Source organism: Stenotrophomonas sp. CASM101, from assembly GCF_049384845.1.
In the GTDB taxonomy this organism is placed as follows: domain Bacteria; phylum Pseudomonadota; class Gammaproteobacteria; order Xanthomonadales; family Xanthomonadaceae; genus Stenotrophomonas; species Stenotrophomonas hibiscicola.
Genome location: NZ_JBMRFR010000008.1, coordinates 1 through 164,674 on the forward strand (window position 1 = coordinate 1; position 164,674 = coordinate 164,674).

Sequence of the window (164,674 nt, forward strand, 5' to 3'; positions counted from 1 at the left end):
CGGGATGGGGATCGCTCGGCTCGTCTGTCGGCTGCTATCCGCAGATATCATGTTGACGGTCCCTCCACCCTGGCTCCTACATACCGCGTAGGAGCCGGGAGGAACATACAAGCCATGCTCGGCTGCTTTACCAACGCGCTTCCAGCGTTCTGAACGGTTTCGCCAGGCGCACGCCCTCGGCGTCGAAGTCGGAAACGCTACGCCCATCCACACGCACCGTCTTCGGCATGGTGCGCGCCGGCCACCAGACCTTCAATGCCGTCCCGCTGCGCAACCCCTTGCCCAGCGTGACCGTCAGCATGCCGTCGCGCTGCCGCGCCTGCATCTGCAGCGTGCCATACGCTGTCGGCAGGCGTTCCACAGCCAACCCATCGCCCCCCACCCACGACGGCGGCGTGCCCGGCAGCAATGACAACGCATCATCGTCTTCGCGCATCAGCATGCCGAACAGCGTGCGGCCGTACTCGGCACCAATCCAGGTATGCGGCATGTCGCCCAGGTAACGCGGAAAACGTAGGCGTGAGTGCACGACCTCAGCCAGCACCTGCCACTCAAGCGGGCGCCGATCATGCAGCAGTCCCTGCAGCAGCTCATCGGCCACCTGCGGCTGGCCCAGGTGCACATAGCTCAGCACGTTGCGGATCTCGTACGGCGTGTAGGCATACAGCGCACCGGGCTGGCTGCGCTTGCGCACGTCATCGAGATAGCGGGCGAAGGTGGTACGCAAGGCTTCTGCGGGCAGTACGCTCTGCGCCCCGGTGGGGTCCAGCGCGATCGATACGCCGGTGGGATCGCCATCGCCCAGGTCGGCCGAGGAGGGAATGAAGTCGATGCCCTTCCACGCCATCGTCGCCCGGATCGAGGCGTGCAGCGCGTCGTAAAGCAGTTTGTACTGTTCGCGTGCCCACACTGCGGTCTCGTGGTCGCCCAGCGATTCGGCCAGCCACGCGCCGTCGTGCCAGCCCTTCAGGCCCCAATAGTCGTCCCAGTAGCTGTGGGTGGGAGACGGATAACCCTCATGGCTGATCGACGGCGCAAGAATGCCCGCGAAGCGCTCCGGCGCTGGCTGGTCGGCCTTGTAGCCGGGCGCCAGCGTGCGTTCGCGCAGTTCCTGCAGGAAGTGCAGCGCGGCCTTCACCTTGGGCAGGTAGGCACGCACCGATTCCGGTCCACCATCCAGGCGCGCGACATCGGCCACCAACGCGACGTACTGCCCTTGGCTGTCGTACTCGATGTCCGATCCAAAGCCGGTGTTGACACTGCCATCGTCGTTGAGGATCGGCGAGACCAGGCCGTTGGCATGCACGCCGTGTTCGCTGTACCAGGCCAGGTAGTCGCGCGCGACGCGTGCTTCGCCCATGCGCAGCAGCACCGCCGAGGTGGCCATGCCGTCGCGGATGAAGGAGCGGTTGTAGTTGCGGGGCCCGGGCTGCATGGCCGGGCCGGTCTGGTTGATCAGCATGTAGGCGGCCTGCGCGCGCAGCATGTCGACCAGTGAGGGATCGGGCAGGCGCAGCCCGACCTGGCCCAGCCGTGCCTGCCAGTCCGCGGACGCCTGCGTGGCCAGGGAATCGAACGCCGCATTGGCATCGCGGGGCAGCGTGGCTAGATCGAGCGCAGGCGCTTCGGGCAGTGCGCCCTTGGCATCTGTGGCGGTGGTGCCCAGCGGGAATGCGACCACGACGGCATCGCTGGCTCCCGGTGCCAGCGATACACGGTAGTTCAACGCAGCCGCGGCAAGTCCCTGGTCGTCGCGCGCCTGTTGCGTGGAGGGCAGCTGGCCGGCAGCGAGGGTCGCGGTGATTTCCGTTGCGCCATCCTTGCCGAACGGCGCCGCGCCCGACGCAGCCACCGGCGTGAGCGACTGCAGCAGCGTGCGTCCATTGATGCGCACCGCCTGCCCATCGATGGTCACATCGCGGATCGGTGACAGCCCGCCGTTCTGCCACGGCGGATTCATCTGCATCGGGCGCACGACCAGGCTGAGCGTGCCTTCGATCCTGGCGCTGCCCGTGTTGTGCAGGCGATGCCGCAAGAACGTTACCGGCTGGCCGTCGCGCTCGATGGCGAGTACCTCGCTGCGCAGTTCCAGCCCGGGCTGCGGCGACCAGGTAGCGGAGGGCATCGGTTTCCAGCCTTCCCGCAACGCGTGCTGTATCGGCTGTCCTGCCGCGCCAGCGGCACGCCCGTCAGCGCCACGCCAGATCGGCTGCACCAGCGGCGCGCCCTTGAAGGCTTCCAGATTGCCGTATTCGTCGAAGATCGATTTCTGTCGTCCTGCGTGCACACCGACGGCGGTCCAGTAGGTCTGCTGCATCTGCAGCGATGCCGGGAACAACGCGCGCTGAGCGCCGCTGGCGGTGATCTGGTATCGCTTCATCGGCGTCATTACCGCCTTTGGCCCGAGCAGGCGCAGTCGCGCGACCTGCGGTGCGGCGCCGTCCACGCTCAGCCGGAACGCACGCAGGGGTTGTGCCGTGTCAGCAGCCAGCCAGCTTTGCCGATGATTGGCCGCCTGTGCATCGTGTGCGAGGTCCTGCCAACGGCCCTGTTCATCCTGCGCCTGCAGTCGCGCAGCGCCGCGCGCGCCATCGGCCCAGTCGACCACCAGGCCAGCCGTGGATTGAGCCTGCGGCAGCGTGATCTCGAGCGCATGGGATCCACCTTTTCCGGCCGGAACCGCAACGGTGCCGCCGCCTTGCCAGAGCGCGGCTGCCTGTGTTGCATCGACATCGGCGATGCGTGCGCTGAGCGTGCTGTCCAGCGGCTCCATTTCGAAGATCGACACACCCCAGTCGGAGGTGCGCTGCGGACTGGCAAGTCGTAGATAGCGCGCCTGCCGCGGCGCGAAGTACAGCGTTTCCACATCGCCCAGTGAATCGGCCATCGTGTACGCGGTCTGCCACTGCGTACCATCCAGTGAGGTCTGCAGTGAATAGCCTTCCGGGTTGGAGACATCCCAGGTGAGTCGTGCACCAGCCAGCAGGGTTGGCGTGCCCAGATCGATCTGGAACCAGTGGCCGGGGCTGAAGGCGCCGCCGGTGACGGTCTTCGGGTCGCCGTCGATCAGGTGGCTGATCGCCATCGCCGGCACCTGCTGCGAGGAACTGCTGGCCTGCCATTGGCTGCGCGGGGGAAGGGGCTGTGCCTGTGCGGCGGCGGCGAGGGCGGCCAGTATCAGGGTGGCGGCAGTACGCCACGGAATGGCTGAGCGGGCAACCTTGGAGCGTTCGGCGCGCAATATCATTACGTACAGCCTCGCAGGTTCGGCCGGTGTCGGGCGAGCGCTACGCTAGCAAGGGATGTAATCGGTTACATGACGCACTGCAGCGTCCCAGGCCGCTTCTGTGGTTGACGCAGCCGAGCATGGCTCGGCTCTACATGGTTTCCGGTAGGTCAAGCGCACCGCACGCTACAGCTCCACCGTCTCCCACCAGCGCGTACCCGCCTGCGGCGCCTGCATGTCCAGTGCTTCTCCCATCATCGGCGTGGCCACCGGCACGTTCTTCGCCGCGGCCAACGCGGTGATCCGCTCGAACGGCTGCTGCCATGCGTGCAGGGCCAGGTCGAAGGTGCCGTTGTGGATCGGCAGCAGCCACTTGCCGCGCAGGTCCAGGTGCGCCTGCAGCGTCTGTTCCGGCTGCATGTGCACGAACGCCCAGCGCGGATCGTAGGCGCCGGTCTCGATCATGGTCAGGTCGAACGGGCCGTACTTCTCGCCGATGGCCTTGAAGCCGTCGAAGTAGCCGGTGTCGCCGCTGAAGAAGATGCGGAAGTCGTCGTCCTGGATCACCCACGACGCCCACAGGCTGCGGTCGCTGTCGCCCAGGCCGCGGCCGGAGAAGTGCTGGCCCGGGGTGGCGGTCAGGCGCAGGCCGCTGGCCTCGGTCGATTGCCACCAGTCCAGCTGTTCGACCTTGCTGGCGTCCACACCCCAGGCAATCAGCTGGTCGCCGACGCCGAGCGGTGCAATGAAGCGCGCGGTCTTGCCAGCCAGCTGCATTACCGCGGCATGGTCGAGATGGTCATAGTGGTTGTGCGAGAGGATCACGCCAGCGATCGGCGGCAGCGCGTCGATGCTGATCGGCGGTGCGTGGAAGCGCGCCGGGCCCATCCACTGCACCGGCGAGGCGCGCTCGGAGAACACCGGATCGGTCAGCCAGTACTGGCCACGCAGCTTCAGCAGGATCGTGGAGTGCCCCAGCCGGAACAGGCGGCGGTCCGGCGCGGCGTCCAGCGTGGCGCGGTCCAGCGGCTGCACCGGAATGGGGTGGGCCGGGACGGTGCCCTTGGGCTTGTTGAACAGGAACGTCCACCAGATCTCCGCACCGTCGCGCAGGCCCATCGCCGGACGGGGCAGGGCATTGCGGAACTTGCCATCACGGTACTGCGGCGAATCGGGGAAGTCGGGGAGGGACCAGGACTTGCAGAAGGTGTAGGCGGTCACAGCGAGGATTCCAAGCAGGAGGACAAGGAGCAGGCGCTTCATGGGTGACGTCCGCTGGGTACACTGCACAGTGTAGTTTCGTCTTTTTCAAAAGTACACTGATGGGTGTAAAATGGTGGCGTCCGTTCAGTTATCCGGTTCCCGCCATGCCCCGTGCCCCGCAACGCCTGACCGACCGTAAACGCGATGCCATCGTGCGCGCGGCGGTGGAGGAGTTCCGTGCCTCGGGCTACGAGGCCACCAGCATGGACCGCATCGCCGAGGCGGCCGGGGTCTCCAAGCGCACCGTCTACAACCACTTTCCCAGCAAGGAAGCGTTGTTCTCGATGATCCTGGAGGAGCTCTGGGAACGCAGCGTGGCCAGCGACGCGTTACCGTACCGCGCCGACCAGCCGCTGCAGGCGCAGCTGCTGCAGTTGCTGGGCCAGAAGCTGGAACTGCTCAGCGATGCCAACTTCATTGACCTGGCGCGGGTGGCGATGGCCGAGATCATCCACTCACCGGAGCGCGCGCAGGCCATCGTCTGCCGCATGGGCGAAAAGGAAAGCGGCGAGAGTGCCTGGATCCGCGCGGCCATCGCCGATGGCCGACTGCGCCAGGTCGATCCGGAGTTCGCCGGCCACCAGCTGCACGGGCTGGTGAAGAGCTTCGCGTTCTGGCCACAGGTGACGATGGGGCAGGCACCGTTGAGCGCACAGGAGCGTGCACGCGTTGCCGAATCAGCGGTGGCGATGTTCCTGGGTTTCTACGCGGTCTAGCTGGCGGCGAAGCGACGGAACTCGTCGGCCGGTAGCGCCGCCGAGTACAGATAGCCCTGGCCGACATCCACGCCCAGGGCTCGCAGCTTCTGCTCCTGCGCCAGGGTTTCGGTACCTTCGGCCACCACGATCGCGCCGCAGCGGTGCGCGACCTCGACGATGAAGCGCACGATCGACTGTGACTTGGCGTCGGACAGCGTGGCGATCAGTGCCTGCTCGATCTTGACCTCGGCGATGGCCAGCTGCGAAAGCAGGATCAGGGTTGAATAGCCGGCACCGAAATCGTCCAGCGACAGGCTGACCCCGGCTGCCAGCAGCTGTGTGATGTTGGCATCGACCACGTCGCGCTCGACGATTTCGGTCCATTCGACGATCTCCAGGCGCAGCATCGGACCGGGGATGTCATGCAGTTGTAGCAGCTCCTGCAGGCGCAGGCCGAAGTCGGGCAGGCGCAGGGATTCGGCTGACACATTGACTGCGATGGTCAGCGCCGCGCCGTCCTGCCGGCAGTGCTGCAGGAAGTGCACCGCCGACTGCAGTGTGGCCCATTCCAGGTCTGCCAGCCGGCCCTGCCGGCGCAGCAGCGAGATCACCCGCATCGGTGCAATCGGCCGGCCTTCGCCATCGCGCATGCGCAGCAGCGCTTCGGCGCCGACCAGCTGGCGATCCTGCAGGCGATGCTTGGGCTGGTAGCACAGCGGGGCGTCGCCCTGCTGCAGCCAGTGATCAAGGGCGACTTCAATCAGGGTGTCGATCTCGCTGTCGCGCTGGATCGGGTCGTCGAAGAACAAGACGCCCGATTCGATCGCGCTCAGCGCCACGGTGATTGCCCGGAAGGGCAGGTGGCCATCGTCTGCCGCGCCCGGTGGCTTCAGTTCGACTACCGCGCAGCGGAACAGCGGCCGGAAGCCGGGCCAATCGCGGCCGACCTGATCGGCCAGGTTGCTGGCCAGCTCGGTGATCTGCGGTTGCGTGCGCAGTTCGGACAAGGTCAGGTCGCGCACCAGGATCGCCAGCGCGGCATCGCCGAACTGGTAGATCTCCAGCTGGCCGGCCGGCAGCGAGGGCAGCAGCCGATGCATCTCTTCGGTGCTGTCGCGCTGCCACAGTCCGTTGTCCTGCAGCGGACCGTAGCGCAGGCGCAGGTCGCGCAGGTTGCCCATCTCGGCCACGATCAGGCAGGCCTTGCCGATACCGTCGTTGTCGCGCCAGTAATGCTGCAGGCGTTCGCCGAGCGCACGCATGTTGGGCAGGCCACTGATTGGATCGATGCGCAGCCAGGCCTGTTCGCGCTGGCGTTGGGCATCGATCTGCGCATCGTTGTAGACCAGTGCGAACACCGCGCCGAGCATCAGCAGCGATAGTGGTAGTGCCAGCAGCCGCTGGATTGCCAGCTCCTCCACGGGTAGCTGGTTGGCACCAATGATTGCTACGCCCAGTGCCAAGCCCAACGCAGTGACGACGACACGAACGCCCCAGGCCTGCAGGATCATGCGCAGCGAGAGTTCATTGAGCATGTGCGGGTGCAGGCGCCTGCGCAGCCAGACACCGGCCAGCATCTGCAGCGTGGCCTCGAGGCCGGCAGGCAGGAAGTACTGGGTGCCGGCGAACTGGTAGCGGGCCAGCAGGCTGGCGCCCAGGCAGGCCAAGCCACCGCGCCAGCCGCCGAGCAGGCCGCTGACCAGCAGGATGTCGAAACCCAGGTGGAGCTTGACCACGCCCTGGGTGTAGCGGGCCACGAACCAGGAATTGAACAGGTAGATCAGGCCCAGTGCCACGCCCACATACAGGCGGCGGCCTTCAATGGCATGGCCGGCACGGCGGGTGGCGATCAGCAGCACCCCGATCATGCCGATCACTGCGGTGGCCTGCAGCAGGTACAGCGGCAGGCTGGGCAGGGAACCGTCCAGGACCTGGGCCGAGACCCGTGACAGCGCATCCATAGCATTCCCGCCTGTGACCGACGGCCGGTGAGGAGCAGGGTAAACCACGACCGCGCGCGCGGCCACTGATGGTGCCCTGCGGCGGCCGGCAAGGTCAGTAGCGTGGGTCGGCGATGGCTGGCAGTACCAGTTCACGTACGAAGCCGGACGGCGACAGCTGCAGCAGCGCACGCACCATGGTCACCACATCGTGTACCGGGACAAGTTCGCCATCCCCGCGTGCTGCGGCCTCTGCCACCGGCACCGACAGTGCATCGTCGGTGTTGAGGCAGCCCAGCTGCAGGCTGGTCACCGCCAGCCGGCGATCGCGGAAGCCCTCGCGCAGTGCATCGGCAACGCCGTTGAGCGCGAACTTGGATGCGCCGAACGCCACTTCCGGGCGGCCACTGCGCGGCAGTGCCGAGGTTGATCCGGTCAGCACCAGCTGCGGGCGTGGTGCGCCGAGCACTCGCGGCAGCAGGCGCTGCAGCAGCACCAGGGTGGCGGTGATGTTGACGTCGACCAGTTGGGTGAGCGCGGCATCGCTCTCGTCGAGGAAGGCGTACTCGTCGCTGAAGGCGGTCTCTTCCCAGATGCCCAGGTTGTGGATCAGCACATCCAGATCGGCCGGTGCCTGCGCTGCGATGTGATTGGCAGCCAGGGTGGGCTGGGACAGATCGGCTTCGATCCACTGCAGGGTGACACCCTCGGGGCATTCAAGATCGCGCGGACGGCTGCGCGAAACGCCGATGACGGTGTCGCCCGCACTGCACAGGCCTTCCACGAATGCCCGACCGAGGCCCCTGCTGGCGCCGATGACCATCAATTTCATGTTGCTTCCTTCCATTGCGCGCTCTGCTGGGCGGTGCGCTTCGGGATCGGCGAGAATCCGTAGGGTCCCCAGCAACAGGAGCATCCCGACATGGGAGCACCCGATCCCTTCACTGATGGCCTGCCGCTGCCGCGGGCGTGGCAGGAAGCGTTGGCCGATGCGCGCATCGAGCGGCAGTCGATCGGCGTGTCGCGTGCGGATGTTGCTCGTGTGCAGCAGCCAGGCCAGCCCGATGCCTTCGTGAAGTCGGAAGTGATCGACGCCTTCAGTGAGCTGGGCGATGAGATCACGCGCCTGCGCTGGCTGCAGGCACAGGGACTGCCGGCGCCAACGGTGATTGCCACCGCCGAAGAAGCGGGCCGGCGCTGGTTGCTGATGAGCGCGCTGCCCGGCCGCGACCTGGCCTCGTCGCCGGAACTTGCGCCGCAGCAGTTGGTGGAACTGCTGGCTGACGCGCTGCGCAGGCTGCATGTGTTGCCGGTGGCAGCCTGTCCGTTCGACCAGCGATTGGCCTCGCGCTTGCAGGCCGCCGCCGCCCGCGTCGAGGCGGGTCTGGTCGACGCCGATGACTTCGATGACGAGCGCCTGGGGCAGAGCGCACAGCAGGTGTTCGCCGAACTGTGCAGCACCCGGCCCGACCATGAAGATCTGGTGGTCAGCCATGGCGATGCGTGCCTGCCGAACCTGATGGCGGTCGAGGGGCGTTTCAGTGGTTTCATCGACTGTGGGCGGCTGGGCGTGGCCGACCGCTACCAGGACCTGGCGCTGGCCGCGCGCAGCCTGGTTCACAACTTCGGAGACACGCGTTGGGTGGCGCCGTTGTTCCAGCGCTACGGCGCGTTGGTCGACGAGCGTCGGCTGGCGTTCTACCGGTTGCTCGACGAGTTCTTCTGAGCCCGCGCATGGCTGGCGATGCCCGCGCAGATCAGGCCGCCGACCACGCTCAGGTGTTCCAGCGCGAAGAACATCGCCAGCTGCTGTTCCGCGCCGTGCTTGGTCCAGAAGGTATGCACGATGACGATGGTCAGCAGCATGAACACCGCCAGCGCGCCGCTGCCCAGCCATAGCAGGCGGTCGAACAGCAGGCACAGTGAGCCACCCAGCAGCACCACGGCGCTGGCGATGTTGAACAGCGCGGGCGGTTGCAGCCCGGCCGCCTGCATTTCGGCCACGCTGTTGTCCCACGCCAGCAGCTTGGCCAGACCCGAGGACAGGAACACCACGGCCAGCAGCAGTCGGGCGAGGAACCACATCACGCGGCTGTCGAGCAGGGTGGAGATCATTCGTGGCATGCAGGAACTCCGGGTTGGGCATGGAACAGGTCGCGCAGCATCGGGCCTCAACCGCAGTTGAGGTCAAGGCCGGCTGAACGGAGCCCGATGGTGGCCAGGTCGACATCTACAAAATGGACGAACGTTCGTTCATGCTTGTGGCATGAGCCGAATCGACCGCAATGAGCAGCGTGTGACCCTGATCCTGCAGGCGGCCCTGCGGTGCTTCCTCGCCAAGGGATTCCACCAGACCAGCATGCGTGACATCGCGCAGGCGGCTGGCGTCAGCCTGGGCAACCTCTACAACCACTTCCCGGGCAAGGAAGCGATCATCCTTGCAGTGGCAGTGGCGGAGAGCGAAGAACTGGCACCGTTGCTGCGTCGACTGGCCGCGTCCGAAGGCGAGCGCGCACAGGTACTGGGTTTCCTTCAGGACTTCCACGCACTGTGCCGCCAGCCGGAATGGGCGACGCTTGCCGTCGAAGTGCTGGCCGAGAGCGCACGCAATCCGGCCGTGGCCGAGGCATTTGCGGCCAATCGCAGGCAATTGCAGGCGACCCTGGCCGAAGCCCTGCAGCAGGTGGCACGGCGCGAACGTCGGCGTCCCGTGCTGGCCCCGGCATTGCAGGCGCAGGTGCTGCTGGATGCCATTGAAAGCGATGCGCTGCGTCGGGGGCTGGGCGAAGCCGATGGCATCGATGAGGCCTCGCTGGATCTTGGCCTGCTCGCGCTGCTGCTCGGGGCACGCGCATGAGTGCCGTTGACCGGCGATTGCACGGCCTTGATCTGGCGCGCTACCTGGCCCTGGCCGGCATGGTGCTGGTCAACTTCCGCCTGGCGATGGCCGTGCCGGCAGAGGGTGAGAGTTGGTTGGCAGGGTTCTTCCATCTGCTGGAAGGCAAAGCCTCGGCGACGTTCGTCACTCTGGCCGGTCTTGGCCTGGTGCTGGCCACGCAGCGGCAGGGGTGGTGGCCGGCCAGCGTGCAGACCTGGAGGCGCGCGCTGTTCCTGATGGTGCTGGGCCTGCTCAACCTGACTCTGTTCCCGGCCGATATCCTGCACTACTACGCGGTGTATTTCGCGTTGGCGGTGGTGTGGCTGCGTGCGTCGCCGCGGGTGTTGCTGGCCAGCATCGTGGGCCTGGCGGCGTGTTCGTTCTGGGCGTTGCTGCACTGGGACTACAGCCAGGGATGGAACTGGCAGACGCTGGAATACGCCGACCTGTGGCAATGGCCGGGCGCGGCCCGCAACCTGTTGTTCAACGGCTTCCATCCGCTGCTGCCGTGGCTGTGCTTCTTCCTGCTGGGGATGCTGCTGGCACGCCTTCAGCTGTCGCAGCCGCGGGTGCAGCGAGCATTGCTGGTGCTGGGGCTGCTGCTGATCGGGGCTGGACATGGCGTGCAGCAGCTTGGGCAGGGGACGCCCTGGCAGGTGTGGCTGGGAACGCAGCCGATGCCGCCGGGACCGGCCTATGTGCTCACGGGTGCGGGTGCGGCCTGCAGTGTCATCGCCGCCTGCCTGTGGCTGGCGCGTGTGCGACCGGGTGACTGGTTGGAGCCGTTCATCGCGGCCGGACGCATGACCCTGACCCTGTATGTGGGCCACATCCTGCTGGGCATGGGCACGCTGGAAAGCCTGGGGCTGCTTGATGGCGGTGCATCGCTGGCGTCGGTGCTGCTGTGGGCGCTGTTGTTCCTGATGTTGGCCACGGGCTCGGCGTGGCTGTGGTCGTGGCAGTTCACACGCGGCCCGCTGGAGATGGTGATGCGACGCATCGCAGGCTAGTTCTCTGGTCGCGGCGAGCTGATGTTGTGACGGACATGTCTGTGTCGCGGCGAATGCATCTGCGATAGTGGCAGCAGGCAACACTTTCCGCTTGCATCCATGTCATTCGCTTCGGCGCAGCATCTCGGCGAAGTCCTGCAACAATCCTATGGCATCACTGCCACCGCCGTGGTGCCACGCCCGGTGGGTGCCGACGCCAATGCCAGCGTGTATCGCGTCGATGCGCGGCACGGGCAGTGGTGGTTGAAATGCCGCACCTACCAGGTTGACCCCGCAGTGTGGGACAGCCTGCATTGGATGCGCGGCACGCTGGGCATCGATGAGATCGTCGCGCCGTGGCCGGCACTGACCGGTGGTGCGTCGGTGCAGCGTTGGGGATTGCAGTTCACCCTGTTCCCTTATGTGGAAGGTCAGTCCGGGTTCGAGGCGGCGTTGAGCCGCACGCAGTGGAAACGGCTGGGGGAGGTGCTGCGGCGCCTGCACGGCGCGCAGCTTCCAGCGGACCTGCAGCAGGCGCTGCCGATCGTACGGCTGGAAACCGCGGCGCTGGAAACCGTTGGGCAATGGCTGGCTGGCGAGGGCCTGGCGGCCGCGAAGGACGGGCTGGGCCGCGCATTCGTTTCGGTATGGGACCGGCAGCATGCGCGCATCGCGGCGCTGCATGCGCAGGCACGGGAACTGCTCGCGGCATTGCAGGACGTGCCGGTAGACCTGTATCTGTGCCACACCGATCTGCATGCCGGCAACCTGCTGATGGGCAATGACGGGGGCCTGCACCTGATCGACTGGGATGGCCTGTCGCTGGCACCGCGTGAGCGTGACCTGATGTTCATCGGTGCTGCCGTTGGTGGGCGCTGGGGGCGCGAGAATCCGCTGGGCTTCGAGGAGGGCTACGGCAGCGACCGCGGCGACCCACGCTGGATCGCCTGGTACCGGCATTGGCGCATTCTGCAGGACCTGATCGAGTTCCAGCAGGTGCTGCTGGGCAGCGACGGTGAGGAGCGTTCGCCGCAACTGCGCAGGCAGTCGCTGCACTACCTGGGCGAGCAGTTCGCACCGGGCAATGTGTTCGATGCGGCGGAGCGGGTGTATCGCGCGCTGTAGATCCAAGCCATGCGTGGATGAACCCTGCGCGCTCAGTCAACGGTGGAGGCGCGAAGAGCAGCCGAGCGTAGGCTCGGCTCTACAGAGGAGTGCAGCGTCATCCACGTTTGGCGTGGATCTACTCGGCGGGCTTGGCCGCTGCCGAGGCCGCTGCACTTGCGGCTCGCCGCGACAGTACGGCTTCGCGGTGGGCGATGTAGGCGTTGGCGGCGAGGATGATGCCGGCACCGATGATCGTCCAGCGGTCCACCGTTTCGTTGAACAGCAGCCAGCCGAACAGCGTTACCAGTGGCAGCTGCAGGAAGCTGATCGGGGTCAGGGCGGAGACTTCGCCCAGCCGTAGCGCGCGGGTCCACAACAGCTGGCCGACGGTGCCGAGCACGCCGGTGGCCAGCAGCCACAGCCACGCCATGCCGGAGGGCCAGACCCAGACGAACAGTGTCGGGACCAGCGACAGCGGCACCCAGAACACGTAGGTGTAGAGCACCACGGTGTCAGCGCTGTCGACACGGGTCAGCTGCTTGATCTGGATCGCCACCAATGAGCTGAGCACGGCGGCTGCCACCGCTACCAGGCTGCCCGCGGTGAAGCCGGCGGTACCGGGGCGCACGATCACCAGCACACCGATGAATCCAACCACCACCGCAGCCCAGCGCCGTACACGCACGGTCTCGCCCAGCCACAGCACGGCGGCGATGGTGACGAACAACGGCGTGGAGTACGAGAGGGAAACCGCCTGCGCCAGTGGCAGATGGCCCAGTGCCCAGAATGCGCACAGCATCGAACCCAGGCCAATCGCACTGCGCACGAAATAACGCGGCAGCTGCTGCGTTTTCAGTGGTGCATGGCCGGGGCGCAGCAGCATCGGCAGCAACGCGAGCAGGCCAAAGGCATTGCGAAAGAACGCCACTTCCTGGGTTGGTACGTACCGGGTGGCGTAGCGGATGGCGACGGCCATCAGGCCGAATGCCATCGTGCTGCCGAGCATCAGCAGCGCCGCCCGCATCGGGGTGGCGCTGGGGGAGAGGGCGGGGGTGTTCACCACTGTGCGCCGAGCAGGCGGGGCTCCGGTTCGATCGGCACGCCGTACTTTTCCAGCACCGAGGCCGAGATGCGTCGCGCCAGCGCCAGCAGCTCAGCACCGGTGGCGTTGCCGTAATTGACCAGCACCAGCGCGTGGCTCGGCGCGACGCCGGCATCGCCTTCGCGGAAGCCCTTCCAGCCGCAGGACTCGATCATCCAGGCCGCAGAGACCTTGCGCTTGTCGTCCTGTTCGGCCGGGAACACCGGCAGCTCGGGGAAGTGCTGCAGCAGTACGTCCACCTGTTCCAGTGGCAGTACCGGGTTCTTGAAGAAGCTGCCGGCGTTGCCCAGCACATCCGGATCGGGCAGCTTGCGGCGGCGGATCGCGATCACCGCATTGGCCACGTCCACGGCACTGGGCAGCTCCACGCCCTGTGCCTGCAGTTCCTCACGGATGCCGGCGTAGTCCATGCGCAGGTCGTGCAGCAGCGGCAGCCTGAGCTCGATGGCGGTGATCAGGTAGCGATCGGGTTGCTGCTTGAACACGCTGTCGCGGTAGGCGAAGCCACACTGTTCGTTGTCCAGCCGCACCCAGGCCTGCTCCTGGCAGTCCCAGGCTTCAACGGCCTGGATGAACTCGCCGACCTGCGCGCCATAGGCACCGATGTTCTGGATCGGCGCGGCACCGGCCGTGCCGGGAATCAACGCCAGGTTCTCCAGGCCGGACAGGCCTTCCTGCAGCGACCACATCACCAGGCCATGCCAGGACACGCCAGCGCCGGCGCGGATCACCGCATGGTCGGCGCGGTGCTCCAGGAAGCTGATGTCCCGGTTGCCGAACACCAGCACGGTGCCAGGCAGGTCTTCGGCGATCAGTACGTTGCTGCCGCTGCCCAGCACCAGCAGCGGGCCGCTGGCCACCTCGGGCAGCGCCAGCACGTCCGGCAGCAGTGCGGCATCGTGCAGTTCCAGCAGCTGCGCGGCGCTGGCCTGCACGTGGAAGGTGTTCAGCGCCTGCAGCGGCGCATTGCGGGTGAGCGTCCAGCGCAGCGGGGCGTTGCCGTCGACGGTATCCATGGGCGCGCTCACAGTGGGGCCACCGCGCCGCGGCTCGGCGCTTCGCGGCGGCGACGGATCGCCTCCACGCATTCAGAGACCAACGCCGGGCCACGGAAGATCAAGCCGCTGTAGCACTGCACCAGCGCCGCGCCTGCGGCCATCTTGGCCACCGCATCGGCACCGGACAGGATGCCGCCGACGCCGACCAGCGGGACCGATTCGGGCAGGCGCGAACGCAGGCGGCGCAGTACCAGCGTGGACTGCTCCAGCACCGGCGCGCCGGACAGGCCGCCGGCTTCGTTGGCCAGCGGATCGCCGGCCACCTTGCTGTGGTCGATGGTGGTATTGGTGGCGATCACGCCGTCCACCTGCAGTTCGCCCAGTACGCGAGCGGCGGCATCGATGTCGCGCTCGCTCAGGTCCGGTGCCACCTTCACCAGCATCGGGACGCGGCGGCCATGCTGCGCGGCCAGTGCTTCCTGGCGGTCGCGCAACTGGCTGACCAGCTGGCGCAGCGCGGTTTCCTCCTGCAGTTCACGCAGGCCGGCAGTGTTGGGCGAGGAGATGTTGACGGTGATGTAGTCGGCCAGCGGATAGACCTTGTCCAGGCAGGCGATGTAATCGTCCACGGCCTGTTCGTTGGGCGTGTCCTTGTTCTTGCCGATGTTGATGCCGAGCAGGCCGCGGCGGTTGCGCGCGCGCTCGACATTGCGCACCAGCGCGTCCACGCCCGCATTGTTGAAGCCCATGCGGTTGATGATCGCGTTGTGTTCCGGCAGGCGGAACAGGCGCGGCTGCGGGTTGCCGGCCTGCGGGCGCGGGGTGATGGTGCCGATCTCGACGAAGCCGAAACCCAGCGCGAACAGTGCGTCGATGTGCTCGCCGTTCTTGTCCAGGCCGGCGGCCAGGCCGACCGGATTGGGGAAGGTCAGCCCGAACACGGTGCTCGGCATCGGCGCGATGCGTGCGGCCAGCAGCGGCGTGGTGCCGGTGCGATAGGCCAGGTCCAGTGCGGACAGGCCGAGGCCGTGGGCGCGCTCGGCGTCGAGCGAGAACAGGAAGGGGCGGGCAAGCGAATACATGCGTCGGTTCAGTCCAGCGTGCCGAGGAAGGCTCGGGTTCGATATTCAAAAGCAACCTGGCCGTCGACCGCGTGGGCGGCGAACAGGTCCTGCAGGGCGGCGATCATCGGCGCATGGCGCGGATGACCGGCTTGGGGTGCGTAGGAGGAGGACAGCAGGCGCCCGCGCAGGGCGTCGAAATCCAGATGTTGCACGTTCGGCAGCTCCACCATGCCGCGCAGACCGGGGCCGAACCACGCCTGCATGGTGGCGTCGTCCTGGTAGCGCTCGGCAACGGCGGTGTAGTCGGTGCCGTAGTCCAGCAGCAGCTGCTCGTAGCCGATCAGGAACGGGCTGGCATCGAGCAGGCGCGAGTTCCAGTAGATCAGTGCCAGGCCACCCGGGCGCAGGATGCGCTGCCACTCGGCGCGCACCGCCACGGTGTCGAACCAGTGGAAGGCCTGCGCGACGCTGACCAGATCGATGCTGGCATCGTCCAGTGTGGTGGCCTCGGCGCGGCCGTCCACCGCACGGAACTGCGGGTACTGCGGTGCCAGCCATTCCTCGGCCGCGCCCCGCATGGCGGCGTTGGGTTCAACCGCGACTACTGGATGGCCGCTGGCCAGGAACAGGCGACTGGAAATACCGGTGCCGGCGCCGATGTCGGCGACCACGGCCTCGTGGCTGACGCCCATCGGGCCATGCAGCCACTCCAACAGGGCGGGCGGGTAATCGGGCCGGTAGCGGACGTAGTCGGCGACGCGGCTGCTGAAGCGTTCAGTGCTGTCGGAGGCAGTCATGGCGTCACTTCGACACTGCCGCCAGCCACGCCAGGCCACCGAAGAACAGGATGAAGACCAGGATGGCGGCAAGCACGGCGCCGACCATGACCCAGCCCAGCACAAGGCCGGTAACGGCCATGCCATCGCCTTCCAGTTCAAGCGGGCGGCGCCGGATTTCGGCGCGGGCCATGTGGCCGGTGATGATGGCCACGATGCTGGCCACGAAGGGCAGGACGGTCCAGCTGGCGATGCCCATGACCAGGCTGACCACGGCCAGGGCGCTTGTCTGTCGGGGTGCCACGCTCATCGGGGTCCTCCTTGGCAGTGTGCACATGATAGTGCGTCTGCCCGGGCAATCCCATGGGCAGTGCCCTGTAGAGCCGAGCCCATGCTCGGCTGCCCCCTTGGGCTGATGCGGGATCGACCGCGTCTTGCGTGCAAGCCGAGCATGGGCTCGTCTCTACAGATTCAGCCCATCAACACCTGGCCGCCATCCACGTTGAGCACATGACCGGTGATCCAGCGCGCCAGCGGCGAGCACAGGAACAGGGCAGCGTCGGCGATCTCGCGCGGGTGGCCGAAGCGGCCGAACGGGATCTTCGCCAGGGTGCCGTGGTACAGGGCGGGATCTTCGGTGCGGCGGCGGTCCCACAGGCCGTCATCGAACTCGATCGAGCCCGGGGCGATGGCATTGACCCGGATCCGGTCCTTGGCCAGCGCCAGTGCCTGCGAGGTGGTGTAGTGCGACAGCGCGGCCTTGGCGGCAGCGTAGGGCGCGCCACCGGGACGCGGCTGCTGGGCGGCGATCGAGGACAGGTTGAGGATGCAGGCATCGCTGGATGCGCGCAGCCACGGCAGTGCCAGGCGCGAGGCCCGTACCGCCGCCATCAGGTCGATCTGCAGGCTGGCGGCCCAGCCGTCCTCGTCATCGGCCATGCCATAGCCGGTGGCGTTGTTGACCAGCACATCGATGCCGCCGAGTGTATCGGCGGCAGCCTGCAGCCAGGCTTGGATCTGGTTGGCCTCGCCCAGATCGGCAGCGAAGGCGTGCAGCCCGACGCCTTGCGCCTGCGCGTCGGCACGCAGGGCATCCAGGCCGGCCTGGCCGCGGGCGCAGACCGAGACCCGCGCACCGGCGCCGGCAAATGCCAGCGCCATTTCACGGCCGATGCCCTTGCTGCCGCCGGCGATGAGCACGCGGCGGCCGGTGAAATCAATCACCGGCTTGCCACCCTGTAGTGCCGAGCCATGCTCGGCTGCATTTCCTGCGGTGTTCATTGCACATCCTGCCGAGCATGGCCTGGCACTACAGAAGGCATCACAGATCGAACTTGATGCCCTGGGCCAGCGGCAGCGAATCCGAATAGTTGATGGTGTTGGTCTGGCGGCGCATGTAGACCTTCCACGCATCCGAACCGGATTCGCGGCCACCGCCGGTGTCCTTCTCGCCACCGAAGGCGCCGCCGATCTCCGCACCGGACGTGCCGATGTTGACGTTGGCGATGCCGCAGTCGCTGCCGGCGGCCGACAGGAACTTCTCGGCGGTCTTCAGGTTCTGGGTGAAGATCGAGGACGACAGGCCCTGCGGCACGCCGTTCTGCATGTCGATGGCTTCGTCGATGCTGTCGTACGGCATCACGTACAGGATCGGCGCGAAGGTCTCGTGCTGGACCACGGCGTCGCTGTTCTTCAGGCCAGAGACGATGGCGGGCAGTACGAAGTTACCCGGTCGATCGATGCGGGTGCCGCCGGTTTCGATGGTGCCGCCGGCGGCCTTGGCCTGGGCGATGGCATCGAGGAACTGCTGCACGGCGCCTTCGCTGTTCAGCGGGCCCATCAGGTTGGCGGCATCGGTCGGGTCGCCGATCTTGCCTTCCACCTGCTTGTAGGCCTTGACCAGGGTGGCCAGTACGTCGGCGTAGATCGAGCGGTGCACGATCAGGCGGCGGGTGGTGGTGCAGCGCTGGCCGGCGGTGCCGACCGCACCGAACACGATGCCCGGCACGGCCAGCTTCAGGTCGGCGGTTTCGTCCAGGATGATGGCGTTGTTGCCGCCCAGCTCCAGCAGGCAGCGGCCCAGGCGGCGCGCGACCTTCTCGTTGACGGTGCGGCCGACCTGGGTCGAGCCGGTGAAGCTGATCAGCGGCACGCGGCGGTCATCGACCATCTTTTCCGACAGCGCGGTGCCGGCATCATTGATCAGGAAGAAGATGTCCGGGAAGCCGGCCTCGCGCAGGGCCTCGTTGCAGATCTTCAGCGAGGCGATGGCGGTCAGCGGGGTCTTGTTGGACGGCTTCCAGATGCACACGTCGCCACAGATGGCGGCCAGGAACGAGTTCCAGCTCCACACCGCGACCGGGAAGTTGAAGGCCGAGATGATGCCGACCAGGCCCAGCGGGTGGTACTGCTCGTACATGCGGTGGCCGGGGCGCTCGGAATGCATGGTGTAGCCGTACAGCATGCGGCTCTGGCCCACGGCGAAATCGGCGATGTCGATCATCTCCTGCACTTCGCCGTCGCCTTCCGGCTTGCTCTTGCCCATTTCCAAGGCGACCAGCGAACCCAGCGCATCCTTGTGCCTGCGCAGCGCTTCGCCGCACAGGCGCACGGCCTCACCGCGACGCGGGGCAGGCGTGGTGCGCCAGACCTTGAAGGCTTCCTGCGCACGTGCGACGACGGTCTCGTACTCGGTCTCGGTGGTCGCGCGGACCTGTGCGATCGGCTCGCCGGTGGTCGGGTTGACCGGGGTGATCAGCTCACCGCTGGTCGCGCTCGACCACTCCCCGTTGCCCAGGTACGTGCCAGCGTTGATCGCGTCCAGGCCAAGGGACTTGAGCAGCTCGGAAGACATGCAGACTCCTGTGTTTCGTTACGTTGTTTGGCGCCATCGCGGGCAGGTGGGGGACGCGATGAGCAGAACCGCCGATGGTAGCAGAGGGTGGTGGTTGGGCTTTGGTGCGGTGCGGGGTGAGGCCACGCCGAGACGCCATCCCAGTGAGGGATGCCTATTCAGGCAGGCAGGGCTTTGCCCGGGCTGCGCGCGGTGTCAGGAATCGCCGGCTGCGGCGACCATGTGGGCGGGTTGCGATGCCACTGCCAGGCGCTGTCGATGATCGGTGCCAGCTCGGTCCATATGGGTCGCCAACCCAGCAGTTGCTGAGCGCGGGTGGAGGAGGCGACCAGGCTGGCTGGATCGCCCGGCCGGCGTTCCGCCAACTCAAATGGAATGCTTCGCCCGCTTACCTCTGCGGCAGCGGCGATGACTTCGCGGACAGAGAAGCCCTGACCATTGCCCAGGTTGAAGGCGTGCGCGCCGGGCGTGTGCTCCATGTACTCAAGAGCCAGTGCGTGTGCCTGGGCCAGGTCCTGCACGTGTACATAGTCGCGCACGCAGGTGCCGTCGGGCGTTGCGTAGTCATCGCCGAACACCTTCATGGCCGTGCCTATACCCAAGGCGGCACGCAGGACATTGGGGATCAGGTGGGTTTCGCAGGCATGGGCCTCGCCGATGCCGTGGTCGGGCAGAGCGCCCGCGGCATTGAAGTAGCGCAGGCAGGTCGAACGCAGGCCGTAGGCCGTGGCTGCGTCAGCGAGGATCCGCTCTGCCATCAGCTTGCTGGCGCCATAGGGGTTGATGGGCGCCTTGGGGTGGTCCTCATCGATCACGTCCGACTGCGGATTGCCGAATACCGCAGCGGTTGAAGAGAACACGATGCGATCAATGTCGTGGCGGCGCATGGCCTCCAGCAGGTTCAACGTGCCGGTGACGTTGTTCGCGTAGTAGGCGTAAGGAGCGGAAACCGATTCGCCCACCAGCGAACGCGCGGCGAAGTGCATCACGGCGTCAAAGTGACGGCCTTGGAGGGCGCGCTCGAGCGCTTCGGGGTCCAGCAGGTCAGCTTCCAGCAGTTCGCCCCAGCGGACCGCGTCGCGGTGACCGGTGGACAGGTTGTCGAGCACGGTTACGGAGTGGCCGGCTTCGGCCAGGTACTGGGCCATGTGGCTGCCGATGTAGCCGGCGCCGCCGCAGATGAGGATGTCCGACACGCATCGTCCTTGTTGCGAAAACTGCACGAAAGTCTACCAGTGCTGAGGGATCCCTGATGCTCAGGGATCGTCCACAAGCCTGACGTCGGACTCAAAATGATTTCTTTTGATGCATTTTGATACAATTAAAATTCGTAATAATTCTAGTTACTTAGGTGATTCTCCCGAGGCTGGGTAGGGATTCTCCCGACTTGAGGTTCCTATCTTTTGGTCTGGACTTCATTCACAATTCGTCCACATTTAATTGACGTTGTCCGGACAATGCCGTGCTGGCTGGGGAGCCCATGCACGTGACGCCGAATCCTTCGGAGTCGTGTCGAGCGGATACTGGAGAAGTGCTTTGCTACATGGATCAGTAGAAGACCTTCCCGCGGAGCGCGCCCGCTCTGGCCGCCGTCGTGTCGAGGCTAGAGCAGCCCTCGAGCTGGGATTGCGCCTGGGTGATCTGTTGCTACTTCCAGGAATGGCAGTGCTTTCTCACATCCTGCTCTATGGCACAGGCGCACCGGACTCGTCCCAGCGAATCGTGTTCGGGGCGGTGATCCTCAGCGCCATCGTCTGCTTTTCGGTAGCGCCGGTCTATCGCAACTGGCGGATGCGAGGGCTTCTCGCTGATCTCTGGCTGCTGCTGTTGGCGTGGTCTGCCACTTTTGCGCTGTTCTCGCTCTACGTCGTGCTGGTCGGGCTTGCCGATGTGGTGCCTTCGACGTGGCTGATTGGCTGGTATGCCTTTGGCCTGGGATCGATGGCGGCGCTGCGTGTGCTGCTGAGGGTGCAGTTGCATCGGCTGCGCTCGCGTGGGATGGACCGCGAGCGGGTCCTGCTGGTCGGACTTCGCGCCCCGGCCCTGAAACTGCACCGCCTGCTGCGTGGCAAGCCGGAGCTAGGCAAGGAAGTCATTGGCTACTTTGCCGGTGCAGGCGATATCGCCACCCGCCGTGGCGGTGATGCGCCGCGCCGACTGGGCTTGCTGGCTGAGGTCCCGCAGTACATGGATCAGCATCGGGGTGAGTTCGATCAAGTCTGGGTGTCGATGCCGATGGGGGATGCCGCCGCGGTCAGGGACATGCTCAAGCAGATCGAGCGATTTCCGGTGCCTGTGCGTCTGATCCCTGATACCACGGGCCTGGGGGCGCTCAACCCCGGTCTGCACCAAGTGGGTGATGTGCCGATGATCGGTGTGCGGCAGGGCTTGGCAGACCACCGGTTTCGCCTGTTCAAGCGGATCGAGGACATCCTCGTGGCTGGTGTCGCGGTGGTCCTGCTAGCGCCGTTGTTTGTCGTGCTCGCCATTGGCGTGAAGCTGAGTTCGCCCGGGCCAGTGCTGTTCCGCCAGAAGCGTCACGGGCTGGGTGGCAAGGAGTTCTGGATGCTCAAGTTCCGCTCCATGCGCGTGCATGCAGAGGGAGAGGGGCAGATTACCCAGGCTAGGCGCGGTGATCCGCGAGTCACCCGGTTCGGCGCCTTCCTGCGCCGCAGCAGCCTGGACGAACTGCCGCAGTTCTTCAACGTGCTGGGTGGAAACATGTCGGTGGTCGGGCCGCGCCCGCACGCGATCCAGCACAACAACCACTACGAGCGCGTGATCGAGCGCTACATGCATCGTCACTACGTCAAGCCTGGGATTACCGGCTGGGCGCAGGTGCACGGCCTGCGTGGCGAGACGCCAGAGCTGCGCTCGATGAAGAAACGCGTGCAGTACGACATCGATTACATCCGGCGCTGGAGCCCGACGCTTGACGTGCGGATCATTGTGTTGACTGCGCTGAAGGTGCTGGGGCAGAAATCGGCGTACTAGGCCGCCGACTTCCAGAACTGCGACGTAATTCCATGAATCTGTTGGCGATTTCATCGCCTGTAGTGCGCTTGTGAGGTATGCTGTGCGGCTGCCGCCGGCCCTGGGTGTTCTGGTCGCGTGCGCTGCAAGGAATGCCACAGGATCCAGGTCAGTGTTCAAGAACGTTCTTTTTGTATGTGTCGGCAACATCTGCCGCAGTCCGTCCGCAGAAGTGATGCTGCGGCAGGCGGTCGAGGGCAGGGGCATCCAGGTGTCCTCCGCGGGTCTCGGTGCGCTGGTTGGGCATGGCATTGATGCCACGGCGCAGGAGCTGCTGGTTGAGCAGGGCATGGATGGCCTGGCTCATCGCGCGCGCCAAATTGATGACGCCATCCTGGGAGCCGCTGATCTGGTGCTGACCATGGAGCGCAAGCACGTGCGCCGCATCGCCGAGATCGCGCCGCAGGCGTCCGGAAAAACCTTCCTGCTGGGCAAATGGCAGCAGGATCGGGAGATTCCCGATCCTTACCGCCAGCAACGCCCGGCATTCGAGCATGTTTACAAGTTGATGGCCGAGGGCGTGGAGAGCTGGGCGCGGCACCTCTGAAGTCCGCTGCGAAGTCCTGTCCTGCAACTCTTTTCCCGCATTGAAGATCCCTAATCCATGACCACTGAAGCCCGTACCTCCGCACCGGAAGACAGCGACGAGATCGATCTGCGCCAGCTGCTCGGAACCTTGATCGACTACAAGTGGTGGATCGTCGGCATTACCGGGCTCTTCCTCGTGGTTGCGGTGGCCTATGCGTTGCTGGCCACGCCGATCTATCGCGCGGATGCAATCGTCCAGGTTGAATCGAAGGTGCCTTCGTTGCCAGGTCTGTCGGATATCAGCCAGTCGCTGGGCATGGGCACCGGATCTGCAGAGGCAACCACCGAGATCGCACTGATTACTTCACGTGCGGTGGTCGGCAGCGCAGTCGATGCGTTGAAGCTGGATATCAGCATCGAGCCCAATCGCTTCCCGCTGCTGGGCGGCTATGTCGCGCGCAAGGCGGAGCGTGCCGATCCGGACGCTCTGGCTGATGTGCGCTTTGGCATGAGCCGTTTCGGCTGGGGCGGCGAGAAGCTGGAGATCTTCCAGCTGGACGTGCCGCGCGCGCTTCTGGCACGACCGATGACTCTGGTGGTCGGCGAGAACAGCAGCTATGAACTGTTCGACGAAGACGACAATCTTCTGTTGAAGGGACAGGTCGGCCAGGTCGCCAGCGGAAAGGGGGTGACCGCGCAGGTTGCCGAGATGCGGGCGCATCCGGGCATGCGCTTCGAAGTGTCGCGCCAGCGCCATCTGACGGTCATCAACGACCTGCAGAAGGACATCGCCGTGAGCGAGTCCGGCAAGGACTCTGGCATCCTCACCCTGGCCTATGAGAGTGCCGACCCGGTTCTGGCGCAGAACTTCCTGCAGCAGGTGGCGCAGGCTTACGTCCGCCAGAACGTCGAGCGCAATTCGGCCGAGGCCTCTGCGCAGCTGACCTTCGTCAAGGAGCAGCTGCCCAATGTCCGCAACCAGGTGGATGCGGCGCAGAAGGCGCTGAGTGCCTACCAGACACGTGCCAACTCCGTGGATCTGACCCTGCAGACCAAGGGCCTGCTGGATCAGGAAGTGGCCGTGGAAACCAGCATCCAGCAACTTCGCCTGCAGCAGGCGGAGATGGACCGCAAGTTCACCCGCGACCACCCGGCCTACCAGGCGCTGATGCGCCAGATCGGCGAGCTTGAGGGGCGCAAGAGCAACTTCCAGGGACAGGTCAAGCAGCTTCCGGAAGCGCAGCAGGAGTTGCTGCGCCTGACCCGCGACCTCCAGGTCAGCAATGAGATGTATACCGGCATGCTGAATCAGGCGCAGCAGCTGGACGTGGCCCGTGCCGGCACCGTCGGCAATGTGCGCATCGTCGATGCTGCTGAAGTCGATGCCACTACGCCGGTCAAGCCGCGCAAGGCTGTCGTCGTGTTGATCGGCACCGTGTTGGGCGCATTCCTGTCGGTGGCGCTGGTACTGCTGAAGCAGCTGCTCAATCGCGGCGTGGAAGACCCCTCGCAGATCGAAGAGCTGGGTCTCCCGGTATATGCGTCGATTCCGGTGAGTCCGCAGCAGCAGACCGATTCGGTCCGCGGTAAGTTCCGCGCCGACGGCAAGTTGCACTTGCTGGCGGTGAAAGACCCGGCCGACCTGGCCATCGAAGCAGTGCGCAGCCTACGTACCAGCCTGCACTTCGCGCGTCTGGAAGCCAAGAACAACATTGTGCTGATCTCTGGCGCGAGCCCCAACGCCGGCAAGACATTCGTGTCCTCCAACCTCGCGGCGGTGATCGCACAGGCCGGCCAGCGCGTGCTGATCATCGACGCCGATATGCGCAAGGGAACCCTGCACAAGGCGTTGGGTGCAGCGCAGACCCCGGGCCTGTCTGACCTTCTGGTGGGCAAGGTTGATCGCTCTCAGGTGGTGCGAAGCCTTCCGGGCTTGGACAATCTGAGCTTCATCGCGCGTGGCGACGTTCCGCCGAATCCGTCGGAACTGCTGATGCACGCCAACTTCACCGCGTTGCTGGAAGAGCTGGCACCGCAGTACGACCTGGTCATTGTGGATACGCCGCCGATCCTGGCCGTTACGGATGCTGCGATCATTGCCCATCACGCCGGTACCTGCCTGATGGTGGCGCGCTTTGGCCTCAACCAAGCGAAGGAGCTGGCGCTCGCCAAGCGCCGCTTTGAACAGAACAACGTGCGCATCAAGGGTGCGATCTTCAACGCGGTACAGCGTCGCGCTACGGGCTATTACAGCTACGGGTACTACGAGTACAAGTCGACCGCATCCTGATACCAGGGAAGCGGGTGGGCACCATGAATCGTTCCGTCAAGCACGTCTCAGTCATCGGCATCTTTACCCTCGCAGGGGCCGGTCTGGCGTTCCTGACTCAGATGCTGGCTGCGCGTGTCCTTGGGCCGCGCGAGTACGGAATCTTCATGGCAGCCTTTACGACGATCAACATCGTCTCGCCGCTGACTGCATTTGGCCTGCAGGCATTCTGGCTGAAGGTTTTCGGTCGGGAAGGCTGGCATGCCATGCGCTGGATTCGGCCAACCTTCGTGTTCTGCCTGCTCAGCACCGTGCTGACCATGCTTGGCGTGGCGGCTTGGGCATTGTTGGGTCTGGGTATGGAAGATCGCGTGGCATGGTGCCTGTTGATCCTGTCCACCAACCTGCTTTCCGTTGCGAGTATCGAGGTGGTGACCACCCGTTTCCTGCTGGAGGAAAAGCCATTGCCATTGATGGTCTGGCAGACCTTGCCGCAGGTGGTGCGCTTTCTTGTCGTAGTTGGTGTGCTGATGGCGACTACGACGCCTGACGCCGTAACTGTCGCTTGGCTCTACGCATTTGTGGGCGGAGGTCTCGCACTTGCGAGCGTTCCCAGCATGATGGCGTTGGCGAGGGGGCGAATGCACATGGTTGGACATCAGAAGCCTGGTGCCATCTCCCTGGATGTCCGCCCAGGTGTTCTGGCCGTCGCCAAAGAGACCTGGGCATTTGGCATTGGTAACCTTTTCTTTCTGGTCTACTTCCAGAGTAGCGTCATTTTCATCAGTCACTATCTGGGTGCGGAGGCAACCGGTACGTTTGGTGTTGCGGTAACGCTGCTGGCGGCGTTGTATCTGCTGCCTACCACCGTCTACCAGAAGCTGTTGATGCCTCGGCTTCACCGTTGGGCCTATCAGGACCCAATCGCTTTTCGCAGTGCCTATCACAGCGGCAACAAGTACATGTTGTTGCTGGGCCTGGCTGCTGCCATCTGTACGGCGTTGCTTGCTCAGTCCCTGGTGCCGCTGCTGTTTGGGAAGGTCTATGAGCAAGCTGCTTGGCTGCTGGCCTGGCTGGCTCCCTGTATTCCCATGCGGTTCGTTTCGACGAGTGCAGGTGCAGTTCTGAGCACGGGTGACCGGATGCGGATAAAGATCCGCATCATGGGGCTGGTCGCGGTCCTCAATCTGGTCATGAACTTCCTGCTCATTGGTTGGGCCGGGCTGCGGGGCGCCGTGGTTGCGGCTATCGCGACCGAAGCGCTCTTGATGGGGCTGTACCTCTTTACCGCCAAACGCTCTCTCGGCATGGACGCTCAGGCATGAACAAGGCTGTAACTATCGGAAAGGTCGTTCGCGGCGGCTACTGCGTTGGCTGTGGTGGATGCGCCTCTGGGAAGTCGGGTGTCACGATGCGCATTAATGACATCGGCATGCCAGAGCCCGTGCATCCAAGGCTGGACGACATTGCGGCTGACTCCTGCCCGTTTGGCGATGCGCCGGACGAGACGCGATTGGCCAATGCACTGTACGCGGGGATTCCTGGGATCGAGCATCACCCCTCCACCGGATTCCATTCATCACTCTATGCAGGGCACGCCGTGGTTGGCCCGCACCGTGCTGCGGGAAGTTCCGGCGGGCTGACGTCCTGGGTCCTGGAAGAACTGCTGACCCGCGGTGAGGTGGATGCAGTCATTCATGTCGGTCGTGGGCCCGGCGATGGCATTTTTGAATATTTGATCTCCAATTCAGTCGAGGAGATGCGGCCGCGGGTGAAGTCGCTCTACTACCCGACCGGGTTCCATGATGTTCTGGAACAGGTACGTAGAGAGCAGGGCCGAACTTTCGCAATCACCGGTGTTCCTTGTCACATCAAGGCGCTGCGCCTGGTCGTCGAATCAGATCCGCTCCTGCGCGGCAAGATCAAGTTCTTCGTCGGGATCTTTTGCGGCCACATGAAGTCGCGTGGTTTCGTCGAGTCCTTTGGCTGGCAGTTGGGAATCGAGCCGGATCAGGTCACAGACGTGGACTTCCGCGTGAAGGACGAGACGCGGCCAGCCAATGACTATTCCATTCAGGTGAGCTCGGCGACACGGGTCGAACGCACAGAGAATTTTCGCCTGTATGGATCGGACTGGGGGCTGGGGTTGTTCAAGCCCTTGGCATGCGATTTCTGTGATGATGTCGCCTGTGAAACGGCCGATGTCGTGATGGGTGATGCCTGGCTGCCCGAGTACGTGAAGGACAGCCTGGGAACGAACGTGGTTATCGTGCGCCATCCGTTGATCGCGCGTCTTCTCAGCGAAGCGCGTGACCGCGGTGATATCGCTTTGGATCCGATCGAACCGGCGAAGATCCATCAATCCCAGGCCGCTACCTTCCGCCATCGTGGCGAGGGCCTCCAAGTCAGGCTTGCGCACATGGACGCCAGAGGCATCTGGCGCCCGAGCAAGCGTGTGCAGCCAGGAGATGCGGGGCTCCCCCGCCTGCGGCAGCGCCTTTACATAACCCGTATGCGTCTATCGCAGGCCTCCCATCGTGCCTTGCGCGATGCAAAGAAGCGCGGTGGGTTGGCGTGGTACTTCCTGCGTCTGTTGCCCTATGACGTGCTCTACAACTACCAGAATCGCCAGCTCCTGCGTAGGACCTACCGTACATTGAGGGCGATGCTGCAATCGCTCGTCCTCCGCCCCTTGGGAAGGAAACCATGACTCAACGAATCGGGCTGCTGACACTGCCTCTGCATTCCAATTACGGCGGCATCATCCAGATTGCAGCGCTCAGTGCTTTCGTACGCGCGCTTGGCTTGCAGCCGGTTTTGCTCCGCAAGGAGCACCAGAAGGCGGGCTGGAAGCGAATGATCATCGAGGTGCTCAAGCGGCTTCCGGGACAAAACATTGCGAACTATCGCAACCAGTATCTCAAGCTGCAACGGCACGCTGCGTTCATGAAGGCGTTCCTGCCTGAGCAATCCAGGGTCAGCCGCTCGCCTGCAGAGCTTCGCAAGGAGTGTGATCGACTCGGCCTGGATGCAGTCGTGGTGGGAAGCGATCAGGTCTGGCGCCTGGACTATATTGACGATGGCGCTTACGACGCCTATTTCCTCTCGTTCCTGGTGGGATCTCCGATTCGACGCGTGTCCTACGCCGCGTCGTTCGGAACCGACCGGTGGCCCGATGAGGCCAAGGTGGGCGATGTGTCTCGCCTGCTGGCCGAATTCCAGTCGGTGTCGGTCCGTGAAGACAGTGGCCAGATTTTGTGCGCCGATCGCTTCGGTCGCAGTGATGCTGTGCATGTGCTTGACCCTACCTTGCTGGTCGATCGCAGCTTCCATGAGGAAGTGATCGCAACGTTGGCTCCCGGTCGTGGGGAGGGTGGGTTGTATGCCTACGTGCTGGATCGTTCGCCGGCCAAGAAGGCCATCATCGACGCTGCCGGGCAGTCGGAGAATCTCTCGAAGATCACCATCGCCGAGCCGGAGAACGATCTGGCAGGGTACGTGAACCTCGGCGAATGGGTGCGGCGCTTCCGTGACGCGGAATTCGTGGTTACCGACTCCTATCACGGGATGATCTTCTCGATCATCTTCGAGAAGCAGTTCGTGGCTATAGGAAATGCGGGGCGTGGCTTGACCCGGTTCAAGTCCCTGCTGGCGCAGCTGGGCCTGGAGGACCGTTTGGTTGAGTCGGGGAACGAGCAGGTGCAGCTGCCTGGTACGCAGATCGACTATAGCCGGGTGAATCGACGCATCGAAGAGTTGAGGTTGAAGTCGCGCTCCTTCCTGTCCGATGCGCTTGCCGTGGAGGCTCGCTCATGATTCCCAAGATCATTCACTACTGCTGGTTCGGTGGGAAGCCATTGCCACCTCTCTATCAGCGCTGCGTAGATAGCTGGGCCGAGAAGCTTCCAGACTATAGGGTCGTGCGCTGGGATGAAACGAACACGACGTTCGATACGCCGTTCCTGCAGAATTGCCTGCGGAAGCAGCAATGGGCGTTTCTTTCCGACTACATCCGGCTGCGCGCAATCGCCGATCAGGGTGGCATCTACCTGGATGCCGATATCGAAGTGGTTAAGTCATTCGATCCTCTGCTGGCGCACCAGTGCTTCCTGGGCATGGAGGCTCCGGCCCGCCCGACCACGGGTGTTATCGGCTCAATTGCCGATCATTGGTTCCCGCGCGCCTGCATGCGTCTGATCGACGAACGCCACGCAGCTCGCAAGCCGTATCTGATTGCTCCGGAAGTGGCCATGGCGTGTGTGCAAGCTGGGGAGGCCGGCAGCATCGCGGTCCTGTCCGAAGAGCACTTCTATCCCTACAACCCGTACGATGCGTCGCGCCCGGTAAAGGAACTCATGTTCAGCAGCATTACGCAGGACACCTTCGCGATCCACCATTGGGGGAAGTCCTGGCGTCAGAGTCTCGTCTCCCGCATTCTGAAGAAGCTGGGTTTCTGACCATGCCATCCAATGCCATCGCCACCCTGTGCGAACTCGCAGGGCTGTTGGGCCGCCCAGCGCCGGACTGGCGTGAGTTCCGCGCGGGCCAGCCCGATGCGTGGCTGGTGACGTTCGCCAATCCCCATGCGGTGCGGTTGATGATGGACCGGCAGGATTACCCGGCGACGCTGGCACAGTTCGATGTGGTGTTTCCCGATGGAAACCTGCTCGCACAAAGTGCATCCCGGCAGCTGGGTCGCACGATTGAACGGCAGTCGTTCGATGGCAACTCCTTGGCGCCGCAGGTACTGTCCTTCTGCCGGCGCAATGGACTACGTATCGCGCTGGTGGGTGGTGTTGAGGGTGTCGCGAGTGCAGCTGCATCGTTGTTCCGAAAGGAATTCTGCGTAGATGTGGCGTTCACTCGGTCTGGCTTCTTCACCGACGCGGAGCAGCGAAATCAGTGCTTCCAGGCATTGCGTGAGCAGAACGTCGACGTGGTCATCTGTGGCATGGGGGCTCCGCACCAGGATTGGTTCCTGTTGGAGCTTAAGGCCTCGGGCTGGAAAGGGCTTGGCTTCACCTGCGGCGGGTATCTGGACCAGGCGCTTACATCAGGCGTGAAGTACTACCCGGACTGGGTGAATCGCTTCAACCTGCGGGCGCCCTATCGGCTGCTGCGCGAGCCGCGCCGGCTGTGGCGCCGCTATCTGATCGAGTACCAACCCTTCTTGCTCGCCGATGCTCGCCTTCGTCTGCGCATTGTTCGCCATCAACAGGAACAGCGCTCATGACAACACTGTCGATCATCGTGCCCATTTACAACGGGGTCGCGTTCCTTCACCCATTCATGGCCTCGGTCCAGGGGCTGTTGAATGAAGCGGGCGTGGAGCTTGTCATGGTCAATGACGGCTCCGCTGATGGCACGGCGGAGATGCTGGATGCGATTGCCTCGGCGAACCCATCGGTCCGTGCTTTGCACGTAGAGAACGGTGGGCAGGGGCGCGCCAAGAATCTGGGTGCTGCGGCTGCCAATGGTCGCTATCTTTGGTTTGTGGATGTGGATGATGTCTTTGAGTCCTGCGCGCCTTCACGATTGTTGAGGCGGTTGCGGGAGGGGCACTGTGATCTCGTTGTCACTGGCTTTCGCCGTGTGAACGTTGAGATGGGTATCGAGCTGGACCGCTATCAGCCGGCGCGAACTTCATATGATGTCACCGCTGACTCAGTACAGCAGCTTGAAGCAATGGGGCATAGTGCTTGGAACAAGATCGTCAGTCGTGAACTGTTCCTGCGCAGGGGCATGCAGTTCCTCGAGGGTGTTATTCATGAGGACTTGGCGGTAGTGCCACTTTGGATCGTCGCCTCTCGGTGCATTCATCTTGATGCGGACGTCCGCTATTGTTATGGGGTTCGAGGAAACTCGAGCATCCACGGCAACTTCAGCCGCGGTTCGGACCTATTGGTCGCGCTGTCCCACCTGGTGCAATACGGAGCGGGTGACGGCGATCGGATCGGGCGTTGCATTGCGAAGGAGGTCTACTTTTACACTTTGCCGCGTTGGGCAAGTGGAATGCGGACCGGCAGGATTGCACCAGCTTCATATCGAGACTATTACGGGCGGCTGACATGTTTTTGTGAGCAGCTTCCTGCTGCTTTTCGAGACCGGCGGGCGCAGGGCTTTGGGCTTATGGCTCGCTTCTACATGGAAATGGTCCAACGTGGGGTGGTTGGGTTGCCACTTGTCTACTACAAGGCGCGCGGAAAGTTTCAGGAAATTCGCGGTAGGAAGGTTCCTTCATGAGCAATGTGATCAAGGCAAAGCTGTCGGATCGGATCCTTCTGTACGCTTGGATTCCGCTGTCGATCGGGCCGATGCTATGGGGAATCGAGAGCGTCGGTGGGATGCAGCTGCACCATGTGGCGGTACTTATCGTGTACGCGTATGCATTCATTCTCTCCTGCATGCGCGGAACGATCTTGACGGTTAACAGGTACCTTCTGTTCCTTCTTGCCTACATTCTCGTTCTCGGGCTGGCGCTCAACGCGGAGTCGCTGGATTTCTGGCTTAAGTATGCGTCCTACATCGGCGTCATCGTTGTTGCGAATCACCTGGTAAAGGCGATGCCGTTCGAGGTTTTTGTCGGACAAGTTACTGTTGCCATGAAGGCGATTCTGGCGATATGCATTGTCCTTGCCCTGATTGCCCCAGTGGTGGCATTTCATGTCATTGATGGACAGAATTCTCTCAATGGCATCTATGCGCAGAAGAACACGTTCGGACGCCTGATCTACTTTCTGTTGTTCTTCGTGGGTTTACAGGCAGTCATGCAGTCGCGTCGATTGACTACGCGCGACATGGTGTGGATGGCGTTTTGTGCCGTCAGCCTTTTCTTGTCCAACTCACGTACTGCTCAGGCGATGGGGTTGATTCTGGCGTTCGTGCCATTTGCCTTCCAATGGAAGATCATTCGCCTGTCTTTGGTGCCGGTCCTGGCATCTATCGTGGGCCTGGTTGTTCTGGGCTTTGCAACCAGCCAGATTTCGTTCGGTGAAGTAGGTAGCAATCACGACTACATCCAGGTTCTTGGCGTGGAAGTGCCTTTGACCGGCCGGGCAACCATCTGGCAAGGCGCGCTGGATGGAATCAACAAGGAAGGACGTTGGCTGTTCGGATTTGGGCTGGACGGCTTCTATGGGAGCAGCTACAGATCCTATGTTTCCAATATCGGGCTCGGAGTTTTCGTGCCCGAAGACTCCCACAATGGCTACGTTGACCTGCTGCTGAATCTTGGCATGGTTGGTGCGATCATCTTCTTCATCATCGGCGCCAAGCTCTATGTCAATGCTTCCCGGTTTCCGGTCAGCGGGGAGAAGATTGCGATCCTCTCCTTTCTAATCCTCTATCTCGGATCGAATCTGACCGAGTCCTACTTCGTGAAGACGTCGAACATCACATCATTCATGTTTATGGTGATGTTCATGTACTCCTATTCCTATCGAAGGTTTCAGAATCGGACATAGTGATCCTGGTCGCCGCGGGTTTGGACGGGCAGGACGGGACCAGTTGTGTTCGCCGTAGGCGGCATCACGGCTTCCAAGCGCTGTTTGACCTTGCCCGCAGGATAAGCAGGGGTTGCGGGAGTATCCGGTGACCCCTGCCGTGCGTGGGGGGCTTCAGTCAGATATCGATCTGATGTTGTTGTAGAACGAGCGTTCGTCCCGTTCCCCGGTGATGCCATAGAGCGGGTACTTGCGGCCGAGCATCGCGCCACCGTCGCGGATCAGCGGAGCCCAGTTGATGGTCGCACTGCCACGGGTGGATCGGGGCAGGACAGTGTCGAAGGGGATGCTGAAGTAGATTCCCTTGTCAAAACTACCTTCGCCGAAGTCCTTGGCCGACATATCGGTCTTGGTGACGTATGCGCCCATGCTCATGCCATTGTCGAACACGCGTGCGACATTAATGGTTGCACCATAATCGCCTGCGAGGTAGCGGCCAACGGAAAGAGAGCCGACGATACGTTCTTGTGCATCAAAGGAGTAATAGAGCGAGGCGTGCCCGGTCGTGATACGGTAGTCGCGGAGACCGAAGTGTTGATCGAAGTCGCGTTGCTGTACGTGATTGAGATTTGCCCCAAGGGCCCATGCTTGACCCATTGGGCGGTAGAGAAGCTCTCCGCCAACGCCGGCATACATCCACTCCAGATAACCGGCGTACGCAATGCCATACAGATCCTTGCCAAGCTTTCCCGCGACATTGACCTGCAAGTTGGGCATGGTGACTTCTGAAGTGTCCAGATACTTACGGATGTCCGTGCGGACGCGCTGCACCCTGCTTGGTGCATCGTACCGGAACTTGTCATAGTTGTTGATGATGTCTGCGCTGAGTGCACCGGTAAGCCAGATGTTCGGGCGCAGGAAGACGCTGCCGCTCGCGTTAGCGGATACTTGGTAGAGGATGAACCCATCGGGACCGCCGAGGTTCTGACGATAGCCGAAGCTGAAGCCGCCACCCCAGGGGCGATTGGCGGCGCGATAGAGGCTGTCCGTCCGGATATCTGCAGGTGCACTGATCTGAGTGCCGCGTCGCAGATCGTCCTCGCTTACACGCCCCTCCAGGTAGCTCTCAAATGTTTCACGCTTGAGTGACATGTCGACAGTGGGCATCCCCAAGCGTGTCGTCCGGAACGTGTACCAGTCGTAGCTGTCATCCAGGTTGTTGCCCAGAATACGGGCTGCCCGTCCTATTCCCTTCGGGGCGCTGGCATAGAGATTCTGATAGCCATCAATGATCAGCTCATTGCCGCGGCGAGAGATGCTGTCGACTCGGAAGCCTGCATTGTGCCCCAGTTCTCCAGCAATGTATGCCCAATCCGGCTGCGCATTTGCTGATGGAGTGTGGGGATCAGTAGCACTACGCTCGATCTTGATTGGCGGTGGGTCGAAGGGCTTTGGCGCAGACGATGCATGACCCGGATTGCCACGCAACGTGAGCGAGAACATTGCGGCCTCACCCCGTTCCCAAGCTGCCGTCAGTTCAACGTTGCGGTTGGGGGAATAGACCAGGCCCACATTGACTGGCGAGCTCTGTTCAAGGTGATTCCAGCGGGGTTCGCGCTTGTAGTCATTGCCGTCGTATTCGACTTTGAGCAGCAGCGTGTCCCATGGGGTCTGGTAGGTGATGCCACCAAAGATGCCAACTGGACCCTTGAACATATTGCTGAGTCCAAACTTGCCGGCCTGGTTGATGTCGCTGCCAGGAATTGGTCGACGGTCCTTAAAGCGGTCGTCGACTGCACCCAGCGGGTTCGAGAAATCACCTCGATTGCCAATGTAGCCAGTCGCAAGGCCGATCGACGCGTCGATCGGTCCAAATGTCTTACTGGCAACAAGATACTCGCTTGAGAAGAATCCCGTGCCACCGAGATCTCGAACACCGAAGGCAAGATCAGGGGTCCAGCGTGTTTCACGCCACAAGCGGACCTTGAAGTCGATCGACTTATCCTTGTAGTTCTGGTTCCCGCTGAAGTCCGAGGCGCCGTAGCGGATGTTGGAGACGTTAATGTATCGGAACGAGCTCTCAAGCCAGGAGAAAGGCTGCAGCGTCAGGTTGTATCGGCTGTAGGGAGAGTTGTGCGAGGCCGTGAACGCGATATCCCCGTCCTCGGCCATGCGTGCTGTTGGTGTCTGCAGCAAGCCGATGCCACCCCATTCGCTGGCGGTTGGGGGAGGAGCCTGTTGCGCGCGCAGTTCTGCTGCCAGGGAGAGGGCGAGCAGTGACAATGCAAGGGCGGCGGGGCGCGCAGCGCCGGTGGGCGTGAGGGTGGAGCGAATCACGGTTGCAGGGCCTGGGTAGCGATGAACGCCGCGAACTCGGCATTGAAGTTGCTGTCGACTGCGTCAGCGACATGCTGGTGCAGAGGCACGAAGATGATGCCGCCCGGTGCGACCGTATGCGGATCGGCGCGGTTCCACAACGCGATACCAACTTTCTGCACCGTCATGTCCGGCTGGACGATGTAGAGGTCATTGCGGTCGGCGGCAGGCGTGACGGCGCAGTCTTGCAGGTAGTCATGCGCGTCGCGCAGCGGTTGGTGGGCAAGTTCGCACGCTGATTCAACTGCGCCCACAACACTGATCGTTGCCGGCCGACGCGGAACACGCAGCACGTCTCCTTGTTCGAGGATCGGATCGCTGCTCTTCTGAACCTGCATCAGGCGCATGTCGTTGATGGGGAGCGGTACGCGGCCCGATGCAGGGTGATCCTGCAACCAGCGCGACATGCCAGCCGCGGCCTGAGCGATGTGTGGATCCGGATGTGCCTCAAGCGAGTCCAGGTCGTGTTGCAGGCCCGCCCGCAACCGCACCTGCTGAAGGCGCGAACTCTGCTGGTGCAGTGCAAGTCCGGGCAGGTAGGCGTCCGCTGCGGGCTGCGTGGTCGCGAGAAGCTGGGACAGTCGGGTATTTGAAGTGACGGTGTAGCTTCCCGGTGCCAATAGGGCACCTTCGGCGACGACCTCGTGATTGCCGGGCATAGCGGATTTGTTGGCCAGAGCAGGGCCCGGAGCCAGCAGTGCTGCCAGCAGCGGCAGGAATCGCAATGTCATGGTCAATCCTTTGCGGGGCGGTAAGGCTTGAGCTGCACCAGCTCCACGGTGTAAGACGGACCCAGCTGCTGCCGGCTTTTCCAGATGAAGCCCGTGCCCGGGTCCGCCCAGTAGATGTTGTGCGCGCGGAAGCCGCCTTCGATGTACTCGTCAAAGCGCACCAACGACCGATCCTTGCCGAGGATCTTGATCGATTCGACGCCGCCACGGGTTAGCGTGCCGGTCGCCTTGATACCCATGCGATAGCTTGGAATCCAATCGTACTCACGGTGTACGGTTGTCGTAGCGCTGAGCGACTGCAGCCTTGCAAAAGGCGAGGCGCCTACGATGCGGGCCTGTATCTGCCGGCTTGGGCTCGAGACGCCTGTCACCAGGCCTGTATCGTTGAGATGGAATACGGCGTTGCTCCCGGCATACCAGCTCTGGCGACCCGCATCGACGTAACCAAGCACCATCACTGCAGAAAGATCGGGCGCTTTCAGCTGTGCCTGCGGAAAACGGTTCGCTGCGACCTGCTCAGGCGTCGCCGCCACCTGCCGCTTCAACAGCAGGCGGAATGAGTCGCTGGTCGCGCGGCTGGCCGTTGTACAACCTGCCAGCGTCCCTAGCAGGGACAGGATCAGTATCCATTGGAGGGCGCGCTGCAAGCTGCATCGCGCCAAGAGCACGTCCATGCGCATCATGTCACTTGTTCCCGACTTCGTTCTCCGTGCGGGCGGCGGTGTACAGGATGTTGGTGAACGGCAGTAGCTGGTTCACGAAGCGATTCCAGCGCGTGACGCCGGCCGCGCCTACGAAAACGACATCGCCCGGTTGAAGCATGAACTGGCTGCCAATAGCGAAGGCAGCCGGTGAACGAGCTTCGAGCTGATAGACAGTGGAAGGCAGCGACTCCAGATCCTTGCTGCCGCGAATCACATAGACCGCATTGCCGGCCGAGGTCTCCTGGGTCAGTCCGCGGGCGCGGCCGAGTGCCTGGTTCAGTGATACGTCGCCAGTGCGGAAGCTGTAGGCGCCAGGAAGATTGACTTCACCGACTACGAAAATTTCCTTTCGATCCAAGTAGGGGATGAAGATTGAATCCCCATCCTTAAGGAACAACTGGCGGCCGCCATGTTGGGTGGCCAGTGTTTCCAGATTGATCATATAGGTTGTGCCAGCGCGGCTGAGACGCACGCCCGACAGGTCAGCCTGATTGACGTTCAGTCCGCCCTGACTGATGGCGTCAGCCAACGTCAGCGGCGAGGTACCAAGTGCAATCGGGGCTGAGCGCTCGGCAGCACCCGTGACCCATACGCGCTGGCTACCGTAGGTAAGAATGGAAACATCGACTTGGGGCGATTCGATGTACTGGGCCAGTCGTCGGCTGATTTCCTCGCGCAGGGCGACCGGGGTCTTGCCCTTGGCCTGTACCTTGCCAATGTAAGGGTAGAACAGTGAGCCGTCGCTTTGTACCAGGCGTCCCGCCAGATTTCCCTGCTGCTGCGAGCCGGCGGGCACGGTCAGCTCAGGGTGGTCCCAGACGGTGATGTACAGGATGTCGCCTATGCCAACCGTGTATTCCGGTGGCTGGTAGTCAAACAGTTCCGAGGGAAGGACCTGCTCACTCTGCGTCGCTCGATCCATGGCGATGAGCTTGGGCGTGATGGTGATCAGCTCAAGCTGGCGGTCGTCGCTCTGGCCGCCGCGCGAGACATCGCTGTGGCGCAGGTGCTGGCCGGGGGCCAGCAGGCAGCCGGACAGGGTGGCGGTTGCCAGTAGGGCAGCCGCGAGACAGGTCAACTTCTTGGTCATGGGAGTAAGAAAATTCGACAGGCATAAAAAACCCTCGCCAAGCAGTTGCCCGGCGAGGGCCTGAAACCGGAAACGGCTGGATCAGCGGCCGGTGCCGCCAGTGCCACCAGTCCCGCCAGTGCCGCCGGTACCGCCCGTACCACCGGTGCCGGGCTCTTCCGGGTTGCCCGGATCACCGCCCGGATCGCTCCGGTTGCTGGTGCTGTCACCGGCAACGCTGTACAGCACCGCGCCAGCCGCAACGGCAATGACGCTGGTGCCGACAATGGCTGCGGTCGACAAGCCGGCAGCTTCGGTGCCGGCGACGGTGGCAGTGGTGACTTCCGAGGCGGCTTCCGTTGCCGGAGCCTCCTGAGCGAACACCGGGGAGGACAGACCCAGCAGGGCCAGTGCGGCAATCATCTTCTTCATCTACGGGGTCTCCTACTCCGTGAGGTAAATTTCTCCACGCCTATGTTGGCTAATGTTCATTTGCTCTGTCAAGGAAGGTGAAGGACTGTGGCAGATCGTCAGCCCTTCATCGTTCCTCAATGGTCATGGTGGGGCTCCCGAGCGTATTGGCAAGCGCCTTGACCAATTGATGTGTGCTCAGGTCTGGGAGGCTCAGTGGCAGCATCAAGCCAATGAGTACGGAAAGTAGTAGGTTTCTCCCCCCGGGGCACTTGCTTGGAGGCAGTGCGCACAGCGCGGGTGCAGAACAACCGAGCCCGAGCATCAGCCCGGCAATGACCTCCGAAAGAGTATGCGCATATAGTGGAACCCTCGACCAGGCAATGGCGGTAGCGAGTATCGCACCGAACATAAGGCCGGTCGCCCGGGCGCGCCTTCCGGGGCCAGCCAGCAGGCCTGCGACCACTGGATACACAGCGCTGGACATTGCCGCATGCCCGGAGAAGCCGGTGAAGTGCACGCTCTTGATGCCAATCCCCCAGCCCATGAAGGCGAGCTTCGAAGCAAGCGTGATGCCGGCGGTGACGGCGATGGCCAGCAGCCATCGCCATTTCAGGCGTGCGTCTGCGCGGGGGAGGGTGAACAGCAGCACCAGGGCCATCGGCAGCAGCCAGCGGCTGTCGCCAAGGGCGGAGAGGGTTCGCCAGACGTCGGACATCCAGTTCACAACGGGTCGCGGCGGGCCAGCATATCGGGTCCGGGCGATTCGCAGAACGACACGCGCTTGGTCCATTCAGCTGGACGCGGTATCCTGTGCCGCTGCCAATGGCCCCGTAGCTCAGCTGGATAGAGCGTCCCCCTCCTAAGGGGAAGGTCGCCCGTTCGAATCGGGCCGGGGTCACCATCTGCTACAGCCGCATGGCAACCGCTCGCCGGACGGCAGCGGCAGGCAGTCCTCCCCAGACAGCCCAGCGCCGCCGCCGCGCAGGCCATGACGCGAATCCACGTGGGCGTGGCTGCCGGTCACGCGCCCGATCAGTCGCGAAAACACCCGCTTCAGAGGGCGGGGCAATGGGAAACGCGCCGAGGCCTTTGAACACGCGAAACCGGGCTGGGCTGGGTGCGGCGGCACACGGGGCGTGATGGCGGCGCGTCTGGAATCTATTGCCCTATGGCAGATCCCAAATGCGGCCGCGCAGCGTGTAGGCCTGGCGCAGATGACGCACCATGAACGCCATGAGCCCCCAGCTTCGCCCCGTCCAGCCGTCGCACTACGCCATCGTGGCCAACTGGCCTGAATCAGCCGAGGCGACCCGGCGCTGGGCAGGCCCCGGTGTGCCGTTTCCCCTGCTGCCGGAACGGTTCGCGCAGGTGCTCGAACTCGGGTCGCGCCCAGGCTGGGCGCTGCTGGACGAGCAGGGTGCCTGCGTTGGATTCGGCCAATACTGGATGACTGACGCCCGCACCGCACATCTGGGCCGCATCACCGTTTCCCCGCTGGCAGGCGGGCGCGGCCTTGGCCGGCTGCTCATGCAGGCATTGAGTGCACAGGCCCTGGGCCAAGCGGATGTGCAGGAGCTCACCCTGCGCGTCTATCGTGACAACACGGCTGCCGTGGCGCTGTACCGGGACCTCGGTTTCCAGCAGGTTGATGCGTTCTCGACCCCCGACCTTCTGTTCATGCAGCGCACCTCGGGCTGAACGCTGCTCCGGCGTGGCGTCTTTCAGGGCACATCATTGATCGCGGGATGACCACAAGCGGTTGGGGTGTCAGGGATGAGGGCCGTCGAGCGCTGGACCGGCCTTCCTCAATCCTGCTTCAGCAGCTCCACCAGCTGGCGCAAACGATACGGCTTGGGCAGGAATTCCACCTGATCGGGCAGTGGCGGCAGCTGCGAGCGCGCATATCCGGATGAGAGGATCATCCGCGCCTGCGGCTGTTCGCGCGCCACATGCTCGCTCAGCTCGATACCGGACATGCCGTTGGGCATGCTGACATCGCTGAACACCACGTCGAAGCGTGCGTCGCCTTTCAGCAACGCGGCAGCTTCATGGCCGTCGGCGGTGGTGGATACCTCGATGCCGAAATCGCGCAGCGCCATGCCGATCATCTCGCGCAGATCGTTCTGGTCCTCCACCATCAGTACGCGGATCGGTTCATCGGTCATCGGTTGCATCCTCTGTTGCGGGGAGTAGCAGGCTGACCGTGGTGCCGACACCGGGGGTGGTGGACACATCGACGAAGCCGCCGCTCTGGGTAGTGAATCCGAACACCTGGCTCAGGCCCAGGCCGCTGCCCTTGCCGATGTCCTTGGTGGTGAAGAAGGGCTCGCTGGCCCGCTCGGCGATGTCGGCGGCCATGCCGTGGCCTTCGTCGCAGACGCTGAGGGTGACATAGCCGCGTTGCAGCGTGGTGTCCGCATCCGGGTCGAGGCGATGTTCCAGTGCGGTGCCGATCAGGATGCGGCCGCCATCGGCGGTGGCCTCCACGGCATTGGCCACCAGGTTTGCCAGGGCGGTCTGCAATTGCATCGCATCGGTGCTCACCTGCGGCAGGCCGGGGGTGAGATGGGCATCCAGCGTCACCGTGGGCGGGCAGGCGCGTTGCAGGTCCGGCAGCCACTGCCGCACCAGCGTATTGATGTCCACCGGTTCGCGGATCAGGGTCTGGCCGGTGCTGAAGGCCAGCAGCTGGCGGGTCAGCAGCGCGCCACGGTCAGTGGCCGCCTGCGCGGCATCCAGCAGCTCGGCGGCGCGTGCATCGTCACCGCTGACGCGCAGCGACAGCAGGTCCAGCGCGTTGCCGATGGTGGTCAGCAGGTTGTTGAACTCGTGCGACAGGCCGCGGCTGAGCCGGCCGACCGTTTCGAACTGCTGGGTATTGCGCAGCGCACGCTGGGCATCACGCAGCAGCCGTTGCGCCTGCCACTGCTCGGTGATGTCACGGGTGATCTTGACGAAGCCGAGCAGTTCGCCCGCTTCGACGACCGGCTCGATGACCACGCTGGCGCGGAACGACGAGCCGTCACGGCGTACCCGCCAGCCCTCGCTGGCGACATGCCCTTGTTGCGCTGCGACGCGGAGCAGGCGCTGTGGTTCGCCAGCCTCGCGGTCGCTGGCCAGGTAGAAGCGGCTGAAGTGGGTTCCCACCACTTCGTCGGCTGAATAGCCTTTGATGCGTTCGGCGCCGGGGTTCCAGCTGCAGACGATGCCTTCAGGATCAAGCAGGTACAGCGCATGATCGCGCACGCTGTCGATCAGCAGTCGCAGTTGTCGGGAAGGGTCCGTCAGCACGGACGTCGTAGAGGCAGCTGCGTCCACGTGTAAATAAGTGTTACCCCTGTGAGGGACGTGAAGCTAGGCATTCAAGTGTGAAGGATGCGTGCACACCTGACACGTGCCATTTGTCCTGTGCGGCTGAATGCGACACGGAGTACCATCTTCCACCCTTTGCCTTCTGGAACCGACCTGCATGCGTCCTGGTGCGACTACGCGTGACCGCTGGATCTGGATGACGTCCGCTGTGCTGCTGGCCGCGACCATCGCGTTGGAACTGGTCGTCCCGCTCGGCTATGCCGTATGGCTGGCCTACTTCCTGGCTGTTGGCGTCACGGTGTTCCAGCGCAGCGCGCGGGCGCCGTTCGTGGTGGCCCTGCTGTCCTGCCTCCTGCTGGTCATCGGCTTCAACGTCGCGCCCGCCAGTTCCAACTCGGCGTTCTCCTTCGTCAACCGGACCATTGGCGGCTGTGCCTTCCTGATGATCGCACTGATCGTCTCGCGCGCGATCCAGGCCCGGCGCCAGGCAATGCGCGCGCTCTGGCTGCAGGAAGCCGAGAACGCGGTGGCGATGAGCCTTCGCGGTGACCTGGGGCCGGAACAGATCGCCGAGGCTGCAGCGACAAGCCTGGCCGCGCAGCTCGGCGCGGAGGTAGGTGCGGTCTACCGACTGGAAGGCGGGCGGTTGCAGCTGACCGGTGGCATCGCCTTGCCTGCGGGAACGCCAGCGTCGCTGGCCCTTCACGAAGGGCTGGCCGGGCAGGTCGCTCGTGATGAACGCATCCGCCACCTGCACGGCGATGATGCCGCCGTGCTTGAACTGCAGACCAGCCTCGGCCGGTTGCCGGTGCGCGAGCGCATCCTGGCGCCGATCAGCAGCGATGGCGCGGTGGTCGGGGTCATCGAGCTGGGTCGCGCCAAGGTGGGCGAACTGCGTGACCTGGATCGCGAACTTCTGGAGCGCTGTGCGGAGACCGTCGGCATGGCGCTGCGCGCATCGCTGCTGCGTGCGCAGCTGGTGGTGCTGCTGGAAGAGTCGCAGCGCCAGGGTGAAGAGCTGCAGGCCCAGCAGGAAGAGCTGCGCGTGGCCAACGAAGAACTGGAAGAGCAGAGCCGCAGCCTGCTGCAGTCGCAGAGCCACCTGGAAGAACAGCAGGCCGAGCTGGAACAGAGCAACGTGCAGCTGGAAGAGCGCACCCACGAGCTGGAGGCGCAGAAGCAGGCGCTGCTGGTGGCGCAGAGCCAGCTGGTGCGCAACAGCAACGAGCTGGCCGCGACCTCGCGCTACAAGTCCGAGTTCCTGGCCAACATGTCGCATGAGCTGCGCACGCCGCTGAACAGCTCGCTGATCCTGGCCAAGCTGCTGGCCGACAACAAGGATGGCACGCTCACCGAGGAGCAGGTGAAGTACGCGCGTGCGATCCTCTCGTCCAACAACGACCTGCTGGCGCTGATCAACGACATCCTGGACCTGTCGCGCATCGAGGCCGGCCACGTCGAACTGTCCGATGAAGTGGTGGTGGTCGAGAGCGCGCTGCAGCGCCTGCGCGAGACCTTCGAACCGATGGCGCGGCAGAAGGGCCTGGCGTTGCAGATCGAAGCCGACGCGCTGGCACCGACCCAGCTGGTGGTCGACAGCCAGCGGCTGCAGCAGATCCTGAAGAACCTGCTGGCCAACGCAGTGAAGTTCACCGAGCATGGAAAGGTCAGCCTGCACGTGCGTGCCGGCGGCAACGGCCGCATCCGGTTCGAGGTCTGCGACACCGGCATCGGCATTGCCCGCGAGCAGCTGGACGTCATCTTTGAAGCCTTCCGCCAGGCCGACGGCAGCACCCGCCGTCGCTACGGCGGTACCGGGCTGGGCCTGTCGATCTCGCGCGATCTGGCCGAGCGCATGGGCGGTGGCATCCAGGTCGACAGTGAGCCCGGACGCGGCAGCTGCTTCATCCTGGAGCTGCCGTTGCAGGGTGCGCCCGCCGCGAGCGCGGCTGACGCTGCCGAGGGTCCCTTGGCAGCGCCGCCGGCGGCACCGGCCGTGCTGCCAGCCGCGCCCGTGCGCGTTGCGAGCGCGGCAGCGCCGGTCACTGCGACGGCCGGCGTGGCCGACGACCGTGGTCGCCGGCAGCGCGCCGGTCGCCTGATCCTGGCGGTGGAGGACGATGCCACGTTCGCCGAAGCGCTGGTGGCCCTGGCCCATGAACTGGACTTCGATTGCGTGGTAGCGGGCACGGCGGAAGAGGCGCTGGCCCTGGCCAGCGAACTGCGCCCGAACGGCATCCTGCTCGATATCGGCCTGCCGGACGTGTCGGGGCTGAGCGTGCTGGAGCGCCTGAAGCGCAACCCGGATACCCGCCATATCCCGGTGCATGTGGTCTCGGCCACGGATCGCAGCCAGGTGGCGCGCGAGCTGGGCGCGATCGGGTTTGCGATCAAGCCGACCACGCGCGAGCGGCTGGTGGCGGCCATCGAGCAGCTGGAACAGACCAGCCAACGCGACGTGCGGCGGCTGCTGATCGTCGAGGACGACAGCGAGCTGCGCCGCAACCTGGAACTGCTGCTGGGCCGCGACCAGCTGCAGATCGTCGCGGTGGGCACCTTGGCCGGCGCACTGGAACAGCTCAGCACGGTCACGTTCGACTGCATGGTGATGGACCTGTCGCTGCCCGACGGCAGTGGCTACGACCTGCTCGAGCACATGGCCGGCAACGACGATGTCGGTTTCCCGCCGGTGATCGTCTACACCGGTCGCGCGCTCAGCCGCGAGGAAGAGCAGCGCCTGCGCCGCTATTCCAAGAGCATCATCATCAAGGGCGCACGTTCGCCCGAGCGCCTGCTGGACGAGGTCACCCTGTTCCTGCACAGCGTGGAGGCCAGCCTGCCGACCGACCAGCAGCGCCTGCTGCGCGAGGCGCGCCGTCGCGATACTGTGCTCGACGGTCGGACGGTGCTGCTGGCCGAGGACGACGTGCGCAACATCTTCGCACTGTCCAGTGTGCTTGAACCGCTGGGCGTGACCCTGGAGATCGCGCGCAATGGCCAGGAAGCGGTGGATCGCCTGGCCGAGCGCGAGGTCGACCTGGTGCTGATGGACATCATGATGCCGGAGAAGGATGGGCTGGCCGCAATGCGGGAGATCCGCGCGCAACGCCACCTGCAGGACCTGCCGATCATCGCGCTGACCGCCAAGGCCATGCCGGACGATCGTGAGCGCTGCCTGCAGGCCGGTGCCAACGACTACATCGCCAAGCCCATCGACGTCGACAAGCTGGTATCGCTGTGCCGGGTCTGGTGCTCGCGGCAATGAACGAGCAGGCCCTGTTCGACCTGGAGCTGAAGGTGCTGCTGGAAGCGTTGTACCAGCGCTACCACTACGATTTCCGCAGTTACGCGGTGTCGTCGCTGCGCCGACGGATCCGCCAGGCCATGCAGCGTTATGAGTGCGGGCGGCTGGCCGATCTGCAGCACCGCCTGCTGCACGAGCCGGACCTGTTCGCGCAGGCGATGCAGTTCTTCACCGTGCAGGTCTCGGAGATGTTCCGTGACCCGGCCTATTTTCGTGAGCTGCGCGAGCAGGTAGTGCCGGTACTGCGCACCTATCCGTCGGTGAAGCTGTGGGTGGCCGGTTGCAGCACGGGCGAAGAAGTCTGGTCGCTGGCGATCCTGTTGCACGAGGAAGGCTTGCTCGAGCGCAGCATCGTCTACGCCACCGACATCAATCCAGCGGCGCTGGCCACGGCGGAAGCCGGGGCCTATGGCATCGACCGGATGGCGCAGTTCAGCCGCAACTATCTGGCGGCCGGTGGCGCCGCGTCGCTGTCCGATTACTACGCCACGGCTTACGATGGCGCGGTGTTCGATCGGCAGCTGCGCCGCAACGTGGTGTTTGCCGACCACAGCCTGGCCACCGACACGGTGTTCTCCGAAGTACACCTGGTGTCGTGCCGCAACGTGCTGATCTATTTCAACCGCGACCTGCAGGACCGCGCGGTGGGCCTGTTCCGTGAAGCGCTGGTGCACCGCGGCTTCCTGGGCCTGGGCAGCAAGGAGTCGCTGCAGTTCGGGTGCCACCACGATGCGTTCGAGGTCTGTTCGCGCGAGCATCGCCTGTACCGGAAGGTGGCCTGATGGCCACGCCGACACCCCCGGCCGTACTGGTGATCGGGGCTTCGGCCGGTGGCGTCGCGGCCCTGCAGGCGGTGCTCGGCGCGCTGCCCGCGACGCTGCCGGTGCCGGTGCTGGCGGTGCTGCACCTGCCACGCGATCGCAGCAGCCGCATCGCCGAAGTGCTGGCACCGTACTGCGCGCTGCCGGTGCGCGAGGCCGAAGACAAGCAGCCGTTGCTGCGTGGCACGGTGACCTTCGCGCCGCCGGATTACCATCTGCTGGTGGAAGACGCCGGCTCGCTGGCGCTGTCGGTGGACGCGCCGGTGCTGTTCTCGCGCCCGGCCATCGATCCGCTGTTCGAATCGGCAGCGGCCGTATTCGGCGACCAGGTGCTGGCCCTGCTGCTGACCGGCGCCAGCAGCGATGGCAGTGAAGGGGTGGCCGCAGTGCGCGGCGCCGGTGGTCGAGCCTGGCTGCAATGTCCCGAGGAGGCCGAGGCATCGATGATGCCGGCCTCCGCCCTGCAGCACGCTGGTGCCGATGCCGTGCTGCCCCTTGAACTGATGTGTCGTCGCCTGAAGGAGCTGTTTGCATGAACCTGTTGCCGCCGGACCCTGCGCAGTCGCAGTCCCCGGTCAACCTGCTGATCGTCGACGACGTGCCGCAGAATCTGGTGGCCATGCAGGCGCTATTGCAGCGCGAGGGCGTGAACCTGCTGCTGGCCGGTTCGGGCGCGGAGGCGCTGGAGCTGCTGCTGGAGCACGAGGTGGCGCTGGCGTTGCTCGATGTGCACATGCCCGAGATCGATGGCTTCACCCTGGCCGAACTGATGCGCGGCTCGCATCGCAGCCGCACAGTGCCGATCATCTTCCTGACCGCCTCGCCGGACGATCCGCTGCGTGCGTTCAAGGGCTACGAAACCGGTGCGGTGGATTTCCTGCACAAGCCGGTGGCACCACAGGTCATCCTGAGCAAGGTCAACGTCTTCATCGAGCTGTACCAGCAGCGCCAGCTGCTGAAGGCCCGCAACGAGGCGCTCGAGCGGGCGCTGAAGCTCAACGAGACGATGGCCGCCGTGTTGACCCACGACCTGCGCACGCCGCTGTCGGCGATCCTGTTGTGTGCCGACAAGCTGGCGCTGGAGCTTCCGGCGAACAACAGCAGCGCGCAGCAGACACTGGCGCATCTGGAGGCCAGTACCCTGCGCATGGCGCGGATGGTCGAGCAGTTGCTGGACTTTTCGCGGATCCGCAGTGGTGGCCTGCGGCTGCAGGCTACCGCCTGCGACCTGCGTGAGGTCACCCGTGCGGTGATCGCCGAAGCGGGCAGTGCCCACGGTCAGGAGCGCATTCGTTTCGACGCCGTCGGCGACACGCGCCTGCAAGGCGACATGGACCGCCTGGGCCAGATCGCAGCAAACCTGGTGGGCAATGCGTTGACGCATGGCAGCGAGGCACACGTGCAGCTGGATGGCAACGATGCCCGCGCGGTGGTGCTGCGGGTGAGCAATGCCGGCCATATCGATGACGCGCTGTTGCCGCGCTTGTTCGAGCCGTTCAAGGCCAGTTTCCACCAGAGCAAGGGACTGGGGCTGGGCCTGTACATCGTGGATCAGTTCGTGCGCGCGCACGGCGGCCGGATCGCGGCGCGCAACGAGGCAGGCCAGGTCGTGTTCGAGGCCGTGCTGCCGCGGCGGTGGGACGGGGCGGGCGCCATCGCAACCTGAATTCTTCAGGGAACGGGCGGGCGTATTGAGACGGGCTCGTCCGCAACTGCTACCGTGCGTTCACACCCAGCCAAGGAAGCACCATGCCATTGCGCGCCATCGCCTACATCAGCCGGGCGCTGCCGGAGCTCTCCAGCCAACGCCTGCAGGCGCTGGTCGAAGACGCTGCGCGTTTCAACAAGATGGCGGGGGTGACCGGAGTGCTGCTGCACGATGGCAATCGTTTCCTGCAGTACATCGAGGGGCCGCCGGATGGCATCGACTCGGTGTATGAGCGCATTCTCCAGGCCGGCAGTCACATCGACATCATCGAGCTGGCGCGAGGCCGCCTCGGCCAGCGCCAGTTTCCCTACTGGTCGATGCGGGCGTTGCCGGTGGAGGCAGCGCTGCTGCGCCAGTTGTCATCCAGCGACTGGGCCGGTTTCAGCCGGGCGCTGGAGGGGGATCGCGCGGCGCCGACACCGGTCGACCTGCTGGACACGGTGGTGCAGCCGGCGCTGCATGCCGGCTGACATTCAACCTCACGCCCGGCCGCAGTAGGCAGCGTGCAGGGCCTGCAGCACACCCAGCGCAGGCCCTTCGACCACCCGATAGTGGATCGCCTGTGCCTCGCGCCGGGTTGCCACGATCTTCATCGCGCGCAGTACCGCCAGGTGCTGGGACAGCGCCGACGCGCTCAGCCCGGTAAGCGCCTGCAGCTCCGCTACTGCCGCCTCGCCTTCGACCAGGCGGCACAACACCCGCAGCCGGGCGGGGTGGGCCAGGCCTTTGAGCAGCGTGGCTGCCTCTGAAGCGTGTTCGGCCATGGCTGCGCCGTCGGGCAGGGACCGGACCATGTTGACTCCTTTGTTTAGGATAATCTAATTTAGAGTAGTCTAAATTAAGGAGCAATTCCATGTGCGGTGGCGAAGAGGGTGGGGCATGAACCTGCCCTGGGGTGCGGTCACCGGCGGCGCCTTGATCGGTGCCGCTGCGGTGCTGTTGCTGGCCAGCATCGGGCGCGTGGCGGGCATCAGCGGCATCGCCGCGGGCAGCCTGCGGGCAGCCGAAGGCGAGCGTGGCTGGCGCTGGGCATTCCTGGCCGGCCTGCTGGCATCGGCGGGGCTGGTGCTGTGGTGGCAGTCGGTGCCCGCGGCATCGCCACGCGCACTGCTGCGTGATGCATTGCCGGCCTGGCAGTTGGTCGGCGCCGGCCTGCTGGTCGGCTTCGGCACCCGCTTGGGCAGCGGCTGTACCAGTGGCCACGGCGTGTGTGGCCTGGCGCGCGGTTCGAAGCGATCGTCGCTGGCGGTGCTGTTATTCATGGCGTTCGCGATGCTGACGACGTTCCTGGTCCGGCACGGTGGAGCCCTGGCATGAGTCGTCCGAGGGCTGCTGCCGCTGTAGCGGGTGCGCTGTTCGGCGCAGGCCTGGCCCTTTCCGGCATGACCGATGCGCGTCGCGTGCTCGGCTTCCTTGATGTCACCGGGGATTTCGATCCCACCCTGCTATGGGTGCTGGGGTCGGCGCTGCTGGTCAGTGCGGCCGGCCAGCGCTGGGCGCTGCGGCGCGCGCGGCCGTGGTTCGCGATGCGCTTCCAGTTGCCCACCGCGCGCGATGTCGATACGCGTCTACTGCTGGGTGCCGCACTGTTCGGTATCGGCTGGGGATGGGCCGGCTACTGCCCGGGCCCGGCCATCGCGGGGCTGGCGGCGGCATCGCGCGAGGCGCTGTGGTTCGTGCCTGCCATGGTCCTGGGCTTCTGGGCGCACGATCGGTTCGCGCGCTGAGGCTTCACTCCGGTGTCACCTTGGATCGGATCAGATCATGCATCACGGGGAAAGGAGCGTAGTGCATGGCACGGATGAACTGGAAAGGAAAGGTGATGCTGGCCGTGGCGTTGGCGTCCGCGACCACGCCGGCACTGGCCTGCACGCGTGCGGTGTACCTGGGTGACAACGGCGATGTGATCACCGCGCGCTCGATGGACTGGAAGGTCGATGTGGCGACCAACCTCTACATACTGCCGCGCGGCATTGCGCGCACCGGCCAGGCCGGCCCGAAGTCGCTGGCGTGGACCGCGCGCTACGGCAGCGTGGTGGCCACCGGCTACGACGTGTCGACCACCGACGGCATGAACGAAAAGGGCCTGGTGGCCAACCTGCTGTGGCTGGTCGAATCGGAGTATCCGCAGAAGCGTGGCAACAAGCCGGGCCTGGCGATTTCGCTGTGGGCGCAGTATGTGCTGGACAATTTCGCTACCGTTGAAGAGGCGGTCACCGCGTTGAAGCGCGAGCCGTACTCGATCGTCACCGACAAGGTGCCCGGCGAAGACCGCCAGGCGACGCTGCACCTGTCGCTGTCCGATGCCAGCGGCGACAGCGCGATCGTCGAATACATCGGCGGTCGCCAGGTGATCCATCATGACCGGCGCTACCAGGTGATGACCAACTCGCCGATCTTCGAGCACCAGCTGGCGCTGAACAGCTATTGGCAGCAGATCGGTGGCACGGTGATGCTGCCCGGCACCAACCGTTCCGCCGACCGCTTCGCCCGCGCCTCGTTCTACATCAATGCCATTCCCAAGGCCGAAGACCCGGTGATGGCGTTGGCCAGCGTGTTCAGCGTGATCCGCAATGCATCGGTGCCGTATGGCATCACCACGCCAGGCGAGCCGAACATTTCTTCCACGCGCTGGCGCACCGTAGCCGACCACAAGCGGCGGTTGTACTTCTTCGAGTCGGCGTTGACCCCGAACACCTTCTGGGTTGATCTGAACAAGGTCGACTTCGGCGGCCAGGTCCTCAAGCTGGACCTCGGCAAGGACCAGCGCAATACCTTTGCCGGCGATGCGCTGGGCCAGTTCGTACCCAGCGCACCGTTCACCTTCCTCGGCGTCGACGGTTAGTTCGACGCCTGGCTGGAAGCCGGATAGACCGCCTGGATCGTGCAGCCGCCGTGGGTGTACTGCGGCAGCGGCGCCAGTGCATCGTTGCGCAGGTCACCCTTCTCGAATCCGGCGGTAAGGATGCGATCGCCCGGATTGCCACAGATCAGGCCGTTCTGCATCCCGGAGTGGAAGCTCAGCTGTGGCGCACGGTCGAGCTGGCGGCAGTGGCTGCCAAGCTCCACGCGATAGTAGCGGTGACCACCATTGCGATGCGGATTGGTCTCCACCAGCATGCCCTGCGGGTCGGACGACCACGCGCGCACGTTGCGCGTGGCAAAGCAGTACGACGGCGAACCACCGAAACTGCGGCGGATGTCCCTGCGCTCGCGGATGGTCAGGGCGGGCAGGGTGGCCATGCGCAGGCGGTCGCTGTCGCGGGCCACGTTGGCGTAGTCGCGATCCTGCACGGGGGTCACCGCGCTGATCGCGCAGGTGCGGCCATCGACCACCACACGCTCGCTGGGGCGACCGCAGGCCCAGCCAGCGGGCGCCTCAAGTTTCAGCGTGGTGGCACCGCGGACGCCGGGGCACTCCTCGCTGAAGTCGATCCGATAAGCCTGGCCCGAGGCGGCTCGCAGGGCGATTGAACGCGGTGACGCCTGCTCCACTTCCTGGACGCCGACCGCGTCCATGCAGTGCGGCGCCGGTGGGGTACGTTCCTGAGCGGAGGCCGGGGCGGTGAGCGCCAGGCCGAGGCTGGTGGCAAGCACCAGGGACAGCTGCTGATGGGTCATGACCTGCACTCCCTGCGTTGGATGACGGACCGACTATAGCAGCGGTTTGCACGGCCGTTGTTACACGCGCACACTGCCCGGATGGGCGCCATCTTCCATCTGCGGCACTACGGGCAGGCCACCGGCCTGGACCGCCATGACTACGCGCAGTGGGTTCTGCCGCTGCAGGGCGAGCTGCAGTTCGAGATGGAAGGGCGCGGCGGTCGGCTGGACCTGCTGCAGGGGGCATTTGTTGCTGCCGGCGAAGCGCATGACCAGATGGCGGACGGCCCCAATGGTTTCGTGATCGTTGATTGTCCTCCAGGCGTGCTTGATGACGGCACGCAGGAGCATCTGTGCCGGCAGCGCTGGCTGCATCTGCCGCTGGCGTTGCGCCGGTGCCTGGCCGACGTGCAGACAGGGCAGCCGATGCCGGCGCTGCTGCCGCAGCTGCTGCAGATGTTTGCACCGGCGGGCAGTGGCGCGCGCATGCAGGGCCTGTGTGCGGCGGTCCAGGCCGATCCCGGCCGGGCCTGGCCGGTTGCCCGGATGGCCGGATTTGTCGGTGTCAGCGAGAGCCGGTTGCACGCATTGTTCCAGCGCGAGTTCGGGCTGAGCCCGCAGGCCTGGCTCAGCGCGTGCCGGCTGCGCTGGGCCAAGCACCAGCTTCGCACCAGTACGGCGCCGATCAGCGATATCGCGCTGGCCGCAGGCTATTCCGAGCAGAGCGCACTGACTCGTGCGCTGCGCCGCGAGTGTGGCCAGACCCCGGCTGCGTGGCGCAGGAGCGCCGGCTGATCTATAGAGCCGAGCCCACGCTCGGCTGCCCTTATCTGCACAGCGGCCAATCGCAGCCGAGCAGTGGCTCGGCTCTACAGAGATGACAAGGCAATAGCCTGGGTCAAGAGCCCCTACCGGCCAGCGCTTACACTGCGCGGCCTGGTCTCTCTCCCCCGAAGAACCCGAATGCGCAACAACCCGATGGCCCTGGGCATCGCCAATGGCGTTGCCGCTGGCGCACTGTGGGGCGTGGTCTTTCTCGCACCTGCCGTGCTTCAGTCCTTCAATGCGCTGCAACTGTCCGCTGGTCGCTACCTGGTCTATGGCCTGATGGCAGTCGCCCTGCTGCTGCCGCGATGGAAGCGGCTGGCACCGCGGCTGGGCCGTGCCGAATGGATCGGCCTGCTGTGGCTGAGCCTGGCAGGCAACCTGGTCTATTTCCTGCTGCTGGCCGTGGCGGTGCAGTGGGCTGGTGGCGCTGCAGCCTCCTTGATTGTCGGCCTGATCCCGGTGGTGGTCACCCTCGTTGGCGTGCGCGAGCAGGGGGCGGTGCCGCTGAGGCAGCTGCTGCCGGCGCTGGGCCTGTGCGTGCTCGGCGTGGGACTGGTTGGCTGGGAAGCGCTGATGTCCGAGCATCTGGCCACCCCGTGGCGGCAGCGCCTGATCGGCCTGCTGTGCGCGTTCGGCGCGCTGTTCTCGTGGGCGCTGTACTCGATCGGCAACAGCCGCTGGCTGGCGCGCAGGCCGGACCTGTCCAGCCATGACTGGTCGCTGCTGACCGGCGTCACTACCGGCGGCCTGGCCCTGCTGCTGGTGCCGATGGCCTTCATCGGTCACACCGGCAGCCATTCGGCGGCGCAGTGGAGTGGGTTCTGGGCGATCAGCGCCGGTGTGGCAGTGGTGGCCTCGATCCTCGGCAACGCATTCTGGAACCGCGCCAGCCGCCTGCTGCCGCTGACCCTGACTGGCCAGATGATCGTGTTCGAAACGCTGTTCGCACTGCTGTATGCCTTCGCCTGGCAACAGCGTTGGCCGTCGCTGCTGGAAGCGCTGGCGATCGTGATGCTGATGGCCGGCGTGATGCTGTGCGCGCATGCCCATCGCACGCCGCGGGCGATCGCCGAACATGCCGGCTGAATCCGGTCGACACGCGTGCTGATGCGCGCTTGGTCTCAGTTGCAACCAAATGTACGCACGTTAGCCGATGATCGCGGCAGTGGTCTTTTGCGGTGCAACACTTGACAGCAGGCCCATGCGCAGTGTTTTCTGTGCGCCATGGTCCTTGATGCCGCCCACGCCAGCCTGATCGCCCCCGCCACTGCGGGCCGTTCGACTGCGCCGGTCGCCACCACCACCATTACCACCACCACCGTCACCACTGCCCTGGTGCGGCCCGTCGTCTTCGTGTAACTCCCGAGAACCACGGCCCCGCACCATCCAGGTGGCGGGGAAACTCGACACCTGCATGCGACGGGGCCTCCTGCCGAGGTCTGCATGTCTTCCCACACCCCCGCCCATCCCGTTCCCCCGGCCGATCTGGCTGCGCCGTCCACTGTCGTGCACAAGTTCGGCGGCACCTCGGTGGCCGATGCCGAACGCTATCGCCATGTTGCCGGCCTGCTGCTGGCCCGCCCCGAACCGCTGCAGGTCACTGTCGTCTCGGCGATGAAGGGCGTCACTGACGCGCTGATTGATCTGGCGCAGCTGGCGGCCAAGGGCGACGAAGGTTGGCGCGAGGCGTGGCATGCCCTGCGCGCGCGCCATCGCGGCGCCGCCGTGGCGCTGCTGGGCGAGCAGGTCGGCGAGACGGTCGAATGGATCGACGCCCGCTTCGATCAGCTGGCCGAAGTGCTGGCGGCGCTGGCGGTGATCGGCGAGCTGCCGCGCGAAGTGCTCGACCGTGTGCAGGGCCTGGGCGAAGTGTTTTCCGCACAGCTGCTCGGCAGCCACCTGCGTGCCCTGGGCGAAGACTGTGCGGTACTCGATGCACGCGACGTGCTGGTGGTCGGGCATGGCGAACTGGGTGTGGATGTCGACTGGGAGTCCAGCGCGGACCGCCTGGCCAAGTGGCGCCTGCGGCATCCGCAGATGCGCCTGGTCGCCACCGGTTTCGTTGCCCGTGACCGCCATGACCGCATCACCACGCTAGGCCGCAACGGCAGCGACTATTCCGGCGCGATCTTCGCCGCGTTGTTCAATGCCGATGAACTGCACATCTGGACCGACGTCGACGGCGTGCTGTCGGCCGACCCGCGGCTGGTGCCCGAGGCGGTGCAGCTGGAGTCACTGAGCTACGACGAGGCCTGCGAGCTGGCTTATTTCGGCGCCAAGGTGGTGCACCCGCAGACGATGTCGCCGGCCATCCGCCTCGGCCTGCCGATCTTCATCCGCAATACCTTTCAGCCGGCGCATCCGGGGACGCGCATCAGCGCCGAGCGCTCGCCGCGCGGGCCGGTGAAGGGCCTGACCCTGAGCCCCGGCTTGGCCCTGTTGAACCTGGAGGGCACCGGCCTGATCGGCGTGCCCGGTACCGCCGAGCGCGTGTTCGCGGCGCTGCGCCAGGCGCAGGTGTCGGTGGTGATGATCTCGCAGGGTTCGTCAGAGCATTCGATCTGCTGCGTGGTTCGCGCCGCCGAAGCGGCGCGTGGCCGTGAGGCACTGCTGCATGCGTTCGCGCATGAACTGTCGGTAGGGCAGGTGCAGCGCGTGCAGGTCAGCGAGGGCGTCAGCGTGCTGGCGGCAGTGGGCGACGGCATGGCCGGCCAGCCCGGTGTGGCGGCGCGCCTGTTCGAGGCGCTGGGACGCGCGCAGGTGAACATCCTGGCGATCGCGCAGGGCTCGTCGGAGCGCAATATTTCTGTGGCGGTGGACAGTGCCGATGCCACCCGCGCATTGCGGGCCGCACATGCGGGCTTCTGGCTGTCGCCGCAGACGTTCGCGGTCGGTGTGATCGGGCCGGGCAACGTCGGCGCGGCACTGCTGGACCAGCTGCTGGCGGCCCGCCCGCAGCTGCTGGCCAAGGCCAATGTGGATCTTCGCCTGCGCGCGCTGGCCTCGCGTTCGCGCATGCGGCTGGAAGTGGATGGCCTGCACGCCGATTGGCGGGAGGCATTGCAGGACGCGGGCGAGCCCAGCGACCTGGATCGCTTCACCGAACACCTGCTGGCCGCGCACCTGCCGCATGCGGTGGTGATCGACTGCAGTGGCAGCGCCGAGGTGGCCGAGCGCTACGAGGGCTGGCTGGCAGCCGGCATCCACGTGGTGACCCCGAACAAGCAAGCCGGTGCTGGCCCACTGCCGCGCTACCAGCGCATCCGCGCTGCTGCGGCGGCCAGTGGTGCGCGCTTCCGCTACGAAGCCACGGTGGGCGCGGGCCTGCCGGTGATCACCACGCTGCGTGATCTGGTCGATACGGGCGACGAGGTGCTGGCGATCGAAGGCATCTTCTCCGGCACGCTGGCCTGGCTGTTCAACCGCTTCGATGGCAGCCAGCCGTTCTCGCAGCTGGTCGCGCAGGCGCGGTCGATGGGCTACACCGAGCCGGACCCGCGTGACGATCTTTCGGGCGTGGACGTGGCGCGCAAGCTGGTGATCCTCGCCCGCGAGGCCGGCCACGCGCTCAGCCTGGAACAGGTACAGGTGGAAAGCCTGGTGCCGGCGCTGCTGCGCGACGGCAGCGTGGATGACTTCATGGCGCGGCTGGGCGAGTCCGATGCCAGCCTGTTGCAGCGGTTGCAGGACGCGCGGGCGCGTGGCGCGGTGCTGCGCTACGTGGCACAGCTGGGCGCTGACGGTGCCTCGGTGGGCCTGCAGGAACTGCCCGCCGACCACGCCTTCGCCAACCTTCGGTTGACCGACAACGTGGTGCAGTTCCGTACCCGTCGCTACTGCGACAACCCGTTGGTGGTGCAGGGTCCGGGTGCGGGTCCGGAGGTGACGGCAGCGGGTGTGTTCGCGGACCTGCTGCGGGTCGCCGCCGGTGAAGGAGCGCGGCTGTGATCGCACGTGCGTTCGCGCCTGCCTCGGTGGCCAACGTGGCAGTGGGCTTCGACATTCTCGGCCATGCCATTGCCGGTATCGGCGATACCGTGAGCGTGCGCCGCATCGACGAGCCGGCGGTGCGGATCGATGCGATCCGTGGCAGTGCTGTCGCGCTGCCACTGGACGCAGCCGGCAACACCGCCGGGGCTGCGCTGATGTCGCTGCGCGAAGGCCTGGGCCTGGATTTCGGTTTCGCAGTCGAGATCGACAAGGGCATCCCGTTCGGTTCCGGCATGGGCGGTTCGGCAGCGTCGAGTGTCGCGGCGCTGGTCGCCGCCAATGCGCTGCTGGATGCGCCGCTGACGCGCGAGGCGCTGTATCCATTTGCGCTGGATGGCGAGGCGGTGGCCAGTGGTGGCCGTCACGGTGACAACGTGGGGCCATTGCTGCTGGGCGGGCTTGCACTGTGCACGGCCGACCGCCTGCTGCCGATTCCGGTACCGGCTACCTGGCACAGCCTGCTGGTGCATCCGCACGCGGTCCTGGAAACACGCCGCGCACGCCAGGCGCTGCAGGGCAGCTATGCGCTGGGTGAATTCGTGGCACAGAGTGCGAACCTTGCGCTGGTACTCAGTGGCTGCCATCGCAGCGACGCCGCGCTGGTCCGCGCAGGCCTGCGTGATGTGCTGGTGGAGCCTCGCCGCGCCGGCCTGATTGCGGGCTTCGAGGCCGCACGCGATGCGGCGCTGTCTGCGCATGCGATGGGCGCGGGCATTTCGGGCGCTGGCCCCAGCGTGTTCGCCTGGTTCGAGGACGCCGACCAGGCCCGCGCCGCTGCCGCACCGGTGCAGGCGGCATTCGCCGCCGCCGGTTTCGACAGCGATGCCTGGGTGTCGCCGCTGGATGCACCGGGAGCCCGCTTGTGCTGAATCCTTCCCCTTTACTGGATACCGAACCCATGCAATTTGTTTCGACCCGGGGTCAGTCCCCGGCCGTTGGCCTCAGTGCGGCGATCGCTGCAGGATTGGCGCCCGATGGTGGGCTGTATGTTCCGCAGGTGCTGCCGGCGCCACGTGAGCTGCAGGCCGGCGCAACGCTGGCCGATACCGCCGCCGATCTGCTGGCACCGTTCTTCGCAGGTGATGCTCTGGAGGCAGCGCTGCCTTCGATCTGCCGCGAGGCGTTCGACTTCCCGGTGCCACTGCGTGCACTCAGCGGCGGTGACCATGTGCTGGAGCTGTTCCATGGGCCGACGGCGGCGTTCAAGGATATCGGTGCGCGCTTCCTGGCCGGTACGCTGTCGCGGCTGCAGGCCGGCAAGGACCGTGATCTGACCATCGTCGTCGCCACCTCCGGCGATACCGGCGCCGCCGTTGCCGCGGCCTTCCATCGCCAACCCGGCGTACGCGTGGTGGTGCTGTATCCGGATGGCCGCGTGTCACCGCGGCAGGCGCATCAGCTCGGTTGTTTCGGCGACAACATCCAGGCGCTGCGCGTGGCCGGCGCCTTCGACGATTGCCAGGCGATGGTCAAGCAGGCACTGGCTGACCGCGAACTGCAGGCGCAGGTGCCGCTGAGTTCGGCCAACAGCATCAGCCTCGGCCGCCTGCTGCCGCAGATGAGTTATTACGCGCATGCGGCGTTGTCCCATTACGCGACGCATCGTCGCCGGCTCAACCTGGTGGTGCCGACCGGCAACCTTGGCAATACGATGGCGGCCGTGCTGGCGCGCGCGCTGGGCGTGCCGATCGGGCAGATCGTGCTGGCCACCAATGCCAATGCGGTACTGCCGGCGTACTTCAACGGTGGCGACTACCAGCCGCAGGCCAGTGTGGCCACGGTTGCCAACGCAATGGATGTGGGGGCGCCAAGCAACTTCGAACGCCTGCGCTGGCTCTATCACGGTGATGATGCCGAGCTGCGCGCTGCCTTCCGCGCGTTCTCGGTGGATGACGTGACCATCCGCGCGACGATTGCGGCAGCGCATGCCAGCAGCGCCGAGCTGTTCTGCCCGCACACGGCCACGGCGGTGAAGGTGCTGCAGGGCCTGCGTGCGCGTGGTGCCAAGGGTGACTGGGCGGTGGTGGCTACCGCCCATCCGGCCAAGTTCGAGGCTGTGGTCGAACCGTTGATCGGCGAACCCGTGGCCGTGCCGCCGGCGCTCGATGCATTGCTGCAGCGGCCCGCGCACGCGGAACCGTTGGCTGCGGAGTATGCGGCGTTGCGTGAGGTGTTGGCTCCCATGTAGAGCCGAGCCATGCTCGGCTGCTGTTCGCGCACGGCGCGATGAGTCGAGCATGGCTCGACTCTACAATGCCCTTCGCGCAACACGGGTAGTGCCGGCCGCTGGCCGGCAACCCAGCCAACCGCGATGCGGTCAGATCAACCCTTCACCGGCCAGCGTGCGCAGTCCATCCTCATCGAGGATCTCCACCACGTTCAAATGGGGCAGGGCAATCAATCCCTGCTGGCGCAGCTTGGTGAAGGTGCGGCTGACCGTTTCCATGGTCAGGCCCAGGTGGTCGGCGATATCGCCACGCCCCATCGGCAGCGATACGCGCAGGCCGTCACCACCCAGCCTGGCCTCGCGCGCGGCCAGGCGTAGCAGGAAATCAGCCAGCTTCTCTGCCGGCTGCAGGCGTGCCAGCGCCAGTGCAGCGTCCTGCGCGGCATCCAGTTCCTGGCAGGCACGCTGCAGCAGCTTGCGCTCCAGGTGCGGGAAGCGGCTGCGCAGCGCCTTCATCTGCGGCAACGCGACGCGGCATACGCGGCTGTCGGCGATGGCTTCGATGTCGTAGCGGTGATGGTCGCTGCCACTCAGTCCGAGGTAGTCGCCGGGAAGCACGAAACCGTTGATCTGGCGGCGGCCGTCGGCCAGGGTGCGTACCAGTCGCAGTGCGCCAGCGGTCAATGTATAGACATGGTCGCGCTCTTCGCCGGTGCGGGCCAGGGTACTGCCCATGCCGACCTGCTGGGAAACGGTGACCTGTTCCAGTGCCTGCACTTCATCGGGCGACAGCGCCGAGCACACCGCAAGGTGGCGAACCGAGCAGTGCAGGCAGTCCAGCGTGTTGCAGGACGGCGAGGCGGGATCGTTGGTGGCGGGCGGAGCGCCGGAAGGCCGTGACATGTTGCGGGGGCGTATCGCGGGCGGGGAGGGCCTTATGATACTTCAAGCGGCCGTTCGACCCTGCCCGAGGCGGGGGCGCTAGAATGTCGCCCCCTCCCACGTCCCGTTCCAGCAGGAGTTCCGCCCGTGATCAAGCCCCGTACCCCGCCCGGCACCCTTGAACTGCTGCCGCGCGAGCAGATTGCATTCCAGCGCATGCTGGACGTGATCCGCCGCAACTACGAGCGCTTCGGGTTCCTGCCGGTGGAGACGCCGGTGTTCGAACTGTCCGACGTGCTGCTGACCAAGTCCGGCGGCGAGACCGAGCGCCAGGTGTACTTCGTGCAGTCCACCGGTGCGCTGGCCAATGCGGCCGAATCGGGCGACCGTTCGCTGCCGGAAATGGCGCTGCGCTTCGACCTGACCGTGCCGCTGGCACGCTACGTGGCCGAGCACGAACACGAACTCACCTTCCCGTTCCGTCGCTACCAGATGCAGCGGGTGTACCGCGGCGAGCGTGCCCAGCGCGGCCGTTTCCGTGAGTTCTACCAGTGCGACATCGACGTGATCGGCAAGGACAGCCTGAGCGTTCGCTATGATGCCGAAGTGCTGGCGGTCATCCACGCCGTGTTCTCGGAACTGCGCATCGGTGACTTCAACATCCAGCTGAACAACCGCAAGCTGATGCGCGGCTTCTTCGAAAGCCTGGGCGTGGCCGAAGGCGAGCGCCAACTGGCGGTGCTGCGTGAAGTGGACAAGCTGGACAAGCGCGGCGCCGATTACGTGCGCGAGACGCTGGTGGGCGAGGGCTTCAACATCCCGGGCGAGCAGGTCGAGAAGATCCTGGCATTCGTGGCCGTGCGTTCGCAGGGGCATGCCGATGCACTGGCGCAGCTGGCCACGCTTGAAGCCAACGCCGGTTCTTCGGAGATCCTGCGCACTGGCGTGGCCGAACTGCGCGAGGTGCTGCAGCTGGTGCAGGCGCTGGGCGTGCCGGAAACCGCATACTGCCTGAACTTCTCCATTGCGCGCGGCCTGGACTACTACACCGGCACCGTCTACGAGACCACGCTGACCGACCACCCGCAGATCGGCTCGATCTGCTCGGGCGGCCGCTACGAGGACCTGGCCAGCCACTACAGCAAGTCGAAGCTGCCGGGCGTGGGCATTTCCATCGGCCTGTCGCGCCTGTTCTGGCAGCTGCGCGAGGCTGGCCTGATCGATGGCATCGAGGCCAGCAGCGTGCAGGCGCTGGTGGCGCTGATGGACGAGCAGGGCATGCCGCAGTCGCTGGACATCGCGCGTCGCCTGCGCGCCGGTGGCATCAACACCGAAGTGCAGATGGAGCCGAAGAAGATCGGCAAGCAGTTCCAGTACGCCGCCAAGGCGGGCATCCGCTTCGTGGTGCTGGCCGGTGAAGACGAGCTGGCGCGCGGCGTGGTGGCGGTGAAGGACCTGGTGCGCGAGCAGCAGTTCGAAGTCTCCCGCGACGAGCTGGCCAGCACCCTGCAGGTCGAGCTGGAGCAGTCGAAGGTGATGTAACGGGCGGTTGGCCGCGCGCCACCACGCCACGAAAACGCCCGCCACCCGGTGGGCGTTTTTTTTTGCCATTGCCTGGGATCAGGGCGGTTTTCCTCCAGAAACGGATCCACCCCCGCCAACCCTCAGCAACCTGGCATTTGACCTTGCTTCGCATGCAGCTGGCGCAGGGGCAGCGCCGCCCAGCCTCCCCCAGATTTGACGCGCTGCGCAAGAATGCGCTAATGTACTAACGCGCTATTACATTGATGCATGGAAACAGCCCCGTGAAAGCCCGCCCCGAGATTGCCGCCAAAGACCCCAAGGCCGACCTGGAAGCCCTGGCCCGGGCCTTTGCCGCCCTGCGCGAGCCGGAACAGGTCGAGGCCTTCCTGCGCGATCTGTGCACCCCCGCTGAGCTGGAAGCCATGGCCGACCGCTGGAAGGTGGTGCCGCTGCTGCAGCAGGGCGTGCCGTACCGCGAGATCCACGAGCGCACCGGCGTCAGCGTGACCACCACCGGACGGGTGGCGCGCACGCTCGAGCATGGCCATCGAGGCTATGCCGCCGCCATCGACCGCCTTGCTTCGCGCTGATCCGCGCCCCGTTCCGAACTTCGAGACCTCCCCCATGAGTGCAACCCAGGCAGCGCCGGCGCGAGACCGGCTGCGTATCGCCATCCAGAAGAGTGGCCGGCTGGCCGAGCCCGCCCGCAACCTGCTCAGCGCCTGTGGCCTGAGCTGGCGGGAGAGCCGCGACAAGCTGTTCTGCTACGGCGAATCGCTGCCGGTGGACCTGCTGCTGGTGCGCGACGACGACATCCCGGGCCTGATCGCCGACGGCGTCTGCGACCTCGGTATCGTCGGCCGCAACGAGCTGGACGAGCAGGCTGCGGCACGTCGCCAGAGCGGCCTGCCGGATGCCTACCAGGCACTGCGCGGGCTGGGCTTCGGCCAGTGCCGGCTGATGCTGGCGGTACCCGAGGAGTGGCAGTGGCAGGGACCGGCGCAGCTGGCCGGTACCCGCATCGCCACCAGCTACCCGGCCATCCTCAAGCAGTGGCTGGCCGACCAGAACGTGGATGCACAGGTGGTCGAGCTGTCCGGTTCGGTGGAAATCGCACCGCGCCTGGGCACGGCCGACCTGATCTGCGATCTGGTGTCCAGCGGCGCGACACTGCGCGCCAATCAGCTGACCCCGGTACACAACCTGCTCGACAGCGAAGCAGTGCTGGCCGGTGCAGTGCGCGTACCGGATGATGCGCGCGCGTCGCTGCGCGCGATGCTGCTGCGGCGCCTCGACGGCGTGGTGCAGCGCCAGGACCGCAAGCTGCTGATGTTCCGCGCCAGCGAGGATCGCGTCGACGCGCTGGCGCAGCTGCTGGCCGATGCCGAGCCGCTGGTGCGGCTGCCGGCCGACGGCGGCGCACTGCGCCTGCAGACCATGTGCCCGGGCCCGCTGAGCTGGCAGCGCATGGAAGAACTCGAGCGCGCCGGCGCGCAGGGCCTGATGGTGTTGAGCGTGGAGCGGTCGCTGGCATGAACCGTCTGACCTGGTCCCGACTTGATGAAACCGCGCGCCGCGCCGCGCTGACCCGCCCGGTGCAGACCGTGGCGCAGCAGACCCGCGACGCGGTGGCTGCGTTGATCGCGCAGGTGCGTGCGCAGGGCGACGACGCGCTGCGTGCGATCACCGCGCGTTTCGATGGTGTCGAGCTCTCGTCCTTTGAGGTGAGCGAAGCCGAATTTGCCGCTGCCGAAGCCGCCGTGCCCGCCGAACTTCGCCAGGCCATGGTGGACGCCGCCGAGCGCATCGCCCGCTTCCACGCCGCCGGCATGGGCAAGGGATACGCGGTGGAGACCGCGCCGGGGGTGGTCTGCGAACGCATGCTGCGTCCGATCGGACGGGTAGGGCTCTACGTGCCGGCCGGCAGCGCGCCGCTGCCGTCTACCGCGCTGATGCTGGGTGTCCCGGCACAGCTGGCCGGCTGCCCGCAGGTGGTGCTGTGCACGCCGCCGCGAGCCGATCGCAGCGCAGACCCGGCCGTACTGGTGGCGGCGCGGCTGACCGGCGTGCAGCGCGTGTTCAAGCTGGGCGGCGCGCAGGCGATCGCTGCGATGGCCTATGGCACCGCCAGCGTTCCGGCCTGTGACAAGCTGTTCGGGCCGGGCAACAGCTTCGTTACCGAAGCCAAGCAGCAGGTCGCGCAGGATGGCGCCGCCGCCATCGATATGCCGGCCGGTCCCTCCGAAGTGCTGGTGATTGCCGATGCTGGCGCCAATCCGGCGTTCGTCGCCGCCGACCTGCTGTCGCAGGCCGAGCATGGCCCGGATTCGCAGGTACTGCTGCTGACCGACGATGCCGCGATGCTGGCCGCGGTCGAAGCCGAGGTGGAGCGCCAGGTGGCCGTGTTGCCGCGCCAGCAGATCGCGCGCCAGGCCTTGTCGGCCTCGCGGTTGATCCAGGTCGATTCGCTGGACGAAGCCTTCGCGATCAGCAACCGCTATGCGCCGGAGCACCTGATCCTGGCCCTGCGTGATCCGCGCGCGTGGCTGGACAAGGTGCAGGCCGCCGGCTCGGTGTTCCTGGGGGATTACACGCCCGAAGCACTGGGCGACTACTGCAGTGGCACCAATCACGTGCTGCCGACCGCCGGTGCGGCGCGTGCCTACAGTGGCGTCAGCGTCGCCAGCTTCCAGAACCTGATCAGCGTGCAGAGCGCCAGTGCCGCCGGCCTGGCCGCGATCGGCGGCTGCGCGCGCATCATCGCCAGCGCCGAAGGCCTGGATGCCCACGAGCGTGCGGTGGCATTGCGCATGGAGGTGGCGGCATGAGCGCGGCTGTCGAGGGGGTGCTGGCGCTGGTGCGCCCGGATCTGCAGGCGTTCGCCGGCTACAGCTCGGCACGCAGCGCGGCGGTGCAGGGCGAGGTCTGGTTGAACGCCAACGAGTCGGCCTGGGCCAATCCGGCCGACGCGGCTGGCAGCAGCCGGCGCTATCCGGAGCCGCAACCGTTGGCGCTGCGTGAAGGCCTGGCCGCACTGTATGGCGTACAGCCGCAGCAGCTGCTGGTCGGTCGCGGCAGCGACGAGGCCATTGATCTGCTGGTGCGCGCGCTGTGCGTGCCGGGCCGCGATGGCGTGCTGGTCACGCCGCCGGTGTTCGGCATGTACGCCGTCTGCGCACGCCTGCAAGGCGCCGCATTGATTGAAGTGCCGCTGGTGGACAGCGAGGATGGCCTGCGCGCCGACCTGGATGCGGTGATCGACATCGCCAGGGCACGCAATGCCAAGCTGGTGTTCCTGTGCGCCCCGTCGAACCCGGCCGGCAGTGATATCGCCCTGGATGAAGTCGAGCGCGTGGTGGTTGCGCTGCGCGGGCAGGCGCTGGTGGTGGTGGACGAGGCCTATGTCGAGTACGCGCAGCGGCCGTCGGCGACCACGTTGCTGGCCGCGCACGCCAACCTGGCGGTGCTGCGCACGCTGTCGAAGGCACACGCGCTCGCGGCCGCTCGTATTGGAACGCTGATCGGCGCCCCGGAACTGATTACCGTGCTGCGTCGTTGCCAGGCGCCGTACCCGGTGCCGACCCCGTGCGCCGAGCTGGCCGTGCAGGCCCTGCAGCCGGCCGCGCTGGCACGCACCGCCGAACGCGTGGCCACGGTCATCGCCGAACGCGAGCGCCTGCGAACGGCACTGGCCAGCCTGCCCGGTGTACGCCGGGTGTACGTCTCGTCCGGCAACTACCTGCTGGTCCGCTTCGCCGATGCGCAGGCGGCGTTCGACACGTTGCTGAATGCCGGCGTGGTGGTGCGCGACCAGCGCGCCGCGCCGCAGTTGGGTGATGCACTGCGCATCAGTATCGGCAGTCCCGAAGAGAACGACCGCGTGCTTGCGGCCCTGTCGGCGCGGAGGGCCGCAGCATGACCCCGATCCTGTTCATCGACCGCGACGGCACCCTCATCGAGGAGCCGTCCGACTTCCAGATCGACGCCTACGAGAAGCTGCGCTTCGTGCCGCAGGTGATCCCGGCGCTGCTGAAGCTGCGTGACGCCGGCTACCAGTTCGTGATCGTCACCAACCAGGATGGCCTCGGCAGCGACAGCTACCCGCGCGCCAGCTTCGATGGCCCCAACGACCTGATGCTGCAGATCTTCGAGAGTCAGGGCATCACTTTCCGTGACGTGCTGATCGACTGCAGCTGGCCGCAGGACAATGCGCCGACCCGCAAGCCGGGCATCGGCCTGATGACCGCCTACCTGCAGGACCGCAGCATCGACTGGGCGCGCTCGGGCATGGTTGGCGACCGCATCACCGACCTGCAGTTCGCCGAGAACCTCAACATCCGTGGCTTCCAGCTGCGCACCGCGCAGTTCGGGGGCGAGTGGGACTGGCCGGGCATCGCCCACGCGCTGGCCGACGCACCGCGTACTGCCGTGGTCCAGCGCAATACGAAAGAAACGAAGATCCGCGTGGAACTGGACCTGGACCGTGCCGCTGATGCACGCATCGCCACCGGATTGCCGTTCTTCGACCACATGCTGGAACAGATCGGCAAGCATGGCGGCTTCGCGCTGGACATCCAGGCCGAGGGCGACCTGCACATCGACGAGCACCACACCATTGAAGACACCGGGCTCGCATTGGGCCAGGCCCTGCGCGAGGCGCTGGGCGACAAGCGCGGCATCGGCCGCTACGGTTTCACCCTGCCGATGGACGAGACCCTGGCCAGCGCCGCGCTGGACTTCAGCGGCCGCCCGTACTTCGTGTTCGAGGGCGAGTTCAAGCGCGAGCGCGTGGGCGACATGCCGACCGAGCTGGTGCCGCATTTCTTCCGCTCGCTGTGCGATGCCAGCGGCCTGAACCTCAACCTGCAGGTACGCGGCGACAACGACCATCACAAGGTGGAGGCCTGCTTCAAGGCGCTGGCACGCGCGCTGCGGCCGGCGTTGGCCCGGCAGGGCACGGCGTTGCCAACCACCAAGGGGGCGCTGTGAGTGACGTTGCGCTGATCGATGCCGGCGGTGCCAACCTGGGCTCGGTGCGCTATGCACTGGAGCGTCTGGGTGCGACGGTGCGGCTGGTGCGCGATGCGGACGGCCTGATCGGCGCGCAGCGGGTGATCCTGCCCGGTGTCGGCGCCGCCGGTCCCGGCATGCAGCGCCTGCACGCGCAGGGCCTGGTGGAACCGCTGCAGCAACTGGAGGTGCCGTTGATGGGCATCTGCCTGGGCATGCAGCTGCTGTTCGAGCGCTCCGAGGAAGCGGGTGTGGAGACACTGGGCCTGATTCCCGGCGTGGTGCGCAAGCTGGTGCCGGCCTGCGGCATCCGGGTGCCGCACATGGGCTGGAACCGCCTGCTGCCACTGCGCGAATCGCTGCTGCTGCGCGGTGTGCCGGAGCGCGCCAGCGCCTACTTCGTGCACAGCTATGCGGCGCCGCTCAATACCCACACCGTCGCTGCCTGCGACCACGGCGGCCTGTTCACTGCCGTGGTGGAGCAGGGGCGTTACTACGGCGCACAGTTCCACCCCGAGCGCTCCGGCGAGACCGGCTCGCTGATGCTGCGCAACTTCCTCGAGGGCACGGCTGCATGAGTTTCATCGTCTACCCCGCGCTGGATATCCGCGACGGCCGCGTGGTGCGGCTGCGCCAGGGCGACTACGCGCAGGAAACCTCGTATGGCGATGATCCGTTGCCACGCGCGCAGGCCTTCGCCGCGCAGGGTGCGCAGTGGATGCATCTGGTCGATCTGGACGCTGCGCGTGCCGGTGGCTACACCCTTGCGCCGCTGCTCGCGTCGATCCGTGCGCAGACGCCGCTGCAGGTGCAGACCGGCGGTGGCGTGCGCGGTCGCGACGACGTGGCGCGCATCATCCATGCCGGCGCCGGTCGCGTAGTGGTCGGCTCGCTGGCCGTGCGCCGTCCCGATGAGGTGGTGGGCTGGCTGGAGGAATTCGGCGCCGAACGCATCACCATTGCGCTTGACGCCCGCCAGGATGCACAGGGCCAGTGGCAGCTGCCGGTGCACGGCTGGACCGAGAACGCCGGGGTGACCCTGGACGTTCTGGCTCAGCGCTACGCACGCGCCGGCATGCGCCACCTGCTGTGCACCGACATCGCCCGCGACGGCATGCTGGCCGGGCCCAACATCAGCCTCTACCAGCACCTGTCGGCGCTGCTGCCGGGCGTGGCGGTGCAGGCGTCCGGCGGCATCCGTGACGTGGCCGACGTTGCCGAAGCGCGACGTGCAGGCTGCGGTGGCGCGATCCTTGGCAAGGCCCTGCTGGAGCAGCGCATGGACCTGGCGGAGGCGCTGGCATGTTGAGCCGCCGCATCATTCCGTGCCTGGACGTGCGCGATGGCCGGGTGGTCAAGGGCGTGCGTTTCCGCGACCACGTCGACATGGGCGATATCGCCGAGCTGGCGCAGCGCTACCGTGACCAGGGCGCCGACGAGCTGGTGTTCTATGACATCGGCGCCAGCCCCGAGGCGCGGTCAGTGGACGTGGCCTGGATCGAGCGCATCGCACGCCTGATCGACATTCCGTTCTGCGTGGCCGGTGGCATCGACAGCGTGGAAACCGCGCGCCGCGTATTGTTCGCCGGTGCCGACAAGGTGTCGATCAATTCGCCGGCGCTGGGCCGCCCGGAGCTGATCACCGAGCTGGCGGACGAGTTTGGCGTGCAGTGCGTTGTGGTGGGGGTCGATTCGGTGCGCGAGGCCGACGGGCAATGGCGGGTGCGTCGTTTCAGCGGCGATCCGGACAAGACCCAGGCGGTGCCGCTGCGCACGCTCGACTGGATCGTCGAAGCGCAACGGCGTGGAGCCGGCGAGATCGTGTTGAACTGCATGGACAGCGATGGCGTGCGCCGCGGCTACGATGTCGCACAGTTGCAGCAGGCGCGGGCACTGTGCCAGGTGCCGCTGATCGCCTCTGGTGGCGCCGGTGCGATGGAACATTTCGCAGAAGCCTTCGACCAGGCCGACGTCGATGGTGCACTGGCGGCGAGCGTGTTCCACAGCGGCGCCATCGCCATTCCAGAATTGAAGCGCTACCTGCGCGGACAGCAGATCGAGGTGCGGGATGTCTATTGAAGTCAGGCCGTCGTCGGACGCATTGCAGGCGCTGGACTGGAGCAAGGGCGACGGCCTGCTGCCGGCCGTGGTTCAGGATGCCGACACCCTGCAGGTGCTGATGCTGGGCTATGTGAGTGCCGAGTCGCTGGCGGCCACGCTGGCCATCGGCCACATGACCTTCTTCAGCCGCAGCAAGCAGCGGTTGTGGACCAAGGGCGAGCAGTCCGGCAATGTGCTGGTGGTGCAGTCGATCAGCGTCGACTGCGATGTCGATACTTTGCTGGTGATGGCACGGCCGGCGGGGCCAACCTGCCACACCGGTGCAGAGAGCTGCTTTGACCAGGCGCCGAAGGATTTCCTGGGCGGGCTGGGCCAGCTGGTGGCGATGCGTGAGGCGCAACGCCCGCCGGGCAGCTACACCACCAGCCTGTTCGAGGGCGGCATCCGCCGTATCGCGCAGAAGGTGGGCGAGGAGGGCGTGGAGACCGCATTGGCCGCCGTGGCGCAGGATGACGAGGCATTGCTGGGCGAGGCGTCGGACCTGCTGTACCACGTGCTGGTGCTGCTGCGCGCGCGCGGGCTGTCGCTGGATGATGCGCGCGCGGTACTGGAAAAACGCCATCGTTGAAGTGCGGTAGTGCCGGCCGCTGGCCGGCAACCTCATCATCTTCGGGCATCTAGGGCTTGCCGGCCAGCAGCCGGCACGACCCGCCGGCAATGCAGCCGAGCGTGGCTCGGCTCTACAATACCGCGTCTCTTTCTGCCGGATGCCTCCCATGAAACTGCCTGCCGCCTGGCTGTGCTGCCTGTTGCTGACCTCGCCGGCCTGGGCTGCGGACACCGTGGTCAGCGGCAAGGTGTATCTGGAGCGTGACGGCAAGCCTGGCCGCGGTGCGACCGATCCGGGCCTGGCCGGGGTGCAGGTTTCCAACGGCGAGACCATCGTCAAGACTGCCGCTGACGGCAGCTACAGCCTGCCGGTGCGCGACGGCCAGACCGTATTCGTGATCAAGCCTGATGCGTATTCCTTCCCGAAAGCGGCCGACGGCCTGCCTTCGTTCTGGCGGCACTATCGCCCGAACGGTTCGCCGGCGTTGAAGTACGGCGGCATCGCCGCGACCAGCGACGTCACCCGCAACTGGGATTTCGCCCTGCAGTCGGATCGCCATGACAGTCGGCGCGGCTTCCAGATGCTGGTGTTCACCGACTCCCAGACCGCGAGCCTGAAGGACATCGGCTACTACCAGCAGTCGATCGTGGCGCCGCTGGTCGGCCAGACCAAGGCGCGCATGGGCACCACCCTGGGTGACATCGTCAACGATGACTTGACGCTCTACCCGGCGATCAACAAGGTCACCACCGGACTTGGCGTGCCGTGGTTCCATGTGCCGGGCAACCACGACCTCGATTTCGATGCGGCCAGCGACGAACACTCGCTGGACAGCTGGCGCAACATCTACGGTCCGGACACCTACGCGGTGGAAGAGGGCGGCGCCAGTTTCGTGTTCCTGGACGACGTGGTGTACGACCCCAAGGCCAGGCCGAAGTACATCGGCGGCCTGCGCGAAGACCAGTTCGCCTTCCTCGCCAGCTACCTGAAGGGCCTGCACAAAGACCGCCTGCTGGTGCTGGGCATGCACATCCCGCTGTTCGACGCGGCGCCAGGGCGCGAGACCTTCCGCCATGCCGACCGCCAGCGCCTGTTCGACCTGCTCAAGGACTTCCGCAACGTGCTCGTGCTCAGCGGCCACAGCCACACCCAGCAGCACGTCTACCACGGCAAGGCCGACGGCTGGAACGGCGACAAACCGCTGCACGAATACAACGTGGGTGCCAACTGCGGTGCGTTCTGGTCGGGGGTGAAGGATGCCGCCGGCGTGCCGGACAGCACCATGAGTGATGGCACGCCGAAGGGCTACGCATTGCTCGACGTGGCCGGCAACGGCAGCTATCGCCTGCAGTACCGCGTGGCCGGCAAGCCGGCCAGCGAGCAGATCGGCCTGCATGCGCCGAAAGTGCTGCGCCAGGGGGCTTACCCGGCGTGGGGCATCTATGCCAACGTCTACATGGGTGAGGATGCCAGCGTGGTTGAGTACCGCGTTGATGGCGGCGCTTGGCAGCCGATGAAGCAGGTCAGCCAGCCCGACCCGCGCCTGATGGTGGAGAACGTGGCCGACGATCTGGCTGACAGCCTGCGTGGCTACGACCGCTCGCCGGAGGCCACCGCGTCGCCGCACCTGTGGCGTGGCGCGCTGCCGACCGACCTGGCCGTGGGCAGCCACAAGGTCGAGGTACGCTCCACCCAGCCCGATGGCGCGGTGTTCACCGCCACCACCCGCTACAGCCTGCAGACGGCCCAGCCCTGACACGCCGCAAGGCCTCTCCAGCGAAAGGACCCCGCATGGATATCCGCTTCATGGCCGGCACCACGCCGGTGACCCTCAGCCGCCACTGGTTCACCGGCGCGATGCTGCTGCAGAGCGCCACCGAGAAGGTCTGGGTGCAGCATCCGCTGCATCCGGGCACGCACTTCTCCTTCTCGCTGGTACAGTCGTGGCTGCGCCACATCGCCGGCCACGAAGTGCTGGTCGAGCGCACCCGGCCGCTGCTGTTTGCCGGCTTCCGCCCGCAGCGGCTGCGCGTGCTGGTGGATGGCGTGCAGGTGGCCGAACAGGAAGGCATGTAGGCCAACCTGAACCGCCGGCGCGCTAGGCAAAGCCGCCCCGATGCCTGAGAATCGAGGCGATTCAATCGATCCAAGCAGGCCAGGCCAGCGTGACCATCGCAGCAGCGTCCACGGTTTCCACCGACTCCGCCCGCGGCGGTCTTCCGCGCAGTCTCGTTGTCGCCGATGTCGGCGGCACTTTCGCCCGTTTGGCGCTGGCTGAAGCGCAACCCGGCCACGCACCACTGCTGGGCAGCCATCGCACCTATGCCTGCGCCGAGCACCCCAGCCTGGCGGCGATCCTTGCTGATTTCACCGCTGGCCTCGGCCAGCCGGTGCAGACCGCGGTGGTCGCCATCGCCGGCCTGCTCGATGGCGATGTACTGATCAATTCCAATCTGCCGTGGACGGTCTCGCTGTCGGCCACCCGCGCGCAGTCCGGGCTGCATGAGCTGCAGTTGATCAATGATTTCGAAGCGGTGGCGCTGGCCATCCCGTACCTGCAGCCTGCCACTCTGGTGCCACTGAACGGCGATGCTGACCCGGCGCAGGCGTTCCCGGCGCTGGTGCTGGGCGCCGGTACCGGCCTGGGCGCGGCACTGCGTTTCGCCGATGGCGAGCGCCCGGTGCTGGCCAGCGAGATCGGCCATGCCGCGCTCGGCGCCGGCAACGCGCTGGAACTGCAGGTGCTGGGCAAACTGCTGCAGCGCTGGACGCACGTGGACAACGAGCGCGTGCTGTCCGGCAGTGGCCTGATGAACCTGTACCCGTGCCTGTGCGAGCTGCGCGGCGTCACCCCGGTGTGGACCAGTACCGAAGCACTGATCGGTGCCGCCCGCAGCGGTGAAGACGCGCTGGCGGTGGAGACGCTGCAGGTGTTCTGCGCCTGGCTGGGCAGCCTGGCCGGCGACGCAGCGATCGCCGTCGGTGCGCGCTCGGTGTACCTCGCCGGAGGTATTTCCGCGCATGTGCAGGATTTCCTGGCCGATGGCCGCTTCCGTGAGCGCTTCCTCAACAAGGGCGTGCTGACCGAGGTGCTGCGCCAGGTGCCGGTATGGCGCGTGGAGCACGGCCAGTTGGGCGTGCTCGGCGCAGCGGTCTGGCACGCCGCACGGCAGCCCACGCACGACTGATCGGCATGACCGGCATCGTGCCGGCCGTGCATTGCAGACTGGGAGGGGAAGATGGTGGATCGCAGGCAGTTCCTGCAGGCCGGTGCACTGGCTGCAGGCATGGCGGCTTTGCCGGGCGTGCAGGCGCGCACGCAGGGTGGGGCCAAGGTGGTTTCGACCTGGGACTTCGGCGTGCCGGCCAACCAGGCCGCATGGAAGGTGCTGTCGCAGGGCGGCAGCGCGCTGGATGCGGTGGAAGCAGGCGCACGCTGGGCTGAAAGCGAGCTGTGCAACCCCACCGTCGGCCATTGTGGCAACCCGGATCGCGACGGCGTGCTGAGCCTGGACGCGAGCATCATGGATGGCGATGGCCGTTGTGGCGCAGTGGCCGCGCTGGTCGACATCCTGCATCCGGTGTCGGTGGCCCGCAAAGTGATGGAGAACAGCCCGCACGTGCTGCTGGTGGGCGAGGGCGCGCAGCAGTTCGCGATGCAGCAGGGTTTCGAGCGCAAGCACCTGCTGACGCCGCAGGCCGAAGCGGCCTGGCGCGAGTGGCTGAAGACGGAGAAGTATCAGCCGCAGATCAACGCCGAGCGCCGTGGTATTCCCGGCAACAGCGACAACCACGACACCATCGGCATGCTGGCGCTGGATGCCAAGGGCCACCTTGCCGGTGCCTGCACCACCAGCGGCATGGCCTGGAAGCTGCACGGCCGGGTCGGCGACAGCCCGATCATCGGTGCCGGCCTGTATGTCGACAACGACGTGGGCGCGGCCACTGCTTCGGGCGTGGGTGAAGAGATGATCCGCAACGCCGCTTCGTTCCTGGTGGTCGAACTGATGCGCCAGGGGCGCTCGCCGGCACAGGCCTGCCGCGAAGCGATCGACCGTGTGGTGCGCAAGCGGCCGGAGGCGAGCAAGACCCTGCAGGTGTGCTTCTTGGCCATGAACAAGCAGGGCGAGGTGGGCGCCTGCGCGTTGCATCGCGGCTTCGTCTACGCGGTGTGCGATGCGCAGCGCCAGGATGACCTGCGTGACTCGCCGTCGATCTACACGAGCTCCCAGGCGTGAGTACGCGGCGGACCCTGGAGATCGCCAGCAACTCGCTGGCTTCGGCACTTGCCGCGCAGGCCGGCGGCGCCGACCGCATCGAGCTGTTCGACAACCTGGCCGAGGGCGGCACCACGCCGTCCTTCGCCAGCATCGCGATTGCCCGCGAACGCCTGTCGATTCCGCTGTTCGTGCTGGTGCGGCCACGCCCGGGCGACTTCCACTACGACGCGCTGGAAACCGAACTGATGCTGCGTGACATCGCGCAGTGCCGCGCGCTGGGCTGCGATGGCGTGGTGATCGGTGCGCTGGACGTGCAGGGCGGCATCGACCTGGCGCTGTGCCGGGAACTGGTGCAGGCCGCCGGGCCGTTGCAGGTGACCTTCCATCGCGCCTTCGATGCGGCCCGCGACCTGCCGGCAGCGCTGGAACAGGTGATCGGGCTGGGCTGCCAGCGCGTGCTGACCTCGGGCGGGCAGGTCAGCGCCGAGGCCGGTGCCGAAGTGCTGGCGGGCCTGGTGACCCAAGCGAAGGGACGCATCAGTGTGATGGCCGGCGCGGGGCTGGGCCCGGCCAATATCGCCGCCGTTGCGCGACGGACCGGCTGCACCGAACTGCACGCCTCAGCCAAGGGCCTGCGCCGGTCGGTGATGCAGTTCCAGAACCCGGCGCTGCGCGGGCTGGACCCGGACTGGAGCCAGACCGCCACCGCCACTGTTGCCGCGCTGCGGCAGGCGCTGGACGGCGCAAGGTAGCCCGCTTCTTCTGTAGAGCCGAGCCCACGCTCGGCTGCTCTTTGCGGCAAACGACATCAGCCGAGCATGGGCTCGGCTCTACAACGAGCCGCTGCCGCCACACGCGACGACGCGGACAAAACCGTTCCGCGCGCGGTTGTCGTGATCGTGTCACTACTTCGTGCGCCGTTCTCTCAGTGATGTGTCGCAACTATTTGATTGTTATGGATGTCGGTGGCCGCTAGCGGCATTCCGCCGGCTGTTGCTGCGCCGCCGCATGCCGGGCGTGGTTCAGCTGTGCTTTAGTTTGGATCGATCCACAGGGGAGGTGCCATATCGGTCGTGAACCGATCCAAGCGCCTGGATCCGTCGTAGTGCCGCGCCACCGTTCGCCCGTGCGTCCACATCTTCGAAGAGCAACCACCATGGCTCAGATCGTCCACAAGCGTCGCCACCTGCTGTCCCAGGCCCTGATCCTGGCCCTGCTTCCCCTGGCTGCCAATGCGCAGCAAGCCTCAAGCTCGTCTACCAAGGATCTCGACGCGGTCACCGTCACCGGCTCGCGCATCAAGCGCGCCAGTGTCGAAGGCCCGGCCCCGGTCAACGTGATCACCGCGCAGCAGATCCAGAAAGAGGGCTTCGTCAGCGTGTATGACGCGCTGAAGACGCTCACCGAAGCGACCGGCACCGTTGAAGCCGCCTCGCAATGGGGCTCGCACACGCCCAACGCCAGTGGCCTGAACCTGCGCGGGATGGGCCCGAACCGTTCTCTGCTGCTGGTCAACGGCCGCCGTGTGGCCGACTACCCGCTGCCCTACGGCGGCGAAACCAATTTCTCCAACTACGGCAACATTCCGGCCGCAGCAGTGGAGCGCATTGAAGTGCTGACCGGCGGCGCCTCGGCCATCTACGGTTCGGATGCGATCGCCGGCGTGGTCAACGTCATCCTCAAGACCAACTACGACGGCGACGAAGTGCGCGTGCGTGGCGGTACCTCCACAGAAGGTGGACGAGATACCTGGGACCTGTCCTGGGCCGGCGGCAAGACCGGCGACAACTGGAGCGTGACCTACGCGCTGCAGTACACCAAGCGCGATCCGCTGTTCGGACGCGACCGACCGCAGATGGACGACGCCGACGACGCACCGTATCCCTCCTGGAACATGGAGCAGCGCAAGGTCGGCTTCCGCCCCACCTCGGGCCTGGCATTGATCGACCCGACCAACGGCCAGCGCCTGGCACCGCCTGCAGGCACCTGCGAGAAGTTCGACAGCGAGTACTACACTGCCGATCGGCTGGTCTACAACTACGCTACCAACACCATCACCAACACCGGCCGCCTGTGCGGCATGAGCGCCGACTACGCCAACTGGCTGCTCACCGGCGGCGCCGAGAATGTTTCCGGCAACCTCTACGCCACCTTCGATTTCAGCAGCGACCTGCAGGCCTGGACCAACCTGGCGGTGTACCACTCCGAAGCGATCTGGGGCACCAATCCGCCCAGCGTCTCGCTGATCGACGACGACAACGGCTATTACTGGGATGCCAATCGCAACCGCCCGATCCTGGGCGTGCGCCAGTTCACTCCGAACGAAGTCGGTGGCCTGGATACCCTGCGCAACACCAACCGCGAGCTGTCCTGGGACTGGAGCGCAGGCCTGCGTGGCCGCCTTGCCGATCGCTTCGACTGGAGCGCCTCGGTGGGCCGTTCCTACTACCGCGTGGAAGAACGGCAGAACGTGGTGGACGAGCAGAAGTCGTACGACTACTTCCTCGGCCCGCGCCTGGGCACCACCCCCGATGGCGAGGCGATCTACGCGTTGAACGAATCGCGCTGGTGGAATCCGCTCACGCCGGACCAATACTGGCAGATGGGCACGGTGGCCAGGAACCGCGCGTCATCGTGGGTCAACCAGGCCTCGGCGGATATCACCGGCGAGCTGTTCCAGGGCTGGGCAGGCCCGATCTCGTTCGCAGCGGTAGCTGAAGTCGCGCAGCAGGGCTACCACCTCAGCCCGGACCCACGCGCCGGCATCGATTTCGACCTGCAGAACGTCGACCGCGGTGGTGGCGAGCGCACCCGGTATTCGGCGGGCGTCGAGTTCAAGATCCCGCTGCTGGAGAGCGTAACGGCCACCGCGGCCGCGCGCTACGACCGCTATGGCAACTACAAGGCCGATGACAGCAGTGAAGCGTTGGATATCGGCAGCCAGAAGGAAACCACCTGGAACGTCGGCCTGGAATGGCGCCCGGTCGAATCGCTGCTGGTGCGTGGCTCGTATGCCACCAGCTTCCACGCGCCGGACATGCACTACCTGCTGGGCCAGCCGAGCAGTTCCGAAGTGCAGACCTATGATCGCCTGCGCTGCATCCAGAGCGGTGCCTACCTGGTCAACAACTGTGGCGTGGGCAACACCGATGTCTGGTACACCTTCGACGTGAACCGCCGTGGCACGCCGCTGCTGCGCTCGGAAACCGGTGATTCGTGGACGGTCGGCTTCGTCTGGGACGTGATGCCCAACCTGTCGGTCAGCGCCGACTACTGGGCGATCAAGCTGGAAGACATGATCGTCGACGTCGGCGCCGACGAGGTGCTGGCCAGCGAGGCCGGCTGCCTGACCGGCAAGAACATCGATGGCACGCCATGGGCCAATCCGGCCGGTGGCGACTACTGCGCCGGCATCCTGGCGCGCGTGAACCGTGACAGCAACGGGCGCCTGGTGTCGATCGAGCGCGGCCCGTTCAACCTGGCCAGCCGCGAAGTGCGTGGCGTCGACCTGACCGCGCGCTACCGTCTGGAGACCGCGCAATGGGGCAGCTTCCAGCTGGGTGTGAACTACACCAACCAGATCTCCACCAAGGAACAGCGCTACGCCAACGACCCGAACCCGGAACGCCGCGACCGCGACCTGCGCAGTAAGCTGCGCGCGAGCCTGGCCTGGCAGCGCGGCAACTGGAATGCCAATGTCTATGCCGACCGCGTGGGCTCGGTGCCGGGCGTGCGCTACCACTGGGGCACCGACCGCCTGGACAACCCCGGCGGCTGCCTGCCGTTCGCCGATGGCTACGTGCCCAGCGACAGCCCGTCGCTGAACTGCCTGGAGCCGGCAACGCGTCCGGATGGCTCGCCGAACCCGAACCCCAATGCCGGGCAGCAGACGGCGCGCTACTACGGTCGAGTGGGGCCGTTCATCACCTGGAACTTCAACGTGGGCTACCAGGTGACCGAACACGCGAAGGTAAACGTGTACGTCAACAACGCCTTCAACTCCGCCAGCTGGAATCACAAGGATCCGTACAAGCTGGACTATGACTTCGCCCCGACCCGGTTGCTGAGCGCGGTCGGCCGTGAGCTCGCATTGGAGTATGTGTTCACGTTCTGAAGAGACCGACCTCGCCGGTAGATCCACGCCATGCGTGGATGCGGAAACGGAACGCCGGGGGCGGCGCCCCCTTCATGCATGCGGACAGGCTGGATTTGACCTTCCCACGATGGCAAGGTTTAGCCTGTCCGCATCCAGAAGGAACCCCGGGAATCCGATCATGAGCACGCCCCGCGCCGCTGCCGCCACCGCAAGTCCTGCCACCATCAGCCTGCCCATCGAGGGCATGACCTGCGCCAGCTGTGTCGGCCGGGTCGAGGCGGCGCTGTCCAGGGTCGAAGGTGTGGGCAGTGTTTCGGTCAATCTGGCCACCGAGCGCGCGGATATCCGCCCGTCCGGCCCGGTCGATCGGGCCGCGCTGATCCAGGCGGTGGAGCGGGTGGGCTACGACGTACCTGCCGCCACCGTTGAACTGGCCGTGGAAGGCATGACGTGCGCCTCCTGCGTGGGCCGCGTGGAGCGCGCGCTGCTGGCGGTGTCAGGCGTGAGCCAGGCCGGCGTCAACCTGGCCACCGAGCGCGCCACGGTGCGTGGCGTGGCGGATGCTGCGACGCTGGTCGCCGCCATCGACAAGGCCGGCTATGACGCACGCGTAATCGAGGCGGGTGTGCAGTCCGATGACGAGGCCGTAGAAAAGAAGGATGCCGAGCGTGCCGAACTGAAGCGCGACCTGATCGTGGCAACTGCGCTGGCATTGCCGGTGTTCGTGCTGGAGATGGGCTCGCACCTGATTCCCGGCATGCACGAATGGGTGATGGCCACGATTGGCATGCAGGCCAGCTGGTACCTGCAGTTCGCACTGACGCTCCTGGTGCTGGCCATCCCCGGTCGCCGTTTCTACCAGAAGGGCTTCCCGGCGCTGCTGCGCCTTGCACCGGACATGAATTCGCTTGTGGCGGTGGGCACCGCTGCGGCGTTCGGCTATTCGGTGGTCGCGACCTTTGCACCGCGGCTGCTGCCGCCGGGCACGGTGAACGTCTACTACGAAGCGGCGGCGGTAATCGTCGCACTGATCCTGCTCGGCCGCTTCCTCGAAGCGCGCGCCAAGGGCCGCACCTCGGAGGCGATCAAGCGTCTGGTCAACCTGCAGGCCAAGGTCGCCCACGTGATCCGTGACGGCCGCACCGTCGATATCCCGGTCAATGAAGTGCAGAGCGGCGACGTGGTGGAAGTGCGGCCAGGCGAGCGTGTGCCGGTCGATGGCGAGGTGGTTGAAGGCCGCAGCTACATCGACGAATCGATGATCAGCGGCGAGCCGATTCCGGTTGAGAAGCAGCCGGGCAGCAGCGTGGTGGGCGGTACGGTCAACCAGAAGGGCGCACTGACGGTACGTGCGACGGCGGTGGGCGCGCAGACCCTGCTGGCGCAGATCATCCGCATGGTCGAACAGGCGCAGGGCTCGAAGCTGCCGATCCAGGCGTTGGTTGACAAGGTCACGCTGTGGTTCGTGCCGGCGGTGATGCTGGCCGCGCTGGCGACCTTCGCAGTCTGGCTGATCTTCGGCCCGTCGCCAGCCCTGAGCTTCGCGCTGGTCAACGCGGTAGCGGTGCTGATCATTGCCTGCCCCTGCGCGATGGGGCTGGCCACGCCGACCTCGATCATGGTCGGTACCGGCCGCGGCGCCGAAATGGGCGTGCTGTTCCGCAAGGGCGAAGCGCTGCAGCTGCTGAAGGATGCGCAGGTGGTGGCGGTGGACAAGACCGGCACGCTGACCGAGGGTCGCCCGCGCCTGACCGACTTCGAGATCACGGACGGCTTCGATCGCAGCACAGTGTTGGCGGCAGTGGCTGCAGTGGAATCGCGCTCTGAACATCCGATCGCCCGCGCCATCGTCGATGCAGCCACTGAACAGGGCATTGCACTGCCGTCGATGGTCGATTTCGAATCGGTCACCGGCATGGGCGTGCGTGCCAGCGTTGATGGTGCGCGGGTGGAGGTCGGTGCCGATCGCTTCATGCGCGATCTGGGCGTGGACATCACTTTGTTTGCGGCGCTGGCGGCAGAGCTGGGCACCCAGGGCAAGTCGCCGCTGTATGCCGCCATTGACGGTCGCCTGGCCGCAATCATCGCGGTATCCGATCCGATCAAGCCGAGCACGCCGGCCGCGATCGCGGCACTGCATCAGCTTGGCCTGAAGGTGGCGATGATCACCGGTGACAACGCTGCTACCGCGCAGGCGATCGCGCGCCAGCTCGGCATCGACGAAGTGGTGGCCGAGGTGCTGCCGGAAGGCAAGGTCGAGGCGGTGCGCCGCTTGAAGACCACACATGGCCATGTCGCCTTCGTCGGCGACGGCATCAACGATGCGCCGGCACTGGCCGAGGCCGATGTCGGCTTGGCGATCGGAACCGGTACCGATATCGCGGTGGAATCGGCCGACGTGGTGCTGATGTCGGGTAACCTGCAGGGTGTGCCGAATGCCATTGCGTTGTCGAAGGCGACGCTGGGCAACATCCGGCAGAACCTGTTCTGGGCCTTCGCCTACAACACCGCGTTGATTCCGGTGGCCGCCGGCGTGCTGTATCCGGTCTGGGGCGTGCTGCTGTCACCGGTGTTCGCGGCCGGTGCGATGGCCCTGTCCAGCGTGTTCGTGCTGGGCAATGCGCTGCGCCTGCGCCGCTTCCAGCCACCGATGGCGGATGCCGCCGCCGTCACTCATTGAAGGGAATACCCATGAACATCGGTGAAGCCGCCAAAGCCTCCAGCGTGTCGGCGAAAATGATCCGCTACTACGAACAGATCGGCCTGATTCCCGCCGCTGATAGAACCGAGTCGGGCTACCGGGCATATTCGCAGGCGGACATCCACCGCCTGCGTTTCATCCGCCGCGCACGCGATCTGGGCTTCCAGGTGGCCGAGATCACCGATCTGCTCGGCCTCTGGAACGATACCTCGCGGCACAGCGCCGACGTCAAGCACCTGGCCGAGCAGCACATCGCCGATCTGGAGCAACGCATCGAGCACATGCGGCAGATGGCCGACACGCTGAAGTCGCTGATCAGCTGCTGCGCGGGCGATGAGCGCCCGGAGTGCCCGATCCTGGAGCGGTTGGGTGAGGACGATGGGACGCTGGTACCGGTCGATACCGCGAAGACTGGTGCGGTGCGGCGGCGTACGCACAAGCATTGACTCGATATCGCATGCATGAAAAAGCCCGCCGGGTGCTGTAGTACCCGGCGGGCTTTTCAGTCTGGGACAGGAGAGGGGGTCAGGCGGTACGCGGCGGGAAGCCGGCATCGGTCAGTGCCGCCACGATCTGCGCTTCGCTGGCCGATGTCTGCACCTGCACTCGGCGGCTGGCCGGATCTGCCTGCACGCTGGCCTGCGGATCGACCAGTTCGATCGCCTTGGTCACGCTGCGCGCGCAACCGCCGCAGGTCATGCCTTCAACATGGAATTCCATCCGTAGCTCCTTGGGTGCTCTTGGGGTCGAGTCAGTGTGCACCTTCCAACGATGGCAGGGTCAAGTGCCGGGCTGAACGACAGGCAAGGCGGCAAAAAAAACGGCAGCCGCCTGTACCAGCGCGGCTGCCGTGGAGGAACGTCCCCGCCAGGGCGGGGCGTGGGTTGCACCGGGGCGCGCCCGGGCAACCCGGTGTTGCCTTAGAACTTCCAGGTAGCGCCGAAGTACAGCTGGCGGCCTGCATAGGTATTGGAGATCAGGCGTGCCTTGGTGTCGCTTCCCAGATGCACGCGCTGCTCTGACTTGGTGGCGTTGATCACCGAGGCGGTCAGGGTCCAGTCCGGGGTCAGGTTGTAGGCAACATTCAGATCCAGCTGGTCATACGGTTCGGTGTAGACGGTGAGGCCATTGTTGAGCCCGCCGACCACTTGGCCGCGACGGTTGAACGAAGCGCGCGCGAGGAACTTCTCGTTCTCGTAGAAGACCGTCACGTTGGCCTGGTTCTTGGCGCTGCCGACCAGCGGCGAGGAGCCGATTTCCTGCCCGTCCAGAACAATGGAAGCCAGGTTGGTGTCGTTGTAGGTGTAGTTGGCCTGCACGCCGAAGCCGAAATCGAAGGTGTACTGGCCATACAGCTCGACGCCTTGCGACACACCATCGCGGCCATTGGCCTGGGTCTCGTAGCGCTGCACGTTCACCGCTTCACCGTTGATGACCATGGGCGTGTCGCGCACCACCGGCAGGGTGAAGTTGTCCACGTTCTTGCGGAACAGGCTGACGCCGGCGACCGCGCCCGGCTGGAAGTACCACTCCAGGCCCAGGTCGAACTGGGTGGCCTTGAACGGCTCCAGCTGCTTGTTGCTGCCCTGGCCGACCCAGCCTGCGGTCGATGCGCCACCGGCAACGCGGCGATCATTGACGTACTCCTCGCTGTAGTAGCTCAGTGCGCCCGGTGCTGCGATGTCGGTGTAGCCAGGGCGGGCGATCACCTTCGATGCGGCACCACGCAGCACCAGCGTGTCGGTGATGTCCCATGCGATGTTGAAACTCGGCAGCACGTCGGTGTAGGTGCGGTCCACGCCGATCAGGCTGTAGGTCTTGCTCTGCGCCAGGTCATGCGGCAGGCGCACGAAGCCGCTCTCGCAGCTGTAGGTCGGGTAGGCCGCAGCGGCGGGGTCGGTGCACGCCATCGGCGCGCCGGACGCGTTGTCCAGGAAGTAGTCGTTGAACTTCTCGATCGAGTCGGAAGACTGCGCGAACTGCTTGGTGCGCACCACGCGCACGCCGACATTGCCGCGCACGCGCTCGGTGCGGAAGTTGGCCTGGAAGTAGCCGGAGTAGATCTTCTCGTTGACGTTGTAGACGAAGTCTTCCTCGGTACGGTTGTGCGAACCACCGTAGGTCTTGTTCAGATAGTCGATGTACGCCGGGTAGTTGATGCCCGGGAACACGTTGGCATTGAAGCCACCGGCAATGTTGCTGATCGGATTGGAAAGGAAGAAGCCGGGCTGCGCATCGCCGGCAGTCGGATCGCAGCCACTCTGGTAGCGGCTGTTGTCATAGTCGGCCGGGTCACGGCCGGGGCACACCCAGTAGGTGTTGCCGGTGTTGCGGTGCACCTTGCCGTCGCGGTATTTGGCACCGAACTGGATTGAATCCAGCCAACCGGACTCGAACAGCTTGGTCACGTCGGCCTGGAAGTAGTTCTGCTTGACCTCGGTGCGCTTCCACGACGAATCGGTCGAGCCGGTGTCGACTTCGGCGATGCCGTTCATCAACTGCTGCTGCAGGTCGGGCGAGAAGGTGGCAGACGGCGTGCCGGTCAGGTCCCATGCGCTGTACTGGTTACCGGACAGGTAGTCGTTGCCGACCTTGCGGCGCGGCTTGGCCGACATGCGGAAGTTCATCGACGGACCACCTTCGGACCAGGTGCGGCCACCGGTGAACGAGGCCTTCCACAGCGGGCTGATGTCCCAGTCGATGGTCAGGTCGGCGGTCTGCGACAGCGCCTTTTCCTTGCTGTAGCCACCGGTCAGCTGCGGTGTCGGAATCGTGCAGTCGTCCGGGCCCCAGCCGCCGGGCTTGAGGCCGGCGGCCTTGGCCTGGTCTTCGCTGCAGTAGTAGGTCTTTCCAGCCAGCTTTTCGAATTGGGCACCCGTGACGGTGTTGCCGCTGGCATCGAAGTCCAGGCCATTGAGAAGGCGGCCTCCGGCCCAGTTGCCGTCCTGGTTGTAGCGCGCCATGCTCCATTCCGGAATCTTCAGCATGTTCTGGGTGTAGTCACCCTGCAGCTCGAAGCGGAAGTAGTTGGCGGTCATCGTGACGTTGTCGACCGGCTTGAACTGGAAGGTCAGCTGGCCGCCCTTGCGCTCGCGCTTTTCTTCCTTCACCGCGAAGTTGACCGAGGTCGGCATGAAGAAGTCGCTGTAGTTGCCGCCGGTCTGGTTGTTGAAGCCGGACTTGCCCCACCAGTAGTGGATGCCATCCTGCTGCTGCACGTTGCCATAGGCGTCGCGTGCCCTGCCGGCGCCGTACCACTGGTAGTCCTCGGTGCTGGCTTCCATGGTACGGGTCGTGCGCTTCTGCTGCGTCACGCCGACCAGCACGCCGAAACGCTCATCCTTGCTGTGCCACGAATAGAGGGCCGAGGCCTGCGGGTCGATATCGTGGTGGGTATCGGAGGAGGTGCCCTCGAGCGTGACGAAGCCCGAGTTGGACTCCATGTCCAGCGGACGGCGGGTGTGCAGGATGACCGTGCCGCCGATGCCGCCTTCGTCGATGCGTGCTTCCGGCGACTTGAACAGCTCGGCGCTGGACAGCATGTTCGACGGCAGCAGGGTGTAGTTGAACGAACGGGTGGCTTCGTCGTTGGTTTCCGACGTGGCCACGTAGTTGCCATTCAACTGGGTCAGGGTCAGGTCCGGCGCAAGGCCGCGCACGCTGACACTCTTGCCTTCACCACCGCTGCGGGTGATGACCACGCCGGGCACGCGCTGCAGTGCGTCGGCCACGTTCTTGTCGGGGAACTTGCCGACGTCCTCGGCGGTGATCACTTCGACAACGGCGTTGGCGTCGCGCTTCTGCTCAAGGCTCTTTTCGATGGCGTAGCGGTAGCCGGTGACCTGGACGCTGTCCAGAGTGGTGGCATCCGGCGCGCCGGTAGACGTGGCCTGTTGCGCGGCGGCGCCAGCCGGAATGACGGCGGCGGCCAATGCCAGCGCGATGGCCAACGACAGTGCGTCTTGGCCATGCGTACGTATTGAATGCTTCATTCCCATCTCTCCCTCTCTCCTGGATTGATCCGGTGACGTGGCACGGACAACTTGAATCGATCTAATTTGAAGTGACTTTGCGGCTGTCGCCATGTGGGTGGCAGAGCACCGCGCGTGTGGCCTGGTACGTCCTGTTGCTGCTCCCCCAACTCCCGGCCATCGCAATGTCGTTCTTGGATCGATCTAAGCGATGGGCGGGCGATTTTTAGCACGGGTCGCCCGTGGGCGCATGCTGCTGCGCAATATGGTACTGGCGTGGCGAAGGGATGACGGTTTGCTGAAATCAGTGAAATCGTTTTCGTGCGCAGGGGAAGGGTGAGTCGGCAGGGCTGCGCCCTGCACCTGCTTCAAGCCAGGGCAACGTCTACAGCCAAAGCCAAAGCCAAAGCCAAAGCGGCTCTGGGTTGTCTGTGGCTTGGCGGGGCGGTGTGGGCTGGCAGGACACGCCGTAAACCCGTCCCTGGGGGCTCGATGGCGCCATCCATGGCGCCAACGGTCCTGCCAGCCCACACCGCCCCACCTTTGACAGTTTCCCGGTGACGGTTGGATTGATCCTGGTGCGGCATGGGGTCATGGGGTCAGATCCGTTTTCCGTTGGAAAACGGATCTGACCCCGATTGATTTCGATATCCGACAGAGATTCATCCACGCATAGCGTGGATCTACAGATCGCGGAAATCTGTCGAAGGCGGGGTGGGTCCGGTTCCGGGGGCGTGAGCCGCATGGATGCGGCGACCGAGCTTACATGGACGTACTTGCAGCGTCCCCCGCAACCGGACCCAGCCCGACTCCCCACAGGAAACCAGCTTCTGCTGTTGCTGTTGCTGTTGCTGTTGCTCCAGCTCGTAGCAGGTGCAGGGCGCAGCCCTACCGAACACCCCCTCTCATGCTGCGCCGCAGAATGCATTCGGCTGAAGCCGCATGCTCTACTTGAATCGATCTAAATCCACGGTCTGGTGGGTCGGGCGTCATTCCAGGGGGAGCTCTCTGCCGGTCACGGCGGGACTCAGCGGAACGGTGCCGAACGACCCCGGCCGTCTGCCTCCGCGTCATCGACTACAGGAACCCGACATGCGCCCAGTGCCGTCCGCTCCCGCCGTCCCATCGACCTCGCGCCCGCTGGCGCGCCTGGCCTGCCTGTTGGCACTTTCGGCCATGCCGATGCTGTTGCAGGCCGCGCCGGCAGCGCTGGTGCGGGAGGTCAATACATTCATCGGCAGCAAGGACGACGGCAATACGTTCCCGGGCGCGTCGGCGCCGTTCGGCCTGATCCAGGTCAGCCCGATCGGCAGCCACTATTCGGGTTGGCGCTATGACGACGAGAAGATCCGTGGCTTTGGCCACTCCTTCATCTCCGGTGCCGGCTGCTGGGAACAGGGCGGCCAGGTGTCGGTGCTGCCGGTGACCGGCTCGATCGGCCCGGGCGGCGATTTCGATACCGGAAACCCCAAGAAATTCGACCACAAGACGTATGCCTCGAACTACACGCATGACGGCGAGATCGGCCAGGCTGGCTACTACAAGGTGCGCCTGACCAGCTACGGCGGCATCGATGCCGAGGCGACCGCGCGCACCCGTGCCGCGGCCGAGCGCTACACCTTCAGCCAGCGCAGCGGCGATGGCCACGTCCTCGTCAATGTCGGCCAGGCCAACGAACGCCATTCAGTGATCGGCAGCGTGGTCGATGTGGTCGGCGACCGTGTAGTCGAGGGCAAGCTGGTGACCAAGAGCTTCTGTGGCGGTCATCAGTACACCACCTGGTTCCGCATCGAGTTCGACCGTCCGTTCAAGGCGCATGGCACCTGGGGCGAGGGCGGTGGCCTGCCGGGTGCGCGGCACAGCATGGAAGGCGAGCAGAAGCCGAACGGTGCCTGGCTGACCTTCGACCTGGCCAAGGGCCAGTCGGTGACGGCGGTCAGCGCAATCTCGCACGTGGATGCCGAAGGCGCGCGCATCAATCTGCGCGCAGATGGCATGCAGGATGGAGCGCTGCTCGGTTTCGACCGCATGCGTGCGTTGTCCCAGCAGTCGTGGCGTGAGCAGCTGGGCCGGGTGCGTGTGCAGGGCGGCAACGCCGACGACCGCGCGGTGTTCTACAGCGCGGTCTACCACGCGCTGCTCCAGCCGATGACCGGCAACGACGCCGACGGCCGCTACCGTGGCTATGACGATGGCATCCACCGTGCCGACGGCTGGACCTACTACGAGTACTTCTCGCTGTGGGATACCTACCGCGCGCAGAACCAGTGGCTGGCACTGACCCGCCCGGACGTGGCGCGTGACATCGGCCGTACCCTGCTGGCGATCGACGAGCAGGGCGGTTGGCTGCCGCGCTGGGGCTATGCCAATTTCGAGACCAACATCATGACAGGCGATCCGGTTACGCCGTTCATGGTCGATCTGTGGCGCTTCGGCGCGCTCAAGGGCCGTGAATCGCAGGCCTGGGATGCGCTGCGCCGCAACGCGTTCGGCACGCCGCCGCTGAACTCGCGCATGGCTGGCCGCTCCGGCAACCCGACCTATCTGGACAAGGGCTACGTGGTCTACGACCGCGCGTTCCCGTCCAAGGGCATGGACGTCGATCCGCATCACGGCGGTTCGGCGACGCTGGAATACGCGCTGGCCGACTGTGCGCTTTCGCAGATGGCCGATGGCCTCGGCCATGCGCAGGACGCGGCGACGCTGCGTGAGCGCGGCCGCAACTGGCGCAAGGTATGGGACCCGCAGGTGCGTGACGCCGAGACCGGCTTCACCGGTTTCCCCCGCCCGCGCACCGAGGATGGCCAGTGGTACACCCCGGCCGATGGCCACTACAGCCCGCGCTCGCATCACGGTTTCCATGAAGGCACGGCGTGGCAGTACCAGTGGCTGGCGCAGCAGGACGTGCCGGGCCTGGTCGAAGCCATGGACGGCCGCGAACAGGCCGGCCGCCGCCTCGATGCGTTCTTCGCGATGGACGCGCTGCAGGCCGACCCGCTCAATGCCGCCCGCAAGGCGTGGGTGGTCGGGCCGTACAGCTATTACAACCAGTTCCGCTACAACCCGAACAACGAGCCGGACCTGCACGCGCCGTGGCTGTACACCCTGATCGGCCAGCCGTGGAAGACCGCCGCCGTGGTGCGTGCGGCGCAGCAGCTGTTCACCAATGCCCCCAACGGCGTGACCGGCAACGATGACCTCGGCACGATGTCGGCCTGGTACCTGTTCAGCGCCATCGGCGTGTACCCGGCGGTGCCGGGCAGTGGCCAGTTCCTGCTGCACACCCCGCGCTTCAGCAAGGTGGAAGTGGACATGGGCAATGGCCGCACGCTGCGCATCGACGCGCCGGGTGCCGATGGCCGCCGTCTGCAGTATGTGCAGGGCGTGCAGGTCGATGGCCAGCCGCATGCGCCGGTTTGGCTGGACTGGAACCAGCTGCAGCAGGGCCCGCGCCTGCAGTTCGCGCTCGACGCGAAGGCGCCGGAGCAGGGCTGGGGCACGGCGGTGAAGGACCTGCCGGTATCCTGGTGCGCGGCACCGGGTAGCCAGCTGCGCTGAGACGGACTGTGCCGTTCGCGGTGACCCAGCGAACGGCACGGCACGACAGGTCCCTGATCCATTAGGCTTGAGCATCCAGCGGAGTCCGGGAAGACGATGAACGACAACGGCAGCAGTCCCAGCAAACGCGCCGGCAAGGCGGTGACGGTGACCGACATCGCGCGTGCCATCGGCGTGTCACGGGCAACGGTGTCGCTGGTGCTGCGCGGCAGCCCGCTGGTCAACGTCGATACCCGCGCCAAGGTCGAGGCCGAACTGCGCCGCCAGCGTTATGTTTACAACCGCGCGGCGGCCAACCTGCGCCGGCGCACGTCATCAAGCATCGCGCTGGTGATCAACGATCTGTCCAACCCGTTCTTCGCCGAATTCGCATCCGGTGTGGATGAGGCGCTGGGCGGGCGTGGTTATGTGACCCTGCTGGGCAGCACCGGCGAATCGCCGGAGCGCCAGCAGGCGGTGCTGTCCACGCTGATGGAGCACACCCCGGCTGGCCTGATCCTGTCGCCGGCCGAGGGCAGTGATACCACGCTGCTGCGGCAGGCGCTGGGTGCCAATGCCAACGTGCTGCTGTTCAACCGCGAGCTTGAAGGGGCTGACTGGGATTTCCTCACCCTCGACAACCAGCACGGCGCCTATCTCGCCACGCGCCACCTGATCGAGCGCGGCCATCGCCAGATCGCTTTCTTCGGCGGCCACGCCGCATCCAGTTCGTGCCACCAGCGCCGTGCCGGTTTCCAGCAGGCGCTGGCCGAGGCCGGTCTGTCGCTGCCGCCGGGCTGGATGATCGAGTCGGCGCCGAATCGCCTGGAAGCGGCAGCGCGCACCGATGAACTGTTTGCCGATGGCCATCGTCCGAGTGCGGCGGTCTGCTACAACGACACCGTCGCGTTGGGCCTGATGCTGGGCCTGAATTCGCGTGGCATCCGTCCGGGCGGCGATTTTGCCGTTACCGGTTTCGATGATATTTCCGAGGCTGCGGTGGCGGTGCCGCCACTGACCACGCTGACCGCCGACCCGCGCGAGCGTGGCCGGCAAGCTGCGGCGCTGCTTCTGCAACGACTGGACGAACCGGATGCGCCGCCGCGGCGCACGGTCGCGCCGGTGCAGCTGCGCATCCGCGAAAGCAGTGCCGCACGACCGAACTGATTCCTTTCATACATCCCTTCCACGCAACAACGATCTTCCGCGCATCGAGGCGCGTACCGCATGCCGATCTCCGCAACGCCCCGTCCATCGGGTTCTTCGGGCAACGCACCCGCCGTCACCAACGGCAAGGCGCTGGCTGTCGTCACCACGATCTTCTTCATGTGGGGCTTCCTGACCTGCCTCAATGACATCCTGATCCCGCACCTGAAGGCGGTGTTCGAGCTGAACTACGCCAAGGCGATGCTGGTGCAGTTCACCTTCTTCGGCACCTATTTCCTGATGTCGCTGCCGGCGGGTCGGCTGGTGGCGGCGCTGGGTTACAAGAAGGGCATCGTGGCCGGCCTGGTGATTGCCGGTATCGGTGCACTGGGTTTCTGGCCCGCGGCCGAGCTGCGCATCTACGGCGCCTTCCTCGGTGCACTGTTCGTGCTGGCGACCGGCATCACGGTGCTGCAGGTCGCCGCCAACCCGTACGTCGCACTGCTGGGACCGGAGCAGACCAGCTCAAGCCGCCTGACCCTGGCGCAGGCGTTGAACTCGCTGGGCACGGCCATCGCCCCGATCTTTGGCGGCATGTTGATCCTGTCCAACACGGTGAAGAGTGCCGATGACATCGCGGCGCTGCCGGCCGCCGAGCAGCTGGCCTACCGTGCCGCCGAGGCGCAGGCCGTGCAGGGTCCATACGTGGGCCTGGCGGTGGCGCTGGTACTGCTGGCGCTGTTCGTGTTCCTGTTCCGCCTGCCGGCGTTGAGCGACGCCACCGAGCAGGCTGACCAGGGTCACCACCACAGCTACCTGGATGCACTGCGCAAGCGCCACCTGCTGCTGGGCGTGCTGGGCATCTTCTTCTACGTCGGTGCCGAAGTGTCGATCGGCAGCTTCCTGGTCAATTACCTGTCGATGCCCAACATCGGCGGCTTCAGCGAACAGGAGGCCACCCATTACGTGTCGGCCTACTGGACGATGGCGATGATTGGCCGCTTCGCCGGCTCGGCGCTGCTGGCGCGCTTCTCGCCCAGCCGCCTGCTGGCGATCTTCGCGCTGGTCAACGTGGCCCTGCTGGTTACGACCATGCTGACCTCTGGCAGCATCGCGCTGTACTCGGTGGTGGCGATCGGCCTGTTCAACTCGATCATGTTCCCGACCATCTTCGCGCTGAGCATCGAGCGCCTGGGGCCGCTGACCAACAAGGGCTCCAGCCTGCTGATCATGGCCATCGTCGGCGGTGCCGTGGTGCCGTACCTGCAGGGCGTGCTGGCCGACCACATCGGTGTGCAGGCCAGCTTCATCCTGCCGCTGCTGTGCTACGGCTACATCATTTTCTACGGACTGGTCGGCGCACGTACGCCGGCTTCCGCAACGCAGGGAGGCTGAGTCCGGAATGGGTGCCATTGTCTGCTTCGGCGAAATTTTGATCGATCTACTAGCGCAGCCGCCGGCCTCGGCCGACACCCCGCGCGCATTCCTTCAGTACGCCGGCGGTGCGCCGGCCAACGTCGCGGTGGCGGCAGCGCGACTGGGGGCGAAGACCCAGTTCGTCGGCATGCTGGGCCGAGACATGTTCGGTGACTTCCTGGCGGACAGCCTGGCCGAGCACGGCGTGGGCACGGATTACATCGTGCGTACCGATGCGGCAAAGACCGCGCTGGCCTTCGTCGCGCTGGATGCCAGCGGCGAGCGCAGCTTCAGTTTCTACCGGCCACCGGCGGCCGACCTGCTGTTCCGTGACAGCGACTTCCAAGCCGCGTGCTTCGACAGCGCGCAGTGCTTCCATGTCTGCTCCAACAGCCTGACCGAGCCGGCCATTGCCGAGGCGACCTTCGCCGGCATGGAGCGCGCCCGTGACGCCGGTGCGGTGGTCAGCCTGGACCTCAATCTGCGCCCGGCGCTGTGGCCGGCCAACGAGGACCCGACGCCGCGCCTGTGGCAGGCGCTGGAACGTGCCGACCTGGTCAAGCTGTCGCGCGAGGAGCTGGACTACCTGGCCGCGCCGCTGGGCAGTGACGGCGAGGCGACGGTGCTGCGGCGCCTGCTGGCCGCGCAGGCGCGCTGGGTCATCGTCACCGACGGTGCGGCCACGCTGCACTGGTACACCCGCGACAACCACGGCACGGTCACCAGTTTCCGCGTGGCCACGGTCGACACCACGGCTGCTGGCGATGCCTTCGTCGGTGGCGTGCTGGTTGGGCTGCTGGAGCGTGGCGGGGCCGGTGCAGGCTTTGCAGCATTCTGCCAGGACCCGGAGGCGATCACCGCCACGCTGCGATTCGGTGCCGCGGTCGGCGCTCTGGCTGTTACCCGCAAGGGCGCGTTCGCCGCGATGCCCTCGCTCGATGAAGTGCAGCAGCTGCTGCAGGACCAGGACATTACCGCATGAGCACCTCGCCCGATTTCCGTTCACCCGCGTTCCTGCGTGCGCACATCGCCGACACGATGGCGTTCTACCACCCGCGCTGCATCGATCCGAACGGCGGCTTCTTCCACTACTTCCGTGATGACGGCGGCATCTACGATGCCAGCCACCGCCACCTGGTGAGCAGCACCCGTTTCGTCTTCAACTACGCGATGGCATACCGCGAGTTCGGCAACGCCGAATACCGCGACGCAGTCGAGCATGGCGTGCGCTATCTGCGCGAGGTGCATCGCAATCCGGCCACCGGTGGCTACGCCTGGACCCTGCGCGATGGCAAGGTCGAGGACGACATGAACCACTGCTATGGCGTGGCGTTCGTGCTGTTGGCCTACAGCTGCGCACTGAAGGCCGGTCTCGAACAGGCCCGCGCATGGATGGACGAGACCTGGCAGCTGCTGGAAGCGCGTTTCTGGGAGCCGCAGCACGGCCTCTACAAGGACGAAGCCGATGGGCAGTGGAATTTCACCGGCTACCGTGGCCAGAACGCCAACATGCACATGTGCGAGGCGATGCTGGCCGCCTTCGAGGCCAGCGGCGAACAGCGCTATGTGGAGCGCGCGCTGCAGCTGGCCGACAACATGACCCGCCGCCAGGCCGCCAAGGCCGGTGGCCTGGTGTGGGAGCACTACGATTCCAACTGGGAGATCGACTGGGATTACAACCTGGATGACCCCAAGCACCTGTTCCGCCCGTGGGGCTTCCAGCCGGGCCACCAGACCGAATGGGCCAAGCTGCTGTTGATCCTGGACCGCCATGTGCAGGCCGATTGGCTGGTGCCGACCGCGCAGCACCTGTTCGACGTGGCCGTGGCGCGCAGCTGGGACGAGGCGCGGGGTGGCCTGTACTACGGTTTCGCGCCGGAATCGCGCCGGCAGCCGGGCATGGATGGCGCCCCGATCGGTGGCGACAGTTTCGTCTGCGACGACGACAAGTATTTCTGGGTGCAGGCGGAGACGCTGGCGACCGCCGCACTGATGGCCAAGCGTACCGGCGATGACCGCTATTGGCAGTGGTACCAGCGTATCTGGACGTATTCGTGGGAACACTTCGTCGATCACCGGTACGGCGCCTGGTTCCGCATCCTCGATGCCGACAACCGCAAGTACAGCGACGAGAAGAGCCCGGCCGGCAAGGTGGATTACCACACCATGGGCGCGTGCTACGAAGTGCTGAACGTCGTGCGTTGAGGTCTGCCGCGCTGCGCGCTCGCCGGACGTGGTCCGGCGCTACCGTGGCGTGTTGAATTGGTAGCGCCGGGCCATGCCCGGCGGAAAAACAGGAGCATCCCGTGCATCGCCTTCCCCTCGTTGTCCGCCTGCTCCTGCTGCTGGTTGCAGCCTCCTCCTTCCCGGTAGCTGCAGCTCCGCTGCAGGCGCAGTGGGAGTTCCGCATGCTGCCCGGCGACGCGCAGGGCGCCGCCCATCCCGGTCTGCAGCAGTGGCGTGCGGCCCAGGTGCCCGGCAGCGTGCACACCGACCTGCTGGCCCACGCGCTGATCCGCGATCCGTACGTTGGCGCGCCGGAGGCCGAACTACAGTGGATCGGCCTGGCGGCCTGGGAGTACCGCGCACGCTTTGACGTGGATGCGGTGACGCTGGCCAAGCCCAATGCCGAACTGCGCTTCGATGGGCTGGATACCTACGCCGAGGTCAGCCTCAACGGAAAGCCGCTGCTGCGCGCGGACAACGCACACCGCACGTGGCGTGCCCGGGTCGAAGGCCGCCTCCGTGCGAGCAACAATGAACTGCAGATCGTGTTCCGTTCGCCGATCCGCACCCTGCTGCCGGGCGTGCAGGCAATGCCGCACAAGATCGCTGGCAACTACCCGTCGCCGTATGGCGATGAGCCGAAGGACGCGATGGTCGGCAACTTCGCGCGCAAGCCGGCCTACCACTTCGGCTGGGACTGGGGTCCGCGCTATGTCACCGCCGGCGTCTGGCGCGGAATCGATCTGCAGGCTTGGGACGCGCACCGCCTGACCGATCTTGCGGTGCGCACGGATGCATTGAGCGCGGAGCAGGCGAAGCTGGCCGTGCTGCTGCGAGTGGAGCAGGGTGCGGCGGCGGGCTCGGCCGTGGTGAATGTGGATGTGCAGGATCCGCAGGGCCGCAACGTGGCCCAGGTGCAGCGCACGGTGCTGCTGAAGCCCGGCCAGAACAGCATCGAGGTTCCGGTTGAACTGGCCGATCCGCGGCGCTGGTGGCCAGTCGGCCACGGCGCGCAGGACCGCTACACGGTGCGGGCCCGCCTGGACCAAGGTGGCCCGCCGGAGCTGGTGCGCGAGCAGCGCATCGGCCTGCGCACGGTTGAACTGCGCCGCGAGGAAGACGGCAAGGGCGGGCAGGGCTTCGCTTTCGTCATCAACGGCGTGGAGATCTTCGCCAAGGGCGCCAACGTCATTCCGTTCGATGCCTTCCCCGCACGGGTCGACGCCGCGCGCCTGCGCCAGGTGCTGACCGCCGCACGCGACGCCAACATGAACATGCTGCGCAACTGGGGTGGCGGCTACTACGAGGACGATGCGTTCTTCGACATCGCCGACGAACTGGGCCTGCTGGTCTGGCAGGACTTCATGTTCGGTGGTGGCATGCAGCCGGGCTACGATCCGGTCTTCCGTGCCAGCGTGGTGGCCGAGGCACGCGACAATGTGCGCCGGCTGCGCCATCACCCCAGCATCGTGCTGTGGTGTGGCAACAACGAGGAAGAAACCGCCTGGAAGGACTGGGGCCACGGTCGCGACCTGAAGGCAGCCGACCCTGCGTTTGCAGCGAAGGTCTGGCAGGGCTATGTCGACCTGTTCGGCAATGATCTGCGTCAGGTAGTGGGTGAGGAGGGGCTGGGCGTACCGTACTGGTCCAGCTCGCCCAGCAACGACCTGGACGAAAAGGCGAACGACTCGACCCGTGGCGACAAGCACTACTGGCAGGTCTGGGGCAATCCGGCGCTGCCGGTGCAGGCTTACCTGCGCGAGACGCCGCGCTTCATGTCCGAGTACGGCCTGCAGGCATGGCCGTCGGTGGCCACCGTGGACCAGATCGCCACCCGCGCCGAGCAGCGCATCGACAGCCCGGTGATCCGCGCGCACCAGAAATTCATGGCCGGCGAGGGCAACAGCCGCCTGCTGCACTACATCGAACTGGGCTACGGCACGCCGAAGGACTTCGAGGACTTTGTCTACCTCAGCCAGGTGATGCAGGCCGATGGCATCGCGCTGGCCGCGTTGCACCATCGCGCTTCGCGGCCGTACACGATGGGCTCGCTGTACTGGCAGCTCAACGATGTCTGGCCGGGTGCTTCATGGTCCAGCGTGGACTACTTCGGTCGCTGGAAGGCGCTGCACTTCGCCGCGCGGCGCTTCTTCGCGCCGGTCACGGTAGCGGCGCTGCGCGATGAGGGTAGTACGCGGGTACGCCTGATCAATGACGGTGCGGCGCTGGATGCACGTTGGCGGCTGCGGGTGATGGACGTGGAAGGGAAGGTGCTGCGCCGTCGCGAGGTCGCGGTGACGCTGGCGGCGTCGGGTGTGACCTCGATCGGTGATTTCCGCGATGCCGAGCTGCTGGCCGGTGCCGACCCGAAGCGCACGGTGGCCGTGTTCGAGCTGCTGCAGAACGGGGCGGTGAGCGCGCGGCAGGTGGTCGGATTCGTCGAAGCCAAGGACCAGATGTTGCCGCGGCAGAAGCTCAAGGCCACGTTGTCCATCGAAGGCGACCACTATCGACTACGGCTGGAAAGCGCGGCTTACGTGCGCGCGGCGTGGATTGATTTCGGTGCGCTGGATGTGCAGGTCGAAGACAACCTGCTGGACTTGCTGCCGGGCGAAACCCGCGATATCGCCGTACGCGGCCCGGTGGATCTGGTTACCCTGCGCGAAGCGCTGAAGGTGAAAACCCTCAACGATCGATGAGGGCAGGTGAACCATGTTCTGGTAGGTGTCAACCTTGGTTGACACATCGGCCGTATGCCAACCAAGGTTGGCAACTACCAGAAGCGGAGCCGGGTAGGTGCGGACCGTTGGTCCGCACACCTTTCTTTTTTACAGTTGGATCTGCTGGAAGTTCTCGACCCGCTCGTGGCCATTGGCGGCCTGGCCGGTGCGCGGCATCGGGTAGTCGTCGCGGCGGTCGATCAGGCGCGTCTGCAGGCCGGCTTCACGGGCGGCATCCAGCTCTTCCACCACATCGGACAGGAACAGGATCTCGCCGGCCGGTACGCCGATGGCCTGCACGATGCGGCGGTAGCTGTCGGCCTCGCGCTTGCCGCCGATCTCGGTATCGAACCAGCCCGACACCAGCGGGCTGAGGTCACCGGCATCGCTGAAGCCGAAGAACAGCTTCTGCGCCGGCACCGAACCGGAGGAGTACACGTACAGCGGCAGGCCGGAAGCGTGCCAGCCCTTCAGCACCGGCGCTACTTCCGGGTAGAAGTGCGCGGTGTAGTCGCCGCGGCGGTAGCCTTCGTCCCAGATCAGGCCCTGCAGCGCCTTCAGTGCGGTGTGCTTGCGGTCCTGGTCGATCCAGCCCTGCAGCGTTTCGGCCACCAGGCTGTCCTGGCAGGCGCCGCCGATCTCGGCAGCGACCGCATCCAGCCAGCGGCGGACGTCCGGCTGCTGGCCATGCTCGGCGACAAACGCGGGCAACGCCTTGCGCGCATAGGGGAACAGCACGTTCTTGACGAACGAGATGCTGCTGGTGGTGCCTTCGATGTCGGTCAGGATGACGCGGGGCTGCATGGATCAGGACGCCTGGGTGGGTACGTAACGGGGGAATTTCTGCGCGATGTCGGTACCGGTGAAGTGACCGACCCAGCCATCCGGCTCGGTGAAGAAGCGGATCGCCACGAAGCTCGGCTCCTCACCCATGTCGAACCAGTGGGTGGTGCCATCGGGCACGGCGATCAGGTCGTCCTTCACGCACTCGATCTCATAGACCTTGTCACCCACGTGCAGGGTGAACAGGCCGGAGCCGGCGACGAAGAAGCGCACCTCGTCTTCCTTGTGGAAGTGCTCGTCGAGGAACTTCTTGCGCAGCTCGGCGCGGTTCGGGTTGTCCGGGGCGATCGAGGCCACGTCCACGCTCTTGAAGCCGCGCTCGGCGACCAGGCGGTCGATGTCCGCACGGTAGGCGGCGAACACTTCCTCCTGGCTGGCGCCCGGCGCGACTGGCGCGGTGGCCTGCCAGCGCTCGAAGGTGACGCCGATCTTCTGCAGTTCGGCAGCGATGACCGCGCCGTCCTGGGTGTCCAGCAGCGGCGATTCGGGGCGGGTGTCGTCGTAGATGCGCAGTCGGCTCATGGCGGCAGCTTGAACGTCTCGGGGGAAGACAGGGTAGCAGGGTGGGGGCGGGGCGCAGATTCCGGATCGGCATCTGCACCTGCGCGCCGGTTCAGCTGCGCAGCTTGCGCAGTTCCAGTTCGCAGTGGAACAGGAATTCGAACGCTTCCAGGTGGCGGCGTGCTTCGGCCATATCGCGGCCCCAGGCGTACAGCCCATGGCCGTCGATCAGGTAGCCCCACAGGTTCTGCCGGTCGAGCAGGTCATCGACCTGCTGCGAAAGCACGTTCATGTCCTGGGTATTGGCGAACACCGGCACGTCGATGGCCATCTCGTGGGTGCTGTTGCCGGCGAAGGCCTTCAGCAGCTCGTAACCCTCCAGGCGGATGTGGCCCTGCGGCGCATACAGGCGCGAGGCGATGGTCTGCACCGGCGAATGCGTATGCAGCACGCAGCCGACCTCCGGGAAGCGGCGGTACAGCTGGGTGTGCAGCAGGGTCTCGGCGGACGGGCGCAACGGACGGCCCACGGCCTGGCCGTCGAAGTCCACCACCATGATGTCATCCTCGATCAGGCGGCCCTTGTCCTTGCCCGAGACGGTGATCGCCGCGTGGCGGTCGTCCAGGCGGTGGGAGAAGTTGCTGCTGGTGGCCGGGGTCCAGCCGGCGTGGGCCAGTTCGCGGATGTTGTCGATCAGCAGCTGGGCCAGTTCGCTCAGGCGCGCGGTGTCGTACGGGAAGGTGGGGGCGTTCATGTCGGCGATTTTACTGGATTCGGCCAACGGCTGAGCCCCTCGTGGCTGGTCGTATAGAGCGGTTCATGGGCGGGGCGGGGCAGGTGGGCCGTGCAGGGGACGCTGCAAGTACGTCCCTGTAAGCTCGATGGCGCCATCCATGGCGCCAACGCCCCTACACGGCCCACCCGCCCCGCCTCTGACAGGTTCCGGTGTACGGCCGGCCACGGAGTGAAGAAGGAAAAGCGAAAAGCGGGTCGCGGCGCTGCGCTTGCTCGGAGCCGAGCATGGCTCGGCTCTACAGGGAATTCATCGACCGGAGAGAATTCATCTCTCAGACGCAATTCATCCACGCATGGCGTGGATCTACCGGACGTGCCAGGAGACTGTCGGAGGCGGGGGGGGGGGAGGTTGCGGGGGCGTGAGCCGCATGGATGCGGCGACCGAGCTTACAGGGATGTACTTGCAGCGTCCCCCGCAATCTCCCCCCTCCCCGCCAAACCCTCAGTCCAGCTGTTGCTGTTGACGTTGCTCCAGCGGGTGCAGGGCCGCAGGCCCTGCAATGCAAAAAACCCTACTTCACACGCAGGCGGCTGTGCCTGAAGCCGTAGCAGAAATAGATCACGAAACCGACGAAGGTCCAGACGCCCATCAGCATCCAGTTGTGCATCGTCATCGCCGACAGCAGCGCCAGGCAGCTCAGCACGCCCAGGCTGCAGATCAGCCAGGCCATCGGCATGCGGAAAGGGCGCGGCAGGTCCGGTTGGGTGCGGCGCAGGATCAGCACGCCGGCGCAGACCGCCGCGAACGCAATCAGCGTGCCCATCGAGGTCAGCTCGCCGAGAATGTCCAGCGGGAACAGCGCCGCCAGCAGCGCGATGCCGATGCCGGTGATCACCGTGTTGATGTGCGGGGTGCGGTACTTCGGGTGGATCCTGGTGAACACCGGCGGCAGCAGACCGTCGCGGCCCATGATCATGAAGATGCGCGGCTGGCCGATGATCATCACCAGCACTACCGATGACAGGCCGACCAGCGCGCCGACCTCGACCACCCAGCGCAGCCAGCCCAGCTGCGGGTGTGCGGCCACGGCAGTCACCACCGGCTCGTCGGTGCCCAGCAGCTGGAACGGCACCAGGCCAGTCATCACTGCGGCCATCGCGATGTACAGCACGGTGCAGATCACCAGCGACAGCATCATGCCGATCGGCATGTCACGCTGCGGGTTCTTCGATTCCTGGGCCGCCACCGATACCGCCTCGAAACCGATGTAGGCGAAGAACACCATCGCCGCGCCACGCAGCACGCCTTCCATGCCGTACTTGCCCGGGCCTTCATTGGCCGGAATGAACGGGGTCCAGTTGCTGGTGTCCACGTACTTCCAGCCGACCACGATGACCAGCACGATCAGGCCGGTCTTGAGCACGACCATTGCCATGTTCATCGCCGAGGACTTGCTGATGCCGACGTAGCACAGCCAGGTCAGCAACAGTACCAGTGCCGCGGCGGGCAGGTTGGCGATCGCGCCGGTGGGCCGCAGCTGTGCGTCCAGTGGCGCACTGACCAGCGCCGCCGGTAGATGGATGTCGAACTGGCTGAGCAGGCTGAGGAAGTAGCCGGTCCAGCTGACCGCCACCGCCGATGCAGAGACGCCGTATTCGAGCACCAGCATCCAGCCGATGAACCAGGCCGACAGTTCGCCGAAGGTGGCATAGGTATAGGTGTAGGCGCTGCCGGAGACCGGCACCATCGAGGCGAACTCGGCGTAGGCCAGCGCGCAGAAGGCGCAGCAGATGGCGGCCAGCACGAACGACAGCATGATCGCGGGGCCGGCGTGGTTGGCGGCCGCCTGGCCGGTGATGACGAAGATGCCGCCGCCGATCACCGCGCCGATGCCGAGGGCGGTCAGCCCCCAGGGGCCTAGGTGGCGGCGCAGGCTCAGGCCGTTGGCGTCTTCATGGGCGGCATGCGGGTGCTTGGTGGCCCACAGTTGCTTGAACATGTGTGGTGGTCTTGTCGAAGCGCGCCAAGAGCGGCGCGCGGGGAAAACGGACGGGCCGGCGCGAGGCCGGCCCGTAGGCGGATCAGGGCGACTTGGCCAGCTTGCTGTTGCGCATGCCGTAGCCGAGGTAAATCAGCATGCCCAGCACGGTCCAGCCGACGAACAGGTGCCAGTGCACCACGAACGCCTGCCAGAACAGGAACAGGCAGGCCGCGGCGCCAAGCGGGCAGATGATCCACACCGCCGGTACGCGGAACGGGCGATGGATCTCCGGCTTGGTATAGCGCAGCACCAGCACGCCGATGCAGACGGTGGCGAAGGCCAGCAGGGTGCCCATCGACACCAGTTCGCCGAGCACGTTCAGCGGCACCAGGCCGGCCAGCGCGGCGGCGATCACGCCGACCACGATCGTGGCCCAGTAAGGCGTGCGGAACCGGGCGTGGACCTTGCCGAAGAACTTCGGCAGCAGGCCGTCGCGGGAAATGGTGTAGGCGATGCGGGTCTGGCCCATCATCATCACCAGCACCACCGAGGACAGGCCGGCGATGGCGCCGATCTCGACCAGGGTCTTCAGCCACGACAAGGTCGGGTAGGGCTCCAGTGCGGTGGCCACCGGCTTGTCGGTGCCCAGCAGGTGGTACGGCATCATGCCGGTCAGTACCGCGCAGACGATGATGTAGACGATGGTGCATACCGCCAGCGAGCCGAGCAGGCCGATCGGCATGTTGCGCTGTGGGTCTTTGGTTTCGCCGGCGGCGGTGGAGACCGCATCGAAGCCGATATAGGCGAAGAACACGATGGTGGCCGCGCGGAAGATGCCGCTCCAGCCGAACTCACCCGGCACGCCGGTGTTTTCCGGGATGAACGGCTGCCAGTTGGCCGGGTCGATATGGGCCGCGCCGATGCCGATGAACAGGCAGATGACGGTGACCTTGATCGCCACGATGATGGCGTTGACGAAGGCCGACTGGGTCACGCCCACGTACAGCAGGCCGGACACCGCCGCCACGATCAGCACCGCAGGCAGGTTGAACAGCTTGCCGGAGGAGACGAACTCGCTGCCGGTCCAGGCGATGGGCGCGGCGCTGAGCAGGTCCGGGAACGGCATGTGCAGCGTGGTGGTGATGAAACTGATCAGGTAGGCCGACCAGCCCACCGCGACCGATGCCGAGGCGAACAGGTACTCCAGCACCAGGCACCAGCCGATGAACCAGGCCATGCCTTCGCCGAGGGTGGCATAGGAATAGGAATAGGCACTGCCGGAGACCGGCATCATCGCCGCGAACTCGGCATAGCACAGGCCCGCCAGCGCACAGGCGAAACCGGCCAGCACGAACGACAGCATGACCGCCGGGCCCGCGTGGTTGGCTGCGGCCTGGCCGGTCAGCACGAAGATACCTGCGCCGATCACCGCACCCACGCCCAGCAGGATGAGGTGTTTAGCCGTGAGGGTCCGTTTCAACGTGGCTTCGCCGTCCAGGCTGCCTTCGATGGGTTCGCCGGCATCGACGTGCCCGGCCGGCTGGACCGGCTTGACCCTCAACAGAGCTTTCAGCATGCAGTACTTCCTAGTGATCGGATGGGGTGGGCGGCCGATACGTTGCCGGCTGCCTTGAATGGTGAAGGCCGTGCGAACAGCCCGCTGTACCTTAGCCAAAGCTGAAGCCAACGCACAAGCGCAATCGCAACAATGAACGGCGATAATGAGCAGTATTTTTCCGAACCGCCCCCATTCATGCGCCAGACCGCCGAAACCCTTGCCGTGCTTGACGATCGCCTGCGCGGTCTGTTGCGGGACTATGCCCGCCGCGAGCCCGCCCACGACACACTGGCTGCCGAATTCGGCACATTGCTGGATGATCCGGAAGATCCGTTCCGGCGTGAGCGGCTTGCAGGCCACTTCACCGCGAGCTGCTGGCTGGTCAGCGCCGACGGCCAGCGCCTGCTGCTGACCCACCATCGCAAGCTGCAGCGCTGGCTGCAGCTGGGTGGCCACGCCGACGGCGACCGCGACCTGGCCCAGGTGGCGCTGAAGGAGGCCGAGGAGGAGTCCGGCCTGAGCGGGCTGGTGCTGGAAGACCCGGCCATCTTCGATCTGGACAAGCACTGGATTCCGGAGCGCAAGGATGTGCCGGGGCACTGGCACTACGACGTGCGTTTCGTGATCCGCGCGCTCGGTGGCGAGGCATTCGTGCTCAGCGAGGAGTCACTTGACCTGGCATGGCGGCCGGTGACCGAAGTCGCGGCCGACCCCGAATCGGATGAATCCATGCAGCGCATGGCGCGCCGGTGGCTGGCACGTTGATGCTCTCGGACGGCTGTGCCGCGTTTGTTGCGGCTCATGCCTGTGGCGAGGCGAAGCAGAATGCTGCCCTTGCGATGATCAAGGCTGCATTGCCAGTCGTCACATGCATCGACTGGGAGCGCGTGCCATCGCGCCTGGGGGTCCCCGGGGTGGGGCGGGAGCGGCTGGCGCAGGAGTTGAGCGCCATTGCAGATGCTGTTGGCTTGCCAAGCGAGGCTGCGTTGACGGTTGTCCAGGTGGATGGGGCGGTACCTTCACTGGGCAGCCGCCTGCAGGACTGGCTGGCTCATGCCGAGGAGCTGGATTTCGTCGATACGCTGTTCCTGTCGATGGAAGACAGGGTTCTGATCCATTGGGACTTTTACAAGAACCTCCACGCCGTAAGGTTCTGAGGTGTTCCATCCACGCCATGCGTGGATGGCGCGATGCCGGAAGCAATCCGCCGGGGCATGCCCGGCGACGCCTTGCTCAATACAGGATGCGCGTCCGCAGCGTGCCCGGAATCGCGGCCAGTTCGTCGCGCACGGCGGCGGCCTGCGCCTCGCTGGCGGTGATGTCGATCACCACGTAACCCACCTTCGGGTCGGTGCGCAGGAACTGGCCGTCGATGTTGACGTTGTGGCGCGAGAAGATCTCGTTGACCTTGGACAGCACGCCCGGCACGTTCTGGTGGATGTGCAGCAGGCGCAGGCTGTCTTCGTGTTCGGGCAGGGTCACTTCCGGGAAGTTGACCGCCGACAGGGTGCTGCCGTTGTCGCTGTAGCGCACCAGCTTGGCCGCCACTTCCACGCCGATGTTGTCCTGCGCTTCCAGCGTGCTGCCGCCGACGTGCGGGGTGAGGATGACGTTGTCGTGGCTGGTCAGCGGCGATTCGAAGATATCGCCGTTGCCCTTCGGCTCGACCGGGAACACGTCCAGCGCGGCGCCACCGACGTGGCCGCTGGCCAGGGCCGCGTCCAGCGCATCGATGTCGACCACGGTGCCGCGCGCGGCGTTGATCAGGTGCGCGCCCTTGCGCATCTTCGCCAGCTCGGTGCTGCCGATCATCCACTGCGTGGACGGGGTCTCCGGCACGTGCAGGGTGACGATGTCGGCGCGCGCCAGCAGGTCGTCCAGGCTGGCCGCTGCACGGGCATTGCCCAGCGCCAGCTTGGTTTCCACGTCGTGGAAGATCACCTGCATGCCCAGCGATTCGGCCAGCACGCCGACCTGGGTGCCGATGTGGCCGTAACCAATGATGCCCAGCGTCTTGCCGCGCACTTCATGGCTGCCGCTGGCCGACTTCGACCAGCCGCCGCGATGGCATTCGGCGTTCTTCTGCGGGATGCCGCGGGTCAGCATGATCGCCTCGGCGATCACCAGCTCGGCCACGCTGCGGGTATTGGAGTAGGGCGCATTGAACACCGGGATGCCGGCCAGTTCGGCCGCATCCAGGTCGACCTGGTTGGTGCCGATGCAGAAGCAGCCCACCGCGATCAGGCGCTTGGCCTCGGCCAGCACCTCGGCGCTGAGCTGGGTGCGCGAGCGGATGCCGACGATGTGCGCCTCGGCGATGCGCGCCTTCAATTCGTCCTCGGGCAGTGCCTTGGTGTGCGCCTCGATCTGGCTGTAGCCGGCCGCGCTGAACACCTCCACGGCGGTCTGGCTGACCCCCTCCAGCAACAGCACGCGGATATCCTGCTTCGGGAACGAGGTCTTCTTCGGCGACATGGGGCAACACGGCCAGTGGGACAGGGGCCAACCACTATGCCAGATCGCAGCGCTCATGGTGCGGTGCGCAATTGGTTGCATCCGTAGCTATCTGCCTGCTCGCAGGGCTGGACGCTGGCGCGTGCCGCTGGCACGCTTGCCCGTTCTTCACGCCCCGCGCTGGACCGTCATGACCGATTCCCGCATTGCCTCGCTGCAGCAGGCCTGTCCCGGCCTGAAGCTGAAGACCGACCCGGCCGACCTGGAGCATTACGGGCGCGACTGGACCCGGCGCTGGACGCCGGCGCCGTTGGCGGTCGCACTGCCGGCCACGGTCGAGGAGGTACAGGCGGTGATGCGCTGGAGTGCGGGTGAGGGCGTGCCCGTGGTGCCGTCCGGCGGCCGTACCGGCCTTTCCGGTGGCGCGGTGGCGGCCAATGGCGAGCTGGTGCTCAGCCTGGAGCGGATGAACAAGGCGCTGGCCTACGACGCGGTCGATCGCACCCTGGTGGTGCAGGCCGGCATGCCGCTGGAGGCCGTGCACAACGCCGCGCTGGACCACGGCCTGATCTATCCGGTGGATTTCGCTGCACGCGGGTCGTGCACGATCGGCGGCAACATCGCCACCAATGCTGGCGGCATCCGTGTGATCCGCTACGGCAACACCCGCGAGTGGATCGCCGGGCTGAAGGTGGTTACCGCCAGCGGCGAACTGCTGGAGCTCAACAAGGGCCTGATCAAGAACTCCAGCGGCTATGACTTCCGCCAGCTGCTGATCGGTTCGGAAGGCACGCTGGGCGTGATCGTCGAGGCGACAGTGAAACTCACCGATCCGCCGCCAGCCAGCAACGTGATGCTGCTGGCCGTGCCCAGCTTCGAGGTGCTGATGCAGGTGTTCGCCGCGTTCCGCGCGCGCCTGCAGCTGCAGGCCTTCGAGTTCTTCACCGACCGGGCGCTGGAGCACGTGCTGGCGCATGGTGCGCAGGCACCGTTCGACGAGGTGCACCCGTATTACGTGGTCACCGAGTTCGCCGCCAACGACGAAGCGCAGGAAGCGGCGGCGATGGCCGCCTTCGAGGACTGCATGGGCAACGGCTGGGTCAGCGACGGGGTGATCAGCGCCAGCGACGCCCAGGCCGCCCAGCTGTGGCGCCTGCGCGAAGGCATCACCGAATCGCTGGCGCGCTACAAACCTTACAAGAATGATGTCTCGGTGCGGATCTCGGCGATGCCTGCGTTCCTGGCCGAGACCCAGGCACTGATCGGGCAGGCCTACCCACACTTCGACGTGGTCTGGTTCGGCCACATCGGTGACGGCAACCTGCACATCAACGTGCTCAAGCCCGACGACACCAGCGACGCCGATTTCGTGGCGCAGTGTGAACACGTGACCAAGCTGTTGGCGCAGGTGCTGGCCCGGTTCGATGGCAGCATCTCGGCTGAACACGGCATCGGCCTGGTCAAGAAGGGCTACCTGGACAGCACCCGCGGCCCGGCCGAGATCGCCCTGATGAAGGCGGTCAAACGTGCGTTCGATCCCCAAGCGCGGCTGAATCCCGGCAAGCTGTTCGACGTTTGAGCCGGGCAAATCCTTCACGCACCCGTTACGCTCCACGCATCCTCACAACCGGCTTCGAACCGATGACCCGTCCGCTTCTGCTGCTCGCCCTGCTGTCCCTGCCGCTGGCCGGCTTCGCTTCCAGCTTCGCCGGCACCTCGGCCGGTTCCGCCACCGGTGCCTCCTCCGGCTCCTCGGGTAGCAGCTCGGGTGACGACAAGGTGGTACTGGCTGCGCGCGACGACGCTGCGGCGTTCGTCGCCAGCGACGGCCAGATCCGTGGCGCCCGCCTGCAGGCCGCGCTGGCCCACCTGCGTGAGCAGAGTGCTGCCGCACAGCAGCAGAGCGACCTGGAACTGGCCCGCGCGTTGCTGGCGCGTTGATCCGGACTGCATGACCCCGGCGACATCGCGTTCTGTAGAGCCGAGCCATGCCCGGCTGAATGCCTGGCGCATGCGGATCGCAACAGCAGCCGAGCATGGCTCGGCTCTACAGAGGCTTGGCCGGTGGAACGCAGCCACGCATGGCGTGGCTCTACTGCTGGTCGCCCACGTCGCGCACGCAGCTGATCGCCTGCAGCTGGACCCGGCAGGGTTGAGCCCTGCACAGCAGCAGGTGGCGACGCAGACCCTGGCCGACGTGCAGGCACTGCTGCCGGATGGCCTGCTCCGCGCATTGCCGGCACAGGTCCAGGTGCGCTGGCGCGATGACCTGCCGGCCGATGTGCACGGCCGCGCGTTCGCCGGGCGCATCGCCCTGCGTCGCGAGCTGTTGGATGATGCCGTGCCCGGCGCGCGCCGCGCACGCCGCAGCGCGCTGGTACACGAACTGACCCATGTCGCCGACCGTACGGGGGCGAACTGGTCACGCAGTGTGCGCTGGCGTGATCTGGCTGGATGGCAGCGCAAGCCCTGGCATCTCGGCCGTGGCGACAACGATTTCCGTGACCGCAGTCCCGATGCGTATGAACTGAAGGACCCGGCCGAGTACCTGGCAGTGAACGCCGAGCATTTCGTGCTCGACAGCGAGTTCGCCTGCCGGCGCCCGGCACTGGCGCAGTGGTTCCAGGTCCATTTCGGAACCCCGCCATCGCTGCCACAGTCGCACTGCGCGAACGCGTTGCCATTGCTGCAGGCCGAATCGGAAGAGGGGGCGGCATCGCTGCTGCAGCTCGACCCGGCGCGTGTCTACGCCGTGGACTACCTGTTCGCCGAGGGCAGTGCGCAGCCGATGAGCCGCTGGGGGCACAGCATGCTGCGGCTGGTGATCTGCCGGCCGGGCCGTGCACCGGGTCCGGACTGCCGCCTGGACCTGGAGTACCACCGCGTGCTGTCGTTCCGCGCGTTTGTCGGCGATGTGCAGATTTCCAACTGGCGCGGCTTGACCGGCGGCTACCCGTCGCGGCTGTTCGTGCTGCCGCTGCAGCAGGTGGTGGACGAGTACACCAAGGTGGAACTGCGGGGCCTGCAGTCGTTGCCCTTGCAGCTGCAACGCGACGAGATCGCCAGCCTGCTCGAGCGCACCGCGCAGGTGCACTGGAGCTATGACGGGCGCTATTACTTCGTCAGCAACAACTGTGCGGTGGAGACCGCCAGGCTGCTGCAGGCCGGAGTGCCCCGGCTGGGCGAGGACGGGCTGGCCCAGCTGAGTCCGCGCGGTCTCAAGCGGCGGCTGGCGCGGCTGGGCATGCTCGACGAGCGGGTACTCACGGACCGCAACGCAGCGCAGGCACAGGGCTATTACTTCGCTTCCGCGCGCGACCACTACCAGCAGTTGTTCACAGTGGCGGCGACCCAGCTGGCCTTGCCCGCGCGCGATGTGCGCGGCTGGCTGAAGTTGCCCGCACCGCAGCGTGCGCCGTGGCTGCTGCAGGGTGACCTGCGTGCCAGCGCCGGGCTGCTGCTACTGGAGCAGGCGGCGCAACGCCGCGCCGAGCTGCGTGCGCGCGATGTGCTGAAACGACGCTTGCTGGCCGCACCGGACAGTGCCGAGACGCGCGGCCTGCGCCAGCTGCTGGAGCAGGGTGGGCAATGGTTGCGCCCGGGTACGCTGCTGGCGGACGGCGGCTACGGGTTGCCGCTGGCCGATGAGCAGGCGGTGCTGGCCGAAGCGGTTGCCACTGCCAGCGCAGAGGCGGTGCCGGCCTGGCAGGCGCTGCGCGTGCAACTGCGCCAGCAGTTGCCGGTGGGCCAGCGCAACGAGATGGATGCGATCGATGCCAACCTCGCCGCACTTGGCGCGCGCCTGCGGGAACAGGCAGCCACGCCCGCTACTGGCGCGGCAGTTCGATGACGAAACGGCTGCCGCCGGCGTTGCCTGCCGTGCAGTAGACGCGGCCGCCGTGCGCGTCGGCGATGGCCTTGACCACCGCCAGGCCGAGGCCACTGCCGCCGCCCTGGCGTGAACGTGAGCCGTCGGCACGCATGAACGGGCTGAAGATGTCGGCGTGCAGCTCCGGATCGATGCCCGGGCCCTCATCCTCGATTGCCACTTGCACATGTCCCGGTGTGTCATGCACGGCAATCCGCACCTTGCCCGGGCTGGCATAGCGGCGTGCGTTCTCCAGCAGCGCCAGCAGCGCCTGGCGGAGGCGGGTCGGGTCGCAGTGCGCGTTGTGTTCCTCGCGGCTGGTTTCCAGCTCCAGCACGAAGCCGGCGGCGCGGAACTGCGGATCGACCAGGGTCATCACCGAATGCACTTCGGCCACCACATCGGTGCGCGCGCGACGTACGTCCAGCCGCGCGTTGTCGGACAGGCTCAGCACGCGCAGATCCTCGATCAGGCGCGAGAGGCCCTCGACCTGCGCCAGCAGGCTGCGGAACTGTGACTCGTCCGGCTGGAACACGCCCTCGGCGAGCCCTTGCAGGCGACCGCGCAGGATCGTCACCGGCGTGCGCAGCTCATGGGCGATGGCCGCGTGCCACATCGCGCGCTCGCTCTCCATGTGCTGCAGGCGGCGGGCCATTGCATTGAAGTCCTCGACCAGGGTCGCCACTTCACCCGGCGAATTCTCCTCGACGCTCGCGCGCGCCCCGAGGTCGCCGCCGGCAAGCGCACGCACACTGTCCACCAGTGAATTCAGTGGCGACAGGATCCGGTGCGCAAGACGGAACGAAGCGGCGATGGCCAGCGCCAGTCCGGTCAGGATCACGCCCACCATCCATGCCAGTTCCGGCCCGGTCGGCAGCCAGCTTTCCGGCTCCTCGGTGCTGCCGGGGAAGAACTCGACCAGCACCGCGTACAGCAGCCACGACGACAGGATCATCATCACGATGACGCCGATCACCATCAGCGACATCGAGATGATGATGTGGCGGCTGAGCCCGGAACGGCGCAGGCGCGCCATCAGCGGTCGGCCATCAACCGGTAGCCGACACCGCGCACGCTGGCCGGGACGTTGACCATGCCCACGTCATCGAGTTTGCGGCGCAGCTTGCTGACATGGCTGTCGACGGTGCGTTCCAGCGCTTCGCTTTCCGGCAGGCATTCGTGCATCAGTTCGCTGCGGCTGAAGATGCGGGTCGGCGCCAGCGCCATGCAGTGCAGCAGCTTGAACTCGGTGAGCGTGAGCAGCACTTCGTGGCTGTAGCCTTCGCCCTCCACATGCACGGCATGGGTAGCCGAGTCGATCAGCAGCGGGCCCGCCCGCAGCGCGGTCGGTGCGTCCATGCGCGAGGCGCGCAACGTACGCCGCAGCACGGCGCGCACGCGTGCTGCCACTTCGGCCGGATTGAACGGCTTGACCACGTAGTCGTCGGCGCCCATGCGCAGCGCGGTGAGCTTGTCCAGGTCCTGGTCCAGTGCGGTCAGCATGATCACCGGCGTTTCACCGCGCTGGCGCAGCTGGGTCAGCACGCTCCAGCCATCCAGGCGCGGCAGCTGCACATCAAGCAGGACCAGGTCGGGGCGGGCGCTGCGGTGCAGGTCCAGCGCGCTGTGGCCGTCGGCGGCGCGCAGCGTACGCAGTCCTTCGCGTTCCAGATAGGCGGTGAGAATATCGGCGATCTCGGCCTCATCCTCGACGATCAGGACGAGGGCGGCGAGGGCAGGGGCGGCATGCATGCAGGGGCGGGGCCTTAAGGTGCTTGCCTCCATCGTATCTCCACAGTTCCTCCATCGAAACCCCATCATCGCCACGCACACTTCACGCTTCAGAACCTATCAGCCGCCTGCGCGGCATTGTGCACAGCAATGAGAACCTTCAGGACTCCGGTCGCGTTGATCGCGGCCCTCGCCCTGGCCGTGACGGCCTGCTCCGCCCCCGAAGCCACGCCCGAAGCGGCACCGCGCGTCAGCGTGGTCACTGTCGGCCCGCAGGTCGTGCAGCGCGACGATGAACTGCCCGGCCGTGTCGCCGCCGTTCGCACCGCACAGATCCGTGCGCAGGTCGGCGGCATCGTGCAGCGCCGCCTGTTCGAACAGGGCGCCGAAGTGCGCGCCGGCCAGGCCCTGTTCCAGATTGATCCGGCGGCGTTCCGTGCCGATGTCGACTCGGCACTGGCAGCGCTGCAGCGCAGTGAGGCAGCCCTGGGCCGCAGCCGCGTGCAGTCGCAGCGCCTGCATGCGCTGGCGGCCGCGCAGGCGGTCAGCCAGCAGCACCGCGACGATGCCAGTGCCGAGTACGAACAGGCCCGTGCCGCGGTGAACGAGGCGCGCGCGATCCTGGCCCGCCGCCAGCTCGACCTGCGCTATGCAACGGTCAGTGCACCGATTGCCGGCCGCATCGACCAGGCGCTGGTGACCGAAGGTGCACTGGTCGGCGTGGCCGATGCCGAGCCGATGGCGGTGGTGCAGCAGATCGACCAGGTCTACGTCGATGTGCGCCAGCCAGCGGCGCAGCTCGAGTCGCTGCAACGCAGTGCCGGTGGCGGTGAGCTGCCGGTGACGATCATCGGTGCGGCCGGCAGGCCGCTGCCCGAACGTGGCCAGATGCTGTTCTCCGGCATCAATGTCGATGCGCGCACCGGTGATGTGATCCTGCGCATCCTGGTCGACAACCCGCAGCGCCAGCTGCTGCCCGGCATGTACGTGCGCGCGAAGGTGCCGCGGGGTGCGCCGGCCAGCGCACTGACCGTGCCGCAGCAGGCCGTATTGCGCAGTGCCGGTGGCCAGGCCTATGCCTGGGTGATCGGTGGCGATGGCAAGGCGGTGATCCGCACGCTGGAAGTGGACGGTAGTGTCGATCGCCAATGGCTGGTGCGCACGGGCCTGAAGGCGGGCGAAAAGGTGGTGGTCGAAGGCCAGGAACGCCTGCAGGAAGGCGTGGTGGTCGATGCGCGCGACTGGCAGATGCCGGTCGCCAGCGCCGGCGCGGTGCAGGCCGGCAGCAAGGGCTGAGCCTCTACCGGGCCGGTCCCTCCAGGAAAATTCAACATGGCACGTTTCTTCATCGATCGCCCGGTGTTCGCCTGGGTGCTGGCGATCTTCATCATCCTGGCCGGCGTGCTGGCGATCCCGCGGCTGGCAGTGGAGCGCTATCCAGCAGTCGCCCCGCCCAGCGTCAGCATCTACGCAAGCTACCCGGGTGCCAGCCCGCAGACGCTGAATGACGCGGTGGTCGGCCTGATCGAGCGCGAGCTGTCCAGCGTCAAGCACCTGCTGTACTTCGAGTCGTCGGTGGACACCTCCGGCGAAGCCTCCATCACTGCGACCTTCAAGCCGGGTACCAACCCGGAGCTGGCGCAGGTGGACGTGCAGAACCGGATCAAGGCGATCGAGCCGCGCCTGCCGCGCAGCGTGCGCCAGAACGGCCTGTTCGTGGAGGCCGCCGATTCCGGCTTCCTGATGCTGGTCGGCCTGCGTTCGCCCGATGCCAGCGTCAGCGAGGCCGCACTGGGCGATTTCATGGCGCGCAACATCATCGAAGAGCTGCGCCGCATCGATGGCGTCGGCCGCGTGCAGTTGTTCGGTGCCGAGCAGGCGATGCGCGTGTGGCTGGACCCGACCCGGTTGACCGGCTACGGCCTGACCATGGGCGATGTGGCAACCGCGATCGAGCAGCAGAACCTGGAGATCTCGCCGGGGCGCATCGGTGATTCGCCGGGTGTTCCAGGCCAGCGCATCACCGTGCCGCTCAGCGCCGACGGCCAGTTGTCCACGCCGGAACAGTTCGCGGCGATCGTACTGCGCGCCGGGGCCGACGGTTCACGGGTGGTGCTGGGTGATGTCGCCCGCGTCGAACTGGGCGCGCAGAGCTATGCCTGGGGCACCCGCGAGGACGGCCATCCGGCCACCGCTGCCGGGGTGCAGCTGCGGCCGGGCGCGAATGCGGTGCGCACCGCGTCGGCGGTCCGTGAGCGCATGGCCGAACTGGCGCCGCTGTTGCCGCGCGGCGTGGAGGCGAGCATCCCGTTCGACACCGCGCCGTTCGTGAAGATCTCGATCCAGAAGGTGGTGCAGACGCTGCTGGAGGCGATGCTGCTGGTGTTCGCGGTGATGTACCTGTTCCTGCAGAACTGGCGCTACACGCTGATTCCGGCGCTGGTCGCACCGATCGCGCTGCTCGGTACCTTCGCGGTGATGCTGGCGCTGGGCTTCTCGATCAACGTGCTGACCATGTTCGGCATGGTGCTGGCGATCGGCATCATCGTCGACGACGCGATCGTGGTGGTCGAGGGGGTGGAGCGGATCATGGCCGAGGAGGGCCTGCCGCCGCGCGAGGCGACCATCAAGGCGATGCGCGAGCTGACCAGCGCGGTGATCGGCATCACCCTGGTGCTGACCGCGGTGTTCATTCCGATGGCCTTGGCCAGCGGCTCGGTGGGCGCCATCTACCGCCAGTTCACCGTGGCGATGGCGGTGTCGATCCTGTTTTCGGCGCTGCTGGCCCTGAGCCTGACGCCGGCGTTGTGCGCGACGCTGCTGCGCCCGAACACCCATGGCCATCATGGCCGTGGCGGGCTGTTCGGTGCCTTCAATCGTGGCTTCGAGCGGATGACCGGGCGTTACCAGCGTGGCGTGGCGTCGGTGCTGCAGCGGAGCGGGCGGGTGATGGGCGTGTTCGCCGCACTGGTAGTGGCGCTGTTGCTGGGCCTGCACTGGCTGCCGGGTGCATTCCTGCCGGAAGAAGACCAGGGCTATTTCATGACCTCGATCCAGCTGCCGGCCGAAGCCACCGCCGAGCGCACGCTGGCCGTGGTCGAAGCCTACGAACGGCATGTGGCGTCACGCCCGGGCATCGGCTCCAACCAGTCGATCCTCGGCTACAGCTTCTCCGGGTCCGGCCCGAGCGCGGCGCTGACCTACACGATGCTGAAGGATTGGGGCGAGCGTGCAGGAGCCACCGCGGCCGGCGAAGTGGAGGCCGCGCAGAAGGCGATGGCGACGATTGCCGAGGGCGAGGTGATGAGCGTGATGCCGCCGGCGATCGACAGCCTGGGGCGTTCGTCCGGCTTCTCGCTCGCCCTGCAGGCGCGTACCGGGCAGAGCCAGGCCGAACTGCGTGCGGCCCTGCAGCAGCTGCTGAAGCTGGCCGAGGCCAGCCCGCTGCTGTCGGAGGTGCATGCCGATGGCCTGCCAGCAGGTACCAGCGTGCGGCTGGACATCGACCGCGCCAAGGCCGAGGCGATGGGCGTGGGGTTCGAGCAGATCAGCAGCACGCTGTCGGCGGCGATGGGCTCGCAGTACGTCAACGACTTCCCCAACAAGGGCCGGCTGCAGCAGGTGATCCTGCAGGCCGATGCACCGCACCGGATGGAGCTGGAGGATGTGCTGAAGCTGTACGTTCGCAACAGCGAAGGCGGCATGGTGGCGTTGTCGGAACTGGTGACGCCGCACTGGACCGAGGCGCCGCTGCAGCTGCAGCGCTATCTCGGCTTCCCGGCGCTGAATCTGTCCGGCGCACCGGCCTCCGGCGTGTCGACCGGCCAGGCCATGGCGGAGATGGAGCGGTTGGCGGAGAAGCTGCCGTCCGGTTTTGCCCTGCAGTGGACCAGCCAGTCGCTGCAGGAGCGGGAGTCCGGTGCGCAGGCGCCGTGGTTGCTGCTGTTGTCGATGCTGGTGGTGTTCCTGGTGCTGGCGGCACTGTACGAGAGCTGGTCGATCCCGCTGGCGGTGATGCTGGTGGTGCCGCTGGGCCTGCTTGGTGCGGTTGCTGCGGTGCTGTTGCGGGGCATGCCCAACGACGTGTTCTTCAAGGTCGGCATGATCACCGTGATCGGGCTGTCGGCGAAGAACGCGATCCTCATCGTCGAGTTCGCGCGCCAGCTGCAGCAGCAGGGTCGCGGCCTGGTTGAAGCAGCGCTGGAGGCAGCGCGGCTGCGACTGCGGCCGATCGTGATGACCTCGCTGGCATTCGCGCTGGGCGTGGTGCCGCTGATGCTGGCGCAGGGCGCGTCGAAGGAAACCCAGCAGGCAATTGGAACCGGTGTGTTCGGCGGCATGGTCAGTGCGACCGTGCTGGCGGTGTTCTTCGTGCCGGTCTTCTATGTAGTGGTGCAGGGCGCGCGGCAGTGGATCGCGCAGCGCCTGCGCAGGCGCCGGCCGATGCCGGGAGGAACCGTGGATGGAACGGGACATCGTTGAAGACCTGCATGAGCGGCAGTTGGCAGCGCTGGAACAGCGCCTGCGGCAGGCATTGCTGGATGACGACCACGATGCACTGACCGCGCTGGTATCGCCGGCCTTGTTCATGATGGATGGCCACGGCGGCCGCATGCTCGACCTGCCGTGGCTGGGCGACTGGCTGACCGGAAACCTGCAGGTGCGCAGCCTGCAGTCGTACGCGGTGGAAACGTTGCTGTGCGGACGCCTGGCATTGTTGTCCAGCGACGTGCGCTTGTCGGTGCGCGGGCAGGGCCAGGAGCGCGAGCTGAAACTGCGCCTGCTGCGGGTGTGGACCTGCAGTTCCGGCGAAAGCGGCGCGCAGCTGCTGTCGATGGCGGTACTGGCCGCATGAGTGCGGTCAGGCCGCTTTCAGGCCCCGCTCACCGCGAGGTGGTAGGGTCGAGCATTCCTGTAGTGTCGACAAGGAGTCGAGCCATGCGTGTAGTTCCCAGTCTGTTGGCAGCCTCCCTGGGGTTGGTGCTGGTCGCGTGCCAGCCGGCCCAGGCACCCGCGGCGGGCAGCAATGACGCCCCGCCTGCCACGGCGCAGCCGAGCGCCAACACGGAAGGTGGCAGCGAGACCGCCTACCAGTGTGGTGATCTGAGTGTGGGCGCGACATTCAATGGCGAGGATGCTGCCACGCTGGTGATCGGCGACCGTAGCTTCGCCATGACCTCCGAGCGCGCGGCATCCGGCGCCAAGTACAGCGATGGTCTCGGCAACAGCTTCTGGACCAAGGGCAGCGATGATGGCCTGCTGAGCCTGAAGGGCGAACCGGATCGCGAGTGCCATGCGGTGGAAGCTACCGAAGGCGATGGCAGCGCCGGCAATGCGGCATTCCGTGCCACCGGCAATGAATCCGGCTGGCTTGCAGTCGTCGACGGCGATGCGCCGGGCCTGCAGGTGGAGGTCGATTATGGCGAGCGCCGCTTCGACGTGGCCAAACCCACCCAGGGCGCTGATGGATGGAGCGGAAAGGCGTCCGACGGCACCGACGTCAAGCTCAGCTTCCAGCGCACCACCTGCCAGGATGACATGAGCGGCGAGGCGTTCGAGGCCAAGGCGATGCTGACTGTCGGTACCCGCCAGTACCATGGCTGCGGCAACTTCGGTGCGAAACAGCCGTAACCGCTGCCACCGATGATCCGTCCGCTGCCTGCGGCGAACACGCCGCAGGCAGGAACAGGCAGCCGATCAGCGCAAGGCGCTTAGTCGGCACGGCCGGCGAATTCGCCGGTGGCGGTGTTCACCAGCACGCGTTCGCCATTGACGATGTACTCGGGCACCATGATTTCGATGCCGGTGTTGAGCTTGGCCGGCTTCGGGCGCTTGGTGGCGGTGCCACCCTTCAGTTCCGGCGGCGTCTCGATCACCTCCAGCACCACGGAGGCCGGCAGCTGGATCGCCACCGGCTGCTCGTCGATCACCTGCACGTAGATGCCGGTCAGGCCGTCGGTGATGTAACCGGCGTCGTCGCCGATCACGTCCGCATCCAGGGTGTACGGGGTGTAGTCCTCGTCATCGAGGAAGACGAAGGCATCACCGTCCTTGTACGAATAGGTGGACTGGCGGCGCAGCAGTTCGACCTCGACCAGGTTGTCGTCGGCATCGAAGCTGGCGTCGAGCTTGTTGCCGCCCGGCACGCTGTACATGATGAAGCGGAAGCGGACGTTGCCGCCGCGACCCTGCGGCGAGCTGCGCTCGATGTCGCGGATCTGGTACACGCCGTTGTTGTACTCGACGACGTTGCCCTTCTTGATGTCGTTGGCTTTCATGGTGATCTAGGTCGTTGGGGGAGGGCGCCGTCCCGGCGCCCGGGGGGAATCACTTCGGAGCGAGGCGGGTAGCGCCGTCCAGGCGGATGGTCTCGCCGTTGAGGTAGGTGTTGCCGAGAATGAAGCCGACCAGACTGGCGAAGTCTTCCGGCTTGCCCAGGCGCGACGGGAACGGGATCGAGGCGGCCAGCGACTGCTGCACGGCTTCGGGCATGCCATCGACCATCGGCGTCCAGAACACGCCAGGAGCAATCGTATTGACGCGGATGCCGAAGCGCGACAGTTCGCGCGCCATCGGCAGCGTCATCGACACCACGCCGCCCTTGCTGGCCGCATACGCGGCCTGGCCGATCTGGCCTTCATAGGCAGCGATGCTGGCGGTGTTGATGATCACGCCGCGCTCGCCGTCTTCGCCGGCGTCGTTGTGCTGCATGCGGTTGGCCGCGGCCTTGGCGACGTTGAAGCTGCCGACCAGGTTGACCATCACCGTGCCCTGGAAGCCGGCCAGCGGCATCGGGCCTTCCTTGCCGAGCACGCGACCGGCGCCGAGGATGCCGGCGCAGTTCATCGCCACGTTCAGGCCGCCGAGGAAATCGTGGGCCTGGTCGATGGCTGCAGCCACGGCCGCCTCATCGCTGACGTTGACATTGAAATAGCGGGCCTTGTCGGCACCCAGCCCGGCAACGGCAGCTGCACCCTTGTCGTCGTTGAGGTCGAACAGAGCCACCTTGCCGCCCTGGGCGACGAGGTGCTGGGCCACGGCCAGGCCGAGGCCGGAGACGCCGCCAGTGATCACGGCACGTACGGAAGACAGCTGCATTGCACGGTCCTGCAGGTTCGAGAACCGCCGATTCTAACGGAAGCGGCGACCGTCGCCGTTGTGCGCTGCGCCGCCCGAGCGGGAGCGGCGCAGCGGGGTGCTCAGCCGGTCGCTGCGAGCGCCTGTCCGGTGCGGCTGGCGGTGGCACGGCCGAGCAGGCCGGCCAGCCAGCGGCCGGTCTCGGCCAGTACCGGCAGGTCCACGCCGCTGTCCAGGCCCAGGCCCTGCAGCAGATAGACCACGTCCTCGCTGGCGACGTTGCCGCTGGCACCCTTCGCATACGGGCAGCCACCGGCGCCGGAGACCGCGCTGTCGACCACGCGCACGCCTTCTTCCAGGCAGGTGGCGATGTTGGCGATGGCCTGGCCGTAGGTGTCGTGGAAGTGCACGGCCAGTGCCGTCATCGGAATCTCGGCGGCAACCGCCTGCAGCATCGCCCGTGCCTTGCGCGGGGTGCCGACGCCGATGGTGTCGCCCAGCGAGATTTCGTAACAACCCATCTGGTGCAGGGCGCGCGCCACCCGCACCACGTCGGCCAGTGGCACCTCGCCCTGGTAGGGGCAGCCGAGTACGGTGGAGACATAGCCGCGCACGCGTACGCCATCGGCGGCGGCGCGGCGCAGGATCGGCTCGAACCGGGCCAGCGACTCGTCGATGCCGGCATTGGTGTTGGTGCGGTTGAAGGCCTCGGACGCAGCGGTGAACACCGCCACTTCCTCCACGCCCACCGCGCGGGCGCGGTCGTAGCCCTGTTCGTTCGGCACCAGTACAGGGTAGTGGATGCCGGGGCGGCGCTGGATGCCGGCGTAGACCTCGGCGGCATCGGCCAGCTGCGGAATCCACTTCGGGCTGACGAAACTGGTCGCCTCGATGCTGCGCAGGCCGGTGGCCGACAGGCGGTTGATCAGTTCGATCTTGTCGGCGGTGGACACCGACTGCTTTTCGTTCTGCAGGCCGTCACGCGGGCCGACCTCGACGATGCGGACGTAGTCGCTCATGCAGCTACCTCGCCGACGGGGCGATGGCAGACCGCTTCGATGTTGTTGCCGTCCGGGTCGAGCACGAAGGCGGCGTAGTAATCCGGGTGGTACCACGGGCGCAGGCCCGGCGCGCCGTTGTCGCGGCCACCGGCGGTGAGGGCGGCGGCGTGGAAGGCGTCCACCTGCGCGCGGCTGGCGCAGGCGAAGGCCACGTGCACGCCGTGGCTGGCGGTGCCGCCATTGCCGAGCCAGAAGAACGGCTTGCCGTCGCTGCCGAAGCCGACGTGGTCGTGGTCGCCGGTCAGTTCGGCGCTCACTTCCATCACCACGCCGATCTGCAGTGGCGCCAGTGCCTGCAGGAAGAAGGCCTTGCTGCGCGCCAGGTCGGCGCTGGTCAAACCAAGATGATCGAGCATGTTCAGGCTTCCGTGACCCAATGGGGGGCGCGCTTGTCGAGGAAGGCGCCCAGGCCCTCCTGGCCCTCGGCGGACACCCGCAGGCGCGCGATCAGGGCGGCATTATCGCGATCCAGGGTGTCGCGGTCATGGCTGTCCCGGACCTGCCGCACCAGCTGCTTGGCGGTGGACGAGGCGATCGGGCCTGCCTTGTCGAGCAGGGCCAGCTGGCGTTCCAGCGCCTCGTCCAGGCGCTCGGGTTCGACCAGCTGGTGGACCAGGCCGATCCGCAGTGCGGTCTCGGCATCGAAGTGCTCGCCGGTGGCGAACCATCGACGGGCCTGGCGTGGGCCGATGGCCTCGATCACATAGGGGGAGATCACCGCCGGCAGCAGGCCCAGGCGGCTTTCGGTCAGGCCGAAGCGGGCCACGGTGCTGGCGATGGCGATGTCGCAGCAGGCGACCAGGCCGACACCGCCGCCGAAGGCCGCGCCGTGGACCCGTGCCAGGGTCGGCTTGGGCAGCTCGTCCAGGGTGCGCATCAGCCGGGCCAGGGCCAGCGAGTCCTCGCGGTTATCGGCTTCGCTGGCCGCAGCCATGCCGCGCATCCACTGCATGTCGGCGCCGGCCGAGAAGGAGGCGCCATGGCCGGCCACCACCACGGCCCGGATCGAATCGTCCCGTCCGGCGGCCTCCAGCGCGGCGGTCAGCCGGGCGATCAGGCTGGCGTCGAAGGCATTGTGCAGTTCCGGCCGGTTCAGCCAGAGGGTGATGACGGCGCCGCGGCGCTCGATCTGCAAAGCATCGTTCATGGGATTCCAGGGTCACTCCATACCTGTATGGATCATAGCGGGCCATTGGTCATGGGCCATGACGCGACGCGGGAATGTTAGAATCGAGAACCATTTACATCCAGCAGAGAACACGCTAGATGACGCTGTCCGAACTGCCGCTGCACACCTCGGCCGTGGTCGAGTCCGTGCAGGACCTGCACGCCAACGATGCCATCGCCCGTCGCCTGCGCGAGCTGGGTTTCGTCAATGGCGAGGAAGTGCGCCTGGTGGCCAAAGGTCCGGTGGGGGGCGAGCCGCTGCTGGTGCAGGTCGGGTTCACCCGGTTCGCGCTGCGGATCAGTGAGGCCAAGCGCATCGTGGTAGACGCCAACCGCCAGGAGCGACGCGCATGAGCGCTTCCGCTGCCACCGCCCCGCTGCGCATTGCGCTGGTCGGCAACCCCAACAGCGGCAAGACCGCGCTGTTCAACCAGCTGACCGGCAGTCGGCAGAAGGTCGCGAACTACACCGGCGTCACCGTAGAGCGCAAGGAGGGCCGCCTGCGTGCGCCGTCCGGCCGTGAATTCGCGGTGCTTGATCTGCCGGGCGCCTACAGCCTGCATCCGGCCAGCCTGGACGAGGCGATCACCCGCGACCTGTGCCGGGGCTTCTACCCGGGCGAAGCCGCGCCGGACGTGCTGCTGTGCGTGATCGACGCCACCAACCTGCGCCTGCACCTGCGCTTCGCGCTGGAGCTGCGTGAGCTGGGCAAGCCGATGGTGGTCGCGCTGAACATGGTCGACGCCGCACAACGCCGCGGCATCCAGGTGGATGTGGCCGCGCTGGAACGCGAGCTGGGCGTGCCGGTGGTGGAGACCGTGGCGGTGCGCAAGCAGGGCGCCAAGGCCTTGGTCGAGCGCCTCGATGCGATGGTGCCGCACCTGGATGCGCCGGTGCCGGGCCCGGAAGGTGGCATCGACTACCACGCCAAGGTGCGCGAGATCCTTTCGGTCGCCGTGCGCATGCCGGCGCGAACCGCGAAGATCGACGACGCGCTGGACCGCTGGCTGCTGCACCCGGTGTTCGGGCTGATCAGCCTTGCGGTGGTGATGTTCCTGATCTTCCAGGCGGTGTATGCCTGGGCGACGCCGTTGATGGATGGCATCGAGGCTGGCTTCGCCTGGCTCGGTACTCTCGTTGGCAGCGTGTTGCCGGAGGGTCCGCTGGCCAGCCTGCTGACCGACGGCATCATCGCCGGTGTCGGTGGCGTGGTCGTGTTCCTGCCGCAGATCCTGATCCTGTTCTTCTTCATCCTGGTGCTGGAGGAATCCGGCTACCTGCCGCGCGCGGCGTTCCTGCTCGACCGCATGATGGCCGCTGCCGGCCTGTCTGGCCGCTCGTTCATCCCGCTGCTGTCCAGCTTCGCCTGCGCGGTGCCGGGCATCATGTCCACGCGCAGCATCCAGGACCCGCGTGACCGCCTGGCCACCATCCTGGTCGCACCGCTGATGACCTGTTCGGCGCGCCTGCCGGTGTACGCGCTGCTGATCGGTGCGTTCATTCCGCAGAAGACCGTGTGGGGCGTGTTCAACCAGCAGGGCCTGGTGCTGTTCGGCCTGTACGCCGCCGGCATCCTCAGTGCGCTGGCGATGTCGTGGATCATGAAGAAGTGGCGCCGCGACAAGAGCGAGCATCCGCTGATGCTGGAGCTTCCGTCGTACCGGCTGCCGCATGCGCGCGACCTGGCGGTGGGGCTGTACGAGCGCGGCATGATCTTCCTCAAGCGCGTCGGCGGCATCATCCTGGCGCTGACCATCCTGCTGTGGGTGCTGCTGTCGTTCCCAGCGGCGCCGGCGGGCGCCACGATGCCGGCCATCGACTATAGCTACGCCGGCCAGATCGGCCATGCGATGGCGGTGTTCTTTGCACCGCTGGGCTTCAACTGGCAGATCTGCATCGCGCTGATCCCGGGCCTGGCCGCGCGTGAGGTGGCGGTGTCGTCGCTGGCGACGGTGTATGCGCTGTCGGCGGCGGATGACGATGCGGCCAGCCAGGCACTGACCCCGTTGATCAGCGATGGCTGGTCGCTGGCCACGGCCCTGTCGCTGCTGGTCTGGTACATCTACGCACCGATGTGCATCTCGACGCTGGCCACCATCAAGCGCGAGACCAACTCGTGGAAGCAGATGGCCTTTGCCGCGTTCTACCTGTTCGCCGCAGCTTACGTGGCGGCGCTGATCACCTACCAGGTGACCAGGGCGCTGGGAGGTAGCTGATGGATACCGGGCTGCTGATCCAGTACCTGATCATCGCGGTGGCCGTGCTGGTCAGCGCCTGGGTGGTGCTGAAGAAGCAGTTCCCCGGCACGGTGCGCACGCTGCGCGGTGCCTTGGCGCTGGCTCTGCTGAAGCCGGGCCGCCCGGCCTGGGCGCAGGCGCTGGGGCGGAAGATCGCGCCGCCTGCCAGCGGAGGTGGCGGTGCCTGTGGCGGTTGCGACAGTTGCGGGCCGACCAACAAGAAGTAGCGTCGAGCCATGCTCGACGGCGGCTGTGCGGCGGGTGCGAACTTTCGGCCTGTGGGTGCGAACCTTGGTTCGCACGCTTTCCGGGGTTCAGACCTCTTTGCGGATGATCGCGCGAAAGCGTCCCTCCTGCTGCATCCGCCGTACCGAGGCGCGATTTCCATGGGTCGCTGCGAAGCCCGCCACGTCGGCAAGGGCATTGAGCAGCAGGCGCTTCATCGCGTTGCGATCGCCAGCATCGAGCAGGTCATGAAGATCCTGCTGGGTGAAAGCCCGGCGCAGGCCTGGCGTCTCTTCGATACGCCAGTCGACATGCGGCGTGGGGATGCTGGAGCGGTACCTGAAAGCCGTTTCAAGATCGTCGGGCGTGAGGGGGTGCACGAGCAACTCTGGAAAGTAGAGTCCAGCATTCACATAGAAACCGCGGCTTTCGCTGGCGCGTTGGTGATTCACGACAAGCAGGGCGTCATCCAGCAAGCGGTAGCGGGTGGTCGTGGTCCCGGCATAGCCGGTCTTCCTGGCGCACTTGCTGAAGACGGTCGCGGATTTCATGGGCGTTGCCTGGGCCGGAAGAGGGGACCACAGCCTTGAGTGGCCGCGTTTCTGCGTCCAGTGGTAAACGCGACATCTACGGTGTCGCATGCGCTCCGCCTGGTGCAGTCAAGAGAGGCGTACCCAGGGAGGAACGAGCATCCATTGCGCGGAAGGTCACCCAGCGTCGCAGTGACGGCGCTTGCCGGAGCAGGCGTGCTGCCGCTAGCCTGCAGGCATGAACCAGACTCCCCTGCGATTGCTCATTCACGGCGCCTCCGGGCGCATGGGCCAGGCCCTGCTGCGGCTGGCCGCCGAACATCCCGAAACCCTGCAGATCGTGGCCGCCGTGACCGGCCGTGCGCCGGCGCAGCGCGTGGTCGACGGCGTGCCGTTCTTTGGTGCCAGCGAACTGTCCGGTGCGCCGGTGTTCGACGTGGCCATTGACTTCAGCCTGCCGGAGGGCTTCGACCCGATGCTGGCGCTGTGCGTGGAACGCGGCGCGGGGCTGGTGTCGGGTACCACCGGCATCTCCGGCACGCAGCGGCAGGCGCTGGATGCAGCAGCGGCGAAGATCCCGTTGGTCTGGGCGTCGAACTTCAGCCTGGGCGTGGCGGTGCTGGACGAGCTGGTGGAGCGCGCCGCGCAGGCGCTGGCCGGCTGGGACTGCGATATCGTCGAATCGCACCACACGCAGAAGAAGGACGCACCGTCAGGCACCGCGCTAACCCTGGGCGCGGCCGCGCAGCGCGGCGGAGCGGAGCCGCATTACGCGAGCCTGCGTGCTGGCGACATCGTAGGTGAGCATCTGGTGCAGTTCACCGGGCTGGGCGAGCGCATCGAGCTGGTGCATAGGGCCACCAACCGCGACATCTTCGCCCGCGGTGCGCTGTTCGCCGCCCGCCAGCTGCAAGGCCGGGCCCCGGGCAGCTACCGGGTGCGGGACCTGCTGGCGTAAGGCGGTAGTGCCGGCCGCTGGCCGGCAACCCAGGGTCACGGGACGCCGATGGGATTGCCGGCCAGCGGCCGGCACTACCGGGTGGCGGGTGCCGCATACGCGGCCGCATTGAGATGAATGCGCAATCGCCTGTTCATATAGCGCGATAACCGCTGGCGCGAGCGCCCCGGCAGCGTTACAATTCGCACTCGCCGAATCACGAAAGCCGGACCGGTCCCAGACCGCACGTCCGCGCTTTTTTGCAACCGGATTTCCGTGAAGCGCAGGCGTGACTTCGGCAGCCCCCTCGGTAGCCAAAGTGAGATTCCCGTGACCCAAGCCGCAATCCTCGTCCTCGAAGACGGCACCGTATTCGAGGGCGAATCCGTAGGCGCGCCCGGCCTGTCCGTCGGTGAAGTGGTGTTCAACACCGCCATGACCGGCTATCAGGAAGTATTGACCGACCCGTCCTACGCCCGGCAGATGGTCACGTTGACCTATCCGCATATCGGCAACACCGGCATGACCGACCAGGACGATGAAGCGTCCAAGGTGTGGTCGGCCGGTCTGATCGTGCGCGACGTCCCGCGCCGTCCCAGCAACTGGCGCAGCCAGCTGTCGCTGCAGGACTGGCTGATCCAGCGGGGCGTGGTCGCCATCGCCGGCATCGACACCCGCAAGCTGACCCGCATCCTGCGCGAGAAGGGCGCGCAGAACGGTGCGCTGATGGCCGGCGACATCGACGTGGAAAAGGCACTGGAAGCCGCCCGCAAGTTCCCGGGCCTGAAGGGCATGGATCTGGCCAAGGTCGTCACTACCGAGAAGACCTACACCTGGACCGAGGGCCAGCTGGACCTGGATGCCAATGCTTTCGTCAGCGTGCCGGCCCGGTTCAAGGTCGTGGCCTACGACTTCGGCGTGAAGACCAACATCCTGCGCATGCTGGCCGAGCGCGGCTGCGAAGTGACCGTGGTGCCGGCGCAGACCCCGGCCGCCGAAGTGCTGGCACTGAAGCCGGACGGCGTGTTCCTGTCCAATGGCCCGGGTGACCCGGAACCGTGCGACTACGCCATCGACGCGATCAAGGCCTTCATCGACGTGAAGATCCCGACCTTCGGCATCTGCCTGGGCCACCAGCTGCTCGGCCTGGCCTCTGGCGCGAAGACCATGAAGATGGGCCATGGCCACCACGGTGCCAACCACCCGGTGCAGGACCTGGACAGTGGCCGGGTGATGATCACCTCGCAGAACCACGGTTTTGCGATCGATGAGGCAACCCTGCCGCCGACCCTGCGCGTGACCCACCGTTCGCTGTTCGACGGCACCAACCAGGGTGTCGCCCGCACCGACGTGCCGGCGTTCTCGTTCCAGGGCCATCCGGAAGCATCCCCGGGCCCGCACGATGTCGGTCCGCTGTTCGACCGCTTCGTGGTGCTGATGGAGCAGGCCAAGGCGTGATCAGTACGCCGCCGGCCTGCCGGTGGCGTCGCGATGGACCGTAAACCCCGCATCGCTGCTGCCCCTGGCGCGGCGCTGCGGATCAAGATTCCTGATCGACAGCGTGCGATCACCCCCCTTGTCACGCTGTACTGACTTAGAGAAGAAAATGCCCAAGCGCACTGACCTCAAGACCATCCTCATCATCGGTGCTGGCCCGATCGTCATCGGCCAGGCCTGCGAGTTCGACTACTCCGGCGCCCAGGCCTGCAAGGCCCTGCGTGACGAGGGTTACCGCGTGGTGCTGGTCAACAGCAACCCGGCCACGATCATGACCGACCCGGAGATGGCCGACGCCGTCTACATCGAGCCGATCAACTGGCAGACGGTCGAGAAGATCATCGCCAAGGAAAAGCCCGATGCGCTGCTGCCGACCATGGGTGGCCAGACCGCGCTGAACTGCGCGCTGGACCTGGCCGACAACGGCGTGCTGGAGAAGTACAACGTCGAACTGATCGGCGCCAAGCGCGAAGCGATCCGCATGGCCGAAGACCGCGAGCTGTTCCGCGTGGCCATGGGTGAGATCGGCCTGGAGTGCCCGACCGCCGCCGTTGCCCACACCCTGGACGAAGCGCTGGAAATCCAGACCCGCGTCGGCTATCCGACCATCATCCGCCCCAGCTTCACCCTGGGCGGCAGCGGTGGTGGCATCGCCTACAACCGCGAAGAGCTGGTCGAGATCGTCAGCCGCGGCCTGGAGCTGTCGCCGACCACCGAAGTGCTGGTGGAAGAGTCGGTGCTGGGCTGGAAGGAGTTCGAGATGGAAGTTGTCCGCGATACCGCGGACAACTGCATCATCGTCTGCTCGATCGAAAACCTCGACCCGATGGGCGTGCATACCGGTGACTCGATCACCGTGGCGCCTGCGCAGACCCTGACCGACAAGGAATACCAGCGCCTGCGCGATGCCTCCATCGCCGTGCTGCGCAAGATCGGCGTCGATACCGGTGGCTCGAACGTGCAGTTCGGCATCAACCCGAAGACCGGCCGCGTGGTCGTCATCGAGATGAACCCGCGCGTGTCGCGTTCCTCGGCGCTGGCGTCCAAGGCCACCGGCTTCCCGATCGCCAAGGTCGCCGCCAAGCTGGCCGTGGGTTACACCCTAGACGAACTGAAGAACGAGATCACCGGTGGCCTGACCCCGGCCTCGTTCGAGCCATCCATCGACTACGTGGTCACCAAGATCCCGCGCTTCGCCTTCGAGAAGTTCCCGGCCGCCGATGCCCGCCTGACCACCCAGATGAAGTCGGTGGGCGAGGTGATGGCGATGGGCCGTACCTTCCAGGAGTCGGTGCAGAAGGCCCTGCGTGGTCTTGAGACCGGTAAGGTCGGCTTCGACCCGACCGGCCTGGACCTGGCCAACGAAGACGACCTGCAGACCCTGCGCCGCGAGTTGAAGGCGCCGGGCCCGGAGCGCCTGTTCTTCGTCGCCGACGCGTTCCGCGCCGGCATGAGCGTGGAAGAGATCTACGCACTGTCGTTCATCGACCACTGGTTCCTGGACCAGATCGAGGAAATCATCGCTGCAGAAGGCGAAGTCGCTGCCGGTGGCATCGACGCGCTGGACGCCGCACGCCTGCGCAAGCTGAAGCGCGCTGGCTTCTCCGATGCGCGCCTGGCGCAGCTGACCGGCACCAATGAAGCCGCCATCCGCGCGCTGCGTCGTGCGCACAAGGTGCGCCCGGTCTACAAGCGCGTGGACTCCTGCGCCGGCGAGTTCTCCACCGGTACCGCCTACCTGTACTCGACCTACGAGGACGAGTGCGAGGCCGCGCCGAGCAACCGCGACAAGATCATGATCCTGGGTGGTGGCCCGAACCGCATCGGCCAGGGCATCGAGTTCGACTACTGCTGCGTGCACGCGGCACTGGCGCTGCGCGAGGATGGCTATGAAACCATCATGGTCAACTGCAACCCGGAAACCGTGTCGACCGACTATGACACCTCCGACCGCCTGTACTTCGAACCGCTGACCCTGGAAGACGTGCTGGAAATCGTCGAACTGGAGCAGCCGAAGGGCGTGATCGTGCAGTACGGCGGCCAGACCCCGCTGAAGCTGGCGCGCGCGCTGGAAGCCAACGGCGTGCCGGTGATCGGCACCAGCCCGGACTCGATCGACCTGGCCGAAGACCGCGAGCGCTTCCAGCAGCTGGTCGACAAGCTGGGCCTGAAGCAGCCGCCGAACCGCATCGCCCGCAACGACCAGGAAGCCCTGCTGCTGGCCCGCGAGATCGGCTACCCGCTGGTGGTGCGCCCGAGCTACGTGCTGGGTGGCCGTGCGATGGAAATCGTCTACGGCGAAGCCGACCTGGCCCGCTACGTGCGCGACGCGGTGAAGGTGTCCAACGATTCGCCGGTGCTGCTGGACCGCTTCCTCGACAACGCCGTGGAGTGCGACGTCGACATCATTGCCGATGCCCAGGGCAACGTCCTGATCGGCGGCGTGATGGAGCACATCGAAGAAGCCGGCGTGCACTCGGGCGATTCCTCGTGCTCGCTGCCGCCGTACTCGCTGTCGGCTGAAACCCAGGCCGAGCTGCGCCGCCAGGTGGTGGAGCTGGCCAAGGCCCTGAACGTGGTCGGCCTGATGAACACCCAGTTCGCGATCCAGACCAGCGACGAGGGTGCCGACACCATCTACCTGCTGGAAGTGAACCCACGTGCCTCGCGCACTGTGCCGTTCGTGTCCAAGGCCACCGGCATGCCGCTGGCCAAGATCGCCGCGCGCTGCATGGCCGGCAAGAGCCTGGCCGAGCAGGGCGCGACCAAGGAAATCGTACCGGACTACTACTCGGTGAAGGAAGCGATCTTCCCGTTCGCCAAGTTCCAGGGCGTCGACCCGATCCTCGGGCCGGAGATGCGCTCCACCGGTGAGGTGATGGGCGTGGGCCGCAGCTTCAACGCCGCCTTCGCGCGTGCGCAGGAAGCCGGTGGCATCAAGGCACCGCCGGTCGGCAAGGCCTTCGTTTCGGTCCGCGATCCGGACAAGAAGCGCGTGCTGCCGGTGGCCAAGGCGCTGCTGGCGCGTGGCTACAGCCTGGTCGCGACCCGTGGCACTGCCGCGTGGCTGCAGCAGCATGGCATGGACTGCGAGATCATCAACAAGGTGGTCGAAGGCCGTCCGCACATCGTCGACTCGATCAAGAACGGCGAGATCGTCTACATCGTCAACACGACCGAAGGTCGTTCGGCGATCAACGACTCGTTCTCGATCCGTCGCGAGGCGCTGCAGCATCGCGTCACCTACTCGACCACCATTGCCGGCGCCAAGGCGCTGGTGGATTCACTGGAATTCCGCGGCACCGGCCCCGTCTGGTCGCTGCAGGAGCTGCACAAGGAGTTGAATGCATGAGAGCCCCCATCACGATGAAGGGCGCGCAGAAGCTGCGCGACGAACTGGATCACCTGAAGTCGGTCAAGCGCCCGAAGGTGATCGCCGCCATCGCCGAAGCGCGTGAGCATGGCGACCTGAAGGAGAACGCCGAGTACCACGCCGCGCGCGAGGAACAGGGCTTCATCGAAGGCCGCATCAAGCAGCTGGAAGGCGAGCTGTCGCACGCCGAGATCATCGACGTGAGCAAGCTCAACGCCGGCTCCAAGGTGGTGTTCGGCGCCAGCGTGACGCTGGCCGACGTGGAAACCGACGAAGAGAAGAAGTACCAGATCGTCGGTGACCTGGAAGCGGACATCAAGCTGGGCCTGATCGCGATTTCCTCGCCGGTGGCGCGCGCGATGATCGGCAAGCTGGAAGGCGATTCGATCGTGATCGACGCCCCGGCCGGCCAACGCGAGTACGAGATCGTCAGCGTCAGCTACGTGGACTGACCCGGTGGCAACGGCGACCCTGCTGTTGCCGGCACGCAGCCGCTTTGCCGCGGCTGCGCTGCCGGACGATGTGGCGCGCGCGCTTGGCCGCGCCACGACGGTGCAGGTCGCACCGGGTGAACGCGCGCAGCTGACACGCCATTTCTCGGTTGCCGCGCCGCACTGGCCGGTGGCCGCGTTGACCCGCCAGCGCGACGTCGGCGATGCCGCCGGCGCCAGCTGGCTGCGTGCCGATCCGGCCTGCATGGTGCCGGACATGCATGGCGCGCGGATGATGGCCTACGGCGAAACGCTGCGACCGACGCTGGCCGACAGCCTGGCGTTGCTGCCGGTGTTGCAGCCGTTGTTCGCCGACGCCGGCTTCGTGCTTGACGCACCCGATCCTTCGCGTTGGTATCTGCGGCTGCCGATCGACAGCGAGCTACCGGACTTCGACAGCCCCGACGAAGTGCTGGGTGATGACCTGTTCTCGCACCTGCCGGAAGGGCGGGGCGGCCGTCGATGGCGGGCGCTGATGACCGAGGCACAGGTGCTGCTGCACAACCATTCCTGGAACCAGCAGCGCGCCGCGCAGGGGCAACAGCCGATCAATTCGCTGTGGTTCTGGGGCGGTGGCGTGATGCCGGTGTCGGTCAGCACGCCGCACGCACAGGTGCGCAGCCGCGATGCCCTGCTGCAGGGCCTGGCCCTGGCGGCTGGCGTAGCCGTCGATGGCGAGCAGGCGGTGGATGCACTGATCGACCTGCGCCAGCTGCGTTCCCTGCAGCAGCTCGGCAACGATGCGATCCGTCCGCTGCTGGCCGCGCTGAAGCGCGGCGAGCTGCAGCGGCTGGTGCTGGATTTCGAGGACGGCCTGCAGTTCCAGCTGGATCGCGGACAGCGCTGGCAGTTCTGGAAGAAGCCGCGCCAGCTTCACGACTGATCGGGGCTCGGCCGAGCGGGGTCGGATCCGTTTTCCATCGGAAAAGGGCTATGACCCCCAGGGTATGCCGGGGTTGCCGGCCAGCGGCCGGCACTACCGCAGGTAGCGGCGCCTCAACGGACCTCGCTCACCACCGTTGGCAGCGTCCAGTGCCCGCCCGCAACGCCCCGGCACTGCCCGGTAGTGAACACTCTGGCCTTCACGAAACGCGTTCCATCCCAGACCCAATCGTGGCCGGAGAAGCAGTCGCCGACGCCGCGCCCGCGAAAACGACCGCTCAACGTGGCGTCGTCGCGATCGAAGTCTTCCGCATCGGACGTGACGAAGCGTGCTTCGTACGGCGCCTTGTCCTGCACTACCCAGTAGCCGTTGCTGAAGTTGTAGGCACCCACGAAGCAACTGGTGCTTGCCAGTACATGCTGGGCGTCCAGTCGCTGGATCTCGATCTCATCTGTCCCGCCATCGCTCGGGCGGCCGCACTCATCCGGCTTCGGCAGGCTGGCGATCAGCGCCTTGCGCAGGCCCGGTGCCTTGGCCAGTGCCGCGTCCGAGGCGCGCGATGCCACCAGCGTGCCGCGCACGATCACTGGCACCGGCAACGCCGCAGGCACGCTTGCTTCGGGCTTGTCGCCACGCCGTACCAGCGCACCGGGCGTTCCCAGCCGGCCCTGGGCCTCGTCCATCTTCAGCAGTACGGCTGCTGCACCGCTGTCGGAGATCGGCCACGCCTTGCCCTTGCCGTCGATGATCTCGATGCGTGCCTGGCGCGGCAGTGCGGCGACCAGTGCATCGGTCTGTGCCTGCTGCAATAACACTTTTTCCCCGTCGCCCGTGTCGCGCACCGGGCCCAGGTCCTTGCCGTTCAGGCGCAGGCGCAGCGCCCCGGTCGGCGTCGGGCTTTCGCCATTCTCGCCATTGCGCAGCCGCGCGAGCACCTTCGTACCCGGGCCGCCCGCGCGTTCCAGCATCAGGCTGAGCAGATTGCCGGGTTGTTCCGGACTGTAGCCGGCGGCGCGGCAGGTGCGGGTGTTGTCACAAGCCAGCGACCAGTCGTTGTGTTCGAATTCGACCCCGGGCCTGGGCTCAGGCGTGGCGGAGTGGGCGGCCGGCGCCACGGTGAGTGCCATCAGCGCGGTCAGCAGGGTGCGGGTCATGGATGGAAGTCCGTTCCAGGGCAGGCAAGCATGGAAGATGCGGTCGTGAAATCCAAATGCTGCTGGCCGAAGAGCCAAGGTGCCTCGTCAGCAGCGGCAGCCGACTGGGAGAGTGGTGCACGTTATGATGTGCAGGTCTTTCGTAACCGGCGATGCCGATGTCCCTTGCCGCCGATGCTGTGCAGCCCGCCTCTGATACGCCGATGATCCGCCGCCGCGATGCGGTCGTACCCGGCAGTTGGCCGGAGGGCACGCTGCCGCTGCTGGCGCGTCTCTATGCCAGCCGTGGCGCAGGTACACCGGAGTTGGCGCAGCCGAAGCTGGGCAATCTGCACGCGCCTGAGCTGCTGACCGGCATCGATGATGCGGTGGGTCTGCTGATCGAGGCCATCGCCAACGACAAGCGCATCCTGGTGGTCGGCGATTTCGATTGCGATGGCGCCACCGCCTGTGCGGTCGGCGTGCGCGGTCTGCGCATGCTCGGTGCGCAACACGTCTTCCACGCGGTGCCGAACCGCATGGTGCATGGCTATGGCCTGTCACCGTCGCTGGTGGAAGAGCTGGCCGCGCTGCAGCCGGACCTGCTGGTCACGGTCGATCACGGCATCGCCTGCCATGCGGGCGTGACCGCGGCCAAGGCACGCGGCTGGCAGGTGCTGGTCACCGACCATCACCTTCCCGGGCCGCAGCTGCCGCCGGCCGATGTCATCGTCGATCCGAATCTGGACGGTGATGCGTTCCCGAGCAAATCGCTGGCAGGCGTCGGCGTGATCTTCTACGTGCTGATGGCGCTGCGCCGGCACATGCGCGAGGCAGGTGTCTTTGCGGATGGCAAGGGCCCGGACTTGACCACGCTGCTGGACCTGGTGGCGGTCGGGACCGTTGCCGACCTGGTGGCGCTGGATCCGAACAACCGGGCACTGGTCAGCGCGGGCCTGCGGCGTCTGCGCGCGGGACAGGGCTGTGTTGGCCTGCGTGCGCTGATCGAAGCCAGCGGCCGTGATGCCGCGCGGCTGACGGCCACCGACATCGGCTTCGCGCTCGGCCCGCGCCTGAATGCCGCAGGCCGGCTGGAAGACATGGCGCTGGGCATCGCGTTGCTGCTGACCGAAGACCCGCGCCAGGCGCGCGAGATCGCGCAGACGCTGGAGCAGATCAATTCGGAACGGCGCGCCGTGCAGCAGTCGATGACTGACGACGCCGAGCAGGCGTTGACCCGCGTGGTGCTGGACATGGCCGGTCAGCGACCGGTGGCGGCCTGCCTGTTCGATGCTGACTGGCATCCGGGTGTGGTCGGCCTGGTCGCATCGAAGATGAAGGATCGCCTGCATCGCCCGGTGATCGCCTTCGCCCCGGCCGAACCCGGCGCCGAGATCCTGCGAGGCTCGGCGCGCTCCATTCCCGGCCTGCACATCCGTGACGCCCTGGCGCTGGTCGATGCGCGCCATCCGGGCCTGATCGAACGCTTCGGTGGCCACGCCATGGCGGCCGGCCTCAGCCTGCGGCGTGACCACGTCGATGACTTCAAGGCCGCCTTCGTCGCGGTGGTGCTGGAAATGCTCGATCCGGCGGCACTGCAGCAGCAGGTGCTCAGTGACGGCGAGCTGGCCGCGGACGAGCTCGATCATCGCCACGCCGATGCGCTGCGGTTGGCCGGCCCATGGGGCCAGGGCTTCCCCGAACCCCTGTTCGACGGCCACTTCGAAGTGGCCAACTGGCGCGTGCTGAAGGAGCGCCACCTGAAGCTGGAACTGCGCCTGCCGGGCGTGCCTGGCACGATCAACGCGATCCACTTCGGCGGCTGGCACGGCAATGCGCCCGGCCGACACGTGCACCTCGCCTACCGGCTGGCCTGCGACGACTATCGCGGCGGCAGCGCCATCCAGCTGATCGTGGAGCACTGCCTGCCCACCTGAGAAAAAAGGGGACGGAGGGGATTAAGTCGCAACTGGCAAACAGGGCATAAGCGACTTAATCCCCTCCGTCCCCTTTTTGGGTCTCCCAACCCCGTTACGGCTGCTGGTGCGTTCAAGGGTCCACGATCCCACTGGAGTCCGGTCATGGTCTTCGCCCGTTGCTGCATTGTGTTGTTGCTGGCCCTTGCGGCCTGGCCCGCTGGCGCGCAGTCGCCGCCGATCTCCCGGCCGCAGGCCGCCACGCCGCTGCTGACCGCACCGGCGGCTGAGCAGGCGGTCCAACTGCGACACGCCCGCATCGAGGGCGGGGTCCAGGCGGGCATCGCCCAGACCCGGATCACCCTGGAATTCCACAACCCGAACCGGCGCGTGCTGGAGGGTGAGCTGCAGTTCCCCCTGGCCGATGGCCAGCAGATCAGCGGCTTCGCGCTGGATATCAACGGCGAGATGCGTGACGCGGTGCCGGTGCCAAAGGACCGCGGCCGCCAAGTGTTCGAGGAGATTGCCCGCCGCGGCGTTGACCCGGGCCTGCTGGAACAGACCGCCGGCAACCAGTTCCGCCTGCGCATCTATCCGCTGCCGGCCGGCGGCAGCCGGCGCGTGCAGCTGGTGATCCGCGAGCCATTGGCCTTCGCCGGCCAAGGCTGGCAGTGGACGCTGCCGCTGCAGTTTGCCGCCGGTGCAGCCTCGGTTGAACTGAAACTGCAGGCACCTGGCACGACCACCGCAGGTACGGCGCCATTCCGCATCAGCGCGGGCCAGCTGCAGTGGCAGGGCAAGGGGGCGCAGCTGCCGAGGCAGCTGCAGTGGGATCTGCCGGCGACCCGCCAGGCACAGGTGCAGGTGGCGCCCTGGCAGGATGGCCACTATCTGCTGGCGCAGCTGCCGGTGGCGGCCAGCAGCACGCCGCGCAAACTGCCGAGCGAAATCGGCCTGCTGTGGGATGGCTCCGGTTCGGCGGGCCAGCGCGATCACACACGTGAGTTCGCCCTGCTGGATCGCTATTTCGCTGCGCTGCGCGACGGCACCGTGGCCTTGACCGTGCTGCGCGATCGCGCCGAGCCGGTGCGTCGCTTCCGCATCCGCGCCGGCAACTGGAGTGAACTGCGCGCAGCCCTGCAGGCCGTGCGCCCGGACGGTGCCAGCGCGCTGGCACAGTGGCAGCCGCAGCCGGGCGTGAAGGAATACCTGCTGGTCAGCGATGGCCTGCTGACCTATGGGCCGGAACAGCTGCCGGCGATGGCGCCGGATCAACGCCTGTTTGCGGTCAGCAGCGCCGGCGCGCGCACCGATGCCGTGCGACTGCGGGGTTGGAGTGAGGCGCATGGCGGTCGCTTCGTCGCGCTGGGCAAGGATGTCGATGCGGCGGCGCACGCGTTGCTGGCATCGCCGCTGGATGTGCAGGTCGATGCGGGACGCGGCGTGCAGGATGTAGTGATCGATCGGCGCAGTGAAGCCGACGGCTGGCTGTGGCTGCACGCACAACTGGCAGCCGACGGTGTGCCGATGCGGGTGCGCGTTGGCGACGGTGAGTGGGAAGCGCTGCCAGCGACGCAGAAGAGCAAGGACGGTGAACTGCTGGCCGGTTTGTGGGCGCAGGCGCGCCTGCAGCAACTGGCCGTCGACCGCCGCGGCAACCGCGAGGCCATGCAGCGCCTGTCGCAGCAGTTTGGCCTGGTCGGGCCGGACACCTCGCTGATCGTGCTGGAGACGCTGGAGGATTACCTGCGTCATGCCATCCGTCCGTCCGGCAAGCTGCGCGCGGACTACGACGCGCGGTTCGCACGGCAGGTGACAGACCGCGCCGCTGCTGATCGCCAGCGTCTGGATGAAGTGGCGGCACACTGGAAGGAGCGCCAGCAGTGGTGGAACCGTAGCTGGCCGAAGGGAATGCCGCCGCAGCCGAAGGGCGGGGCACTGGAAGTCGCCTCCGCGGACTACGCGATGGAATCGGCGCCGGTGGCGATGCTCGCCGCGCCGGCCCCTGCGGCACCGCCCGCCCCGGCCCCGATGGCCGCCGCCGAGCAGCGCATGGAAGCCAGCAGCGCGCGTGCACGTCGCTCGGCGCCTGTATCGAACAAGGCCCTGGATTCAATCACGGTCACGGGTGGCCGTGTCGCTGCGCCCGCTGCCGCCAACGAGGGTGAGCTCGGCATCCAGCTGGCGGCCTGGCAGCCAGACTCGGCCATCGCCCGGCGCCTGCGCCAGGGCCCGCCGTCGCAACTGTATGACCGCTACCTGGCCGAGCGCGATGCCCACGCCGACAGCAGCGCCTTCTTCCTTGATGTGGCCGACCTGCTGCTGGCGCAGGGTCAGCGCGACCTGGCGCTGCGTGTGTTGTCGAACCTGGCCGAGATGGACCTGGACAATCGCCACCTGCTGCGCGTGCTCGGCTATCGGCTGATGCAGGCCGATGCCCCCGCGCTGGCGGTGCCGGTGTTCGAGCAGGTGCTGGCGATGGGCCAGGAAGAACCGCAGAGCTTCCGCGATCTCGGCCTGGCACTGGCGGCGGCCGGCAAGCCGCAGCAGGCGCTGGCGCCGCTGTACCAGGTGGTGGTGCGGCCGTGGGACAGCCGCTTCGATGGCATCGCCCTGATCGCCTTGGATGAACTGACGAATCTGGTGGCCCGCAGCACGCCCCGGCTGGATACCACCAGCATCGACCCGCGCCTGCTGCAGGCGATGCCGCTGGACCTGCGCGTGGTGCTTTCCTGGGATGCCGACAACAGCGACATGGACCTGTGGGTGACCGACCCGAACGGCGAGCGCGCCTACTACGGCAACCGCCTGACCTACCAGGGCGGGCAGATGTCGCAGGACTTCACCGGCGGCTATGGTCCCGAGCAGTTCTCGCTGCGCAACGCCAAGCCGGGCAAGTACAAGGTGGAGGCGAACTACTTTGGCAGCCGCCAGCAACTGGTCACCGGCGCGACGACACTGATGCTGCGTCTGACCACCCATTGGGGCACGGCAAAGCAGAAGGATCAGATGGTGACGATGCGACTGAAGGACCGCGCCGAGACCGTGCTGGTGGGCGAGTTCGAGGTTAAATAGTCAACTGCCCCAAGTGGCCGTCCGAGGGTGGACCAAGGAAGACCCTCGTCGACGCCGCTCTGGGGCAAGGAGGCCCTGTGTGGGGTGGGCTGCAGCCTGGCCGGCTCCCCGCGCCAAGGCGGGTACCGCCTGCCTGAATGCAGCGCCGACACATCACGCTCGAGGCTCCCCGGCGCTGGCCCAGGCCCTCATTCCGGGCGCCCACGGCCTGCGGTATCATTACCAGTCATCTTTTGAATGCATAACCGCCGACATGATCGAACTGAATCCTGTCCGCCAGCGCATCACCGATCTGACCGATCGCGTGCTGTCGCTTCGGGGGTATCTTTGACTACGACGCCAAGAAAGAGCGTCTTGAAGAAGTAACGCGGGAGCTGGAAAGCCCCGACGTCTGGAACAACGCCGAGTACGCCCAGAACCTGGGCCGCGAACGTTCCAGCCTGGAAAAGACCGTGGGCGGCATCGCCTCGGTGCTCGATGGCCTGAACGATGCCACCGAGCTGCTGGAGCTGGCCGAGTCCGAGCAGGACGAGGACACCGCCCTGGCCGTGGTCGCCGACCTGGACAAGCACCAGGCCCACGTGGAGAAGCTGGAGTTCCAGCGCATGTTCTCCGGCGAGATGGACAATGCGGCGGCGTTCGTCGACATCCAGGCCGGTGCCGGCGGCACCGAAGCCCAGGACTGGGCCGAGATCCTGCTGCGCATGTACCTGCGCTGGTGCGAGTCACGCGGCTGGAAGACCGAACTGATGGAAGTGTCCGGTGGCGACGTCGCCGGTATCAAGTCGGCCACGCTGCGCGTGGAAGGCGACTATGCCTATGGCTGGCTGAAGACCGAGACCGGCGTGCACCGTCTGGTGCGCAAGTCGCCGTTCGACTCGGACAACCGCCGCCACACCAGCTTCACCTCGGTGTTCGTGTCGCCGGAAATCGACGACAACATCGACATCACCATCAACCCGGCCGACCTGCGTACCGACGTGTACCGTTCGTCCGGTGCCGGTGGCCAGCACGTCAACAAGACCGAGTCGGCGGTGCGCATCACCCACATCCCGACCAACATCGTCGTGGCCTGCCAGACCGGCCGCAGCCAGCACCAGAACCGCGACAACGCGATGAAGATGCTGGCCGCCAAGCTGTACGAGCTGGAGATCCAGAAGCGCAACGCCGAGAAGGACGCGGTGGAAGCCACCAAGTCCGACATCGGCTGGGGCAGCCAGATCCGCAACTACGTGCTCGACCAGAGCCGTATCAAGGACCTGCGTACCGGCATCGAGCGCTCGGATACGCAGAAGGTGCTCGACGGCGACCTGGACGAGTTCGTCGAGGCCAGCCTGAAGGCCGGCCTGGCCGTGGGCTCCAAGCGCGCCGATGCCTGATCGACGCGCCTGCGCGGATATCGTCACCCTCGTGCGCAACGCCGAGGGTGGTCGAGCACGCGTCCTGTAGAGCTGAGCCATGCTCAGCTGCTTTTCGCGGGGTAGCAGATGCGTCGAGCATGGCTCGACGCTACAACGGGCACGGCGGTAGCGATGATGCGCAGCGAAAGTGAACGCAAGGAACTGGGCGGCTTCCTCAAGGCCTGCCGCGCCCGTGTCGATCCCGCCACGCTCGGCCTTCCGGCCGGGCGCCGGCGCACCCCGGGCCTGAAGCGCGAGGAAGTGGCGCTGGCCATCGGCGTAAGCGTCAGCTGGTACACCTGGATCGAGCAGGGCCGTGAAGTGCGCGCCTCGCCCGGGGTGCTGGAGCGGCTGGCGCAGGTGCTGCGCATGAGCGACGACGAGCGCGCCTACGCGTTCGCGCTGTCCGGCTACGGCGTACCGCTGGAATCACCGGACGAGAGCGTGACCGATGGCCTGCGCCAGTTGGTGGAGGCGATGCAGCCGATCCCGGCCTACGTGCGCAACACCCGCTTCGATATCCTGGCCTGGAATCCGGCCATTGCCGATCTGTTCGTGGACTACAGCCAGTTGGCGCCGCATGAGCGCAACACGCTGCGGCTGATGTTCCTGTACCCGCCGTACCGCACGTTGATCCTCAACTGGGAAGAAATGACCCGCGGCCTGCTGGCCGGCTTCCGCGCGGCGATGGCGCAGGCGCCGGACAAGGCGCCGTTCCTGGCGCTGGTCGAGGACCTCGCCGCGCACAGCGAAGAATTCCGCCAGTGGTGGCCGGAGCACGACGTGCGGCGGTTCGATGAAGGTGCGAAGAAGCTGAACCATCCCACGCGGGGGGTGCTGGACCTGCAGTACGTGGCGCTGGTGCCGGAGAGCCGGCACGATCTTTCCCTGGTGACTTACCTGCCGCGTAGGTAGGTTGGTCGGCAGGGCTGCGCCCTGCACCCGCAGAGGCTTCAAGCCAAGGCAACAGTAACAGCAACAGCGAGCATCCTTGGGATGGCGGGGCGGTGTGGGCTGGCAGGACACGCCGTAAACCCATCCATGGGGGCTCGATGGCGCCATCCATGGCGCCAACGGTCCTGTCAACCCACACCGCCCCGCCTTTGACAGTTTCCGCGCGGCTGTTGGTGGGTGTCGACCTTGGTCGACACATCTGTCAGATATCGAAAGAAATTCCCAAGAGTATTTCCGACAGATCGCGGGAAACCGTCGAAGGCGGGGTGGGTGCGGTTGCGGGAGTGTCCGCGGCATGGATGCCGCGGCCAAGCCCCCATGGAAGGGTTTACGGCGTCTCCCGCAACTGGACCCACCCCGCCATCCCACGGATAGCCCGCTGTTGCTGTTGCTTCGGCTGTTGCCGTTGCCTCTGCGGGTGCAGGGCGCAGCCCTGCCGGCACCTATCCCCATTCAGACAGGTAAGTGCAGGTCACAGGATAAGCAGACGCCTTGTTGCCTCCGCCATTCGGGTCCACATTCCTGCGCAGGAGACGGGCCACCGCCCGTTGTCGAGACACCAGGAGCCCTGCATGTCCGCTGCCCCCACCACCGCCATTTCCCGCGATCCGGCCACCGGCCGGCAGATCGCCAGCCATCCCTTTGCCACCGATGCCGAGCTGGAAACAATCCTCGATCGCGGCCAGGTCGGCTTTGCGACCTGGAGCGTCAAGAGCCTGGAACAGCGCGCAGACGTACTGCGTGCGATGGCCGCCGTACTGCGCCGAGACCGTGAGAAGCTGGCCGCGCTGGCCACTGCCGAAATGGGCAAGGTCCAAGCTGAAGCGCTGGCCGAAATCGAGAAATGTGCCGTGCTGTGCGACTGGTACGCCGACCACGGCGCGCAGTTCCTGCGCGACGAACCGACCCAGGTGCCCGATGACAAGGCCTACGTGTCCTACCTGCCGCTGGGCGTGGTGCTGGGCATCATGCCGTGGAATTTCCCGTACTGGCAGGTGATGCGCGCGGCGGTACCGATCCTGATGGGCGGTAACGGCTTCCTGCTGAAGCCGGCCGAGAACATCGTCGGCACCGCGCAACTGCTCGATGCCGCCTGGCGTGATGCCGGGCTGCCGGAAGGCACCTTCATCGCCGCCAACATCAGCCGCGAGGGTACCAGCCGTGCGATCGCCGATGACCGCATCGCCGCCGTCACCCTGACCGGCAGCGTGGCCGCCGGCCGCAGCATCGCCGCCCAGGCCGGGCAGGCACTGAAGAAGGTAGTGCTGGAGCTGGGTGGCTCGGATCCGTTCATCGTGCTGGCCGACGCCGATCTGGACGCCGCCGTAGATGCCGCGGTCGCCTCGCGCTTCCAGAACACCGGGCAGGTCTGCATCGCCGGAAAGCGCATCATCGTCGAAGACGCGGTCTACGACCGTTTCGTGGCGCAGTTCTGCCAGAAGGTGCAGGCACTGAGCATCGGCGATGGCCGCGACCCGGCCAACCGCATCGGCCCGATGGCCCGCCAGGACTTGCTGGAACAGCTGGATGCGCAGGTACGCGCCTCGGTGGAGGCCGGCGCGAAGCTGCTGGTCGGCGGCCATCAGCTGGATCGCCCGGGCGCGTTCTACGCCCCCACCGTGCTGGCCGACGTGGAGCCGGGCATGCAGGCCTTCGATACCGAGACCTTCGGGCCGGTGGCCTCGATCAGCCGCGCCCGTGATGCCGACCACGCGGTGGAACTGGCCAACCAGAGCGAGTTCGGCCTCAGCGGCAACCTGTGGACCGGCGACCGCGCCCGTGCGATGCAGCTTGCGCGTCGGCTGCAGACCGGCGGTGTGTTCGTCAACGGCTTCTCCGCTTCGGACCCCCGCGTGCCGATCGGCGGCGTGAAGAAGAGCGGCTTCGGCCGCGAGCTCTCGCACTTCGGCATCCGTGAATTCGTCAACGCGCAGACAGTGTGGTTCGACAAGCATTGACACGCGGCTCTCATCCTTCCTGCAACGATCCACCATCAGTCCAGCACAAAGGACGGCATCCGATGTCCAAGGGTTCAGATCTGCTCGTCGCCGCACTTGAGAACGAAGGCGTCGAGCGCATTTTCGGTATTCCCGGCGAAGAAAACCTCGACGTGGTCGAGTCGCTCCGCCATTCCAGCATCGAACTGGTCATCACCCGCCACGAACAGGCGGCGGTGTTCATGGCGGCCACGTATGGCCGCCTGACCGGCAAGCCGGGCGTATGCCTGGCAACGCTCGGTCCGGGCGCGCTCAACTTCACCACCGGCGCCGCCTACGCGCTGCTCGGTGCGTGGCCGGTCATCATGATCACGGGCCAGAAGGGCATCGTGGCCAGCAAGCAGGCACGCTTCCAGATCGTCGACATCGTCAGCACGATGAAGCCGCTGACCAAGCAGGCGCGGCAGATCGTCTCGGCGCGCACCATCCCGACCATCGTCCGCGAAGCGTTCCGTGTGGCCCAGGAGGAGCGCCCGGGCCCGGTGTTGCTGGAGCTGCCCGAGGATATCGCCGCCGATGAAGTAGAAGGGGTGTCGCTGATTCCGCCGCATGCGGTGGAGCGGCCGATTGCCAGCCCCGAGGCGCTGGACCGCGCCGCGGAGATCATCCGCAATGCCAAGCGGCCGTTGCTGATGATCGCTTCGGCGGCGTCGCGGCCGCAGTCCAGCGAGGCGCTGTCGGCGTTCGTACTACGCGCCGGCATTCCGTTCTTCACCACGCAGATGGGCAAAGGTGCGGTGGCCGGCGGCTCGGGCCTGTACATGGGTACCGCGGCGCTGACCGAACGCGACTACGTGCACATGGCCATCGACCAGGCCGACGTGATCGTGACCATCGGCCATGAGGTCACCGAAAAGCCGCCATTCGTGATGCGTCCAGGCGGGCCGACCGTGATCCATATCGGCTACTCGCAGGCGGCGGTGGAGCAGGTGTACTTCCCGCAGGTGGAAGTGATCGGTGACATCGGCCGTTCGCTGACCCAACTGGCCGACCGCATCGAAGGCGCGGTGCCCCATGCCGATGCGCTGCTGCCGCTGCGCGCGACCATCCTCGAGCACCTTGCCGATCGCGCCGAGGACGCTGGTTTCACCCCGCAACGACTGGTGCACGACGTGCGCCAGGTGATGCCGCCGGACGGCATCGTGGCGCTGGACAACGGCATGTACAAGATCTGGTTTGCGCGCAACTACCGCACCCAGGTGGCCAACACATTGCTGCTGGACAACGCGCTGGCGACCATGGGCGCGGGCCTGCCGTCGGCGATCATGGCCTCGATCCTGTACCCGCAACGGCGGGTGCTGGCGGTGTGTGGCGACGGCGGCTTCATGATGAACAGCCAGGAGCTGGAGACGGCGCGCCGGCTGGGCCTGAACCTGGTGGTGCTGATCCTCAACGACGGTGCCTACGGCATGATCCGCTGGAAGCAGGCGGTGGATGGTTTCACCGACTACGGCATGACCTTCAGCAATCCCGATTTTGTGAAGTATGCCGAGGCCTATGGCTGCAAGGGGCATGAGGTGACGGCCATCGAGCAGTTCGTCCCGACCCTGGAGGTGGCCTTCAACGAGGGCGGGGTGCACCTGGTGTCGGTGCCGATCGATTACTCGGAGAACCAGCGGGTGCTGGTGGACGAGCTGCGGCAGGCGTTTCCCGGGAACGGCTGACGCCGGCGCCGCGCTCCGGTGGGTGTCGACCTTGGTCGACACAGGGACCGCCAACCAAGGTTGGCGACTACCGGGGCAGGGCGGCGGCGGGGCTGGGGCTGGGGCTGGGGCTGGACGGTTTTGGTATGCTGGGCAACCGGCTGTGCCGGGCGCAAGATCCCCCTCACTACACGATTCCCGCAGATCCATGAGCGAAGCTACCGATACCCCCCCCGTCGACGAAAACAAGTTGATCGCCGAGCGCCGTGAGAAACTCAAAGCGCTGCGTGGGCAGGGCATCGCGTATCCGAACGATTTCCGTCGCGAGGACTTCGCCGGCCGCCTGCAGGAAGAGTTCGCCGATGTCGAACAGTGGACCGCCGAGGCGCTGGAAGGCAATGGCCGCCAGGTGAAGATGGCCGGCCGCCTGATGGCCAAGCGCATCATGGGCAAGGCCAGTTTCGCGCAGATCCAGGACGAGTCCGGCCGCATCCAGCTGTTCCTGCAGGGCACGGTGCTGGGCGATGCCTATACCGCCTTCAAGGGCTGGGACGTGGGCGACATCATCGCCGTCGAAGGCGGCCTGACCCGCACCAGGACCGGCGAGCTGTCGGTCAAGGCCGAATCGATCCGCCTGCTGACCAAGTCGCTGCGCCCGCTGCCGGACAAGTGGCATGGCCTGGCCGACGTCGAGCAGCGCTATCGTCAGCGCTACGTCGACCTGATCGTGACCCCCGAATCGCGCGCGGTGTTCATCAAGCGCTCGAAGATCATCCGCGCCATGCGCGCCTGGCTGGACAGCCGCGACTTCCTGGAAGTCGAGACGCCGATGATGCATTACATCCCCGGCGGCGCGGCGGCCAAGCCGTTCACCACCCACCACAATGCGCTGGACCTGGACCTGTACCTGCGTGTGGCGCCGGAGCTGTACCTCAAGCGCCTGACCGTGGGTGGCCTGGAGCGCGTTTACGAGATCAACCGCAACTTCCGCAACGAAGGCGTCAGCACCCGCCACAACCCGGAATTCACCATGATGGAGCTGTACGAGGCCTACGCCACGTACAACGAGATCATGGACCTGACCGAAGGCGTGATCCGTGACGTGGCCAAGACCGTCAACGGCAGCACCGAGGTCGAGTGGGACGGGGCGAAGATCGACCTGGGCCCGGCGTTCCGCCGTTGGCGCATGGACGAGGCGGTGCGCCACCACAACCCCGAGATTTCCGTCGCCGACTGCACCGACCGCGACGCGCTGCTGCGCCATTGCGAGCGCCTGAATATCCGCGTCAAGCCGTCCTACGGCTGGGGCAAGCTGCTGCTGGAGATCTTCGAGGCCACGGTCGAGCACACCCTGATCCAGCCGACCTTCATCACCGACCACCCGGTGGAGGTCTCGCCGCTGGCTCGTGCCAACGACAACGACCCGGGTTACACGGATCGCTTCGAGCTGTTCGTCAACGGCAAGGAGCTGGCCAACGGCTTCTCCGAACTGAACGACCCGGAAGACCAGGCGCAGCGTTTCCAGGCCCAGGTGGCCGCGAAGGAAGGCGGCGACGACGAGGCGATGCACTACGACGCCGACTACATCCGTGCGCTGGAGTACGGCATGGCCCCGACCGGCGGCCTCGGCATCGGCGTGGATCGCCTGGTGATGCTGCTGACCGGCAGCAGCTCGATCCGTGACGTGCTGCTGTTCCCGTACATGCGTCCGGAGCAGTAAGTCGTCTTTTTGACCCCTGTTTGTGCGCGCCGTCGCGAAATGAGACGGCGCGATTGACGCCTCCCGCACTCGGCGTATCGTTAATGCACTACCTTGACGTCTGTTATGGCTTGATCGGCGCCAGGGGGAGTGCGCATTGTGGAGAGTCCGCTTCACAGTGTGATGACGATCATGAACCGGGACGCATGACACGGGAGTCGGGCCGATGCAGGGTGCGAGCGTTCGCAGCGGCAGGGTATCCTCGCCTGCTGATGATCCAGCATGGTCGAGAAACCAGGCGGAGTACGCGTTGAACATCGTCATTGTTGACGACCAGACGTCCGCGCGGACGATGCTGCGTCACGTCATCGAAGACATCGCGCCGGAACTGAGCGTGCATGACTTCGGCGATCCGCTGACCGCATTGGCCTGGTGCGAGGCGCACCCGGTCGACCTGCTGCTGCTCGATTACCGCATGCCGGAGATGGACGGGCTGGAGTTCGCCCGCCGTTTCCGTCGCCTGCCCAAGCACCGCGATATCCCGGTGATCCTGATCACCGTGGTCGGCGACGAGCCGATCCGGCAGGCGGCGCTGGAAGCCGGCGTCATCGACTTCCTGGTCAAGCCGATCCGCCCGCGCGAACTGCGCGCGCGCTGCTACAACCTGCTCCAGTTGCGCCAGCAGACCGAGAACGTGAAGCAGCGCGCGTTGTCGCTGGAGCAGCGCCTGCTGGCCAGCATGCACGAGGTCGAGGAACGCGAACGCGAGACCCTGTCGCGATTGGCACGGGCGATCGAGTTCCGAGATGCCGGCACCAGTGCCTACCTCGAACGCATGGCGCGCGTGGCGGGGCTGATTGCCGAGCAGCTGGGCCTGCCCGAAGACGACGTGCGCCTGATCGAGATGGCCGCACCGCTGCATGACATGGGCAAGATCGCCATTCCCGACGCGGTGCTGCTCAAGCAGGGCAAGCTCAATGACGAGGAGCTGGCGATCATGCGCCGGCATCCACGCATCGGCCACGAGCTGCTCAGTGGCAGCCAGAACCGTTTCATCCAGGTGGGCGCGCTCATCGCGCTGCGCCATCACGAGCGCTATGACGGCAGCGGCTATCCCGACGGCCTGGTCGGCGAAGCGATCCCGCTGGAAGCGCGGATCGTTGCTGTCGCCGATGTCTTCGACGCACTCATCTCACCCCGTCCGTACAAGGAAGCATGGACCATGGAAGCCACACTGGCCTATCTGTACGCACAGCGTGGCCGCCTGTTCGATCCACGCTGCGTGGATGCGCTGATGCGCGGCCGCCAGCAGTTGATGGACATCTGCGCCCAGCACTCGACGGCATCGACGCGACCGGGTGGGTGACATGCAGGACCTGTTCGCACGCGTGAAGCGTCGGCTGGCGCAGCGTCCGGATTCGGAACATGGCCAGGCGATCGTGCGGGTGGTGCTGATCTCGCTGATCCTGATCTATGTTCTGCTGTCCGGTGCCCGCCTGCACCGGTTGGATCAGTACCAGGGCGTGCTGGCAACGGTAGTGACCGGCCTGGGCCTGTCGCTGCTGCTGTTCGGCTGGCTGCTGTGGAGGCCGCAGCGCTCGGACCCGCGACGGGTGGCCGGGATGCTGGCCGATTACGGACTGATCGCGATCGGCATGATCCAGATGGGTGAGCCGCTGGCGTGGGTGTATGCGGTGGTGATGTGGGTGACAGTGGGCAACGGCCTGCGCTTCGGGCCGCGGTACCTGGCCGCTGCCGTCGTGCTGGCCATGGCCAGTTTCGGCACTACGGTGCTGTTGACCCCTTACTGGCAGGCCAACCTGGGCCTGGCGGTTTCACTGTGGCTGGGGCTGTTGGCGGTACCGTTGTGCTGCTCCTCCCTGCTGCGCCGAAGGATGCGACATCCGACCATGGATACGACGCCCGCCACTGGCTCCGACAAGCGCTCGCTGCTGGCCCGCTTCAAGCAGCGCCTGTCCGGGCGCGAGGACAGCGAGCACGCGCAGAACCTGATCCGCATCATCATCACGGCGCTGTTCATCAGCTATCTCGGCTGGCGCTCGCTGAGCGGTGGCGGTGAGGCGCTGACTGCGACGTGGCTGATCCTCGCCTTCGAGCTGACCATTTCCGCAGGCCTGCTGGCCGCGATCCTGGTCAATCCGGGCGTGTCGCATGTGCGCCGGGTGATCGGCATGCTGACCGACTACACCTGCATGGCCTGGATCATGACGATCCAGGGCGAGCCGGCCGCACCGCTGTATGCGGTGATGCTGTGGGTCACGATCGGCAACGGCATGCGCTACGGCAGCACCTACCTGCGCGTGGCCACGGCCATGGGCTGCCTGGCGTTCCTGTGCACGGTGATGCTGTCGCCCTACTGGCGCAGCCACGACTACCTGGGCTGGGGCCTGCTGCTGGGCCTGGGCGCGATTCCGCTGTACTTCGATTCGCTGTTGCATGCCTTGACCCGGGCGGTGGCCGAGGCGCGCCAGGCCAACGAAGCCAAGAGCCGCTTCCTGGCCAACATGAGCCATGAGTTCCGCACGCCGCTGAACGGGCTGGCGGGCATGACCGAAGTACTGGCCACCACCCGCCTGGACGACGAACAGCGCGAGTGCCTGAACACGATCCAGGCCTCGACCCGCAGCCTGCTGGCACTGGTGGAAGAGGTGCTGGACATCTCCGCGATCGAAGCCGGCAAGGTGCGCGTGGAGTCGCACGAGTTCGCACTGGCCGACGTGCTGCAGGCGATCAACCTGATCCTGACCCCGCAGACCCGCTCCAAGTCGCTGGACTATCGCGTGCAGGTGGACGACAACGTGCCGCCGCGCCTGCTGGGTGATGCCGGGCATCTGCAGCAGATCCTGCTGAACCTGATGGGCAACGCGGTCAAGTTCACCGACAGCGGCTACGTGCATCTGCGCGTGTCGAGCCCGGACGCGCCGGGCAGCCAACGGATGCGCCTGCGATTCGAGATCGTCGATACCGGCATCGGCGTGCCGGTGGCGCTGCGTGGGCGCCTGTTCAATGCCTTCGAGCAGGGTGATGTCGGCCTGGCCCGTCGCCATGAGGGCACCGGCCTGGGCACGGCCATTGCCAAGGGCCTGGTCGAGTCGATGGGCGGGCAGGTCGGCTATGTACCGAACAGCCCGCGCGGCAGCGTGTTCTGGGTCGAGATCACGCTGGACGTCGCAGAGACCGCATCAGCCCCGGCGGTTCCGTCCGAGGTGGCTGAAGCCGGCAATGTCATCGCGTTTTCCAACCCCTTCCTGCGCCATCGTGCACGGGTGCGCAGCCTGCGGGTCCTGGTGGCCGACGATCACGAGGCCAACCGCATGGTGCTGCAGCGGCTGCTGGAGAAGGCCGGCCACAAGGTCACCTGCGTCAACGGCGGCGCCGAAGTGCTCGATGCGTTGGAGCAGGCCAGTTACGACGCAGCGATCGTCGACCTGCACATGCCCGGCATGAGCGGACTGGATCTGCTCAAGCAGTTGCGGGTGATGCAGGCCAGCGGCATGCCTTACGTTCCGGTCATGGTGCTGAGCGCAGACGTCACCCCCGAGTCCATCCTGCGTTGTGAGCAGGCCGGCGCCCGCGCCTTCCTTGCCAAGCCCGTGGTGGCCACCCGCCTGCTGGAAGTGCTGGCCGATGTCGCCGCCAACACCCGCGCCGAGCCCGGCATCCAGTCGGTGCCTGCATTGCCGGTCGGCGATGGCGTGCTCGATACCGCAGTGCTGGACGAGCTGGCGTCGCTGGGCATGGGCGATGGCTTCGAACGCAAGTTCATCGACCAATGCCTGGCGGACGTCGACGCGAGCATGGGCCAACTGCAGGGCTGCGGCGAGCGCCAGGCCTGGGAGGATTTCCGCGAGCATGCACACGCGCTGCGCGGTGTGGCGAGCAACCTGGGGCTTGTCCAGGTTGCCGCCTCCAGTGGCGAAATCATGCGCATGGCGGACTGGCAGCTGAAGGGTGAATGGAGCGCCCGCCTCAGCAGCCTGGCGACCGCTCTGCGCAACGGCAGGAATGCGTTGGCTGCCCGTAGTGCGGGGGCACCGCACCGCGACGACAGCGAGCGCAGCCCGTCCTGACCCGCCAGACGATCAGGCCGGGTCGCCATTGCGTCGGGCCTGCGCCCGTACCAGCCGGTCCATGGTGCGCAGGGACTTCTCGCCGAGCTGCATCGCAGTGTCTACCCAGATCTCGGTGATCCGCATCATTTCATGCAGCGGCACCATGGTGGCGATCTCGTTGACCTCACGCATCGCCGCCCAGGCGTGCGGGATGCGTCGGCTTTCCTTTATCACCTGTTCGACTGCGGCAACACCTTCGCCCACCGGCACCACGATGTCGACCAGGCCAATTTCCTTCAGCTGGCTGGCGGTGTAGAGGTTGCCTTCCAGCATGATCTTCTCCGCCAGCCGCGGACTGATCCGCTGGCACAGGAAGGAGTAGGCGCCCATGCCGGGGAACAGGTCGAACAGCACCTCCGGCAGGCCCATCAACACGCCTTCCTCGGCGACGATGGTGTGGCAGCTCAGTGCGGCCTCGAAGCCGCCCCCCAGTGCATTGCCCTGGACCAGGGCGATGCTGTGGGCACGGGTGCCCAGGCCGGCATGGAAGGCATGCACGCCGCGCACGCAGCGCTGGGCATAGTCGAGCAGGCGAGCGCGGTCGCCCTCGCGGATCAGGCGGCAGAACAGTTCGAGATCGCCGCCCAGGTTGAACACGTCGCTGTCCGAGGCAAGTACGACATGGGGTGACAGAGCGTGCGAGGCGCTGAGGCGATCGCCCAGTTCGCGCTGGTAGTCGACGATGTCATCGACCAGGCGCGAGGCGAAGCACGGCCGGCCTGGCTGGTTGACCAGGTTGGCGTGCATATGGATCCAGTAAACGTCCCGCTCGGGTTCTTCGGTGATACGCAGGGTAGGGTGCTGCGAGGGACGGGTAATGATGGGGCGTACTGCAGACATGGGAGTTCTCCGTGTGACCGTCCGGCCAACCGCAGAGCGGACGGAGAGGAGTGAGGGGGCGAGCTGAACATGCGGCGGCGACTGATTCTATGCACCCGTCGTGAACCGCCCGCAAGCGCCGGGCCGGCCATGTTCCGGCAATAAAAAGACCCCGCCGTCTCCGGCGGGGTCCCCTGTACTGTCGTGTTGCCCGGAAACCCTTACTGGGCGGGCGTATCACGCAGCTCGCGACGGAGAATCTTGCCGACGTTGGTCTTCGGCAGCTCCTTTCGGAATTCTACGATTCTGGGGTGCTTGTAACCGGTCAGGTTGGCCCGGGCATGTTCCTTGACCATTTCCGCGGTCAGGTTCGGGTCCTTCTTCACAATCACGACCTTCACGACCTCGCCGGACTTCTCGTCCGGGACACCGACCGCAGCCACTTCCAACACGCCGGGCATCATCGCGATGACGTCCTCGACCTCGTTCGGGTACACGTTGAAGCCGGACACCAGGATCATGTCCTTCTTGCGGTCGACGATGTAGAAGAAGCCCTGTTCGTCCATCTTCGCCATGTCGCCGGTGTGCAGCCAGCCGTCGGCGTCGATGGCGGTGGCGGTTTCCTCCGGGCGCTGCCAGTAGCCCTTCATCACCTGCGGGCCCCTGATGCACAGTTCACCCACTTCGCCCAGCGCCAGGATGTTGCCGTTGTCGTCCTTGATGCAGGCATCGGTGGACGGGATCGGCAGGCCGATGGCGCCGTTGTACTCGGGCAGGGTGAGCGGATTGATGCAGGCTGCCGGCGAGGTCTCGGTCAGGCCATAGGCTTCGACCAGGGTCACCCCGGTGACCTTCTTCCAGCGTTCGGCCACGGCACGTTGTACCGCCATGCCGCCGCCCAGGGTGAACTTGACCGAGGAGAAGTCGATCTCGTCGAAGCCGGGGGTGTTGAGCAGGCCGTTGAACAGCGTGTTGACACCAGTGATGGCGGTAAAGCGGGTACCCTTGAGCTCCTTGACGAAGCCCTTCATGTCGCGCGGGTTGGTGATCAGGTGGTTGCAGCCACCGAATTTCATGAAGACCAGGCCGTTCGCGGTCAACGCGAAGATGTGGTACAGCGGCAGGGCCGTGATGATCACTTCCTTGCCCGGCTCGATGCCTGAAGTGGACAGCCATGCCGACGCCTGCTGCATGTTGGCGATCAGGTTGCGGTTGGTCAGCATCGCGCCCTTGGCCACGCCGGTGGTACCGCCGGTGTACTGCAGGAAGGCGATGTCGTCGTGGTCGATCTCGACAGGCGGAAGCGCGTGGCGGCTGCCCAGCTTGAGGGCCTGCCTGAAGCGGACGGCGCCCTTGATGTGGTAGTTGGGCACCATCTTCTTGACGTACTTCAGTACGAAGTTGACGATCGCGCCCTTGGCGCCGAGCAGGTCGCCCAGGCCGGTGGTGACCACGTGCTTGACCGGCGTATCGGCGATGACCTGTTCGACGGTGTCGCCGAAGTTGTCGACCACCACCAGCGCACTGACGCCGGCGTCGACCAGCTGGTGCTTGAGTTCGCGCGCGGTGTACAGCGGGTTGACGTTGACCACGGTCAGTCCGGCGCGCAGCACGCCGAAGGTGGCCACCGGGTACTGCAGGCAGTTGGGCATCATCAGGGCGACGCGGTCACCCTTCTTGAGCTTGAGCTCACCCAGCAGGTAGGCGGCGAACTGGGTGACCAGCGCGTCTGTCTCACCATAGGTGAGGACCTTGCCGAAGCTGGAGTAGGCGGGACGGTCGCGGAATTTCGCGACGGAAGCGTCGAAGACCGAAGCTACCGAATGGAACTCGTTGACGTCGATTTCGGCGGGAACGCCTTTCGGATAGCTCTGCAGCCAGGGACGATCCAGACTCATATTCCCCCTCCAGGAATCGTGATGTATTAGGTTCGGCCCCGAGCGTATCGACAATGGCCGTTCATTGCAGCATACCCCGCCGTAGGGAAAACGCGAAGAGGGGTTTGCGTGGCGCATTGTGCGAACGCGTCAAACGGCGCCGGGCATGGCCTGGCGCTACCGAAGGCAGGACGCGCCTGGTAGCGCCGGGCCATGCCCGGCGGGTGTTTCAAGGTGTGCGGCTGGCTCAGCCCTGCTTGCGCACCGGTGCACCGTTGGCCTTGTAATACGGCGCGGTGCTGCGGGCCAGCGGGGTGCGGCCGCGGATCACGTCGGCCAGCTTCTCGGCCATCATGATGGTCGGCGCGTTGAGGTTGCCGGTCACCACCTGCGGCATGATCGAGGCATCGACGATGCGCAGGCCTTCCAGCCCGTGCACGCGGCCCTGGCCGTCGACCACCGCCATCGGGTCATCGGCATGGCCCATCTTGTTCGAGCACGACGGGTGGTAGGCGGTCTCGGCATGCTCGCGCACGAATGCGTCGATCTGCGCGTCGGTCTGCAGCGCGCTGCCCGGCGAGATCTCGCGGCCGCTGTACGGTGCCAGCGCCGGCTGCGCGAAGATCTCGCGGGTGATGCGGATCGCCGCGCGGAACTCACGCCAGTCCTGCTCGTGCGACATGTAGTTGAACAGGATGCTCGGATGTTCGCGCGGATCCTTCGAACGCACATGGATGCGGCCGCGGCTGGGCGAGCGCATCGAACCGACGTGCATCTGGAAGCTGTGCGCCTTGATCGGGTTGGAGCCGTTGTAATTGATCGCCACCGGCAGGAAGTGGTACTGCAGGTTCGGCCAGTCGAATTCGGCGTCGCTGCGGATGAAGCCGCCGGCCTCGAACTGGTTGCTGGCGCCGATGCCGGTGCCCAGGAACAGCCACTCGGCACCGATCGCCGGCTGGTTGTACAGCTTCAGCGCCGGGGCCAGCGAGACCGGCTTCTTGCACTCGTACTGCAGGTACATCTCAAGGTGGTCCTGCAGGTTGGCGCCGACACCCGGCAGGTGGTGTACCAGGTCGATGTCCAGGCTGCGCAGCAGGTCGGCCGGGCCCACGCCCGAGCGCTGCAGGATCTGCGGCGAGGCGATGGCGCCGCCGCACAGCAGCACCTCACGGCGGGCGGTGGCACGCTGTGGCTGGTCGTTGTGCAGCCACTGCACGCCCACCGCACGCTTGCCCGAGAACAGGATGCGGTCGGTCAGCGCGTGGGTGACGATGGTCAGGTTCGGGCGCGGCCTGGCCAGGTCCAGGTAGCCGCGGGCGGTGCTGGAACGACGGCCCTTCGGGGTCACCGTGCGGTCCATCGGGCCGAAGCCTTCCTGCTGGTAGCCGTTGAGGTCGTCGGTGCGCGGGTAGCCGGCCTGCACGCCGGCCTCGACCATCGCAGCGAACAGTTCGTTGTTGCCGGCCTTGGGCGTGGTCACGCGCAGCGGGCCGTCGCCACCGTGGTAGTCATTGGGTCCGATGTCGCGGGTTTCGGCCTTGCGGAAATACGGCAGGCAGTCCAGATAGGTCCAATCCTCCAGGCCCGGCATGCTGGCCCAGTTGTCATAGTCCATCGCGTTGCCGCGGATGTAGCACATGCCGTTGATCAGCGACGAGCCGCCCAGGCCCTTGCCGCGTCCGCAGTCCATGCGGCGGTTGTTCATGAAGGGCTCCGGATCGGTCTTGTACGCCCAGTTGTAGCGCTTGCCCTGCAGCGGGAAGGCAAGCGCCGCCGGCATCTGGGTACGGAAGTCGAACCGGTAGTCCGGGCCACCGGCTTCCAGCAGCAGCACGCTGACATCGGCATCTTCGGTGAGGCGGGTGGCCAGCACGTTGCCGGCCGAGCCTGCGCCGATGATGATGTAGTCGTACTCGTTATGGGTGCTCATGGGTGTCTCCTGCAGGCCGCGGCGCGCTGCATGCAGGCGTCGCGGCGGAATGTCGGATCGGCGCGGTGGCCGGACGAGGGTGCGCGCTTGCGGCGCGCCGGTCAGAACACGCTGGCGTAGTCGCCCAGCTCGACCTGCACCGACTTGATGCGGGTGTAGTGGCCGAGGGTGGAGATGCCGTTCTCACGGCCGACGCCCGATTCCTTGTAGCCACCGACCGGCATTTCGGCCGGCGATTCACCCCAGGTGTTGATCCAGCAGATGCCGGCTTCCAGGCGGTGGATGATGCGGTGCGCGCGGCTGATGTCCTTGCTGACCACGCCCGCGGCCAGGCCGAAGGTGGTGTCGTTGGCGCGGCGCACCACTTCGTCCTCGTCGTCGTAGGCCAGGATGCTCATCACCGGCCCGAAGATCTCTTCCCGGACAATCGTCATGTCATCGCGGCAGTCGGAGAACACGGTCGGCAGCACGTAGGCGCCATTGGCCAGCGCGCCCTCGGTGGCACGGCCACCGCCGGTCAGCAGGCGGGCGCCTTCGGCCTTGCCGCTCTCGATGTAGCGCAGCACGTTTTCCATGTGCGGGAAGCTGGTCAGCGGGCCGAAGTTGGTTTCGGCGGCCATCGGGTCGCCGATGCGGATGCGCTTGACCCGCTCGATCACGGCGGCCTCGAAGGCGGCCAGCATGCTGCGCGGCACGAACACGCGGGTGCCGTTGGTGCAGACCTGGCCGGAGCTGAAGAAGTTGGCCATTACTGCGATGTCGGCGGCGCGGTCCAGGTCGGCGTCATCGCAGATCACCAGCGGCGACTTGCCGCCCAGTTCCATGGTCACTTCCTTCAGTGACGAGGACGCGGCGCTGGCCATCACCTTCTTGCCAGTGGCGACGCCGCCGGTGAAGGAGATCTTCTCGATCACCGGGTGCTCGGTCAGCCACTGGCCGATCTCGCGGCCCGGGCCCTGCACGACGTTGAACACGCCGGCCGGCACGCCAGCTTCGGTGTAGATCTCCGCCAGCTTGATCGCGGTCAGCGGGGTGACTTCGGAGGGCTTGAACACCATCGCGTTGCCGGCGGCCAGGGCCGGGGCCGACTTCCACATGGCGATCTGGATCGGGTAGTTCCAGGCGCCGATGCCGGCCACCACGCCCAGCGGCTCGCGGCGGGTGTAGAAGAAGCTCGATTCGCGCAGCGGCAGCTGGATGCCTTCGATGGCGGTGGCCAGGCCGGCGTAGTACTCGACCACGTCGGCACCGGTGACGATGTCCACGGTGGTCGTTTCGGCCAGCGCCTTGCCGGTGTCCAGGGTTTCCAGGTGGGCCAGTTCGTCGTTGCGTTCACGCAGGAGCTCGACGGCGCGGCGCAGGATGCGCGAGCGCTCCGTGGCCGTCATCGCGGCCCACACCTTCTGGCCTTCGGCCGCGCTCTGCACGGCGCGCTCGACGTCGGCCTGGCTGGCGACCTGCACCTCGGCGATCACCTCACCGGTGGCCGGGTTGACGGTCTTGAAGGTCTTGCCGCTGGTGGCATCGACGCGCTGGCCGTGGATGTAGAGCTGTTGGACGGGCAGGGTGGTCATGGGGCGTACTCCTTGGAAGGGGGCGGGTGCTGAAGCGCTTATAGCGCGGCAGCCTGCAACTGGAAGTCGATGTAGCCGTAGGCGATGCGCCGGGACTTGTCGGCGTTGAACTGGCCGCCGACCAGGCTGCCGCGCAGCCACAGGCCGTCGATCATCGCGGCCAGGCCGCGGGCGGCCAGGCGCGCCTGCGGGTGGGGCAGCAGGCGGTTGAACTGGTGGCACAGGTTGGAGAACAGGCGCTGGTCGTTGGCGCGCTGCAGCCGGGCCAGTTCCGGCTGGTGCATGCTGGCGGCCCAGAAGGTGAGCCAGACGCGCATCGCGGTGCCGTTGATCTGGCTGTCGTCGAAGTTGCCGTCGACGATGGCGCGTAGCTGCTCGCGCGGGTCGTCGCTGGCGTCGGCGCGGTAGCGGGCGACCGCGTCCTTCAGCTCGCGCAGGATCTGCCGCATTGCAGCATTGAGCAGGCCGTCCTTGTCGCCGAAGTAGTGGGCGACGATGCCGCTGGACAACCCTGCCTTCTTCGCGATGGTGGCGACGGTCGCATCGGCCATGCCGATCTCGTCGATGGTCTGGAAAGTGGCCCGGATCAGCTGTTCGCGCCGTACCGGTTCCACGCCTTTCTTCGGCATTGTCTCTCCACGGATTGCGACCCGAAGGATCGGGTTGCCCGCCATTATGCTTTTTATTGATTGAACGTTCAATCAATAAACCCTAGGATGCGCTCGCGCCCCACGCCATGGGCCCGGTTTACCGGTCCGGCCCCGCCCATGTGCTCCCTCGGACTTGATGAGACGACCCCATGTCTTCCTTGGCTCATCCCAAGCGTTCGCCCCTGCGCTTGAACCGTTTTGTCTTCCTCAGCTCCTCGGTGTCGATCGGCATCCTCGGGCTGCTCACTGTTCTCTATCCCGAAGGCAGCGAGCACTGGCTGCAATGGGCGCAGGCCGAGGTGTCGGCCGCGTTCGGCTGGTGGTACATGCTGCTGATCGTGCTGTGCCTGGGCTTCGTGCTGTGGCTGGCGTTCTCGCCGTATGGCCGCATCCGCCTGGGCCACAACGAGGAATCACCGGCCTTCGGCTACGTGGCCTGGGTCTCGATGCTGTTCTCGGCCGGCATCGGCATCGCGCTGCTGTACTACGGCGCCTACGAGCCGCTGGACCACTTCCTCAACCTGCCCGGGCAGCCCGGCGGCACCGTGGCCGCCGGCCGCGAGGCGATGGTGCTGACCTTCCTGCACTGGGGCCTGCACGGCTGGGCGCTGTATGCGCTGGTCGGCGTGGCACTGGGCTACTTCGCCTACCGCCGCGACCTGCCGCTGGCGCTGCGCTCGGCGTTGTACCCGGTCTTCGGTGAGCGCATCCACGGCCGCATCGGCGACATGGTCGATGGCTTCGGCATCCTGGCCACGCTGATCTCGATGGTCACCAACCTCGGCATCGGCGCGCTGGTGGTACAGTCCGGCCTGGTCTACCTGTTCCACATCCCGGATACGCCGCAGGTGCTGGTGGCGATCGTGCTGGTGATGATGGTGGTGGCCACCATCGGCGTAGTTGCAGGTGTGGAAAAGGGCATTGCCTGGCTCTCCAACCTCAACGTGCGCCTGCTGTGCGGCCTGCTGCTGTTCGTGCTGGTCACCGGCCCGACCCTGCACCTGTTCGACGGCCTGATCCAGAACACCGGCGATTACCTTGGCGCGTTCGTGCGCAAGAGCTTCGACATGTACCTCAACGATCCCAAGGGCCGTGAGTGGATGGGCTCGTGGACGCTGTTCTACTGGGCCTGGTGGATTGCCTGGGCGCCGTTCGTCGGTCTTTTCGTGGCGCGCATCTCGCGTGGACGCACCATCCGTGAAGTTGTCATGGGCGTGCTTCTCATCCCGCTCGGTTTCACCCTGGCGTGGCTGTCGATCTTCGGCAACACCGCCATCGACCTGGTCCTCAACCATGGCCAGGCGATCCTGGGTGACGTGGCCCAGCACGATGCGGCGATGACGCTGTTCAAGCTGCTGGAATACCTGCCCGGGGCGCCGTACGTGGCCGGTGCTGCGGTGGTGATTGGTTTCGTGCTGTTCCTGACGCCGGTCGATTCGGGCACGCTGATGATCGCCAACCTGTGCACCCGTCGTGTTGACGATGGCGTGGAAGATGGGCATGACGCGCCGATCTGGCTGCGCGTGTTCTGGGCCGTCGGTATCACCGTGGCCAGCGTCGGGCTGCTGCTGGCCGGCAATTTCAGCGCAATGCAGACGGCGGTGGTGCTGTGCGGCCTGCCGTTCTCGTTCACCCTGGCGTTCTACATGTGGGGCCTGCTGAAGGCGCTGCGCACCGACCCGGACGCACCGCGCCGCTGAGTGCTTATGTAGAGCCGAGCCCATGCTCGGCTGCTGTCGGCGCAGAAGCAGCCGAGCGCAGGCTCGGCTCTACAGGGGGTGCATCGCAAACGGAAAGGGCCGGATCCCTGCGGATCCGGCCCTTTTCCGTTACTTGCTGGCCAGCTGGCGCAGCACGTACTGCAGCAGGCCACCGTGACGGAAGTACTCGACTTCCTTCGGGGTCAGCAGCATCACCGACACCTCGAAGGTCTTCTTCGTGCCATCGGCCTTGGTCGCGGTGACCGTGGCGCGCTTGCTGGCACCGTCCTGCAGGCCGGTGATGTCGATCACTTCCGAGCCGTCCAGGCCCAGGCTCTGCGCATTCTCGCCGTTGCGGAACTGCAGCGGCAGCACGCCCATGCCGACCAGGTTGGAACGGTGGATGCGCTCGAAGCTCTCGGCGATGACCGCCTTCACTCCCAACAGCAGGGTGCCCTTGGCCGCCCAGTCGCGCGACGAGCCGGTGCCGTATTCCTTGCCGGCCAGCACCACCAGCGGCACCTTTTCAGCCTTGTACTTCATGGCCGCATCGTAGATTGCCAGCTTCTCCGGCTGACCGCCGCCGGCCGGGTAGTACAGGGTGTTGCCGCCTTCCTCGCCACCGAACATCAGGTTCTTGATGCGGATGTTGGCGAAGGTGCCGCGGACCATCACGTCATCGTTGCCGCGGCGGCTGCCGTAACTGTTGAAGTCGGCCGGCTGCACGCCGCGCTCCTGCAGGAAGCGGCCTGCCGGCGAGTCCTTCTTGATGTTGCCGGCCGGGGAGATGTGGTCGGTGGTGATCGAATCGCCGAACAGGCCCATCACGCGTGCACCATGCACGTCGTCGATGCTGCCGGTCTGCATGGTCATGCCATCGAAGTACGGCGGGTTCTTGATGTAGGTGGAGGCATCGCTCCACTCGTACAGGTTGCCGTCTGGCGAGGCGATGGTGTTCCAGCGGGTGTCACCCTTGAACACGTCGGCGTAGTTCTGCTTGAACATCTCCGGGCCGATGGTCGCGGCGATGACATCGCCGATTTCCTTGTTGCTCGGCCAGATGTCGCGCAGGAACACCGGCTGGCCATCGCTGCCGGTACCGAGCGGCTGGGTGGTCAGGTCGATGTCGGTGGTGCCGGCGATGGCGTAGGCCACCACCAGCGGCGGACTGGCCAGGTAGTTCATCTTCACTTCGGGGTGCACGCGGCCCTCGAAGTTGCGGTTGCCGGACAGCACCGAGGTGACCACAAGATCGCCGGCGGCGATGCCGGCGCTGACTTCGGTCGGCAGCGGGCCGGAGTTGCCGATGCAGGTGGTGCAGCCGTAGCCGACCACGTAGAAGCCGATCTTCTCCAGCTCCTTCAGCACGCCGGCCTTTTCCAGGTAGTCGGTGACCACGCGCGAGCCCGGCCCGAGCGAGGTCTTCACCCACGGCTGGCGGTTCAGGCCCTTGGCGGCCGCATTGCGGGCCAGCAGGCCGGCACCGATCATCACCGCCGGGTTGGAGGTGTTGGTGCAGGAGGTGATGGCGGCGATGACCACCGCGCCATCTTTCAGCCGCACTTTGCTGCCTTCGATCTCGATGTCGGCGAAGCCCTTGGCCAGCTGCTCGTTGCCGACCGCGGCGCCACCGCCTTCGTTGACGAAGGTGGCAACGTCCTCGCTGCGCTTGTCACGGTTGGCAGTCAGGCCGACCAGCGCTTCGCGGTAGTTCTTCTGCACGTCTTCGAGCAGGACGCGGTCCTGAGGACGCTTCGGGCCGGCCAGCGACGGCTTCACCGTGCCCATGTCCAGTTCCAGCGTGGTGCTGTACTGGGCATGCGGGCTGCCTGGTTCGTGCCACAGTCCTTGCGCTTTGGCATAGGCCTCGACAAGGTTGATCTGCTCTTCGCTTCGGCCGGACAGGCGCAGGTAGTTCAGCGATTCGGCGTCGATCGGGAAGATGCCGCAGGTGGCGCCGTATTCCGGGGCCATGTTGCCGATGGTGGCGCGGTCGGCCAGCGGCAGGTGCTGCAGGCCATCACCGTAGAACTCGACGAACTTGCCGACCACGCCCAGCTTGCGCAGCATCTGGGTAACGGTCAGCACCAGGTCGGTGGCGGTGGCGCCCTCGGGCAGCTTGCCGGTCAGCCTGAAGCCGACCACCTGCGGGATCAGCATCGACGACGGCTGGCCGAGCATGGCCGCCTCCGCTTCGATGCCGCCCACGCCCCAGCCCAGCACGCCGATGCCGTTGATCATGGTGGTGTGGCTGTCGGTACCGAACACGGTATCCGGGTAGGCCACGGCCTTGCCATCCTTCTCCGCGGTCATCACCACGCGGGCGAGGTTTTCCAGGTTCACCTGGTGGACGATGCCGGTGTTGGGCGGCACCACCTTGAAGTTGTCGAAGGCCTTCTGGCCCCAGCGCAGGAAGCCGTAGCGTTCCTGGTTGCGCTGGAACTCGATCTTGCCGTTGAGGTCCAGCGCGTCGGGCTTGCCGAACACATCTACCTGCACCGAGTGGTCGATGACCAGTTCGGAGGGAATCTGCGGATTGATCTGCTCCGGCTTGCCGCCGAGCTTGACGACGGCGTCGCGCATCGCGGCCAGGTCGACCACGCAGGGCACGCCGGTGAAGTCCTGCAGGACCACGCGCGCCGGCATGAAGGCGATTTCGGTGTCCGGTTCGGCCGCCGGATTCCAGCGGGCCACGGCTTCGATGTGGTCCTTGCCGACGGTGATGCCGCCATCCTCGTGCCGGAGCAGGTTCTCCAGCAGGATCTTCATCGAGTAGGGCAGGTGGGAGATATCGAAGCGCTGGCCCAGCGTGGGCAGGCTGAAGTAGTCGTACGTCTTGCCGCCGACGTTCAGCTGGCTGCGGGTGGAGAACGAATCGCTCATGCGGGGTAACTCCTTCTTGCGGATGGCTTGCAGTGGCCCGCGCATGGCGGGCCTGCTTGCGGTCGCCGCGGGCCTGACGGCCCCGGTCATCCCAGTATGAACCCCGGACTGAATGGGTTCATCCGGGCCGGGCCCCGACCTGCGGCATCGGTTCCAGACTACAGGGGGAGGTGTATGGCGTATGTCACGTTTGTGGCCGATCCTTTGCGAGGCAAGGGCTGGCGGGGCGCCGGTCCTGTTCAGGGTGGAAGTATGCCCGGGGAAGTATGTATAATTTGTGCATACTCTGGAGGGCCTACCGATGGAAGCCACTGTTGCAGAACGCGGACAGATCACCCTGCCCAAGGCGGTGCGTGATGCCCTCGGCCTGACCAAGGGCACGCTGCTGAAGGTCGAGCTGGACGGCAGCCGCATCATCCTGCGCAAGAGTGTTGACGATGCCATTTCACGGGCGCGCGGCAAGTTCGCGCTGGACGGCTTCGAATCCTCCGACGCAGCGGTACGCGCGGTGCGTGACGAGGAATAAGCCGTGATGATCGCCGTCGATTCACCGGTGCTGGTCGAGCTGCTCAGCAATGGTCCGCAGGCCGATGCCGTGGAGGCCATCCTCCGGCAGAGCCTGGTGGGTGGCCGCGTGGTGGTCTGCGGCGCGACCCTGGCCGAAGTCTGCGCATCGCTGCGCGGCGGTGCCGAGGTGCTCGAAGCGCTGGAAGAAATGGGCGTGCACTTCAACCCGATGGAAGCCAAGTCGGCGCTGCGCGCCGGCGAGATGCACCGCCGTCATCGCCAGCGTGGCGGCAGCCGCCGCAGCCTGGACGAATTCATGGTCGGCGCCCACGCACTGCTGCAGTGTGACGGCCTGATCACCTGGAACGACACGTTTTACCGCGACTACTTCAAGGGCCTGAAGCTGATCGTGCCGCACGCCTGAGCCCACTTTGTTATTTCAACCTACGCATTACCCGGGAGTTGTCATGTTGGAAGCCTACCGCCACCACGTCGCCGAGCGCGCTGCGCTTGGCATCCCGCCGCTGCCGCTGAGCGCGCAGCAGACGGCCGATGTCATCGAACTGCTGAAGAACCCGCCGCAGGGCGAGGCCGAGTTCCTGCTCGACCTGCTGACCCATCGCGTGCCGGCCGGTGTCGATGACGCAGCCAAGGTCAAGGCGTCGTACCTGGCGGCGATCGCCTTGGGCAGCGAGCAGAACCCGCTGATCAGCCGTGAGCGCGCCACCGAACTGCTGGGCACCATGCTCGGCGGCTACAACGTTGCGCCGCTGATCCAGCTGCTGGACGACGCCAGCGTTGGCGCCATCGCTGCCAATGGCCTGAAGAACACCCTGCTGGTGTTTGATGCGTTCCATGACGTGCAGGAGAAGGCGAAGGCCGGCAACGCCAACGCCCAGGCCGTGCTGCAGAGCTGGGCCGAGGCCGAGTGGTTCACCAGCAAGCCGGAAGTGCCGCAGAGCCTGACCATCACTGTGTTCAAGGTGCCGGGCGAGACCAACACCGACGACCTGTCGCCGGCACCTGACGCGACCACCCGCCCGGACATTCCGATGCACGCGCTGGCGATGCTGAAGAACAAGCGCGACGACGCGCCGTTCACCCCGGAAGAAGACGGCAAGCGCGGCCCGATCCAGCAGATCCTGTCGCTGAAGGACAAGGGCCACCTGGTGGCCTACGTCGGCGACGTGGTCGGCACCGGCTCCTCGCGCAAGTCGGCCACCAACAGCGTGCTGTGGTGGACCGGCGATGACATTCCGTACATCCCGAACAAGCGTGCCGGTGGCGTGTGCCTGGGCGGCAAGATCGCCCCGATCTTCTACAACACGATGGAAGATGCCGGTGCGCTGCCGATCGAGCTGGACGTGTCGAAGATGGAGCACGGCGACGTCATCGAGCTGCGCCCGTACGAAGGCAAGGCGCTGAAGAACGGAGAGGTGATCGCCGAATTCCAGGTCAAGTCCGACGTGCTGTTCGACGAAGTGCGTGCCGGTGGCCGCATCCCGCTGATCATCGGCCGTGGCCTGACCGGCAAGGCGCGCGAAGCGCTGGGCCTGGCCCCGACCGACCTGTTCCGCCTGCCGGTGCAGCCGGCCGATACCGGCAAGGGCTTCTCGCTGGCGCAGAAGATGGTCGGCCGCGCCTGTGGCCTGCCGGAAGGCCAGGGCATGCGCCCGGGCACGTACTGCGAACCGAAGATGACCTCGGTCGGCTCGCAGGACACCACCGGCCCGATGACCCGTGACGAGCTGAAGGACCTGGCCTGCCTGGGCTTCTCGGCCGACCTGGTGATGCAGTCGTTCTGCCACACCGCCGCCTACCCGAAGCCGGTGGACGTGAAGACCCACCACACCCTGCCGGAGTTCATCTCCACCCGTGGCGGCGTCTCGCTGCGCCCGGGCGACGGCGTGATCCACAGCTGGCTCAACCGCATGCTGCTGCCGGACACCGTCGGTACCGGTGGTGACTCGCACACCCGTTTCCCGGTGGGCATTTCGTTCCCGGCCGGTTCGGGCCTGGTCGCCTTCGCCGCCGCCACCGGCGTGATGCCGCTGGACATGCCGGAGTCGGTGCTGGTGCGCTTCAAGGGCAAGATGCAGCCGGGCGTGACCCTGCGTGACCTGGTCAACGCGATCCCGCTGTACGCGATCAAGTCGGGCCTGCTGACCGTGGCCAAGGCCGGCAAGAAGAACATCTTCTCCGGCCGCATCCTGGAAATCGAAGGCCTGCCGGAGCTGAAGGTCGAACAGGCGTTCGAACTGTCCGACGCCTCGGCCGAGCGTTCGGCGGCCGGTTGCTCGGTGCGCCTGAACAAGGAACCGATCATCGAGTACCTGACCAGCAACATCACCCTGCTGAAGTGGATGATTGCCGAGGGTTACCAGGATCCGCGCTCGCTGCAGCGCCGCATCGAGAAGATGGAAGCGTGGCTGGCCAACCCGCAGCTGCTGGAGCCGGATGCCGACGCCGAGTACGCCGCCGTCATCGAGATCGACCTGGCCGACATCCACGAGCCGATCGTGGCCTGCCCGAACGACCCGGACGACGTGAAGACCCTGTCCGAGGTGGCCGGTGCCAAGATCGACGAAGTGTTCATCGGTTCGTGCATGACCAACATCGGTCACTTCCGCGCCGCTGCGAAGCTGCTGGAAGGCAAGCGTGACCTGCCGACCCGCCTGTGGGTGGCCCCGCCGACCAAGATGGATGCCTCGGAGCTGACCAAGGAAGGCGTGTACGGCACCTTCGGCGCTACCGGCGCACGCATGGAAATGCCGGGCTGCTCGCTGTGCATGGGCAACCAGGCGCAGATCCGCGAAGGCTCCACCGCGATGTCGACCTCGACCCGCAACTTCCCGAACCGCCTGGGCCGCAACACCAACGTGTACCTGGGTTCGGCGGAACTGGCGGCGATCTGCTCGCGCCTGGGCCGCATCCCGACCAAGGAGGAGTACATGGCGGACATCGGCGTGATCAACGCCAATGGCGCGGAGATCTACCGCTACATGAACTTCGACCAGATCGAGGAATACCAGGACGTGGCCAAGACGGTCGCTGCCTGACGCGGTAACTGAAAACCCCCGGCTTGCGCCGGGGGTTTTTTGTGAGCGGACAACGCATGGGGGTGGCGGCTGCTGGCCGGCACCCCGATGAAACGAAGAACCCCCGGTGAAAGCCGGGGGTTCTTTCGTTGCCTGATGGCCTGTAGCGCCGTCCATGCTTGGCAGCTGTTCGCGCGATGCGCGATGAGTCGAGCGCGGCTCGACTCTACAAAGGCATCCACGCATGGCGTGGATCTACTGACCGCGGAGTCCTTGAGCCGCGGCGCGCTATCAGCCGCGAGCGAGCGCCAGCAGCCGCTCGGCAATCCGTTCCAGTGGAACCTGTTCCTCAGCGGCGCCGAGTTTGAACGCTGCACCGGGCATGCCCCAGACCACGCTGGTGGCCTCGTCCTGCACCAGTGTCGGCGCGCCGGCCTGGCGCATTTCCAGCAGGCCGCGTGCGCCGTCGTCACCCATGCCGGTGAGGATGGCCCCGATGGCATTGCCACCCGCGCTCTGCGCGACCGAGCGGAACAGCACGTCCACCGCCGGCTTGTGCCGGTTCACCGCCGGGCCATCGTCGATGCGGCAGCGCCAGCGTGCACCGTCGCGGATGATGCGCAGGTGCTTGCCGCCGGGTGGCAGGTAGGCATGGCCGGGCAGCACCGCTTCGCCGTCGCTGGCCTCGCGCACGGCCATGGCCGAGTGGCGGTCCAGGCGTTCGGCGAAGGCACTGCTGAAGCTGGCCGGCAGGTGCTGGGTCATCACCACGGCTGGGCCATCGGCGGGCATGCCTTCCAAAACCACGCGCAGGGCTTCGGTGCCACCGGCCGACGAGCCGATCGCGATCAGGCGGTCGGTGGTGCGGAACTGCGGCGAGGCAGCACGCGTTGCCGGCGCTGCGTCCAGCGTGAGCTTCGGGGCGGCCGCGCGCACCAGCGGTCGCACCCGCGAGCGCGCCGCCATCTTCACCTTGGCGATGATTTCGTCGGCGTAGCCCTGCAGGCCGCGTGCGACGTCCAGCTTGGGCTTGGAGACGAAGTCCACCGCGCCCAGTGCCAGCGCCTGCAGCGTGGTGTCGGCGCCGCGTTCGGTCAGCGAAGAAATCATCACCACCGGCAGCGGGTGCAGCCGCATCAGGTTTTCCAGGAACGCCAGGCCGTCCATGCGCGGCATTTCCACGTCAAGCGTGATCACGTCCGGGGCCAGGCGCTTGATCTTCTCACGCGCCAGCAGCGGATCTGCGGCGGTGCCGACCACGTCGATGGCCGGGTCGCTGGACAGGATTTCCGTGAGCATCTGCCGCACGACGGCAGAGTCGTCGACGATCAGGACCCGGCAGGGGGCGTTGCCGGTCAGGGTCATTCGAACAACTCCACGCCGCCGGTGACCGGGGCCTTGGACAGACGTGCACGCACGGCCGATTCGGTGGCAGCCACTTCGGCTTCGTGGGCATGCGGCAGGCGCTGCACCACCACGCGGCCGGTATCGGCGAAGAACCAGATCTTGCGCGGATGGATGCCGCACAGGTCCTCGGCGATGATCGGGATATGCTCGGCCTGCAGGTACTGGCGCACGAACTCGGCGTTACGGGTACCGACCGGATTGCTGGTGAATCCCTTGAGCACGTTGGCGCCGCCGAACACCTTGGCCTCGATGCGCTTGCGGTGGGCGCCGCGCTTGAGCATGTCGTTGATCAGCAGTTCCATCGCGTAGCTGCCGTAACGCGCGGGCGCGCCGTCGCCGGCATTGCCCTCGGGGAGCAGGAAATGGTTCATGCCACCGATCTTCAGTACCGGGTCCCGCAGGCAGGCCGCCACGCAGGAACCCAGCGTGGTGGTCAGCGCGGTGGTGTCGTCCACCACCAGGTACTGGGTCGGCAGCAGCTTGGCGGCAATGGTCTGGAAGCGCGCATCCTGGTAGCGCATCACATCGTCGGTACGCAGCGAGGCGTTCATGCACCGGCCTTTGCCGCGCGGCGGTACAGGGTGCGGCCACAGGGCTGAATCAGGTCGGCGGCGTGCAGGTAGTTCTCCGAGTGTCCGGTGTAAAGCAGGCCGTCATCGGCCAGGTGCTGTACCAGCCGGCCGAGAATCGCGCGCTGGGTTGGCTTGTCGAAGTAGATCATCACGTTGCGGCAGAACAACGCATCGAACGGGCCGCCGACGTCGTAGCGCGGGGCAAGCAGGTTCAGTGGGCGGAACTCGATCAGCTCGCGCAGTGCCGGCAGCACGCGGCACTGGCCCTCGTTGGGGCCGCTGCCGCGCTGGAAGTAGCGCCGGCGCAGGTCCGGGTCGAGGTTGGTCACACGGTCGATGTTGTAGACACCTCGGCCGGCGGTGGCCAGCACCTGGGTGTCGACGTCGGTGGCGATGATGCGCACCGGCGGCTTCAGCGTACCGAAGGCCTCACAGGCGGTAATCGCCATTGAATAGGGTTCTTCGCCGGTGGACGCTGCGCACGACCACAACAGCAGCGGCGTGCGGCTGGAGCGCTGCTGCAGCTCCTCGCGCAGCTTGTCGAAGTGATGCGGTTCGCGGAAGAACGAGGTCAGGTTGGTGGTCAGGGCGTTGGTGAACGCCTGCCACTCGTCACCGTCTTCCTGTTCCAGATGGTCCAGGTACTGCTGGAAGCTGCGCATGCCCAGCGTGCGCAGGCGGCGCGACAGGCGGCCATAGACCATGTCGCGCTTTGCCGGCGCAAGCGCAATGCCCACGCGCTGGTAGATCAGGTCGCAGACGCGGCGGAAATCACGGTCGGCGAACTCGAATTCGCGTGGGCCGGTAACGATGGGAGTAGGACTTTGCACGGGGGACGTGTCCATCGGCGGGGGCGGCGGCCGAAGCCGCTGCGGGTGGGTCTCAGAATTCCTGCCAGTCGCTGTCGCTGGCGGCGAAGGTGCGGGCGTTGCTGCTGCGACGTACCGGCGCGGGCGTTCCGGTCGGCTGCGGACGTGCCACGGTGGTGATGCACGCCGATTCCACGCGTTCGGCGACAGCCTTCACTGCGGCGGAGACCTGGTTGTCGAGGCGGAAGATCGCCACGGCATCGGCCAGCTGCGCGGCCTGGTCTTCCATCGCACGCGCGGCGGCGGTGGCTTCCTCCACCAGCGCAGCGTTCTGCTGAGTGGTTTCGTCCATCTGCACCACGGTCTGGTTGACCTGCTCGATGCCGGCGCTCTGCTCCTGCGAAGCGGCAGAGATCTCGGCCATGATGTCGGTCACGCGCTGCACCGAGGCGACGATCTCGCCCATCGTGCTGCCGGCCTGGTGCACCAGGCTGGAGCCTTCGGTGACCTTGCCGACCGAATCGTCGATCAGGCCCTTGATCTCCTTGGCCGCAGCGGCCGAACGCTGGGCGAGGGTACGCACTTCGCTGGCGACCACTGCGAAGCCGCGACCCTGTTCACCGGCACGCGCGGCTTCCACGGCAGCGTTCAGCGCCAGGATGTTGGTCTGGAACGCGATGCCGTCGATCACCGAGATGATCTCGGCGATCTTTTTCGACGAGGCCTCGATGGCGGACATGGTACTGACCACCTGGCCGACCACGCTGCCGCCCTGGGAGGCAACAGACTGCGCGCCGATGGCGAGCTGGTTGGCCTGGCGGGCGTGTTCGGCATTCTGGCGCACGGTGGAGGTCAGTTCCTCCATCGAGGCTGCGGTTTCTTCCAGGTTGGCGGCCTGCTGCTCGGTGCGGCGTGACAGATCACTGTTGCCGGAGGCGATCTCGCCGGCGGCGAGCGTGATGCTCGAAGCACTGGCCTGGATCTGGCCGACGATCTGGGTCAGCTGTGCGACTGTGGTGTTGGCATCGTCGCGCATCCGTGCGAACACGCCCTGGTAGTCGCCGTGCATGCGCGCGGTCAGGTCACCTTCGGCGATGGCCGACAGCAGCTGCGAGAGCTTGCCGAGGTTGTCATCGCTGACCGCCATCATCGCGTTGAGGTTTTCCAGCATGAGGCGGAAATCGTGATCGAAGCGCTGCGCGTCGCCACGGCGGCTGAAGTCGCCCGCGGCGGCGGCACTGGCCAGCTGCTTGATCTCGGCATTGATGCGGCCGAGGTTGGCCTTGACCGTGTCGACGGTGGTGGTCATTGCGGCCTTCTCGCCTGGGTAGCGCGCGATGTCGCGGCTGAGGTCGCCGACCGCGTACTGCTGCACCACATCCAGCACATCGTGCAGGGTCTGCACGTGGCTGCCGACCAGGGCGTTGGTCTCCTGCACCATCAGCCCATACTCACCGGGGAACGCACTGGCGTCGATGCGGTAGCTCAGTTCGCCGCCATCGTGGCGGCGGGCCATTTCGCGCTGGCCGTTGATTACTGCGTGCAGCTGCTGCTGCATGCCGGACATCGCCTCCAGCAGGCGGCCGGGCTCGTCGTGCGGCTGTGGGCCGATATGGCTGTCCAGCTTGCCGTTGGCGATGCCTTCGGCGACGGCGGTAGCCTGCTTCAGCGGGCGCGCGATACGGTTGCCGATGACCCAGCTCAGGGCCAGCACGATCAGCACCAGTACACCACCGGAGATCGCCATGATGGCGGTGAACACCAGCGCCTGCCGCTGCACGTCGTCCATGTAGACGCCGCTGCTGACCACCCAGTTCCACGGCGCGAACAGGCCGGCGTAGGCGACCTTCTCGACCTCGCCCTTGCTGCCCGGCTTGGCCCATCGATAGTTGACGAAGCCACCGCCGGCCTTGGCCGCTTCGACCTGGTCGTAATAGATGCGCACGCCGTCGTCGGTGCGGAAGTCCTTCATGTCCTTGCCGACCAGGTCCTTGCGGAACGGGTGCATCAGCAGGCGGTAGCCGGTGTCGTAGATGTTGAAGTAGTACGTATCGTTCTCGGCGCGCATCACTTCCAGGGCCTGCAACGCGGCGCTCTTCGCGGCGTCCTCGCTGAGTTCGCCGGTGCCGGCCAGACGGTGGTAGTGCTGAAGGATGCCGTAGCTGAGTTCGACCTGGGTCTTCAGCGCGGTCTTGCGGGTCTCGGTGAGGTCCAGGTACTGCATGCGGGCGGCGATCACCGAGAGCGCGATCACGCCGAGCGCGATGAGCAGCGTCAGCAGGTTGAGCTTGCGCCGGACGGAGAGATTGCTGAAGTAGTGTTGCCAGCGATGCAGGAGATTCATCGAGCAGGACCAGGTCGAAACGGGCGGGCGGCGGCGGTGGCTTCCTCCACCAGAGCAGCATTCTGCTGCGTGGTCTCGTCCATCTGCACTACGGTCTGGTTGACCTGCTCGATGCCGGCGCTCTGTTCCTGCGAGGCGGCGGAGATCTCG

The 164,674-nt window shown here is 66.2% G+C and carries 135 protein-coding genes and 1 tRNA gene; 84 read left to right on the forward strand and 52 right to left on the reverse strand.

The features are described from left to right. Nucleotides 1-127: 127 nt before the first annotated feature. The gene (locus VG543_RS12755) at nucleotides 128-3,247 is read right to left on the reverse strand and encodes a discoidin domain-containing protein (RefSeq protein WP_423178482.1); all 3,120 of its coding nucleotides are present in this window, start codon (nucleotides 3,245-3,247) and stop codon (nucleotides 128-130) included. A 165-nt stretch (nucleotides 3,248-3,412) separates the two neighbouring features. Then, nucleotides 3,413-4,489, reverse strand: coding sequence for an MBL fold metallo-hydrolase (locus VG543_RS12760; RefSeq protein ID WP_423178483.1), 1,077 nt, complete (start codon nucleotides 4,487-4,489; stop codon nucleotides 3,413-3,415). A gap of 104 nt (nucleotides 4,490-4,593) precedes the next feature. Here VG543_RS12760 and VG543_RS12765 point away from each other — a divergent pair, with 104 nt between their 5' ends. After that, complete coding sequence (locus VG543_RS12765; RefSeq protein WP_346469515.1) at nucleotides 4,594-5,205, forward strand: TetR/AcrR family transcriptional regulator; 612 nt, start codon at nucleotides 4,594-4,596, stop codon at nucleotides 5,203-5,205. Here VG543_RS12765 and VG543_RS12770 read toward each other — a convergent pair. Both VG543_RS12770 and VG543_RS12775 read right to left on the reverse strand, forming a co-directional pair. Beyond that, the gene (locus tag VG543_RS12770) at nucleotides 5,202-7,148 is read right to left on the reverse strand and encodes an EAL domain-containing protein (protein ID WP_423178484.1); all 1,947 of its coding nucleotides are present in this window, start codon (nucleotides 7,146-7,148) and stop codon (nucleotides 5,202-5,204) included. The genes VG543_RS12765 and VG543_RS12770 overlap by 4 nt on opposite strands. A 94-nt stretch (nucleotides 7,149-7,242) precedes the next feature. Then, complete coding sequence (locus VG543_RS12775; RefSeq protein WP_155029426.1) at nucleotides 7,243-7,959, reverse strand: SDR family NAD(P)-dependent oxidoreductase; 717 nt, start codon at nucleotides 7,957-7,959, stop codon at nucleotides 7,243-7,245. A gap of 90 nt (nucleotides 7,960-8,049) precedes the next feature. Between VG543_RS12775 and VG543_RS12780 the strand changes: the two genes are divergently transcribed. Next, a complete protein-coding gene (locus tag VG543_RS12780) occupies nucleotides 8,050-8,853 on the forward strand; it encodes an APH(3')-II family aminoglycoside O-phosphotransferase (RefSeq protein ID WP_154348935.1) in 804 nt (267 codons plus the stop codon). Here the strand turns inward: VG543_RS12780 and VG543_RS12785 are convergent. Next, on the reverse strand, nucleotides 8,826-9,251 hold the full coding sequence (locus VG543_RS12785) for a DoxX family protein (protein ID WP_423178485.1): 426 nt from the start codon (nucleotides 9,249-9,251) through the stop codon (nucleotides 8,826-8,828). The two genes, VG543_RS12780 and VG543_RS12785, sit on opposite strands and share 28 nt — an antisense overlap. A gap of 142 nt (nucleotides 9,252-9,393) precedes the next feature. Here VG543_RS12785 and VG543_RS12790 point away from each other — a divergent pair, with 142 nt between their 5' ends. The 3 genes from VG543_RS12790 (at nucleotide 9,394) to VG543_RS12800 (ending at nucleotide 12,119) form a co-directional block, all read left to right on the forward strand. Further along, on the forward strand, nucleotides 9,394-9,984 hold the full coding sequence (locus tag VG543_RS12790; protein ID WP_111103734.1) for a TetR/AcrR family transcriptional regulator: 591 nt from the start codon (nucleotides 9,394-9,396) through the stop codon (nucleotides 9,982-9,984). Continuing rightward, complete coding sequence (locus VG543_RS12795) at nucleotides 9,981-11,015, forward strand: DUF418 domain-containing protein (RefSeq protein WP_134735667.1); 1,035 nt, start codon at nucleotides 9,981-9,983, stop codon at nucleotides 11,013-11,015. The genes VG543_RS12790 and VG543_RS12795 overlap by 4 nt, the downstream gene beginning before the upstream one ends. Before the next feature lie 99 nt (nucleotides 11,016-11,114). After that, nucleotides 11,115-12,119 (forward strand): phosphotransferase, encoded by a 1,005-nt coding sequence (locus VG543_RS12800; protein ID WP_423178486.1) that lies wholly within the window; start codon nucleotides 11,115-11,117, stop codon nucleotides 12,117-12,119. A gap of 118 nt (nucleotides 12,120-12,237) precedes the next feature. Here the strand turns inward: VG543_RS12800 and VG543_RS12805 are convergent, their stop codons facing one another. From VG543_RS12805 to galE, 8 genes are all read right to left on the reverse strand, one after another. Beyond that, nucleotides 12,238-13,125 (reverse strand): DMT family transporter, encoded by an 888-nt coding sequence (locus tag VG543_RS12805; protein ID WP_423178543.1) that lies wholly within the window; start codon nucleotides 13,123-13,125, stop codon nucleotides 12,238-12,240. Between the two features lie 32 nt (nucleotides 13,126-13,157). Then, the gene (gene murB / locus VG543_RS12810; RefSeq protein ID WP_312545723.1) at nucleotides 13,158-14,219 is read right to left on the reverse strand and encodes a UDP-N-acetylmuramate dehydrogenase; all 1,062 of its coding nucleotides are present in this window, start codon (nucleotides 14,217-14,219) and stop codon (nucleotides 13,158-13,160) included. 8 nt (nucleotides 14,220-14,227) lie between these two features. Further along, a complete protein-coding gene (locus VG543_RS12815) occupies nucleotides 14,228-15,283 on the reverse strand; it encodes a quinone-dependent dihydroorotate dehydrogenase (protein WP_021202868.1) in 1,056 nt (351 codons plus the stop codon). 8 nt (nucleotides 15,284-15,291) lie between these two features. After that, complete coding sequence (locus tag VG543_RS12820; RefSeq protein WP_308305143.1) at nucleotides 15,292-16,062, reverse strand: class I SAM-dependent methyltransferase; 771 nt, start codon at nucleotides 16,060-16,062, stop codon at nucleotides 15,292-15,294. Nucleotides 16,063-16,066: 4 nt separating this feature from the next. After that, on the reverse strand, nucleotides 16,067-16,351 hold the full coding sequence (locus VG543_RS12825; protein ID WP_019661363.1) for a DUF4190 domain-containing protein: 285 nt from the start codon (nucleotides 16,349-16,351) through the stop codon (nucleotides 16,067-16,069). 161 nt (nucleotides 16,352-16,512) lie between these two features. Next, nucleotides 16,513-17,322, reverse strand: coding sequence for an SDR family NAD(P)-dependent oxidoreductase (locus VG543_RS12830; RefSeq protein WP_191862837.1), 810 nt, complete (start codon nucleotides 17,320-17,322; stop codon nucleotides 16,513-16,515). A 40-nt stretch (nucleotides 17,323-17,362) separates the two neighbouring features. Next, nucleotides 17,363-18,895 carry an aldehyde dehydrogenase family protein gene (locus tag VG543_RS12835; protein WP_423178487.1) on the reverse strand — a complete coding sequence of 511 codons (1,533 nt, stop codon included), beginning with the start codon at nucleotides 18,893-18,895 and terminating at the stop codon, nucleotides 17,363-17,365. 158 nt (nucleotides 18,896-19,053) lie between these two features. Continuing rightward, complete coding sequence (gene galE / locus VG543_RS12840) at nucleotides 19,054-20,091, reverse strand: UDP-glucose 4-epimerase GalE (protein ID WP_423178488.1); 1,038 nt, start codon at nucleotides 20,089-20,091, stop codon at nucleotides 19,054-19,056. A 313-nt stretch (nucleotides 20,092-20,404) separates the two neighbouring features. On the opposite strand from galE, the gene VG543_RS12845 reads away from it, so the two are divergent. From VG543_RS12845 to VG543_RS12890, 10 genes are all read left to right on the forward strand, one after another. After that, the gene (locus VG543_RS12845) at nucleotides 20,405-21,889 is read left to right on the forward strand and encodes an undecaprenyl-phosphate glucose phosphotransferase (protein WP_275575446.1); all 1,485 of its coding nucleotides are present in this window, start codon (nucleotides 20,405-20,407) and stop codon (nucleotides 21,887-21,889) included. Between the two features lie 151 nt (nucleotides 21,890-22,040). Then, nucleotides 22,041-22,475, forward strand: coding sequence for a low molecular weight protein-tyrosine-phosphatase (locus VG543_RS12850; protein ID WP_026347179.1), 435 nt, complete (start codon nucleotides 22,041-22,043; stop codon nucleotides 22,473-22,475). Between the two features lie 57 nt (nucleotides 22,476-22,532). Further along, complete coding sequence (locus VG543_RS12855) at nucleotides 22,533-24,746, forward strand: polysaccharide biosynthesis tyrosine autokinase (RefSeq protein WP_423178489.1); 2,214 nt, start codon at nucleotides 22,533-22,535, stop codon at nucleotides 24,744-24,746. Nucleotides 24,747-24,769: 23 nt separating this feature from the next. After that, the gene (locus VG543_RS12860) at nucleotides 24,770-26,050 is read left to right on the forward strand and encodes an oligosaccharide flippase family protein (RefSeq protein WP_423178490.1); all 1,281 of its coding nucleotides are present in this window, start codon (nucleotides 24,770-24,772) and stop codon (nucleotides 26,048-26,050) included. Next, the gene (locus VG543_RS12865; RefSeq protein ID WP_164144297.1) at nucleotides 26,047-27,435 is read left to right on the forward strand and encodes a Coenzyme F420 hydrogenase/dehydrogenase, beta subunit C-terminal domain; all 1,389 of its coding nucleotides are present in this window, start codon (nucleotides 26,047-26,049) and stop codon (nucleotides 27,433-27,435) included. Before VG543_RS12860 ends, VG543_RS12865 begins: the two co-directional genes overlap by 4 nt. Further along, a complete protein-coding gene (locus VG543_RS12870; RefSeq protein ID WP_164144296.1) occupies nucleotides 27,432-28,541 on the forward strand; it encodes a polysaccharide pyruvyl transferase family protein in 1,110 nt (369 codons plus the stop codon). Before VG543_RS12865 ends, VG543_RS12870 begins: the two co-directional genes overlap by 4 nt. Beyond that, nucleotides 28,538-29,182 (forward strand): glycosyltransferase family 32 protein, encoded by a 645-nt coding sequence (locus tag VG543_RS12875; RefSeq protein ID WP_099589700.1) that lies wholly within the window; start codon nucleotides 28,538-28,540, stop codon nucleotides 29,180-29,182. Before VG543_RS12870 ends, VG543_RS12875 begins: the two co-directional genes overlap by 4 nt. Before the next feature lie 2 nt (nucleotides 29,183-29,184). Further along, the gene (locus tag VG543_RS12880; protein ID WP_227853990.1) at nucleotides 29,185-29,958 is read left to right on the forward strand and encodes a WecB/TagA/CpsF family glycosyltransferase; all 774 of its coding nucleotides are present in this window, start codon (nucleotides 29,185-29,187) and stop codon (nucleotides 29,956-29,958) included. Further along, entirely contained in the window at nucleotides 29,955-30,968 is a 1,014-nt protein-coding gene (locus tag VG543_RS12885) for a glycosyltransferase (RefSeq protein ID WP_164144293.1), read from the forward strand. The genes VG543_RS12880 and VG543_RS12885 overlap by 4 nt, the downstream gene beginning before the upstream one ends. Beyond that, on the forward strand, nucleotides 30,965-32,188 hold the full coding sequence (locus VG543_RS12890; protein ID WP_164144291.1) for an O-antigen ligase family protein: 1,224 nt from the start codon (nucleotides 30,965-30,967) through the stop codon (nucleotides 32,186-32,188). The genes VG543_RS12885 and VG543_RS12890 overlap by 4 nt, the downstream gene beginning before the upstream one ends. Nucleotides 32,189-32,341: 153 nt before the next feature. On the opposite strand, the gene VG543_RS12895 is transcribed toward VG543_RS12890, so the two are convergent. The 6 genes from VG543_RS12895 to VG543_RS12920 form a co-directional block, all read right to left on the reverse strand. Continuing rightward, nucleotides 32,342-34,504, reverse strand: coding sequence for a YjbH domain-containing protein (locus VG543_RS12895; protein ID WP_227853989.1), 2,163 nt, complete (start codon nucleotides 34,502-34,504; stop codon nucleotides 32,342-32,344). Continuing rightward, nucleotides 34,501-35,274, reverse strand: coding sequence for a capsule biosynthesis GfcC family protein (locus VG543_RS12900; protein WP_227853988.1), 774 nt, complete (start codon nucleotides 35,272-35,274; stop codon nucleotides 34,501-34,503). Before VG543_RS12900 ends, VG543_RS12895 begins: the two co-directional genes overlap by 4 nt. 2 nt (nucleotides 35,275-35,276) lie before the next feature. Next, entirely contained in the window at nucleotides 35,277-35,957 is a 681-nt protein-coding gene (locus tag VG543_RS12905; protein ID WP_164144288.1) for a YjbF family lipoprotein, read from the reverse strand. Nucleotide 35,958: 1 nt separating this feature from the next. After that, the gene (locus VG543_RS12910; protein ID WP_164144286.1) at nucleotides 35,959-37,068 is read right to left on the reverse strand and encodes a polysaccharide biosynthesis/export family protein; all 1,110 of its coding nucleotides are present in this window, start codon (nucleotides 37,066-37,068) and stop codon (nucleotides 35,959-35,961) included. 81 nt (nucleotides 37,069-37,149) lie between these two features. Continuing rightward, a complete protein-coding gene (locus VG543_RS12915) occupies nucleotides 37,150-37,479 on the reverse strand; it encodes a hypothetical protein (protein WP_094001883.1) in 330 nt (109 codons plus the stop codon). A gap of 106 nt (nucleotides 37,480-37,585) precedes the next feature. Continuing rightward, nucleotides 37,586-38,176 carry a phosphatase PAP2 family protein gene (locus VG543_RS12920; RefSeq protein ID WP_423178491.1) on the reverse strand — a complete coding sequence of 197 codons (591 nt, stop codon included), beginning with the start codon at nucleotides 38,174-38,176 and terminating at the stop codon, nucleotides 37,586-37,588. A gap of 109 nt (nucleotides 38,177-38,285) precedes the next feature. On the opposite strand from VG543_RS12920, the gene VG543_RS12925 reads away from it, so the two are divergent. Both VG543_RS12925 and VG543_RS12930 read left to right on the forward strand, forming a co-directional pair. Next, nucleotides 38,286-38,362 (forward strand) — tRNA-Arg (locus tag VG543_RS12925). Nucleotides 38,363-38,694: 332 nt separating this feature from the next. After that, the gene (locus VG543_RS12930; protein WP_423178544.1) at nucleotides 38,695-39,159 is read left to right on the forward strand and encodes a GNAT family N-acetyltransferase; all 465 of its coding nucleotides are present in this window, start codon (nucleotides 38,695-38,697) and stop codon (nucleotides 39,157-39,159) included. A 107-nt stretch (nucleotides 39,160-39,266) separates the two neighbouring features. On the opposite strand, the gene VG543_RS12935 is transcribed toward VG543_RS12930, so the two are convergent. Next, the gene (locus VG543_RS12935) at nucleotides 39,267-39,626 is read right to left on the reverse strand and encodes a response regulator (RefSeq protein WP_021202849.1); all 360 of its coding nucleotides are present in this window, start codon (nucleotides 39,624-39,626) and stop codon (nucleotides 39,267-39,269) included. Next, entirely contained in the window at nucleotides 39,616-40,779 is a 1,164-nt protein-coding gene (locus VG543_RS12940) for a two-component system sensor histidine kinase NtrB (protein ID WP_407073566.1), read from the reverse strand. The genes VG543_RS12935 and VG543_RS12940 overlap by 11 nt, the downstream gene beginning before the upstream one ends. 151 nt (nucleotides 40,780-40,930) lie before the next feature. Between VG543_RS12940 and VG543_RS12945 the strand changes: the two genes are divergently transcribed. The 5 genes from VG543_RS12945 (at nucleotide 40,931) to VG543_RS12965 (ending at nucleotide 47,076) form a co-directional block, all read left to right on the forward strand. Then, nucleotides 40,931-44,038, forward strand: a complete 3,108-nt coding sequence (locus VG543_RS12945) for a response regulator (RefSeq protein WP_423178492.1) — start codon at nucleotides 40,931-40,933, stop codon at nucleotides 44,036-44,038. Beyond that, nucleotides 44,035-44,859, forward strand: coding sequence for a CheR family methyltransferase (locus VG543_RS12950; RefSeq protein WP_019661396.1), 825 nt, complete (start codon nucleotides 44,035-44,037; stop codon nucleotides 44,857-44,859). Before VG543_RS12945 ends, VG543_RS12950 begins: the two co-directional genes overlap by 4 nt. Beyond that, the gene (locus VG543_RS12955; protein ID WP_019661397.1) at nucleotides 44,859-45,434 is read left to right on the forward strand and encodes a chemotaxis protein CheB; all 576 of its coding nucleotides are present in this window, start codon (nucleotides 44,859-44,861) and stop codon (nucleotides 45,432-45,434) included. Before VG543_RS12950 ends, VG543_RS12955 begins: the two co-directional genes overlap by 1 nt. Next, a complete protein-coding gene (locus tag VG543_RS12960) occupies nucleotides 45,431-46,564 on the forward strand; it encodes a hybrid sensor histidine kinase/response regulator (RefSeq protein ID WP_019661398.1) in 1,134 nt (377 codons plus the stop codon). The genes VG543_RS12955 and VG543_RS12960 overlap by 4 nt, the downstream gene beginning before the upstream one ends. An 83-nt stretch (nucleotides 46,565-46,647) precedes the next feature. Next, entirely contained in the window at nucleotides 46,648-47,076 is a 429-nt protein-coding gene (locus VG543_RS12965; protein ID WP_019661399.1) for a BLUF domain-containing protein, read from the forward strand. Between the two features lie 9 nt (nucleotides 47,077-47,085). Here VG543_RS12965 and VG543_RS12970 read toward each other — a convergent pair whose 3' ends face one another. Continuing rightward, a complete protein-coding gene (locus VG543_RS12970) occupies nucleotides 47,086-47,400 on the reverse strand; it encodes an ArsR/SmtB family transcription factor (protein WP_019661400.1) in 315 nt (104 codons plus the stop codon). An 85-nt stretch (nucleotides 47,401-47,485) separates the two neighbouring features. Here VG543_RS12970 and VG543_RS12975 point away from each other — a divergent pair, with 85 nt between their 5' ends. The 3 genes from VG543_RS12975 to VG543_RS12985 all read left to right on the forward strand — a co-directional run bounded on the left by VG543_RS12975 (nucleotide 47,486) and on the right by VG543_RS12985 (nucleotide 49,451). Then, nucleotides 47,486-47,923, forward strand: a complete 438-nt coding sequence (locus VG543_RS12975) for a YeeE/YedE family protein (RefSeq protein ID WP_058982685.1) — start codon at nucleotides 47,486-47,488, stop codon at nucleotides 47,921-47,923. Then, on the forward strand, nucleotides 47,920-48,333 hold the full coding sequence (locus VG543_RS12980) for a DUF6691 family protein (RefSeq protein ID WP_134731443.1): 414 nt from the start codon (nucleotides 47,920-47,922) through the stop codon (nucleotides 48,331-48,333). The genes VG543_RS12975 and VG543_RS12980 overlap by 4 nt, the downstream gene beginning before the upstream one ends. A gap of 65 nt (nucleotides 48,334-48,398) precedes the next feature. Beyond that, nucleotides 48,399-49,451: a linear amide C-N hydrolase gene (locus VG543_RS12985; protein ID WP_134735658.1), complete on the forward strand. Its 1,053-nt coding sequence runs from the start codon at nucleotides 48,399-48,401 to the stop codon at nucleotides 49,449-49,451. Here the strand turns inward: VG543_RS12985 and VG543_RS12990 are convergent. After that, entirely contained in the window at nucleotides 49,448-50,227 is a 780-nt protein-coding gene (locus VG543_RS12990; RefSeq protein ID WP_021202844.1) for a DUF6491 family protein, read from the reverse strand. The two genes, VG543_RS12985 and VG543_RS12990, sit on opposite strands and share 4 nt — an antisense overlap. A gap of 81 nt (nucleotides 50,228-50,308) precedes the next feature. On the opposite strand from VG543_RS12990, the gene VG543_RS12995 reads away from it, so the two are divergent. Both VG543_RS12995 and VG543_RS13000 read left to right on the forward strand, forming a co-directional pair. Next, a complete protein-coding gene (locus VG543_RS12995; protein ID WP_312545780.1) occupies nucleotides 50,309-51,004 on the forward strand; it encodes an AraC family transcriptional regulator in 696 nt (231 codons plus the stop codon). 168 nt (nucleotides 51,005-51,172) lie between these two features. Further along, the gene (locus tag VG543_RS13000; RefSeq protein ID WP_423178493.1) at nucleotides 51,173-52,123 is read left to right on the forward strand and encodes a DMT family transporter; all 951 of its coding nucleotides are present in this window, start codon (nucleotides 51,173-51,175) and stop codon (nucleotides 52,121-52,123) included. 60 nt (nucleotides 52,124-52,183) lie between these two features. Here the strand turns inward: VG543_RS13000 and VG543_RS13005 are convergent, their stop codons facing one another. Continuing rightward, nucleotides 52,184-52,453 (reverse strand): hypothetical protein, encoded by a 270-nt coding sequence (locus VG543_RS13005; RefSeq protein ID WP_423178494.1) that lies wholly within the window; start codon nucleotides 52,451-52,453, stop codon nucleotides 52,184-52,186. A 27-nt stretch (nucleotides 52,454-52,480) separates the two neighbouring features. Here VG543_RS13005 and thrA point away from each other — a divergent pair, with 27 nt between their 5' ends. From thrA to thrC, 3 genes are read left to right on the forward strand one after another with little or no spacing between them, the layout of a single operon-like run. Continuing rightward, entirely contained in the window at nucleotides 52,481-54,985 is a 2,505-nt protein-coding gene (gene thrA / locus VG543_RS13010; RefSeq protein ID WP_423178495.1) for a bifunctional aspartate kinase/homoserine dehydrogenase I, read from the forward strand. Beyond that, nucleotides 54,982-55,896 (forward strand): homoserine kinase, encoded by a 915-nt coding sequence (locus VG543_RS13015; protein WP_019661408.1) that lies wholly within the window; start codon nucleotides 54,982-54,984, stop codon nucleotides 55,894-55,896. Before thrA ends, VG543_RS13015 begins: the two co-directional genes overlap by 4 nt. A 29-nt stretch (nucleotides 55,897-55,925) precedes the next feature. Beyond that, complete coding sequence (gene thrC, locus VG543_RS13020) at nucleotides 55,926-57,215, forward strand: threonine synthase (protein ID WP_423178496.1); 1,290 nt, start codon at nucleotides 55,926-55,928, stop codon at nucleotides 57,213-57,215. A gap of 129 nt (nucleotides 57,216-57,344) precedes the next feature. Here thrC and VG543_RS13025 read toward each other — a convergent pair whose 3' ends face one another. Next, nucleotides 57,345-58,097: a Crp/Fnr family transcriptional regulator gene (locus VG543_RS13025; RefSeq protein ID WP_019661410.1), complete on the reverse strand. Its 753-nt coding sequence runs from the start codon at nucleotides 58,095-58,097 to the stop codon at nucleotides 57,345-57,347. A gap of 126 nt (nucleotides 58,098-58,223) precedes the next feature. Here VG543_RS13025 and hisS point away from each other — a divergent pair, with 126 nt between their 5' ends. From hisS to cueR, 18 genes are all read left to right on the forward strand, one after another. Then, nucleotides 58,224-59,618 (forward strand): histidine--tRNA ligase, encoded by a 1,395-nt coding sequence (gene hisS, locus VG543_RS13030; protein ID WP_019661411.1) that lies wholly within the window; start codon nucleotides 58,224-58,226, stop codon nucleotides 59,616-59,618. A gap of 263 nt (nucleotides 59,619-59,881) precedes the next feature. Beyond that, a complete protein-coding gene (locus VG543_RS13035) occupies nucleotides 59,882-60,190 on the forward strand; it encodes a YerC/YecD family TrpR-related protein (protein WP_005416326.1) in 309 nt (102 codons plus the stop codon). 34 nt (nucleotides 60,191-60,224) lie between these two features. Further along, nucleotides 60,225-61,136, forward strand: coding sequence for an ATP phosphoribosyltransferase (gene hisG, locus VG543_RS13040; protein ID WP_308305128.1), 912 nt, complete (start codon nucleotides 60,225-60,227; stop codon nucleotides 61,134-61,136). Next, complete coding sequence (hisD, locus tag VG543_RS13045; protein WP_423178497.1) at nucleotides 61,133-62,428, forward strand: histidinol dehydrogenase; 1,296 nt, start codon at nucleotides 61,133-61,135, stop codon at nucleotides 62,426-62,428. The genes hisG and hisD overlap by 4 nt, the downstream gene beginning before the upstream one ends. Continuing rightward, the gene (gene hisC, locus VG543_RS13050) at nucleotides 62,425-63,519 is read left to right on the forward strand and encodes a histidinol-phosphate transaminase (RefSeq protein ID WP_423178498.1); all 1,095 of its coding nucleotides are present in this window, start codon (nucleotides 62,425-62,427) and stop codon (nucleotides 63,517-63,519) included. Before hisD ends, hisC begins: the two co-directional genes overlap by 4 nt. Continuing rightward, on the forward strand, nucleotides 63,516-64,589 hold the full coding sequence (hisB, locus tag VG543_RS13055) for a bifunctional histidinol-phosphatase/imidazoleglycerol-phosphate dehydratase HisB (RefSeq protein WP_134731463.1): 1,074 nt from the start codon (nucleotides 63,516-63,518) through the stop codon (nucleotides 64,587-64,589). The genes hisC and hisB overlap by 4 nt, the downstream gene beginning before the upstream one ends. Further along, nucleotides 64,586-65,188, forward strand: coding sequence for an imidazole glycerol phosphate synthase subunit HisH (gene hisH / locus VG543_RS13060; protein WP_019661417.1), 603 nt, complete (start codon nucleotides 64,586-64,588; stop codon nucleotides 65,186-65,188). The genes hisB and hisH overlap by 4 nt, the downstream gene beginning before the upstream one ends. Next, nucleotides 65,185-65,919: a 1-(5-phosphoribosyl)-5-[(5-phosphoribosylamino)methylideneamino]imidazole-4-carboxamide isomerase gene (gene hisA, locus VG543_RS13065; protein ID WP_423178499.1), complete on the forward strand. Its 735-nt coding sequence runs from the start codon at nucleotides 65,185-65,187 to the stop codon at nucleotides 65,917-65,919. Before hisH ends, hisA begins: the two co-directional genes overlap by 4 nt. Next, a complete protein-coding gene (gene hisF, locus VG543_RS13070) occupies nucleotides 65,913-66,689 on the forward strand; it encodes an imidazole glycerol phosphate synthase subunit HisF (RefSeq protein WP_046985961.1) in 777 nt (258 codons plus the stop codon). The genes hisA and hisF overlap by 7 nt, the downstream gene beginning before the upstream one ends. Next, nucleotides 66,679-67,299 carry a bifunctional phosphoribosyl-AMP cyclohydrolase/phosphoribosyl-ATP diphosphatase HisIE gene (gene hisIE, locus VG543_RS13075; RefSeq protein WP_423178500.1) on the forward strand — a complete coding sequence of 207 codons (621 nt, stop codon included), beginning with the start codon at nucleotides 66,679-66,681 and terminating at the stop codon, nucleotides 67,297-67,299. Before hisF ends, hisIE begins: the two co-directional genes overlap by 11 nt. Before the next feature lie 148 nt (nucleotides 67,300-67,447). After that, nucleotides 67,448-69,037 (forward strand): calcineurin-like phosphoesterase C-terminal domain-containing protein, encoded by a 1,590-nt coding sequence (locus tag VG543_RS13080; RefSeq protein WP_058982388.1) that lies wholly within the window; start codon nucleotides 67,448-67,450, stop codon nucleotides 69,035-69,037. Between the two features lie 35 nt (nucleotides 69,038-69,072). Continuing rightward, entirely contained in the window at nucleotides 69,073-69,357 is a 285-nt protein-coding gene (locus VG543_RS13085) for a hypothetical protein (RefSeq protein WP_005409434.1), read from the forward strand. Nucleotides 69,358-69,446: 89 nt separating this feature from the next. Then, the gene (locus VG543_RS13090) at nucleotides 69,447-70,469 is read left to right on the forward strand and encodes a glucokinase (protein ID WP_155029453.1); all 1,023 of its coding nucleotides are present in this window, start codon (nucleotides 69,447-69,449) and stop codon (nucleotides 70,467-70,469) included. Between the two features lie 51 nt (nucleotides 70,470-70,520). Further along, a complete protein-coding gene (locus tag VG543_RS13095) occupies nucleotides 70,521-71,519 on the forward strand; it encodes a N(4)-(beta-N-acetylglucosaminyl)-L-asparaginase (protein ID WP_164144263.1) in 999 nt (332 codons plus the stop codon). Then, nucleotides 71,516-72,253, forward strand: coding sequence for a copper homeostasis protein CutC (locus VG543_RS13100; protein ID WP_346469528.1), 738 nt, complete (start codon nucleotides 71,516-71,518; stop codon nucleotides 72,251-72,253). Before VG543_RS13095 ends, VG543_RS13100 begins: the two co-directional genes overlap by 4 nt. Before the next feature lie 404 nt (nucleotides 72,254-72,657). Next, nucleotides 72,658-75,615, forward strand: coding sequence for a TonB-dependent receptor plug domain-containing protein (locus VG543_RS13105; protein WP_423178501.1), 2,958 nt, complete (start codon nucleotides 72,658-72,660; stop codon nucleotides 75,613-75,615). A gap of 160 nt (nucleotides 75,616-75,775) precedes the next feature. Continuing rightward, complete coding sequence (locus tag VG543_RS13110; RefSeq protein ID WP_423178502.1) at nucleotides 75,776-78,277, forward strand: heavy metal translocating P-type ATPase; 2,502 nt, start codon at nucleotides 75,776-75,778, stop codon at nucleotides 78,275-78,277. A gap of 11 nt (nucleotides 78,278-78,288) precedes the next feature. Further along, a complete protein-coding gene (cueR, locus tag VG543_RS13115; protein WP_019661429.1) occupies nucleotides 78,289-78,744 on the forward strand; it encodes a Cu(I)-responsive transcriptional regulator in 456 nt (151 codons plus the stop codon). 79 nt (nucleotides 78,745-78,823) lie between these two features. Here the strand turns inward: cueR and VG543_RS13120 are convergent, their stop codons facing one another. Then, nucleotides 78,824-79,018, reverse strand: a complete 195-nt coding sequence (locus VG543_RS13120; protein WP_021204511.1) for a heavy-metal-associated domain-containing protein — start codon at nucleotides 79,016-79,018, stop codon at nucleotides 78,824-78,826. Between the two features lie 200 nt (nucleotides 79,019-79,218). Continuing rightward, nucleotides 79,219-82,296, reverse strand: a complete 3,078-nt coding sequence (locus tag VG543_RS13125) for a TonB-dependent receptor (protein WP_071305715.1) — start codon at nucleotides 82,294-82,296, stop codon at nucleotides 79,219-79,221. A 1,065-nt stretch (nucleotides 82,297-83,361) separates the two neighbouring features. Between VG543_RS13125 and VG543_RS13130 the strand changes: the two genes are divergently transcribed. From VG543_RS13130 to VG543_RS13155, 6 genes are all read left to right on the forward strand, one after another. Then, the gene (locus tag VG543_RS13130; protein WP_423178503.1) at nucleotides 83,362-85,827 is read left to right on the forward strand and encodes a GH92 family glycosyl hydrolase; all 2,466 of its coding nucleotides are present in this window, start codon (nucleotides 83,362-83,364) and stop codon (nucleotides 85,825-85,827) included. 96 nt (nucleotides 85,828-85,923) lie between these two features. Continuing rightward, the gene (locus VG543_RS13135; protein ID WP_057499695.1) at nucleotides 85,924-86,973 is read left to right on the forward strand and encodes a LacI family DNA-binding transcriptional regulator; all 1,050 of its coding nucleotides are present in this window, start codon (nucleotides 85,924-85,926) and stop codon (nucleotides 86,971-86,973) included. Nucleotides 86,974-87,033: 60 nt separating this feature from the next. Beyond that, nucleotides 87,034-88,347, forward strand: a complete 1,314-nt coding sequence (gene fucP / locus VG543_RS13140; RefSeq protein WP_423178504.1) for an L-fucose:H+ symporter permease — start codon at nucleotides 87,034-87,036, stop codon at nucleotides 88,345-88,347. Between the two features lie 7 nt (nucleotides 88,348-88,354). Continuing rightward, complete coding sequence (locus VG543_RS13145) at nucleotides 88,355-89,350, forward strand: carbohydrate kinase family protein (RefSeq protein ID WP_329846831.1); 996 nt, start codon at nucleotides 88,355-88,357, stop codon at nucleotides 89,348-89,350. Then, nucleotides 89,347-90,573 (forward strand): AGE family epimerase/isomerase, encoded by a 1,227-nt coding sequence (locus VG543_RS13150; protein WP_423178505.1) that lies wholly within the window; start codon nucleotides 89,347-89,349, stop codon nucleotides 90,571-90,573. Before VG543_RS13145 ends, VG543_RS13150 begins: the two co-directional genes overlap by 4 nt. A 101-nt stretch (nucleotides 90,574-90,674) precedes the next feature. Next, nucleotides 90,675-93,293: a beta-mannosidase gene (locus VG543_RS13155; protein WP_423178506.1), complete on the forward strand. Its 2,619-nt coding sequence runs from the start codon at nucleotides 90,675-90,677 to the stop codon at nucleotides 93,291-93,293. 129 nt (nucleotides 93,294-93,422) lie between these two features. Here VG543_RS13155 and mtnC read toward each other — a convergent pair whose 3' ends face one another. From mtnC to VG543_RS13180, 5 genes are all read right to left on the reverse strand, one after another. Then, complete coding sequence (gene mtnC, locus VG543_RS13160; protein WP_251103349.1) at nucleotides 93,423-94,118, reverse strand: acireductone synthase; 696 nt, start codon at nucleotides 94,116-94,118, stop codon at nucleotides 93,423-93,425. Nucleotides 94,119-94,121: 3 nt separating this feature from the next. After that, nucleotides 94,122-94,679 (reverse strand): 1,2-dihydroxy-3-keto-5-methylthiopentene dioxygenase, encoded by a 558-nt coding sequence (locus tag VG543_RS13165; protein ID WP_021204389.1) that lies wholly within the window; start codon nucleotides 94,677-94,679, stop codon nucleotides 94,122-94,124. Between the two features lie 91 nt (nucleotides 94,680-94,770). Continuing rightward, complete coding sequence (locus tag VG543_RS13170; protein WP_026347187.1) at nucleotides 94,771-95,412, reverse strand: methylthioribulose 1-phosphate dehydratase; 642 nt, start codon at nucleotides 95,410-95,412, stop codon at nucleotides 94,771-94,773. A 553-nt stretch (nucleotides 95,413-95,965) separates the two neighbouring features. Continuing rightward, nucleotides 95,966-97,393, reverse strand: a complete 1,428-nt coding sequence (locus tag VG543_RS13175; protein ID WP_049441190.1) for an amino acid permease — start codon at nucleotides 97,391-97,393, stop codon at nucleotides 95,966-95,968. A gap of 82 nt (nucleotides 97,394-97,475) precedes the next feature. Next, a complete protein-coding gene (locus VG543_RS13180; RefSeq protein WP_005416354.1) occupies nucleotides 97,476-98,951 on the reverse strand; it encodes an amino acid permease in 1,476 nt (491 codons plus the stop codon). A 132-nt stretch (nucleotides 98,952-99,083) separates the two neighbouring features. Between VG543_RS13180 and VG543_RS13185 the strand changes: the two genes are divergently transcribed. Together VG543_RS13185 and VG543_RS13190 are read left to right on the forward strand one after the other, a co-directional pair. Next, entirely contained in the window at nucleotides 99,084-99,698 is a 615-nt protein-coding gene (locus VG543_RS13185; RefSeq protein WP_423178507.1) for an NUDIX hydrolase, read from the forward strand. Then, nucleotides 99,698-100,090: a hypothetical protein gene (locus tag VG543_RS13190; RefSeq protein ID WP_423178508.1), complete on the forward strand. Its 393-nt coding sequence runs from the start codon at nucleotides 99,698-99,700 to the stop codon at nucleotides 100,088-100,090. The genes VG543_RS13185 and VG543_RS13190 overlap by 1 nt, the downstream gene beginning before the upstream one ends. A 76-nt stretch (nucleotides 100,091-100,166) precedes the next feature. On the opposite strand, the gene serA is transcribed toward VG543_RS13190, so the two are convergent. After that, nucleotides 100,167-101,408: a phosphoglycerate dehydrogenase gene (gene serA / locus VG543_RS13195; protein ID WP_423178509.1), complete on the reverse strand. Its 1,242-nt coding sequence runs from the start codon at nucleotides 101,406-101,408 to the stop codon at nucleotides 100,167-100,169. 169 nt (nucleotides 101,409-101,577) lie between these two features. Between serA and VG543_RS13200 the strand changes: the two genes are divergently transcribed. From VG543_RS13200 to VG543_RS13210, 3 genes are all read left to right on the forward strand, one after another. Beyond that, on the forward strand, nucleotides 101,578-102,966 hold the full coding sequence (locus VG543_RS13200) for an FAD-binding oxidoreductase (RefSeq protein WP_019661445.1): 1,389 nt from the start codon (nucleotides 101,578-101,580) through the stop codon (nucleotides 102,964-102,966). A gap of 62 nt (nucleotides 102,967-103,028) precedes the next feature. Continuing rightward, nucleotides 103,029-103,328, forward strand: a complete 300-nt coding sequence (locus tag VG543_RS13205; protein ID WP_021204535.1) for a DUF2388 domain-containing protein — start codon at nucleotides 103,029-103,031, stop codon at nucleotides 103,326-103,328. Nucleotides 103,329-103,398: 70 nt separating this feature from the next. Then, complete coding sequence (locus tag VG543_RS13210; RefSeq protein WP_423178510.1) at nucleotides 103,399-105,237, forward strand: DUF4105 domain-containing protein; 1,839 nt, start codon at nucleotides 103,399-103,401, stop codon at nucleotides 105,235-105,237. Here VG543_RS13210 and VG543_RS13215 read toward each other — a convergent pair. Together VG543_RS13215 and VG543_RS13220 are read right to left on the reverse strand one after the other, a co-directional pair. Further along, nucleotides 105,215-106,291 carry an ATP-binding protein gene (locus VG543_RS13215; RefSeq protein WP_021204537.1) on the reverse strand — a complete coding sequence of 359 codons (1,077 nt, stop codon included), beginning with the start codon at nucleotides 106,289-106,291 and terminating at the stop codon, nucleotides 105,215-105,217. The two genes, VG543_RS13210 and VG543_RS13215, sit on opposite strands and share 23 nt — an antisense overlap. Beyond that, nucleotides 106,291-107,007 (reverse strand): response regulator, encoded by a 717-nt coding sequence (locus tag VG543_RS13220; protein WP_010482545.1) that lies wholly within the window; start codon nucleotides 107,005-107,007, stop codon nucleotides 106,291-106,293. The genes VG543_RS13215 and VG543_RS13220 overlap by 1 nt, the downstream gene beginning before the upstream one ends. A gap of 129 nt (nucleotides 107,008-107,136) precedes the next feature. Here VG543_RS13220 and VG543_RS13225 point away from each other — a divergent pair, with 129 nt between their 5' ends. The 4 genes from VG543_RS13225 to VG543_RS13240 all read left to right on the forward strand — a co-directional run bounded on the left by VG543_RS13225 (nucleotide 107,137) and on the right by VG543_RS13240 (nucleotide 112,617). Further along, nucleotides 107,137-108,282 carry an efflux RND transporter periplasmic adaptor subunit gene (locus tag VG543_RS13225; RefSeq protein WP_021204539.1) on the forward strand — a complete coding sequence of 382 codons (1,146 nt, stop codon included), beginning with the start codon at nucleotides 107,137-107,139 and terminating at the stop codon, nucleotides 108,280-108,282. A gap of 36 nt (nucleotides 108,283-108,318) precedes the next feature. Beyond that, on the forward strand, nucleotides 108,319-111,468 hold the full coding sequence (locus VG543_RS13230; RefSeq protein WP_423178511.1) for a multidrug efflux RND transporter permease subunit: 3,150 nt from the start codon (nucleotides 108,319-108,321) through the stop codon (nucleotides 111,466-111,468). After that, nucleotides 111,449-111,841, forward strand: a complete 393-nt coding sequence (locus tag VG543_RS13235) for a nuclear transport factor 2 family protein (RefSeq protein ID WP_180877891.1) — start codon at nucleotides 111,449-111,451, stop codon at nucleotides 111,839-111,841. Before VG543_RS13230 ends, VG543_RS13235 begins: the two co-directional genes overlap by 20 nt. 83 nt (nucleotides 111,842-111,924) lie before the next feature. Then, on the forward strand, nucleotides 111,925-112,617 hold the full coding sequence (locus VG543_RS13240; protein WP_423178512.1) for a COG3650 family protein: 693 nt from the start codon (nucleotides 111,925-111,927) through the stop codon (nucleotides 112,615-112,617). A gap of 80 nt (nucleotides 112,618-112,697) precedes the next feature. Here VG543_RS13240 and yeiP read toward each other — a convergent pair whose 3' ends face one another. From yeiP to VG543_RS13265, 5 genes are all read right to left on the reverse strand, one after another. Further along, nucleotides 112,698-113,264, reverse strand: coding sequence for an elongation factor P-like protein YeiP (gene yeiP, locus VG543_RS13245; RefSeq protein WP_005409468.1), 567 nt, complete (start codon nucleotides 113,262-113,264; stop codon nucleotides 112,698-112,700). A gap of 49 nt (nucleotides 113,265-113,313) precedes the next feature. Beyond that, the gene (locus VG543_RS13250) at nucleotides 113,314-114,084 is read right to left on the reverse strand and encodes an SDR family oxidoreductase (RefSeq protein ID WP_014646983.1); all 771 of its coding nucleotides are present in this window, start codon (nucleotides 114,082-114,084) and stop codon (nucleotides 113,314-113,316) included. A 101-nt stretch (nucleotides 114,085-114,185) separates the two neighbouring features. Continuing rightward, nucleotides 114,186-115,082, reverse strand: a complete 897-nt coding sequence (locus VG543_RS13255) for a hydroxymethylglutaryl-CoA lyase (protein ID WP_423178513.1) — start codon at nucleotides 115,080-115,082, stop codon at nucleotides 114,186-114,188. Beyond that, on the reverse strand, nucleotides 115,079-115,480 hold the full coding sequence (locus VG543_RS13260; RefSeq protein ID WP_019661453.1) for a VOC family protein: 402 nt from the start codon (nucleotides 115,478-115,480) through the stop codon (nucleotides 115,079-115,081). The genes VG543_RS13255 and VG543_RS13260 overlap by 4 nt, the downstream gene beginning before the upstream one ends. A gap of 2 nt (nucleotides 115,481-115,482) precedes the next feature. Continuing rightward, complete coding sequence (locus tag VG543_RS13265; protein ID WP_312545011.1) at nucleotides 115,483-116,271, reverse strand: enoyl-CoA hydratase-related protein; 789 nt, start codon at nucleotides 116,269-116,271, stop codon at nucleotides 115,483-115,485. A gap of 119 nt (nucleotides 116,272-116,390) precedes the next feature. On the opposite strand from VG543_RS13265, the gene VG543_RS13270 reads away from it, so the two are divergent. Genes VG543_RS13270 through VG543_RS13280 form a run of 3 tightly spaced genes read left to right on the forward strand, consistent with a single transcriptional unit; the run spans nucleotide 116,391 to nucleotide 118,755 of the window. Beyond that, the gene (locus VG543_RS13270) at nucleotides 116,391-116,645 is read left to right on the forward strand and encodes a FeoA family protein (RefSeq protein ID WP_312545010.1); all 255 of its coding nucleotides are present in this window, start codon (nucleotides 116,391-116,393) and stop codon (nucleotides 116,643-116,645) included. Beyond that, nucleotides 116,642-118,507, forward strand: a complete 1,866-nt coding sequence (gene feoB, locus VG543_RS13275) for a ferrous iron transporter B (protein ID WP_423178514.1) — start codon at nucleotides 116,642-116,644, stop codon at nucleotides 118,505-118,507. The genes VG543_RS13270 and feoB overlap by 4 nt, the downstream gene beginning before the upstream one ends. Then, nucleotides 118,507-118,755 carry a DUF6587 family protein gene (locus VG543_RS13280; RefSeq protein ID WP_423178515.1) on the forward strand — a complete coding sequence of 83 codons (249 nt, stop codon included), beginning with the start codon at nucleotides 118,507-118,509 and terminating at the stop codon, nucleotides 118,753-118,755. The genes feoB and VG543_RS13280 overlap by 1 nt, the downstream gene beginning before the upstream one ends. An 87-nt stretch (nucleotides 118,756-118,842) precedes the next feature. Here the strand turns inward: VG543_RS13280 and VG543_RS13285 are convergent, their stop codons facing one another. Beyond that, on the reverse strand, nucleotides 118,843-119,304 hold the full coding sequence (locus VG543_RS13285; RefSeq protein WP_019661458.1) for a DUF4304 domain-containing protein: 462 nt from the start codon (nucleotides 119,302-119,304) through the stop codon (nucleotides 118,843-118,845). Nucleotides 119,305-119,521: 217 nt separating this feature from the next. Here VG543_RS13285 and dapB point away from each other — a divergent pair, with 217 nt between their 5' ends. The 5 genes from dapB to VG543_RS13310 all read left to right on the forward strand — a co-directional run bounded on the left by dapB (nucleotide 119,522) and on the right by VG543_RS13310 (nucleotide 126,464). Beyond that, nucleotides 119,522-120,241, forward strand: a complete 720-nt coding sequence (gene dapB, locus VG543_RS13290; protein WP_423178516.1) for a 4-hydroxy-tetrahydrodipicolinate reductase — start codon at nucleotides 119,522-119,524, stop codon at nucleotides 120,239-120,241. 309 nt (nucleotides 120,242-120,550) lie between these two features. Continuing rightward, complete coding sequence (carA, locus tag VG543_RS13295) at nucleotides 120,551-121,678, forward strand: glutamine-hydrolyzing carbamoyl-phosphate synthase small subunit (RefSeq protein ID WP_134731724.1); 1,128 nt, start codon at nucleotides 120,551-120,553, stop codon at nucleotides 121,676-121,678. A gap of 148 nt (nucleotides 121,679-121,826) precedes the next feature. Next, nucleotides 121,827-125,069 carry a carbamoyl-phosphate synthase large subunit gene (gene carB, locus VG543_RS13300; protein ID WP_019661462.1) on the forward strand — a complete coding sequence of 1,081 codons (3,243 nt, stop codon included), beginning with the start codon at nucleotides 121,827-121,829 and terminating at the stop codon, nucleotides 125,067-125,069. Nucleotides 125,070-125,077: 8 nt separating this feature from the next. Beyond that, complete coding sequence (gene greA / locus VG543_RS13305; RefSeq protein WP_026347191.1) at nucleotides 125,078-125,542, forward strand: transcription elongation factor GreA; 465 nt, start codon at nucleotides 125,078-125,080, stop codon at nucleotides 125,540-125,542. 4 nt (nucleotides 125,543-125,546) lie between these two features. Further along, nucleotides 125,547-126,464: a phosphoglycerate mutase gene (locus VG543_RS13310; protein ID WP_423178517.1), complete on the forward strand. Its 918-nt coding sequence runs from the start codon at nucleotides 125,547-125,549 to the stop codon at nucleotides 126,462-126,464. A 113-nt stretch (nucleotides 126,465-126,577) separates the two neighbouring features. On the opposite strand, the gene VG543_RS13315 is transcribed toward VG543_RS13310, so the two are convergent. Beyond that, nucleotides 126,578-127,618, reverse strand: coding sequence for a DUF1176 domain-containing protein (locus tag VG543_RS13315; protein WP_423178518.1), 1,041 nt, complete (start codon nucleotides 127,616-127,618; stop codon nucleotides 126,578-126,580). Between the two features lie 158 nt (nucleotides 127,619-127,776). Here VG543_RS13315 and recJ point away from each other — a divergent pair, with 158 nt between their 5' ends. The 9 genes from recJ to VG543_RS13360 all read left to right on the forward strand — a co-directional run bounded on the left by recJ (nucleotide 127,777) and on the right by VG543_RS13360 (nucleotide 144,372). Next, entirely contained in the window at nucleotides 127,777-129,534 is a 1,758-nt protein-coding gene (recJ, locus tag VG543_RS13320; protein ID WP_423178519.1) for a single-stranded-DNA-specific exonuclease RecJ, read from the forward strand. Nucleotides 129,535-129,678: 144 nt separating this feature from the next. Next, nucleotides 129,679-132,588 carry a VIT domain-containing protein gene (locus tag VG543_RS13325; RefSeq protein ID WP_423178520.1) on the forward strand — a complete coding sequence of 970 codons (2,910 nt, stop codon included), beginning with the start codon at nucleotides 129,679-129,681 and terminating at the stop codon, nucleotides 132,586-132,588. A 253-nt stretch (nucleotides 132,589-132,841) separates the two neighbouring features. After that, nucleotides 132,842-133,967, forward strand: a protein-coding gene (gene prfB, locus VG543_RS13330) for a peptide chain release factor 2 (protein ID WP_134735681.1) whose coding sequence is annotated in 2 segments (ribosomal slippage) — nucleotides 132,842-132,916 and nucleotides 132,918-133,967 — 1,125 coding nt in all. Because the reading frame shifts where the segments join, the coding sequence is not laid out codon by codon here. Between the two features lie 153 nt (nucleotides 133,968-134,120). Beyond that, nucleotides 134,121-134,903, forward strand: a complete 783-nt coding sequence (locus VG543_RS13335) for a helix-turn-helix transcriptional regulator (protein ID WP_423178521.1) — start codon at nucleotides 134,121-134,123, stop codon at nucleotides 134,901-134,903. Between the two features lie 611 nt (nucleotides 134,904-135,514). Continuing rightward, entirely contained in the window at nucleotides 135,515-136,900 is a 1,386-nt protein-coding gene (locus VG543_RS13340) for an NAD-dependent succinate-semialdehyde dehydrogenase (protein ID WP_021202066.1), read from the forward strand. 62 nt (nucleotides 136,901-136,962) lie between these two features. Next, complete coding sequence (locus tag VG543_RS13345) at nucleotides 136,963-138,603, forward strand: acetolactate synthase large subunit (RefSeq protein ID WP_423178522.1); 1,641 nt, start codon at nucleotides 136,963-136,965, stop codon at nucleotides 138,601-138,603. Nucleotides 138,604-138,790: 187 nt separating this feature from the next. Then, a complete protein-coding gene (gene lysS / locus VG543_RS13350) occupies nucleotides 138,791-140,302 on the forward strand; it encodes a lysine--tRNA ligase (protein WP_423178523.1) in 1,512 nt (503 codons plus the stop codon). Between the two features lie 205 nt (nucleotides 140,303-140,507). Beyond that, nucleotides 140,508-141,647 (forward strand): response regulator, encoded by a 1,140-nt coding sequence (locus VG543_RS13355; protein ID WP_019661474.1) that lies wholly within the window; start codon nucleotides 140,508-140,510, stop codon nucleotides 141,645-141,647. Nucleotide 141,648: 1 nt separating this feature from the next. Further along, nucleotides 141,649-144,372 carry a response regulator gene (locus VG543_RS13360; protein WP_111097833.1) on the forward strand — a complete coding sequence of 908 codons (2,724 nt, stop codon included), beginning with the start codon at nucleotides 141,649-141,651 and terminating at the stop codon, nucleotides 144,370-144,372. 12 nt (nucleotides 144,373-144,384) lie between these two features. Here VG543_RS13360 and VG543_RS13365 read toward each other — a convergent pair whose 3' ends face one another. From VG543_RS13365 to betI, 5 genes are all read right to left on the reverse strand, one after another. Further along, on the reverse strand, nucleotides 144,385-145,254 hold the full coding sequence (locus tag VG543_RS13365; RefSeq protein ID WP_423178524.1) for a crotonase/enoyl-CoA hydratase family protein: 870 nt from the start codon (nucleotides 145,252-145,254) through the stop codon (nucleotides 144,385-144,387). A gap of 200 nt (nucleotides 145,255-145,454) precedes the next feature. Beyond that, nucleotides 145,455-147,131, reverse strand: coding sequence for a long-chain fatty acid--CoA ligase (locus VG543_RS13370; protein WP_019661476.1), 1,677 nt, complete (start codon nucleotides 147,129-147,131; stop codon nucleotides 145,455-145,457). A 226-nt stretch (nucleotides 147,132-147,357) separates the two neighbouring features. Beyond that, on the reverse strand, nucleotides 147,358-149,040 hold the full coding sequence (gene betA / locus VG543_RS13375; protein ID WP_111104172.1) for a choline dehydrogenase: 1,683 nt from the start codon (nucleotides 149,038-149,040) through the stop codon (nucleotides 147,358-147,360). 101 nt (nucleotides 149,041-149,141) lie between these two features. Further along, a complete protein-coding gene (betB, locus tag VG543_RS13380; RefSeq protein WP_423178525.1) occupies nucleotides 149,142-150,614 on the reverse strand; it encodes a betaine-aldehyde dehydrogenase in 1,473 nt (490 codons plus the stop codon). Between the two features lie 38 nt (nucleotides 150,615-150,652). Beyond that, nucleotides 150,653-151,243, reverse strand: coding sequence for a transcriptional regulator BetI (betI, locus tag VG543_RS13385; RefSeq protein WP_262213525.1), 591 nt, complete (start codon nucleotides 151,241-151,243; stop codon nucleotides 150,653-150,655). A 170-nt stretch (nucleotides 151,244-151,413) separates the two neighbouring features. Between betI and VG543_RS13390 the strand changes: the two genes are divergently transcribed. Further along, nucleotides 151,414-152,964 carry a BCCT family transporter gene (locus tag VG543_RS13390; RefSeq protein WP_423178526.1) on the forward strand — a complete coding sequence of 517 codons (1,551 nt, stop codon included), beginning with the start codon at nucleotides 151,414-151,416 and terminating at the stop codon, nucleotides 152,962-152,964. Between the two features lie 129 nt (nucleotides 152,965-153,093). Here the strand turns inward: VG543_RS13390 and acnA are convergent, their stop codons facing one another. Next, the gene (acnA, locus tag VG543_RS13395) at nucleotides 153,094-155,847 is read right to left on the reverse strand and encodes an aconitate hydratase AcnA (protein ID WP_423178527.1); all 2,754 of its coding nucleotides are present in this window, start codon (nucleotides 155,845-155,847) and stop codon (nucleotides 153,094-153,096) included. A 301-nt stretch (nucleotides 155,848-156,148) separates the two neighbouring features. On the opposite strand from acnA, the gene VG543_RS13400 reads away from it, so the two are divergent. From VG543_RS13400 to acnB, 3 genes are read left to right on the forward strand one after another with little or no spacing between them, the layout of a single operon-like run. Then, nucleotides 156,149-156,373, forward strand: coding sequence for an AbrB/MazE/SpoVT family DNA-binding domain-containing protein (locus VG543_RS13400; RefSeq protein WP_005409505.1), 225 nt, complete (start codon nucleotides 156,149-156,151; stop codon nucleotides 156,371-156,373). Nucleotides 156,374-156,379: 6 nt separating this feature from the next. Then, nucleotides 156,380-156,778, forward strand: a complete 399-nt coding sequence (locus VG543_RS13405; RefSeq protein ID WP_005416402.1) for a type II toxin-antitoxin system VapC family toxin — start codon at nucleotides 156,380-156,382, stop codon at nucleotides 156,776-156,778. 43 nt (nucleotides 156,779-156,821) lie between these two features. Further along, complete coding sequence (gene acnB / locus VG543_RS13410; protein WP_423178528.1) at nucleotides 156,822-159,413, forward strand: bifunctional aconitate hydratase 2/2-methylisocitrate dehydratase; 2,592 nt, start codon at nucleotides 156,822-156,824, stop codon at nucleotides 159,411-159,413. 270 nt (nucleotides 159,414-159,683) lie between these two features. Here the strand turns inward: acnB and VG543_RS13415 are convergent, their stop codons facing one another. From VG543_RS13415 to VG543_RS13430, 4 genes are read right to left on the reverse strand one after another with little or no spacing between them, the layout of a single operon-like run. Then, nucleotides 159,684-160,757, reverse strand: coding sequence for a protein-glutamate methylesterase/protein-glutamine glutaminase (locus tag VG543_RS13415; RefSeq protein WP_155029482.1), 1,074 nt, complete (start codon nucleotides 160,755-160,757; stop codon nucleotides 159,684-159,686). After that, nucleotides 160,754-161,350: a chemoreceptor glutamine deamidase CheD gene (gene cheD, locus VG543_RS13420; RefSeq protein ID WP_014037083.1), complete on the reverse strand. Its 597-nt coding sequence runs from the start codon at nucleotides 161,348-161,350 to the stop codon at nucleotides 160,754-160,756. Before cheD ends, VG543_RS13415 begins: the two co-directional genes overlap by 4 nt. Further along, the gene (locus VG543_RS13425) at nucleotides 161,347-162,216 is read right to left on the reverse strand and encodes a CheR family methyltransferase (protein WP_049435029.1); all 870 of its coding nucleotides are present in this window, start codon (nucleotides 162,214-162,216) and stop codon (nucleotides 161,347-161,349) included. The genes cheD and VG543_RS13425 overlap by 4 nt, the downstream gene beginning before the upstream one ends. Before the next feature lie 37 nt (nucleotides 162,217-162,253). Next, the gene (locus VG543_RS13430; RefSeq protein ID WP_111104189.1) at nucleotides 162,254-164,524 is read right to left on the reverse strand and encodes a methyl-accepting chemotaxis protein; all 2,271 of its coding nucleotides are present in this window, start codon (nucleotides 164,522-164,524) and stop codon (nucleotides 162,254-162,256) included. Between the last annotated feature and the right edge of the window lie 150 nt (nucleotides 164,525-164,674).

Excerpts from the sequence above, each read along its gene's own strand:
- VG543_RS12755 (WP_423178482.1), bottom strand. The coding sequence starts at position 3,247 with ATGATATTGCGCGCCGAACGCTCCAAGGTTGCCCGCTCAGCCATTCCG.
- VG543_RS12760 (WP_423178483.1), bottom strand. The coding sequence starts at position 4,489 with ATGAAGCGCCTGCTCCTTGTCCTCCTGCTTGGAATCCTCGCTGTGACC.
- VG543_RS12765 (WP_346469515.1), top strand. The coding sequence starts at position 4,594 with ATGCCCCGTGCCCCGCAACGCCTGACCGACCGTAAACGCGATGCCATC.
- VG543_RS12770 (WP_423178484.1), bottom strand. The coding sequence starts at position 7,148 with ATGGATGCGCTGTCACGGGTCTCGGCCCAGGTCCTGGACGGTTCCCTG.
- VG543_RS12775 (WP_155029426.1), bottom strand. The coding sequence starts at position 7,959 with ATGAAATTGATGGTCATCGGCGCCAGCAGGGGCCTCGGTCGGGCATTC.
- VG543_RS12780 (WP_154348935.1), top strand. The coding sequence starts at position 8,050 with ATGGGAGCACCCGATCCCTTCACTGATGGCCTGCCGCTGCCGCGGGCG.
- VG543_RS12785 (WP_423178485.1), bottom strand. The coding sequence starts at position 9,251 with ATGCCACGAATGATCTCCACCCTGCTCGACAGCCGCGTGATGTGGTTC.
- VG543_RS12790 (WP_111103734.1), top strand. The coding sequence starts at position 9,394 with ATGAGCCGAATCGACCGCAATGAGCAGCGTGTGACCCTGATCCTGCAG.
- VG543_RS12795 (WP_134735667.1), top strand. The coding sequence starts at position 9,981 with ATGAGTGCCGTTGACCGGCGATTGCACGGCCTTGATCTGGCGCGCTAC.
- VG543_RS12800 (WP_423178486.1), top strand. The coding sequence starts at position 11,115 with ATGTCATTCGCTTCGGCGCAGCATCTCGGCGAAGTCCTGCAACAATCC.
- VG543_RS12805 (WP_423178543.1), bottom strand. The coding sequence starts at position 13,125 with ATGCGGGCGGCGCTGCTGATGCTCGGCAGCACGATGGCATTCGGCCTG.
- murB (WP_312545723.1), bottom strand. The coding sequence starts at position 14,219 with ATGGATACCGTCGACGGCAACGCCCCGCTGCGCTGGACGCTCACCCGC.
- VG543_RS12815 (WP_021202868.1), bottom strand. The coding sequence starts at position 15,283 with ATGTATTCGCTTGCCCGCCCCTTCCTGTTCTCGCTCGACGCCGAGCGC.
- VG543_RS12820 (WP_308305143.1), bottom strand. The coding sequence starts at position 16,062 with ATGACTGCCTCCGACAGCACTGAACGCTTCAGCAGCCGCGTCGCCGAC.
- VG543_RS12825 (WP_019661363.1), bottom strand. The coding sequence starts at position 16,351 with ATGAGCGTGGCACCCCGACAGACAAGCGCCCTGGCCGTGGTCAGCCTG.
- VG543_RS12830 (WP_191862837.1), bottom strand. The coding sequence starts at position 17,322 with ATGAACACCGCAGGAAATGCAGCCGAGCATGGCTCGGCACTACAGGGT.
- VG543_RS12835 (WP_423178487.1), bottom strand. The coding sequence starts at position 18,895 with ATGTCTTCCGAGCTGCTCAAGTCCCTTGGCCTGGACGCGATCAACGCT.
- VG543_RS12855 (WP_423178489.1), top strand. The coding sequence starts at position 22,533 with ATGACCACTGAAGCCCGTACCTCCGCACCGGAAGACAGCGACGAGATC.
- VG543_RS12860 (WP_423178490.1), top strand. The coding sequence starts at position 24,770 with ATGAATCGTTCCGTCAAGCACGTCTCAGTCATCGGCATCTTTACCCTC.
- VG543_RS12865 (WP_164144297.1), top strand. The coding sequence starts at position 26,047 with ATGAACAAGGCTGTAACTATCGGAAAGGTCGTTCGCGGCGGCTACTGC.
- VG543_RS12870 (WP_164144296.1), top strand. The coding sequence starts at position 27,432 with ATGACTCAACGAATCGGGCTGCTGACACTGCCTCTGCATTCCAATTAC.
- VG543_RS12875 (WP_099589700.1), top strand. The coding sequence starts at position 28,538 with ATGATTCCCAAGATCATTCACTACTGCTGGTTCGGTGGGAAGCCATTG.
- VG543_RS12880 (WP_227853990.1), top strand. The coding sequence starts at position 29,185 with ATGCCATCCAATGCCATCGCCACCCTGTGCGAACTCGCAGGGCTGTTG.
- VG543_RS12885 (WP_164144293.1), top strand. The coding sequence starts at position 29,955 with ATGACAACACTGTCGATCATCGTGCCCATTTACAACGGGGTCGCGTTC.
- VG543_RS12890 (WP_164144291.1), top strand. The coding sequence starts at position 30,965 with ATGAGCAATGTGATCAAGGCAAAGCTGTCGGATCGGATCCTTCTGTAC.
- VG543_RS12900 (WP_227853988.1), bottom strand. The coding sequence starts at position 35,274 with ATGACATTGCGATTCCTGCCGCTGCTGGCAGCACTGCTGGCTCCGGGC.
- VG543_RS12905 (WP_164144288.1), bottom strand. The coding sequence starts at position 35,957 with ATGATGCGCATGGACGTGCTCTTGGCGCGATGCAGCTTGCAGCGCGCC.
- VG543_RS12910 (WP_164144286.1), bottom strand. The coding sequence starts at position 37,068 with ATGACCAAGAAGTTGACCTGTCTCGCGGCTGCCCTACTGGCAACCGCC.
- VG543_RS12915 (WP_094001883.1), bottom strand. The coding sequence starts at position 37,479 with ATGAAGAAGATGATTGCCGCACTGGCCCTGCTGGGTCTGTCCTCCCCG.
- VG543_RS12920 (WP_423178491.1), bottom strand. The coding sequence starts at position 38,176 with ATGTCCGACGTCTGGCGAACCCTCTCCGCCCTTGGCGACAGCCGCTGG.
- VG543_RS12930 (WP_423178544.1), top strand. The coding sequence starts at position 38,695 with ATGAGCCCCCAGCTTCGCCCCGTCCAGCCGTCGCACTACGCCATCGTG.
- VG543_RS12935 (WP_021202849.1), bottom strand. The coding sequence starts at position 39,626 with ATGACCGATGAACCGATCCGCGTACTGATGGTGGAGGACCAGAACGAT.
- VG543_RS12945 (WP_423178492.1), top strand. The coding sequence starts at position 40,931 with ATGCGTCCTGGTGCGACTACGCGTGACCGCTGGATCTGGATGACGTCC.
- VG543_RS12950 (WP_019661396.1), top strand. The coding sequence starts at position 44,035 with ATGAACGAGCAGGCCCTGTTCGACCTGGAGCTGAAGGTGCTGCTGGAA.
- VG543_RS12955 (WP_019661397.1), top strand. The coding sequence starts at position 44,859 with ATGGCCACGCCGACACCCCCGGCCGTACTGGTGATCGGGGCTTCGGCC.
- VG543_RS12960 (WP_019661398.1), top strand. The coding sequence starts at position 45,431 with ATGAACCTGTTGCCGCCGGACCCTGCGCAGTCGCAGTCCCCGGTCAAC.
- VG543_RS12965 (WP_019661399.1), top strand. The coding sequence starts at position 46,648 with ATGCCATTGCGCGCCATCGCCTACATCAGCCGGGCGCTGCCGGAGCTC.
- VG543_RS12970 (WP_019661400.1), bottom strand. The coding sequence starts at position 47,400 with ATGGTCCGGTCCCTGCCCGACGGCGCAGCCATGGCCGAACACGCTTCA.
- VG543_RS12975 (WP_058982685.1), top strand. The coding sequence starts at position 47,486 with ATGAACCTGCCCTGGGGTGCGGTCACCGGCGGCGCCTTGATCGGTGCC.
- VG543_RS12980 (WP_134731443.1), top strand. The coding sequence starts at position 47,920 with ATGAGTCGTCCGAGGGCTGCTGCCGCTGTAGCGGGTGCGCTGTTCGGC.
- VG543_RS12985 (WP_134735658.1), top strand. The coding sequence starts at position 48,399 with ATGGCACGGATGAACTGGAAAGGAAAGGTGATGCTGGCCGTGGCGTTG.
- VG543_RS12990 (WP_021202844.1), bottom strand. The coding sequence starts at position 50,227 with ATGACCCATCAGCAGCTGTCCCTGGTGCTTGCCACCAGCCTCGGCCTG.
- VG543_RS12995 (WP_312545780.1), top strand. The coding sequence starts at position 50,309 with ATGGGCGCCATCTTCCATCTGCGGCACTACGGGCAGGCCACCGGCCTG.
- VG543_RS13000 (WP_423178493.1), top strand. The coding sequence starts at position 51,173 with ATGCGCAACAACCCGATGGCCCTGGGCATCGCCAATGGCGTTGCCGCT.
- VG543_RS13005 (WP_423178494.1), bottom strand. The coding sequence starts at position 52,453 with ATGCAGGTGTCGAGTTTCCCCGCCACCTGGATGGTGCGGGGCCGTGGT.
- thrA (WP_423178495.1), top strand. The coding sequence starts at position 52,481 with ATGTCTTCCCACACCCCCGCCCATCCCGTTCCCCCGGCCGATCTGGCT.
- thrC (WP_423178496.1), top strand. The coding sequence starts at position 55,926 with ATGCAATTTGTTTCGACCCGGGGTCAGTCCCCGGCCGTTGGCCTCAGT.
- VG543_RS13025 (WP_019661410.1), bottom strand. The coding sequence starts at position 58,097 with ATGTCACGGCCTTCCGGCGCTCCGCCCGCCACCAACGATCCCGCCTCG.
- hisG (WP_308305128.1), top strand. The coding sequence starts at position 60,225 with ATGAGTGCAACCCAGGCAGCGCCGGCGCGAGACCGGCTGCGTATCGCC.
- hisD (WP_423178497.1), top strand. The coding sequence starts at position 61,133 with ATGAACCGTCTGACCTGGTCCCGACTTGATGAAACCGCGCGCCGCGCC.
- hisC (WP_423178498.1), top strand. The coding sequence starts at position 62,425 with ATGAGCGCGGCTGTCGAGGGGGTGCTGGCGCTGGTGCGCCCGGATCTG.
- hisB (WP_134731463.1), top strand. The coding sequence starts at position 63,516 with ATGACCCCGATCCTGTTCATCGACCGCGACGGCACCCTCATCGAGGAG.
- hisA (WP_423178499.1), top strand. The coding sequence starts at position 65,185 with ATGAGTTTCATCGTCTACCCCGCGCTGGATATCCGCGACGGCCGCGTG.
- hisF (WP_046985961.1), top strand. The coding sequence starts at position 65,913 with ATGTTGAGCCGCCGCATCATTCCGTGCCTGGACGTGCGCGATGGCCGG.
- hisIE (WP_423178500.1), top strand. The coding sequence starts at position 66,679 with ATGTCTATTGAAGTCAGGCCGTCGTCGGACGCATTGCAGGCGCTGGAC.
- VG543_RS13080 (WP_058982388.1), top strand. The coding sequence starts at position 67,448 with ATGAAACTGCCTGCCGCCTGGCTGTGCTGCCTGTTGCTGACCTCGCCG.
- VG543_RS13085 (WP_005409434.1), top strand. The coding sequence starts at position 69,073 with ATGGATATCCGCTTCATGGCCGGCACCACGCCGGTGACCCTCAGCCGC.
- VG543_RS13095 (WP_164144263.1), top strand. The coding sequence starts at position 70,521 with ATGGTGGATCGCAGGCAGTTCCTGCAGGCCGGTGCACTGGCTGCAGGC.
- VG543_RS13105 (WP_423178501.1), top strand. The coding sequence starts at position 72,658 with ATGGCTCAGATCGTCCACAAGCGTCGCCACCTGCTGTCCCAGGCCCTG.
- VG543_RS13110 (WP_423178502.1), top strand. The coding sequence starts at position 75,776 with ATGAGCACGCCCCGCGCCGCTGCCGCCACCGCAAGTCCTGCCACCATC.
- cueR (WP_019661429.1), top strand. The coding sequence starts at position 78,289 with ATGAACATCGGTGAAGCCGCCAAAGCCTCCAGCGTGTCGGCGAAAATG.
- VG543_RS13120 (WP_021204511.1), bottom strand. The coding sequence starts at position 79,018 with ATGGAATTCCATGTTGAAGGCATGACCTGCGGCGGTTGCGCGCGCAGC.
- VG543_RS13125 (WP_071305715.1), bottom strand. The coding sequence starts at position 82,296 with ATGGGAATGAAGCATTCAATACGTACGCATGGCCAAGACGCACTGTCG.
- VG543_RS13130 (WP_423178503.1), top strand. The coding sequence starts at position 83,362 with ATGCGCCCAGTGCCGTCCGCTCCCGCCGTCCCATCGACCTCGCGCCCG.
- VG543_RS13135 (WP_057499695.1), top strand. The coding sequence starts at position 85,924 with ATGAACGACAACGGCAGCAGTCCCAGCAAACGCGCCGGCAAGGCGGTG.
- fucP (WP_423178504.1), top strand. The coding sequence starts at position 87,034 with ATGCCGATCTCCGCAACGCCCCGTCCATCGGGTTCTTCGGGCAACGCA.
- VG543_RS13145 (WP_329846831.1), top strand. The coding sequence starts at position 88,355 with ATGGGTGCCATTGTCTGCTTCGGCGAAATTTTGATCGATCTACTAGCG.
- VG543_RS13150 (WP_423178505.1), top strand. The coding sequence starts at position 89,347 with ATGAGCACCTCGCCCGATTTCCGTTCACCCGCGTTCCTGCGTGCGCAC.
- mtnC (WP_251103349.1), bottom strand. The coding sequence starts at position 94,118 with ATGCAGCCCCGCGTCATCCTGACCGACATCGAAGGCACCACCAGCAGC.
- VG543_RS13165 (WP_021204389.1), bottom strand. The coding sequence starts at position 94,679 with ATGAGCCGACTGCGCATCTACGACGACACCCGCCCCGAATCGCCGCTG.
- VG543_RS13170 (WP_026347187.1), bottom strand. The coding sequence starts at position 95,412 with ATGAACGCCCCCACCTTCCCGTACGACACCGCGCGCCTGAGCGAACTG.
- VG543_RS13175 (WP_049441190.1), bottom strand. The coding sequence starts at position 97,393 with ATGTTCAAGCAACTGTGGGCCACCAAGCACCCGCATGCCGCCCATGAA.
- VG543_RS13180 (WP_005416354.1), bottom strand. The coding sequence starts at position 98,951 with ATGCTGAAAGCTCTGTTGAGGGTCAAGCCGGTCCAGCCGGCCGGGCAC.
- VG543_RS13185 (WP_423178507.1), top strand. The coding sequence starts at position 99,084 with ATGAACGGCGATAATGAGCAGTATTTTTCCGAACCGCCCCCATTCATG.
- VG543_RS13190 (WP_423178508.1), top strand. The coding sequence starts at position 99,698 with ATGCTCTCGGACGGCTGTGCCGCGTTTGTTGCGGCTCATGCCTGTGGC.
- serA (WP_423178509.1), bottom strand. The coding sequence starts at position 101,408 with ATGTCGCCGAAGAAGACCTCGTTCCCGAAGCAGGATATCCGCGTGCTG.
- VG543_RS13200 (WP_019661445.1), top strand. The coding sequence starts at position 101,578 with ATGACCGATTCCCGCATTGCCTCGCTGCAGCAGGCCTGTCCCGGCCTG.
- VG543_RS13205 (WP_021204535.1), top strand. The coding sequence starts at position 103,029 with ATGACCCGTCCGCTTCTGCTGCTCGCCCTGCTGTCCCTGCCGCTGGCC.
- VG543_RS13210 (WP_423178510.1), top strand. The coding sequence starts at position 103,399 with ATGCGGATCGCAACAGCAGCCGAGCATGGCTCGGCTCTACAGAGGCTT.
- VG543_RS13215 (WP_021204537.1), bottom strand. The coding sequence starts at position 106,291 with ATGGCGCGCCTGCGCCGTTCCGGGCTCAGCCGCCACATCATCATCTCG.
- VG543_RS13220 (WP_010482545.1), bottom strand. The coding sequence starts at position 107,007 with ATGCATGCCGCCCCTGCCCTCGCCGCCCTCGTCCTGATCGTCGAGGAT.
- VG543_RS13225 (WP_021204539.1), top strand. The coding sequence starts at position 107,137 with ATGAGAACCTTCAGGACTCCGGTCGCGTTGATCGCGGCCCTCGCCCTG.
- VG543_RS13230 (WP_423178511.1), top strand. The coding sequence starts at position 108,319 with ATGGCACGTTTCTTCATCGATCGCCCGGTGTTCGCCTGGGTGCTGGCG.
- VG543_RS13235 (WP_180877891.1), top strand. The coding sequence starts at position 111,449 with ATGGAACGGGACATCGTTGAAGACCTGCATGAGCGGCAGTTGGCAGCG.
- VG543_RS13240 (WP_423178512.1), top strand. The coding sequence starts at position 111,925 with ATGCGTGTAGTTCCCAGTCTGTTGGCAGCCTCCCTGGGGTTGGTGCTG.
- yeiP (WP_005409468.1), bottom strand. The coding sequence starts at position 113,264 with ATGAAAGCCAACGACATCAAGAAGGGCAACGTCGTCGAGTACAACAAC.
- VG543_RS13250 (WP_014646983.1), bottom strand. The coding sequence starts at position 114,084 with ATGCAGCTGTCTTCCGTACGTGCCGTGATCACTGGCGGCGTCTCCGGC.
- VG543_RS13255 (WP_423178513.1), bottom strand. The coding sequence starts at position 115,082 with ATGAGCGACTACGTCCGCATCGTCGAGGTCGGCCCGCGTGACGGCCTG.
- VG543_RS13260 (WP_019661453.1), bottom strand. The coding sequence starts at position 115,480 with ATGCTCGATCATCTTGGTTTGACCAGCGCCGACCTGGCGCGCAGCAAG.
- VG543_RS13265 (WP_312545011.1), bottom strand. The coding sequence starts at position 116,271 with ATGAACGATGCTTTGCAGATCGAGCGCCGCGGCGCCGTCATCACCCTC.
- VG543_RS13270 (WP_312545010.1), top strand. The coding sequence starts at position 116,391 with ATGACGCTGTCCGAACTGCCGCTGCACACCTCGGCCGTGGTCGAGTCC.
- feoB (WP_423178514.1), top strand. The coding sequence starts at position 116,642 with ATGAGCGCTTCCGCTGCCACCGCCCCGCTGCGCATTGCGCTGGTCGGC.
- VG543_RS13280 (WP_423178515.1), top strand. The coding sequence starts at position 118,507 with ATGGATACCGGGCTGCTGATCCAGTACCTGATCATCGCGGTGGCCGTG.
- VG543_RS13285 (WP_019661458.1), bottom strand. The coding sequence starts at position 119,304 with ATGAAATCCGCGACCGTCTTCAGCAAGTGCGCCAGGAAGACCGGCTAT.
- dapB (WP_423178516.1), top strand. The coding sequence starts at position 119,522 with ATGAACCAGACTCCCCTGCGATTGCTCATTCACGGCGCCTCCGGGCGC.
- carB (WP_019661462.1), top strand. The coding sequence starts at position 121,827 with ATGCCCAAGCGCACTGACCTCAAGACCATCCTCATCATCGGTGCTGGC.
- VG543_RS13315 (WP_423178518.1), bottom strand. The coding sequence starts at position 127,618 with ATGACCCGCACCCTGCTGACCGCGCTGATGGCACTCACCGTGGCGCCG.
- recJ (WP_423178519.1), top strand. The coding sequence starts at position 127,777 with ATGTCCCTTGCCGCCGATGCTGTGCAGCCCGCCTCTGATACGCCGATG.
- VG543_RS13325 (WP_423178520.1), top strand. The coding sequence starts at position 129,679 with ATGGTCTTCGCCCGTTGCTGCATTGTGTTGTTGCTGGCCCTTGCGGCC.
- VG543_RS13335 (WP_423178521.1), top strand. The coding sequence starts at position 134,121 with ATGATGCGCAGCGAAAGTGAACGCAAGGAACTGGGCGGCTTCCTCAAG.
- VG543_RS13340 (WP_021202066.1), top strand. The coding sequence starts at position 135,515 with ATGTCCGCTGCCCCCACCACCGCCATTTCCCGCGATCCGGCCACCGGC.
- VG543_RS13345 (WP_423178522.1), top strand. The coding sequence starts at position 136,963 with ATGTCCAAGGGTTCAGATCTGCTCGTCGCCGCACTTGAGAACGAAGGC.
- lysS (WP_423178523.1), top strand. The coding sequence starts at position 138,791 with ATGAGCGAAGCTACCGATACCCCCCCCGTCGACGAAAACAAGTTGATC.
- VG543_RS13355 (WP_019661474.1), top strand. The coding sequence starts at position 140,508 with ATGCAGGGTGCGAGCGTTCGCAGCGGCAGGGTATCCTCGCCTGCTGAT.
- VG543_RS13360 (WP_111097833.1), top strand. The coding sequence starts at position 141,649 with ATGCAGGACCTGTTCGCACGCGTGAAGCGTCGGCTGGCGCAGCGTCCG.
- VG543_RS13365 (WP_423178524.1), bottom strand. The coding sequence starts at position 145,254 with ATGTCTGCAGTACGCCCCATCATTACCCGTCCCTCGCAGCACCCTACC.
- VG543_RS13370 (WP_019661476.1), bottom strand. The coding sequence starts at position 147,131 with ATGAGTCTGGATCGTCCCTGGCTGCAGAGCTATCCGAAAGGCGTTCCC.
- betA (WP_111104172.1), bottom strand. The coding sequence starts at position 149,040 with ATGAGCACCCATAACGAGTACGACTACATCATCATCGGCGCAGGCTCG.
- betB (WP_423178525.1), bottom strand. The coding sequence starts at position 150,614 with ATGACCACCCTGCCCGTCCAACAGCTCTACATCCACGGCCAGCGCGTC.
- betI (WP_262213525.1), bottom strand. The coding sequence starts at position 151,243 with ATGCCGAAGAAAGGCGTGGAACCGGTACGGCGCGAACAGCTGATCCGG.
- VG543_RS13390 (WP_423178526.1), top strand. The coding sequence starts at position 151,414 with ATGTCTTCCTTGGCTCATCCCAAGCGTTCGCCCCTGCGCTTGAACCGT.
- acnA (WP_423178527.1), bottom strand. The coding sequence starts at position 155,847 with ATGAGCGATTCGTTCTCCACCCGCAGCCAGCTGAACGTCGGCGGCAAG.
- VG543_RS13400 (WP_005409505.1), top strand. The coding sequence starts at position 156,149 with ATGGAAGCCACTGTTGCAGAACGCGGACAGATCACCCTGCCCAAGGCG.
- VG543_RS13405 (WP_005416402.1), top strand. The coding sequence starts at position 156,380 with ATGATCGCCGTCGATTCACCGGTGCTGGTCGAGCTGCTCAGCAATGGT.
- acnB (WP_423178528.1), top strand. The coding sequence starts at position 156,822 with ATGTTGGAAGCCTACCGCCACCACGTCGCCGAGCGCGCTGCGCTTGGC.
- VG543_RS13415 (WP_155029482.1), bottom strand. The coding sequence starts at position 160,757 with ATGACCCTGACCGGCAACGCCCCCTGCCGGGTCCTGATCGTCGACGAC.
- cheD (WP_014037083.1), bottom strand. The coding sequence starts at position 161,350 with ATGAACGCCTCGCTGCGTACCGACGATGTGATGCGCTACCAGGATGCG.
- VG543_RS13425 (WP_049435029.1), bottom strand. The coding sequence starts at position 162,216 with ATGGACACGTCCCCCGTGCAAAGTCCTACTCCCATCGTTACCGGCCCA.
- VG543_RS13430 (WP_111104189.1), bottom strand. The coding sequence starts at position 164,524 with ATGAATCTCCTGCATCGCTGGCAACACTACTTCAGCAATCTCTCCGTC.